At 72.7% G+C, this 227941-nt stretch carries 206 protein-coding genes, 1 tRNA gene, 3 pseudogenes and 1 riboswitch (1 of these 211 running past the window's edge); of the genes and pseudogenes, 83 read left to right on the forward strand and 127 right to left on the reverse strand.

Going from position 1 to position 227941, the window contains the following annotated elements; translation table 11 throughout:
• From ACQPYA_RS28020 to ACQPYA_RS28030, 3 genes are all read left to right on the forward strand, one after another.
• Positions 1-1600: the 3' portion of an ABC-F family ATP-binding cassette domain-containing protein gene (locus ACQPYA_RS28020; protein ID WP_433530013.1), read on the forward strand. 38 nt of this gene lie to the left of the window's left edge; the window shows 1600 of its 1638 coding nt (coding positions 39-1638); the start codon falls outside the window, past its left edge; it ends in the stop codon at positions 1598-1600.
• Positions 1601-1740: 140 nt separating this feature from the next.
• Positions 1741-2466 (forward strand): methyltransferase domain-containing protein, encoded by a 726-nt coding sequence (locus ACQPYA_RS28025; RefSeq protein ID WP_433530014.1) that lies wholly within the window; start codon positions 1741-1743, stop codon positions 2464-2466.
• 175 nt (positions 2467-2641) lie between these two features.
• On the forward strand, positions 2642-3172 hold the full coding sequence (locus tag ACQPYA_RS28030; protein WP_433530015.1) for a phospholipase: 531 nt from the start codon (positions 2642-2644) through the stop codon (positions 3170-3172).
• Between the two features lie 124 nt (positions 3173-3296).
• Here ACQPYA_RS28030 and ACQPYA_RS28035 read toward each other — a convergent pair whose 3' ends face one another.
• Together ACQPYA_RS28035 and ACQPYA_RS28040 are read right to left on the reverse strand one after the other, a co-directional pair.
• Complete coding sequence (locus ACQPYA_RS28035) at positions 3297-6128, reverse strand: ATP-binding protein (protein ID WP_433530016.1); 2832 nt, start codon at positions 6126-6128, stop codon at positions 3297-3299.
• Between the two features lie 184 nt (positions 6129-6312).
• Positions 6313-6531, reverse strand: a complete 219-nt coding sequence (locus ACQPYA_RS28040) for an FmdB family zinc ribbon protein (RefSeq protein WP_433530017.1) — start codon at positions 6529-6531, stop codon at positions 6313-6315.
• A gap of 56 nt (positions 6532-6587) precedes the next feature.
• Between ACQPYA_RS28040 and ACQPYA_RS28045 the strand changes: the two genes are divergently transcribed.
• Positions 6588-7784: a lytic murein transglycosylase gene (locus ACQPYA_RS28045; RefSeq protein WP_433530018.1), complete on the forward strand. Its 1197-nt coding sequence runs from the start codon at positions 6588-6590 to the stop codon at positions 7782-7784.
• Between the two features lie 72 nt (positions 7785-7856).
• On the forward strand, positions 7857-8873 hold the full coding sequence (locus ACQPYA_RS28050; RefSeq protein WP_433533656.1) for a GNAT family N-acetyltransferase: 1017 nt from the start codon (positions 7857-7859) through the stop codon (positions 8871-8873).
• Positions 8874-8916: 43 nt separating this feature from the next.
• Here ACQPYA_RS28050 and hemB read toward each other — a convergent pair whose 3' ends face one another.
• The 8 genes from hemB to ACQPYA_RS28090 form a co-directional block, all read right to left on the reverse strand.
• Entirely contained in the window at positions 8917-9900 is a 984-nt protein-coding gene (hemB, locus tag ACQPYA_RS28055) for a porphobilinogen synthase (protein ID WP_433530019.1), read from the reverse strand.
• A 17-nt stretch (positions 9901-9917) separates the two neighbouring features.
• A complete protein-coding gene (locus ACQPYA_RS28060; protein ID WP_433530020.1) occupies positions 9918-11498 on the reverse strand; it encodes a uroporphyrinogen-III synthase in 1581 nt (526 codons plus the stop codon).
• The gene (gene hemC, locus ACQPYA_RS28065) at positions 11495-12496 is read right to left on the reverse strand and encodes a hydroxymethylbilane synthase (protein ID WP_433530021.1); all 1002 of its coding nucleotides are present in this window, start codon (positions 12494-12496) and stop codon (positions 11495-11497) included. Before hemC ends, ACQPYA_RS28060 begins: the two co-directional genes overlap by 4 nt.
• A gap of 76 nt (positions 12497-12572) precedes the next feature.
• A complete protein-coding gene (locus tag ACQPYA_RS28070) occupies positions 12573-13901 on the reverse strand; it encodes a glutamyl-tRNA reductase (RefSeq protein ID WP_433530022.1) in 1329 nt (442 codons plus the stop codon).
• Complete coding sequence (locus ACQPYA_RS28075) at positions 13898-14668, reverse strand: redox-sensing transcriptional repressor Rex (RefSeq protein WP_433530023.1); 771 nt, start codon at positions 14666-14668, stop codon at positions 13898-13900. The genes ACQPYA_RS28070 and ACQPYA_RS28075 overlap by 4 nt, the downstream gene beginning before the upstream one ends.
• A 368-nt stretch (positions 14669-15036) precedes the next feature.
• On the reverse strand, positions 15037-15687 hold the full coding sequence (locus tag ACQPYA_RS28080) for an HAD family hydrolase (protein WP_433530024.1): 651 nt from the start codon (positions 15685-15687) through the stop codon (positions 15037-15039).
• Positions 15688-15726: 39 nt separating this feature from the next.
• Entirely contained in the window at positions 15727-15978 is a 252-nt protein-coding gene (locus tag ACQPYA_RS28085) for a glutaredoxin family protein (RefSeq protein WP_433530025.1), read from the reverse strand.
• A complete protein-coding gene (locus ACQPYA_RS28090; RefSeq protein WP_433530026.1) occupies positions 15971-17554 on the reverse strand; it encodes an AMP-binding protein in 1584 nt (527 codons plus the stop codon). Before ACQPYA_RS28090 ends, ACQPYA_RS28085 begins: the two co-directional genes overlap by 8 nt.
• A gap of 605 nt (positions 17555-18159) precedes the next feature.
• Here ACQPYA_RS28090 and ACQPYA_RS28095 point away from each other — a divergent pair.
• From ACQPYA_RS28095 to ACQPYA_RS28105, 3 genes are all read left to right on the forward strand, one after another.
• Complete coding sequence (locus ACQPYA_RS28095; RefSeq protein ID WP_433530027.1) at positions 18160-19104, forward strand: ECF subfamily RNA polymerase sigma factor, BldN family; 945 nt, start codon at positions 18160-18162, stop codon at positions 19102-19104.
• A gap of 284 nt (positions 19105-19388) precedes the next feature.
• Positions 19389-20246 (forward strand): DUF5667 domain-containing protein, encoded by an 858-nt coding sequence (locus ACQPYA_RS28100; RefSeq protein WP_433530028.1) that lies wholly within the window; start codon positions 19389-19391, stop codon positions 20244-20246.
• A gap of 111 nt (positions 20247-20357) precedes the next feature.
• Positions 20358-21233, forward strand: a complete 876-nt coding sequence (locus ACQPYA_RS28105; RefSeq protein WP_433530029.1) for an HAD family hydrolase — start codon at positions 20358-20360, stop codon at positions 21231-21233.
• A gap of 67 nt (positions 21234-21300) precedes the next feature.
• Here ACQPYA_RS28105 and ACQPYA_RS28110 read toward each other — a convergent pair whose 3' ends face one another.
• From ACQPYA_RS28110 to ACQPYA_RS28160, 11 genes are all read right to left on the reverse strand, one after another.
• The gene (locus tag ACQPYA_RS28110; protein ID WP_433533657.1) at positions 21301-22158 is read right to left on the reverse strand and encodes a lysophospholipid acyltransferase family protein; all 858 of its coding nucleotides are present in this window, start codon (positions 22156-22158) and stop codon (positions 21301-21303) included.
• 125 nt (positions 22159-22283) lie between these two features.
• Positions 22284-23357: an NAD-dependent epimerase/dehydratase family protein gene (locus ACQPYA_RS28115; protein ID WP_433530030.1), complete on the reverse strand. Its 1074-nt coding sequence runs from the start codon at positions 23355-23357 to the stop codon at positions 22284-22286.
• 117 nt (positions 23358-23474) lie between these two features.
• The gene (locus tag ACQPYA_RS28120; protein ID WP_007465623.1) at positions 23475-23576 is read right to left on the reverse strand and encodes a 30S ribosomal protein bS22; all 102 of its coding nucleotides are present in this window, start codon (positions 23574-23576) and stop codon (positions 23475-23477) included.
• 223 nt (positions 23577-23799) lie between these two features.
• Positions 23800-24009 carry a helix-turn-helix domain-containing protein gene (locus tag ACQPYA_RS28125; protein WP_091079691.1) on the reverse strand — a complete coding sequence of 70 codons (210 nt, stop codon included), beginning with the start codon at positions 24007-24009 and terminating at the stop codon, positions 23800-23802.
• Between the two features lie 234 nt (positions 24010-24243).
• Positions 24244-25428, reverse strand: coding sequence for an ABC transporter permease (locus ACQPYA_RS28130; RefSeq protein ID WP_433530031.1), 1185 nt, complete (start codon positions 25426-25428; stop codon positions 24244-24246).
• Positions 25425-26279: an ABC transporter ATP-binding protein gene (locus ACQPYA_RS28135; RefSeq protein ID WP_433533658.1), complete on the reverse strand. Its 855-nt coding sequence runs from the start codon at positions 26277-26279 to the stop codon at positions 25425-25427. Before ACQPYA_RS28135 ends, ACQPYA_RS28130 begins: the two co-directional genes overlap by 4 nt.
• An 11-nt stretch (positions 26280-26290) precedes the next feature.
• Complete coding sequence (locus tag ACQPYA_RS28140; RefSeq protein WP_433533659.1) at positions 26291-27685, reverse strand: efflux RND transporter periplasmic adaptor subunit; 1395 nt, start codon at positions 27683-27685, stop codon at positions 26291-26293.
• A 125-nt stretch (positions 27686-27810) separates the two neighbouring features.
• Complete coding sequence (locus ACQPYA_RS28145) at positions 27811-29103, reverse strand: hypothetical protein (protein ID WP_433530032.1); 1293 nt, start codon at positions 29101-29103, stop codon at positions 27811-27813.
• Between the two features lie 136 nt (positions 29104-29239).
• The gene (locus tag ACQPYA_RS28150; protein ID WP_433530033.1) at positions 29240-29827 is read right to left on the reverse strand and encodes a TetR/AcrR family transcriptional regulator; all 588 of its coding nucleotides are present in this window, start codon (positions 29825-29827) and stop codon (positions 29240-29242) included.
• Entirely contained in the window at positions 29820-30620 is an 801-nt protein-coding gene (locus tag ACQPYA_RS28155; protein WP_433530034.1) for an alpha/beta fold hydrolase, read from the reverse strand. The genes ACQPYA_RS28150 and ACQPYA_RS28155 overlap by 8 nt, the downstream gene beginning before the upstream one ends.
• Before the next feature lie 56 nt (positions 30621-30676).
• The gene (locus ACQPYA_RS28160; RefSeq protein ID WP_433530035.1) at positions 30677-31597 is read right to left on the reverse strand and encodes a proline dehydrogenase family protein; all 921 of its coding nucleotides are present in this window, start codon (positions 31595-31597) and stop codon (positions 30677-30679) included.
• A gap of 171 nt (positions 31598-31768) precedes the next feature.
• Between ACQPYA_RS28160 and ACQPYA_RS28165 the strand changes: the two genes are divergently transcribed.
• From ACQPYA_RS28165 to ACQPYA_RS28175, 3 genes are read left to right on the forward strand one after another with little or no spacing between them, the layout of a single operon-like run.
• The gene (locus tag ACQPYA_RS28165) at positions 31769-32047 is read left to right on the forward strand and encodes a hypothetical protein (protein WP_433530036.1); all 279 of its coding nucleotides are present in this window, start codon (positions 31769-31771) and stop codon (positions 32045-32047) included.
• A gap of 2 nt (positions 32048-32049) precedes the next feature.
• Entirely contained in the window at positions 32050-33216 is a 1167-nt protein-coding gene (locus ACQPYA_RS28170) for a glutathionylspermidine synthase family protein (protein ID WP_433530037.1), read from the forward strand.
• Positions 33217-33235: 19 nt separating this feature from the next.
• Positions 33236-33793 (forward strand): CGNR zinc finger domain-containing protein, encoded by a 558-nt coding sequence (locus ACQPYA_RS28175; RefSeq protein WP_433530038.1) that lies wholly within the window; start codon positions 33236-33238, stop codon positions 33791-33793.
• A 24-nt stretch (positions 33794-33817) separates the two neighbouring features.
• Here ACQPYA_RS28175 and ACQPYA_RS28180 read toward each other — a convergent pair whose 3' ends face one another.
• Entirely contained in the window at positions 33818-34624 is an 807-nt protein-coding gene (locus ACQPYA_RS28180) for a sugar phosphate isomerase/epimerase family protein (RefSeq protein WP_433530039.1), read from the reverse strand.
• A 75-nt stretch (positions 34625-34699) separates the two neighbouring features.
• Positions 34700-35644 (reverse strand): Ppx/GppA phosphatase family protein, encoded by a 945-nt coding sequence (locus ACQPYA_RS28185; protein ID WP_433530040.1) that lies wholly within the window; start codon positions 35642-35644, stop codon positions 34700-34702.
• A gap of 72 nt (positions 35645-35716) precedes the next feature.
• Between ACQPYA_RS28185 and ACQPYA_RS28190 the strand changes: the two genes are divergently transcribed.
• Entirely contained in the window at positions 35717-36526 is an 810-nt protein-coding gene (locus ACQPYA_RS28190) for a hypothetical protein (protein ID WP_433530041.1), read from the forward strand.
• Positions 36527-36586: 60 nt separating this feature from the next.
• On the opposite strand, the gene ACQPYA_RS28195 is transcribed toward ACQPYA_RS28190, so the two are convergent.
• Together ACQPYA_RS28195 and ACQPYA_RS28200 are read right to left on the reverse strand one after the other, a co-directional pair.
• Positions 36587-37270, reverse strand: a complete 684-nt coding sequence (locus tag ACQPYA_RS28195) for a response regulator (protein WP_433530042.1) — start codon at positions 37268-37270, stop codon at positions 36587-36589.
• Between the two features lie 55 nt (positions 37271-37325).
• Positions 37326-38591, reverse strand: a complete 1266-nt coding sequence (locus tag ACQPYA_RS28200) for an ATP-binding protein (RefSeq protein WP_433530043.1) — start codon at positions 38589-38591, stop codon at positions 37326-37328.
• A gap of 201 nt (positions 38592-38792) precedes the next feature.
• Between ACQPYA_RS28200 and phoU the strand changes: the two genes are divergently transcribed.
• The gene (gene phoU / locus ACQPYA_RS28205; RefSeq protein WP_433530044.1) at positions 38793-39431 is read left to right on the forward strand and encodes a phosphate signaling complex protein PhoU; all 639 of its coding nucleotides are present in this window, start codon (positions 38793-38795) and stop codon (positions 39429-39431) included.
• Positions 39432-39491: 60 nt separating this feature from the next.
• Here phoU and ACQPYA_RS28210 read toward each other — a convergent pair whose 3' ends face one another.
• The gene (locus tag ACQPYA_RS28210; RefSeq protein WP_433530045.1) at positions 39492-40259 is read right to left on the reverse strand and encodes a phosphoglyceromutase; all 768 of its coding nucleotides are present in this window, start codon (positions 40257-40259) and stop codon (positions 39492-39494) included.
• 164 nt (positions 40260-40423) lie between these two features.
• Here ACQPYA_RS28210 and ACQPYA_RS28215 point away from each other — a divergent pair, with 164 nt between their 5' ends.
• Positions 40424-41701 (forward strand): MDR family MFS transporter, encoded by a 1278-nt coding sequence (locus ACQPYA_RS28215; RefSeq protein ID WP_433530046.1) that lies wholly within the window; start codon positions 40424-40426, stop codon positions 41699-41701.
• 78 nt (positions 41702-41779) lie between these two features.
• Positions 41780-43090: an MFS transporter gene (locus tag ACQPYA_RS28220; RefSeq protein ID WP_433530047.1), complete on the forward strand. Its 1311-nt coding sequence runs from the start codon at positions 41780-41782 to the stop codon at positions 43088-43090.
• Between the two features lie 383 nt (positions 43091-43473).
• Here the strand turns inward: ACQPYA_RS28220 and ACQPYA_RS28225 are convergent, their stop codons facing one another.
• Positions 43474-44136: a hypothetical protein gene (locus tag ACQPYA_RS28225; RefSeq protein WP_433533660.1), complete on the reverse strand. Its 663-nt coding sequence runs from the start codon at positions 44134-44136 to the stop codon at positions 43474-43476.
• Between ACQPYA_RS28225 and ACQPYA_RS28230 the strand changes: the two genes are divergently transcribed.
• Positions 44021-44605 (forward strand): hypothetical protein, encoded by a 585-nt coding sequence (locus ACQPYA_RS28230; protein ID WP_433533725.1) that lies wholly within the window; start codon positions 44021-44023, stop codon positions 44603-44605. The genes ACQPYA_RS28225 and ACQPYA_RS28230 overlap by 116 nt on opposite strands.
• A 179-nt stretch (positions 44606-44784) precedes the next feature.
• Here ACQPYA_RS28230 and ACQPYA_RS28235 read toward each other — a convergent pair whose 3' ends face one another.
• Both ACQPYA_RS28235 and mshA read right to left on the reverse strand, forming a co-directional pair.
• Positions 44785-45297, reverse strand: a complete 513-nt coding sequence (locus tag ACQPYA_RS28235) for a YbjN domain-containing protein (RefSeq protein WP_433530048.1) — start codon at positions 45295-45297, stop codon at positions 44785-44787.
• Between the two features lie 45 nt (positions 45298-45342).
• Entirely contained in the window at positions 45343-46740 is a 1398-nt protein-coding gene (mshA, locus tag ACQPYA_RS28240) for a D-inositol-3-phosphate glycosyltransferase (protein ID WP_433530049.1), read from the reverse strand.
• A 185-nt stretch (positions 46741-46925) separates the two neighbouring features.
• On the opposite strand from mshA, the gene ACQPYA_RS28245 reads away from it, so the two are divergent.
• Positions 46926-47690 carry an SDR family NAD(P)-dependent oxidoreductase gene (locus tag ACQPYA_RS28245; protein ID WP_433530050.1) on the forward strand — a complete coding sequence of 255 codons (765 nt, stop codon included), beginning with the start codon at positions 46926-46928 and terminating at the stop codon, positions 47688-47690.
• A 6-nt stretch (positions 47691-47696) separates the two neighbouring features.
• Entirely contained in the window at positions 47697-48491 is a 795-nt protein-coding gene (locus tag ACQPYA_RS28250; protein WP_433530051.1) for a class I SAM-dependent methyltransferase, read from the forward strand.
• Positions 48492-48556: 65 nt separating this feature from the next.
• On the opposite strand, the gene ACQPYA_RS28255 is transcribed toward ACQPYA_RS28250, so the two are convergent.
• Complete coding sequence (locus tag ACQPYA_RS28255; RefSeq protein WP_433533661.1) at positions 48557-49582, reverse strand: UDP-N-acetylmuramate dehydrogenase; 1026 nt, start codon at positions 49580-49582, stop codon at positions 48557-48559.
• Between the two features lie 127 nt (positions 49583-49709).
• On the opposite strand from ACQPYA_RS28255, the gene ACQPYA_RS28260 reads away from it, so the two are divergent.
• From ACQPYA_RS28260 to ACQPYA_RS28285, 6 genes are all read left to right on the forward strand, one after another.
• Positions 49710-50471, forward strand: coding sequence for a maleylpyruvate isomerase family mycothiol-dependent enzyme (locus tag ACQPYA_RS28260; RefSeq protein ID WP_433530052.1), 762 nt, complete (start codon positions 49710-49712; stop codon positions 50469-50471).
• Positions 50472-50641: 170 nt separating this feature from the next.
• Complete coding sequence (locus tag ACQPYA_RS28265) at positions 50642-51946, forward strand: ABC transporter substrate-binding protein (protein ID WP_433530053.1); 1305 nt, start codon at positions 50642-50644, stop codon at positions 51944-51946.
• Positions 51947-52064: 118 nt separating this feature from the next.
• Positions 52065-53072, forward strand: coding sequence for a carbohydrate ABC transporter permease (locus ACQPYA_RS28270; RefSeq protein ID WP_433530054.1), 1008 nt, complete (start codon positions 52065-52067; stop codon positions 53070-53072).
• A gap of 76 nt (positions 53073-53148) precedes the next feature.
• On the forward strand, positions 53149-53982 hold the full coding sequence (locus ACQPYA_RS28275) for a carbohydrate ABC transporter permease (protein ID WP_433530055.1): 834 nt from the start codon (positions 53149-53151) through the stop codon (positions 53980-53982).
• Positions 53979-55352, forward strand: coding sequence for a GH1 family beta-glucosidase (locus ACQPYA_RS28280; RefSeq protein WP_433530056.1), 1374 nt, complete (start codon positions 53979-53981; stop codon positions 55350-55352). Before ACQPYA_RS28275 ends, ACQPYA_RS28280 begins: the two co-directional genes overlap by 4 nt.
• A gap of 19 nt (positions 55353-55371) precedes the next feature.
• The gene (locus ACQPYA_RS28285; RefSeq protein WP_433530057.1) at positions 55372-56379 is read left to right on the forward strand and encodes a LacI family DNA-binding transcriptional regulator; all 1008 of its coding nucleotides are present in this window, start codon (positions 55372-55374) and stop codon (positions 56377-56379) included.
• Between the two features lie 205 nt (positions 56380-56584).
• Here ACQPYA_RS28285 and ACQPYA_RS28290 read toward each other — a convergent pair whose 3' ends face one another.
• Positions 56585-57376: an EI24 domain-containing protein gene (locus ACQPYA_RS28290; RefSeq protein WP_433530058.1), complete on the reverse strand. Its 792-nt coding sequence runs from the start codon at positions 57374-57376 to the stop codon at positions 56585-56587.
• A 152-nt stretch (positions 57377-57528) separates the two neighbouring features.
• Between ACQPYA_RS28290 and ACQPYA_RS28295 the strand changes: the two genes are divergently transcribed.
• From ACQPYA_RS28295 to ACQPYA_RS28315, 5 genes and pseudogenes are all read left to right on the forward strand, one after another.
• The gene (locus ACQPYA_RS28295) at positions 57529-58437 is read left to right on the forward strand and encodes an ABC transporter ATP-binding protein (RefSeq protein WP_433533662.1); all 909 of its coding nucleotides are present in this window, start codon (positions 57529-57531) and stop codon (positions 58435-58437) included.
• Between the two features lie 10 nt (positions 58438-58447).
• Positions 58448-59182, forward strand: coding sequence for an ABC transporter permease (locus ACQPYA_RS28300; protein ID WP_433530059.1), 735 nt, complete (start codon positions 58448-58450; stop codon positions 59180-59182).
• A 22-nt stretch (positions 59183-59204) separates the two neighbouring features.
• Positions 59205-60476 (forward strand): sensor histidine kinase, encoded by a 1272-nt coding sequence (locus ACQPYA_RS28305; RefSeq protein WP_433530060.1) that lies wholly within the window; start codon positions 59205-59207, stop codon positions 60474-60476.
• On the forward strand, positions 60473-61123 hold the full coding sequence (locus tag ACQPYA_RS28310; protein ID WP_433530061.1) for a response regulator: 651 nt from the start codon (positions 60473-60475) through the stop codon (positions 61121-61123). The genes ACQPYA_RS28305 and ACQPYA_RS28310 overlap by 4 nt, the downstream gene beginning before the upstream one ends.
• 4 nt (positions 61124-61127) lie before the next feature.
• A pseudogene (locus ACQPYA_RS28315) lies at positions 61128-62090 on the forward strand (helix-turn-helix transcriptional regulator); the annotation flags it as partial.
• Positions 62091-62260: 170 nt separating this feature from the next.
• On the opposite strand, the gene ACQPYA_RS28320 reads toward ACQPYA_RS28315, so the two are convergent.
• The 7 genes from ACQPYA_RS28320 to ACQPYA_RS28350 all read right to left on the reverse strand — a co-directional run bounded on the left by ACQPYA_RS28320 (position 62261) and on the right by ACQPYA_RS28350 (position 67351).
• Positions 62261-63175, reverse strand: coding sequence for an SDR family oxidoreductase (locus ACQPYA_RS28320; protein ID WP_433530062.1), 915 nt, complete (start codon positions 63173-63175; stop codon positions 62261-62263).
• A gap of 70 nt (positions 63176-63245) precedes the next feature.
• Positions 63246-63680 (reverse strand): VOC family protein, encoded by a 435-nt coding sequence (locus ACQPYA_RS28325; protein ID WP_433530063.1) that lies wholly within the window; start codon positions 63678-63680, stop codon positions 63246-63248.
• A gap of 63 nt (positions 63681-63743) precedes the next feature.
• Positions 63744-64481: an alanyl-tRNA editing protein gene (locus tag ACQPYA_RS28330; protein WP_433530064.1), complete on the reverse strand. Its 738-nt coding sequence runs from the start codon at positions 64479-64481 to the stop codon at positions 63744-63746.
• Positions 64482-64492: 11 nt separating this feature from the next.
• Complete coding sequence (locus tag ACQPYA_RS28335) at positions 64493-65380, reverse strand: alpha/beta fold hydrolase (protein ID WP_433530065.1); 888 nt, start codon at positions 65378-65380, stop codon at positions 64493-64495.
• A complete protein-coding gene (locus tag ACQPYA_RS28340) occupies positions 65377-65691 on the reverse strand; it encodes a DUF2516 family protein (protein WP_433530066.1) in 315 nt (104 codons plus the stop codon). Before ACQPYA_RS28340 ends, ACQPYA_RS28335 begins: the two co-directional genes overlap by 4 nt.
• Before the next feature lie 68 nt (positions 65692-65759).
• Positions 65760-66668 carry a hypothetical protein gene (locus ACQPYA_RS28345; protein WP_433530067.1) on the reverse strand — a complete coding sequence of 303 codons (909 nt, stop codon included), beginning with the start codon at positions 66666-66668 and terminating at the stop codon, positions 65760-65762.
• A complete protein-coding gene (locus ACQPYA_RS28350; RefSeq protein ID WP_433530068.1) occupies positions 66665-67351 on the reverse strand; it encodes a helix-turn-helix domain-containing protein in 687 nt (228 codons plus the stop codon). The genes ACQPYA_RS28345 and ACQPYA_RS28350 overlap by 4 nt, the downstream gene beginning before the upstream one ends.
• 111 nt (positions 67352-67462) lie before the next feature.
• Between ACQPYA_RS28350 and ACQPYA_RS28355 the strand changes: the two genes are divergently transcribed.
• Entirely contained in the window at positions 67463-68260 is a 798-nt protein-coding gene (locus ACQPYA_RS28355) for an alpha/beta fold hydrolase (RefSeq protein ID WP_433530069.1), read from the forward strand.
• A gap of 95 nt (positions 68261-68355) precedes the next feature.
• On the opposite strand, the gene ACQPYA_RS28360 is transcribed toward ACQPYA_RS28355, so the two are convergent.
• The 4 genes from ACQPYA_RS28360 to ACQPYA_RS28375 all read right to left on the reverse strand — a co-directional run bounded on the left by ACQPYA_RS28360 (position 68356) and on the right by ACQPYA_RS28375 (position 71879).
• The gene (locus ACQPYA_RS28360) at positions 68356-69315 is read right to left on the reverse strand and encodes an asparaginase (RefSeq protein WP_433530070.1); all 960 of its coding nucleotides are present in this window, start codon (positions 69313-69315) and stop codon (positions 68356-68358) included.
• 94 nt (positions 69316-69409) lie between these two features.
• The gene (locus tag ACQPYA_RS28365) at positions 69410-70237 is read right to left on the reverse strand and encodes a 3-keto-5-aminohexanoate cleavage protein (RefSeq protein ID WP_433530071.1); all 828 of its coding nucleotides are present in this window, start codon (positions 70235-70237) and stop codon (positions 69410-69412) included.
• Positions 70238-70341: 104 nt separating this feature from the next.
• A complete protein-coding gene (locus ACQPYA_RS28370; RefSeq protein ID WP_433530072.1) occupies positions 70342-71454 on the reverse strand; it encodes a YgfZ/GcvT domain-containing protein in 1113 nt (370 codons plus the stop codon).
• The gene (locus ACQPYA_RS28375) at positions 71451-71879 is read right to left on the reverse strand and encodes a Fur family transcriptional regulator (RefSeq protein WP_433530073.1); all 429 of its coding nucleotides are present in this window, start codon (positions 71877-71879) and stop codon (positions 71451-71453) included. Before ACQPYA_RS28375 ends, ACQPYA_RS28370 begins: the two co-directional genes overlap by 4 nt.
• Positions 71880-71946: 67 nt before the next feature.
• Between ACQPYA_RS28375 and ACQPYA_RS28380 the strand changes: the two genes are divergently transcribed.
• A complete protein-coding gene (locus tag ACQPYA_RS28380) occupies positions 71947-72795 on the forward strand; it encodes an aminotransferase class IV (protein WP_433530074.1) in 849 nt (282 codons plus the stop codon).
• A gap of 20 nt (positions 72796-72815) precedes the next feature.
• On the opposite strand, the gene ACQPYA_RS28385 is transcribed toward ACQPYA_RS28380, so the two are convergent.
• Together ACQPYA_RS28385 and mtfM are read right to left on the reverse strand one after the other, a co-directional pair.
• Positions 72816-73409, reverse strand: a complete 594-nt coding sequence (locus ACQPYA_RS28385; RefSeq protein WP_433530075.1) for an FABP family protein — start codon at positions 73407-73409, stop codon at positions 72816-72818.
• Positions 73402-73515 (reverse strand): small membrane protein MtfM, encoded by a 114-nt coding sequence (gene mtfM / locus ACQPYA_RS28390; protein ID WP_433530076.1) that lies wholly within the window; start codon positions 73513-73515, stop codon positions 73402-73404. The genes ACQPYA_RS28385 and mtfM overlap by 8 nt, the downstream gene beginning before the upstream one ends.
• Positions 73516-73527: 12 nt before the next feature.
• Here mtfM and ACQPYA_RS28395 point away from each other — a divergent pair, with 12 nt between their 5' ends.
• The 3 genes from ACQPYA_RS28395 to ACQPYA_RS28405 all read left to right on the forward strand — a co-directional run bounded on the left by ACQPYA_RS28395 (position 73528) and on the right by ACQPYA_RS28405 (position 76402).
• Positions 73528-73902, forward strand: a complete 375-nt coding sequence (locus ACQPYA_RS28395; RefSeq protein ID WP_433530077.1) for a DsrE family protein — start codon at positions 73528-73530, stop codon at positions 73900-73902.
• Between the two features lie 71 nt (positions 73903-73973).
• Positions 73974-74354: an SCP2 sterol-binding domain-containing protein gene (locus tag ACQPYA_RS28400; protein ID WP_433530078.1), complete on the forward strand. Its 381-nt coding sequence runs from the start codon at positions 73974-73976 to the stop codon at positions 74352-74354.
• On the forward strand, positions 74351-76402 hold the full coding sequence (locus ACQPYA_RS28405) for an amylo-alpha-1,6-glucosidase (protein ID WP_433530079.1): 2052 nt from the start codon (positions 74351-74353) through the stop codon (positions 76400-76402). Before ACQPYA_RS28400 ends, ACQPYA_RS28405 begins: the two co-directional genes overlap by 4 nt.
• Before the next feature lie 13 nt (positions 76403-76415).
• Here ACQPYA_RS28405 and ACQPYA_RS28410 read toward each other — a convergent pair whose 3' ends face one another.
• Both ACQPYA_RS28410 and ACQPYA_RS28415 read right to left on the reverse strand, forming a co-directional pair.
• The gene (locus ACQPYA_RS28410; protein WP_433530080.1) at positions 76416-77276 is read right to left on the reverse strand and encodes a hypothetical protein; all 861 of its coding nucleotides are present in this window, start codon (positions 77274-77276) and stop codon (positions 76416-76418) included.
• Positions 77277-77326: 50 nt separating this feature from the next.
• Positions 77327-77896, reverse strand: a complete 570-nt coding sequence (locus ACQPYA_RS28415; protein ID WP_433530081.1) for a winged helix-turn-helix domain-containing protein — start codon at positions 77894-77896, stop codon at positions 77327-77329.
• A gap of 282 nt (positions 77897-78178) precedes the next feature.
• Between ACQPYA_RS28415 and ACQPYA_RS28420 the strand changes: the two genes are divergently transcribed.
• The gene (locus ACQPYA_RS28420; protein WP_433530082.1) at positions 78179-82555 is read left to right on the forward strand and encodes a S8 family serine peptidase; all 4377 of its coding nucleotides are present in this window, start codon (positions 78179-78181) and stop codon (positions 82553-82555) included.
• 433 nt (positions 82556-82988) lie between these two features.
• Here ACQPYA_RS28420 and ACQPYA_RS28425 read toward each other — a convergent pair whose 3' ends face one another.
• The 5 genes from ACQPYA_RS28425 to ACQPYA_RS28445 form a co-directional block, all read right to left on the reverse strand.
• Entirely contained in the window at positions 82989-83312 is a 324-nt protein-coding gene (locus ACQPYA_RS28425) for a DUF1416 domain-containing protein (protein ID WP_433530083.1), read from the reverse strand.
• Between the two features lies 1 nt (position 83313).
• Positions 83314-84162: a sulfurtransferase gene (locus ACQPYA_RS28430; RefSeq protein ID WP_433530084.1), complete on the reverse strand. Its 849-nt coding sequence runs from the start codon at positions 84160-84162 to the stop codon at positions 83314-83316.
• Positions 84163-84373: 211 nt separating this feature from the next.
• Positions 84374-84451, reverse strand: coding sequence for an Ms5788A family Cys-rich leader peptide (locus ACQPYA_RS28435; RefSeq protein WP_331214547.1), 78 nt, complete (start codon positions 84449-84451; stop codon positions 84374-84376).
• 72 nt (positions 84452-84523) lie between these two features.
• Positions 84524-85309 carry an LmeA family phospholipid-binding protein gene (locus ACQPYA_RS28440; protein WP_433530085.1) on the reverse strand — a complete coding sequence of 262 codons (786 nt, stop codon included), beginning with the start codon at positions 85307-85309 and terminating at the stop codon, positions 84524-84526.
• A 111-nt stretch (positions 85310-85420) separates the two neighbouring features.
• Entirely contained in the window at positions 85421-86455 is a 1035-nt protein-coding gene (locus tag ACQPYA_RS28445) for a hypothetical protein (RefSeq protein WP_433530086.1), read from the reverse strand.
• A 245-nt stretch (positions 86456-86700) separates the two neighbouring features.
• On the opposite strand from ACQPYA_RS28445, the gene ACQPYA_RS28450 reads away from it, so the two are divergent.
• The 3 genes from ACQPYA_RS28450 to mshD all read left to right on the forward strand — a co-directional run bounded on the left by ACQPYA_RS28450 (position 86701) and on the right by mshD (position 89378).
• A complete protein-coding gene (locus ACQPYA_RS28450; RefSeq protein WP_433533663.1) occupies positions 86701-87447 on the forward strand; it encodes a winged helix-turn-helix transcriptional regulator in 747 nt (248 codons plus the stop codon).
• Positions 87448-87521: 74 nt separating this feature from the next.
• Positions 87522-88394 carry a polysaccharide deacetylase family protein gene (locus ACQPYA_RS28455; protein ID WP_433530087.1) on the forward strand — a complete coding sequence of 291 codons (873 nt, stop codon included), beginning with the start codon at positions 87522-87524 and terminating at the stop codon, positions 88392-88394.
• Positions 88395-88451: 57 nt separating this feature from the next.
• On the forward strand, positions 88452-89378 hold the full coding sequence (mshD, locus tag ACQPYA_RS28460) for a mycothiol synthase (protein ID WP_433530088.1): 927 nt from the start codon (positions 88452-88454) through the stop codon (positions 89376-89378).
• Positions 89379-89425: 47 nt separating this feature from the next.
• Here mshD and ACQPYA_RS28465 read toward each other — a convergent pair whose 3' ends face one another.
• Positions 89426-90289 (reverse strand): NUDIX hydrolase, encoded by an 864-nt coding sequence (locus ACQPYA_RS28465; RefSeq protein WP_433530089.1) that lies wholly within the window; start codon positions 90287-90289, stop codon positions 89426-89428.
• Positions 90290-90376: 87 nt separating this feature from the next.
• Between ACQPYA_RS28465 and ACQPYA_RS28470 the strand changes: the two genes are divergently transcribed.
• On the forward strand, positions 90377-91345 hold the full coding sequence (locus tag ACQPYA_RS28470) for a Gfo/Idh/MocA family protein (RefSeq protein ID WP_433530090.1): 969 nt from the start codon (positions 90377-90379) through the stop codon (positions 91343-91345).
• 71 nt (positions 91346-91416) lie between these two features.
• Here the strand turns inward: ACQPYA_RS28470 and ACQPYA_RS28475 are convergent, their stop codons facing one another.
• The 4 genes from ACQPYA_RS28475 to ACQPYA_RS28490 form a co-directional block, all read right to left on the reverse strand.
• Positions 91417-92421 carry an anion permease gene (locus ACQPYA_RS28475; RefSeq protein WP_433530091.1) on the reverse strand — a complete coding sequence of 335 codons (1005 nt, stop codon included), beginning with the start codon at positions 92419-92421 and terminating at the stop codon, positions 91417-91419.
• A 4-nt stretch (positions 92422-92425) separates the two neighbouring features.
• Positions 92426-93052: a DUF47 domain-containing protein gene (locus ACQPYA_RS28480; protein WP_433530092.1), complete on the reverse strand. Its 627-nt coding sequence runs from the start codon at positions 93050-93052 to the stop codon at positions 92426-92428.
• 131 nt (positions 93053-93183) lie between these two features.
• Entirely contained in the window at positions 93184-94116 is a 933-nt protein-coding gene (locus tag ACQPYA_RS28485; protein WP_433530093.1) for a PPK2 family polyphosphate kinase, read from the reverse strand.
• 114 nt (positions 94117-94230) lie between these two features.
• On the reverse strand, positions 94231-94737 hold the full coding sequence (locus tag ACQPYA_RS28490; protein WP_433530094.1) for a DUF402 domain-containing protein: 507 nt from the start codon (positions 94735-94737) through the stop codon (positions 94231-94233).
• A 65-nt stretch (positions 94738-94802) separates the two neighbouring features.
• On the opposite strand from ACQPYA_RS28490, the gene ACQPYA_RS28495 reads away from it, so the two are divergent.
• A complete protein-coding gene (locus ACQPYA_RS28495; RefSeq protein ID WP_433533664.1) occupies positions 94803-97019 on the forward strand; it encodes an ATP-dependent DNA helicase in 2217 nt (738 codons plus the stop codon).
• Between the two features lie 20 nt (positions 97020-97039).
• Here the strand turns inward: ACQPYA_RS28495 and ACQPYA_RS28500 are convergent, their stop codons facing one another.
• Positions 97040-98338, reverse strand: coding sequence for an AI-2E family transporter (locus ACQPYA_RS28500; protein ID WP_433530095.1), 1299 nt, complete (start codon positions 98336-98338; stop codon positions 97040-97042).
• Positions 98339-98504: 166 nt separating this feature from the next.
• Here ACQPYA_RS28500 and ACQPYA_RS28505 point away from each other — a divergent pair, with 166 nt between their 5' ends.
• Entirely contained in the window at positions 98505-98843 is a 339-nt protein-coding gene (locus ACQPYA_RS28505) for a GroES family chaperonin (protein ID WP_433530096.1), read from the forward strand.
• Positions 98844-99069: 226 nt separating this feature from the next.
• Entirely contained in the window at positions 99070-99237 is a 168-nt protein-coding gene (locus ACQPYA_RS28510) for a hypothetical protein (RefSeq protein ID WP_199524026.1), read from the forward strand.
• A gap of 21 nt (positions 99238-99258) precedes the next feature.
• On the opposite strand, the gene ACQPYA_RS28515 is transcribed toward ACQPYA_RS28510, so the two are convergent.
• Both ACQPYA_RS28515 and ACQPYA_RS28520 read right to left on the reverse strand, forming a co-directional pair.
• A complete protein-coding gene (locus ACQPYA_RS28515; RefSeq protein WP_433530097.1) occupies positions 99259-100752 on the reverse strand; it encodes a PrsW family intramembrane metalloprotease in 1494 nt (497 codons plus the stop codon).
• Between the two features lie 45 nt (positions 100753-100797).
• Positions 100798-102051: an FUSC family protein gene (locus ACQPYA_RS28520; protein WP_433530098.1), complete on the reverse strand. Its 1254-nt coding sequence runs from the start codon at positions 102049-102051 to the stop codon at positions 100798-100800.
• 149 nt (positions 102052-102200) lie between these two features.
• Between ACQPYA_RS28520 and ACQPYA_RS28525 the strand changes: the two genes are divergently transcribed.
• Positions 102201-102851 (forward strand): HD domain-containing protein, encoded by a 651-nt coding sequence (locus ACQPYA_RS28525; RefSeq protein ID WP_433530099.1) that lies wholly within the window; start codon positions 102201-102203, stop codon positions 102849-102851.
• A 27-nt stretch (positions 102852-102878) separates the two neighbouring features.
• Here the strand turns inward: ACQPYA_RS28525 and ACQPYA_RS28530 are convergent, their stop codons facing one another.
• Positions 102879-103190: a DUF4031 domain-containing protein gene (locus tag ACQPYA_RS28530; RefSeq protein WP_433530100.1), complete on the reverse strand. Its 312-nt coding sequence runs from the start codon at positions 103188-103190 to the stop codon at positions 102879-102881.
• Positions 103191-103258: 68 nt separating this feature from the next.
• Between ACQPYA_RS28530 and ACQPYA_RS28535 the strand changes: the two genes are divergently transcribed.
• Positions 103259-104659 carry an FAD-binding oxidoreductase gene (locus ACQPYA_RS28535; protein ID WP_433530101.1) on the forward strand — a complete coding sequence of 467 codons (1401 nt, stop codon included), beginning with the start codon at positions 103259-103261 and terminating at the stop codon, positions 104657-104659.
• Between the two features lie 134 nt (positions 104660-104793).
• Here ACQPYA_RS28535 and ACQPYA_RS28540 read toward each other — a convergent pair whose 3' ends face one another.
• A complete protein-coding gene (locus ACQPYA_RS28540; protein WP_433530102.1) occupies positions 104794-105321 on the reverse strand; it encodes a hypothetical protein in 528 nt (175 codons plus the stop codon).
• Between the two features lie 80 nt (positions 105322-105401).
• Complete coding sequence (locus tag ACQPYA_RS28545) at positions 105402-107219, reverse strand: glycerol-3-phosphate dehydrogenase/oxidase (protein ID WP_433530103.1); 1818 nt, start codon at positions 107217-107219, stop codon at positions 105402-105404.
• Positions 107220-107293: 74 nt separating this feature from the next.
• Between ACQPYA_RS28545 and ACQPYA_RS28550 the strand changes: the two genes are divergently transcribed.
• The 3 genes from ACQPYA_RS28550 (at position 107294) to ACQPYA_RS28560 (ending at position 110491) form a co-directional block, all read left to right on the forward strand.
• Complete coding sequence (locus tag ACQPYA_RS28550; RefSeq protein WP_433530104.1) at positions 107294-109774, forward strand: S8 family serine peptidase; 2481 nt, start codon at positions 107294-107296, stop codon at positions 109772-109774.
• 225 nt (positions 109775-109999) lie between these two features.
• On the forward strand, positions 110000-110131 hold the full coding sequence (locus ACQPYA_RS28555; protein WP_433530105.1) for a hypothetical protein: 132 nt from the start codon (positions 110000-110002) through the stop codon (positions 110129-110131).
• Positions 110132-110248: 117 nt separating this feature from the next.
• Entirely contained in the window at positions 110249-110491 is a 243-nt protein-coding gene (locus ACQPYA_RS28560) for a hypothetical protein (protein WP_433530106.1), read from the forward strand.
• A 52-nt stretch (positions 110492-110543) separates the two neighbouring features.
• Here the strand turns inward: ACQPYA_RS28560 and groL are convergent, their stop codons facing one another.
• The 3 genes from groL to ACQPYA_RS28575 form a co-directional block, all read right to left on the reverse strand.
• Positions 110544-112166 carry a chaperonin GroEL gene (gene groL, locus ACQPYA_RS28565; protein WP_433530107.1) on the reverse strand — a complete coding sequence of 541 codons (1623 nt, stop codon included), beginning with the start codon at positions 112164-112166 and terminating at the stop codon, positions 110544-110546.
• A gap of 275 nt (positions 112167-112441) precedes the next feature.
• On the reverse strand, positions 112442-113491 hold the full coding sequence (locus ACQPYA_RS28570; protein ID WP_433530108.1) for a DUF3824 domain-containing protein: 1050 nt from the start codon (positions 113489-113491) through the stop codon (positions 112442-112444).
• A gap of 127 nt (positions 113492-113618) precedes the next feature.
• Entirely contained in the window at positions 113619-113822 is a 204-nt protein-coding gene (locus tag ACQPYA_RS28575; RefSeq protein WP_018787966.1) for a cold-shock protein, read from the reverse strand.
• A gap of 210 nt (positions 113823-114032) precedes the next feature.
• Between ACQPYA_RS28575 and ACQPYA_RS28580 the strand changes: the two genes are divergently transcribed.
• Complete coding sequence (locus ACQPYA_RS28580; protein ID WP_433530109.1) at positions 114033-114563, forward strand: N-acetyltransferase family protein; 531 nt, start codon at positions 114033-114035, stop codon at positions 114561-114563.
• A gap of 67 nt (positions 114564-114630) precedes the next feature.
• Here the strand turns inward: ACQPYA_RS28580 and paaN are convergent, their stop codons facing one another.
• From paaN to ACQPYA_RS28610, 6 genes are all read right to left on the reverse strand, one after another.
• A complete protein-coding gene (gene paaN, locus ACQPYA_RS28585) occupies positions 114631-116304 on the reverse strand; it encodes a phenylacetic acid degradation protein PaaN (RefSeq protein WP_433530110.1) in 1674 nt (557 codons plus the stop codon).
• A gap of 52 nt (positions 116305-116356) precedes the next feature.
• Complete coding sequence (locus tag ACQPYA_RS28590) at positions 116357-117376, reverse strand: N-acetyltransferase family protein (RefSeq protein WP_433530111.1); 1020 nt, start codon at positions 117374-117376, stop codon at positions 116357-116359.
• Positions 117377-117680: 304 nt separating this feature from the next.
• Positions 117681-118967 (reverse strand): threonine synthase, encoded by a 1287-nt coding sequence (thrC, locus tag ACQPYA_RS28595; protein WP_433530112.1) that lies wholly within the window; start codon positions 118965-118967, stop codon positions 117681-117683.
• Positions 118968-118977: 10 nt separating this feature from the next.
• Positions 118978-119113, reverse strand: a riboswitch (SAM riboswitch).
• A gap of 169 nt (positions 119114-119282) precedes the next feature.
• Complete coding sequence (locus ACQPYA_RS28600; protein WP_433530113.1) at positions 119283-119729, reverse strand: DoxX family protein; 447 nt, start codon at positions 119727-119729, stop codon at positions 119283-119285.
• Positions 119730-119923: 194 nt separating this feature from the next.
• The gene (locus ACQPYA_RS28605) at positions 119924-120823 is read right to left on the reverse strand and encodes an ABC transporter permease (RefSeq protein WP_433530114.1); all 900 of its coding nucleotides are present in this window, start codon (positions 120821-120823) and stop codon (positions 119924-119926) included.
• A complete protein-coding gene (locus ACQPYA_RS28610) occupies positions 120823-123681 on the reverse strand; it encodes an alpha/beta fold hydrolase (protein ID WP_433530115.1) in 2859 nt (952 codons plus the stop codon). Before ACQPYA_RS28610 ends, ACQPYA_RS28605 begins: the two co-directional genes overlap by 1 nt.
• Before the next feature lie 371 nt (positions 123682-124052).
• Here ACQPYA_RS28610 and ACQPYA_RS28615 point away from each other — a divergent pair, with 371 nt between their 5' ends.
• Genes ACQPYA_RS28615 through ACQPYA_RS28645 form a run of 7 tightly spaced genes read left to right on the forward strand, consistent with a single transcriptional unit; the run spans position 124053 to position 132542 of the window.
• Positions 124053-125258 (forward strand): hypothetical protein, encoded by a 1206-nt coding sequence (locus ACQPYA_RS28615; protein ID WP_433530116.1) that lies wholly within the window; start codon positions 124053-124055, stop codon positions 125256-125258.
• Positions 125245-127893 (forward strand): ATP-binding protein, encoded by a 2649-nt coding sequence (locus ACQPYA_RS28620; RefSeq protein WP_433530117.1) that lies wholly within the window; start codon positions 125245-125247, stop codon positions 127891-127893. The genes ACQPYA_RS28615 and ACQPYA_RS28620 overlap by 14 nt, the downstream gene beginning before the upstream one ends.
• Positions 127890-128360, forward strand: coding sequence for a roadblock/LC7 domain-containing protein (locus ACQPYA_RS28625; protein ID WP_131301993.1), 471 nt, complete (start codon positions 127890-127892; stop codon positions 128358-128360). The genes ACQPYA_RS28620 and ACQPYA_RS28625 overlap by 4 nt, the downstream gene beginning before the upstream one ends.
• Positions 128357-128836 (forward strand): DUF742 domain-containing protein, encoded by a 480-nt coding sequence (locus ACQPYA_RS28630; RefSeq protein ID WP_433530118.1) that lies wholly within the window; start codon positions 128357-128359, stop codon positions 128834-128836. The genes ACQPYA_RS28625 and ACQPYA_RS28630 overlap by 4 nt, the downstream gene beginning before the upstream one ends.
• Positions 128814-129578, forward strand: coding sequence for a GTP-binding protein (locus ACQPYA_RS28635; RefSeq protein WP_433530119.1), 765 nt, complete (start codon positions 128814-128816; stop codon positions 129576-129578). Before ACQPYA_RS28630 ends, ACQPYA_RS28635 begins: the two co-directional genes overlap by 23 nt.
• Before the next feature lie 41 nt (positions 129579-129619).
• The gene (locus ACQPYA_RS28640) at positions 129620-130141 is read left to right on the forward strand and encodes a hypothetical protein (RefSeq protein WP_433530120.1); all 522 of its coding nucleotides are present in this window, start codon (positions 129620-129622) and stop codon (positions 130139-130141) included.
• A gap of 37 nt (positions 130142-130178) precedes the next feature.
• On the forward strand, positions 130179-132542 hold the full coding sequence (locus tag ACQPYA_RS28645; protein WP_433530121.1) for an AAA family ATPase: 2364 nt from the start codon (positions 130179-130181) through the stop codon (positions 132540-132542).
• Positions 132543-132616: 74 nt separating this feature from the next.
• Here ACQPYA_RS28645 and ACQPYA_RS28650 read toward each other — a convergent pair whose 3' ends face one another.
• The 6 genes from ACQPYA_RS28650 to ACQPYA_RS28675 all read right to left on the reverse strand — a co-directional run bounded on the left by ACQPYA_RS28650 (position 132617) and on the right by ACQPYA_RS28675 (position 137825).
• Positions 132617-133111: a GNAT family N-acetyltransferase gene (locus ACQPYA_RS28650; RefSeq protein WP_433530122.1), complete on the reverse strand. Its 495-nt coding sequence runs from the start codon at positions 133109-133111 to the stop codon at positions 132617-132619.
• Between the two features lie 104 nt (positions 133112-133215).
• Positions 133216-134223: a hypothetical protein gene (locus ACQPYA_RS28655; RefSeq protein WP_433530123.1), complete on the reverse strand. Its 1008-nt coding sequence runs from the start codon at positions 134221-134223 to the stop codon at positions 133216-133218.
• A gap of 10 nt (positions 134224-134233) precedes the next feature.
• On the reverse strand, positions 134234-134647 hold the full coding sequence (locus ACQPYA_RS28660) for a DUF3263 domain-containing protein (protein WP_433530124.1): 414 nt from the start codon (positions 134645-134647) through the stop codon (positions 134234-134236).
• A gap of 221 nt (positions 134648-134868) precedes the next feature.
• Positions 134869-135876, reverse strand: a complete 1008-nt coding sequence (locus tag ACQPYA_RS28665; RefSeq protein ID WP_433530125.1) for an ABC transporter permease subunit — start codon at positions 135874-135876, stop codon at positions 134869-134871.
• Complete coding sequence (locus ACQPYA_RS28670; RefSeq protein ID WP_433533665.1) at positions 135873-136796, reverse strand: ATP-binding cassette domain-containing protein; 924 nt, start codon at positions 136794-136796, stop codon at positions 135873-135875. The genes ACQPYA_RS28665 and ACQPYA_RS28670 overlap by 4 nt, the downstream gene beginning before the upstream one ends.
• Positions 136797-137039: 243 nt before the next feature.
• Positions 137040-137825: a DeoR/GlpR family DNA-binding transcription regulator gene (locus ACQPYA_RS28675; protein WP_433530126.1), complete on the reverse strand. Its 786-nt coding sequence runs from the start codon at positions 137823-137825 to the stop codon at positions 137040-137042.
• A gap of 195 nt (positions 137826-138020) precedes the next feature.
• Here ACQPYA_RS28675 and ACQPYA_RS28680 point away from each other — a divergent pair, with 195 nt between their 5' ends.
• The 3 genes from ACQPYA_RS28680 (at position 138021) to nagA (ending at position 141101) form a co-directional block, all read left to right on the forward strand.
• The gene (locus ACQPYA_RS28680; RefSeq protein WP_433530127.1) at positions 138021-138950 is read left to right on the forward strand and encodes an SIS domain-containing protein; all 930 of its coding nucleotides are present in this window, start codon (positions 138021-138023) and stop codon (positions 138948-138950) included.
• 100 nt (positions 138951-139050) lie between these two features.
• Positions 139051-139995, forward strand: coding sequence for an ROK family protein (locus tag ACQPYA_RS28685; RefSeq protein WP_433533666.1), 945 nt, complete (start codon positions 139051-139053; stop codon positions 139993-139995).
• Entirely contained in the window at positions 139992-141101 is a 1110-nt protein-coding gene (gene nagA, locus ACQPYA_RS28690) for an N-acetylglucosamine-6-phosphate deacetylase (protein WP_433530128.1), read from the forward strand. The genes ACQPYA_RS28685 and nagA overlap by 4 nt, the downstream gene beginning before the upstream one ends.
• A gap of 60 nt (positions 141102-141161) precedes the next feature.
• Here nagA and ACQPYA_RS28695 read toward each other — a convergent pair whose 3' ends face one another.
• Positions 141162-142373, reverse strand: a complete 1212-nt coding sequence (locus tag ACQPYA_RS28695; RefSeq protein WP_433530129.1) for a DUF4032 domain-containing protein — start codon at positions 142371-142373, stop codon at positions 141162-141164.
• A 197-nt stretch (positions 142374-142570) separates the two neighbouring features.
• On the opposite strand from ACQPYA_RS28695, the gene ACQPYA_RS28700 reads away from it, so the two are divergent.
• Both ACQPYA_RS28700 and ACQPYA_RS28705 read left to right on the forward strand, forming a co-directional pair.
• A complete protein-coding gene (locus ACQPYA_RS28700; protein WP_433533667.1) occupies positions 142571-143311 on the forward strand; it encodes a phosphatase PAP2 family protein in 741 nt (246 codons plus the stop codon).
• A gap of 9 nt (positions 143312-143320) precedes the next feature.
• Positions 143321-144553: an APC family permease gene (locus tag ACQPYA_RS28705; protein ID WP_433530130.1), complete on the forward strand. Its 1233-nt coding sequence runs from the start codon at positions 143321-143323 to the stop codon at positions 144551-144553.
• A 43-nt stretch (positions 144554-144596) separates the two neighbouring features.
• Here ACQPYA_RS28705 and ACQPYA_RS28710 read toward each other — a convergent pair whose 3' ends face one another.
• The 5 genes from ACQPYA_RS28710 to ACQPYA_RS28730 all read right to left on the reverse strand — a co-directional run bounded on the left by ACQPYA_RS28710 (position 144597) and on the right by ACQPYA_RS28730 (position 151806).
• Positions 144597-145502 (reverse strand): PfkB family carbohydrate kinase, encoded by a 906-nt coding sequence (locus ACQPYA_RS28710; protein WP_433530131.1) that lies wholly within the window; start codon positions 145500-145502, stop codon positions 144597-144599.
• Positions 145499-146512, reverse strand: a complete 1014-nt coding sequence (locus ACQPYA_RS28715) for a helix-turn-helix domain-containing protein (protein ID WP_433530132.1) — start codon at positions 146510-146512, stop codon at positions 145499-145501. The genes ACQPYA_RS28710 and ACQPYA_RS28715 overlap by 4 nt, the downstream gene beginning before the upstream one ends.
• 347 nt (positions 146513-146859) lie before the next feature.
• Complete coding sequence (locus ACQPYA_RS28720) at positions 146860-148662, reverse strand: reverse transcriptase domain-containing protein (protein ID WP_433528270.1); 1803 nt, start codon at positions 148660-148662, stop codon at positions 146860-146862.
• 1132 nt (positions 148663-149794) lie between these two features.
• On the reverse strand, positions 149795-150016 hold the full coding sequence (locus ACQPYA_RS28725) for a hypothetical protein (protein WP_433530133.1): 222 nt from the start codon (positions 150014-150016) through the stop codon (positions 149795-149797).
• Positions 150013-151806, reverse strand: a complete 1794-nt coding sequence (locus ACQPYA_RS28730) for a potassium channel family protein (RefSeq protein ID WP_433530134.1) — start codon at positions 151804-151806, stop codon at positions 150013-150015. Before ACQPYA_RS28730 ends, ACQPYA_RS28725 begins: the two co-directional genes overlap by 4 nt.
• Positions 151807-151970: 164 nt before the next feature.
• Here ACQPYA_RS28730 and ACQPYA_RS28735 point away from each other — a divergent pair, with 164 nt between their 5' ends.
• Positions 151971-153506 (forward strand): FAD-dependent oxidoreductase, encoded by a 1536-nt coding sequence (locus ACQPYA_RS28735; RefSeq protein ID WP_433530135.1) that lies wholly within the window; start codon positions 151971-151973, stop codon positions 153504-153506.
• Between the two features lie 178 nt (positions 153507-153684).
• Here the strand turns inward: ACQPYA_RS28735 and ACQPYA_RS28740 are convergent, their stop codons facing one another.
• On the reverse strand, positions 153685-154452 hold the full coding sequence (locus ACQPYA_RS28740; protein ID WP_433530136.1) for an enoyl-CoA hydratase/isomerase family protein: 768 nt from the start codon (positions 154450-154452) through the stop codon (positions 153685-153687).
• Between the two features lie 225 nt (positions 154453-154677).
• On the opposite strand from ACQPYA_RS28740, the gene ACQPYA_RS28745 reads away from it, so the two are divergent.
• Both ACQPYA_RS28745 and ACQPYA_RS28750 read left to right on the forward strand, forming a co-directional pair.
• A complete protein-coding gene (locus tag ACQPYA_RS28745; protein WP_433530137.1) occupies positions 154678-155664 on the forward strand; it encodes a glycosyltransferase family 2 protein in 987 nt (328 codons plus the stop codon).
• On the forward strand, positions 155651-156775 hold the full coding sequence (locus tag ACQPYA_RS28750; protein ID WP_433530138.1) for a glycosyltransferase: 1125 nt from the start codon (positions 155651-155653) through the stop codon (positions 156773-156775). Before ACQPYA_RS28745 ends, ACQPYA_RS28750 begins: the two co-directional genes overlap by 14 nt.
• Positions 156776-157044: 269 nt before the next feature.
• On the opposite strand, the gene ACQPYA_RS28755 is transcribed toward ACQPYA_RS28750, so the two are convergent.
• The 3 genes from ACQPYA_RS28755 to ACQPYA_RS28765 all read right to left on the reverse strand — a co-directional run bounded on the left by ACQPYA_RS28755 (position 157045) and on the right by ACQPYA_RS28765 (position 159558).
• Positions 157045-158487: a hypothetical protein gene (locus ACQPYA_RS28755; RefSeq protein ID WP_433530139.1), complete on the reverse strand. Its 1443-nt coding sequence runs from the start codon at positions 158485-158487 to the stop codon at positions 157045-157047.
• The gene (locus ACQPYA_RS28760; protein ID WP_433530140.1) at positions 158484-159371 is read right to left on the reverse strand and encodes a hypothetical protein; all 888 of its coding nucleotides are present in this window, start codon (positions 159369-159371) and stop codon (positions 158484-158486) included. Before ACQPYA_RS28760 ends, ACQPYA_RS28755 begins: the two co-directional genes overlap by 4 nt.
• A gap of 110 nt (positions 159372-159481) precedes the next feature.
• Positions 159482-159558, reverse strand: a tRNA-Thr gene (locus ACQPYA_RS28765).
• Positions 159559-159879: 321 nt separating this feature from the next.
• Between ACQPYA_RS28765 and ACQPYA_RS28770 the strand changes: the two genes are divergently transcribed.
• Positions 159880-160971 (forward strand): ABC transporter ATP-binding protein, encoded by a 1092-nt coding sequence (locus ACQPYA_RS28770; protein ID WP_433530141.1) that lies wholly within the window; start codon positions 159880-159882, stop codon positions 160969-160971.
• Positions 160972-161051: 80 nt separating this feature from the next.
• On the opposite strand, the gene rlmB is transcribed toward ACQPYA_RS28770, so the two are convergent.
• Positions 161052-162179 (reverse strand): 23S rRNA (guanosine(2251)-2'-O)-methyltransferase RlmB, encoded by a 1128-nt coding sequence (gene rlmB, locus ACQPYA_RS28775; RefSeq protein WP_433530142.1) that lies wholly within the window; start codon positions 162177-162179, stop codon positions 161052-161054.
• On the reverse strand, positions 162179-163594 hold the full coding sequence (gene cysS / locus ACQPYA_RS28780) for a cysteine--tRNA ligase (RefSeq protein ID WP_433530143.1): 1416 nt from the start codon (positions 163592-163594) through the stop codon (positions 162179-162181). Before cysS ends, rlmB begins: the two co-directional genes overlap by 1 nt.
• Positions 163595-163657: 63 nt before the next feature.
• On the opposite strand from cysS, the gene ACQPYA_RS28785 reads away from it, so the two are divergent.
• Both ACQPYA_RS28785 and ACQPYA_RS28790 read left to right on the forward strand, forming a co-directional pair.
• Positions 163658-164323 (forward strand): IclR family transcriptional regulator, encoded by a 666-nt coding sequence (locus ACQPYA_RS28785; RefSeq protein ID WP_433530144.1) that lies wholly within the window; start codon positions 163658-163660, stop codon positions 164321-164323.
• 195 nt (positions 164324-164518) lie between these two features.
• Positions 164519-165382, forward strand: a complete 864-nt coding sequence (locus ACQPYA_RS28790) for a hypothetical protein (RefSeq protein ID WP_433530145.1) — start codon at positions 164519-164521, stop codon at positions 165380-165382.
• 84 nt (positions 165383-165466) lie between these two features.
• On the opposite strand, the gene ACQPYA_RS28795 is transcribed toward ACQPYA_RS28790, so the two are convergent.
• Both ACQPYA_RS28795 and ACQPYA_RS28800 read right to left on the reverse strand, forming a co-directional pair.
• Positions 165467-167143 (reverse strand): S8 family serine peptidase, encoded by a 1677-nt coding sequence (locus ACQPYA_RS28795; RefSeq protein ID WP_433530146.1) that lies wholly within the window; start codon positions 167141-167143, stop codon positions 165467-165469.
• A gap of 137 nt (positions 167144-167280) precedes the next feature.
• Positions 167281-168234 carry an EamA family transporter gene (locus tag ACQPYA_RS28800; protein WP_433530147.1) on the reverse strand — a complete coding sequence of 318 codons (954 nt, stop codon included), beginning with the start codon at positions 168232-168234 and terminating at the stop codon, positions 167281-167283.
• Between the two features lie 83 nt (positions 168235-168317).
• Here ACQPYA_RS28800 and ACQPYA_RS28805 point away from each other — a divergent pair, with 83 nt between their 5' ends.
• Positions 168318-168863 carry a CGNR zinc finger domain-containing protein gene (locus ACQPYA_RS28805; RefSeq protein WP_433530148.1) on the forward strand — a complete coding sequence of 182 codons (546 nt, stop codon included), beginning with the start codon at positions 168318-168320 and terminating at the stop codon, positions 168861-168863.
• Positions 168864-169503: 640 nt separating this feature from the next.
• On the opposite strand, the gene ACQPYA_RS28810 is transcribed toward ACQPYA_RS28805, so the two are convergent.
• The 5 genes from ACQPYA_RS28810 to ACQPYA_RS28830 form a co-directional block, all read right to left on the reverse strand.
• Complete coding sequence (locus ACQPYA_RS28810) at positions 169504-170904, reverse strand: class II fumarate hydratase (RefSeq protein WP_433530149.1); 1401 nt, start codon at positions 170902-170904, stop codon at positions 169504-169506.
• 54 nt (positions 170905-170958) lie between these two features.
• Positions 170959-173934 (reverse strand): BTAD domain-containing putative transcriptional regulator, encoded by a 2976-nt coding sequence (locus ACQPYA_RS28815; protein WP_433530150.1) that lies wholly within the window; start codon positions 173932-173934, stop codon positions 170959-170961.
• Positions 173935-174141: 207 nt separating this feature from the next.
• Positions 174142-175824, reverse strand: coding sequence for a fumarate hydratase (locus ACQPYA_RS28820; RefSeq protein WP_433530151.1), 1683 nt, complete (start codon positions 175822-175824; stop codon positions 174142-174144).
• A gap of 88 nt (positions 175825-175912) precedes the next feature.
• Complete coding sequence (locus ACQPYA_RS28825) at positions 175913-177349, reverse strand: PQQ-binding-like beta-propeller repeat protein (RefSeq protein ID WP_433530152.1); 1437 nt, start codon at positions 177347-177349, stop codon at positions 175913-175915.
• Positions 177350-177457: 108 nt separating this feature from the next.
• Positions 177458-178882, reverse strand: a complete 1425-nt coding sequence (locus tag ACQPYA_RS28830; RefSeq protein WP_433533668.1) for an MFS transporter — start codon at positions 178880-178882, stop codon at positions 177458-177460.
• Positions 178883-178981: 99 nt separating this feature from the next.
• Between ACQPYA_RS28830 and ACQPYA_RS28835 the strand changes: the two genes are divergently transcribed.
• Positions 178982-179968 carry an ArsR family transcriptional regulator gene (locus ACQPYA_RS28835; protein ID WP_433530153.1) on the forward strand — a complete coding sequence of 329 codons (987 nt, stop codon included), beginning with the start codon at positions 178982-178984 and terminating at the stop codon, positions 179966-179968.
• Positions 179969-180044: 76 nt separating this feature from the next.
• On the opposite strand, the gene ACQPYA_RS28840 is transcribed toward ACQPYA_RS28835, so the two are convergent.
• Positions 180045-180530 (reverse strand): Lrp/AsnC family transcriptional regulator, encoded by a 486-nt coding sequence (locus ACQPYA_RS28840; protein ID WP_433530154.1) that lies wholly within the window; start codon positions 180528-180530, stop codon positions 180045-180047.
• Positions 180531-180667: 137 nt separating this feature from the next.
• Here ACQPYA_RS28840 and hppD point away from each other — a divergent pair, with 137 nt between their 5' ends.
• The 6 genes from hppD to ACQPYA_RS28870 all read left to right on the forward strand — a co-directional run bounded on the left by hppD (position 180668) and on the right by ACQPYA_RS28870 (position 186547).
• Complete coding sequence (gene hppD / locus ACQPYA_RS28845) at positions 180668-181873, forward strand: 4-hydroxyphenylpyruvate dioxygenase (RefSeq protein WP_433530155.1); 1206 nt, start codon at positions 180668-180670, stop codon at positions 181871-181873.
• A gap of 275 nt (positions 181874-182148) precedes the next feature.
• Positions 182149-182679, forward strand: a complete 531-nt coding sequence (locus ACQPYA_RS28850; RefSeq protein WP_433530156.1) for an RDD family protein — start codon at positions 182149-182151, stop codon at positions 182677-182679.
• 22 nt (positions 182680-182701) lie between these two features.
• Positions 182702-183598, forward strand: a complete 897-nt coding sequence (locus ACQPYA_RS28855) for an RDD family protein (protein ID WP_433530157.1) — start codon at positions 182702-182704, stop codon at positions 183596-183598.
• Entirely contained in the window at positions 183595-184698 is a 1104-nt protein-coding gene (gene hisC / locus ACQPYA_RS28860) for a histidinol-phosphate transaminase (protein WP_433530158.1), read from the forward strand. Before ACQPYA_RS28855 ends, hisC begins: the two co-directional genes overlap by 4 nt.
• Positions 184699-184959: 261 nt before the next feature.
• Positions 184960-185514 (forward strand): hypothetical protein, encoded by a 555-nt coding sequence (locus tag ACQPYA_RS28865; protein WP_433530159.1) that lies wholly within the window; start codon positions 184960-184962, stop codon positions 185512-185514.
• 322 nt (positions 185515-185836) lie between these two features.
• On the forward strand, positions 185837-186547 hold the full coding sequence (locus tag ACQPYA_RS28870; RefSeq protein ID WP_433530160.1) for a hypothetical protein: 711 nt from the start codon (positions 185837-185839) through the stop codon (positions 186545-186547).
• Here the strand turns inward: ACQPYA_RS28870 and ACQPYA_RS28875 are convergent.
• From ACQPYA_RS28875 to ACQPYA_RS28895, 5 genes are all read right to left on the reverse strand, one after another.
• Positions 186505-187758 carry a PQQ-binding-like beta-propeller repeat protein gene (locus ACQPYA_RS28875; RefSeq protein ID WP_433530161.1) on the reverse strand — a complete coding sequence of 418 codons (1254 nt, stop codon included), beginning with the start codon at positions 187756-187758 and terminating at the stop codon, positions 186505-186507. The genes ACQPYA_RS28870 and ACQPYA_RS28875 overlap by 43 nt on opposite strands.
• A 70-nt stretch (positions 187759-187828) precedes the next feature.
• Positions 187829-188296 (reverse strand): SRPBCC family protein, encoded by a 468-nt coding sequence (locus tag ACQPYA_RS28880; RefSeq protein WP_433530162.1) that lies wholly within the window; start codon positions 188294-188296, stop codon positions 187829-187831.
• 130 nt (positions 188297-188426) lie between these two features.
• Positions 188427-188636 carry a DUF397 domain-containing protein gene (locus tag ACQPYA_RS28885; RefSeq protein WP_433530163.1) on the reverse strand — a complete coding sequence of 70 codons (210 nt, stop codon included), beginning with the start codon at positions 188634-188636 and terminating at the stop codon, positions 188427-188429.
• A gap of 176 nt (positions 188637-188812) precedes the next feature.
• Positions 188813-190009, reverse strand: a complete 1197-nt coding sequence (gene fahA / locus ACQPYA_RS28890; protein WP_433533669.1) for a fumarylacetoacetase — start codon at positions 190007-190009, stop codon at positions 188813-188815.
• Between the two features lie 2 nt (positions 190010-190011).
• A complete protein-coding gene (locus ACQPYA_RS28895) occupies positions 190012-190866 on the reverse strand; it encodes a hypothetical protein (RefSeq protein ID WP_433530164.1) in 855 nt (284 codons plus the stop codon).
• Between the two features lie 84 nt (positions 190867-190950).
• Between ACQPYA_RS28895 and ACQPYA_RS28900 the strand changes: the two genes are divergently transcribed.
• Positions 190951-192114 (forward strand): homogentisate 1,2-dioxygenase, encoded by a 1164-nt coding sequence (locus tag ACQPYA_RS28900; protein ID WP_433530165.1) that lies wholly within the window; start codon positions 190951-190953, stop codon positions 192112-192114.
• A gap of 1066 nt (positions 192115-193180) precedes the next feature.
• Here the strand turns inward: ACQPYA_RS28900 and ACQPYA_RS28905 are convergent.
• The 4 genes and pseudogenes from ACQPYA_RS28905 to ACQPYA_RS28920 form a co-directional block, all read right to left on the reverse strand.
• Positions 193181-193810 (reverse strand): annotated as a pseudogene (locus ACQPYA_RS28905) (tetratricopeptide repeat protein); the annotation flags it as partial.
• Between the two features lie 9 nt (positions 193811-193819).
• Positions 193820-194302, reverse strand: a complete 483-nt coding sequence (gene ispF / locus ACQPYA_RS28910; RefSeq protein ID WP_433530166.1) for a 2-C-methyl-D-erythritol 2,4-cyclodiphosphate synthase — start codon at positions 194300-194302, stop codon at positions 193820-193822.
• Positions 194303-194318: 16 nt separating this feature from the next.
• The gene (gene ispD / locus ACQPYA_RS28915; RefSeq protein WP_433530167.1) at positions 194319-195014 is read right to left on the reverse strand and encodes a 2-C-methyl-D-erythritol 4-phosphate cytidylyltransferase; all 696 of its coding nucleotides are present in this window, start codon (positions 195012-195014) and stop codon (positions 194319-194321) included.
• 56 nt (positions 195015-195070) lie between these two features.
• Entirely contained in the window at positions 195071-195556 is a 486-nt protein-coding gene (locus tag ACQPYA_RS28920) for a CarD family transcriptional regulator (RefSeq protein ID WP_137778742.1), read from the reverse strand.
• 350 nt (positions 195557-195906) lie between these two features.
• Here ACQPYA_RS28920 and ACQPYA_RS28925 point away from each other — a divergent pair.
• Positions 195907-196546, forward strand: a pseudogene (locus tag ACQPYA_RS28925) (hypothetical protein).
• A gap of 43 nt (positions 196547-196589) precedes the next feature.
• On the opposite strand, the gene ACQPYA_RS28930 reads toward ACQPYA_RS28925, so the two are convergent.
• The 4 genes from ACQPYA_RS28930 to ACQPYA_RS28945 form a co-directional block, all read right to left on the reverse strand.
• Entirely contained in the window at positions 196590-197222 is a 633-nt protein-coding gene (locus tag ACQPYA_RS28930) for a hypothetical protein (protein ID WP_433530168.1), read from the reverse strand.
• A 91-nt stretch (positions 197223-197313) separates the two neighbouring features.
• The gene (locus ACQPYA_RS28935; protein ID WP_433530169.1) at positions 197314-198363 is read right to left on the reverse strand and encodes a type III polyketide synthase; all 1050 of its coding nucleotides are present in this window, start codon (positions 198361-198363) and stop codon (positions 197314-197316) included.
• 77 nt (positions 198364-198440) lie between these two features.
• A complete protein-coding gene (locus ACQPYA_RS28940; RefSeq protein ID WP_433530170.1) occupies positions 198441-199616 on the reverse strand; it encodes an acyl-CoA dehydrogenase family protein in 1176 nt (391 codons plus the stop codon).
• A gap of 43 nt (positions 199617-199659) precedes the next feature.
• Positions 199660-200397 (reverse strand): class I SAM-dependent methyltransferase, encoded by a 738-nt coding sequence (locus tag ACQPYA_RS28945; protein WP_433530171.1) that lies wholly within the window; start codon positions 200395-200397, stop codon positions 199660-199662.
• Between the two features lie 9 nt (positions 200398-200406).
• Here ACQPYA_RS28945 and ACQPYA_RS28950 point away from each other — a divergent pair, with 9 nt between their 5' ends.
• From ACQPYA_RS28950 to disA, 4 genes are all read left to right on the forward strand, one after another.
• Positions 200407-201282 (forward strand): UbiA family prenyltransferase, encoded by an 876-nt coding sequence (locus ACQPYA_RS28950; RefSeq protein ID WP_433530172.1) that lies wholly within the window; start codon positions 200407-200409, stop codon positions 201280-201282.
• A 143-nt stretch (positions 201283-201425) separates the two neighbouring features.
• On the forward strand, positions 201426-202130 hold the full coding sequence (locus ACQPYA_RS28955) for a hypothetical protein (RefSeq protein ID WP_433530173.1): 705 nt from the start codon (positions 201426-201428) through the stop codon (positions 202128-202130).
• Positions 202131-202212: 82 nt separating this feature from the next.
• On the forward strand, positions 202213-203664 hold the full coding sequence (radA, locus tag ACQPYA_RS28960) for a DNA repair protein RadA (protein ID WP_433530174.1): 1452 nt from the start codon (positions 202213-202215) through the stop codon (positions 203662-203664).
• Between the two features lie 93 nt (positions 203665-203757).
• The gene (gene disA, locus ACQPYA_RS28965; protein ID WP_433530175.1) at positions 203758-204936 is read left to right on the forward strand and encodes a DNA integrity scanning diadenylate cyclase DisA; all 1179 of its coding nucleotides are present in this window, start codon (positions 203758-203760) and stop codon (positions 204934-204936) included.
• Between the two features lie 24 nt (positions 204937-204960).
• Here disA and ACQPYA_RS28970 read toward each other — a convergent pair whose 3' ends face one another.
• The 3 genes from ACQPYA_RS28970 to ACQPYA_RS28980 form a co-directional block, all read right to left on the reverse strand.
• Positions 204961-205695 carry a hypothetical protein gene (locus ACQPYA_RS28970; RefSeq protein WP_433530176.1) on the reverse strand — a complete coding sequence of 245 codons (735 nt, stop codon included), beginning with the start codon at positions 205693-205695 and terminating at the stop codon, positions 204961-204963.
• Between the two features lie 146 nt (positions 205696-205841).
• Entirely contained in the window at positions 205842-206435 is a 594-nt protein-coding gene (locus ACQPYA_RS28975; RefSeq protein WP_433530177.1) for a peptide deformylase, read from the reverse strand.
• Complete coding sequence (locus tag ACQPYA_RS28980; RefSeq protein ID WP_433530178.1) at positions 206432-206944, reverse strand: glycine cleavage system protein R; 513 nt, start codon at positions 206942-206944, stop codon at positions 206432-206434. The genes ACQPYA_RS28975 and ACQPYA_RS28980 overlap by 4 nt, the downstream gene beginning before the upstream one ends.
• Before the next feature lie 97 nt (positions 206945-207041).
• Between ACQPYA_RS28980 and ACQPYA_RS28985 the strand changes: the two genes are divergently transcribed.
• Entirely contained in the window at positions 207042-207944 is a 903-nt protein-coding gene (locus ACQPYA_RS28985; RefSeq protein ID WP_433533670.1) for an A/G-specific adenine glycosylase, read from the forward strand.
• A gap of 87 nt (positions 207945-208031) precedes the next feature.
• Here ACQPYA_RS28985 and ACQPYA_RS28990 read toward each other — a convergent pair whose 3' ends face one another.
• From ACQPYA_RS28990 to ACQPYA_RS29040, 11 genes are all read right to left on the reverse strand, one after another.
• Complete coding sequence (locus ACQPYA_RS28990) at positions 208032-208682, reverse strand: C39 family peptidase (protein WP_433530179.1); 651 nt, start codon at positions 208680-208682, stop codon at positions 208032-208034.
• Positions 208683-209081: 399 nt separating this feature from the next.
• Positions 209082-211616 (reverse strand): ATP-dependent Clp protease ATP-binding subunit, encoded by a 2535-nt coding sequence (locus ACQPYA_RS28995; protein ID WP_433530180.1) that lies wholly within the window; start codon positions 211614-211616, stop codon positions 209082-209084.
• Between the two features lie 440 nt (positions 211617-212056).
• Complete coding sequence (locus ACQPYA_RS29000; RefSeq protein WP_433530181.1) at positions 212057-212407, reverse strand: histone-like nucleoid-structuring protein Lsr2; 351 nt, start codon at positions 212405-212407, stop codon at positions 212057-212059.
• Positions 212408-212523: 116 nt separating this feature from the next.
• Positions 212524-214032 (reverse strand): lysine--tRNA ligase, encoded by a 1509-nt coding sequence (gene lysS, locus ACQPYA_RS29005; protein ID WP_433530182.1) that lies wholly within the window; start codon positions 214030-214032, stop codon positions 212524-212526.
• Positions 214033-214137: 105 nt separating this feature from the next.
• Positions 214138-214896: a type III pantothenate kinase gene (locus ACQPYA_RS29010; RefSeq protein ID WP_433530183.1), complete on the reverse strand. Its 759-nt coding sequence runs from the start codon at positions 214894-214896 to the stop codon at positions 214138-214140.
• A 19-nt stretch (positions 214897-214915) separates the two neighbouring features.
• Positions 214916-215812: a carboxylating nicotinate-nucleotide diphosphorylase gene (gene nadC, locus ACQPYA_RS29015; RefSeq protein WP_433530184.1), complete on the reverse strand. Its 897-nt coding sequence runs from the start codon at positions 215810-215812 to the stop codon at positions 214916-214918.
• Positions 215809-217503, reverse strand: coding sequence for an L-aspartate oxidase (locus ACQPYA_RS29020; protein ID WP_433530185.1), 1695 nt, complete (start codon positions 217501-217503; stop codon positions 215809-215811). The genes nadC and ACQPYA_RS29020 overlap by 4 nt, the downstream gene beginning before the upstream one ends.
• 61 nt (positions 217504-217564) lie before the next feature.
• Entirely contained in the window at positions 217565-218461 is an 897-nt protein-coding gene (locus tag ACQPYA_RS29025) for a septum formation family protein (RefSeq protein ID WP_433530186.1), read from the reverse strand.
• 157 nt (positions 218462-218618) lie between these two features.
• A complete protein-coding gene (gene panD / locus ACQPYA_RS29030; RefSeq protein WP_433530187.1) occupies positions 218619-219038 on the reverse strand; it encodes an aspartate 1-decarboxylase in 420 nt (139 codons plus the stop codon).
• Between the two features lie 31 nt (positions 219039-219069).
• Positions 219070-219918, reverse strand: a complete 849-nt coding sequence (panC, locus tag ACQPYA_RS29035; protein WP_433533671.1) for a pantoate--beta-alanine ligase — start codon at positions 219916-219918, stop codon at positions 219070-219072.
• Positions 219919-219950: 32 nt separating this feature from the next.
• Positions 219951-220913 carry a Rossmann-like and DUF2520 domain-containing protein gene (locus ACQPYA_RS29040; protein ID WP_433530188.1) on the reverse strand — a complete coding sequence of 321 codons (963 nt, stop codon included), beginning with the start codon at positions 220911-220913 and terminating at the stop codon, positions 219951-219953.
• A 113-nt stretch (positions 220914-221026) separates the two neighbouring features.
• On the opposite strand from ACQPYA_RS29040, the gene ACQPYA_RS29045 reads away from it, so the two are divergent.
• Positions 221027-222169: an SAM-dependent methyltransferase gene (locus tag ACQPYA_RS29045; RefSeq protein ID WP_433530189.1), complete on the forward strand. Its 1143-nt coding sequence runs from the start codon at positions 221027-221029 to the stop codon at positions 222167-222169.
• Here ACQPYA_RS29045 and ACQPYA_RS29050 read toward each other — a convergent pair.
• Entirely contained in the window at positions 222136-223596 is a 1461-nt protein-coding gene (locus ACQPYA_RS29050) for a M16 family metallopeptidase (RefSeq protein WP_433530190.1), read from the reverse strand. The two genes, ACQPYA_RS29045 and ACQPYA_RS29050, sit on opposite strands and share 34 nt — an antisense overlap.
• A 98-nt stretch (positions 223597-223694) precedes the next feature.
• Here ACQPYA_RS29050 and ACQPYA_RS29055 point away from each other — a divergent pair, with 98 nt between their 5' ends.
• Positions 223695-224876 (forward strand): NADH-quinone oxidoreductase subunit D, encoded by a 1182-nt coding sequence (locus ACQPYA_RS29055; RefSeq protein WP_433530191.1) that lies wholly within the window; start codon positions 223695-223697, stop codon positions 224874-224876.
• A gap of 85 nt (positions 224877-224961) precedes the next feature.
• Here the strand turns inward: ACQPYA_RS29055 and ACQPYA_RS29060 are convergent, their stop codons facing one another.
• Positions 224962-226734 (reverse strand): hypothetical protein, encoded by a 1773-nt coding sequence (locus ACQPYA_RS29060; protein ID WP_433530192.1) that lies wholly within the window; start codon positions 226732-226734, stop codon positions 224962-224964.
• A gap of 185 nt (positions 226735-226919) precedes the next feature.
• Entirely contained in the window at positions 226920-227921 is a 1002-nt protein-coding gene (locus tag ACQPYA_RS29065) for a glycine betaine ABC transporter substrate-binding protein (protein ID WP_433530193.1), read from the reverse strand.
• Positions 227922-227941: the final 20 nt, after the last annotated feature.

Here is a 227941-nt window from a genome sequence, read left to right on the forward strand (position 1 = left end):
GCATGGGGACCGGACCCTGTTCGCCGGGCTGGACCTGGTGGTCGCCCCCGGAGACGTGGTCGGCCTGGTCGGGGTGAACGGGGCGGGCAAGTCGACGCTGCTGCGTACCCTCGCCGGGTTGCTCCCGGTCGAGGCGGGCAGCGTCACGGTCAGCCCGCCCGGCGCGAGCGTCGGGCACCTGCCACAGGAGCCGGACCGGCGCCCCGGCGAGACGATCCGGGCGTTCCTGGCCCGGCGCACCGGCGTGGCCGGCGCGCAGGCCGCCCTCGACGCGGCCACCGTGGCCCTGACCGCGGGCGCGGCCGGCGCGGACGACGCCTACGCCACCGCGCTGGAGAGCTGGCTCGGGCTGGGCGGGGCGGATCTGGACGAGCGGGCCGAGGAGGTGGCCGCCGAGCTGGGCCTCGCCGTCGATCTCGACCAGGAGATGACCGGGCTCTCCGGTGGCCAGGCGGCCCGGGCCGGGCTGGCCTCGCTGTTGCTCAGCCGGTACGACGTCTTCCTGCTCGACGAGCCCACCAACGACCTGGATCTGGCCGGCCTGGACCGGCTGGAACGCTTCGTCACCGGGCTGCGGGCCGGCACGGTGCTGGTCAGCCACGACCGGGAGTTCCTGGCCCGCACGGTGACCCGGGTGCTGGAGCTGGACCTGCACCAGCAGCAGGTCAACCAGTTCGGCGGCGGCTACGGCGCGTACCTGGAGGAGCGGGAGGTGGCGCGCCGCCAGGCGCGCGCCGACTTCGAGGAGTACGCCGACACCAAGGCCGGATTGGAGGCGCGGGCCCGGACGCAGCGGGCCTGGATGGAGAAGGGCGTCCGCAACGCCCGGCGCAAGGCCACCGACAACGACAAGGTGGGCCGCAAGTTCCGCTCCGAGTCGACCGAGAAGCAGGCGGCGAAGGCCCGGCAGACCGAGCGGCTGATCGAGCGGCTGGAGGTGGTCGAGGAGCCACGCAAGGAGTGGGAACTGCGGATGGAGATCGCCGCCGCGCCCCGCGCCGGCACCGTCGTGGCCACCCTCCGCAACGCCGTGGTACGCCGTGGCGACTTCACTCTCGGCCCGGTGAACCTCCAGATCGACTGGGCCGACCGGGTGGCGGTGACCGGGGCGAACGGTTCGGGCAAGTCGACTCTGCTGGCCGCCCTGCTCGGCCGGCTGCCGCTGGACGCCGGCCAGACGGCGCTCGGTCCCGGGGTGGTGGTTGGCGAGGTGGACCAGGCCCGCGGGTTGTTCCTCGGGGACGTACCACTGCTGGACGCCTTCCGGGCCGCCGTACCGGAGCTGTCGCCGGCGGACGCGCGGACGCTGCTGGCCAAGTTCGGCCTGCGCGCGCAGCACGTGCTGCGGCCGGCCGCGACGCTGTCTCCGGGTGAGCGGACCCGGGCCGCGCTGGCGCTGCTGCAGGGGCGTGGGGTGAACCTGTTGGTGCTGGACGAGCCGACCAACCACCTGGATCTGCCGGCCATCGAGCAGCTGGAGTCGGCGCTGGCCAGCTATCCGGGCACCCTGCTGCTGGTGACCCACGACCGGCGGATGCTGGACGCGGTGCACGTCGACCGGCGGCTACGGGTGGACGCCGGCCGGATCGTCGAGTCCTGATCCCGGCGGTTGTCGCGCCGCTTTCCTTTCCGGCCTGCCGGCATCCGAGCGGTCGCCGGGTGCGATCGGGGGCAAACTTCCGGGACAACAGACGCATACCGGGCACGGATCCGGGTAACGGGCCGGCCGGAGGTGGTCGAATGGTCGCGTTGGCACACACACCGCCCTCGGCCGAGCGACTGCGCGCGGTGGACGGGTTCCTCACCGAGGCATGGGCGGATCAGGTCCGCCACGACGACCGGCTGCGCTCGCTGGCGGTCGAGGTCCGCTTCGACCGGGGCGTCGCCCACCTCACCGGCGAGGTCGGCGAGCCGGCTCAGCTCCGGCTGGCACGCGAGCGGGTGGGCCGGTTGGCGGGCGTCTACGGCGTCTGGTGCCGGGTACGGGTCGGCGGGCGCGACCCGGTCGTGGTGGACCTCGGCTGCGGCGCCACCAAGCAGTGGCCGGGCAATCTCGGCCTGGACATCTTCCCGGCGCCGGGGGTGGACGCGGTGGCCGATCTCTCCGGCTCGCTGCCGCTGGCCGACGACTCGGTCGACGTGCTCTTCGCGGTGCACATCCTGGAGCACCTGATCGACTTCCTGCCGCTGCTCGACGAGTGCCACCGGGTGCTCCGCCCGGGCGGCGTGCTGCACGTGATGAGCCCCTGGTGGGGTCACGTGAACGCGGTCGCCGACCCGACCCACGTCCGGCTGCTGGACGTGCAGACCATCAAGGGCATCTGCCTGATGCGCCCGCCCGGCACGCCACGCTGGCATCCGCTGCACGCCGGCACCGACGGCGCGTCGATCTTTGCCGATCTCACTCCGCTCGGGCCCAACGACGCCGGCTCCTCCCCCGCCCACCTGGCCCGCTTCTTCGACTGAGCGGGGGCGAATGCCCCGGACGACCTGGTCGTTCGGGGCATTCGTCTGTTTCAGCACTGGTCACCAATATTTCTCATTGGTTACACCCATCGGCCGAAGCATTGATCGACACTGATGGCACTCCGGTGACTCGCCGGTAACCCCCGTCCACCGCACACTCAGCGGAGGTATCACCGTGCCCAAACGCCTCGCCACCTTCCTCGCCTCGGGCGTGGTCGCGCTGTTCACCGTCCTCGCCGTCGCCTCCCCCGCCGCGGCGGCCGTCACCCCGGCACAGAAGCTGTCGGTGCTGTCGAGTTGGACCCAGACCAGCGCCAGCAGCTACAACGCCTGGAACTCGGCGCGACAGAACCGGGCACCATGGGCGGAGTACAACTTCGACTGGTCCACCGACTACTGCTCGTCCAGCCCGGACAATCCACTCGGGTTCAACTTCACCCTCCCCTGCGCCCGCCACGACTTCGGCTACCGCAACTACAAGGCGGTCGGCCAGTTCAGCGCCAACAAGTCGCGCCTGGACAGCGCCTTCTACGAGGACCTGAAGCGGGTCTGTGCCACGTACAACGCCGTCGTCCGGCCGGCCTGCTCCAGCCTGGCCTGGACCTACTACCAGGCGGTCAGCATCTTCGGATCGGCCGCCGCCGTCCAGCAGTCCGACATCGACCGGGCCGCCCGGATCAAGGCCGACGCCCTCGCCCGCGCCTGACCGGCGCACCTCGCCGGACGTTCGGCCGGGCACTCCGGCCGGGCGTCCGGCAGCACCGGTCCGCCCGGCACGACCGCATTCCGCGGCGCCGGCGGGTATCGGCCGCAGAGGCGGGCAATCCCCGTCAGGCGGGCTCGGTGTGCCAGTCGGCGGCGGCGGTCGACTGCCGGGGAGCGGCACGGCCGGCCTGAGCCGCGAACCGGGCGGAGTCGGCCGCCAGGTCGGGATGCTCGACGCCGAGCGCCAGCGCGACGGCCTCGTCCAGGCCCAGGTCGGCGCCTTCCCCGTACGCCTCGTCAAAGGCAGCGTCGCCCAGCGTCCGGCGCAACGCCGTCTGCTGCTCCGTCCAGTACGCGTCGTAGATGCCGGGGGTCGACCGCAGGCCGGCCTGGGTCGCCTCGGCCGCGCCGAAGAGTCGGGCGGCGGTCAGCGGCTCGTCCCCGGCGGCACAGCGCACCGCGATCGCGGTCAGCGTGTCACAGGCCCGCCGGTGGAAGCCGTGGTTCATCCGCGACCGCAACGCCACGAGCAGGTGCTCGTGCGCCGCCACCAGGTCACCCCGAGCCAGCGCGACCATGCCGAGCAGCATGTCCACCGACCGGCGGCCCCGGTCGACCGGCCGGGACGCCTCGACCGGCCGCGCCGCGCCGAGCAACTCCGCGGCCTCGTCCAACGCGCCCCGCCGCCACAGCAGTTCGGCCAGGCGGAACACGGCGAACAACGCATCGGCGTCGACCCCCTGCTCGTGCGCCCAGTCGATGACTTCCTGGCAGACCCGCTCGGCCTCGGTGAACTGCCCCATGTCGGCCAGGGGGGCCGCCCGCCCGGCGAGCACCCGGGCCAGCAGTCCGGCGTCACCGGCCTGCCGGGCCGCCGCCTCGGCCCGCTGCGAGTACCGCAGCTCCTCGGCGAACTCACCATCCGCCCCGGCGTGCAGCGAATGCATGTGGTACGCCGCCGCCAGCTCGCCCTCCGGGATGGTCTCGCTGGTCTCGGCGATCCGCCCGTACAGCCGGAACAGCCAGAGCCGCCCCTCCCGGGCCAGCCCGCGCTCCCGCCACCACTGGTCCAGGCCACCGGCCAGTCGCAGGCCGGCCCGGGCGCTGCCCCCCGTGGCGCACCAGCGCAGCGCGGCGCGCAGCTCGCCGGCGAGCGGATCCAGCGCGTACAGCGAGAGGGTCACCGGCTGCCCGTCCGGCCCCAGGTGCGCCCGCTCCAGGGCGTGCGCCGACCAGGCCACGTGCCGGTTCCGGGCGGCCTGCTCCTCACCGGCCTCCGCGAGGCGACGGGCCGCGTACGCCCGGATCGGGTCGAGCATCCGGTACGTGCAGCCCGAGGCGTGCGGCTCCGCCAGCACCAGGGACTTGTCCACCAGCACGGAGAGCGGGTCGAGCGGGTCGTCGACGAGCAACCACTGCACGGTCGGCAGATCGACCGGACCGGCGAAGACCGCCAGCCAGCGCAGCAGCCGGGCGGCACGCGGCCCGAGCGTCCGGTACGACCAGGTCACCGTCGCCTGCATGGTCAGGTGCCGCTCGGTCGCCGAGCGCGCCACCGCACGGCTGGCCGGGGTCGGCGGGCTGGCCCCGGTCGCCGCCGCGACCAGGTCCACGGTGTCCTGCTGGTTGCCGGCGTAGCCCCGGTCGGCCGGTGGCGGCTCCGGATCCTCCCGGCCGGCGTCGAGGGTGCCGAGCACGTCGTCGAGCCGCTCGGCGAGTTGCCCGACCGAGAGCACCCGCAGCCGCGCGGCAGCCAGCTCGATGGCGAGCGGCAGGCCGTCCAGCCGCCGTACCACCCGACGCAGGTCCGCCGACTCGGCCGGATCGGGCTGACGACCGCCCCGGGCCGCCGCGGTGCGGTCGAGCAGCAGCGCGACCGCGTCACTCTCGGTGCCGTCCGGTGGCGGGTCGACCGACAGCGGTGGGATCCGCCACACCACCTCGCCGGGCAGCGCCAACGGCTCCCGGGTGGTCGCCAGCACCCGCACCCCACCCCCGCCGGCGAGCAACCGGGAGATCGCGTCGGCGCAGGCCGCCGGCTGAGCGTCGCAGGTGTCGAGCACGATCAGCATCCGGCGGCCGGCGGCGTACTCCACCAGGGTCTCGACCATCGGACGGCCCGGCTCGGGACGCAGCCCGAGCACCGCGGCGATCGCGAAGGCCACCAGGCCCGGGTCGGTGACCGCGGCGATGTCGACGAACCAGACCCCGTCCGGATGCTCCTCGACCAGGTCGGTGGCGAGTTCCACGGCGAGTCGGGTCTTGCCGCCCCCGCCCGCGCCGAGCACGGTGACCAGCCGGTGCCCGGCCACCAACTGCCTCAGCTCGGCCCGCTCGGCCTGCCGGCCGACGAACGAGGTGACCTGGATCGGCAGGTTGTGCGCCACCGCGTCGGCGGTACGCGGGCGCGGGAACTGCCGTTCCAGCCCGGGTGCGACGAGTTGGAAGAGCCGTTCCCGGTCGTCGAAGCCACGCAACCGGTGCAGCCCGAGGTCGAGCAGGGACGAGCCGGCCGGCAGCGGGTCGGCGTGCCGTGCCGTGGCAGCCGTGCAGAGCACCTGCCCACCGTGCGCGGCGGCGGCCACCCGGGCCGCCCGGTGTACCTCGGGGCTGGCGTACTCGCCGTCACGCGGCTCGGCCCAGCCGGTGTGCAGGCCCATCCGCACCCGGGGCACCGCCTCCGGGTTGGGCCACTCGTGGTCGACGAGCGCGCGCTGGGCGGTCAGGCAGGCGGTCAGCGCGGCGCCAGCGTCGCCGAAGGCGAGAAAGAACGAGTCGCCCTCGGTGAGCAGCTCCGCCCCCTCGGTCGCCGCGATCGTCCGGCGCAGCAGCCGGCGGTGCTCCGCCAGCACCGGCCGGTAGCCGGGGCCGAGCAGTTGAGCCAGTCGGGTGGAGCCCTCGATGTCGGTGAAGACGAAGGTCACCCAGCCGGTCGGGAGGTGGATCCGTGGCGACATGCGTGGAACCTCCCCCCTGGCCTCGACGTCATGCTTCCCGAAATCAGGCCATCACACATCGTGAGAACGGTCGGCCGAGGATCCGACCCAAGGTGCCATCGGACCCGGCGTCCGGGCAAGGCCGACCCGGCCCGTCCCACCACCTGCGACAGTGGCCCGGTCGCCGGGACGACATTCTGGGACCTCAGCAGCCGCAGCCACCGCCGCAGCAGCCACCGCCGGAGGGTGCGGGCGCACTGCCGGTCACGCCGCCACCGCGACCGGTGACCGCGACGGTGGAGAGCAGTTTCACCGTGTCGACGTGCCCCTGGGGGCAGGAAGCCGGCTCGCCGGCCTGGGCCATCGGGCGGTTGACCTCGAAGGTGTCGCCGCAGGCGCGGCAACGGAACTCGTACCGGGGCATGGCATCAGGGTACGGCCGGAACTGACGCCTGCGGGAACATGGGTGATACTCGACTGGTGGCAGACGGCGAAGAGAGCAAGACCCTTCGGCCCCTCCGGCCGGCCACACCGCGGGCCGGCTCCGCCCCGGACGGGCCGACCATCGGGCTGCCCCGGCCCCGCCGGCCCTGGCTGGGATCCGCCGAGTCGCCGGACGACTCGGGCAACACGGCACCCGCCGACGAACCCGCCACCGGGACCGACGGCGGACCGGTCACCCGGACCGGCAGCGAACCGGCCACGAAGATCGACCCGGACACCCCGCCCAGCGAGTCCACACCGGACGCCGGGCCGCCGGAAGCCCCGCGCCGCCGGGCGCGCTTCGCGCACGCCGTACGGCTGCCGGGGCCGCGTGCCGCGGCGCGGGCGACCCGGGCCTGGTCCCGGCGGCCCAGCGGCCGGCTGACCCTGCCCGGGGTCTTCCTGCTCGCGCTGGTGGCGGCGACCGCCACGGCCGGAGCGCTGCTGGTGCCGGCGACCCTCGGCGCACCGCGGCCGGTCGCGGCCGACGCCACCGACGGCGGGCCCGAGGCCCCCGGCGACCTCCCGCCCTCCGGCGAGGCGCCGCCGCCCGGCGCCGTCCCACCGCCCACCGCGACGCTGCCGCCGGGCGCGCCGGATGGCGCTCCGCCGGTCAGCGGGCGGCCGTCCGACGCCCTCGCCGGCTGGGCCCGCGAGGTCGGCGCCAAGGTCGGCATCGATCCGACCGCCATGCAGGCGTACGGCTACGCCGAGATGGTGCTCGCCGAGACCAACCGCAGTTGCGGCCTGAGCTGGACCACGCTCGCCGCGATCGGCTTCGTCGAGTCCCGCCACGGGCAGGCCAACAACGCCCGGCTCGGTGCGGACGGCCGGGCGACCCCGGAGATCATCGGTTTGCCGCTGGACGGCCAGGGTGGCCGGATGCGGATCGCCGACACCGACCGGGGCGAGCTGGACCGGGACACCACCTACGACCGGGCGATCGGGCCGATGCAGTTCATCCCGACCACCTGGCAGGAGATCGGGGCGGACGCGGACAACGACGGCCGCAAGGATCCGCACAACATTCACGACGCCGCCCTGGCCGCCGGCATGTACCTGTGCAAGGGGGGCCGCAACCTCACCATTCCGGGTGACTGGTGGAACGCCATCCTGTCGTACAACGACGTCCGCCGGTACGCCCAGGAGGTCTTCGACACCGCCAACCGGTACGGACAGGCCAGTCGCACATGAAGTGATCGTCCGCGTACATTGGAGAACTGGACACTTCCCCCAGGCTGCCGTTAACGGCAAGCTAGACGGGTGATGGTGCGCGAGTGGGACCCCAGGACCGCGTCGTCCGACGAGATCGCGTCGCTGCTGGACACGCTGAACGCGGTCCTGGCGGTCGATCTTCCGCAGGATCCGCCTTGGCGGAACAGTTCGCTGCGGGAATATCTCGGCGAGGTGATGCCGGGCGAACGGCGGATCGCCTGGGTGGCCCAGGCCGAGCCGACCCCCGACGGCGCGCCCGGCCCGCTTGTCGGCCAGGTGAACGTCCTGCTGCTCGGCAACATCGGCGTGCTGGACGTGCTCGTGCACCCCGCCGTCCGGCGCAGCCGGCTCGGCCGGGATCTCGTCCTGCGCGCCGCCCGCCGGGTCTACCAGGAGGGCTTCGAGTCGATCGGGGTGGAGGTGGTGGGAGACACCCCCGCCGTCGCCTTCTACGAGTCGCTCGGCTTCAGCCGGGAGTACGTCGAGACCCGCAGCGTGCTCGACCTCGCCGCGGTCGACTGGGCCGAGTTGGCAGAGATGTCCACCGCGGTCGGCGCGGGCTACCACGTCCAGTTCCACCCGGGCGGGCCGCCCGACGACCTGATCGAGGCGTACGCGCGGGCCAAGGCCGAGATCCGTGACGTCGAGGACGGCGAGTTGCGACCCAGCTCGTACGACCCGCAGCGGCTCCGGGACAGCCTGGACTGCCTGCACCGGCGGGGGATGAAGCCGTACATCGTGCTCGCCCTGCACGAGCAGACCGGCGAGGTGGCCGGCCTGACCGAGGTGGTGGTGCCGGCGCAGCACCCGACCCGCGCCGACCAGTACGACACCATCGTCGTGCAGGATCACCGCGGCTACGGGATCGATCGCGCGATCAAGGCCCGGATGCTGCTGGAGCTACGCTCGGCCGAGCCGCAGCTGACCGAGGTGCAGACCTGGAACGCCCAGGCCAACGAGGCGATGCTCAAGGTCAACGCGGAGTTGGGCTACCGCCCGGACCGCGACTGGTGCGAATACAGCATCGACGTCGCCGAGTTGGTCCACCGCCTCGACAGCACACGCTGAGCCGGGCAGAGTTGACAGGGTCAGGCGTGGGAGGGGCGGGCGGTCAGTAGCGCTGGCGGAGCAGTTGGGCGGCCTCGACGGCCCAGTAGGTGAGAATGATCTGGGCGCCGGCGCGGCGGATCGAGGTGAGCGTCTCCAGCATCACCCGCTCCCGGTCGATCCAGCCGTTCGCGGCAGCCGCCTCGACCATCGCGTACTCGCCGGAGACCTGGTAGGCGGCGACCGGGACGTCCACCGCGGCCCGGATCGCGGCGACCACGTCGAGGTAGGGCAGGGCGGGCTTGACCATCACCATGTCGGCGCCCTCGGCGACGTCCAGCTCAACCTCGCGCAGCGACTCGCGCAGGTTCGCCGGGTCCTGCTGGTAGGTGCGCCGGTCCCCCTCCAGCGCCGACTCCACCGCGTCGCGGAACGGACCGAAGAACGCGGAGGCGTACTTGACGGCGTACGCCAGCACCGCCACGTCGGTGTGACCGGCCGCGTCGAGCGCCCGGCGTACCACGCCGACCTGCCCGTCCATCATCCCCGACGGCCCGACCACCGCGACCCCGGCGGCGGCCTGGGCCACCGCCATCTCGGCGTACGCGGCGAGGGTGGCGTCGTTGTCCACCAAACCGTCGGGGGTCAGCAGCCCGCAGTGCCCGTGCGAGGTGAACTCGTCCAGGCAGAGATCGCTCATCACCACGGTGGCGTCGCCCACCTCGGAGACCACGTCACGGATCGCGACGTTGAGGATCCCGTTCGGGTCTAGGCCACCGGCGCCGCGCTCGTCACGCGACGCCGGCACGCCGAACAGCATGATCCCGCCGATGCCGGCCTGCACCGCCTCCACCGCGGCCTTACGCAGCGAATCCCGCGAGTGCTGGAGCACCCCGGGCATCGAGGCGATCGCCCTCGGCTCGGTCAGCCCCTCCTTGACGAACATCGGCACGACCAGCTCGGCCGGGTCGACGCGGGTCTCGGACACCAGGCGCCGGATGGCCGCGGTACGGCGCAGCCGGCGGGGCCGGATCTCGGGGTACGGCATGTGATGCTCCTTAGCGACTACCGGAACCTCAGCGCGGTCGGCCCCTGCACCTTCGAACCGCGGCGCTGCTTCGCCGGCATCGCGGCGAGCTTCTCCCGCAGCTCGACGGCGTAGCCGGCGAGCGCCTCCACCAGATCGGGCACCGACGCGTGCGGCGGCTGGACGTCGACCCGCAGGCCGAACTCCGTCGCGGTCTCCGCCGTCTTCGGTCCGATGACTGCGACAACGGTACGCGCGTGCGGCTTGCCGGCGATGCCGACCAGGTTCCGGACCGTGGAGGACGAGGTGAACAGCACCGCGTCGAACCCGCCCGACTTGATCGCGTCCCGGATCTCGGCGGGCGGCGGGGCCGCCCGGACCGTCCGGTACGCGGTCACGTCGTCGACCTCCCAGCCGCGCTCGGTGAGCCCGGCGGCGAGCGTCTCGGTGGCGATGTCGGCACGCGGCAGCAGCACCCGGCCGACCGGGTCGAGCACCTCGTCGTGCGGCGAGAACTCGGCCAGCAGCCCCTCGGAGGACTGCTCCCCGGCGGGGATCAGCTCCGGCTGGATGCCGAAGGCGCGCACCGCGTCGGCGGTGGCCTCGCCGATACAGGCGATCTTGACGCCGCCGAAGTGCCGGGCGTCCAGACCGTGCTCGGCGAACTTCTCCCAGACCGCCCGCACCGCGTTGACCGAGGTGAAGATCACCCAGGCGTACCTGCCGTCGACCAGGCCCTTGACCGCGCGCTCCATCTGGGCCGGGGTGCGCGGCGGCTCCACCGCGATGGTCGGCACCTCGCACGGGATCGCCCCATACGCGCGCAGCCGGGCGCTCATCGCGCCGGCCTGCTCCTTGGTCCGGGGGACCAGCACCTTCCAGCCGTACAGCGGGCGGTTCTCCCACCAGCTGAGCTTGTCCCGCTGGCCCACGCCCTCGCCGACGGTCAGCACGACCCGGCCGGTGAAGCCGAGTGCCGCCGCGACGAAGGAGTCCACGCTCGACGTGGTGGTGTACTGCGTCTCCCCGGTGCCGTCGCCGGTCACGCCGACGCCGGTGACGCCGTCCACCCCGGCGGCGAGCAGTCCGTCCCGGATCGCGGCGAGATCACCGGCGTCCACCGCGAGCGCCAGTGAACCGCGGTGCACGGCCGCAGCCAGCGCGTCGAAGTCCAGGGTGCCGACATCCTCGACGTCGGCGGCGGTGCGTACCCCCGGCAGCGGCACACCCGCATAGGTGGCCACCCCCTCGGCCTGACCGACCCCCGGCACCACCTCGAAGTGCGCGGCGGTACGCGCCACCGCCTGCACCTCCTTGACCACCGAGTCGTGGCCGAACGGGTCGCCGGCCACCAGGTGTACCGCGTTCTGCCCGGAGCGGGCGGCCGAGATCAGCACCTTCGCCACGTCGCCCGGCGCGCCTTCGGCCGGGCTGAACTGGGCGTCTTCCTTGGCCTCGGCCCGGACGGCGTCGAGCAGCGACTCGGGGACTCCCCGGTCGTATACCACCTGGTCGGCGTCGACCAGGGCGTCGTGCGCCCGGCGGGTCAGCAGGCCCGGGTCGCCGGGGCCGGCCCCGACGAACGCGATCCGGCCTACGGGCTTACGGGTGCGGGTCATTCTGTGCTCCCAAATTGCTGGGTCCCCGGGCCGTCGTGTCCTTGCGGGCCGAGGATCGAGTCGGCGCCGAGGTCGAGGAGTTCGGCGGCGAGTGCCTTGCCGATCTCCGCCGCGTCGGCGGGCGTTCCGGTGCGGGACAGCCGGATCTCGCGGGTGCCGTCCGGGCTGATCACCGCCCCGCGCAGGTAGATCTCCTGGACAACATCGTCTTCGGCGCCGGAGCCGGTTGGCTCGCCTTCGGCGACGACGGCGTAGGCGGCGACCGGTGCGGAGCATCCGGCCTCCAGGGTGGCCAGCATCGCCCGCTCCGCGGTGACCGCGGCGCGCGACGGTGCGTGGTCGAGCGTGGCGAGCAGTTCGAGCAGCTCCGGGTCGTCGATCCGGCACTCCACCGCCAGCGCGCCCTGGGCGGGCGCGGGCAGCATCAGCATCGGGTCGAGCGTCTCGGTGATCGCGTCGGTCTGGCCGATGCGGGCCAGGCCCGCCCGGGCCAGGACGACGGCGTCCAGGTCGGCCTCCGGGCCGCGCACCCGGCCCAGCCGGGTGTCGATGTTGCCCCGGATCGGGGTGACCGACAGTTGCAGACCCAGCGCGTGCAGCTGGGCGATCCGGCGCAGCGCGCCGGTGCCGACGTTCGCTCCCGGCGGGAGTTCGGCCAACGTCTTCCCGTCCCGCGCGACGAGCGCGTCGCGCGGGTCCTGCCGTGGCGGCACCGCGGCGATGTGCAGCCCCGGCGCGGTGGCGGTGGGCAGGTCCTTGTACGAGTGGACGGCGAAGTCGATCGTCCCGGCGACCAGCGCGTCGCGCAGCGCGGAGACGAAGACGCCGACCCCGAGGCGGTGCACCGGCGCACTGGACCGGTCACCGGCGGTGACCACCTCGACCAGCTCGACCGGGCGCCCGGTGTGGGCGGTCAGCGCGTCGGCGACCTGCCCGGACTGGGCCATCGCCAGCTTGCTGCCCCGGGTACCGAGGCGCAGCGGGGCACTCGCGCTCATGCCGCCACCTCGCTGCGCTCGGCGTCGATCTGAGCGTTTTCCGCGCTGCGCTGCTGATTCGCTCGCTGCCGCTCGCTCATCGCTCGCCTCCGGTTGACGGGTTGATGTCGGGGATGGTGTCCACCGGGGAGGTCTGTGGCACCTGGAGGTCGAACAGCTCGCGGAGCAGGGCCGCGTACTGGTCGCCGCCGGGTTCCGCGGCGAGCCTGCGGACCCGCACGGTCGGCTGGTGCAGCAGCCGCTGGACCACCCGGTGCACGGTGCGGGCCACCTCGGCGCGCTGCTCGTCGGTGAGGTCGGGACGGCGCTGTGCGAGCCGGCTCAGCTCGGCGGTGACCACGTCGTCGGCCCGGCCGCGCAGGGCGGCGACGGTCGGCGCCACGTCGGCGCCGCGCAGCCAGGTGAGGAAGGACTCCACCTCGCCGGCCACGATCCGCTCGACGGCGGCGGCGTCCGCGGCGGCCGGACCGTCGGCGAGCAGCGCCGCCATCCGGTCGATGTCGATCACCTCGACGCCGGGCAGCTCGGCCACGCCGGGCCCGACGTCGCGCGGTACGGCCAGGTCGAGCAGGACCAGCGGCCCGCGCCCCGGGTCGCGGCGGGCCACCGCCTCGGCGACGACTGCCCGGTTCAGGACCGGCTCGGCGGACGCGGTGGCGGCCACTACGATGTCCACTGTGGATACCGTGGCGGCCAGCTCGGCCATCGGCCGCGCGCCGGCACCGTACGACTCGGCCAGCCGGACGGCCCGGTCGGCGCTGCGGTTGCTCACGGTCAGCGGCCCGGCGCCGAGCCGGGAGAGCGTCGCCACGCCCAGCGAGCCCATCGCCCCGGCCCCGACGACCAGCGCGGGGCGGCCGGTGAGATCGTCATCGAGGTGGCCGGCGGCCAGCCCCAACGCGGCGGTGACCACGCTCTGGCCGGCGCGGTCGATGCCGGTCTCGGAGTGGGCCCGCTTGCCGACCCGCAGCGCCTGCTGCATCAGCTCGTGCAGCAGCCGCCCGGTGGTGTCCGCACCGCTGGCCCAGTGATAGGCGTCGCGGAGTTGACCGAGGATCTGCGCCTCGCCGATCACCATCGAGTCCAGGCCGGCGGCGACCCGGAAGACGTGGCCCACCGCGGCGGAGTCGAAGTGCACGTAGAGGTTGTTGGCCAGCGCGGCCGGCTGGCAGCCGGCCCGCTCGGCGAGGACGGCGCAGATGTCACCGAGGCCGCCGTGAAAGCCGGACACCGCCGCGTAGACCTCCACCCGGTTGCAGGTGGAGACCAGCACGGCCTCGCTCAGGTACGGCTGGGCAACCAGGCGGTCCAGGGTGCGGGTGAGCTCGGCCGGGGGCACCGCGAGCCGTTCCAGGGTGGCGACCGGCGCGGTGCGGTAGGACGCGCCCACGACGAGGAGTTTCACGTGCCGATCGCCTCCTGGCTATCGGTGATCGCGAGACCGCCCGGCAGGGCGGTGAGCCCGGACCCACCGGCGGCGGGGAGCCCGGTCAGGGATGCCTTGCGGTGCTCGTGGAACGACAGGATCTGCAGCTCGATGGCGAGGTCGACCTTGCGCACGTCGACCCCGTCGGGAACCGAGAGTACGCACGGCGCGAAGTTGAGGATGCTCGTTACGCCGACGGCCACCAACTGGTCGGCGACCCGCTGGGCCGCCGCTGCGGGGGTGGCGATGACGCCGATCGCGATCGACTCCTCGGCCGCCACCCGGGGCAGCTCGTCGACGTGCTGCACGACCAGGCCGTTGATCTCCTCGCCGACCCGCGCAGGGTCGGCGTCGAGCAGGGCGGCGATCCGGAAGCCACGGCTGGCGAAGCCGTCGTAGCCGGCCAGGGCGTGACCGAGGTTACCCACGCCGACCAGGGCGACCGCCCGACGATGGGTGAGGCCGAGCACGTACTCGATCTGCTCGATCAGCAGCGCCACGTCGTATCCGACGCCCCGGGTGCCGTACGAGCCGAGCTGGGACAGGTCCTTGCGGAGCTTGGCCGAGTTCACCCCGGCGGCGTTGGCCAGCCCTTCGCTGGAAATCGTCTCGTTGCCGGTTTCGGCGACATCGTGCAGGGCACGGAGGTATTCGGGGAGCCGGGCCACCGTCGCCTCGGGCAGGTCCGGGAGCGCCGGTACGGCACCGGCGCGGCCGGGCGCGCCAGGGTGACGGTGCTGACTCATGAGACTCCGTGCGGTGCGATCCTCGACCAACTCCACCGGTCGGCCGTTTCGGGACTCCCGCTGGCGACCGAAATTGCCGGCTGTGCTAGCGGGGCGCGTCGGAATTACAGAGTAGGCGCTTGTGAAGACGTGCACAAATCGCGATCTTGTCGGCACCCCCCGCGCCTCCACCAGCCGCTCCACTCCTCAAGATCCCAAAACACCCCGCACCAGGCCCCGCCCACATCCCACGCGCGATTATCCCCAATCCCGACCTCTCCGACCAATCACACACAGCCCCACAGCCATTGCAAATCGTTGATCACTAGTTATTGCCTCCGCCCCGCCGATTCGGAGCGCAACAACTTCATGATCGAAAAGAGGGGCGGTCAGCGGAGGGTGGTGGCCCGGGTCACGGCTTCGAGGAGGGTGCCGGCCACCGGGTGGCCGGAGGCGTGCAGGCGGGCCTGATCGGTGAAGCCGCCGGTGTAGAGGACGGCGCGACCGCCCACGGCGAGCGCCGCCTCCGCGTCGTCGATCGAGTCGCCGATCAGCACCACCGACCGGCCGTCGATGCCGAGTCCGTCGAGGTGACGGGCGAGCGACTCGGCCTTGCGGTCGCCGCCGACCTCCGCCCGCAGCCCGTCGACCCGGGTGAAGCGCCCGGTCAGGCCGTACGTCTGCACCGCGGGCACCAGCTCATCGTGGAACCACATGGAGAGCAGCGACTGGCTACCCGGCCAGGCCGCCATCGCGTCCACGGCGTCGAGGGCCAGCTCACAGCTGGTCAGGCCGAGGCGGTACGCATCGTGGAAGATCTTGTCCAGCCGGCCGAACGCCTCGTCGTCGACCGCCCGCCCGAGCACCTCGGCGTAGTAGTCGGCGATCGGCCGACGGAACCGCACCCGGTGCTGCGCCGCGGTGACGCTCGGTCCCCCCTCGCTGGCGAACACCGCGTTGGTGCAGGCCACCACCAGATCGAGATCGTTGAGCAGGGTGCCGTTCCAATCCCACACCAGGTGGGGGCGTACAGGGGTCATCGCCGCACCCTATCCGGGGACGCCGAGCGCCCACAGGGGCTAGAGCTGCGGGGAGGTCAGGTCGCGCAGCAGGCGCTCCTCCTCGACCCGCCAGTAGCCGTGCTCCTTGCCGTCCAGCAGCACCACCGGCAGCCGGTCGCCGTACTCGCGTTCCAGCTCGACATCGGCGCTGACGTCCCACTCGGTCCACCGGTCGCCGGTGACCGCGACCACCCGTTCGAGCGCCGCCTTGGCGTCCTCGCACAGGTGGCAGCCGGGTCGGGTGATCAGGGTCAGGCGGGGCTCACGCATCGTTCTCCTCCATCGCGCCGAGCAGGGTCTTGCGTACTTTTCCGATCACCGAGCGGGGCAGCACGTCGACGAACTCGACATCGGTCGGGCACTTGAACCGGGCCAGGTTACGGGCGCAGTGGGCAATCAGCTCCGCACCGGTCGCCCGGTGCCCCGACGCCGGCACCACGTACGCCCGGACAGTCTCCCCGGTCCTCGGGTGCGGCACCCCGACTACCGCCGACTCCGCCACCGCCACGTGCTCCGAGAGCACCAGCTCCACCTCGTGCGGGTACACGTTGAAGCCGTTGACCAGGATCAGCTCGCCGAGCCGGTCCACCAGGAAGAGGTCGCCGTCGGCGTCGGCGTACGCGATGTCGCCGGTGGCCCACCAGCCGGTCGCGTCCGCTCCGCCCGCGCCGTCCGGCCAGTACCCGGAGAAGAGGTTCGGCCCGCGCACCACGATCTGACCCGGGTCGGTGCCGGTGGCCGGGTCGGAGAGGTCCAGCTCGTCCGAGTCGTCGTCGGGCACGGCGCGGCCGTCGTGCCACAGGTCGACGCCGTCCGCCCCGACCAGCCGCAGCTCGACCCCGGGCAGCGGACGGCCGATCGAGCCGGCCCGGGGCACCCCGCCGACCAGGGTGGAGGTGAGCACCGGCGCGGTCTCGGTCAGGCCGTACCCGATGTGCACCGGGCGACCGGTGGCCTCGGTGAAGCGGGCCGCGTCCGCCGGTTCCAGGGGCGCCGCGCCGCAGACCACGACCCGCACCGCGGCCATCGCCGCGGCGAGCGTTCCGGCGTCCGCCCGGGACCATGCCTGCACCATCGACGGTACGCCGACCAGCACGCTGACCCGGTGCCGGGCGATCTCGCCGAGCGCCGCGTCGGGACCCGGGTCGTCGACGAGCACCCCGGTCGCGCCATGGTGGAGCACCGCACCGAGCCCGGTGTTCAGCCCGTACGCGTGGAAGAGCGGCAGCGCCAGCAGGATGGTGTCCTCCGGACCGACCACCGGCGGATCGATGCGGCCGACCTGATCGTGGTTGGCCGCCAGGGCACCGTGCGTGAGCATGGCGCCCTTGGGCCAGCCCTCGGTGCCGGAGGTGTAGATCAGCACCGCCAAATCGTCGGCGTCCCGGGCGGGAAAGCCCGCCCCGCCGACGTCGGTCGTCGGCGGGGTGGTGTGCACCGCACCGAGCGTGGGCAGGGCGGCCGTGGCCGCCAGATCACGGATCCGCTCGGTGCCGATCAGCACCGACGCGCCCGAATCGACCAGGACGTGCCGTAGTTCCCGGCCGGCGAGGCCGGGGTTGACCGGCACCGCGATCAGCCCGGCGCGCAGCGTGCCGAGCAGGCTGACCACGAACTCCGGCGAGTTGGGCAGCGCCACGGCGACCCGCGCCGGTCGACGTGGCGGGTCGGTGGCCGGCGCGGCGTGGGCCAGCGACCGGGCGACCCGGGTCACCGTCTCGTCCAGTTCGGACCAGGTGATCGCCCCGCCCTGCCAGCGCAGCGCGGGTTTGTCGGGGTGGGTCACCGCCGCCCGGCGGAGGCGGTCGGCGAGGTTCGGCCCGATGCCGTCGGCTGCGTACTGCACGGTGGCTGAGTCTGGCACAGCACGACCGGACCGGCCATGCCTCGCGTCCACCCGGCCAGCTTCGGCGGCGCGTAGACTCGGCCGGCGGCCGATCGATCCCGGAGCACGGCCGCGGTCCCGTGCATGGAACTCGCCCGGCGTCACCGAGGGTACCGGGACAATGCCGTCGCAGCGGCCCGGCCGAGGCCGGCCAGCTGCCCCGCGGGCGGCGCCGGCACCGGTACGCGCGCCCGGTGGCACCCGCCACCACCAGCCTGAACAGCCATTCCACGACGGACCAGCCAAAAGGCCGGTTGTCAACCACACCCGACGGACAACCGGTCCGCCAGGTGTGCGACCTGTCGGTAAATACTTTGGCCCTGTGTAACGGACTTGCCACGCGCGGGTGACGTTGGCCCTATCATCACTCGGGTCGGCTCACCCCATTTGCCGTGAGTCGACACCCCTCAGCCCGAGGAGGCCCCCGTGCCCGTCAGCGCATTGGACCAGCACCTCAAGGGGATCTGCCGCCCGCCGGCACACCCCAGAGCCGCCCTGCCCGGCCGCGCCCCGACCGGCCGACCGGCCATTGCCAGCGCGGCGGACGGCGGAACGGAGGCGGCACGATGAGCACCTTTGGCTTCGCACACCGCCCGATGGGCCTCTCCGGTCCGGCGGCCCGCATCCCGGTCAACGAACGCGGCAGCACACCCGGCCCCCAGGACGCGACGGGCAACCTCACCGTCCGGGGCGAGGGCACCGCCCGGCGGGTCGGCAGCCGACCGCACCAGAACGAGCCACCACACCGAACACCGGTGCCGGGCGGCAACACGATGCCGACCGGCGGGCGGGTCGCCTCTCCGAGCCGGCCGACGATGCCGGCACAGGCCCGACGCAGCGGCGACGCGCCGGTCACCGAGCTGTCGACCGAGACCGCGGTGCTCCCCGCGGTGACCACCTCAACCGGCACGTCGAGCGGGTACCCGAGCCGGCCCGACCCGTCCGATCCGGCCACCGAGGTCTGGGGCCTCGTCGAGCGCGCCCAGGCCGGTGAGGCCGAGGCGTTCGGGCTGATCTACGACCGCTACGTCGACACCGTCTTTCGCTTCGTCTACTTCCGGGTCGGCAACCGCCAACTCGCCGAGGACCTCACCTCCGACACGTTCCTGCGGGCCCTCAAGCGGATCGGCAGCGTCACCTGGCAGGGCCGCGACCTCGGGGCCTGGTTGGTCACCATCGCGCGCAACCTCGTCGCCGACCACTTCAAGTCCGGCCGCTACCGGCTGGAGGTGACCACCGGCGACGTGCTCGACGCCGACCGCGAGGATCGTGGCCCGGAGGGCAGTCCGGAGGCGGCGGTGGTGGAACACATCACCAACGTCGCATTGCTGACCGCCGTCAAGCGCCTCAACCCCGAGCAGCAGGAGTGCATCGTGCTCCGCTTTCTCCAGGGCTTCTCGGTGGCCGAGACGGCCCGGGCGATGGGCAAGAACGAGGGCGCGATCAAAGCGCTCCAGTATCGGGCGGTCCGGGCCCTGGCGCGACTCCTCCCCGACGGTTTCCAGCCGTAGCGCCGGCAACGCGTCGGAGTCGCCACCGCCGGTGTCCGACCAGCTCAGCACCATCTCGCGGCATGACAGTCATCACTTTGCGTAATTTCGCCCTCCTCCGGCCCGTAACCCGCCGCCGGTTCGCTGCGTTTTTCCGGGTGCGACCGGTGACAGCCCGGGAACCCGGGCCCGCCGGATGACGGGCGGTGGCGCCAACGGCGGCCTCCGCCGTGCTGCCAAGCGGTCATCGGTCGCTGGCGGTGACCGCGGCCGACCGGCCGCGACCAGCGAGAGGAGGTGCCGCGGTGGACAACGCCCTCTTCGCCCGTCGGCGCGCCGAGCGCTTCGCGCAGCTTCTCGACGAAGCCAACGGCGCCCGACGCCATCATCTCCGGTCCCGGGTCGACGACCAGCTCACGCCGCTCGTCGCGCTCGGCCGGCAGCTCAACACCAGGCCGCCCGCGGCCGAGGTGGACCAGGAGTTCCGCGCCAGCCTGCGGGCGATGCTGCTGGCCACCGCCGCCCGGGAGGGCATCGGCGCGCCCGCCGCACAGCCGGCCGAGAGAACCAGCACTGGCCGGGGTTCGCTGTTGCCGGCCGTCACCGCCCGCCGGGCCCGCGCCCGGGGCGCGATCCTGGTCGGCATCGCGGCCGGCGCCATCGCCGTCTCCGGCATCTCGGCCGCGAGCGAGAACGCCGTACCGGGTGACGCGCTCTACAGCATGAAACGCGGCACCGAGCGGGCCCAACTCGCGCTCACCAGCTCCGACATCAGCCGCGGCCAACTCTTCCTCGAATTCTCCCGTACCCGTCTGGCCGAGGCGAACTCGCTGCGCGGCAACCGGGCCGGTTACCGCGCGGTGCTGGACGACATGGACGCGGACACCCGGCAGGGCGTACGCCTGCTGACCGGGGCCGCGGCGCAGCGCTCGGACCCGGCGGCGCTGGACGCGGTCGACGCCTTCGTCAGCCGGCAGCGGCGGGCCCTCGACCCGCTGACGGAGCGCGGGAGCCGGGCGGACCAGGAGCGCACCTCGAAGTCGCTGGCCCTGCTGGCGTCGGTCGCCGAACGCGCCGATGCGCTGCGCGCCGCGATCGCCTGCGGCCGACCGGCCACCACCGCCAGCGACGACCTCGGCCCCATCCCCGGCAGCTGCCCCTGACCCGGTGAGCAGCGCACGCCACACCCGCGCCGGCGGTCGGGTGTGTCCGTGCCGGCTACCCTCGCTGGGGGCGGAGTTCGACGTCCCGGCGGGCGACGTGAGGGGGGAACGGTGGCGCGCAGCCGCAAGGTGACCGTCAGCACCGACGTGCACGGGCACACCGCCGGTTGGGCGCAGACCGATCCGGCTCCCCCGGCAGCCCCCGACCCGAGCGCCGCGGCCTTCTTCGACGTGGACAACACGATGATGCAGGGCGCCTCGATCTACTGGTTCGCCCGCGGCCTGGCCGCCCGCAACTACTTCACCACCGCCGACCTGGCCCGGTTCGCCTGGCAACAGCTGCGGTTCCGGCTGCTCGCCCGGGAGCACGCCGGGGACATGTCGCAGGCCCGGGAGGTCGCCCTCGCGTTCGTCGAGGGCTGGCGGGTGGAGGACGTCGAACGGCTCGCCGAGGAGATCTTCGACGAGCTGATGGCACCGCGGATCTGGGCCGGGACCCGCCGGCTGGCCCAGGGCCACCTCGACGCCGGTGAGCGGGTCTGGCTGGTCAGCGCCGCTCCGGTGGAGATCGGCCGGGTGATCGCCACCCGGCTCGGGTTGACCGGCGCGATCGGCACGGTCGCCGAGGTGGTCGACGGCGCATACACCGGCCGGCTGGTCGGCGAGCTGATGCACGGGCCGGCCAAGGCCGAGGCGATCACCCAGCTGGCTGCCGTGGAGGGTCTGGACCTATCCCGGTGCGCCGCCTACAGCGACTCCGCCAACGACCTGCCGATGCTGTCCATGGTGGGCCGGGCGGTGGCGGTCAACCCCGACACCGCCCTGCTGCGCCAGGCTCGCCAGCGCGGCTGGGAGGTACGCGACTTCCGCACCGGCCGCCGGGCCGTCAAGATCGCGGTCCCGTCGACCGCCGCCGCCGGACTGGTGGCCGGCGCGGTCACCGCCGGTGTGGCGTTGCAGCGCCGCCGCCGTAGCAGCAGCGACTGAGGCAGCCCATGCCGGCCGGGGCCCGAACGGGCCCGGCCTGGTCACGGGCCGAGCGAGCCCGGCCTGGTCACGGGCCGAACGGGTCCGGGCGCCGGGCCAGCAGCTCGTGCAGGGTCTGCTGGATGGTCTCCCGGACCTGGTCGGCGAGGTTGAACACGACCAGCGGGTCGTCGGCGGCGTCGACCAGGTGAGCCGTCGGGATCGGCGGGCAGAATTCGATCAGCCACTTGCTCGGCAGCGGCACCATGCCCAGCGGCCCGAGCCAGGGAAAGGTCGGCGTGACCGGGAAATACGGAAGCTTGAGCAGCCGGGCCAGGGGCTTGATGTCGGCGAGCATCGGATAGATCTCCTCGCCGCCGACGATCGCGACCGGGATGATCGGCGTGCCGGTACGCAGCGCCGCCGAAACGAAGCCGCCCCGGCCGAAGCGTTGCAGCTTGTAACGCTCCGCGTACAGCTTGCCGACGCCCTTGAAGCCCTCCGGGAAGACGCCGACCAACTCGCCGCCGCTCAGCAGCCGCTCGGCATCCGGGTTGCAGGCCACCGTGCCCCCGGTCTTGCGGGCTATCTCGGAGACCAGCGGCATCCGGAAGACCAGGTCCGCGCCGAGCAACCGCAGATAGCGATGAGCCGGATGCTCGTGATGCAGGGCGGTGGAGAGGATCAGGGCGTCCAGCGCCACCGTGCCCGAGTGGTTGCCCACCACCAGCCCCGCCCCGTCGGCGGAGACATGCTCCAGGCCGCTGACCTCGGTACGGAACCAGTCCCGGTAGAGCCTCCGCAGCAGCGGGTGGAAGACCGCCTCGGTCAACTCCGGGTCGAAGCCGAACTCGTCCACTTCGTAGTCGCCGGCCAGCCGCCGACGCAGGAACGCCAGACCGTCGGCGACCCGCCGGTCCCAGACGTCGCCGGGCTGGTCCGCCACCGCCGGGGCGGAAGGCCGGGGCGGGTGGTGTCCGTTGCGCCGGGCGAGGGCCGGGTCGGGGGTGACCGGTGACGGCTCGACGTACCGGTCGACGTGCGCCTCGTCGGGCTGCTCGGCGGGCCCGGTCACGGCTGCTCCCGTACCGCGGCCCGGACCTGCCGGATGCGGTCGAGCACGAGTTGCTCGGCGGCGGCCAACTGTTCCCGGGTCACCACGGCACCACCGCGGTGCGCGCGGATGAAGTCGTCGAAGGCGTCGGCGGTCGAGCGGGGGGTGAATCCGTACTCGCGCTTCAGCCGGGAGATGTCCACCACCCGACCGTGCACGAAGAGGTCGACCTGGTCGAGACCGTAGCGGCCGAAGCCCATGGTCCGGGCGAGCCCGACGGCACCGGACAGGCCCGGCTCCAGCACCGGCACGGCGAGCCGACCGGCCCGGCGGATCGCCTGGGACAGCGCGAGCACCCCCGGGCCAGCAACGTTGTAGGTGCCCGGATGGTCCTCGACGACCGACCGGTGCAGCACCTCCAGGGCGTCGTCGAAGTGCAGGAACTGCAACCGGGCGTCGCGGCCGAAGATGGTGGGCACCACCGGCTGCGCGAAGTAGCGGGTCAGCGTGGTGTCGGCCGTCGAGCCGATGAAGGGCGCGAAGCGCAGCACGGTGGCGGTGACGTCGGAGCGCCGGCGGCGGAAACCGCGGACGTACCCCTCGATGTCGAGGATGTCCCGGCCGAAACCGCCGCGCGGCACCTCACGCGGCTCGGTCTCCTCGGTGAAGACGGCCGGGTCCCGGAACGACGCCCCGTATGCCGCGGTCGAGGAGCGGACCACGATCTTGCGTAACCGGGGTGCCCGCTGGCAGGCCGCGAGCAACTGCATGGTGCCGATGACGTTCTGTTCCTTCATCGCCGCCCGGCCCCCGTGCTGCGGGTCCGGCGCGCTGGCCAGGGCCAGGTGCACCACGGCGTCCACGTCGAGGTCGGCGAGGAGACCACCGACCGCACCGGGGTCGACGCGGATCCGCTCGACCTGGTCGAGTAGCCCGCCGACCTCCGGCCCCGGCTCCAGCAGATCGACGCCGATGACCCGGTCGATCCGCAGGTCGGCGGCGAGCCGGGCAGCGACGTGCGCGGCGAGATAGCGACTGACCCCGGTCACGACGACGACCCCCGGAGGGCTCACGGAGCCACCGGGGGTCATGTCTCGCACCTCCCCCGGCAGGTGGGACCGAGCCGGGGCAGCCACGGCCTGGTCACCTGAGCCTCCGAGGGTCGACTGTTGGCAAGCAACGGATGCCGGGCCGCGGCCCGGCACCGGTCACTTGCCGAGACGGCGACGCTGGACGCGGGTCTTGCGCAGCAGCTTGCGGTGCTTCTTCTTAGCCATGCGCTTGCGGCGCTTCTTGACCACCGAGCCCATACGACAGCCTTTCGATGCAATGTGCGGCGCGACCGGGAAGACGCCATGAACCATCGACGTCGGCGACCGCTTGCGGACAACGGACCGGACCGGCGGCATGGGCGGCAGAGCGCACCAGCGGTCACGATCGGAGTCCAGCGTAGCGGGGATGCGTCAGCAGGACCAACGCGCCCCCGGTCGATGCCCGTTCACCGGGCCGGCCGCGGCCGGGCTCACGCGCCGGTCAGGCGGTTTCCTGGAAGGCGCCGCGAAGATATTCGTGCACCGCGTGCTCGGGCACCCGGAACGACCTGCCGACCCGCACAGCGGTCAGCTCACCGCTGTGCACAAGACGGTAGACCGTCATCTTGGAGACCCGCATCACCGTCGCCACCTCGGCGACGGTCAGGAACTTGACATCCGACAGTCGCCCGTCGGACTGCGACCCGGCCATGGCTCACCCGACCCATCCCATGCCCGGCGCGTGCCGCCGCACGGGTGATCCCGCGCGACCGGCGACGCGCGTGTTACCAGTACGGTAGCGGGACGGCTGTGACCGGCGCGATCCCTTCCTGCAACTGATCATGAAACTGATCCCGACCTTCCGGGAAAAACCCCTGGTCGGGGGCGTTGTGCCGGAAGTGCCGACACCGATCATCTTCGGCCACTGGTCATCGCTCCACCGATCTCACTCGGCGCGTAGGGCGACCACCGGGTCGAGCCGACCGGCCCGCTGCGCGGGCACCACCCCGAAGAGGATCCCGACCGCCGCCGAGACACCGAAGGCCAACGCCAGTGACCACCAGGTCACCGCCGCCGGGATGGGCGACACGGCGGCCACCAGCAGCGCCCCGCCCACGCCGAGCGCCATCCCGGTCAGCCCACCGATCGAGGTCAGCAGCACCGCCTCCAGCAGGAACTGCACCCCGATGTCCCGGGGGCGGGCCCCGACCGCCTTGCGCAGCCCGATCTCGCGGGTCCGCTCGCGTACCGAGACGAGCATGATGTTGGAGACGCCGACCCCGCCGACCAGCAGCGAGATGCCCGCGATGGCGGCCAGTACGCCGGTCAGGATGCCGAGGATGTCACCCAGCACGCCGAGGATCTGCTCCTGGGTGACCGCGCTGAACTCGGTGCCCGGGTGCCGGCCGTTCAGCTCCGCCACGATCCGCTCGCCCAGTTCGTCGATGCGTTCCCGGTCCGGCGCCTTGACCGCGATGGCGTCCACCCGCTGGGTGCCGTACAGCCGCTGGGCCGCCGTCACCGGGACGTGCACCTCGTCGTCCCGGTCGACGCCGAGGCTCTGCCCCAGCGGCACGAAGACGCCGATCACCCGGAACCGGACGCCGGCGACATTGACCTGCTGGCCGACCGCATCCCGGTCCGGGAAGAGGGCGCGCGCGACCGCATCGCCGAGCACCGCGACCCGCCGGCCGGTGTCCACATCGGATCGGGTCAGGTAACGCCCGCGGGCCAGCTCCCGGGCGAAGACCGACGGGGTGGTCTCCAGCACCCCCTGCACGGTGGTGAAGTCCTGCCGGGTGCCGGCCCGCACCGTCGCGCCGGAGGCGACCGTCACCGCGACCCGGCTCGGATCGCCGACCACCCGGCCGACGACCTCCACGTCCTGCAACGTGAGCGGGGAGACCGCCGGTGCGGAACCCACGTCGAGCCGCCCCGGCACGACCAGCAGAAGGTTGGAGCCGAGCCCCTCGACCTGCTGTTCGACCTGCCGCTTGGTGCCGGTGCCGATGGCCACCAGAAGCACCACGGAGGCCACCCCGATGACCACCCCGAGCATGGTCAGCAGGCTGCGCATCCGGTTGGCCCGCAGCGCGTCCGACGCCACCCGCCACGCCTCGGCCAGCCTCACGAGCCGCCCCCGTTGTCGGCCGGGCCAGCCCCGCCGCCGACCAAGCCAGCCCCGCCGCCGACCGGGCCGGTGCCGCTGTCGGCCGGGCGGGTGCCGCTGTCGGCCGGGCGGGTGCCGCTGTCGGCCGGGCCGGCCTCGCCGGCCGGGCCGGGCCCGCTGAACGCGTCGGCCGCGCTGTCGGCGACGATCACGCCGTCGCGCATCGCGATGCGGCGGCGGGCCCGCGCGGCCACCTCCGCGTCGTGGGTGACCATCACCAGCGCCACCCCCGACTCGGCGTTGAGCCGCTCCAGCAGCTCCAGCACGGCGGCGCCGGTGGCGCTGTCCAGGTTTCCGGTCGGCTCGTCGGCCAGCAGCACGGTCGGATCGGTGACCAGCGCGCGGGCGATCGCCACCCGCTGCTGCTCGCCGCCGGAGAGCTGGTTGGGCCGGTGGTCCAACCGGTGCCCCAGGCCGACCCGCCCGAGCATCGCGGCGGCGCGCTCGCGCCGCTGGCGGGCACCCACCCCCCGATAGACCAGGGGCAGCGCCACGTTGTCCACCGCCGAGGTGCGCGGCAGTAGGTGGAACGCCTGGAACACGAAGCCGATGGTCTCGTTGCGCAGCCGGGCCAGCTCGGGCGCGGAGAGCGTGCCCACCTCCCGACCACCAATCACCAGCCGGCCACCGGTCGGGCGGTCGAGGCCGCCGAGCAGGTGCATGAGCGTGGACTTGCCCGACCCGGAGGGCCCGATCAGGGCCACGTGGTCGCCGGCCGCCACGGTCAGCGACACGCCCCGCAGGGCGGGTACGGAGAACCCGTCCAGCTGGTACGTCCGGGACACGTCGACCGCCTCGATCGCCGCGGTCACCCGATCTGCGGTCACCCGATCTCCTGGCCGTCGCGGACCTGGTCGGTGCCGCGGATCACCACCCGGTCGCCGGGCTGTACCCCGTCGACGATCTGCACCAGGTCCTGGCCCTGCACGCCGACAATGACCACCGCCCGGCCGGCCCGACCGTCGCGGACCAGCCAGACCGCGTCCCGCCCGTCCGCCGAGAAGACCGCCGACGCGGGCACGGTCACCGCGTCCGCCGCCTCCCGGACCCGCAGCCGCAGCACCGCGTTCATCCCGGGTCGCGGGGTCGGTGCCGGTTCCGCCTCGCCGAACCGGCCGGCCCCGAGCGAAAGCCGGATCCGGTAACTGACCCCGCCCCGGGCCGAGGTGCCGGGCAGCACGTCGATCGACCGGACGGTGGCCTCGTACGTCGCGCCGGGGACCGCGTCCAGCTCGACCGTGCCGGTGAGGCCGGCCCGGACCAGCAGCACGTCGGTCTCGTCGACCTCGGCCAGCAGGCCCAGCTCACCGGTGTCCACCACGGTCAGCACGGGAGTGCCGGCGGTGACCCGGCCACCGACCGGAACGGCGGTGTCCACCCCCGGTGGCGGTCCGGCCGAACCGCCACCGAGCGCGTCCGAGCCGATCCCGGCCGGCATCCCGCCCGCCGCGTCGAGCAGCCCGGCGAGCGCACCGGCCGAACCTCCGCCGGTGCTCACCCCGCCCGGTTGCACCACGCCCGGGATCGGGGCGCGCAGGGTCAGCGCGTCCACCGTCGCCTTGGCCAGGTCGTACGCCTGCTGGGCCTGAAGTCGTTGGGCGGTGGCCAGCGCGTTGACGGCGGAGTTCAGGTTGCGTACCCCACGCTGCACCTCACGGACCGCCCGGTCGGCGGCGCGCGCGGCGGCGTCGTACTGGCGCGCCGCGGACTCGACCTGCGCGAGCAGCGCCTTCCGCAGCTCCGGGTCGCTGATCTTCGCGGCTGCCGCGCGGGCGGCGGCGTGCGCCTCCCCGGCCGCCCGGTCGGTGCCCCGCAACGAGCCGGCCAGATTTCCACCGCCACCACCGCCGGCCCGCTTGGCGGCGTCGAGCGCGGCACGGGCCTGGCGGAGCCGCTCCCGGGCCGAGGGCGAGTCGACCACGGCGAGTAGCTGACCGCGCTTGACCCGCTGGCCCGGCTCGACCCGCAGGCTGGCCAAGGTGCCGTCGGCCGGCGCGGTGAGGGTGGCCGCGGCCCGGGCGGTGACCGTGGCAGGGGCGTCGATCTCCTCGGCCACCTCGGCGCGCGCCGCCGAGGCGAGGGCGATCGACGGGTCGTCGGCACCGCACGAGGCAGCACCGGTGAGGGTCAGGACGGCGACGGCGAGCAGGGCGGTGAGCAGGCGGGGCCGCGTGGCTGCGGGCAGCCGCGGCGAGTCGGGGCGGCGCACCCGACCCATGCTACGAGCCGGCGGCGCGCCGTCCAGGTCGGCCCGGGCCGGCGCGCCGCCGCCTCGCCACGTGGGCCGGCGGGCCGCCGCCCCGGCGCATTTGCCGGCTCGCCGGATGGCCGGCGCGCCGCCGGTCAGCGCACGGTGGAGCGGATGTGTGCGACGCACTCGCGGTGGAGGGTGGACCAGGACTCGTCGAAGATTTCCTCCGCGGTCTGGGCCGGTACGCGAAGGTCGTGCACCACCGCCTTGACGAAGGCGAGCACCCGCTCCTCACCGAACCTGTCGATGAGGTATCGGACGGCGAGGTAGGCGATCCCGTAGGCGCCCGCCACCTGGTCGTCCGGGGCGTCGTCGGCCGGCAGAAGGTTGTCGAGCTTGCCGTCCCAGTCGCCCTTGACCAACTTCCGGGTCTGCGCCAACCCGGCGTACCGGCCGGCCGGCGCACCGTCTGCGCCCGCGTGATCGGCCAGCCCTTCGATCAGCCACCAGGCAGAGTTGTCCCAGTAGTCGTTCTCGGGCAGCGAAGCGGCATGGGCCAGTTCGTGCCGGAGCAACTCGTCCAGGCCGGCGCCGTAGTCGAGGCTCTCCGGCCCGAGCACGATCTCGTGGTGACCGCCGCCGACGTTGACCGCGTACCCTCCGCTCCACTCGGCCTGGTCGCCGCCGTACCACCGCTTCCACTCCTTCGTGCCGGCGTAGAAGACCCGGTACCGGTCGGGGGCCGGTTGACCGACGACGTACTGGTCGGCCACCTTCGCCGCCGCCTCGGCCCGCTTCAACAGGCTTGGCAGCCGAGCGCGGAACGCCGGCGTGGCCGCCACGATCGTCCGCTTCCCCACCGCCACGACCAGCTCGCTGACCTCCCATGGCAGGTTGCCGGGCTGGCCGCTCATCCGGCCGTTCACGTACGGCGAGGACTTCGACTTGGCCAGCGCGAGCAGGCGCGGCTGCGCACCGTCGCGCCACCGGGTGTCGACCAGCATCGGGCTGGTCTGGCAGTCCGGCACCACGAAGCAGTACCGGAACTCGATCATCAACCGCCACTCGCCCGCTCGGCCGGCGGGCATGGGCAGGCCGCTCGGACGCCCCTCCCAGCGGGTCACCCGCAGTGCCCGCAGTCCGGCGTAGCGGCGGCGCAGGTCACTGTGGACCGAGCCGGCCGCGATCGACAGGAACCCGGCCCGGTCCCCGCCGAGCAGCGCCGCGGCCTGCCGGTCCAGCTGGGCGGTGATCCGCTCGGCGACCTCCCGGGCGGCGACGGTGGTCGCGTTCTCGGTGGGCGAGGCGGACGGATCGGGCGTCACGGAGGTGCCGAGGTAGCCGTGCCGGAGCGCAACGGTCAGCAACGCCGCAGGCAGGCCACAGGTCAACACCAGCACCACTGCGACGAGCGCCGCCCAGAGCGGCCAGCGGCGGCGCGGCACGGCAGCCGGCCTTGGATCAGTGGGTACTGGATAATCGTCGCCCGTGGGCCCCCCGTGATTCACCGAGGCAGGGTACGGCCCCGCCGGTACCGGCGGAAGAGGGCCTATGCCGGGGCGGCCCGTCGGCGGCCGGCCGTCAGCCCGCGTCGCTTTCCTCGGTCGATGGCCAGGCGTGGAACGCGACGCCGAGAGCGGCGACCATCTGGTCGAAGGAGTGGTCGACCTCACGTGGCAGACCGAAGTCACCGGCCGCCTCCAGGGAGACGAAGCCGTGCACGGCGGCACGGAACATCCGTACCGCGTCAACGGCGGCATCACCGCTGATCCCGTAGCCCAGCAGGATGGCGTACACGACACCGACCGCGCGGGCGCCGGCGGCGACGTGCGCCGGGTCGGCCGGATCCGGCACCCGCTGGGTGGCCGGGTATCGGCCGGGATGCCGGCGGGCGTACGACCGGTAGGCGGCGGCGACGGCTCGGAGCGCATCCTCGCCGCTGCGGCCCGCGGCGGCCGTGGTCATCTCGTCGGCGATCTCGGCGGTGGCCAGCGCGGCGAGCTGCTGCCCGAGCGCGTCGACCCCCTTGACGTGCTTATAGAGGCTGGGCAGCGCGACGCCGAGCCGGTTCGCCAGCGCGGCGAGGGTGAGCTTGTCGTACCCGACCTCGTCGGCGAGCCGGGCCGCCTCACGCACCACGACCTGCGGGTTGAGCCCGGCCCTAGGCACGGTTGGTCACCGCCAGGAAGTCGGTCAGCTCGGCGGCCATCGCCTCGGGCCGGTCGGCGTGCGGGTAGTGCCCGGAGTCGGTGAGCATCCGCGCCTCGGCGACCGGGAAGAGCCGCCGGGCCGCCCGCGCCTCGCCGGCCGGGTCGGCAAAGTCCGGGTCCTTCGTACCCATCAGCACCAGCACCGGCTGGCCGACCTGCGGGGCGCGGGCGGTCCAGTGCGGCTCGACCGGGACGATCACACCGCGCACCGGGGCCATCCGGCCGGGTCGGCGCAGCGCGGTCACCATCGCCCTGCGGTACGCCGCGTCGTCGGCCGGCCGGCGCACCGGGAAGAGGGTGCGGTGGAACAGGCCGAACAGCCGTGGGCTGTGCAGCACGGCTGCCTGAGCGAGGCGCATGAACGGGTTGAGCTTCGGCTGCCCGACGAAGGCGCCGACCAGCACGATGCCGTTGACCAGCTCCGGCGCGTCGGTGGCGGCGAAGACCACGGCGGCGGCGCTCGACGAGTTGCCGACCAGGGTGGCCGGGCCGCCGCCGAGGTCGCGGACCACCGCCAGCAGGTCACCGCCCACCTCCGCCGGGGCGTACGTCGGCCAGCCGGCGCTGGAGTCGCCGTGCCCCCGGACGTCGACCGAGGCCGCCCGGTAGCCCGCCTGGACCAGCAGCGGGATCAGGTGCCGGTACGAGCCCCGGTTCTCCCCCATGCCGTGGGCGAGGACCACCAGCGGCCCCCGCCCGTGCACCTCGTAGGCGATCCGGCCGCCGCCCCGCTCGACAAAGCTAGCATCCATAGCCAGGAGGCTAATCAGATTAGCCAAAGGGGTCAAGGCCGCCGCGGAGGGACGTGCTACTTCCGGGAGGCGAGCGCGCGCCCGAAGAAGGCGAGGTTGGCGGGGCGCTCGGCAAGGCGGCGCATCAGGTAGCCGTACCAGTCGTCGCCGTACGGGACGTAGGTGCGTACCGTGTAGCCCTCGCCGACCAGGCGGGCCTGCTCCTCGGGCCGGATGCCGTAGAGCATCTGGAACTCGAAGCCGTCCGGGCCGCGGTCGAACCAGCGGGCCCGGTCCTCACCGATGGCGATCAACCGGGGGTCATGGGTGGCCAGCATCGGATAACCGTCGCCGGACATCAGGATGTTGAGGCAGCGGACGTAGGACTTGTCCACCTCGCGGGCCGACTGGTGGGCCACCGACTCCGGTTCCTTGTAGGCCCCCTTGCACAGCCGCACCCGCGACCCGGCCGAGGCCAGCTCGCGGCAGTCGGATTCGGTACGCCGCAGGTACGCCTGGAGCACCGCCCCGGTCGACGGGAAGTCCTTCCGCAGCTTGGCCAGGATGTCCAGGGTCGAGTCGGTGGTGGTGTGGTCCTCCATGTCCAGCGTGACGGTGGTGCCCGCGGCGTCGGCCGCGGCGCAGATGGCCCGGGCGTTGTCGCAGGCCAGTTGCTCGTCGAACGCCTGACCGAGCGCGGACAGCTTGACGCTCACCTCGGCGGCCGGCGTCAGCCCCGCGTCGGCGAGCATCCGCAGCAGCGTCAGATACTCGTCGCGGGTGGCGCTGGCCTGATCGGGGGTGACGGTGTCCTCGCCGAGGTGGTCGAGGGTCACCGCGAGACCGTCGTCGACGAGTTCGCGGGTCGCGCGCAACGCGTCGTCGGTCTTGGCGCCGGCAACGAACCGGCGCACGACGTCCCGGGAGAACGGGGCCGTCGCGACGAGCCGCTCGACCCGGGATGACCGGGAGGCGGCGAGGATGACGGAACGGAGCATGAGCCGAGCGTAACGCCCACCCATCCCCGCCCGACGTGCAAGGAGGGGCCCCCTTTTAACACCTGAGGGTGAGAGGGGAACCCTTCTATACCTGAGGCGTTAATAGGGGGCCCTTCCTTACACCCCCTTCCTTACACCCCGGCGGTGGCGGTTATCCGTTACAACAATGGCGTGGAACAACGCCCCCGCCGCCGGCTCCGGTCGGCCTCCGTGCAGCTCGGCGCGCTCACCGCCTTGGCGCTCACCCTCTCCGGCTGCAACATGACCTCCGACGACGATGACGACTGCGCGCTCGGCCCGAGCGGCGGTGGTGACACCGTGGCCCTGGCCATGCGGGTCCCGGCAGTCGCCACCGGGCCGGCGTCCGGTCGCGGTGCACCGGAGCCGGCCGGCGCGGCCGTGCCCGAGCGGGGCGGCTTCGGCAGTCATCTTGCCGCCTGCGGTGGCTGAGGGTGCGCCGCGAGCGGGTCGAGCCGCGCCCCGACTGGGATGCCACCATCCGCGCCCAGGGTCTGGTGTACGTCGACACCGAGCTGCCCGACGGCGGGATGATGTCGTACTGGGACGAGACCGGGGCGTACGCCTTCGAGCTGGCCGAGGTGCTGCGGCTGGAGGAGGCGACCGAGGAGTTGCACCGGATGTCGGTGGCCGCCGCCGCGCACGTGGTGGCGCGCAACCGGTACGCCGAGTTCGGGATCCCCGGCTGGGCGGCCGAGGCGGTCGCCCGGTCGCTGCGGGAGACGCCGCCCACCCTCTACGGCCGCTTCGATCTCTGGTACGACGGGAGTTGGCCGCCGAAGCTGATCGAGTACAACGCGGACACCCCGACCGCGCTGGTCGAGGCGAGCATCGTCCAGTGGTACTGGCTGGAGCAGAGCCGGCCGGAGCTGGACCAGTGGAACAGCCTGCACGAGCGGCTCGTCGCCGGCTGGGCGAAGATCGGCACCGGCCTGCACGACCGGCGGGTGCACGTGGCCTGGTCGAACGAGGAGCAGACCGGCGAGGACCAGATGACCGCCGGGTACCTGGCCGAGACCGCCCGCCAGGCCGGGTTGGATGTCGAGCTGCTGCCGATCCAGGACATCGGCTGGGACGGCCGCCGCTTCGTCGACGCCGCCGACGCTCCGGTCACCACCTGCTTCAAGCTCTATCCCTGGGAGTGGATGCTCGCCGAGCCGTACGGGCCGCTGGCGCTGGAGCCGGGCACGCCGACCACCTGGATCGAGCCGGCCTGGAAGCTGCTGCTCTCCAACAAGGCGTTGCTGGCGGTGCTCTGGGAGCTGTATCCGGGGCACGAGTTGTTGCTGCCGGCGTATCTCGACTCGCCGCGCGGGATGTCCGAGTACGTGGCAAAGCCGCTGCTCGGCCGGGAAGGCGCCGCGGTGCGGATCGTCACCGCCGGTGGCGAGATCGCGAACCCGGGCGACTACGGCGGTGAGGGCTTCTGCTATCAGGAGTTCCGGGCGCTGCCCGAATTCGCCGGCAACCGGATGGTGCTGGGCAGCTGGATCGTCGACGGCGAGTCAGCGGGCGCCGGGGTACGGGAGAGCGCGAGCCTGATCACCGACGGGTACGCCCGGTTCCTGCCGCACTACATCGACACACCGCGTACCGAATGAGTCGTCTACCTTTGGAGGCGTGAACTTCGACGCGTACGCCCGGACCGGAGTTGACCTCGTCAACGCCCGCCTGGACGACCTCGACGACCTGAAGGCCATCTTCCCCGACGACAACGCGTGGATGCGCGACGAGGTCGCGGAGCGTGACCTGGCGACCTTCCGGCGCGCACAGAAGCGGTTGCGCGGCGTCTTCGAGTACGGCACCTCCGGGCGCGACGCCCAGGCGGTGGCCGAGCTGAACACGCTGCTGGAGGCGTACCCGGTGCAGCCACGCATCTCGGGGCACGACTCCAGCGACTGGCACATGCACGTCACCAGCCGGGGTGCCTCGGTCAGCTCCGAATACCTGGCCGGCGCGGTCTGGGGCCTGTCGGTCTGGCTCTGCGAGTACGGCAGCGCCCGGTTCGGCGTCTGCGCGGACGACCGCTGCGGCAACGTCTACCTGGACACCTCGTCCAACTGCTGCCGGCGGTTCTGCTCGGAGCGCTGCGCCACCCGCTCGCACGTGGCCGCGCACCGCGCCCGCAAGCGGGCCGCCGTCCCGGCCCAGACCGATCCGCTGACGCCCGTCCCCTGATCTTCCGCCCCGGCCGCGCGCCGGTCAGGCGTCGACCGGGGACGGGGTGTTGAGGTGTTGCCGGGCGAAGGCCAGCGCCTCCCGCAGATCCGCCTCGCGGACCTGTCGGCTCTTCGCGCCCCGGGTGGTCACCTCCACCGCAACCGAACCGGTGAAGCCCCGGCCGGCCAGCGAGCGCAGCAGCTCGGCGCAGGGCTGGGCGCCACGCCCGGGCACCAGGTGTTCGTCGCGCCCCTCACCGGTGCCGTCGCCGAGATGCACATGCGCCAGACCGGCTCCCATCCGGTCGGCCATCTCCTGCGCGTCGGTGTGCGAGGCGGCGCAGTGCGACAGGTCGAGTGTGTACGAGGAGTAACCGGCCTCGGTCGGATCCCAGCCGGGCAGATACGGGACGAACTGCCGACCGGCCATCCGCACCGGGTACATGTTCTCCACCGCGAACCGCACCCCGCCGAACTGGCCGGCCACCCGATCCAGCCCCTCGGCGAAGTTGCGGGCGTAGTCCCGCTGCCAGGTGAACGGCGGGTGCACCACCACGGTCGGCGCCTCCAGCGTCTCGGCCAGCACGGCCGCCCGGCGTAGCCGCTCCCAGGGGTCGGGGCTCCAGACCCGCTGGGTCACCAGCAGGCAGGGCGCGTGCACGGAGAGCACCGGTACGCCGTAGTGGTCGGCCAGCCCGCGCAACGCACCGCCGTCCTGGCTGACCGCGTCGGTCCACACCATCACCTCGACCCCGTCGTAGCCGAGCGCGGCGGCCATCTGGAACGCCGCCGCGGTCCGCTCAGGGAAGACCGAGGAACTGGAGAGAAGCACCGGGACGCGGGAAGTCACAACACCGAGGGTAACCCGCGTCGATTGAGGCAGCCCGACGGGAACCGGCGAAACGGATGATGGAGACAGTAGCCATCACACCGGTGCCAACCGATCCAACCGGCTGAGGATCACGCCCTCCCGCAGCGCCCACGGGCAGACGTCCAGCGAGTCCACGGAGAGCCGCCGCATCACCGATTCGGCGACGACGGCGCCGGCCAGCACCTGGTGGGCCCGGCCGGCGCTGACCCCTTCCAGCTCGACCAGTTGCGCCGGCGGGATGTGCCGGATGAAGCCAAGCACCTGCCGCAGCCCGGAACGGGTGAGCTTGCGACGGGCCCAGAGCCCGGCCCCGCTGGGGGCCGCCCCGGCGAGCCGGGCCAGGGTGCGGAAGGTCTTGGAGGTGGCCACCGGGCGGTCCCAGCCCACCCCGGCCATCCGGTCCACCACCGGGTCGAGCAGGCTGTCCACGTACTCGCGCAGCTCGTCGACGGCCTCCGGCGACGGCGGGACCAGGCTCTCCGGGTCGGTGCCGAGCCGATCCCGGGTCAGCCGTCCGGCGCCGAGCGGCAGCGACACCGCGACGTCGGGGTCCTCGTCGACGCCCGCCGCGATCTCCAGTGAGCCGCCACCGATGTCCAGCACCAGCAGCCGCCCGGCGGACCAGCCGAACCACCGCCGGACCGCGAGGAAGGTCATCCGCGCCTCGTCCGCACCGGGGAGCACCTCCAGCCGTACGCCGGTGGCCTCCCGCACCCGGGCCAGCACCTCGGCCGCGTTGGTGGCGTCGCGTACCGCGGAGGTGGCGAAGGCGAGCAGGTCGTCGACCTCCAGGTCGGTGGCGGATGTCCGGGCCGCGCCGACCGCCTTGACCAGGGCGTCCGCGCCGGCATCCCGGAGAGCGCCGTCCGGGCTGATCTGCTCGGCGAGCCGCAGCACCGTCTTCTCCGAGTGCGCCGGCCACGGATGCGCCCCGCGATGGGCATCGACCACCAGCAGGTGCACCGTATTGGAACCGACGTCGAGGACACCCAGTCGCATGGGGAGAACCCTAGGCCAACCGGTTCGCGTCACTCACCGACCTGCCCGGCACACCGCGCGTACGCTGGCCGGGTGACAGGTCAGATCGAACTCCGCGTACTCGTGGACGACCCGGCGGATCCGCGCAGCCGTGAGGTGCCGCTGGATTTCCCGCGGGAGTGGATCGAATTCGTCGATCCGGCGGACGAGCGGCACCTGGTCCGGGCCGACCTCACCTGGCTGCTGTCCCGGTGGACCTGCGTGTTCGGCCGGGGCTGCCACGGCATCATCGCCGGCCGGGCCGCCGACGGCTGCTGCTCGCACGGCGCGTTCTTCACCGACTCCGACGACGAGAAGCGGGTCCGTACCGCGGTGAAGCGGCTGACCCCGGAAAACTGGCAGCACTTCCGTCGCGGTTTCAAGAGCTGGACCGAGAACGACACCGTGGACGGCAAGAACCCGGCGCGGCGTACCGCCACCCGGGACGCCGACGGCCCATGCGTCTTCCTCAACGACGCGGACTTCGCCGGCGGGGGCGGATGCGCGCTGCACGCCCAGGCGCTGCGCGACGGGGCGCACCCGCTGGAATACAAGCCCGACGTGTGCTGGCAGTTGCCGATCCGGCGGGACCAGGAGTGGGTGAAGCGGCCGGACAACACGAAGGTGCTGGTCTCCACGCTGGCCGAGTTCGACCGGCGGGGCTGGGGCGCGGGCGGGCACGACCTCGACTGGTGGTGCACCTCCTCGACCGACGCGCACGTCGGCACCGAGCCGATGTACCTGTCGTACCGCCCCGAGCTGACCGCGCTGGTCGGCGAGCCCGCGTACGCCAGGCTGGCCGAGCTCTGCGCGGCGCGGCTCCGGCAGGGCCAGGTCGCCCCCCACCCCGCCAGCGAAAACTGATCCGGATCAGCCGGCGAGTTGGCGCAGGCGTTTGACGATCTCGTGCACGCCACGCCGGGATCAGGGCTCGAACTTGTAGCCGAGGCCGCGCACGGTCACGATGTGGCGCGGGGTGGAGGGCTCCGGCTCGATCTTCGACCGCAGGCGCTTGACGTGCACGTCCAGGGTCTTGGTGTCGCCCACGTAGTCGGCGCCCCAGACCCGGTCGATCAGCTGCCCCCGGGTGAGCACCCGGCCGGCGTTCCGCAGCAGCAGCTCCAGCAGCTCGAACTCCTTGAGCGGCAACTGCACCGCGCCCCCGTCGACGGTCACCACATGCCGCTCGATGTCCATCCGGACCGGGCCGGCGGCCAGCGTCGGCACCCCCGACTCGGTCGTCTCGGGGCTCTGCCGGCGCAGCACGGCCCGGATCCGGGCCACCAGCTCACGGGGCGAGTACGGCTTGGTGACATAGTCGTCGGCGCCGATCTCCAGGCCGACCACCTTGTCGATCTCACTGTCCCGCGCGGTGACCATGATGATCGGCACGTGCGAGCGCTGCCGCAGTTGCCGGCACACCTCGGTGCCGGACATCTCCGGCAGCATCAGGTCGAGCAGGACGATGTCGGCGCCGGTCCGGTCGAACTCGGTGAGCGCCGACGTGCCCGTGGCGGCCACGGAGACCTCGAAGCCCTCCTTGCGGAGCATGTAGGACAGGGCGTCGGAGAACGATTCCTCGTCCTCGACCACCAGAACGCGACTCAACGGCGTTTCCTTTCATTCGGGTCGGGCCGGGCGGCGCCCGGCCTGATCCATTCGGTCAGACCTGCCGAAGCTCGGCCGGACCGGCCTCGATCCCAGCAGACGGCAATGTCGCCAGGAGGTCGTCCGGCGGGCTGGCGGGCAGCCGGAGAGTGAACGTCGACCCACCACCAAGAGTGCTCGTCACATCCACCCGGCCGCCATGGTTGCTCGCGATGTGCTTGACGATCGCCAGGCCGAGGCCGGTGCCGCCGGTCGCGCGGGACCGGGCCTGGTCGGCCCGGTAGAACCGCTCGAAGATCCGGTCCACGTCGGTGGGGGCGATGCCGATGCCCTGGTCCGTGACGGCGATCTCGACCTGGTCGTCGGTCGCGCGGGCGTCGATGCGTACCGTCGTGTCCTCGCCGGAGTAGTTGACGGCGTTCTCCACCAGGTTCGCCACCGCCGTGGCCAGTTGGCTGTCGCTGCCGTAGACGGTCAGCCCCCGCTCGGCCTCGACGGTCACCTCGATCCGGCGGGCGGTGGCGGCGGTCCGGGTACGGTCGACCACCTCGGAGATCACCCAGTCCACCGCGACCGGCTCCGGGGCCGGTTGCGGCTCGGCGCCCTGGAGCCGGGTCAGCTCCAGCAACTCCTGCACCAGCCGCCCCAGCCGGGTCGACTCGTGCTGGATGCGCTCGGCGAAACGGCGGGCCGCGACCACGTCCTCGGAGAGGTCGGGCTGCCCCTCGCCGGCGTGCTCGGTGGCGTCCAGCAGCGCCTCGGCGAGCAGTTGCAGCGCGCCGATCGGGGTCTTCAGCTCGTGGCTGACGTTGGCCACGAAGTCGCGGCGCACCCGGGCCAGCCGGTGCGACTCGGTCACGTCGGCCGCCTCCACCGCGATGTAGCCGTTGCCGAGCCCCATCGCCCGCAGGTGCACGCCGAGCGGATTCTCTCCGGCGTTGTCGCGGCCCCGGGGCAGGTCCAGCTCGATCTCGCGGCGCACGCCGGTGCGGCGCACCTGGCCGGCCAGGGTACGGATCAACGGATGCGCGGTGATCGAGCCCGGCCGGCCGCCGGTGCGCAGCAGCCCCATCGCCCGGGCCGCCGGGTTGACGAGCACGGGCACGTCCTCGGGGTCGAGCACGACCACCCCAGCGCGGAGCGAGTCGATCGCGCGGCGGCCGATCCCGACCTGCTGTTCCTCGGCGATCGTGAGCCTCCCCTTACCGATCCCGAAGCCGGCCCGCCGACGCGCCGCCGGCACGATCCGGGGCAGCCACAGGCCGACGACCAGCCCGGCCACCAGGGCCGCGGCCACACCCACCGTCACCGCCCACGTCACCCGGCGATCGTAGGGTCATTGTTCACCGGGCTACCGCCCAGACCGGGACGAAGCACTCTCACTTTCGGGAAAGTTCACCTGCGAGTCCGGCGCAGTTCACCGGCGTTCACCTCCGGTCCGCCCGCTGGCCCTAGTTTGTGCGGCGTACCTGCGCACAGCCTCGCCGGCCCGGTCGCCGGCGCCGACCCACAGGACGTGAGAATGCGCGACGAGTTCCGGGCCGAACTTGAGGCCGTCAGCCAACTGCTGGTCGAGATGGCCGAGAGCGTGCGGGCGGCGCTGCGGCAGGCAACCCGGGCCCTGCTCACCGCCGACCGCCGGGCGGCGGAGACGGTGATCGAGCGGGACACCGAGATCGACGGACTCTACCGGCAGGTGGAGGAGCGGGTCTGCGACCTGCTGGCCCGCCAGGCCCCGGTCGCCTCCGACCTGCGCGCCATGATCACCGCGCTGCACGTCGCCGCCGACCTGGAGCGCATGGGCGACCTGGCCGACCACGTCGCCAAGACCGCGCTGCGCCGGCACCCGTCGCCCGCCGTGCCGGCGGAGCTGCGGCCGGTCTTCACCGACATGGCGAACATCGCCGACCGGATGGCCGAGAAGATCGCCTCGGTGCTGGCCCGCCCCGACGCCGACCTCGCGGCCGAGCTGGACAGCGACGACGACGCGATGGACGAGCTGCACAAGGGCCTCTTCGGGGTGCTGCTCGGCGCGGACTGGCCGTACGGGGTGGAGACCGCCATCGACGCCACCCTGCTCGGCCGCTTCTACGAACGCTTCGCCGACCACGCGGTGAACAGCGCCGAGCACGTCGTCTACCTGATCACCGGCGAAATGTAAGGAAGGGCCCCCTGTTAACGCCTGGCGTATAGCAGGGGGCCCCTATTAACAAAAGCTGGATCAGCGGCCCTGGTTGGCCACCGCGGCGGCGGCCGTCTTGGCGGCTTCCGGGTCGAGGTAGGTGCCGCCGAGGGTCTGCGGGCGCAGCTGCGGGTCGAGGTCGTAGCGCAGCGGGATCCCGGTGGGGATGTTCAGCTTCGCGATCGCCTCGTCGCTGGTCTGGTCCAGGTGCTTGACCAGGGCGCGCAGCGAGTTGCCGTGCGCGGCCACCAGCACCGTCCGGCCGGCCAGGATGTCCGGCACGATCGAGTCGTACCAGTACGGCAGCATCCGCTCGACGACGTCCTTGAGGCACTCCGTACGCGGCATCAGCTCGGTGGGCAGCAGTGCGTACCGGGGGTCGCCCACCTGCGACCACTCGTCGTCGTCGGCGATAGGTGGAGGCGGCGTGTCGTACGAGCGACGCCAGAGCATGAACTGCTCCTCGCCGTACTCCTCCAGGGTCTGCTTCTTGTCCTTGCCCTGCAGGGCGCCGTAGTGGCGCTCGTTGAGCCGCCACGACCGGCGCACCGCGATCCAGTGCCGGTCGGCGGCGTTCAGCGCCAGCTCCGCGGTGCGGATGGCGCGACGCATCACGCTGGTGTGCACCACGTCCGGCAGGAGGCTGTGCTCGCGCAGCAGCTCGCCGCCGCGGCGCGCCTCGCTCTCCCCCTTCTCGGTCAGGTCGACATCGACCCAGCCGGTGAAGAGGTTCTTGGCGTTCCAGTCGCTCTCGCCGTGCCGCAGCAGGACCAGCGTCCCGACGGTGGGCCCCTCGCTAGCTGTCATGCCGATCATCCTGCCGCAACCCGCGCGGGCACGCGCGGGAAGGGTCGTGACGACCACCACGTGGAAATCGGCGTGACCCTGATTCCGGCGCGGCACTAGGTTGTAAGGATCATCAGGAAAATCAGTCATTACTGATAAGTCATCACCGAAACGGGGGCGCCGGCGTGCGCGCGATGCGGGGTTGGTTCCGGGACACCACCGGCGGGCTACCGAAGACCTTCTGGTATCTCTGGACCGGCACGCTGATCAACCGGCTCGGCTCGTTCGTCCTCGTCTTCCTCGCCATCTACCTGACCCAGGAACGCGGTTTCTCCGCCTCACAGGCCGGCCTGGTGCTCGGCATGTGGGGGGTGGGCGGCGCGATCGGCACCACCGCCGGCGGCACCCTCGCCGACCGCTGGGGTCGACGCCCCACCCTGCTCACCGCCCATCTCGGCGGAGCGGCCATGATGCTCGCCCTGGGCTTCGCCCGTGACCTGTGGGCGGTCGCGGCGGGCGCGCTGCTGCTCGGCCTCTTCGCCGAGGCGGCCCGCCCGGCGTTCGGCGCCATGATGATCGACGTCGTGCCGGAGCGGGACCGGTTGCGCGCCTTCTCGCTCAACTACTGGGCGATCAACCTCGGCTTCGCCTGCGCCGCGGTGCTCGCCGGCTTCGCCGCCCAGTCCGGCTACCTGCTGCTGTTCCTGGTCAACGCCGCGACCACAGTGGTCACCGCACTGATCATCTTCGCCAAGGTGCAGGAGACTCGCACGATCACCATCACCGCGGCGTCGACCAGCACCCCGACCGGAGCGCTGCGGACCATCCTGAACGACCGGGTGTACCTGGGTTTCGTGACGCTGAACCTGCTCGGTGCGCTGGTCTTCCTCCAGCACATCTCGATGCTGCCGATCGCGATGGCCGACTCGGGCCTGAGCCCCGCCACGTACGGGTCGGTGATCGCTCTCAACGGGGTCCTGATCGTGGTCGGGCAGCTGTTCGTACCCCGGTTGATCCGGGGTCGTAGCCGGTCGCACGTGCTCGCCCTGGCCTCGGTGGTGATGGGTGTCGGCTTTGGCCTGACCGCCTTCGCCGATGTCGCCTGGTTCTACGGGCTCACCGTGCTGATCTGGACGCTCGGCGAGATGCTCAACTCGCCATCCAACGCCACCCTCATCGCCGAGCTCTCCCCCGGCGAGTTGCGTGGCCGCTACCAGGGTGTCTTCTCGCTCTCCTGGCAGTTGGCCGGGGCGATCGCGCCGATCCTCGGCGGGCTGGTCCGCGAGCAGGCCGGCAACGTCACCCTCTGGCTCGGCTGCGCCGTGGTCGGCGCGGTGATGGCTGTGGGCCACCTGCTCTCCGGGCCGGCCCGGGAGCGGCGCGCGCTCCAACTGCGTACCGCCGGGGTCGGGCCGGTCGCGACGGCCCAGCCGACCGGGTCGGTCGCGGCCACCCAAGGGTGACCCCCGTCCCCGGGCGTCGCGGGGTTCCTCCGCTCCGGCAAGATCTGTTAGGTAACCGAACAGATCAAGGGGGGTTGGGTGCAGGCCGCAGAGCAGCACCAACGCCGGGTGACCGGCACTCCGCGTCGCTGGCTGGCCGATACCGCTGGCGGGCTGCCCGCCACCTTCTGGTACCTCTGGACCGGCCTGCTGATCAACCGGGCCGGGGCGTTCGCGATGCTCTTCCTGTCGCTCTACCTGACCGCCGCCCGAGGCGCCAGCGAATCGCTGGCCGGGGTGGTCGTCGGCGCCTACGGCGCGGGTGGCGCCGTCGGGGTGCTACTCGGCGGAGTGCTGGCCGACCGGTGGGGACGCCGGTCGACTCTGATCGCCGCACACCTGGCCACCGCCGTGCTGATGGTCGCGCTCGCCGTCAGCCAACGGCTGGGCGTGATCGCGGCGCTCGCCCTGCTGGTCGGCGTCACGCACTCGATGCCCAGCCCGGCCTTTGTCGCGGCGATCGTCGACGTGGTGCCCGAGCAACGCCGGTCCCGCGCGTTCAACCTGCAATTCTGGGCGTTCAACCTCGGCATGGCGGTGGCCTCGCTGCTGGCCGGCCTGCTGGCCGAGGCGAGCTACGTCGCGCTCTTCCTGGTGGACGCCGCCGCCACGCTGGCCACCGCCGTGCTCATCGCGTGGAAGGTGCCCGAGACCCTCGCCCAAAAGTCACCGCGAAATCCGGTACGACCGACGCCGGCCAGCCCCGGACACCGACCGCGCGGGCCCGGGCTGCACACCGCGTTGACCGACCGCCACTTCCTGGCCTTCGTCGGGCTGACCTTCGTCCTGGCCGTGCTGACCATGCAGGCTTCGACGATCATGCCACTGGCGATGCGCGCGGACGGGCTGGGACCTTCGGCGTACGGCACGGTGGTCGCGCTGGGCGGGGTGCTGATCGTGCTGGGGCAGCTCTTCGTACCGCGACTGATCGACCGCCACCGCAAGGCTCACGTGCTCGCCTTCTCCACGGCGTTGCTCGCCATCGGCTTCGGTGCCCTCGCCGTCGCCGACGACCTCGCGTTCTACCTGGGCGCCTGCGTGGTCTGGACGGTCGGCTCCATGCTGGCCGCGCCACCCAACGCGCAGATCAACGCGGACCTGGCGCCACCCGCGCTGCGGGCCCGCTACCAGTCGGTGTTCTACCTGGCCTTTCCGGCCGCGTCGTTCGTGGCACCCACGCTCGGCGGGTTCAGCCTCCAGCACTGGGGTGACGGGCACTGGCTGCTGGTCGGCGCGCTGGGACTACTGGCGGCCGGCGGCCACCTGCTCGCCGGGCCGTCCCGGGAGCGGCGCGTGACCGCACTGCGCCAGGCCACGGCGGGCCCGGCCGAGCCGGCGCTGCACCGGTGACGAGATACGCCGCGATGTGCCCGGCACGAGAGACCCCGTGTCGGGCACATCGCGGCGTACGACCGGCGGCGGCGGGCGACACTCACCCCCGTAAGCGACGCCCGCTCACGCCGCCGGTCCAAACAGGTGGGCACCGTCCCCCAACGGTGTCGATCCACCCGTCCCCCACACCCCACCCGGTGCACAGATCTGATCGATCCGCCGCTCCCCCGAACGGTTCCGAGCGTGGTGCGGTGCAATAAAGTTAGTTCGGGCCGTCGTGCCGATTCAACCTGGATCGGCTGTCTCGCCGGTCACAGCGGCTGTGTCCGGTCCCCCGGACGGCGCTTCGGGCCTCGCTCTTGGCCAACAGCGGGTACCCGTCGGGCATTCCCGCAAACATCTCAGGCATCGTCCCGATCGGGTGACTCGGTCCGGAAGAAGTTGCTCTGCCGGCCGTCCCGCAACTGCTCCTGGTAGATCAGGTTCAACCGCCGCAGATCGAAGGTGTGGAACCACTCGTCCCAGGTGATCTCGCGGATCCGGCTGCTCTCCCGGTAGCCCGGAATGTTGAACGTGAGCACTCCGGCCCGGCCTTCCCGCTCGGTGCCGCTGATCGTCGCCGGCCTGGCCCCCCGCTCGCGGGCCCACCGCCGGATGACGTCGTGGTTGGTGGTGACCAGGCTCCGCCCGGGACGCTCCGGCCGGTCCTCGATCGAGGCGATCATCTGCGACGAACGGGTCGACCGCGCAGTTCCCGGCCCGGTCCGCACCGCTGAGCCGCCGCCCGACGCCGCCGGGGCAGCGCCCCGGGCCGGTGCCGGCCGGGGCGCTCCGCGCGCCCCGGTCGCCCGACCCGCCGCCGTGGACTTTCGCGCCGCCGTACCGGACCTGCCTGCGGTCGTACCCCCAGCCGTGGACTTGCGCGCGGCGGTGGACTTGCGTGCGGCGGTGGACTTGCGTGCGGTCGTGGCCTTCGCCGCGGGCGCTGACTTCCGGGGTGCGGCCTTCCGTGCCCCGGTACCCGCCGCGGCCTTCCTCGCGGCACCCGCCGTCGTCTTGCGCACCGCGCCGGTCGCCGACTTCCGCGTGCTGGCCGCCGCCGTCTTCCGCGCGGTGCCACCGGCAGCCTTCCGGGCGGTGCCGCCGGTCGCCTTGCGTACGGTGCCGCCGGTCGCCTTCCGTGCCGACCCGGCCCGGCTCGCCGGCGCCGCCTTGGCCCGGCCCGGAGCCGTACGGCCGGCCGCCGCCTGCCTCGTACCGGCCGCCTTCGTGGCGCTGGCACGGCCGGCCGGCCCGGTGCTCCGTCGTGCGGCACCACCCGACCGGAGCGTCTTCACCAGCGTCTTCACCAGTTCCGGCTTGCGCAGGGCAGAGATGCCGGAGACGCCGTACCGGCGCAACTGCCCACGGATGTCGTCCACCCGCATCCGGGAGATCTCCGACTCGGAGATCCCCGGGGTGTTCGGGCTCTTGTTGCCGGCCTGCCGCTTGGTCCTGGTCGCGGTCCCGCCGCGACCCGAGCTGTTTCGCTGAGCCATGGACGCTCACGCTCCTCGACACTCAGTCTCGGCACGCGGCGGGTCCCAACGCCGCACCGCGTGGTGCGGCTTACCCAGCAGGACCGGTCTGAACCGCCCCGCCACGATCGGACCGAAACCGCCCGCGCCCACGATCGGACCGGATCCCGCGACCGGGCTGGAACGGCTTCCGGTTCAGCTGCGGTCGGAACCGTCCGCGCCCGCCGGGGACTCGAAGAGGTGCGCGAAGGCAGCGAGGTTCGCGGTGGACTCGCCCCGCTTGACCCGCCACTCCCACTCCCGCCGGATCGAGCTGCCGAAGCCGATCTCCAGCATCGTGTCGAAGGACTCGTCGGCGTAGGTCAGCACCGCGCCGAGCAGCCGGTCCAGTTCGTCGGCGTCCACCCCGGCCGGGTTGACCCGGCCGGTGAGGTAGATGTCGCCGACCGCGTCGATGGAGAACGACACGGCATACATCCGGGAGTTGCGCTGCAACAGCCAGGCCCAGAGTTCCTCACGCCGCTCGTCCGGCTGGCGCATCACGAACGCCTCGATGCGCAACGCGTGCTCGCCGACGATCAGGTTGCAGATCGTCTTGAGCTTGTGGGTGCCGGGCAGGGTCACCGCGTACGACCCCGGTCCGGTGGGCTCGCAGGCGAGCTCCCGCTCGGCGCAGACCGACTCGATCAGGGCCCCAAGGTCACTCATCGGGCCAACTCTACGGCCGCCGCTCCCCGCACCGCCCGGCCAGCGTTAAAAGGGGGCCCCTGCTATACACCAGGCGTTAACAGGGGGCCCTTCCTTACAAGCCTCGCCAGCTAGTTCGGAGGTTAGGCGGGCGCGGTGGGCGGCGATCGCCTCGCCGTAGACGGCTAGCAGCCGGTCGGCGGTGCGGTGCCAGGAGAAGTGGCGGGCGTGGCGGGCGGCGCCGACGGAGAGTTCGGCCCGGCGACCCCGGTCGGGCAGCAGGCGGGCGAGCGTACCCGCCCAGTCGACCGGGTCGTGGCCGTGCACCAGCACGCCGCTGACCTGGTCGCGTACCGCGGTCACCAGGCCGCCGACGGCGGCGGCCACCACGGGCGTACCGCAGGCCTGGGCCTCCAGCGCCACCAGGCCGAAGGACTCGTTGTACGACGGCACCGCCACCAGGTCGGCCGCCTGGTACAGCAGGGGCAGGTCGGCGCCGGTCTGCGGCGGCAGGAAGTGCACCCGGTCGGCGACGCCGAGCGAGGCGGCCAGCTCGATCAGGGCGGTGGGCCGGTCCAGCCCGCTGCCGCTGGGGCCGCCGCAGATCACCACCGCGATCTCCCCGGCGAGGGCCGGATCCCGCTCGGACAGCGCCGCGATCGCGCGGATCAGCACGTCCGGGGCCTTCAGCGGCTGGATCCGCCCGACGAAGGCCACCAGGTGACCACGGACGGGCAGCCCGAGTCGGGCACGGGCGGCGGTGGTGCCGGCGTCCCGGTCACCGAGGGCCGGGCGGAAACGGTCCAGGTCCACCCCGGGCTCCACCACGGCGACCTGGGTCGGGTCGGCGTCGTACCGTCCGACCAGGTCCCGGGCCTCGACCCGGGTGTTCGCGACCAGCCGGTCGGCCTCGGCGACCACCTGCTCCTCGCCGATCACCCGGGCCTTGGGTTCCGGCCGGTCGCCGGCGGCGAGCTGCGCGTTCTTCACCTTGGCCAGGGTGTGCGCGCTGTGCACCAGGGGCACTCCCCAGCGCTCCTTGGCCAGCCAGCCGACCTGCCCGGAGAGCCAGTAGTGGGAGTGGATGAGGTCGTAGTGGCCCGGCGGCCGGGCCGCCTCGGCACGCAGCACCCCGGCGGTGAACGCGCAGAGCTGGCCGGGCAGCTCTTCCTTGGTCAGCCCCTCCAGCGGGCCGGCCATCACGTGCCGGACGTGCACCCCCGGTACCACCTCCACCACCGGCGGCAGATCGCCGGAGGTGGCCCGGGTGAAGATCTCCACCTCGACGTCCGCCTCGGCCAGCCGGCGGGCGACCTCCAGGATGTAAACGTTCATTCCGCCCGCGTCGCCGGTGCCCGGCTGGTGCAGGGGCGAGGTGTGCACCGAGAGCGTCGCGATCCGCCGGGGCCGCGGCCACGGCAGGGCACCTCGCTGACGACCGACACCGGTGTGCATTTCCGCCACGTCCGCTCCCTTTGCCACGGTTGATGCCGTCCCGCACGCGACCGGCCGCTCCTGCGTCAACCTCCACGCCGGATGTCATCTTCCCGATCGGCAGCGGGAAATACGTCGGCCAGGGCCACCAGCGTGACCGACCTCATCGTGCGGGTGCCGCCCGGTTGACCATGGGCGGGGGCGAGAATGGCCGGATGAGTCGTGTCGCCATCGTCACCGGAGCGTCCAGCGGGATCGGCGCCGCCACCGCCCGGCGGCTCGCCAGCGAGGGTTTCCACGTCGTGGCCGCCGCACGGCGTACCGACCGGTTGGCCGGCCTGGTCACGGAGATAACCGCCGCCGGCGGCGCCGCCACCGCGGTGGCCTGCGACGTCACCTCGGACGAGTCGGTGGCGGCCCTCGCGCAGGCCGCCCAGCAGGCCCCCGGCCCGGTGACCCTGCTGGTCAACAACGCCGGCGGGGCGCGCGGGCTGGACCCGGTGGAATCCGGCGCCATCGGCGACTGGCAGTGGATGTACGACGTGAACGTGCTCGGCACGTTGCGGGTCACCCAGGCGCTGCTGCCGGCCCTGGAGTCCTCCGGCGCCGGCACCATCGTGATCGTCTCGTCGACCGCGGGCTTCACCGTGTACGAGGGCGGGGGCGGCTACGCCGCCTCGAAGCACGCGCAGACCGCGATCGCCGGCACGTTGCGGCTGGAGTTGTGCGGCCGGCCGCTCCGGGTGATCGAGATCGACCCGGGGATGGTGAGGACCGACGAGTTCTCGCTGACCCGGTTCGGCGGCGACGCCGACCGGGCCGCGGCCGTCTACGCCGGGGTCGCCGAACCGCTGGTCGCCGAGGACGTCGCCGACTGCATCGCCTGGTGCGCGACCCGCCCGCAGCATGTCAACGTGGACCGACTCGTCGTCCGTCCGCTGGCCCAGGCCGCCCAGCACAAGGTGCACCGGGCGAGCTGAGCGCCGATGGTGACGCGGGCGTCCCGGCCACTGGGCGTGGTGACCCGGGGCACCACCAACCCGAACCGGCTGCGCCGGGTGGACAACTGGATCGTGGCGACCTGCGCCGACGCGCTGCGGGCCGCGCCGGATCCGCTGGTGGTCGATCTCGGCTACGGCGCGACGCCGGTGACCGCGGTGGAGCTGCGTGCCCGGCTCGCCGCGGGGGTCCGCGCCGACGTGCGGGTGGTCGGGCTGGAGATCGATCCGGTACGCGTCGCCGACGCCCAGCCTGCCGCCGACCCGCCCGCGCTCACCTTCGCCCGCGGCGGCTTCGAGCTGGCCGGCCTGCGTCCCGTCCTGGTCCGCGCGTTCAATGTGCTTCGCCAGTACGACGAGAGCGAGGTGGCCGACGCCTGGGCCACGATCATCGGTCGGCTGGCGCCCGGCGGGCTGCTGGTCGAGGGCACCTGCGACGAGTTGGGCCGCCTCGGCGCCTGGCTGCTGCTCGACGCCGACGGACCGCGTTCGCTGACCCTGGCCGCCCGGCTGGCGACCCTGGACCGCCCGGCCGAGCTGGCCGAGCGGCTGCCGAAGGCGCTGATCCATCGCAACGTTCCCGGCGAGCCGATCCACGCCCTGATCCGAGCCCTGGACGACGCCTGGCGTGCCGCCGCCGGCTACGCCCCCTTCGGCCCCCGCCAGCGCTGGCTGCACACCGTCGCCGCAGTCCGCGCCGAGGGCTGGCCCATCCTCAACCACCCCCGCCGCTGGCGCCAAGGCGAACTAACCCTCCCCTGGCCCACCCCCACCCCTACCTGACGGCACCCCGTCCCGCCCCGCAGAGTTGGCGGGCGGGTGCTACCAGTCCGGGTGGGATGGGGTGGTCACAGGGTGCAGTTGATCAGGACGGGTTCGGGGTGGAGGGTCACCGCGAAGCGGGACTGGACGGTGTCGCGGATCTCGCGGGCCAGGGTGATCAGGGCCCGGGTGCTGGCGGTGCCGGTGGGGTTGGTGAGGGCGAGGGTGTGTTTGGTGGAGATGGCCGTGCCCTCGGGGCCGGGGTGTCCCTTGCCGAAGCCCGCCTTGTCGATCAGCCAGGCCGCGCTGACCTTGACCATGCCATCGGTGCCGGGCCAGGCCGGCGGCTCGCCCACGTCCGCGGCCCGCTGGCGCAGCAGCTCGAAGCCGGCGCGGTCCAGGACCGGATTGGTGAAGAAGGAGCCGACCGAGCGGGTGTCCGGGTCGGCCGGGTCGAGCACCATGCCCTTGCCGGCGCGCAGCCGCAGCACGGTGGCGCGCGCCTGCGCCAGCGGCACCCGGTCACCGACCTCCACGCCGAGCGCCCCGCCCAGCTCCGCGTAGCGGACCGGGCCGGAGAGCGGCGAGCGGGCCAGCCGGAAGTCGACCGAGAGCACCACCCAGCGCTCGCTGCCCTTGAAGATGCTGGACCGGTAGGCGAAGCCGCAGTCCACCGCGGCGACCCGGCCGACCGCTCCGGCGACCCGGTCGTAGACCTGCACGCCGGTGATGGTCTCGGCGACCTCCTGCCCGTACGCCCCGACGTTCTGGATCGGGGTGGCCCCGGTCGAGCCCGGGATGCCGGAGAGGCACTCCAGCCCGGACCAGCCGTTCGCCACGGTCGCGGCGACCAGGTCGTCCCACGGCTCGCCGGCCTCGACGCGTATCGTCACGGTCTGCTCGTCCTCGGCCAGCACCCGCAGTCCTCGGGAGCGGACGAGAAGCACGGTGCCCGGGAAGCCGACGTCGCCGATCACCACATTGCTGCCCCCGGCGAGCAGGAGGATCTCCTCCCCCGCCTCGCGTACCCGGGCGACGATCTCTTCGGCGCTGACGGCGGTGACAATCCGCGCAGCCGGTCCACCGAGGCGTAATGTGGTGTATTGCGACAGATCACCCGTGGTGGCGGATTGGGCGGCGGCTGCCGGCTGGGCGTAGACGTCAGACACGCCTTTCACCTTAGGCTGAGGGGTAGCCGCGGCACCCACTGGTGGCCCGGTCACCCCCGGGAGGATGGCGATGAGCAGATTGCACGGCACCAAGGACTTCTGGATCGGGGCACTCCGGGCAGAGGGTCCGGCCTTCGCCGCCGCAGTGACCGAGGCTCCGCCCGAGACCCCGGTGCTCTCCTGCCCCGGCTGGACGGTGACCGACCTGGCCCTGCACCTCACCGGCGTCTACCAGTGGGTACGCACCATCGCCGGCTCGGGCGGGACCACCGCCCCGCAGGGACGGGCGCAGCGCGCCGAGCCCGCGCCGGGGGTCACTGCGGCGCAGCAGTGGCAGCAGGCGTACGACGGGTTGATGGCCCTCTTCGACACCCTCGACCCGGAGGCGCCGGCGTGGAACTGGGCACCGCAGCCGAAGAAGGCGGCCTTCTGGCCACGCCGGATGGCGCACGAGACGGCGGTGCACCGCTGGGACGCCCAACTCGCCATCGCCGCCGGTGAGCCGATCGAGACCAAGCTCGCGGTCGACGGGGTGAGCGAGGTGCTCGACACCTGGCTGCCGGCCGGCCGGCGGAAGGCGGCCGGGCAGTGGAGTGGGGTGGTCCGGCTGAGCGCGACCGACGCCGCGCAGGAGTGGTTCCTGCGGCTACGCGGGGAGGGCGTCGCCCTGCTGGACACCGGCACCATCCTCGACCACGACGACCACCATGCCCGGGTGCACGTCAGCGGCACGGCGAGCGACCTGCTGCTGGCGCTGTGGGGCCGGGTCAGCTTCGACACCCTCACCGTCGCCGGTGACCCTGCCCTGCTCGACGGGGTGCGTACCGGCTGACCCGCCCGGCGATCCCGGCCGCACTCCTGGGTCGGGCGGGGCCGTGGCCATTCTGTGACCCCTCGCGAGAGAGCGCTCTCTTGACACCGGTCCCGGGCAAACCGCAGGCTACGTGAGAGCGCTCTCAGACTCACCCCACCACCACCCGACCTGAGAGGGGTCACCAGACAATGGGCACTTTTCCGCGCCACCGCCTCGCGGCGGTCGCCCTGGCCGCCGCTGGCGCGCTGCTCGTCACCAGCGGCTGCGGTGGCGGCGACGACGCGGCGGACGGCAACATAACGCTCACCGTCGACGTCTTCGGACAGTTCGGCTACGACGAGCTCTACCGGCAGTACGAGAACGACAACCCCGGCGTGAAGATCGTCGAGCGGGGCACCGGCGGCAACCTCGACGAGTACTCGCCGAAGCTGACGCAGTGGCTCGCCGCCGGCAAGGGCGCCGGTGACGTCGTGGCCATCGAAGAGGGTCTGATGGTCGAGTACAAGGCCAACCCGGACAACTTCGTCAACCTGCTCGACCACGGCGCCGCCGAACTCAAGGGCAACTTCCTGGAGTGGAAGTGGAACCAGGGGCTCACCGCCGACGGCTCGAAGCTGATCGGGCTCGGCACCGACGTCGGCGGCATGGCGATGTGCTACCGCACGGACCTGTTCGCCAAGGCGGGGCTGCCCACCGACCGCGAGGAGGTCTCCAAGCTCTGGCCGACCTGGCAGGACTACATCGCCACCGGCGAGAAGTTCAAGGCGGCGAACACCGGGGCGGCGTTCCTGGACGCCGCCACCAACACCTTCAACACGATCGTGCTCCAGACCGCCGGCAACGCGCAGGGCTACCACTACTACGACACCAGCGACAGCCTGGTGGTGGAGAGCAACCCGGCGGTCAAGCAGGCCTGGGACACCACCATAGCGATCATCAACGCCGGGCTCTCCGGCAAGTACGGCTCCTGGTCGGAGGAGTGGGTCTCGGCCTTCAAGCAGGCCAAGTTCGCCACCATCGCCTGCCCGGCCTGGATGACCGGCGTGATCGAGGGCAACGCCGGGCCGGAGGCCAACGGCAAGTGGGACATCGCCCGGGTGCCGGGCGACGGCGGTAACTGGGGCGGCTCGCACCTGGCCGTGCCGGCGCAGAGCAAGCACCAGGAAGAGGCGATCAAGCTGGCCAAGTTCCTGACCAGCCCGCAGGGCCACATCGGCGCCTTCAAGGCCAAGGGCCCGCTGCCCTCCTCGCCGCAGGCGCTGGACGACCCGGCGATCGCCGAGGCCACCAACGCGTACTTCTCCGGCGCACCGGTGGGCAAGATCTTCGGTGAGGGCGCGAAGACCCTGAAGCCGGTCTACATGGGCCCGAAGAACCAGGCCGTGCGCACCGAGGTCGAGAACGCCGTCCGCACCGTCGAGCTGGGACAGCGCAACCCCGACCAGGGCTGGCAGGACGCCATCGCGAACGCCAAGAAGGCCGCCGCCAAGTAACGGCCCGACGGCCCCGCCACCCCGCCGCCGATCCAGGACCCGCCGCGTACGCAGGACGCGTGCGGCGACCAGCCCTGGGTCGGCGCGGGGCGGGGGCCTGGAAAGGAGTTCACGGGTCATGGCGTTGCAGCTCGACGCGCGACCGCCGGCCACACCGGCATCGGGCAACACCCGCCAGTGGCGGGCCGGCCGGCTGAGCCGGATCGACGCGAAGTACTCGCCCTACCTCTACATCGCCCCGTTCTTCCTGGTCTTCGCGGTCTTCGGGGCATGGCCGCTGGCGTACACCTTCTGGGTCTCGCTGCACGACTGGGACCTGCTCGGTACCGACCATCCCTTCGTCGGCGCGGAGAACTACACCCGGCTGCTGGCCGACGGCGACTTCTGGCACTCGGTGGTCAACACCCTCGGCATCTTCGTCATCAGCACGGTGCCGCAGCTGCTCCTCGCGCTCTGGCTGGCCAACCTGCTCAACCGCCAGCTGCGGTTCCGTACCGGCTGGCGGATGGCGGTGCTGGTCCCCAACGTCACCTCCACAGCCGCGGTGGCGATCGTCTTCGGCGTGCTGTTCGGCCGCGAGTTCGGCATGGTCAACTGGCTGCTCGACATGGTCGGCATCGACGCGATCGGGTGGAAGTCCAACCGGTTCGCCTCCTGGGTGGCCATCTCGACCATGGTCGACTGGCGGTGGACCGGCTACAACGCGCTGATCTTCCTGGCCGCCATGCAGGCCATCCCGCGCGACCTCTACGAGGCGGCGGCCATCGACGGCGCGAACCGGGCCCGGCAGTTCTGGTCCGTCACCGTGCCGCTGCTCAAGCCGACAATCATCTTCTGCGTCATCATCTCCACCATCGGTGGGCTCCAGCTCTTCACCGAACCCCGGATGTTCCACTCCGGCACCAACCCGATCCGGGGCGGAACGCTCCGCGAGTCACAGACGATGACCATGTACATGTTCGAGAACGCCTTCGCGCCCTATTACAACTTCGGCTACGGCTCGGCGGTGGCGTGGCTGCTCTTTGCCCTGATCGCCATCGTGGCGGCGATCAACGTACTGATCATCCGCCGGCTCGGCACCGGCGGGCGGGCGGAGAGCGGCAAGCGGAAGGGAGGCTCCCGATGAGCGAGCGCAGCGAGCGAGTCCTTCGGCTCAGCGCGTTGGGGCCTCGTCGTGACGCCGAGCGAAGCGAGGTGGCGCGATGAGCCGGCTGTGGCGGGCCAGCCCGCTGACGTACGGTGCGCTGATCGCCGCCACGGTCCTGTCGGTCTTCCCGATCTACTGGATGTTCGTGGTGGCCAGCCGGTCCAGCGACGCGATGGGACAGCTGCCGCCGCCGGTCACCCCCGGCGGCAACCTCGGTGCCAACATCTCCCGGCTCTTCGCCAACACCGACGCGTACTTCCTGGCCGGTCTGATCAACTCGGCGATCGTGGCGACCACGGTCACCGTCTCGGTGGTGTTCTTCTCCACCCTCGCCGGGTTCGCCTTCGCCAAACTGCGGTTCCGGGGCAGCAACGCGCTGCTGATGGTGATCATCGCGACGATGATGGTGCCCACCCAGCTCGGCATCATCCCGTTGTACATGCTGATGACGAAGTTCAACCTCAGCGACCGGCTGCCCGCGGTGATCCTGCCCGCGCTGGTCACCGGATTCGGGGTGTTCATGATGCGGCAGTACGCCGGCCAGGCGGTCAGCACCGAGCTGATCGAGGCGGCCCGGGTGGATGGCTGCGGCACCGCCCGGATCTACTGGAACGTGGTGGTGCCGGCCCTGCGTCCGGCCGCCGCCGTGCTCGGCCTGCTCACCTTCATGACCACCTGGAACGACTTCCTGTGGCCGTACGCGGTGCTCAACGACCCGGAGAATCCCACCGTGCAGCTGTCGTTGCGGGCCCTGTCCGACGGCTACTACCAGGACATGTCCCAGGTGTTCACGGGTACGGCCATCGCCACGCTGCCGTTGCTGCTGGTGTTCGTCCTGTTCGGCCGCCAGATCATCGGCGGGATCATGGAAGGTGCGGTGAAGGCGTGACTGAACTACGGTTCCCCGACAACTTTCTCTGGGGCGCGGCGACCGCCGCGTACCAGATCGAGGGCGCGGCCCGCGACGACGGGCGCGGCGAGTCGATCTGGGACACCTTCAGCCGTACCCCCGGCAAGGTCCACGCCGGGCACACCGGCGACGTCGCCTGCGACCACTACCACCGGTACGCCGACGACGTCGCGATGATGGCCGAGCTGGGCCTCCAGGCGTACCGGTTCTCGGTGTCCTGGCCGCGGATCCAGCCGGACGGCACCGGCCCGGTCAACCCGCGCGGCCTGGACTTCTACGACCGGCTGACCGACGCGCTGCTGGGCCGGGGCATCGACCCGATCGTCACCCTCTACCACTGGGACCTGCCGCAGACGTTGCAGGACCGGGGCGGCTGGACCGCCCGGGACACCGCCGAGCACTTCGCCACCTACGCCTCCGCCGTGCACACCCGGCTCGGCGACCGGATCGGCACCTGGACGACGCTCAACGAGCCGTGGTGCGCGGCGTACCTCGGCTACGGCAACGGGGTGCACGCACCCGGGGTGCAGGATCCGGGCGCGGCCTTCACCGCCGTACACCATCTGCTGCTCGCGCACGGCCTGGCCACGCAGGCGCTTCGGGCGGGCGGCGCCAGCCGGGTCGGCATCACCCTCAACCCGGCCGACGTCCGCCCCGCCGACCCGAACAGCGCGGCCGACGCCGACGCGGTACGCCTGGTCGACGGCCTGCACAACCGGATCTTCCTCGACCCGCTGCTGGTCGGCGGGTACCCGGACGACGTCCGCGAGCACGTCGCCCGGATCGTCGAACCGGCGTTCGTCCAGGACGGCGACGAGAAGATCATCGCCGCGCCGATCGACCTGCTCGGAATCAACTACTACGCACCGACCTACGTGGCCGGGCGGCCGGGCGGCGCCGGTGGTGGCGGCGCGTACCCGGGCACCAAGGGAGCGGTGGAGTTCCTGCCGCCGGTCGGGCCGCTGACCGACATGGGCTGGATGATCGAGCCGGCCGGGCTGACCCGGCTGCTGGAGCGGATCGCCACCGACTACCCGGCGGTGCCGCTGCTGATCACCGAGAACGGCGCGGCCTTCCCGGACAAGGCCGCCGCGGACGCGACGAGCCCGACGCTGGACACCGACCGGATCGCCTACCTCGACGGCCACCTGCGCGCCGCGCACGAGGCGATCGCCCGGGGCGTCGACCTGCGCGGCTATCTCGTATGGTCATTGCTGGACAACTTCGAGTGGGCCGAGGGGTACCGGAAGCGATTCGGCATCGTGCACGTCGACTACCTCACCCAGCGGCGTACACCGAAGTCCAGCGCCCGGTGGTACCAGGAGGTGATCTCCCGGAACGGGCTTTGACGACGAGGTGGTATCTCCGATGACGGGGGCGCAGCGGCCCACTCTGGAAGCGGTGGCACGACGGGCCGGAGTGTCCCGGGCCACCGTCTCCCGGGTGGTCAACGGCTCGACCACGGTCGCCGAGCCGATCCGGGAGGCGGTCCGCCAGGCGGTGGCCGAGTTGGGGTACGTGCCGAACCTGGCCGCGCGCACCCTCGTCACCCAGCGGACCGACTCGATCGCGCTGGTCATGCCGGAGGAGGCCACCCGGGTCTTCTCCGACGACCAGGTCTTTCCCGGCATCATCCGGGGCGCCGCACAGGAGCTGGAGGCCGCCGACAAGCAGTTGGTGCTGATGCTGGCCGGCTCGCCGGCCGGGCACGAACGGGTCGAGCGGTACACCACCGGCCGGCACGTCGACGGCGTGTTGTTCGCCTCGCTGCACGGTGCCGACCCGCTCCCCGCCAAGCTGGCCGCGCTGGGCATTCCCGTGGTGTGCAGCGGCCGGCCGCTCGACGGGGCGGACGTCCCGTACATCGACGTCGACCAGGTCGGTGGGGTGACCCGGGCGGTGCGGCACCTGATCGAGAGCGGACGACGCCGGATCGCCACCATCGCCGGGCCGCAGGACATGGTCGCCGGGATCGAACGGCTGGCCGGCTACCGGGACACGGTGGCCGCCGCCGGGCTGCCCGAGATGGTGGCGGTCGGCGACTTCACCCGGGAATCCGGGGCGGCGGCGATGCGCCAACTACTCGCCGCCCATCCCGACCTGGACGCCGTCTTCGCCGCCTCCGACCTGATGGCGCACGCCGCCCTGCGTACGCTGCGCGAGGCGGGACGGCGGGTACCGGAGGACGTCGCGATGATCGGCTTCGACGACATCGAGACCGCCGCGTACACCGACCCCCCGCTGACCACCGTCCGGCAGCCGATACTGGAACTCGGCCGGCAGGGCACCCGGCTGCTGCTCCGCCTAGCCGCCGGCGAGCCCGTCGAGCCGGCCCTCATCCTCCCCACCGAACTAATCCTCCGCGACTCCGCCTGAGGTGTAAGGAGGGGCCCCCTATTAACGCCTCCGGTAGAGGAGGGGCCCCCTATTAACAGCTGTGGTGGGCGGCGGCCGGTGTGGCTACGCTTCGGCGGACATCCGATCCGGTTGGGCACCGCCCGGCCGAGGTCGCGGCGCAGCTCCGCGCGGCGCTCGAAGCCGCCGGCTGGCGAGGGTGACCCGGGAGGCGGGCGTGTCCCCGTCAGTCCTCGGTGATCGGTTGGCCGAGCGAGCGGCGGGCCAGCAGGGTGGCACCGGCGATCGCGGCCGGCATGAGCAGTACCGCGCCGAGCGGGATCAGGAAGCAGACGAAGACCGCCACCCCGAAGCCGAGGGCGGTAGCACGATCGGCCTTCAACGCGGCCCGGCGGTCCGGCAGCCGCTTGCCCCGACGGTAGAAGGGCGCGCCCACCAGTTCCACGGCGAGTAGCCAGCCACCCACCGCCGCACCGATCACCGGCACCACGGTCTGGCCGACGAGCGGGATGAAGCCGGCGGCGAAGAGTGGGATGCCGAACAGGGCGGCCAGGGCCACCAGGCGCAGCGAATCGACGGTGCTGCGGCGCAGCGAGGGCCAGAACGGCACCTCGATCGCGTCGGCGGCGCCGCCGTACCGCTCCTCCACCCGCTCGGAGATCTTCTCGTAGAACGGGTCGCCGATGACCAGCGTGACGGCGGTGAAGGTGAGGACCGTGAGCAGGCCGCCGAGGCCGAGGAAGGCGAGCGCGGCGATCAGCCGGACCAGGCTCCGGGCCAGCGCCGGCCAGTCGTCGGCGAACGGGGTCACCACGGCGGCCAGGTCGCCGACGAAGAACAGCAGGGTGGCGTACGCGGCGAGGAAGACCGCCCCGGAGATCAGCGCCGGCACCACGCCGAGCAGCATCAGACCGGGACTGCGTACGTACAGACCGATGCCGCGCAGCAGCAGCGCGGCGCCGCCGGCGAAGCGACGTGCGGCGCTCGCGGCGGTGCCGGGGATCCCGGATGCGTCCACGTGCACGAGGGTACGGCCGCATCAACCGATTGATGGATCGCCCGGGTCAACCGGAGCTGCTCAAGATCACCTCCGGCTGGTCGATTCGCCGCCGGGCCGGCGTCGCGACCCTGGACGGGTACGCGAAACACCGACGGCGGAAGGGCGGCGTCATGCCGGTCATCGAGGTGACCAACCTGCACAAGCGGTACGGCCGAACGGTGGCCGTGGACGACGTCTCGTTCACCGTCGAGACCGGGGAGATCTTCGGCGTGCTCGGGCCGAACGGCGCCGGCAAGACCACCACTGTGGAGTGTGTCGCCGGGCTCCGCGCCCCGGACAGGGGCGGGGTGTCGGTGCTCGGGCTCGATCCCCGCCGGGACGCCACCCGGCTCCGCCAGCTGGTCGGCGTGCAGCTTCAGGAGAGCCAGCTGCCCGACCGGCTCCGGGTCGCGGAGGCGCTGGAACTGTACGCGTCCTTCTACCGCGACCCGGCCGACCCGGCCCGGCTGATCGACGAGCTGGGCCTGGGTGAGAAGCGGAACACGCCGTACGACAAGCTCTCCGGCGGCCAGAAGCAGCGGCTCTCCATCGCGCTGGCGCTGGTCGGCAACCCGAAGATCGCCATCCTGGACGAGTTGACGACCGGGCTGGACCCGCAGGCCCGCCGGGACACCTGGAGTCTCATCGAGCGGGTACGCGACGGCGGGGTGACGATCGTGCTGGTCACCCACTTCATGGAGGAGGCCGAGCGGCTCTGCGACCGGTTGGCGCTGATCAACCAGGGACGGGTGGTGGCGCTGGACAGCCCGGCCGGGCTGGTCACCTCCGTGGCGCCGGAGCAGCGGATCCGGTTCCGCCCGTCGACGCCGTTGGACGACCGGCTCCTCACCGACCTGCCCCAGGTGAGCGCGGTGACCCGCAGCGGCCGCCAGGTGGTGGTGACCGGCACCGGTGACGTGCTGCACGCGGTCACCTCGGTACTCGCCCGCAACCAGATCATCGCCGCCGACCTACGGCTGGAGCAGGCCACGCTGGACGACGCGTTCGTCGAGCTGACCGGGCACCGGCTCAGCGACTGAGGGGAACACGATGCACGCCTTCGGCCAGATCCTCAAGACTGAGGCAAAGCTCCACCTGCGGGACATCCCGACGCTGGTGCTCACCATCGGACTGCCCACCCTGATCCTGGTGGTGCTCGGGCTCATCCCCGCGCTCCGCGAGCCCGACCCGAACTTCGGCGGGCAGTCCTTCGTCACGTACTTCACGCCGTCGCTGCTGGTGCTGACGCTGGCGATGGTCGGCGTGAATGCCCTGCCCACGGTGCTGGCCACGTATCGGGAACGCGGCATCCTGCGGCGGCTGGCCACCACCCCGGCCAGCCCGCTGGCGCTGCTGGCCGCTCAGCTCGTGCTTGCCCTCGTCGCCATCCTGACCAGCGCGGTGCTGCTCGCCCTGGTGGCCCGGCTCGCGTTCGGCTCCCCGCTGCCGCAGCATCCACTCGGATTCGCGGCGGCCCTCGTCCTCGGCACGGCGGCCCTGCTCGCGCTGGGGCTGGTGGTCGCTGCGGTCGCCCGGACCGCCAAGTCGGCCCAGGCACTTGCCGTACCACTGTTCATGGTGATCATGTTCTTCGGCGGGGTCTACCTGCCGCGGTTCCTGCTGCCCGACTTCCTGGCCGAGATCGGCGCCTACACCCCGCCCGGGGTGCAGGCGCTGCTCGACGCCTGGACCGGCACCGCGCCGCACCCGCTGCACCTGGGGATAATGGCGGTGATCGCCGTGGCGGCCAGCGCCGGCGCGGCGAAACTGTTCCGCTGGGAGTGAACGGAGAGTGAGCGGGGCCGGGATGACCAGCAGCAGCAACGAGGCCGACCGGCTGGACAGCTGGCTGGCGCGGGAGGCGGGCCTGTACCGGTTGCTGCCCTACGCCGGGCTGGCCGTCGGCGCGCTGCTGGCCACCGTCGCGCCGGCACCCGGCGGCCTCCCGGTGACGGTCACCCTGGCCATGGCCGCGGCGGCCGGGTGCTGGGTCGCCTGGTTCCTCACCCTGCACCCGGCTTGGCAGAGTCGGCGCGGGCTGATGGTGGTCTACTACGTCGGGCTGCTCGCGTTCGCTGCCGCCCTGGTGTTCGCCAACCCGTGGTACGCCTTCTTCGCCTGGGTGGGTTTCCTGCACGCCTTCCTCGCGCTGCCCGGCAAGTGGGCGTTCGCCGGGGTGGTCGCCACCGCCGTCCTGGTCGCCACCGCACAGGCCGGCGGCCTGGTCAGCGCCGCGACGAACTGGCCACTCTGGCTGGTGCTGGTGCTCTTCAACGTGCTGGTGGCCAGCGGCGTGAGCTGGTTCCGCCTGGTCGCCGAGCGGCAGAGCACGCACCGCAAGCTGCTGGTGGAGGAGCTCGCCGCGGCCAACCGCCAGCTCGCCGAGACGGTACGCGAGAACGAGGGGCTGCACGCCCAGCTGATCACCCAGGCCCGGGAGGCCGGTGTGCTGGACGAGCGCCAGCGGATGGCCCGGGAGATCCACGACACCCTGGCCCAGGGGCTGACCGGCATCATCACTCAGTTGGAGGCGGCCGAGCAGACCCGGGACCGGTCCGCCGACTGGCGGCGGCACGTGGACAACGCGCTGAGCCTGGCCCGGGAGAGCCTCACCGAGGCACGCCGCTCGGTACGGGCCGTGCGCCCCGAGCCGCTGGAGACCGCCCGGCTGCCGGACGTGCTCAGCGAGTTGGGCGGGCGTTGGTCGGCCCTGCACGGGGTACCGGCCAGCGTCAGCACCACCGGCACGCCCCGTCCGCTGCACCCGGAGATCGAGGTGACGTTGCTCCGGGCCGCCCAGGAGGCGCTGGCCAACGTGGCCCGGCACGCGGCGGCGTCCCGGGTCGGGCTGACCCTGTCGTACATGTCGGACGTGGTGACCCTGGACGTCCGCGACGACGGGACGGGCTTCGACGTCACCGACGTGCCGGCGGCGCGGGAACCGGACGGCGGCTACGGCCTGACCGCCATGCGGCAGCGGGTGACCCGGGTCGGCGGCCGGCTGGACGTCGAGTCCGAGCCGGGCGGCGGCACCGCCGTCTCGGCCTCCGTGCCGGCGCTCCCCGGGAGTGCCGGATGACCGATCCGGTACGCCTGCTGATCGTCGACGACCATCCGGTGGTGCGGGACGGTCTGCGGGGCATGTTCACCGGCGACCCCGGCTTCGAGGTGGTCGGCGAGGCGGCGGACGGGGTCGAGGCGCTGGCCCTGACCGCGACGCTGCGCCCGGACGTGGTGCTGATGGACCTGCGGATGCCCGGGATGGACGGGGTGACCGCGATCGGTCGACTGGTCGGCTCGGGCAGTCCGGCGAAGGTGCTGGTGCTGACCACGTACGACACGGACGAGGACGTGCTGCCGGCGATCGAGGCCGGCGCCACCGGTTACCTGTTGAAGGACGCGCCCCGCGGCGAACTGGTCCGGGCGGTGCGGGCCGCCGCCCGGGGTGATTCGGTGCTCTCGCCCAGCGTGGCCGGGCGGCTGATGGGCCGCCTGCGCGCCCCCCGGCAGCCGGCCGAGGAGCCGCTCAGCCAGCGCGAACTGGAGGTGCTCACGCTGGTGGCGCGCGGCTCGTCGAACCGGGAGACCGCTGCCCGGCTCTTCATCAGCGAGGCCACGGTCAAGACCCACCTGCTGCACGTCTACGCCAAGCTCGGGGTCAACGACCGGGCGGCGGCGGTGGCCGCCGCGTACGACCGGGGCCTGCTCACTCCCGGCGGCCGGTGAGCGGATGCGGGCCGCGCGGTTGATCTCGCTGCTGCTGTTGTTGCAGGCACGGGAGGTGATGACGGCGGCGGAGCTGGCCCGGGAGCTGGAGGTCTCCGAGCGGACGGTGTACCGGGACGTGCTGGCGCTCTCCGCCGCCGGGGTGCCGGTCTACGCCGACCGGGGACGGGCCGGCGGCTACCGGCTGCTCGGCGGTTACCGGACCCGGCTGACCGGGATGACGCGGGACGAGGCGGAGGCGCTCTTCCTCGCCGGGCTGCCCGGCCCGGCCGGCGACATGGGGTTGGCCGACGCGGTCGCGACCGCGCAGCTGAAGGTCCTCGCCGCGCTGCCGCCCAGCCTGCGGGATGCCGCGGCGCGTACCGGGCAGCGCTTCCACCTGGACGTGCCCGGCTGGTACCAGCAGACCGCGCCGCCGCCATGGCTGGCCGAGCTGGCCGGCGCGGTCTGGCGGGACCAGGTGGTCACGCTCCACTACCGGCGCGGGGAGCGGGAGGTGACCCGGCGGCTCCGCCCGTACGGCCTGGTGCTCAAGAGCGGGATCTGGTATCTGATCGGCCAGGTCGGCGCGGACCTGCGCACCTACCGGGTGGAGCGGGTCACCGGGGTCGAGCCGCACCCGGAGAGCTTCGACCGGGATCCGGGCTTCGACCTCTCCGGATACTGGCAGGCGCAGGCCGAGTCGTTCCTCCGGGGCATGCTGCGGGCCGAGGTGACGCTCCGGCTGAGCCCCGCCGGCCTGCGTTGGCTCCGGCAGCTGACCGACATCCCGTTCGGGTACGAGGAGGCAGTCGCCGCCGCGTCCGGGCCCGACGGGCAGGGCTGGGTCACCACCCGGCTGCCCGTCGAGTCCGTCGACGTGGCGTACGCCCAGCTGCTCGGGTTGGGGCCGGAGGCGGAGGTGCTCGACCCACCCGAGCTGCGTGCGCGGCTGGCCGGGGCGGCCACCCGCACCGCCGCGCTCTACGCCCCCGCCGAGGCCGGACTTCCCCCCGCCGAGGCCGGACTCTCCCCCGCCGGAGCCGGCCGCTCCCCCGGCGGGGCCGGCACCGGTACCCGCGACTTCCCCGGCGGGGCCGGCACCGCGAGTGACCGCGACACCGGCTCCGGCCGGAGCGGCAGTGACCGCCGGGACGGTCAGCGGTAGCCGGTGACGTCGGCGGGCTTGCCGGCGTCGACCACCTCGACGATGTAGCGGAAGGCGTCGGGCTGGCTGCCGTCGACGTCGGTGAAGCCGTACACCGTGGAAAGCTCACCGGCGGAGACCGACCGGCCGCTCCACCGGTTCCGGTCCTCGTCGGCGGCGAGGGCGGCGACCGCCCGCCCGACGAACGCCGGAGTCTCCGAGATGAGGAAGTGCGGGTCCGTGGCCGCGCCGTCGCGCCAGTTCTCCTCGGTGACGCCGAAGTGTTCCAGCATCGCCTCGGACCGCAGCCATCCCGGGCTGAGCGCGACGGCGGTGCCGCCGTACGGCTTCAGCTCGTGCGCCCAGCTGAAGGCGAGCCGGTTGACCGAGGTCTTGGCCAGGTCGTAGAAGACCGAGAGCCGATAGTTGTCGTCGTTGTACGCCTTCGTGCCGTCACCGATCTCCACCACCAGCCCGCCGGGGCGGCGGATCAGCAGGGGCAGGGCGAAGTGGCTGGTGATCACGTGGGTGTCGACCGCCAGCCGGAGCGTACGGAAGCCGGCGTCCAGCGGCTGTTCCCAGACCGGCTTCTCCCAGGTGATCAGCGGGTCGGCGCCCCACACGTCGTTGACCAGCACATCCAGCCGGCCCTGCTCCGCGTCGATGCGGGCGACGAGGGCCCGCACCTCGTCGGGCACCAGGTGGTCGACCCGCGCCGCGATCCCGGTGCCGCCGGCCGCAGTCACCAGTTCGGCGGTCTCCTCGATGGTCTCCGGCCGGTCCAGTTCGGAGCGGCCGGCGCGGCTGCTGCGGCCGGTCGCGTAGACAGTGGCACCCGCGGCGCCGAGTTGGACCGCGATCTGCCGGCCGGCGCCCCGGGTCGCCCCGGCGACCAGCGCCACCTTTCCGGTCAGCGATTTCGTCATGGACAGCACGCTGCCAGAGATACCTGACAACCGAAGTCAGGTTTCGCTGGTTCCCGCTCCGCGTGGCCGCTCAGTCGAGGCAGAACTCGTTGCCCTCGACGTCCTGCATCACGAGGCACGACTCGTTGACACCGTCGGCACGCAGCAGTCGCACGCGTACCGCGCCGAGCGGGAGGAGGCGGGCGCACTCGGCCTCAAGGGCGGCCAAGCGCTGCTCGCCCACAAGCCCGGTGCCGACCCGAACGTCGAGATGCACCCGATTCTTTACGACCTTGCCTTCGGGTACGCGCTGGAAGAACAGTCGCGGGCCCACGCCCGAGGGGTCGACGCAGGCAAATGCCGAGCCCTGCCGCTCCGGCGGCAGCGCGCGGTCGAACTCGTCCCAGCTGGCGAACCCCTCCGGTGGCGGCGGCACGACGTAGCCCAACACCTCGCACCAGAAACGCGCGACCCGCTCCGGCTCCGCGCAGTCGAAGGTGACCTGGAACTGCTTGACTGACACCATCGGACCACCATAGAGACTCTCCTCCGTCGCCTCCACGAGGTAACCGGCGGTACGGGGCGCCAGCTAGTCCACCAGGCGGATACGGACCCGGCGGTTGGCGCGGCCCTTGCTCTCCACCTTGACCACCCGCACCTTGCCGATCTGCGCGGTGGACGCGACGTGTGTCCCCCCGTCGGCCTGCACGTCCAGCCCGACGATGTCGACGATGCGGACCTCCACCTCGTCGGGTGGGATCAGGTTCGACTGGGTACGGATGATGTCCGGCAGGGCCAGCGCCTCGGCACGCGGCAGCACCCGCGTGGCGACCGACCGGTCGGCGGCCACCTCGGCGTTGACCAGATCCTCGATGCGGGTCTTGAAGTCGGCCGGCACCTCGGGCAGGTTGAAGTCCATCCGGGCCTCGCCGGGTTCCATGTTGCCGCCGGTGACCAGCGCGCCGAAGTCGCGGAACACCACCCCGCAGAGCACGTGCAACCCCGAATGGGTACGCATCAGCCGGCTCCGCCGCTCGTCCTGCACCGCACCGGTGACCGTGCTGCCGGCCGGCGGCAGCGGGTCGTCCTCGGCCGGGATCAGCCACAGGTCGTCGGCCTTGCGGGTGCCGACGATCCGGGTCTGCACCCCCTGCCACAGCAGCACGCCGTGATCCGGTGGCTGCCCGCCACCGCCCGGGTAGAACGCCGAGCGGTCCAGCACGATGCCCTGCTCGGGGTCGCTGTGCAGGACCGTGCACCGCCACTCGCGCAGGGTCGGGTCGGCCAGGTCGAGGCGGTGCGTACGGCCGTGATGTGTGACGCCCATGACAGCGCAGGCTACCCGTTGAGGAACTCGGAGATCCGTCCGCGCAGGTCGGCGCGATCCGTCCAGAGCACGCCGGGGCGGGCGTACCGGTGCAGGGTCGCCCCGGGCAGGGCGGCGGCGAGTTGCTCGGCGACCTCCACCGGGTGCAGGTCGTCGCCCTCGGCGGCGATGACCAGGGCCGGCGCGGTCACCGCGGCGAGCACTCCCGCGTCGGCCAGCGGCGCCTGCTCCGGCAGGTCGGCCAAGCCGGCGGCGAGCCCGTCGCGCAGCAGGTGATCCAGCCGCTGGCGAAGGTACGCCCAGCCGGCCGGCGTGTTGCGTACGGCCGGCGGCAGCTCGGCCGCGACGACCTCGGCCACGGCCGAGGCGTCCCCGCTCTCCACCGCCGCCAGCAGCTCGGTCAACCGGGCCCGGGCGACCGGCCCCCGCGGCCGGTCGAGGGCGGCGGGCAGGAAGAAGACGAGCCGCTCGAAGCGCTCCGGGCTCTCGACCAGCAGCCGGCACAGCGCGCCCGCGCCGAGGCTGACCCCGAAGGCCCGGGTCGCGCCGGCCAGGTCGGCGATCGCCCGCAGATCCCGGGCCAGGTCCAGATAGCTCCACGGCCCGTCGGGCGCGTCGGAGCGGCCGTGGCCACGGAACTGGAAGAAGACCTTGCGGCCGGTGACGCCGCTGCCGAAGGGGCGGGTGGTGGCGATACCGTTGCCCAGCCCGTGGGCGAACACGGTGACCGGGTCACCGACCCCGGTGACCAGCCGCTCCAGGCGTACCTCGTGCGGCGTGGCGACCATCTCGGTCTCCGGTTCGGGCAGCGGCGGGCGGCCGCTGCGCGGCCCGCCCGGACCGGGCCCCCAGGTGCGAGGTCCGCCGTCCGGTGGTGGTGGCCAGCGGAAGGCCCTCACCAGGACCCTCTACCGTCGCCCAGTTCGCGTAGCCCGACCCGGACGTCGAGCAGGTAGATGAGTGCCGCCGCGACGCCGATCAGCCCGAAGATGCTGAGCGTCGTGCGGGTGAGCAGGGTCAGCAGCAGGGTGACCGCAAGAATCGCGATCCAGCCGCCCTTCGGCAGCGTGCCGATCGCGGGGAACGCGTCGGAGCGCTGCGTGACGGCGTGCACGAGCGCGATCCCCTGCACGACGAGAGCGAAGACGAACAGGACCAGATCGATCACGTAGGTAACGTCGAAAACAAAGATCGGCGCGGCGTTGGCCATGACGGCTAGCTTATGCCGGCGATCCCGGATCCGTCCGACAGGACGGTAGCCGGGATCGCCGGCATCGGTCACTCGGCCGCCGGACGGCTCCGCTTGCTGCCTCGCGGCAGCTTCGCCGACGGGGTGGCGTCCCGCTTGGCGGCGGACTGCCGAGGGGTCGTCTTGGCCCGGGCGGCCTTCTTCGCGCCCGCCGGCTTCGCCTCGGCAACCTCGGCCACCTTGGCCGGGCTCGGCGCCTCGACCGGCTTGCTTTCTGCGGCGGGCTTGGTCTCCGCAGCGGGCTTGGTCTCCGCGACCGTTGCGGTGGCCTCGGTCGGCTTGGTCTCCACAGCCGACGCGGTGGCCTCGGTCGGCTTGGTCTCCACAGCCGACGCGGTCGCCTCGGTGGCCTCGGTGGCCTCGATGTCGGCGTTCACCGTGTCGGCGGCCTCCAGCACGCCCGCGCCGACGACCCGCTCGCCCCGCGCGACCAGCGCACCGTACGCGGCCAGCGCCCGCTCCTGCGCGACCTGGGCCCCGGCGACGACCGCGGCGGCATTGCGGGTCGCCACCTCGCGCAGCCGGTCCAGGTCCGCCGCCTCACGCAGCTTCCCCAGGTCCGCCGCCTCGCGCAGCTTTGCCAGGTCGGCGGAGTCGCGCAGCCGGTTGAAGTCCGCTGCCTCACGCAGCTTCCCCAGGTCGGCGGCCTCGCGTAGCCGGGTCAGGTCGGCGGCCGGGGCGGCGGCCTTCTGCCGCAGCGACTCGGCGGTCAGGTTGGCGTTGCGCAGCGTGTCGTTGGCCTTCTGGCGCAGCTCGAAACCGGCGACGACGGCCTTGCCGCCCAGGTCGCCGACGACCCGGCCGCCGTCGGCGACGACGCGGTCGCGCAGCTCACCGACCACGGCGGGCAGTTTGCGCAACTGCTCCAGGGCCAGCTCACCGGCGCCGGCAGCGGCATAGATCGGAGCGGGAATGCGGTTGGTCCTCGGCTCGGTCATGGCTTCTCCTCCTGGGCCGCCGCGGCGGCCTTGCGGACCACCTTGCGGGCGGCCTTCTTGGCAGGCGTACGGGTCGGCGCGGCTGCCGCACCCGCCTCGGTCACGGCCACCGATTCGAGAACGGCCTCGGTCGGTGAACCTTCAACGGTGGTGGGTCCGGTCGCGGCCAGGTTCGCCACGTCGGGTGCGGTGACATCAGGCGCGGCCAGGTCGGCCGCGTCCGGCGACGCGAAGCCGGCGGCGGATGCATTGCCGGCGGCGGATGCGTGACCGGCGGCGGTGCCCTGACCGGCGGCGGCCTCGCTCGCGGCGGCACCGGCAGCGGCGGTCGCCTCGGCGAGCCGGGCGTTCTCCCGGCGGAACGTCTCGTAGATCTGGGTGAGGGACTGCTTCTGGGCCATCGTCAGGTCCGGATCGACCGCGATGGCCGCCAGCACCCCCTGCCCCTCCTTGTCGTCGAGCAGCCCGGCCCGCAGGTACATCGCCGGGGTGGAGACCCGCAGCGCGCTGGCGAGTTGCTGGAGCACCTCGGCGCTGGGCCGGCGCAGGCCGCGCTCGATCTGGCTGAGGTAGGGATTGCTGACTCCGGCCTGGTCGGCGAGCTGCCGCAGGGAAATCTTCGCGTTCCGCCGCAGATCACGAATGAACCCGCCGACGTCGGGAAGGTCCTTGGATGTGGCCATGACTCAACGCTAGCTCGGCCTGCTAGCAACTGCAAGCGAAGCGCTAGCCGAAGTTAGCAGGGTCTCACTGTCCGGTTGCGCGCCACTCGTACCTGGTCGTACCGTCCTGCGGTGACCAAGATCGAAGTAAATGGCGCCCGGTTGGCGTACGACGAGGTCGGCAGCGGATCCCCGGTCGTCCTGCTCCATGCCGGCATCGCCGACCGCCGGATGTGGCGCGAGCAGGTCGGCGCGCTCGCCACCCGGCACCGGGTGATCGCCCTGGATCTGCGCGGCTACGGCGACTCCGAGCTGCCGCCCACCCCCTTCGCCCACCACCACGACGTGGCCGGCCTGCTCGACGCGCTCGGCCTGGCCCGCGCCGCCCTGGTCGGCTCCTCGTTCGGTGGAGCGGTGGCGATCGACACCGCACTCGCCCACCCGGAGCGGGTCAGCGCGCTCGCCCTGCTCGGCACCGCCGTCTCCGGACACGACTGGTCCGAGGAGACCAACGACCTCTGGGAGACGCTGGTCGGCGAGGTGGACCCGGAGGACTTCGCCGCCACCGCCGCGGGCGAGGTGCGGTTCTGGGTGGTCGGCCCGGAGCGCAGCCCGGAGGACGTGGACCCGCAGCTGATCGCCTTCGCCACCGCGATGGACGAACGCGCGCTCGCCGCCGAGTTGGCGCTCAGCGCGGTGGACATCGCCGAGCTGGACCCGCCGGCCGTCGACCGGCTCGGCGAGCTGGGCGTACCCGTGCTGGTCGGTGCCGGCGCGGCGGATGTGCCCGACATCCGGCAGCTGGCCGACCGCATCGCCGCCGACGCGCCGCAGGCCGTGCGGCTGCCCGACGTGCCGGACGCCGCCCACCTGCTGCCGCTGGAGCGGCCGGCTCCGGTCAACGCCGCCCTGCTCGACTTCCTTCCCTGAGCTGAGCGGCTGTCGGATGACCCCGCGGGACTTCACGGCAGCGGCTGTCCGACCCCTCTGGTGCCCGGCGCCGGGCACCGGAGGGCGGTGGGCCGCTACCAGAGCGGGCGTACCCCGCCGACCGGGAGGCCGCCGCCGAAGAGCGGCACCTCCGCGAACTCCGCCAGCACCGGCGCGTCGACCGCGAGCCGGCGCAGCGCGGAGACCAGCACCGGCATCCGGGCCCGACCCGCGCCGTCGTCGATCTTCAGGGCCACGGCACCGACCTCCGGCAGCGCCGCGGCGATGACACCCTCCGCGCCCACCTTCACCAACAGCCCGGGTACGCCGCGCATCAGCCGGGTGTCGTCGGCCTGCGTACCGCCGACGATCTCCGGATGCGCCCGCATCGCGTCGGCCACCGTGCGCGGCACCGTCCCCGGATCGGCCGCGACCAGCCGGAGGTACGCGCCGGCCAGTCCGGTCAACGACGCGGAGAGCACCGGGGCACCGCAGCCGTCGACGCCGACCGCCACCGCCTCCTCGCCGGTGAACTCCTCGACCGCGTACCGCAGTCGCTGCTGGAGGGGATGCTCCGCCCGCCAGTAGCCGTCCACCGGCCAGCCGGCCCGGCGGCAGGTCAGCAGCATTCCGGCATGCTTGCCGGAGCAGTTCATCTGGATCCGGGTGGGGCCGCCGCCGGCCCGCAGCACCGCCTCCCGCGCCTGTTCGCCGACCGGCAGCTCCGGCGGGCAGCGCAGGTCCTCCTCGCCGAGCCCGACGGTGGCGAGCAGCGCGCCGACCCGGGCGAGGTGAAACTCCTCACCCGCGTGGCTGGCCGCCACCAGGGCAAGATCGGCGGGATCGGTCAGCGGCAGGCCGTCGCGGATCATCCCGACCGCCTGCATCGGCTTGTTCGAGGAGCGGGGGAAGACCGGCGCGGTCACGTCACCCGCCGCGGCCACCACCGCGCCGGTGGCGTCGAGCACCACCACCGACCCTCGGTGCACACCCTCGACGAAGCCGGACCGGACCACCTCGGCGAGCGGCGCGCCGCCCCCGTACGTCTTTCCCACGACGTGGACGGTACCGGCGTACCGGACCCGCCCGCCGCCGGGGTGAGCAGGGAATCAACCTCCGGGCGTACAGGTGCGTCGGCCAGGGGCGACCTTACCGGCCGAGCAGTTGGCGGGCCTCGTCGGTGTTCAGCGGCGGGCGCTGGGCGAGTTGGGCGAAGCCGACCGCCCGGGCCACCAACTGCATGTTGGACTCCACCGGACGGCCCTTGGCGTACGTCACCGTGTCCTCCATCCCGACCCGCAGGTGACCGCCGGCGGAGAGCGCGGCGAGCATCACCGGAATGCTGGTACGGCCGATGCCGGTCGCCGAGAAGGTGGTGCCCTCCGGCAGGTCGCGGAGCATCTGCTGGGCCGCGACGAGCGTCGCCGTGGTGCCCGGCATGCCACCGGGCACCCCCATGACGAAGTCGACGTGAACGTGGCCGCCGTGCGGCAGGCCGTACCTGCCGAGCAGGCGCTGCAACGCGCTCAGGTGGCCGAGATCGAAGATCTCGTACTCCGGCAGGATGCCGCGTTCCTGCATCCGGGCGTGCAGGTCGACGATGAACTCCCAGCGGTTGAGGAAGACCTCGTCACCGAAGTTGACCGTGCCCATGGTGCAGGAGGCCATGTCCGGCCCCGCGTCCAGCACGGCGAGCCGGTCGGCCTCCGGGTCGGTGACCGCGCCGCCGGTGGAGAGCTGCACGATCAGGTCGGTGCTCTCGCGCAACGCCGCCACGGTCGCCCGGAGCCGGCCCTGGTCGAGGGTCGGCCGCGCCTCGTCGTCCCGAATGTGGACGTGGATCACGGAGGCGCCCAGCGCCTCGCACTCCTTCGCGGTGAGCAGCAGCTCATCGAGGGTCACCGGCAGCGCCGGCACCTCCGCCTTGGCCGACTCCGCGCCGGTCGGGGCAACCGTGATCAACGTCCCTGTTGTCATGCCGGCGATCCTAGAACGCCCACTGCGGGCACCGGCGTTGACCGGCCTCGGTGTGTTAACAGGGGGCCCGTCCTCTACCGCAGGCGTTAACAGGGGGCCCTTCCTTACATCTGGTCGATGGCGGCGGTGCTGTCGGCGATGCGGAGGGGGGCGGTGTCGGGGACGGATCGCTTGACCACGGCGAGCGCGATCTGACCCAGCTCGTAGTGGTGCACGGCGGTGCCGACGAAGCCGACCGTCCGGCCGTCGAGGGTGACCGGGGTGCCGGCGGCCGGCAGTTGGTCGGTGGTCACGCCGTCCAGGTGCAGCAGGACCAGCCGGCGCGGCGGGCGGCCCATGTTGTGTACCCGGGCGACCGTCTCCTGCCCCCGGTAGCAGCCCTTGTCCAGGTGCACGGCCGGGGCGATCAGATCCACTTCGGCGGGGATCGTCCGGTGGTCGGTGTCGACACCGACCCGGGCCCGTCGGGCGGCCACCCGCACCGCCTCGTACGCCCACAGCCCGACCGGCGGCACTCCGTTGCCGCGCAGCTGCGTGACCACCTGGTCCATCGCCGGGCGAGGCACCAGCAGGTCCACGCCCAACGGCCCGCGCCGGGCCCACCCGCCGATCGGCAGCGGCTTGACGTCGTAGCGGACGGTGGGTCGTGCGGACAGCTCGCCGGAGCGGAACTTGGGACCGGGCACGCCGGTCATCTCCGGTGCGGCGAGCGCAGGCACGTCGAGCACCGAGACGGCGTCGGTCGCCTGCGGCCCGACCAGCGACAGCAGGGCGTGGTCGGCGGTGGCGTCGCGGGGCTCGACCCGGCTGAAGAAGCGCATCTTCTCCAGGTAGGTCAGCAGGCCCCCGGTGGCCCCCGGCTCGGTGTCCAGCCAGGTGGTGACGCCGTCCTCGGCGACCATGGCGTGCTGCTCGACGTGGCCGTGCGGGCTGAGCACGAGCAGTTCGGTGCCCTGCCAGGCGGCCAACTCGGCCAGGTGCTGGGTGGTGAGGGTGTGCAGCCAGGAGATCCGCTCCTCGCCCGGTACCGCGATGATGCCCCGGTGGGACCGGTCGACCAGGCCGACCTCGGTCTCCAGCAGGCGCTGCTCCCGCATCGGGTCGCCGTAGTGCGCGGCCACCGACCGCACCCCGGCCGCCGCGTGGGCCGGCTCCGGCTGGTCCCGGCTGGCCTCGTCGATGCTCTCCATGGCCACCGCACCCGCGATGTCGATCATGCTTGCTCCCCGTTCCCGCACCGCTCGCAGACGCCGAAGAAGGAGACGTGGCCGATGTCCATCCGGAAACCCCGCCCGGCCGCCAACCGGTCGGCCAGCGGGCGCAGCAGCTCCGGATCCATCTCGTCGATGGCGCCGCACTCCCGGCAGACGAGGTGGACGTGCTGGTCCTCGCCGGCCGCGTGGTAGGTCGGTGAACCGTGCGACAGGTGGGTGTGGGTGACCAGGCCGAGCCGCTCCAGCAACTCCAGCGTGCGGTAGATGGTGGTGATGTTGACGCCCGCGGCGACCTCGCGTACCGCCGTGTGCACCTGCTCCGGGGTGGCGTGCCCCAGGTCCAGCACCGCCTGGAGGATCAGCTGTCGCTGCGCCGTCAGCCGCAGCCCACGGGAGCGGAGCAGTTCCGCGAGGGAGGATTCGGACATCCTCCGATCATAGTTCGGCAATCCGCGCACCTCCCGGCGCGGCCGGTCGGCACTATGCTCGTCCCCCATGGTGGCGTCGCGGATCGGCGTGCTGGGCCGGGGACTGTTGCCGGCCGGGGAGCCGGTGCTGCGCGCGGACGACCTCGGTGTGCTGCGCGGCGACGGGCTCTTCGAGACCATGCATCTGCGCGGCGGGCGGCCCTGGCTACGCCGCGAGCACCTGGCCCGGCTGCGGGCCGGCGCGGCGGCCGTGGAGCTGACCCTGCCGGCCGACGCGGCCCTGGTCGAGCTGCTGGACATCGTCGCCGCCGGGTGGCCGGCCGAGGTCGAGGGCGCGCTGCGGCTGGTCTGCACCCGGGGGCCGGAGGCCGGTGGGCCACCCACCGTCTACGCCACCCTGTCGGAGGTCACCCCGGCGGCCCGGCAGGCCCGGCACGACGGGGTACGCGTCGCCACCCTCTCCCTGGGCGTGCCCGCCGAGGCCCGCCCCGAGCTGGACTGGCTCCCGGCCGGCATCAAGTCGACGTCGTACGGGGCGAGCACGGCCGCCCGCCGCTGGGCCGCCCGGGCCGGCGTGGACGACGTGCTCTGGGTCTCCTCCGACGGGTACGCGCTGGAGGGGCCGACCGCCAACGTGGTGTGGCTGGCCGGCGACACGCTCTGCACCGTGCCGGCCCGGCGCACCGGCATCCTGCCCGGCACCACCGTCGCCTGGCTGCTCGACCACGCCGCCGAGGTGGGCTGCCGGGCCGCCGAACGCATGGTCACCCCGGCCGGGCTGCGCGCCGCCGACGGCGTCTGGCTCAGCTCGTCCATCCGTGGCCTGGTGGAGGTGCTCGCCCTCGACGGCGAGCGGCTGTCCCGCAGCCCGCGTACCCGCGCGCTACAGGAACTGGTCGGTTTCCCGCTGCCCTGACGGTGGGCCAGCGGATCGCGTCAGCCGGCGACCCGGATCAGCCGGGCGGAGAGGTGCGGGGAGAGCGGCTGGCCGACGGCGGCCATGTCCTGGGCGTAGAGCAGGGCGCCCTCGACGATGCCGAAGAGCCGGTGCCCGGCGGTGACCTCCTTGGCGGTGGCCGTCCGCACCACGGCGTCGGTGACGAACTCGATCTGGGTGCCCTTGCGCCGGCCGACGTGCAGCTCCATCACCCCGGTCGGGACGGTCAGCAGGGCCTCCAGCTCGTCGGTGGCCCGGTCACCGTCCAGCACCGGCCGCCACCAGCCGACCTCCCGGCCCGCCGGGCGCACCGGACGGCTCTGCTCGTCGAGGATCCAGGCCCGCGACTCGTAGTGCAGGAAGGGCCGGCCGTCGTGGCTGATCCGGATCTCCTGGGCGAAGTCGAAGTCCTCGATGGTGGGAAAACCACCCCGGCCCCGACCCCGCCACACCCCGATGTACGGCAGCAGGCCGTCCAGCGTGGGGTGCAGCTTCGGGCCGACCCGCAGGTCGTGACTCTCCTCGAAGGGGTACGGGTCGACCGGCGGCGCGTTCAGCCACGGCGGCGGCGCCAGCGGGTTGTCGTCACTCACGGTGCCATTTGCCTCTCGAAATGCGGACAGCCAGGTAGACCAGGCCGCCGGCGAGCGCGCCCAGGCCGGCGACCAGCAGGCTGACGAACCCGATCTCGGTGACCATCCGGGTCATCCTATGCTGGGCGGTATGGCCCGCACTCTCGTCGTCAAGGCCACCGCCGGCACCGACGCGCCCGAGCGTTGCGCCCAGGCATTCACCGTGGCGGCCACGGCGGCCGCCGCCGGGGTGCACGTCTCGCTCTGGTTGACCGGCGAGTCGACCTGGTTCGCCCTGCCCGGCCGGGCCCAGGATTTCGAGTTGCCGCACTCGGCGCCGCTGGCCGAGTTGCTGCACGTGATCCTGGCCACCGGCACGGTGACCGCGTGCACGCAGTGCGCCGCCCGCCGGGACATCGGCCCCGGCGACGTGCTGCCCGGCGTCCGGATCGCGGGCGCTGCGGTCTTCGTCGAGGAGACGATGGCGGAGGGCGCGCAGGCGCTCGTCTACTGAGGCGTCCAGGCAGGACGCGGCAAGGCGGCCGAACCCGCCCGGCAAGTCGGACCAATGCCTACGATTCGGGTGTGACCGAGGCGACCGAGCAGTTCTTCGCGACCTTGCCGGCTCGCGCCCCGGCGATTCTGCGCGCCCCGGTCGACGGCACGCTGCGCATCGACCTCTCCGACGGCCAACGCACCGTGCACTGGCTGGTCCGGATGCGGCCGGGGGCCGCCGAGGTCAGCCAGGGACCGGAACCGGCCGACGCCATCTGGTACAGCGGCGAGGACCTCTTCGACCGGCTGGTCACCGGCCGGGCGCAGGCGTTGGCCGCGCTGTTCCGCAACGAGAGCACGTACACCGGGAACGTGGTGCTGTTTCTCGCCTTCCGCCTGTTCTTCCCGGCCGCGCCCGGCACCCGGGACCCGCGCGAGGTGGCCCGCGAGCACGTCCGGCGGGGGCGGTGACGGATTTGGTCAGCATCCTGGACGGCAACACGTTCCTGGTCAGTGACCACCGTGGGGACATCGAACCATCGCTGGACTTCCCCACCGGCCTCTTCGCCTTCGACACCCGCTTTCTCTCCACCTGGCTGCTGCTGCTCGACGGCGAGCGGCTACAGGCGCTCTCCGTCGACGACGCGGAGTCCTACCGGACCCGCTACTTCCTGGTGCCCGGCGAACCCAGCCACTTCCTGGACACCAAGGTCTCGGTGATCAGGAGTCGGGCCATCGGCGGCAGCTTCGACGAGGAGCTGACCGTGCTCAACCACTCCGGGCAGGAGATGACGTTCACCGTCCGGGTCGAGATGGCCGCGGACTTCGCCGACCTGTTCGAGATCAAGAACACCCGGGGCAAGCGCGGCCACCTCACCGCCAAGGTCGCGGAGGACACGCTGCGCCTGACGTACCGCCGGGATGCCTTCCACCGCGAGACGGTGGTCAACACCAGCGCCCCCGCGGAGATCGACAAGACCGGGATGACCTTTCGGATCCAGATCGAGCCGCACGGCGAGTGGACCACCCGGTTGACGGTCACCACCGTGATCTACGGTGCCCGCGGCGAGGACGTCCGCACCCGCCTGCCGCTCTCCGGCAGCCGGACCACGGCGGACATCCAGGCCGAGCACGCCGACTTCGTCGCCAAGGCACCGAAGCTGGGCTGCGACTGCGAACCGCTGGCCGGGGCGTACCGGCGCAGCCTCAACGACCTGGGCGCGCTGCGGTACGAGTCGATCGCGCTCGGCGTCCGGCTGATGGCCGCCGGGCTGCCCTGGTTCATGACGCTGTTCGGCCGGGACAGCATCATCACCTCGCTCCAGGTGCTGCCCTTCCTGCCGGAGCTGATCCCGCCGACGTTGACGATGCTGGCCGGCCTCCAGGGCCACCGGCTGGACGACTTCCGCGACGAGGAGCCGGGCAAGATCCTGCACGAGCTGCGCTACGGCGAGACCGCCGGCTTCGAGGAGCAGCCGCACTCGCCCTACTACGGTTCGGCCGACTCCACGGCGCTGTTCGTGATCCTGCTCGACGAGTACGAGCGGTGGACCGGTGACGTCGAGTTGGTCAAGCGGCTGGAGTTCTCCGCCCGGGCCGCCCTGACCTGGATCGACACCTACGGCGACCTGCTCGGCACCGGGTACGTCTGGTACCAGACGCGCAACCCGCAGACCGGCCTGGAGAACCAGTGCTGGAAGGACTCGTGGGACGCCATCAGCTACTCCGACGGACGCCTGCCGAGTTTTCCCCGGGCCACCTGCGAGTTGCAGGGCTACGCGTACGACGCCAAGCTGCGCGGCGCCCGGATGGCCCGGCTGTTCTGGAACGACCCGCAGTACGCCGACCAGCTGGAGCGCGAGGCCGCCGAGCTGAAGGAGCGGTTCAACCGGGACTTCTGGCTGCCGGGGAAGGGGTACTACGCGCTCGCGCTGGACGCCGACGGCAGCCCGGTGGACGCGCTCAGCTCCAACATCGGGCACCTGCTCTGGAGCGGCATCGTGGAGGAGTCACGGGCCGCGCGGATCGCCGAGCACCTGCTGAGCCCCCGGCTCTTCTCCGGCTGGGGCATCCGGACCCTCGCCGACGACCAGGGACGCTACAACCCGATCGGCTACCACGTGGGCACGGTCTGGCCGTTCGACAACTCGATCATCGCCTGGGGACTCTGGAAGTACGGATTCCGGGCGGAGGCCGGGCAGATCTGCGAGTCGATGCTGGCGGCGTCGCGCTACTTCGCCGGCCGGCTGCCGGAGGCGTTCGCCGGCTACGAGCGTGAACTCACCGAGTACCCGGTGCAGTACCCGACCGCGTGCAGCCCGCAGGCCTGGTCGGCGGGGACGCCGCTGCTGTTGCTGCGGGTCATGCTCGGGCTCGAACCGGAGGGCGAGCACCTGATCATCGACCCGTACGTGCCGTCCGGGATGGGGCGGGTGGAGCTGCTGGACATCCCCGGCCGGTGGGGCCGGGTGGACGCGCTGGGCCGCAGCCGCACCCGCGACGACGAGTCGAACCGGTGACTCGACCAGCCGGTCAGCCGGCGCAGCCGGTGGTGGCGGAGAGCAGCATCTCGTCGGGGTAGAGGTCGACCAGCACCGCCACGCGGTCGCGCCGGTAGGCGTACAGCTCGGGGGTTTCGACCACCGGTGTGCCGCCGGCCAGCGACGCGAGCGCGGCCTGCGGTGAGGCCGACGCCGGGCCGGCGGTGGACCGGACGGTACGCGCCACGCCGCCGCCGGGGCAGGGGGCGGTCACCAGCGCCTCGGGCTCCGCCGCCGGGACACCGAGGGCCCGCAGCGCCTCGGTCAGCGCACCGACCTCGGCGCCCGTGGCGCCCAGCGCGGCAGCGGCGTAACCGTTGCCGACCCGACGGCAGCCGGTGTCGACGGTCAACCGGAGCCGGCCGTCGGCGACCTGCCGCCCCTGCACGGCGACGAACTCGCCCGCGTCGGCGCGCAACCGGGGACCGTCGGGGGTGACCCGGACGCCGGCCCGCCACGCCGGGGGCAGCCGGTCGGCGATCCGTTCCAGCACGGAGCGCTCCTCGCCCCCGGGCACGGCCAGCTCGACCTGGCGCCTCAGCGTCGCGCCCTCGGCGAACGGGGCCACCCGGCAGCCCCGGTCGACCTCGGGTGGCAGCAGGGCGGGCACCGCGCCGGTGGCCGCCGCGACCAGCTCGCCAATCGCGCCGTCGACCACCGGGGCGGCCTGGGTCAGGCTGCGCTGCTCGCGGACGGTCGGCGGGTCGTTGCGGGTCGAAACCCAGGTGAGACCGGCGAGCAGCACCGCCCAGGCCACGGTCAGCGCCACCAACCAGCGCGGCCACCGGTCGCCGGACTCCGGTGGTGGGGGACCTGCGGGTGGGGCGTACCCCGTCTGGACTGCACCGCTCACCGGGCCATGGTGTCACGCGCGGTACACGCCGGTGCCGCCACCGCCCGGCGTCAGCCCTGACCGTCGGCGCGCTGCGGCGGGCCGGGGCCGTCGCGGTGCCCCTCGACGGTCTCCGGCGGCGTGGCCAGCCGGTAGCCCACGCCACGGACGGTCTGCACCTGCGGCCCGTCGGGCAGCACCCGCAGCTTGCGCCGCAGGCGCTTGACCGCCGAGTGCAGGATCGCGGTGTCGCCGAGGTAGGCGCCGCCCCAGACGGAGGCGAAGAGCCGCTCGTAGCTCCACAGCCCGATCGGCGGGCTGACCAACCGGGCCAGCAGTTCCCGCTCGGTACGGGTCAGCCCGAGCGGTGCGCCCCGCCAGGTGACCAGGTGCCCGGCCCGGTCGACGACAAGGTCACCCCAGTTGGCCGCCCGGTCCGCCGGGCGACCCGCCGGCCCCTCGCCCGCATCGCCGCCCGGGATGGCGGCCTCCACCGCCGGGGCCGGAAACATCGCGCGCAGTTGGGCGAGATCGGCGCAGACAACCACGGGCCCCACATCGTCCAGCCGCTGCACCACCCGTTGCCGGACGGCGACGTCGGAGCTGACGCAGACCAGAATCGGGATCTCTCCACCGGACACACTTCCTCCCCGCCGGTGCCACGCTGACCTGCGACTTCCCAGCAATCGACAACGACGGCCACCGATAGCACCCGGTTCAGCCTATCGGTCAGGATCGCGCCTCGTCACTGACCGAGTACTGACTGACGCCATCCATTGATCACCGCCTGTCCCGGCCAGAGCATGACTCTCAGCGGGCGGGCGACGGCCACCCACATCGCCCGACCGCTCCGCGACGTCGCAGCCCGGCGCGCGGGTGTCCGGGCCCCGAACGGATCGGGACCGACGACGTGGGGAGGAACATTGTTCACACGACCATCCGCTCGATCGCCACGTTGGCGGGCGGTGGCGGTGCTGACCGCCGCCGTGCTGGGCTTCACCGCCCAACCCGCGGTCGCCGCGCCGGCCCCACCGCCGACCTCGGAGCGGGCCACCGTCGACCAGGAAGTGCTCGACCGGCTCAGCGCCACGCCGACCACGACGTTCCTGGTCTACCTGCGGGAGACCGCGCCGCTCGCCCAGGCCGCCAAGCTGCGCGACCCGGACGGCCGCGCCCGTGAGGTGCACAAACTGCTCACCAGCACGGCCGACCGCACCCAGCGCGACCTGCGGACGCTGCTCGACGATCGGAAGGTGCCGCACACGGCGTACTGGATCGCCAACGCGGTGCGGGTGGAGGGCGATCACGCCCTGCTGGACCAGATCGCCCAGCGGCCCGAGGTGGCCCGGATCGCGCCGAGTCGCAGCTATCCCCTGGTCCGGCCGACCGCCAGCGATGCTGCGCGGGCCCGTACCGCCGCCGTCGAGTGGGGGCTGAGCAACATCGGCGCACCCCAGGTGTGGGACGAGTTCGGCGACCGCGGCGAGGGCATCGTGGTGGCCAACATCGACAGCGGCGTGCGGTACGACCACCCCGCCCTGGTCGGCTCCTACCGCGGCAACCTCGGCGGCGGTTTCGACCACGCGTACAACTGGTTCGACCCGGCCGGCATCTGTGCCGGCACCGCGCCCTGCGACAACAACGACCACGGCACCCACACGATGGGCACGATGGTCGGCGACGACGGCGCCGGCAACCAGATCGGCGTCGCTCCGGGCGCCAGGTGGATCGCCGCCAAGGGCTGCGAGTCGAACAGCTGCTCCGACGCGTCCCTGCTCGCCTCCGGCCAGTGGGTACTCGCCCCGACCGACGCCAACGGCCAGAACCCCCGGCCGGACCTGCGCCCCGACATCGTCAACAACTCCTGGGGCGGCGACGGGGGCGACCCCTGGTACCAGCAGACCATCAGCGCCTGGCGGGCCGCCGGCATGTTCCCGGTCTTCTCCGCCGGCAACGACGGCCCGGCCTGCGGCAGCGCCGGCTCGCCCGGCGACAACGCGAACGCGTACGCGGTCGGGGCGTACGACGTGAACAACAACATCGCCAGCTTCTCCGGCCGCGGCTCCGGCACCGACCTGATCAAGCCGAACATCGCCGCGCCCGGCAGCAGCGTCCGCTCCAGCGTCCGCAACGGCGGGTACGCCTCGTTCAGCGGCACCTCGATGGCCGCCCCGCACGTCGCCGGCACGGTGGCGCTGGTCTGGGCGGCGGCGCCGAGCCTGCGCGGGGACGTGGCCGCCACCGAGGAGCTGTTGGACCGTACCGCCCGTGATGTCGACGCCACCACCTGCGGCGGCACCCCGGCCGACAACAACGTGTTCGGCGAGGGACGGCTCGACGCGTACGCGGCGGTGCGGGACGCGCCCCGGGGTCCGGTCGGCCGGATCACCGGCCTGGTCACCGACGCGGGCAACGGCGACCCGGTCGCCGGCGCGACGGTGACCGACGGCACCCGCAGCGCGACCACCGCCGCCGACGGGCGGTACGCGCTGAGCGTGCCGGCCGGCGAGAGCACCCTCACGGTCAGCGCCTACGGCTACGTCGGCCAGTCGGCGACCGTCACCGTGGCCGAGGGCGGCGCGGTCACCAGGAACTTCGCCCTGGTGGCGAACCCGACGGTCACCGTCAGCGGAAAGGTCACCGACGGCTCGGGCCACGGCTGGCCGCTGTACGCGAAGATCGAGGTGGCCGGGCGGCCCGGCACACCGGTCTTCACCGACCCGGTCACCGGCCGCTACTCCTTCACCGTGCCGGGTAACGCCTCCTACCGGCTCACCGTCACCGCCCAGTACCCGGGCTACCGCACCGTCACCCGGGACGTGCCGGTGGCCGGCGCCGCCGCCACGGTCAACGTGGCGGTACCCGTCGACGCCGCCTGCACCGCCGCCGGCTACAGCGGCCGGTTCGGCACGCCACTGCTCACCCAGAGCTTCGACGGCACCAGCGCGCCCTCGGGCTGGACGGTGACCAACCGCACCGCCTCCGGCGGCTGGGCCTTCACCGACCTCCGCTCGCGCGGCAACCTCACCGGCGGCACCGGCGGGTTTGCCATCATCGACAGCGACGCCCTCGGCTCCGGCAACACCCAGGACACCGACCTGGTCACCCCGCCGCTCGACCTGACCGGGGCCGCCGCCCCGGTGTTGCGGTTCCGCAGTGACTGGCGGGCCGTCGGGATCACCGACACCGCCGACATCGACGTCTCCACCGACGCCGGCGCCAACTGGACCAACGTCTGGCACCAGACGTCCAGCCGGCGCGGCCCACGGGTCGAGGAGGTGCCGCTGACCCCGGCGGGGAACGCCTCGGTCGCGCTGGTCCGCTTCCGCTTCAAGGGCACCTTCGCCTGGTGGTGGCAGGTGGACGACGTGGAGGTGGTCAACCGCGACTGCTCGCCGGTGCCCGGTGGACTGGTGGTCGGCACCACCACCGACCGCAACACCGGTGCCCCGGTCAACGGGGTGACGGTGGTCAGCGACGACCGGCCGGAGGACCGGGCCGTCTCGGCGGCCACCCCGGAGGACCCCAACCAGCCGGACGGCTTCTACTGGCTCTTCTCCGGCCTGACCGGCAGCCACCCGTTCACCGCCAGCCGGACGCCCTACCAGCCGGCCACGAAGAACGTCGCGGTCGCCGCCGACGGGGTGAAACGGGCCGACTTCGCCCTCGGCGCCGGCCGGTTGACCGTCAGCCCGACCACCATCGAGTCGCACCAGCCGTACGGCAGCACCCGCACCACCCGGCTGACCGTGACCAACACCGGCAGCGCGCCGGCCGCCGTGGAACTGCTCGAACGCTCCGGCCAGTTCCAGCTGCTCAACCAGGGTGGCGCAGCGCTGCGCGAGCAGAAGATGAAGGGCATCAGCAAGGAGTGGACCGGAACCGCGTACGGCGGGGCGGCGCCGGAGGGCAGCACGCCCGCGGCCGACGAGGCGTGGAGCGAGATCGCCAGACTGCCGGCCTCGATCTACGACAACGCCGCGGCCTGGCTGGACGGGAAGATCTACTCGGTCGGTGGTGGCGGTAGCACCGGCAACGAGCGCAAGGCCTGGGCGTACGACCCGGGGGCCAACGCCTGGACGGCCCTGCCCGACCTGCCGACGGTCCGCTCCAAGCCGGCCGCGGCGGCGATCGACGGCAAGCTCTACGTGATCGGCGGTTGGGGCACGGCCAGCGGCACCAACGCCACGGTCGACGTCTTCGACCCGGCGGCCGGGACGTGGAGCACCCTGGCCGGGGTGACCAACCCGGCACCGGTCGCGGCGGCCGGCGCGGCCGTGGTCGGCGGCAAGGTGTACCTGGTGGGCGGCTGCGCCGACGCCGCCTGCACCGACACCGACCGGCTGGTGGTGTTCGATCCGAAGACGGGCACCTTCGGCACCGGCGCGGCCTACCCGCACCGGGTGGCGTGGCTGGCCTGCGGCGGCATCGGGGCCGGGGTCTACTGCGCCGGTGGCACCGGCAGCACCGAGTACACCGACGCCTACCGCTACGACCCGGCGAGTGACAGCTGGAGTCCACTGCCGGCGATGCCGCTGGAGCTGTGGGGCTCCCAGTACGCGGCGGCCGGCGGGCTGCTCGTGCTGGCCGGCGGCGTGACCGCGGGCTCGACGGCGGTCACCAACCGCACGATCGGCTTCGATCCGGCCACCGGAGCCTGGCGTGACCTGCCCAACGCCCGGTTCAACCGCTACCGGGGCGCCGCCGCCTGCGGCGCGTACAAGATCGGGGGCTCGCCCAGTTCCTTTGTGGGCAGCGCGGACAGCGAGCGGCTCGGTGGTCTGGAACTCTGCGCGGCCGAGGCGGACCTGCCCTGGCTGAGCGGATCCCCGACCACCTTCACCCTCGCTCCGGGCGCCTCGCGGACGGTGACCGTCACGCTCACCGCCACGGCGGAGGCCGGCGTCGCCCAACCCGGCCGGTTCAGCGGCGAACTTGCCGTGGCCTCGGACACCCCGTACCCGGTCACTCCGGTGTCGGTGGAGATGAACGTGTCGCCACCGGCCAGTTGGGGCAAGATCCAGGGCACCGTGACCGGCACGACCTGCGGCGGCGTCACCGTGGGCATACCGGCGACCGTCCGGGTGAACCTGATCTCGGCCGGCACCGGCACCACCCTGACGGCCGAACCCAACGGCCGGTACGCGTGGTGGCTGCCGAGGGGCCGCTACGAGGTGATCGTGGCCAAGGACGGCTGGGTGCCGCAGGTCAAGCGCCACCAGATCGAGGCGGGCATCGTCGGCACCCTCGACTTCGCCCTCGACCCGGCATCGAACTGCACCAGAGCCACCGGCATCTGACAACCGCACACAGAGCGGTGGCCGCCGCCCCTTCCCGGGCCGGCGGCCACCGCCTCTTGCCGCCGCGCATCTGCTCGCCGGTGCGCTCACCCGCTCGCCCGGATTCCTGCCCGAGTTGGCGCTCGGTGAGACAACGATCTCCGTAAAGGGTGCGCCGGACGTACATCGTCAGCCTTCTGCGACCGGTTGACGAGCTACGGCCGGCGCTGCCTGCTGCGCCCCAACCGGGACCGGCCACCGCCCATGATCGCGCTCGATCCGGGATCGAGTGGCGTCAGAGCGGCCTGGTGACCACTCGATCCCGGATCGAGCACGTACTCGGCGAGGCAGGGTGAGGCGGGGCGAGGGCGAGGCGGACGCCGCACCGACGACTCGTGGCCCGTGTCCCCCACGGAAACTGGGGGTACGGGCCACGAATCGATCAGAGCGTGGGTCAGTCGACGACCGTCACGGTCGCCTCGTTGATGCCCCGGCCGGCGGTCACGGCAGCGTCCCCGTTGCCGTAACGGGAGAGCGCCCGCAGGGTCCAGCTGCCCGGCGCGGCGAAGAACCGGAACTGGCCGGCGGGCGAGGTCACCACCTCGGCGGTGAACTCACCGGTCGAGTCGAGCAGGCGGACGTACGCGCCGGGCACCGCCTCACCCTCGGCGGAGCGGACGACGCCGGTGATGACGGTTTCCTTCTCCAGGTCGAGGCTGGCGGGCAGCGGAGCGGACTGGTCCGGTGCCGCGCAACCGGCGGTGGTGGGTGCGGTCATCTCAGGCCTCCCCCGGCTCATCGCCGAGCGCCACCGGCACGCCGACCAGCGAGCCGTACTCGGTCCAGGATCCGTCGTAGTTCTTCACGTTGCTGTGGCCGAGCAGCTCCTGGAGCACGAACCAGGTGTGCGAGGAGCGCTCGCCGATCCGGCAGTACGCGATGGTCTCCTTGCCGTCGTCCAGCCCGGCCTCGGCGTAGATCCTGCGCAGGTCGTCGTCGGACTTGAAGGTGCCGTCCTCGTTGGCCGCCTTGGACCACGGCACGCTGATCGCGGTCGGGATGTGGCCTCCGCGCTGCGCCTGCTCCTGCGGCAGGTGGGCGGGGGCGAGCAGGCGGCCGGCGTACTCGTCGGGGCTGCGCACGTCGACCAGGTTCTTGGTGCCGATCGCGGCGACGACCTCGTCGCGGAAGGCCCGGATGCTGGCGTCCGGCTCGCTGGCGACATACTGCGTGGCCGGGCGGGTCACCGCGTCGGCGACCAGCGGGCGGGCGTCCAGTTCCCACTTCTTGCGGCCACCGTCGAGCAGCTTGACGTCGCCGTGGCCGTAGAGCTTGAAGTACCAGTACGCGTACGCGGCGAACCAGTTGTTGTTGCCGCCGTAGAGGATGACGGTGTCGTCGTTGCTGATGCCCCGCTCGGAGAGCAGCGCCTCGAACTGGGTCTTGTTGACGAAGTCCCGGCGGACCGGATCCTGGAGGTCGTTCTTCCAGTCGAGCTTGATCGCACCGGCGATGTGGCCGGTGTCGTAGGCCGAGGTGTCCTCGTCGACCTCGACGAAGACGACGCCCGCGGCGTCGAGGTTCTTCTCGGCCCAGTCGGCCGAGACGAGTGCGGTGTCGCGACTCATCAGATCACTCCCTGGTGAGGATGGATGGTGAGCCAGCGCGCGGAGGTCGATGGGTGTGGATGTGTCGCACCACGCGCGGGACCCATAGCTAGGAACGGATCACGGGTTCGTGCGACGGCGCCGCTGCCGGGCGTCCGGTGGGGTGCACCGGGATTAGGTACGCGTACCCCGAGTGCCGATGGCCGCTAGGCGGCCCGTTGCAGCCCCGCCGTCAGATGACGGAGCGACACAGGCAGGTGGCCACGCGGCACAGGTCGACCGCGCGCCGTTTGGTGAGGAGCGTCCCCATGGTCAGCGAGCGTACCAGCCATCCCAGCTAGCGCCACCGGGCCGACCAGCATCCGGGACACCCGGGCCGGGGTCAGCCGGCCGAGTTGATCGGTACGTCCCGGGCGTCGGCGGTCACCGTCAGGCCCCCGGGCTGCGGCCGGACCTCGCGGACGGTGAGCTGGAAGGGCAGCTCCGGCAGGGGCACCTCGACCGAGATGCTGCGCGCGAAATTGTTCACCAGGGTGCGGGCCAGTGGCGCGTTGGGCAGCCCTTCGGCGTCCAGGTTGTCGAAGCGCAGCGAGATCTGCCCCTGATCCCCGATGACGATGTCGGCGGTGCCGGTGACCGTGAGCCGTTGGCCGAGGATGTCCACCGGCGCGCTGACGGCGAGCTTCCCGTCGCGCTCGCCGAGGGTCAGGCCCTCCCGGTTGAGCAGCGCCGCCAGGCTCTGGTAGCTGATGGTGCCGGTGCCGTTGACCGTCTCGGCCACGACCTCACCCCGGCCCGAGCGGAGCGTGTCCAGCGAGGCCCGCACGTTGCGGGCGTCCACGTCCAGGCTGGGCAGTGCCACCGCGTCCCCCTGCACCGAGCCCTGAACATCACGCAGCCTGATCGAGATGCGCTCGTACCGGCCATCGAGCACCTGGGTGAGGAACGGGAAACCACCCACCTCGACCTCCGGCGGCGAGGACTGCGCGCCCTGCTCGGCCACCTGCTTGCGGACCTCGTCGGCGATGGTGCGCTCGGCCACGGTGGCCGCCACCCGGTCGGCGATGGCGAGCAGCCCGGCGAGGACCAGCAGCAGAACGGCGAACCCGATCAGGACCTTGCGTCCCCGTCGCCTCGGTCGCTCTTCGTGGGTGTACTCGTGGCTCACGCCGTCTCCTGTCCTGTCGTACGTCGTTGCCGTCCGGGGCGCACCGGTGTTACCCGGAGTCCGGATTCCTCAATCGCCGCCCCCGGACCAGCCGGTCACCGCAGCGGCCGGTCACAGCAACAGCCGGCACATCAGGTACGCGGCCGGCGCCGCCATCGCGAAGGCGCCGAGTGGACCCTGCACGTGCCGGGCCGCCCACACCGAGGGCAGCTCGCCGGCCATCATCCGGCTCGCCTCGGCGTACCCCACGGCCAGATCGGCCAGGACGGCCACGACCGCCGCGACCAGGCCGATGATCGCGGCCCTGGTGGGCGTGAAGGGGGTGACCAGATAGCTGCCGAGCAGCGCGCCGACCAGGGTGCCGACCATCGCTCCACCGACCACGCCGGCGGCTCCCCGGGGCACCTGCGGGGCGAGCCGCGGCCAGGCGGCGGCGGCGTCGGCAAACCGGGCGACGGTGAGCGCGACCGCGCTCGCGGTGAGGCAGACGGCGATCGCCTGGGTGCCGGCGGGGATCCGGGTGAGCACGACGAGCGTGGCCAGGGCGACCACGCCGAACACGATGGTGGCGGTGGTGCGCAGCGAGTCGGTCACCCGGACCCGGTCCACCCGGCGGACCAGCTGACCGAGCACCGCGACGACCACCCCGCCGATCGCGATATAGACCAGCGGGCCGAGGCGGGCCTCGGCGGAGCGCACGGCCACGGCGTCGGCTGCCACCGCGGTCACCACGCCGGCTCCGAGCACGACCGCGAGCGCTGGCGGGCGGGTCACCATCGTCCAGGCCAGCACGAACATGACCTGTACGCCGAAGACCACGATGGTGAACGGCACCCGGTGCCCAGGCCCGGAGGTCTGCGCCGCGAGGACCAGGCCGAGGCCGAGCAGCGCGGCGAAGCCGCCGATGGCGAGCGAGAGCTTCCGGCGCACCTCGACGGGCGGCTCATCCTCCTCGTCGTCGTCGGCGTCCGGCCCGTCATCGGCGCGCCGGGGAGAGCCGCCGCGGCGCAGGCGTCGGGGGCCGCTGGAGCGTCGCCCCTCGTCGGCCTCGGCCGTCGGGCCGGTACGCGGCGCCGAACCGCTGGCCGGGGGCGCGCCGTCGGCCCACGGCTCGCGGTCGGTCTCGGGCGAGTTGGAGGGAAACACCCACCGATCGTGCCAGACCAATCGGCCACGGCGGGGGTCACGGTTTCGGCGACGTTAAAACCTGAGCCGCGATCAGGGGCAGAAGGGATATACAGGAAAGCTCGCCCAGGCGCGGCCCGGGCAATCAGTTACGCTCAAGCCGAAACCCGCCCGTCAGCGACGCCGGGACCCACGGAGATTCCCAGCGCCACATTCGAAAGTGTGCCGCTGGTCGCGTGCGGCCGTACGAGGCCGCCGGGACGGAGGTGATCGTGGAGATCCTCTTGTTGGTGACCGCACGGGCCGGCGAACCATCCGCGGTGTTGCCCGCACTGGACCTGCTGCCGCATTCGGTGCGTACCGCACCGCGCGACGTTCGCACGCTGGTCGCCGGCCCGAGCCCAGACGCCGTCATGGTCGACGCCCGCTCCGAACTGAGCGAGGCCCGGGCCACCTGCCGGATGCTGCACGCCACCGGGCTCGGCGTACCGCTGGTGGCGGTGGTCACCGAGGCCGGTCTGATCGCGCTGAACGCCGACTGGGGCGTCGACGATGTGATCCTCGCCTCCGCCGGCCCGGCCGAGGTGGAAGCCCGGCTGCGGCTCGCGGTCGGCCGGCTGAGCAACGCGACGGCCGGTGCCGGCGGCTCGATCCGGGCCGGCGAGTTGATGATCGACCCGGACACCTACGCCGCGAAGCTCAAGGGCCGCCCGCTCGACCTGACCTACAAGGAGTTCGAGCTGCTGAAGTTCCTCGCCCAGCACCCAGGCCGGGTGTTCACCCGCGACCAGTTGCTGCGCGAGGTCTGGGGGTACGACTACTTCGGCGGCACCCGCACGGTCGATGTGCACGTGCGACGACTGCGGGCCAAGCTCGGCTCGGAGTACGAGTCGATGATCGGCACCGTCCGCCAGGTGGGCTACAAGTTCGTCGTACCGCCGTCGCGGACGGCCCTGGCCGAGGCCGCCGAGCACGCTCCGCTGCCGGTGCGGTCCCTCACCGTCGAGGGGTAACCTGACCGATATGCCCCTTTTGGGCGACTCGCGAGTCTTATGGTGACTTGCGGGTTGGCCAGGAGGGGGCAGCGGTGGGCGGTAACCACGGGGGACCAGGACGGACGCTCGGGATCATCACGCTGGTGGTGTCGGCGGTGCTCGGCGCGACGTTCCTGATCGGCCGTAACCTGGTGCCCGATCCGCCACGGCACGGCTCCAACGTCACCGCGACCGGCGCCGACCACCCGGAGTACGCCGACCAGTCCGCACCCTCCACAGAGGAGTCCGGGGCCGACGCAAGCCCGACGCCCCGCCCGGCCGAGCCGACCCCACCCGACGCGCCGGGCGACGATCCGGACGTCGGGCCGATGGGCACCCGGGTGAGCACCGGCGGCGCCGAGGTCGCGCTCACCTTCGACGACGGCCCCAACCCGGACTACACCCCCCAGATCCTCGCGATCCTGCGGGAGTTCCACGTCACGGCGACGTTCTGCGTGGTCGGCCAGAACGCCGAGGCGTACCCGTGGCTCGTCCAGCAGATCGTCGCCGAGGGGCACACGCTCTGCAACCACAGCTGGGATCATGACGTGACCCTGGGCTCACGGTCGCCGCAACGGATCCAGTCGGACCTGCTGCGGACCAACGCGGCGATCCGGGCGGCGGCGCCGGAGGCGCCCATCGCGTGGTACCGGCAACCCGGCGGCGCCTGGACCTACCCGGTGATCAATGTCGCCCGGGAACTCGGCATGACGCCCCTGCACTGGACGCTGGACACCTCCGACTGGCAGCTGCCCGGGGCGACCAACATCACCGCGTCGGTGCTGGCCGGCGTACGACCCGGGTCGATCGTCCTGATGCACGACGCGGGCGGCAACCGGCAGGGCACGGTGAACGCGGTGTACCGCATGTTGCCGAAGCTGACCGGCAGGTTCGACGTCCGGGCGTTGCCGAAGCGGGGGATGTGAGGGGTATCCCGCCCACCTGCCCCGCCGACGGCCCGGTCATCCGGATACCGTGATCGCGTGAGCAGCACCGAGCCGACCAGCGACCAGGTGAGCCGCACCGACCGGCTCGGCCCGGCGGAGATCACCGAAGTGCTGGCGCTGGCCCGGGTCGCCGGCGACACGGACGGCGCGGATCCGCTGGACGAGCACGTCCTGCTCCGCCTCCGCGACGAGCGGGCCCCCGCCGTCCACCTGCTCGCCCGTGCCGACGACGGGACTCTCACCGGGTACGCCCACCTGGACACCACCGACCCGGGCCTCGGCGTCGGGGTGGAGCTGGTGGTGCACCCGGCCTACCGGCGCAGGGGCACCGGCCGGACGCTGGCCCGAGGGGTACTGGCAGCCGCCACCGGGCCGCTGCGGGCCTGGGCACACGGCGACCACCCCTCGGCCGCGGCGATCGCCGTTGACCTCGGCTTCCTCCGCGCCCGCGTGCTCTGGCAGCTGCGCCGGCCGCTCGCCGCACCGTTGCCCGATCCGCGACTGCCCGACGGGGTCACCCTGCGTGCCTTCCGGCCCGGAGCCGACGACGCGGCGTGGCTGGCGCTGAACGCGCGGGCCTTCGCCGACCATCCCGAGCAGGGCCGGTGGACCACCGACGACCTGCGGGTACGCCTCACCGAGCCGTGGTTCGATCCGGCCGGCTTCCTGCTCGCCGTCGAGTCGGCGACCGGCCGGCTGCTCGGCTTCCACTGGACCAAGGTGCACGAGCGGCCCGGCTCGGCCCGGATCGGCGAGGTGTACGTGCTCGGGGTGGAGCCCTCCGCGCACGGCGGTGGCCTCGGCCGGGCGTTGACCTCGGCAGGGCTGGCGTACCTGCGCGACCGGCGCGGGCTGGACCGGGTGATGCTCTACGTGGACGAGTCGAACACCGCCGCGGTGGCGCTCTACGAGCGGCTCGGTTTCGCCCGCTGGTCCGCCCACGTCAACTACCAGCTCGGCTGAGTCCCGCGCGCGGCCGGTCAGCCCGCGGCCGGTGCCGCCCGCCGGGCTCAGGGCCGGCGCGGCCGGTCAGGTGGGGTCGGTCGGTGCAGGTGGAACCGGGGCTCGCCGTCCACCGGCAGCTCCAGGTGGGGCGTGATCGGGGTGGCCGCGTCCCGGGTCGCCGCCGTCCGAGCCACCGCCGCGAGATCGTCGCAGGCGGCGATCTCGCCGAGGGTGACCAGGGTCGGCGGCAGCATGGTCAGCTCGCCCGCCGCGGCGCGGTCGCAGGCGTCGGCGGGCCGGACCCAGAGGGTGTGGTCGGCCTCGCCGGAGACGTCACGGGTCCGCTGCCCCTCCGGCAGCAGCGCCACGAAGAAGTACGTGTCGAACCGGCGCGGCTCGAACTCCGGGGTCACCCACCGGCTCCAGGGCAGCAGCAGGTCCGACCGGAGGGTGAGCCCACGTCGGGCGAGCAGCTCGACGAAGCCGGTACGCCGCTGCTCCAGGTCGATCCGGGCGGACTCCCAGCCGTCGTCGCTGACGTCGCCGACGACCCGATTCCCGTCCGGGCCGGCGAGCAGCACCCCGGCCTCCTCGAACACCTCGCGGGCCGCGGCGCACACCACCGCCTGCGCGGCGGCCGGTGGCACTCCGAGCCGTACGCCCCAGCCCGCTGGATCCGGCCCCGCCCAGTCGAGGTGGGCGGTGGAGTCCGAGGGATCGACCCCGCCGCCGGGAAAGGCGTACATGCCGCCGAAGGCCATCGCCGCGACCCGGCGGATCAGGTAGACCTCGAAGCCCTCGCCGGCCGGGCGGAGCAGCAGCACGGTGGCCGCCACCCGGGGCACCGCCGGTACGCCACCGGAGGCCCGAAACCGGCGGGCGTGCTCCACCAGCGCGGGTGGCGCCGGGAAGCCACGGTCGATCGTCATGCGCCGAGCGTAGGCCATCCGTGGCCGGGTTCCCGCCCCGTGGATCACCAGTACAGGCCGCCGGTGATCTTCGGTAGCGTCACGCGCATGACTCGATGGGGCATCCTGGCCACCGGCAACATCGCCGCCCGCTTCGCCGAGGACCTCCGGCTGGTGCCGGGGGCCGAACTGGTCGCGGTCGGCTCGCGTACCGCCGAGACCGCGCAGCGCTTCGCAGAGCGGCACGGCGCGTCCCGGGCGTACGCCTCCTGGGCCGACCTGGCCGCGGACACCGACGTGGAGGTCATCTACGTCGCCACCCCGCACGCCGCCCATCACCAGGCGGCGCTGACCTGCCTCACCGCCGGCAAGCCGGTGCTGCTGGAGAAGCCGTTCACCCTCGACCTGGCGACCAGCACCGAGGTGATCGAGACCGCCCGCGCCGCCGACGTCTTTTTGATGGAGGCGATGTGGATGCGGTGCAACCCGCTCGTGCGGCGGGTCTGCGAGCTGATCGCCGACGGCGCGATCGGCACGGTGACCAGCGTCCGGGCCGACTTCGGCGTCGCCGGGCCGTTCCCGCCCGAACACCGGATGCGGGCCCGCGCGCTGGGCGGCGGCGCGCTGCTCGACCTCGGCGTGTACCCGGTGAGCCTGGCCCACCTGGTGCTCGGCGTGCCGCAGCACGTCCGGTCCTGGGCAAAGCTCGGCCCGGAGGGCACGGACGAGAACACCGGCCTGGTCTTCGGGTACGACTCGGGGGCGGTCGCCACACTGAGCTGCGGCATGGTGGGGGCGACCGGGCTCACCGCCGCGATCACCGGCACGGCCGGTCGGATCGAGCTACCGGAGCCGTTCTTCCGGCCGGGCGGGTTCACCCTGCACTGCTCCGGCGCGGAGCCGGAGACGGTCACCGCGGAGCTGGCCGGCTCGGGCTACCAGTACGAGGCCGTCGAGGTACAGCGCTGCCTGGCCGAGGGGCTGACCGAGAGCCCCCTGGTGCCGCACTCGGTAACCCTGGAGGTCATGGCCCTGCTCGACGACATCCGCGCCCAGATCGGCGTCTCCTACATCTGACAGCCGGCCGAAGTGTTAGGAGGGGCCCCCTATACAACGCCAGGCGTTAACAGGGGGCCCCTCCTTTCAGCTCAGCTGAAGAGGGGGCGGGCGAGGAAGTACATCAGGGCGCCGATCGAGCCGGCGGCCGGGAAGGTCAGGATCCAGGCGCCCACGATGTTGCCGGCCACACCCCAACGCACGGCGGAGAGCCGCTTGGTGGCGCCGACCCCCATGATCGCCGAGGTGATCGTGTGGGTGGTCGAGATCGGGGCGCCGAGCACCAGCGCGTTGAAGTAGAGCACGCCGCTGGCCACGGTCTCGGCCGCGAAGCCCTCCGGCGGGCGCAGGTCGATGATCTTCCGACCCAGGGTCCGGATGATCCGCCAGCCACCGGCGTACGTGCCGGCCGCCAGCACGGCCGCCGAGGTCCAGAACGCCCACTCGGGGATGTAGGTGGCGTCCTCCTGGTAGCCACCGACGAAGAGGGCGAGCACCACGATGCCGATGGTCTTGGCCGCGTCCTGCATGCCGTGGCCGACGGACATGGCGGCGGCCGAGACGGTCTGGGCCCAGCGGAAGCCGCGGTTCAGCTTGCCCGGCTGCCCCTTCCGGAAGATCCACTGGACGGCGATCATCACGATGTAGCCGAGGACGAAGCCGACCATCGGCGACAGGATCATCGGAATGATCACGTTCTCGCCGATGCCCGTCCAGAGCACGGTGCCGGAGGCCGCGACGGTCGAGCCGACCAGGCCGCCGATCAGGGCGTGCGAGGAGGACGAGGGCAGACCGAAGTACCAGGTGATGAGGTTCCAGGTGATCGCGCCGATCACGCCGGCGAAGACGATGCCGAGGCTGGACACACCGGCGGGCAGCTTCACCAGGCCGCTACCGACGGTCTTGGCGACCTCGGCGCCGAAGTGGGCGCCGATGAAGTTGCCGACCGCCGCCATGGCCAGGGCGACCCGGGGTGTCAGGGCCCGGGTGGAGATGCTGGTCGCGATCGCGTTTGCGGCGTCGTGGAAGCCGTTGGTGTAGTCGAACACCAGGGCTACCCCGATCACCGCCAACACGGCGATGAGCTCGGGACTCACAGGATCAGGACTCCTTGACCGCGATGGTCTCGACGGTGTTGGCCACGTGCTCGAAGGCGTCGCAGGCAGCCTCCAGCTCGTCGGCGACCTCCTTCATCTTGAGCACGGTCAACGCGTCGTACTCGCCGGAGAAGAGGCGGACCAGCAGCATCCGGTACGCCTGGTCGCCGTCGTTCTCCAGCCGGTTGCACTCGATCCAGTAGTCCTCAAGATCCTTCATCGACTTCAGCCGGGGCATCGCGTCGGCGGTCAGCTTCGCCTGCTGGTCGAGGACGTGCACCAGCTCGTGCATCTCCCGGGGCAGCGACGGCAGCTTGGTCAGCCCGTAGAGGTAGAGCAGGTTGCCCACCGCCTCCAGGTGGTCCATCACGTCGTCCAGCTGCGAGCCCAGGCGGTAGATGTCCTCCCGGTCGAAGGGGGTGACGAAGGTCGAGTTGATCTTCTTGAACAGGTCGTGGGTGATCTGGTCGCTGTCGTGCTCGACCTCGGTGAGCCGCTCGCTCACCGACTGCACCTCGACGTCGGGCAGGGCGAGCTCGTTGAGCAGCTCGGTACCCCGGACCAGGTTCTGCGCGGCCCTGGTGAAGAGCTCGTAGAAAGCGCCCTCGTTCGGGCGAAATGAAAACCTCACAGCACGGACCTCGTCGTGTCGGTGGAAGGGGTGGCAGCCGCCGCTCCGGCGCCCTGCTGAGGGAATGCTAGGGAACCCTCCGACGGACGATTCGCCGGCCCACCCCTGGCCAGGTGCCATTCACCGTTCGTTCAACTTCTGTTCACCTTGATCGGACCCGTGGTTCCCAGTAGTCGCTCCCGTTCCCGCTTGATGTCGAAATCGGCTGGCGGATACCCGAGCGCGAGGGTGTCGAACGTCTCACGCAGCAGGTGTGCCACCGCCCAGTCCCGGTACCACTTGCGGTCCGCCGGCACCACGTACCACGGCGCGACGTCCGTGCCGCACCGGCCGAGCAGGTCGGCGTACGCGCTCTGGTAGTCGTCCCAGCGGGTCCGGGCGTCGACATCCGAGGGGTGGTACTTCCAGTGTCGGGTCGGGTCGTCGAGGCGGGCCAGCAGCCGGCGCGCCTGCTCGGCGTTGGAGATGTGCAGGAAGATCTTGATCACGGCCACCCCGGCGGCGGTCAACTCCCGCTCGAAGTCCTCGATCTCGGCGTACCTCGGTCGCCAGACCTCCTCCGCCGCCCCCGCCTGCACCCGGGGCACCAGGATGTCCTCGTAGTGCGAGCGGTTGAAGACGCCCAGGTACCCGGCCGGGGGCAGGACCCGGCGGATCCGCCACAGGAAGTGGTGACGTAGCTCCTCGTCGGTGGGCGGGCCGAAGGCCCGGATGTGCACGCCGAGCGGGTTCATCGCGCCGACCACCCGCTTGATCGTGCCGTCCTTGCCGCCGCAGTCCATCGCCTGGAGCACCAGCAGGACGCTCCGGCCGGCACGGGGGTCGGCCTTCGCGCCGGCAAATAGCATCTCCTGCTGGCGGGCCAGCCCCGCACCCACCAACCTGACCTGCCGCCGGGCCCAACCCTTGCGGTCCGCTCCGGTCACCTGCGGGCCGGGCAGCCCGGGGGTCGAGCGGGGACCGATCGCCCCGAGCTCCACCGGCCCACCGGGCACCGCCCGGAGCAGGTCACGCATCAGGCCGCCGGCCGGCGCCGCCACGTCGAATGCACCGTCGTCCACCATCGGAGCATCATCACCCGCCAACCGGCCGGCCGCCCAACGGCGGCGACACCACCGCAAGCCGGGCGAGGCCGGGCCCCGACCGGACGACCCTTCCGGCACGGGAGCGGAGCGACCTCAGACCACCAGGGCCAGCCACTTGCGGTACGAGGTGGCGAACGGCTCGGTGCCGTCGCCGAGCGCGCCGAGCAGCCACCGGGCCGCCGCCTCGGCCTCCACCACCAGGTCGTCGGGGTAGCCGAAGCGGGCCCGGTGCTCGGCGAACTCGTCCTCGTCGCGCAGTTCGACCAGGCCGGTCTCCCGGCGACGGACCACGTCCAGGTCGAGGTCGATCAGGTGTACGGTGTCCTCGCCCTCCCACCGGGCCGGGCTGGCGATGTCGCAGTAGACCTCGCTGGTCCGCGGCGGCGGGTTGAACATGCCGGTCCACCAGGCGTGGTGCGGCACCAGCAGCACGAACGGGATCTGCTCGACCGAGGGGCGGCCGTGGTAGACCGAGCTGGTGCCGGCCGGCACTCCGAGCCAGACGCCGAGGTCGTCCTCGGCCAGGCGACGGGCCGGGTAGTCGCGGTGCGCGCTGCCGTCGTACTTGCGGTAGATCACACGGACCACATCGCTCGGCATGTGTCGCACCCTAGCCGATTCCGCCCACCGGTCGCCGTCAGGAAACTACCGGACGGCGGGGACGTATTCCGTTCCGTGACGCCGCAACACGGCCGATCGGTACGGCCCGGGTCGGAGCCGACGGGTACCGTGCCACGGTGACCCCGCCCCGCACCGCCACCGGCTCCGGCTCGACCCGCGACAAGGCCCGCCGCCGGGGAGACCGGCCGGGCGGTGCCGAGCTGTTGGCCGCCGCGGTCGGCGCGGTGCCCAGCGGTGCGGCGCGCCCCGGTCAGCAGCAGATGGCCACGGCGATCGAGGAGTGCGTGGCCGCCGGAGACCACCTGCTGGTGCAGGCCGGCACCGGCACCGGCAAGTCCCTGGCCTACCTCGCGCCGGCGCTGACCGTCGACGGGCCGGTGGTGGTCTCCACCGCCACCCTGGCGTTGCAGTCCCAGCTGGTCGAGCACGACCTGCCCCGGCTGGCCGACGCCGTCGAGCCGCTGCTCGGACGACGCCCGAGCTTCGCGGTGCTCAAGGGCCGGCACCACTATCTCTGCCTGGCCCGGCTGGAGAACTCGTCCGAGGACGAGCCGGAGGACACCCTCTTCGACGCCCCGGTCGAGCGGCCCGGCGGCGGCACCCGCTGGCTCGGCGAGGCGGGCCGGCTCGGCAAGCAGGTCCAGCGGCTGCGGGACTGGGCCCAGGAGACCGAGACCGGCGACCGGGACGAGCTTGATCCGGGCGTCGACGACCAGGCGTGGCGGCTGGTCTCCATGCCGGCCCGAGAGTGCGTCGGCGCGGCCCGCTGCCCGTACGGCCCGGAGTGCTTCGCGGAGGCGTCCCGGGCCCGGGCGCGGGAGGCCGACATCGTCGTCACCAACCACAGCCTGCTCGCGGTCGACATGCTCGCCGGGCGGCACATCGTCCCGCCGCACAAGCTGCTCGTCGTCGACGAGGCCCATGAGCTGGCCGACCGGGTCTCCTCGGCGGCGCAGGCGGAGCTGACCCCGGAGCTGATCGACCGCTCCACCCGGCGCGCCCGCCCGCTGCTGCGTCCGGAGACGGCCGAGGCGCTGACCGCGTCCGGTGACGCCCTCGCGGTCGGGCTTGCCGAGGCACCGGTCGGGCGGCTCACCAGCGGCCTGCCGGACCCGCTGCGCGAAGCCTGCACGCTGCTGGACGCCGCCACCCGCGCCGCCCTGGACGCCATCGGCGACATCAAGGCCGACGATCCCGACCCGGTACGCAAGCAGCAGGCCAAGTCCGTCCTCGACGAGCTTTCCACCACCGCCCAGCGGCTGCTGGAGGAGGCGGAGCACGACGTGACCTGGGTGGAGCGCAACGACGGCTCCGGCCGGCGGGCGCTGGTGGTGGCGCCGCTCTCGGTTGCCGGCACGCTCGCCAGCCACCTCTACGACGAGCGGACCGTGGTGGCCACCTCGGCCACGCTGGCCCTGGGCGGCCGGTTCGACACGGTGGCCCGGGCCCTCGGCCTCGACGCGCCGCCACCCGCCCCGCCGTCGCCGGCCGCCGCCGCGCTCGCCGACGCCACCCGCCGGCCGGCGATCGCCGGCCGCGGTCCCGACGGAGGCGCCCCCCACGGAGGCGGCCAGGTTACGGACTCCGGTGCGGGGTGGCGGTCGCTGGACGTCGGCTCGCCGTTCGACTACGCCCGCCAGGGCATCCTGTACGTCGCCGCGCACCTGCCCCGCCCCGGGGCTTCCGGGTTGCCCGACGCCGCCGGAGAGGAACTGCTCTCGCTGATCACCGCGCTGGGTGGCCGTACGCTCGGGCTCTTCTCCTCCCGGCGGGCCGCGCAGCAGGCCGCGGAGCTGGTCCGGGCGCGGACCGACCTGCCGGTGCTGCTACAGGGCGAGGAGGCGCTGCCGCTGCTGGTCCGCCGGTTCCGCGAGGAGCGGTCGAGCTGCCTGTTCGGGGTGATGTCCCTCTGGCAGGGGGTGGACGTGCCGGGTGACGCCTGCCAGTTGGTCGTGATCGACCGGCTGCCCTTCCCCCGGCCCGACGAGCCACTGGCCGCCGCGCGGGCCGCCGCGGTGGACGCGCAGGGCGGTTCCGGTTTCGCGGCGGTCAGCGTCCCGATCGCGGCGGTGCGGCTGGCCCAGGGAGTGGGCCGGCTGATCCGGGCCACCGCCGACCGGGGCGTGGTGGCGGTGCTCGACTCCCGGCTGGAGACCGCCCGTGGCTACGGCGCGTTCCTGCGCCGCTCGCTGCCGCCGTTCTGGTACACCACCCGCCCCGAGGTGGTCCGGGGCGCCCTCACCCGGCTCGCCGACAGCTGACCTCGCCGCCGGCCGGGCTCTCAGCGGGCCCGGGAGGCGACGACGACCGCGTCGGGCGGAGTCTCCGGGACGCGACGGGCGGCGAGCCGCCGTACCGCCGTGTTGAACACCGCGATCAGCGGCACCGCGACCAGCGCGCCGGTGATCCCGGCCAGCACCACACCGGCGGCCAGACCGATGATCACCGCGAGCGGGTGGATGGCCACCGCGCGGCCCATGATCAACGGCTGGAGGATGTGCCCCTCGACCTGCTGCACGCCGATCACCACGCCGAGGATGATCAAGGCGGTAACCGGGCCGCTGTCGACCAGGGCGACGAGGACCGCCACCCCGCCGGAAAGCGTCGCGCCGACGATCGGGATGAACGCCCCCAGGAAGACCAGGGCGGCCAGCGGGAAGGCGAACGGGATGTCGAAGATGACCAGGAAGATGCCGATGCCGACGGCGTCGATGAAGGCGACCAGCACGGTCGCCCGGACGTAGGCGACCAGGGTGGCCCAGGAGGCCCGGCCGGCGTCGTCGACCCGCCACCGTGCGGCGACCGGCAGCAGCCGGACCAGGAAGCGCCAGATGATGTTGCCGTCGCGCAGGAAGAAGAAGGTCGCGAAGAGCACCAGCACCGTGCCGGTCAGCACCTCGGCCAGGGTCGTGGCGGTGGAGAGCGCACCGCTGGTGAACCGCTCGGTGTTGTTGTTGACCCACTGCTGGGCCTCTTCGAGGTACCGGTTGAGGTCGTTGTCGGAGAGGTGCAGCGGCCCGGTCTGGAGCCAGTCCTGGATCTGTTGCAGACCCTGGGTCGACTTCTCGGCCAGCTCCGGTACGCCCCGGATGAACTCGTTGACCACCAGCGTCAGCGTGCCGATCACCGCAGCCAGGCCGGCGACCAGCACCACGGCGGTCGCCAGTGACCTCGGCAGCCGGCCGCGCAGCAGCCAGCCCACCGCGGGCGCCAGCAGCGCCGACAGCAGCAGCGCCACGGCGAGCGGGATGATCACGATGCTGATGGTGCTGACGACCTTCAGCGTCGCCCAGAACACGATGCCGACGGCGATCAGCCGCCACGACCAGGCGGCGGCGATCCGCAACGCGTGGGGCACGTCCGCGTCGTCGCGGCTGGCGGTGGAGTTGTGCAGGGCGGCGGGCGGCTCGGCACCGACCACGGTGGCGGAGGGTGGTGCCGCCGGCCCGGGAGCGGCCGGCGAGGCCACCCGGGCCGGCTCGGGCACGTCGGGTGGCGTGTTGCGGGCCGCGCGAACCGATTCCCGTCCTGACTCGTACGCGCGACGCAGGCGCCCGCGTATCCGCTCGAATCGGCTCAAGTGCACCTCCTGGCGAGATTCGGCCCGCGTACGGCGTCAGGTCGGACAGGATACGCCCGACGGAACCACCGTAGGCCAGTTCCGCCACCCGTCGTGCCCGGCGCACGGTCCCCGGCAACGGTGACCACCGGCGGCGGGGCGGGGCGGACACGGTAGCGTCTGCGGCGTGACAGCCGACCCGAATCTCGACTCCGGCCTGCCCATCCGGCTGCTGCACGACCGCGTGCTGGTCCGGATGGAGGGCAGCGAGGGTGAACGCCGATCCACCGCCGGCATCGTGATCCCGGCCACCGCGGCCGTGGGTAAGCGCCTGGCATGGGCCACCGCGGTGGGAGTCGGGCCGAACGTACGCTCCATCGTCTCCGGCGACCGGGTGCTCTTCGACCCCGACGACCGTTCGGAGGTCGAGCTGCACGGCCGCGGCTACGTGCTGCTGCGCGAACGCGACGTGCACGCGGTGGCCGCCGAGCGGGTGGAGGAGAACGCCACCGGGCTCTACCTCTGAGTGGACGTTTGGGAACGCCGGTTGCCGGTTGCCGGTTGCCGGACACGCCTACCACCGCGGCGGCAGTCACTGCCGGTGGTGGACCGCCGGACCGTGATATTGCCTTCCCGCGTCCTTTGCTCTGCCCCAACCGGGCCCGGCCCATCGGGCCGGCTGACCCGGCACGCATCGTTTGCCGCGCTCCCCGGCGGGAAGCCAGCCGCACCACCGGCCCTGGGGAGGGACGATGCCGGTATTCGTGAAGAAGGTGCTGGCCTGGGGAAGCCTCGCGTTCCTGATCTACTTCATGGCGTTCCGGCCGGAGGGCGCCGCGCAGATGTTCAAGGCGATCGGAGCGACCCTGATGATGATGGCCCAGGGGCTCGGCGACTTCCTCACCAGCCTGATGACCTGAGCGCCGCGAGGGCCGGCCCGGTCAGTGGTGCGGTGGCCAGGGCGCGGCGGGGCGGGGCCCGTACCAGCCGGGCGGGCCGTAGCCGCCGTGGAAGGCCGGCGGCGGTGGCGGCGGGGCGAGCACCACCGGAATCGGGACGACCGGTTCCTCGGGTGCCTCCACCGACCGCTGCGACCCGTCCGGGAACCGCAGGTGGTACCGGCGCCCGTCCCAGACACCGACCGGGGCCTGCGGGTCCCGGCCCACGAAGAACGACCGGTACGCGCTGATCGCGTGCAGCAGCTCCTGTTCCTCCCGGGCCGTCCGCTCCCGGTCCACCGGCCGGCGGTCCAGGCCCCGGAGCGCGCCGTCGCGCAGCAACGCCAGCCGGGTCGCCGCGAACTGGTAGCCGCGCATCGCGCGCAGCCCGGCATCGCCGGCCACCCGCCGGGCCCAGGCCCGGGCCGCGTGCCGCCGGCCGAGGCTGCTCAGCGCCGCCACCTCCGGCGGGGTGAGCCAGCCGGCCCGCACGTAGTCCGGCAGGATCCGCTCGGTGAGCCGCCCCTCCCAGGCCCGCAGCCACACCGCGAGGCCGACCATGCCGAAGAAGATCGGCACCATCACCCCGACGAAGCCCGAGACGAAGATCAGCACCTCACCGGTGGCCTCGGTCAGAGTCGGCAGCAGGTTCCACGTCCCGTGCAGCATCATCGCCACCAGCAGACCGGCGACCGGGGCGAAGAACCGGACCCGGCGGCTCGCCGATCGCGCGGCGATGCCGAGACCCACACCGGTCATCGCGGTGAAGAGCGGATGGGCGAACCCGAACAGCAGGATGCGACCGATGAACAGGAGGATCACCATCTGCGCCCCGGTGGCCGGGCCGTACTGCTCGACGCCCGAGGCGTACCCGTATCCGCCCAGGTAGAGGATGTTCTCCACCATCGCGAAGCCGATCGCGGACAACCCGCAGTAGACCAGCCCGTCGGTGATGCCCGACCACTCCCGCCGCCGGAAGACCAGCAGCAGGATCGGACCGAGCGCCTTGGTCAACTCCTCGATGAACGGCGCGACCAGCACTGCGGTGAGCGACTCCGGCAGCCCTCGATGCTCGAACCAGTCGGCGCCGGCCTCGTTGACCTTGAGTGACGCCGCGGTGGAGACGAAGGCACCCCAGACGAAGCAGAAGATCAAGTACTTCAGCGGCTCGGGTTCGTACCGGTCCAGCCAGAGGAAGCAGGCCACCAGCACCGGCACCGGCAGGATCGCGGCGGCGGTCCCGACCAGCAGCGCCTCGGGGCCGAGGCTGGTGCCGAGCGTAAAGAGCATGAAGATCGCGCAGCCGGCGATCAGCAGGATCACCCCGGTCAGTACCAGGGCCCGCTGCCAGCTGAGCCGGCGTCGCGGCATTCCGGGCACGCCGGTCTCCGCGGGTGGCCCGGCGGGCACGGACGGCGACGGCGGCAGGGATCCGCCGGACGGGGTGTCGGCCATGCGGTCAGCGTAGTCACCCCCGGCCCGCCCAGCCGGGCGCATCGGTCTCGCCGACGGTGAGCAGGAACGGCGTCCGCCGAGGCGAACTCAACCCACCGGCGGCGCGGTGGGCGACTTCGCCGCCGGCTCCGGCCCGGCCGGCGCACCCGGCCGCTCCATCTCGCCGAAGGACTGCCGCACCAGCCGGTTCGCCTCCTCCTGACTGATGCCCGAGGCCACCAGCAGATCGCTGGCGGTGGTACGCACCTGGGCGACCACCACGCTGCCGGAGAACCCGACCCCCTCGGCGTACGCCCGACCCGCCTCGCTGACCGCGCGCAGGCACCGCTCCCGGGCCTGCTCGGGCTCCTCGCCGTGGGCGAACTCCCGTTTCAGCAGGCGTACCGCCTCGGCGAGGTGGCCGACCGCGTCCGTCATCGGCTCCGGGATCGGCTCCTCGTCCTCGATCATGGTGACGGCGCGCCGGATCAGCGTGCCGGTGTTACGCATCGCCCGGTCGATCGGATCGGCCGCCTCGGCGTAGTGGGTGAGTTCGCCGCGCCGGTGCCACCTCGCCGGGGAGAGCAGCGCGGTCTCCTTGGCCCCCTCGATCGCCTCGGTGAGGGTGGCCAGTTCCGGTTTGTTGTTCCGCAGCCGGTCCAGCGCCTTCTGGGTCCTTTCCCGGTCCCGTTCGCGCAGTGCGTCGGCCGCGGTGTCGAGCTGCCCGGCGAGCAGGTCCAACGCGGGCCGGGCGGCCCGGTTGAGCACCCGCAGCGGGTTGAGCGGTAGCAGGACCGCGGTGACCAGCAGCGCGATACCGCCGCCGACCAGCGCGTCGATGAACCGGGGTAGCTCCAGGTTCGCGACCGACGGGCTGAGGGTCACGATCAGCACCGCGGTCGCGGCAGCCTGGATGACGATGGCGACGCTGCCCCCGGCGAAGATGGTCAGCAGGATGGCGGCGGTGACGACCAGCCCGAGCTGCCACGGCCCGGTACCCAGGAAATAGACCAGCAGGTCCCCCACCGCGACCCCGACCGCCACGCCGATGATCAGCTCCGCGGTCCGGCGGAACCGTTGGCCCACCGAGACGGCGAGGGTGCCGACGGCGGAGATCGGGGCGAAGACCGGCTGAGGGTTGCCCAACAGATCGTGTGAGGCGAACCAGGACAGCCCGGCCGCGAGGCCCGCCTGCACGGCCAGGGCAAGCGCCATCCGTACCCGGTGCAGGCGGTCGTGCAGGGTGGCCTTGCTCCGGCGGTGCAGTTGCGCCACCGTGTCGGCGATCCGCGCCGTGTCCACATCGGCCAGTTTCTCGCGCATCCCGTCGCGCCGCAGCAGCCGAAATCGTCGGTCCGCCATACCCGCTACTACCCGCCGCACGCCCGGACATTCCTCGCCGAAGCGGCACGACATCCCCGTCCGGTCACGGGGTCTCACCCAGGGCGGCAATGCCCACACCGGCAGGCCGGTGCGGACGAAGCCGCACCGGCTAGGGCAGACTCGGCCGCGTGGCGGGGCTCATCGAACGATGGCGAAGGGCGGCCCGGTCCGCCGGGGCGACCGACCCGGCGGCGGTGGACGCCGCCGGGACCGAGCTGGTCGAGCGGTGGCGGGAGCCGCACCGGCACTACCACGACCTCGAACACCTGACCGCCGTGCTCGATGTCGTCGACCGGTACGCGTCGGCGGCGGCGCGTCCGGAGCTGGTCCGGCTCGCCGCCTGGTGCCACGACGCGGTGTACGACCCCCGGGCACCGGGCGACCGCAACGAACACGACAGCGCGGCGCTCGGCGACCTGCTGCTCACCCGGGCCGGGCTGCCCGCCGCCGAGGTGGCCGAGGTGCACCGGCTGGTCCTGCTCACCGCCGGGCACGCGGTGGATCCGGCGGACGCCGACGGCGCGCTGCTCTGCGACGCCGATCTCGCCATCCTGGCCGCGCCACCACCGGAGTACGACCGGTACGCGGCCGCGATCCGCCGGGAGTACGCCCACGTCCCCGAGCCGGACTACCGAACCGGTCGGGCCCGGGTCCTCACCGCCCTGCTCACCCTGCCCGCGCTCTACCGCACCCCTGCCCTCGCCACCCGCTGGGAACCCCCCGCCCGCACCAACCTCACCCACGAACTCACATTGCTGAAAGGAAGGGCCCCTTCTTAACGCCTGCGGTAGTAAAGGGGCCCCCTGCTAACAGTCGGGTTGGCAGTCGGCGCGGTCGGGCCGAGGGGAACTCGTGGGGCGGGTCAGGTGTTTGGGGCGGCGGAGGTTGGCGGCACGCAGGAGGCGGACCAGGTCGCGGCTGGGGACGACACGGGCGCCGAGCCAGACCGCGGTGACGAACCGCTCGGCGGGAATGTCGTAGTGGTCACGGTCGAAGCCGCGCCGGGGCGCCCCCAGCGCCTCGGCGAAGACGTGCAGCTCGGCGAAGGAGACGTCGCTGATCAGATGCGACCAGAGACGACCCCGTGCGGGCCAGGCCGGCCGGTCGACATAGATCACGGCAGCCACGGTACCGGGCAACAGCCGCAGGTTGATGATCAGCGGCGAGCGGTCGTAGCCTCGGCGACATGTCCGCCCTCCCTCTCCTCGACGACCTGCGCGCCGCCCTCGGGCCGGACGCGGTCCTCACCGACCCCGATCTGCTGCGCGGGCACGAGCGGGACGAGGCCGACCTCTGCGCCGCCGGCACGCCGCTGGTGGTCACCCGGCCGCGCAGCACCGGGGAGGTGGCCGCGGTGGTCCGGGCGGCCGGCCGGTACGGCGTACCCGTGGTGCCGCAGGGGGCGCGGACCGGGCTGGCCGGCGCGGCGAACGCCGTCGACGGCGCGGTGGTGCTCAGCACCGTGGCGATGGACGCGATCCTGGAGATCGACCCGGTGAGCCGGATCGCGGTGGTCCAGCCGGGCGTGGTCAACGCGGCGCTCACCGCGGCGGTCGCCGAGCGGGGCCTGTGGTACCCGCCGGACCCCGGCTCGTGGGAGTCGTCCACCATCGGCGGCAACGTGGCCACCAACGCGGGCGGCATGTGCTGCGTCAAGTACGGCGTGACCACCGAGTACGTCCTCGGCCTGGAGGTGGTGCTCGCCTCCGGCGAGGTGCTGCGCACCGGCCGGCGTACCGCGAAGGGGGTCGCCGGGTACGACCTCACCCGGCTCTTCGTCGGCTCCGAGGGCACCCTCGGCGTGATCACCGAGGTGACCGTGGCGCTGCGGCCGGCCCCGGCGGAGTCGTTGACCCTGGTGGCCGTCTTCGGGTCCACCGCCGGGGCGGGCGAGGCGGTGGCCCGGATCGCCGCCCGGGGCCTCTCCCCCAGCCTGCTCGAACTGCTCGACCGCACCCACCTGCGGGCGATCGAGGCGTACCGGCCGATGGGGTTGCGCACCGACGCCGAGGCGCTGCTGCTGGCCGCCGCGGACACCGGTCCCCGGGCGGCCGAGGACCTCGCCGAGCTGGCCGCCGTCTGCGAGGCGGCCGGTGCCGAGGAGGTGTACGCGGCAACCGACGCGGTGGAGGCGGCGGCCCTGTTGCAGGCCCGGCGGCTGGCCCACCCGGCGATGGAGAAGTACGCCGCCGAGGCGTACCCGGGCGGTAACGGCGGCCTGGTCATCGACGACGTGGCGGTGCCCCGGGGCGCGCTGGCCGCGCTGCTCGACGGGGTGGCCCGGGTCGCGGCCGAGTGCCAGGTGCCGATCGGCGTGGTCGGTCACGCCGGTGACGGCAACATGCACCCCAACATCGTGGTCGACCGCGCCGACCCGGCCAGCCTGGAGCGCGGCCGGCGGGCCTTCGACGAGATCATGCGGCTCGGTCTGGAACTCGGCGGCACCTGCACCGGCGAGCACGGCGTCGGCCTGCTCAAGCGGGACTGGCTCGCCCGTGAGATCGGGCCGGTGGGCGTCCGGGTGCACCAGGCGATCAAGGCGGCGCTCGACCCGACCGGCCTGCTCAACCCCGGCAAGGTGCTCTGACCCGGCCCGCCGTCCCAACCGGCCCGCCGTCCCAACCGGCCCGCCGTCCCAACCGGCCCGCCGTCCCAACCGGCCCGCCGTCCCGACAAGGTCAGCCGTTACGACAGGGTCAGCCGTTACGACAGGGTCAGCCGTTACGACAGGGTCAGCTCGGCGGGCGTGTTCTGGGTGAGCAGCAGCAGGATCTCCTCGGCCACCGGCGGGCGTACCTCCCCGGGACAGTCCTGCGAGCTGATCAGACCGGCCACGGTCAGCAGGCTGGAGGTGAGGGCGCCGATGCAGGCGGTCCGGTACCCTCGGGCCTCGTCGGTCTCCTTCGCCAACGCCGGATCGACGAGCAGCTGCTGCAACCGTTCGCGATGCTCGTCGCTCAGCGTGCCGGTCGAGGTGACCCCGTCACCCGCGCAGTCGATGCACTCCCACCGGCCGTCGGGTGCCACGTTCAGGGTGCGCAGGGGTCCGTCCGTCCCCACCTTCTGCAACAGGCTGACCCGCTCGCTCCCGGTGGTCACGGCGCCGCCGGCACCGGGCAACCCGTCCGGCGGTGTGTTCGGTTCCGCCGATCCGGCCTGGTCGCCGAAGGGGGCGCACCCGCTCAGCGCAACCGCCAGCAGGGTGGTGATGGACAGGGAAGCCAGCCGTGACCAGGAAAGCGCAATCACGCGCGAAACTTACCCCACCGTAGGTAGCGCACGTAACCGGCCGGATGGATATCCATCGTTGCCGGCCATGAAATGCCTGGTCAGCGGGGCAGTCCGGCGTCGTCGGCTCCCCGGTCCGCGGCGTAGCCGCGCACGTCCGGCGCGCCCAGCCGCGCCGCGTCGGCGGTCGCGTCGTCCGGCATCAGCTGGGACTGCCGTTCCGCCTCCACCCGGGCCCGGTAGTGGGCCACCTCGCGGGCCCGCCGCGCCGCGTCCCAACCCAGTACCGCGCCCATCAGCTCGGCAGTGTGCTCGGCCGACTCCAGGCCCCGGTGCGTCGTCTCGATGGAGATCCGGGTACGCCGGGTGAGCACGTCCTCCAGGTGCAGCGCCCCCTCGGCCCGGGCCGCGTAGGTCACCTCGGCGGCGAGGTATTCCGGCGCGCCGGCCAGCGGGGAGGCCAGCAGCGGATCGGCGTCGATCAGCGCCAGCAGGTCGAGGGTGAGGCTGCCGTAGCGCTCCAGCAGGTGCTCCACCACGCCGACCGGCACCCCGTGCCGGCGGGCCAGATCGGCCCGGTCACGCCACATCGCCGCGTACCCGTCGGCACCGAGCAACGGCAGGTCGGCGGTGCGCGACGGCCGCTGCCCACCGAGTCGGCGGGCCGCCCGGTCGACCACGTCGGCGGCCATCACCCGGTACGTCGTGTACTTGCCGCCGGCGACCAGCAGCAGCCCGAGCATCGGCTCGATGACGGCGTGTTCCCGGGAGAGCTTGGAGGTGGAATCCGCCTCGCCGGCCAGCAGCGGGCGCAGCCCGGCGTAGACGCCCTCGATGTCGGCGGTGGTCAGCGGGCGGTCCAGCACGGTGTTGACCTGCCGGAGCAGGTAGTCGATGTCGCTGGCGGAGGCGGCCGGGTGGGAACGGTCCAGGCGCCAGTCGGTGTCCGTGGTGCCGATGATCCAGTGCCCGCCCCAGGGGATGACGAAGAGCACGCTGGTCGCCGTACGCAGGATCAGCCCGGTCTCGCCGGTGATCGCCGAGCGCGGCACCACCAGGTGCACGCCCTTGGAGGCGCGGACCCGGATGCCGGGACGCAGCCCGACGTCGTCGAGCATCCGGGACATGTCGTCGGTCCACACGCCGGTCGCGGCGATCACGGTGCGGGCGCGTACCTCGAACTCGGCGTCCGGCGAGCCGGCCGGCGCCTCCAGGTCGCGGACCCGGACCCCGGTCACCTCCCGGGCCTGCCGGATCAGCCCGACCGCCCGGGCGCTGCTCACCACGGTCGCCCCCAGGCTGGCGGCGGTGCGGGCCAGGGTGACCACCAGGCGGGCGTCGTCCACCTGCCCGTCGTAGTAGCGGATCGCGCCGGCCAGCCCATCGGTGCGCAGGCTCGGGAAGACCCGGCGCGCCCCCTCCCGGCTCAGGTGCCGGTGCAGCGGCATGCCCCGACCTCCACCGAAGAGGCCGGCGAAGGCGTCGTACGCGGCCACTCCGGCGCCGTAGTAGGCACGCCGGAACAGCCGGCCGGGCAGGTCGCGTACGCCCTGCCCGGCGGGGAGCGGCACCAGGATCGGCACCGGGCGCACCAGGTGCGGCGCGAGCCGGGTGGCCAGCAGCCCCCGCTCGGTGAGCGCCTCGTGCACCAGGTGGAACTCCAACTGCTCCAGGTAGCGCAGGCCACCGTGGATCAGCTTGCTGGACCGGCTGGAGGTGCCGGCCGCGAGGTCGCGCGCCTCCACCAGGGCCACCTTCAGCCCCCGGGACGCGGCGTCGACCGCCGCACCGGCGCCGGTCACGCCACCCCCGATGACCAGTACGTCGAAGCGCTCGGCCCGCAGCCGGCGCAGATCGGCGGCGCGGCGGTCGGGCGAGAGTTGGCCGGCAACGGATCGCAGAACGTGTGGATCGCGCACCCGTCCACGGTAGCCCCACCACCACCGTCAGCCGGGGCCCGGCCCGTCGCCGGTGTGCGTCGTACTGTGTGCGGATGCGGGCGGACTACTCCACATCCGGCGACGCCGGCAGCCCCTGGGCGGTCGTCGCGGCGGCGCTGGCCGGTTGCTGGGCGGTCGCGGTCACCGTGCTGTCGCAGGGCAGCGGCTGGTTGGTCGACCAGGTGGTGCTGGTCATCGGGCTGGACCGGCTGGTGCCGCTCTGGCCGATACTCGGCCTGCTGGTCGTACTCCTGATCAGCACCGCCACCGTGCCGCTGGCCCTGCTCCCCCGTTCACCGGCGATCCGCGCCACCGGCAGAACGTGGCTGGCCGGGGCGATCGCGCTGGGCGTTCTCGGGCTGCTGCGGGCGATCCCACCGGTGCACCACGAGGCGTACCTCGCCGCGCTGGCCGCCACGGCCGCCCTGCTGGCGCTTGTCACGAACCGGATGTCGCGGCACGTCCGGTGGGCCGGCCCGCACCGGACTGGCGGGACGCACCGAACTGCCGGGCCGGTCGCCGACGCCGCCGATCACCGCTCGGCGGATGGCGGCGGGCCGGGTCCGGCCGCGCCCGAGCGTGCCGCACGCCCGGCGGTGGTGGGACTCCTTGCCGTGGCCGCGGGGCTGGCCCTACTGCTGCCCTGGGTCTGGCTCGGCGCGCTCGGCGGGCTGCTGGAGACCCTCCTCGCGGTGCCGGCGGCAGCGGCCGTCGGGATGCTGGCCGCAGTGCTGCTGGACGCCCGGTTCTGGCACCACTTCGAGGCCGGCGAGCCACCCCGACCGGCCCGGCTGGTGCTGGTGGGCGGCCTGGTCGCCGGAGTGGTGCTGCTGCTGGTCGGTGCCGGCGCCGGTCAGTCCGGCGCCCAGTTGCCGCTGCTGGTGACGCTGCCGCCGACAGGCTTCGCGCTGGCCGCGCTGCGCGCGGTGAGCCGCCGGTCGACCCGACCGGCCGGCCGGACGCCCACCGCCGGGCTGGTCGGGCTCGGCGTGTTCGGCCCGCTGGCGTTCACCGATCCGGAGGAGATCAGCCTGCTCCTGGTCGGCACCCGGGACGTGCCGTTCTGGGTGGCGGTCGCCGCCGGTGCCGGGCTCGTCGTCGCGGTCCTGCTGGCCATCGCGTACGGTCTGCTGCTGGCCCGGCCCTCGGCGCGCCCGCCCCGCCGGGTGACGGCCGCGGCGACCGCCCTGGCCCTGCTGGTCGCGGTCGGCGCGGTCGGCGTCGTGGCCGGTCAGCCGGGCCTGCACGGCGAGCGGCTCTTCGTGGTGCTGCGGGAACAGGCCGATCTCACCGGCCTGCCGGCCGGGACGGGGAAGGCCGGTCGGGACGCCCGTGCCGCAGAGGTCTACCGGCGACTGGTCGACACCGCCGAGCGCAGCCAGGCCGACCTGCGCCGGGAGCTGCGCCGGCTGCGTCTGGGCCACACCCCGTACTACCTGGTCAACGCCGTCGAGGTGGCCGGCGGGCCGGTGGTGCGGGCCTGGCTCGACCGTCGCCCGGAAGTGGCCCGGGTCCTGGTCAGCCAACGGCTGCGACCGCTGCCGGCACCCGCCGACGCCACCGGCGGCGACACCACCGGCCCGACCGGCCCACCGTGGAACATCACGATGATCGGCGCGGACCGGGTCTGGTCCGAACTCGGGATCACCGGTATCGGGGTGACCGTGGGCAGTTCCGACTCCGGGGCGGACGGCCGGCATCCGGCCCTGGCCGGGGGCTTCCGGGGCGATGACGACTCGTGGTTCGACCCGTGGAACGGCACCCGGACGCCGAACGACCGCAGCGGGCACGGCACCCACACCGTGGGCAGCGCGGTCGGGCGGGGCGGCATCGGCGTGGCCCCCGGCGCGGAGTGGGTCGGCTGCGTCAACCTCGACCGCAACCTGGGCAACCCTGCCTCCTACCTGGACTGCCTCCAGTTCATGCTGGCGCCCTTCCCGCCCGGCGGCGATCCGTTCACCGAGGGCCGGCCGGCGAGGGCACCGGAGATCCTGACCAACTCGTGGGGCTGTCCGCCGATCGAGGGTTGCGATCCGCGGGCGCTGCTGCCGGCCACGGAGGCGCTGGAGGCCGCCGGCATCCTCGTCGTCGCGGCGGCTGGGAACACCGGCCCGTACTGCGACTCGGTGCAGGATCCCCCCGCGCCCTACCCGGACGTGCTGACCATCGGCGCGGTGGACGAACAGCGCCAGGTGACCGACTTCTCCTCCCGCGGCCCGACCCCGGCCGGGGTGGCCAAGCCGGATCTGATGGCACCGGGAACGGACGTGCTCTCCGCGATGCCCGGCGGCGGGTACGCCAGGCTCGACGGCACGTCCATGGCCGCCCCACAGGTGGCGGGCGTGGTGGCGCTGATGTGGTCGGCCCGCCCGGAACTCGTCGGCGACCTGGACCGGACCCGGCGGATCCTGCGCGAGACCGCCACCCGGGTCCCGGCCGGTCAGAGCCGGGCCGACGACTGCGGTGGCGCGCAGAACGTCGTCGGTGCCGGGCTGGTCGACGCGTACGCCGCCGTCGGCGCCGCTCACGGCTGATCTCTGCGGCGTCCGGGACGTTCGAGGGCAACCATGCGGTCGTCCGGTAGCGGTGACGCAGGTATCCGCCCCACCGAGTTCCGGGACACCCACCCACAACGCGAGCAGGGCTCGCCGAGGGTTCACCAAACCGACATCGACCTGCTACCTTCCGGCCTCATGCACGGTCATTCACCCGGGGCGGCGGCTCCCCTCCCATCGCCCGCGACAGCCCGGTGGCGTGGCATGGCGCTGCTGATCCTGCTGGGCGTGCCGGCGCTCGTCGTGGCGCTCTGCTGCGGAGTCATCCACGTCGTCACCAAATCCACCGTCGACGACCCGTTCGGCGGCCGGGGCGGCATCACCACCCAGCCCTGAGCGTCGGCAGTTAGCCCTCGGCACGGCAAAAGCGGGTGAATAGCGCATAAGACCTGATAGCGCCATTCACCCGCCCGAGCCATCGACGCCCCCTACCGTTTGGTTAAGGAGGCAGCCATGACCACGGACGACGATCAGATCCAGGACGTCCCACCCGTCACCTGGGCCCCGGTCCACGACTTCCCGGGCCAACTGCCGATCGACCGCCTCGACTACGGTGACGCCGAACAGCTGGCGGAGATGACCGGAGCGGCGGAACCGCCCGAGGAGCCGCTGATCCTGGTGGACGAGCCGGTGCCGCACCGCCCGCCGTACAACCGGGCGCAGAAACGGCGCAACCAGCGTCCCCTGCCAAGATAGGAAAAGGGCGGGCCGCTGACGCGACCCGCCCTTTCGGTGTTTGGTGCTGGACTCAGAAGTCCATCTCCCCGCCACCCGGACCAGCCGGGGCGGCCGGGGTCTTCTCCGGCTTGTCCGCCACGACGGCCTCGGTGGTGAGGAAGAGCGCGGCGATCGACGACGCGTTCTGCAGCGCCGAACGGGTCACCTTGGCCGGGTCGATGATGCCCGCGGCCAGCAGGTCCACGTACTCGCCGGTCGCGGCGTTGAGGCCGTGACCCGAGTCGAGGTTGCGGACCCGCTCGACGACGACGCCACCTTCGAGGCCGGCGTTGACGGCGATCTGCCGCAGCGGGGCGTCCAGCGCGATCTTGACGATCTGCGCGCCGGTCGCCTCGTCACCGGCCAGGTCGAGCTTGTCGAAGGCGGTCTTGCCGGCCTGCACCAGCGCGACACCACCACCCGGGACGATGCCCTCCTCGACGGCCGCCTTGGCGTTGCGGACGGCGTCCTCGATGCGGTGCTTGCGCTCCTTCAGCTCGACCTCGGTGGCCGCGCCGACCTTGATCACCGCAACACCGCCGGCCAGCTTGGCCAGACGCTCCTGCAGCTTCTCCCGGTCGTAGTCGGAGTCGCTCTTGTCGATCTCGGCCCGGATCTGGTTGACCCGGCCCTGGATCTGCTCGGCGTCGCCGGCACCATCGACGATGGTGGTCTCGTCCTTGGTCACCACGACCTTGCGGGCGCGGCCCAGCATGTCGAGGCTGACGGCGTCCAGCTTGAGGCCGACCTCCTCGCTGATGACCTGACCACCGGCGAGGATGGCGATGTCGGTCAGCATGGCCTTGCGGCGGTCACCGAAGCCCGGCGCCTTGACGGCGACCGACTTGAAGGTGCCCCGGACCTTGTTGACCACCAGGGTGGCCAGGGCCTCGCCCTCCAGGTCCTCGGCGATGATCAGCAGCGGCTTGCCCGACTGCATGACCTTCTCCAGGATCGGGAGCAGGTCCTTGACCGACGAGATCTTGCTGTTGGCGATCAGGATGTACGGGTCGTCGAAGACGGCCTCCATACGCTCCGGGTCGGTCATGAAGTAGGCCGAGATGTAGCCCTTGTCGAAGCGCATACCCTCGGTGAGCTCCAGCTCCAGACCGAAGGTGTTGCTCTCCTCGACGGTGATGACGCCTTCCTTGCCGACCTTGTCCATCGCCTCGGCGATGATCTCGCCGACGCTGGTGTCACCAGCGGAGATGGAGGCGGTGGAGGCGATCTGCTCCTTGGTCTCGACGTCCTTGGCGAGCTTCAGCAGCTCCTCCGAGACGTTCGCGACCGCGGCCTCGATGCCCCGCTTCAGGGCCATCGGGTTGGCACCGGCAGCCACGTTGCGCAGACCCTCGCGAACGAGAGCCTGGGCCAGGACGGTCGCCGTCGTCGTGCCGTCACCGGCGACGTCGTCGGTCTTCTTGGCGACCTCCTTGACCAGCTCGGCGCCGATCTTCTCGTACGGGTCCTCGAGCTCGATCTCCTTGGCGATGCTCACACCATCGTTGGTGATGGTGGGGGCACCCCACTTCTTCTCGAGCACGACGTTGCGGCCCTTGGGGCCGAGGGTCACCTTCACGGCATCGGCGAGCTGGTTCATGCCCCGCTCGAGGCCGCGGCGCGCCTCTTCGTCGAACGCGATCATCTTGGCCATACGGCGTTGTCCTCCTGGACACTCACGGGCCACCCGAGTGTGTGCCCCGGATGGGCCGTCTGGTGTACGCACCTTGGGACGTCGCCACCTGGCGACGGCGACGTCTCCTCGGCCGGGCCGGATAGCCCGCGACGACCGGCCATGTGCCCCACTCGTGGTTGTGCCACGAGTGCGGCCGTGGCCCCACCGTCCCGACCATCTGGCACTCACGCTATGCGAGTGCCAATGACTTGTTTAGCACTCTGCCCTGCCGAGTGCAAGCGCGACCGCCCGGGTCAGCCGAGTTCGGCAGCCAGTTGCGCGCTGTTCACCGGAGCCTCGTGGGCCCGCTGCTCGGCGTAGGTGACGACCAGCCCGACCAGCTGGGCGAGATGGGCCGGCAGCGCCAGCAGCGCTCCCACCCCGATCACGATCGTCACGCCCGCCGCCGCACCCGGGGAGTCCAACGGCACGGCGCCGAACGGCATCCTCGCCACCGACTCCAGCACACCGGCGACCAGCGACACCACGATCGCGGTCACGAACACCAGGGCCAGCCGACCGAGCAGCATGCCGAACCGGGCCAGCAGCATCCGGTGGGACCGACTGATCGGATCACGCCGCTCGAACAGGTACACCGGGCCGACCATGGCCAGGGCGAATGCCGCGTAGATGCCGGGCAGAAGGCAGAAGCAGGCACCGAGGGTCACGATCAACGCAATGATCAACGTCCAGGCCCAGAGGCCGAGCGCCCGGCGCAGGCCGTAGCGCAGAGCGGCACCGAGGCTGACCGCCTCGCCGGCTGCCTGCCGGGCGATCACCCAGGTCCCGGCGGCCCAGCCGGCACACTGCACCAAGCCGATGATCAGGCCCCCGCCGACCAGCACACCCAGCATCACACCGAGATCGGTCCAGAAGGTCGCGGGCAGTTCGGCGGTGTCGCCGACGACCTCGACCTCCCAGCGCCCCGCGGGCTCCACCGCCAGCGCGAGGATCGAGAGCGCCGCAGCCGGCAGCACCTGGGTCAGTACGAGGATCGGCAGCAGCAGCTGCCAGCTCCGGCGGACCGCGCCCACGCAGCGGGCGAGCCAGCCGCCCAGACCGGCGCCGGGCGGGGTGACCAGGACATCGGACGGATCAAGACCGTATCCGGCCGGGTGGTACCAGCCGTAGGGCGGCTGGCCGGGATAAGACTGACCCGGGTAAGGCTGGCCCGGATACGGCTGACCCGGGTAAGGCTGGCCCGGGTGAGGCGGCTGGCCGGGATAGGCCGCCGGCATACCGGGCGGGTCCGGCTCGCCGAGGGAAGGCCGGGACGGATCTGCCGGGGGTGGCTGGTCGGACATGAACCCTCCTCAGCGATGGCTGAACGGCTCATGATCTTCCCTTGTGAGGTGCCCGCACCGCAGCCCCCACCGGCCACGATCACGCCACACCTGCCGGCGGTCGGCCGGCGCGGTGGGCGGCATGCAGTCAGGCGATGAGGCGTACCCGCTCGGCCTGGGGGCCCTTCTGACCCTGGGCGATCTCGAACTCCACCCGCTGGCCGTCGTCCAGTGCCTTGTAGCCGTCCATCTCGATCGCGGAGAAGTGGACGAAGACATCCTGCCCGCCGTCGACGGCGATGAAGCCGTAGCCCTTTTCGGCGTTGAACCACTTCACGGTGCCCTGTGCCACGGTGTTGTCCTCACTCTGCACGGCGTTCCACTACCCCGGGACTGCCGGCGCGCCGGCACCCGGAACCCACCGGTTTCCGGGTCGAAGACGACCACTGAAACGGTGACCGAAATCGCACGGTACACGAGGCGTGACGGCGGCGCACGACCACAAATCGGGCATATTCCGGCCGAGGGCATCGTCGTACGTCATTGTGATAAGCATGCGGGCATGACGAGCGTCGCGGACGACACGGGCCGACGGCTCGCCGAGATCCGTCGGGTCCGGCCCACGGATGCCAGCCGGATGCGCGCGCTGCGCCTGGAGATGCTCGCCGATGCCCCGTTGGCCTTCCTGGAGACCGTCGCCGAGGCAGCCGCCCGCCCGCACGCCGAGTACGCCGCCCGGATCGCCCAAGTCTCGGCCGGCGTCAATACCGCACAGTTCGTGGCGGACCCCGGCGGTCGGCTGGTCGGGCACGCGGGCGGGCTCGCCCACCCCGCCGAGCCGGGCGTCACCCTCCTCTACGCGATCTACATCACGCCCGCCTGGCGCGGCAGTGGCCTGCTCGCCGACCTGGTGGCCGCGGTGGCAACCTGGTCCCGGGCCTGCCGGCGGGACGAGCTGATGCTCGAAGTGGTGGTGGGCAACGACCGCGCCTACCGGGCATACCGGAGATTGGGCTTCGTCGACACCGGCGTCCGCGTCCCGCACCCGAGGATCCCCACCCTCCGCGAACTCGAGATGCGCCGCCCCGCGTAGCTTTCCGGGCTCCGGAATCAGGGTGAGACGGAGGGTTCCGGGGCAGCCCCGGAACCCCGCCCCGTGACTAGATGTGCCGGCGACTCTGCACGATGCGGAACCGGTTGGCGACGTACGCGCCGTCGGTCAGCGCCGAGTTGGCCGCCGCGTTCGCCCCGCTGCCGTGGAAGTCGGAGAAGGCCGCCGACTGGTTCACGAAGACCCCGCCGGTGAGGTTGCCGGAGAGGTGCACGCCGACCTCGATCGCGGCGGTCTCGGTGGCGTCCAGCACCGACTCGTCGGTGGAGTAGACCGCGGCGGTCAGCGCGCCCTTCTCCCCCACCGTCGCGCGCAGGATTTCCAGGCTGTGCGCGGTGGAGTCGGTGGCGATGGCGAAGGAGATCGGCCCGAACCACTCCCGCGAGTAGGTCGCGGTGTCGCCGGCGTCCAGCTTGACGATGGTCGGCGTACGCACGACCGCGCCGGGGAACGACGGGTGCTCGACGGCACGCGACTCCAGCACCGGCTCACCGACCTTGGTCACCTCGTCGAGGCGCTCCAGCACGCCGTCGTTGACGATCGCACCGGTCAGCTCGACGCCCCGGGCCGGGTCGGCGGTGAGCTTGCCGACCGTCGCGGCGATCCCGGCAGCCACCTCGTCGAAGCTCTTGTGCCCCTGGTCGGTGGCGATCCCGTCACGCGGGATGAGGATGTTCTGCGAGGTGGTGCACATCTGGCCGCTGTAGAGCGTGAGCGTGAAGCCCAGGTTGCGGCACATGCCGGCGAAGTCGTCGGTGGAGTCGACCACCACCGTGTTGAGCCCGGCCTTCTCCGTGTAGACGGCCGCCTGCCGGGCGTTTGCCTCCAGCCAGTCGCCGTACTCGGTGGAACCGGTGAAGTCGACGATCTTGACAGCCGGGTGCAGAGCCAGCGTCGAGGCGAGCTTCTCGCCGGGGGCCTCCGGGGCGAGCAGCACCAGGTTCGGGTCGAAGCCGGCCTCGGCGAGCACCTCGCGGGCGTAGCGCACGGTGATGGCGAGCGGGAGCACGGCGCGCGGGTGCGGCTTGACCACCACCGGGTTGCCGGTGACCAGCGAGGCGAACAGGCCCGGGTACGAGTTCCAGGTCGGGAAGGTGTTGCAGCCGATGACCAGGGCGACACCCCGGGGCACCACGTGGAAGGTCTTGGTCATCCGCAGCGGGTCGCCCTTGCCGGCGGCCTTCTCCCAGCCGGCCGTGCCGGGGTGCCGGGTCATCTCCGCGTACGCGTAGGCGATCGCCTCCAGGGCGCGGTCCAGCGCGTGCGCACCACCGGCCTGGAAGGCCATCACGAACGCCTGGCCGCTGGTGAACTGCACCGCGTTGGCCAGCTCGAACACGTGCTTGTGCAGCCGGTCGAGGATCTCCAGGCAGACGCCCACCCGGGCCTGCGGGCCGGCGTCACGCCAGCCGGGCAGCCCGGCGGAGGCGGCGGCGACGAGCTGGTCGGCGCTGGCGTGCGGGTAGCGCACGTTCAGCTCGACGCCGAACGGGCTGGCCTCGGTGGCGACCCGGTCGCCGTCGCCCGGCTGGTCGAGCGGGAAGTCTCCGCCCAGGTACGCCTCGAAGGCGGCCTTGCCGTCGGCGGCCGCGTTCTCGCCGTACACCCGGGGGCTGGGCGATTCCGGGTAGGCCGACCAGTACCCCCGCTCCGTGATCGCGGTCAGCGCCCGGTTGAGGGTTTCGGCGTGCCTGTCGTACAGGGGGTGCGGGGTGTCCGTCATGCCCGCCATCATGCAACAGAAACCCCCGCCATCAGTAGGGGCGTGTCACAACTCAGATGGTCAGCTGCCAGTTGCTCCACCGGTCCACCAGCCGGAAGCCGAGTTGCTCGTTGATGGCGATCATGTGGTCGTTACTCTCCGCGTTGAAGGTGTCGATCGCCCGGACGGCGGGCTCGTGGGCGAGCAGGTGGCGCAAGTTCTCGATCTTGGTGAGCAGGCCGAGTCGATGCCCGCGGTGTTCCGGATCCACGATGGTGATCTGCTGGAACGCGTGCCAGTCCGCGGACGCCCCGACCTCCAGCAGGGTCCACGCGACCAGCCGGCCGGACGCCTCGTGGCGGACACCGAGGTGGTAGCGACGCCGGCCGCGCGCCTCCAGCGCCAGGTCGGTGCCGCGCAACCGCTCCGCGTCGACCTGCTCCGGCTCCCAGGCCAGGTCGCCCATTGGCGCGTCGGCCAGCAGCCGCCCGTCGAGGTACGCGACGTCGGCGGCAAGGTCGTCCGGGGTGTGGCCCCGCCAGTGCAGCACGCGATAGCCCGACGCCCTGGCCCGGGCCTCGGCCAGCAGCGCGTCCAGCCCCGCCTGGTCGAGATCGGCGACATCCAGCCGTCGCCGCACGTCCACCAGGGCGTTGACCGCGCCGGTGGCCGCGGCGAACGCGGTCGCGGGCGCCGGGCGGTCGGGCTCGCCGGGCAGGTGGGCCCGGCTCATCGCGGTCACCCTTTTGCGTCCCCGCTCGCGGAGCAGGCCGAGGCCGTGCTCGTGGAGCGCCCGACCGACGCCCCGCCGGCGGTACGCCGGGTGCACGACCAGGCTGGCCGAGGCGTTCTCGGTGTTCTCCAGCTGCGGCAGGTCGAGCGCGAGGTGACCGGCGGGCTCGCCGTCGAGCCGGGCCAGCAGGTTCACCGGCGCGTTGCCCGGCATCGGATGGCGGACCGTGGCGGTGAACCGCTGCCGGCAGGAGGGCGGGAAGTCTGGTGTGTCCACGGCCGTGGCCGCCACACCGACCTGGTACGCCTGCTCGATGGCTGCCTCGTCGGCGGGCCCGAAGGTGGTGATGGTGACGGTCATCCCCGCAGCGTGCGCCACGAAAAACGAGCGGGCCAGCGAATTTCCCGCTGGCCCGCTCGGAGGTTGGTCGGGAGGGACGATCGCACAACGCCTCCGGCGCTGGGTCGTAAAGACTGAAAGTCTACGGCGAAACGCCCTCCCGCACGGAGCATCTTGCGCCGTCCGGTTCCTGCCCGTCAAGTCCCCAACGGCGTGTTTTTCATACTCACAGCTAAAAGCCAGTTACCCGGCGAATCCTCCCGAGCCGTCCAGGCGGCCCATCGTGCTCCACTCGGGCCCCGGCCAGCTGCGACGCCGGGCGCTGTCAGCCGAGGAGACCGGCGTCGCGGGCGGCCCGCAGCGACGGCTTGATCCGGTGGGTCGGGCCTGCCTGGCCGGCGACCGCGTCGAGCGTCTTGAGCCCCTCGCCGGTGTTGAAGACCACGGTCTCCGCGGCCGGGTCGAGCCGCCCGGACTCGACCAGCTTGCGCAGGACCGCGACGGTCACCCCGCCGGCGGTCTCCGCGAAGACCCCGGTGGTACGCGCCAGCAGCCGTACGCCGGCCCGGATCTCGTCGTCGTCGACGTACTCCATCCACCCGCCGGTGCGGCGTACCGCTTCGAGGGCGTACAGGCCGGCCGCCGGGTCACCGATGTTGAGCGACTTGGCGATACCGGTGGGCTTGACCGGGGTGATGGTGTCGCTCCCCGCGTGCAGGGCGGTGGCGATCGGGTTGCAGCCGGCCGACTGCGCCCCGAAGACCTTCCAGCCGCCGGCCGGCGGCTCGACCAGCCCGATCTCGACCAGCTCGCTGAACGCCTTGTCAATCTTGGTGAGCAGCTCGCCGGAGGCCATCGGGATGACCACCTGGGCGGGAATCCGCCAGCCGAGTTGCTCGGCGACCTCGTAGCCGAGCGTCTTCGAGCCCTCCGCGTAGTACGGCCGGACGTTCACGTTGACGAACGCCGTGTCCTCGAACTCGTCGGTCTCCACCAGTTCGCCGCAGAGCCGGTTCACGTCGTCGTACGACCCGTCGATGGCGACCAGCTCACCGCCGTAGACCGCGGTGGTCACCACCTTGCCCTGCTCCAGGTCGCTGGGGATGAAAACCACTGACGGGGCGCCCACCCGGGCGGCGTGCGCGGCGACCGAGTTGGCCAGGTTGCCGGTGGAGGCGCAGGCGTACCGCGAAAAGCCCAGCGCTCGGGCCGCGCTGAGCGCCACGGACACCACCCGGTCCTTGAACGAGTGGGTGGGGTTGGCGCTGTCGTCCTTCACCCATAGCGGCGCGGTGATGCCCAACTCGGCGGCGAGCCGGTCGGCGGCCACCAACGGGGTCAGCCCGGGATCCAGGGTGACCCGGGTGGCCGGGTCCTGGCCGGCGGGCAGCAGGGCGGCGTACCGCCAGAGGTTGCGCGGGCCGGCCTCGATCTGCTCCCGGGTGACGGCGGCGAGGGCGGCCGGGTCGTAGTCGACCTCCAGCGGGCCGAAACACTCGTAACAGGCGTGCTGGGCGGCGAGCGGATAGCGGGCCGAACAGGCACGACAGACCAGGGCGCGGGCGGGGCTGGCGGTGGTGTCGATGCCGGAAGGGACGAGCGTCGACGTCATGTCGAGAGTCCTCTCATCTTTCCCCGCATCGCACCCTGCGGCGGGGACGGAATTGGCACCTGCCCCGCCGGACGCTCAACGATGAGCGCGGGGGGTGGTTGCCGGGGCGTCGTCGGGCCGTATCCCTCAGCCCCTCTGGATGAGGTATGCAGTTGTAGCGCCGAGTCTAGGCATTCCCGCCGCGCTCGTCCCCCGCCAATCTCAGCCTGTGAGCCATTCCTCACCCGCCTTGACGTGTCCCGATGGGCTCGTCAGGCGGTGCTGGCCGGGCTCGCCGGCCGTGACGCGGGCGGCCCGGTGACCGGGCCGCCACCGTCAGGCCGACACCGGCCGGCGCTCACCCGCGCCGAGGTCGACCCGCGCGTCGCCGCGCCGCCGCAGGTTGTCGAGTGCCCAGACACCCGGGCCGAGCGCCGCGACCAGGAGGAACGACCAGCAGAAGAGCACGGCCAGCTCGCCGTGGTTGCGCAGCGGCAGCAGCGCCTCGGGCTGGTGGACCACGAAGTACGCGTAGGCCATCGAGCCCGACGCCAGCAGCGCGGCGGGCCGGGTGAAGAGGCCGACGAGCACCAGGGCACCGCAGATCGCCTGGATCAGGGCGGCCCACCAGCCGGGCCACTGCCCGAGCGGGACGGGCTCGCCGCTGCCCCGGTTGCCGCCGAAGACGCCGAACAGCGACGCCAGGCCGTGGAAGAGAAACAGCAGGCCGATCACCATGCGGAACAGGGACAGGGCCGGCCCGCCGAACCGGTCAGTTCGCATTCCGATACCTCCGTTGCAGATGGACGGTGCCATCAGAATGCCCAGAGTCATCGATTAATGTCGATTAATTCTCCCACTGTGGGAACGCTCCCAAGACCACTCTACCGGCCGAAACTTCCGAAGCGCCCAACCACACACGGCAGGGCGGCGACAATCCGACCACCAGCCGGCGCCGGGCCGGCTGGTGGTCGACGTCAGCTGGTGATGTCCTTGCGGGTGAAGCGCCAGAACGCCAGACCCCAGAAGAGGGTGGCGTAGCAGATCGCGGAGACCGCGCCCCGGACGATGTCGTCGGTCTGCACCGGCGTGGAGAGCAGCCCCAGCCAGGCGTTGCTGTAATGGGTCGGCAGGAAGGAGCGGATCGCGCCGAGGGCGGTGATCTGGTCCAGGATGCTGGAGAGGATCCAGAGCAGCACCGCGCCGCCCACCGCGCCGAGCGCGGCGTCCGTGGTCACCGAGAGCAGGAACGCCAGCCCGGCGACCACCAGCAGGACGACCGCCAGGTAGCCGAGCACAGCGAGCAGGCGCAGCAGCCCCTCGCCCGGCTCCAACTGCGCGGCGACCGTGCTGCGCAGCGGCGACCAGCCGTACCGCAGGGTCCCGATCAACAACGCCGTGCCGGCGAGCAGCACCAGGGCCAACGCCGAGTAGGTGAGCGCGACCAGCAGCTTCACCGCCAGCAGCCGGGCCCGGGGCACCGGCACCGCCAGCAGGTAGCGCAGGCTACCCCAGCTCGCCTCGCTGGCCACCGTGTCGCCGCAGAACAGCGCCACCACCACGACCAGCAGGAACGAGGCGGAGACGAAGATGCTGAACAGGGTGAAGTTCAGCCCACCGGAGGTGGCGAAGGAGACCAGGCTGCCGAACTCGCCCCCTCCGTTGTCGTCGTCGCCGGAGTCGAACTGGAACGCGATCAGGATGATCAGCGGCAGCAGCACCATGAAGCCGAGCGCCAGTTGGGTACGCCGCCGCGACGCCTGCCGGCGGAACTCCGCGACGAACGGCAGCGTCCTGGACGGCCGGTAGCCGGCCGCCGCACCCGAGGGCGCCACTGCTGCCGCGCTCCGCTTCGGCTCGACAGTCGATCCCGCCATCACCGGTCCCCACTTCCCCGAGAAGTCTCGCCCACCAGGGCGAGGAAGGCGTCCTCCAGGCGGCGCCGCGGCACCACCCGGTCCACTCCGATCCCGGCCCGCACCAGCTCGGCGACGACCTCGCTGCGGGCGGTGCCGTTGGTGTCGACCACCAGATTCCCGTCGGAGTCGTCCAGCACCCGCACGCCACCGAGCGTGTCCAGCACGGTCCGGGCCGCCGCCGGGTCGCTCACCTCGAACAGCACGCTGGGCGACTCGCCGACGATCTCCTCGACCAGCCCGGAGGCGACGATCCGCCCCTTGTTGACCACCACCGCGTGGGTGCAGGTCTGCTCCACCTCGGCGAGCAGGTGGCTGGAGACCAGCACCGCCCGGCCGTCGGTGGCGTACCGCTGGAGCACCCGGCGCATCTCGGCGATCTGCGGCGGGTCCAGCCCGTCGGTCGGTTCGTCGAGCACCAGCAGCTCCGGCAGGCCGAGCATGGCCTGGGCGATGGCCAACCGCTGCTTCATGCCGTGGCTGTACTTGCGCACCCGCCGGTGCACCGACGAACCCAGCCCGGCGATCTCCAGCGCCTGCTCGAAGTGGGCGTCCGTCGCCGGCCGCCCGGTCGCCTGCCAGTACGCCCTGAGGTTCTCCAGCCCGGACAGGTGCGGCAGGAAGCCGGGGCCCTCGACCAGCGCGCCGATCCGCGACAGCGCGGGCGAGCCGGGCACCAGCCGGTGCCCGAAGACGTAGATCTCGCCGGCGGTCGGCTGGGTCAGCCCCATCAGCACCCGAAGCGTGGTGGTCTTGCCGGCGCCGTTGGGCCCGAGCAGACCGACCACCTGACCGGGATGCACCTCGAAGTCCACCTCGGAGACCGCGACGAAGCCGTCCGCGTACTCCTTGCGCAGATGGCGCACGGCCAGCGGGGTGTCCGCGTACTCCGGGTGGACGGAGGTGTCCTGGCGGCGGTGCCGCAGGCGGAGCACGGCCACGAGCACGACGAGCCCGACCACGATCGCGGCGAGCAGGCCGACCAGCACCCAGCGCCAGAGCACCGCCTCGGTCGGGATGGGGCTGGCGCTGACGGTCGGCAGGCTCAGCGGCGCGTCCCCGGCCGCCACCGTGTAGACGGTCGGCTCGATCGGCGTGGTGTACGCCTGATCCGAGGTGGCGACGACCAGCCGGAGCCGGTGGCCGGCCTCGACCCGGTGGACGATCGCCGGCAGGGTGACGGTCACCGGCTGGGCGGCGTCGATGCTCGCCGGCAGGCCGGTCAGCCGGATCGGGGCGATCAGTCCGCTCGGCAGGGTGGCCGCACCCTCCGGGTCGACGTCGTAGAGCTTGGCGAAGAGGACGGCCTCACCGGTGGCCGAGGCGGCGCGGATCTGCACGGTCGGCGTCCCGACCACGTCCAACGCCTCGGCCAGCGGCTCGGACTCGAACCGGGCGTGCTGCCCGGGAATGTCGCCGGCCACGCCGCTGAGCAGGGAACTCAGCGAGCCGGCGAAGGGCACCGAGGAGATGGCGGCCGGATTTCCGCCCGGTGGGTTCGCCACCCGCTGGGCCGGCCCGGCCACCGTAACCTCCTGCCGGGAATCCCCGTTCAGGCCGGGGTAGTCGGCCGTGCGGTACCCGGTCGCCACCAGCCCACGGTCCATCGCGTCGAACCCGGCGATCCGGGAGAACGTGAAGGTGTCGTCCGGGGCTGCCCCGAGCCCCGCGACGTAGTGGTCGAGCCACTGCGCGGTCAGGAACTTCACCCGGTCGGAGTCGGTACGCGGCCCCGACCCGCCGTCGTGGCCACCGGTGAACCAGGCGACCCGGACCGGGGTGCCGCCCGCGGCAATGCCCCGGGCGTTGGCGTCCGCCTCGCCGAGCGGGAAGAGGGTGTCCGCCGCGCCCTGCACCAGCAGGGTGGGAGCCTTGATCCGGTCCAGCACGCCGGCCGGGCTGGAGCGCCGCAGCAGGTCGACGGCGGCCTGGTCGGCCCGGCCGGTGGCGGCGATGCGCAGGTACGCGGCGCAGATGTCGGCGGCAAACCGGCCGCAGGCGGGATCGGCAACGCTGCCGTTGGTCGGGGCGCCCGGGGCGGTGCCCGGTGCCGGGCTCGGCGGGCCGGCGGAGGCGGGCGCGCCCTCCGGCGCCTCCGAGGTGTTGCCGGAGATCCCGGCCGGACCGGAGCCGGTGTTTCCGCCACCGCCGAAGAAGATGCCGGCCCAGCCGGACTTGAAGACTCCCGTGGTCGGCTCGCCGCCGGTGCTCTCCGGCAGGAAGGCCCGGGACAGGTCGTTCCAGGTGATCATCGGGACGATGGCGTCCACCCGTTGGTCCTGGGCAGCGAGCAGGAGCGCCAGGGCGCCGCCGTAGGAGCCGCCGACCACGCCAACCCGGGGGTCGCCCGCCGCGTCGGTACGGATCTCCGGCCGCTCCGCCAGCCAGTCCAGCAGCCGCTGGGCGTCGCGTACCTCGTAGTCGGGATGGTCCAGGTGGATCTGCCCGCCGCTGCGGCCGAAGCCCCGGGCGGTCCAGGTCAGCACGGCGTACCCCCGGTCGGTCAGCTCCTCGGCATCGGTGCGGACCGAGTCCTTGGTGCCGCCGAAGCCGTGGGCGAGCAACACCGCGGGAACCTTCCGATCGGTGGACGCGTCACGCGGGAGGTACAGCGTGGTGTCCAGGTCGACCGGCTCGTCACCGCCGGGTCCGGACCGGACGGTGAGCGTCGCGGGCTCGGTGCGGAAGCCCGGTCGGTCCGGCCAGACCGCCCAGACCACCACCGCCGCCAGCAGGGCGACAGCCACCGATGCGGCGACGGCTCGGCGGCCGGTGGGCAGGGCACGGCGGATCCGCGCGACCGGGAACGGCGATCTCATTCGCCACACGGTACGGCCCGAAACCTGAGTATTAGCTGAGATCCACCGTACGTCCGTTCTGACCAGCCGATCGTCACCCGGCAAGAGGTCGACCGCCCAACGTCCACCGGGCGAACCCGGGCCTGAGTTCGCATCGTGGAAATTAATGCCTTTCACCGGATTCTATCGCCAAGCATGCCTTTCACCTCTCGGAAAAGCACCCACCGTGACCGGAGCGCCGGCCGTGCGTCACACCGCTCGAAGTGACGCAAACCTGACCCTCTCTGACTGATCACAGGCCGCTCAGCTTCGATTAATTTTCCGGTCCGGCGCACGGGACCGGCTCGTCGACGCCGTCCCGCGAACCTGCGCCACCGCCGGAGGAGACAACCATGACCGTTCCCGCTCCGCGGGTCCGTCGCCGGCCTCGGACACCGGGCCGCCTTTTTCCGCTGCTTCTCGCCACCGCGCTGCTGCTGCCGGTGGCGTTCCTCGTCATACAGGCCCATCGAGGCATCGACGCCGACCGCGAGCTGCTCGAACGGGAACGACTCGGCGTCGAGTACATCCGCGCCCTCAGCCCGGTCACCGAGGCGCTGGTGAACGCGCAGAGCGGCGCCGTCACCGGCCGGCCACTGCCCAGGGAGCCGCTCGACCAGGCGATCGAGCAGGCCGCGGCGGTCGACGCCCGGATCGGCGGCGAGTTGAGCACCAGTGAGCGCTGGGCCGGGCTGCGCGCCAAGCTGGAGGCGCTGCCCGAGCGGTCGCTGACCGACCCGGAGGCCGCCTTCAGCGCGTACAGCGAGGTGACCGACCTGCTGTTGTCCCTGCACGGGAAGGTGCGAGAGACCTCGGGTCTGATCCGGGACTCCGGCGCCGACTCGTACTTCCTCCAGGACGGCGTCGGGGAGGAGATGCCGGAGGCGATGGTCGCCGCCGGCCGACTCAACGACCTGGCGGTGCTGATCGAGCAGCGGCCCGCCGCCGACCGGCTCCAGTCCCTCAGCGAGCTGTCCACCCTCCGGTTCGCCGCGCTCCAACCCGCTGGCGACCTGGTCAACAACCTCAAGGCGGCGGTGGACACCTCGGCAAGCGCCGACCTGGGCGGGAGCGTGCTCACCCCCTTCGACGCCTACCAGCGGGCGGTCGAGGCGATGGGCGCCGCCGCCCAGCCGGTCGGCCGGACGGCCACGGTGGACACGGCCCGGCTCAGCACGGCCCGGGGCCAGGCGCAGCAGGCCGCCAAGCAGCTCCAGCCGGTCATCCTCGACGAGATCGACCGGCTGCTGGTGGAGCGGATCGACCAGATGGACCGCGACGGCCGGCGGGTCCTCGGCGCGGGCGGCGTCGCCGGACTGCTCCTGATCGTGCTCGCGGCATTCGGCTGGGCGTACCCCCACGGCGGGCAGGGCACCACGCCCCGGAGCACGACGCCGGGTGCCGGCGGCCAGCCGGGCGAGCCGGAGTCCACCGGCCCGGTCGGCGCACGGGGCGAGCCGGCGACGGACCGCCCGGCGAACGAGCAGCCACCGGCGCTCCAGCCGGCGGGACAGGGGCGCGAGCCCGACCGGTGGAGGCCCTTCGATGCTGCTCGATAGGCTCCGGATCCGGGGCAAGCTCACCGTACTGGTGATCATTCCCCTGCTCTGCATGTTCGGGCTGACCATCCCGGTGGTCTGGGAGCAGACCGGGGTGGCGCAGCGGGCCGCCAGCATCGAGAGCACCGTCAAGGTCGCCAGCCGGGTCGGCACCCTGCTCCAGCACCTCCAGCAGGAACGCATGGTCGCCATCGGTCTGCTGCTCGGGCAGACCTCGCGCAGCGACCTGGTGCAGGAGATCGCGGAGGTGGACGACCGGATCGTCGACCTCCGCGGTGAGTTCGGCGACGAGCTGCCGGCCGAGGTGGGCGCGGCCCTCGACGGGGTCAGGCAGCTGGCCGAGGTACGGGCGGCCGCGCTGACCGGGCAGGCCGACCCGCTGGACGTCCTCGGCGCGTACGGGCCGGTGCACCTCGCCCTGATCGACTCGCTGCGCCTGCCCTACGACGTGGACACCCGCTCCACGGCCGGTCGGCAGGTGCTGGCGCTGAGCGGGATCCTGCGGATGGGCGAAGGGCTCACCGCCGGCGGCGCGCTGACCGTGCTGCTCGCGGCCGACCCGAACCCGCGGCTGGTCAACATGTTCGTGGCCAACAACGCCACCCTGGTGGCGCAGAGCGTAGAGGTGAGCGGCCTGATCACCCCTGATCAGCTCGCCCTGGTGGCCCTTGAGCAGGCTGCGGTGGATGCCCGGACCGGCCCGGAGTTCCTCGCCCAGAGCTCCCTGGATCCGGTAGAGGCGCTCGCCGGGATGACGGTGGATGACCTCTTCCCCGCCATGTCGTCGATGATCACGCTCGGCCAGTTCGTGGAGAAGAAGCTGGTTGCCGACGTCACCGCCGAGGTACGCGCCGAACAGCAGGCGGCGCTCTTCGGCGCGTCCTGGGTGACCGCCCTGGTCCTGCTCATCCTGTTCGGCGTCGTCGGGCTCGCCGTGGCGATCGGCCGGACGGTGGCCCGGCCGCTGACCCGGCTCACCCGCTCCGCCGACCGGGTCGCCCGGGTCGCCGAATCCGAACTGGTCCGGGTCGCCGACGACGAGACGGACAACGCCCAACCGATCCGCCTCGACCCGGTCGACGTACGGGCCCGGGACGAGATCGGCGACCTGGCCCGAGCCTTCGAACGGGTGCAGCGCACGGCCGCCCGGCTGGTGGAACGGCAGGTGGCGAGCCGGCGCAACGTGGCCCAGATGTTCGGCCACGTCGGCCGGCGTACCCAGAACCTGGTCGGCCGGCAGCTCGCCCTGATCGACCGGTTGGAACGCCAGGAGACCGAACCGGGTCGGCTGGAGAACCTGTACCGGCTGGACCACATCTCCAGCCGGCTGCGGCGTAACGCGGGCAGCCTGGTGGTGCTCTCCGGCGCGACCGGCGACGACCCGCACGTCGCGCCGATCCAGCTGCCCGACGTGGTCCGCCTGGCCCTCGGTGAGATCGAGGACTACACCCGGGTGGACGTGCAGTTCCCCGCCGGGATCGCGGCCGCGCCGGCGATCATCGGCGACCTGACGCTGGTGCTGGCCGAGCTGATGGAGAACGCCACCGTCTTCTCCCCGCCGCACACCCGGGTGACGGTCAGCGGCGAACTCACCGAGGAGGGCGTCCGCCTGACCGTGGTGGACCACGGGATCGGCATGACCGAGGCCCGGCTGGCCGACGAGAACGCCCGGCTCACCCGGCGGGAACGGCTGGACCTCGCCCCGACCGAGGTGCTCGGGCTCTTCGTGGTGGGCCGGCTGGCCCGCCGGCACGGCTGGACGGTCTCGCTCTCCGCGACCCCCGGCGGTGGCGTCTCCGCCGCCCTGCGGCTACCCATGTCGTCGCTGGTGATCGGGACGCCCGAGCCGGCCGGTGCCGCGGTGGTGCCGTTCTCCAGGGCCGGACGGGGCAGTGGCCGGGAGCTGCCGGTCGGTAGCCGGCAGCCGGGCGCCGACACCCCACCCTCCGCCGGACGCGCGCTGGCCGTGGTCGCCGGTCCGACCCGGCCGGTGATCGACTCCACGGCCCTCCCCGGGTTCGACCCGAGGTTGCTGACCCGGGCCACCGAGAGCCTGGAGGTCTCCGACTCCTGGGACGCCTTTGCCACCGGGCCGGGCACCGCACCGGCCCCGGCCAATGCGGTACCGGTCACCGCACCGGCCGAGGTTGCCCCGGCCGAGACCAGCATCGAGGCCACCCGGGTCGATACCGACCCGGCGCGGGCCGAAGTGTGGCAGATCGCGCCGACACCGACCCGACCCGGCGCGGCGCCCGGCATCCGGCAGCGGGTCCCCGGTGCCAGCCTGCCGAGGACCGGTCCGCGGGTGGGGCCGGTGGACGCCACCAGCGCCGATCCGACTGCCGCCCGCGCTCTGGTCGAGCAGTTCGAGTCGGGCGTACGCCGGGCCGAGCAGACCCGGGCGGAGACCACCGCACGGCCGATCGGGACAGCACCCCTGGGCAGCAGGACGCAGCTGACCCGGCGCGTCCCGGGCGCCAATCTGGTCGTCCCGCCGCCCCGGCAACCGCCCGCCCAGAACCTCGGCGACCCGGCCGAGGTCCGCGATCTCCTCAACGCGTTCGAGACGGGCGTCGCCCGGGCTCTACGCGATGTCCGTCCCGACCGCAGCAACGAAGAAGGAACGTCACGGTGACAAGCTCGAACGTGCACGAGAATCTCGACCACCAGAGCCATCCGGCCGGTGACCTCAGCCCCGAGGCTCGCACCTTCAACTGGCTCCTGGATTCCTTCACCTCCGGCACGGCCGGGGTGAAGGAGGCAATCGCCGTCTCGTCGGACGGACTGCTGATGGCCATGTCCGCGATCAAGGACCGGTCCAACGCGGAGCGACTCGCCGCGGTCGTGTCGGGGATGACCAGCCTGGCCGGCGGCGTCGCCAGTTGGTACGCGCTCGGCGGCCTGAACCGGGTGGTGGTGGACATGGCCGAGGGCTATCTGTTGATCACTGCGATCAGCAGCGGCTCGGTGCTCGGCGTGGTCGCCGACCGGTCGGCCAACCTGGGCACCGTCGCCTACGAGATGACCCTCTTCGCCGGGCGGGCCGGTAGCGCGCTCACCCCGCGCCTGATCGCCGAGCTCAAGAACGCCGTACAGCAATGAACCCCGACGCCGCCTGGTCGGAGCCGGAGCCGGTGTTCCGGATCCGGCCCTACCTGCGCGGGCCCGTCCCGGCCGGCGACGCCGGGCCGGCGGGCGCGTCGGCGGCGCCGGAACCGGAAGCGGAGGAGCCCACCGGGCTCCGCCCCTTCGTGCTCACCGCCGGCCGGGTGGCCGGCGCCGACCCCGCGATCGGCCTGGAAACCCAGGTGACCGCCCGGCCGGCCATCGAGACCTGGGGCGGTTCGGCGGTCAGCCGGCTCGCCCCGGAACTCCAGGCGATCGTGGCACTCTGCGCCGAGCCGATCTCGGTCGCCGAGATCTCCGCCAAGACCCGTCTGCACCTCGGCGTGACCCGGGTCCTGGTGGGCGACCTGCGGGCCGCCGGCCACCTGGACGTGCACGTCGCCGATGCCGACGACGCCCTCAACCCCGATGTCATCCTGCGAGTGATTGATGGACTCCGTGCGATCTCCTGACTGGCCGGTCACCCCACCGGGCGCGCCCGCCCCCAACAGCGCCGCCGCCCGCTACAGCGGCTCGGCACCGACCCCGACACACGTGGGTCGGGCCACGCCCCCGCCGGCCGGCGCGCCGGTGGCCCCACCGGCGTACCCGCCGTCGGCCGTGCCGTCCGGCGCGGCCGACGCACCACGCACCGCGCCACCGATCCCGGTCAAGATCGTGATTGCCGGCGGATTCGGGGTCGGCAAGACGACCGCCGTCGGCTCGATCTCGGAGATCGTCCCGCTGACCACCGAGGCGGAGATGACCAGCGCCGGGATCGGCGTCGACGATCCGGGGCAGAACTCGACGAAGACCACCACCACGGTGGCGATGGACTTCGGCTGCGTCACCATCGATCGCAGCCTGAAGCTCTACCTGTTCGGCACGCCCGGCCAGGCCCGCTTCGGGTTCATGTGGGACGACCTGGCACAGGGCGCGCTCGGCGCACTGGTGGTGGTCGACAGCGCCCGCCTCGACGACTGCTATCCGGCGGTCGACTACTTCGAGCAGACCGGCCTACCCTTCGTAGTGGGGGTGAACGCCTTCGACGGGCAGTTGGCGCATGACCTCGACGCGATCCGGTGGGCACTGGCAATCGGTGAACACGTACCTCTGGTGCAGTTCGATGCCCGGGACCGGCTCTCGGTCCGGGACGCCCTACTGGTCGTCCTGGACCGCGCGCTGGACCGGGCCACCCGGGAACAGCGGGCCTGAGCCGACCGGCTCGTGGCCCCTCGTGGGAAGGGGTGAGGCGGATGAGGGGTGATCTGGACGAAACCCTGGCCCGGATGCGCCGGCGCGAGGAGGCGCTGCGCCGGCGGGCCACGGACCCGATCGGGACGGCCGACGACCAGCCCGGGTCACCGCCCGACCCGGGCCGTGCGCCCGGCTCCGGCGTGAGCCGGACCGGCGGTCACAACGCGGGACCCGGCTGGGGCGGGGCCCGCGAGCCGGTCCGCGAGGGATCCTCGCGCCGGGTGGTGGAGGACGTGGTCGAGGCGCTGCGGGCGCTGGTCGCGGTACACCCGGGGACCTCCATCGCCGCCCGGATCGACCACGGCGGGCAGGCGTACGACCTGCTGGTGACCGGCAACGGCCAGGACGTCACGGTCAGCGGGCAGCCCGCCACGCCCCCACCGGCCTGGCCGATGCCGATCAGCACCCTGCCCGACCGGCCCGCCGGCCCGGACGGGTCGGGCGTCGACCCGGCGGCCCGGCTGGCCGAGCTGATCCGCCGTGATCCGTCCCTGCTCACCGGCGAGGAGCCACCGGGCTGACCGGAGCCGGGGTGCCCGGGCCGTTTAAGGTCGGGCGGTGGGCGAACCCGAGTTGACCCTGACCGCGAGCCTGCGGCCGGCCGCACTGGACGCCCGGCGAGGCATCGTCCGGGTGCACCCCGAGGCGCTCACCGCGCTCGCGCTGCGGCCGGGCGATCCGGTCCAACTGACCGGCCGGCGGGTGACCGCCGGCATCGTCGTCGCGGCCGAGCAGACCGCGAGCGCCGCGCTGCTGCACGCCGACGACCTGATGCTGGGCAACCTCGGCGTACGCGACGGCGGGCAGGTGCGGGTCAGCCGGGCGCCGGGCACTGCGGCTCGCCGGGTGCTGATCGCCGGGCCGGCGGAGATCGTCGCGGTGGTCTCCCCGGAGATGTTGCGGCTGGCGCTGCTCGGCAAGGTGGTCACCGCCGGGGACGACGTGTCGCTGCTGCCACAGGACGTCCTGCCGGACGCCTCGACGCGCACCCTGGTCGAGGCGGCCCGGCGCAGCCTCTCCACCCGCGTCGGCTACGCCTGGACCAGCACCCTGCTCCGGGTCGTCGCCGTCGAGCCCGACCCGGGCGCACTGGTCACCATGGACACCCACGTCGGCTGGGAACACGGCCCCGCCACCCACGGCGACGCCGCCCCGGGCGCGGCCGGCAGCGCAGGCCCCGGCGGGTGGCCCGCCGACACGGGCGTCACCACAGGCTGGCCCGCCGCCGGTAGAGGCGGGTGGCCCGCGCCCGGGGCGGGCGGCAGCGCCACCCGCGCCGCCGGGCCCGGCGCGCCGGCCGACGGCACCGGCGAGACAGCCGGCGGCGGCTCGGCGGCCGGGAACATCGGTGGGATCGTGGACGCCCCGTCGGTGGACGAGCTGCCCGGACTGCGGCCCCAGGCCGAGGAGCTGACCGAGCTGCTCGACCTCGGCTTCCACCATCAGGAGGTGCTCGGCCGGCTGGGCACCACGGTCGCGCTCGGGGTCTTCGTCGCCGGGCCGGCCGGCTCGGGCAAGTCGGCGCTGGTCCGGGCGGTGGCCGCCCAGGTCGGCGCCCGGGTGCATGCGCTCTGGGCGCCCGAGGTCGCCGCGCTGAACAACTCCTCGGCCGCCGGGCGGCTCCGAGCGGTGACCGCCGAGGTGGTCGCCGGCGGTCCGGCCGTGCTGCTGGTCACCGACGTGGAGGCGCTGGCCCCGGCGGACCCGCCAGGGCCGGTGGCGACCGTGTTCCGGCAGTGCCTGGCGCAGGTCGTCCGGGCCGGTGCGGCGGTGGTCTGCACCACCAGCCGGCCGGAGGCCGTCGACCCGGCACTGCGCGCCCCGGACCTGCTCTCGCTGCGGCTCGACGTCCCGCTGCCGGACGCCGCCCTGCGCCGGGAACAGTTGACCGTGCTGACCCGGCCGGTGCCGCTCGCCGACGACGTCCGGCTGGACGAGGTCGCCGCGCGTACCCCCGGTTTCGTCGCCGCCGACCTGGCCGCCCTGGTCCGCGAGGCCGGGGTGCGCGCGGCCCGCCGGCAGAAGTCGGCGGAGAACCCGACCGTCGGGATGGCGGACTTCACCGCCGCGCTGGAGGTGGTGCGACCCACCACCATGGCCGCCTCGACCCTGGAACTCGCCCGGGTCACGCTCGACGACGTGGGCGACCTGGTGGAGGTCAAGCAGACGCTGACCGAGTCGGTGCTGTGGCCGCTGACCTACCCGGACACCTTCGCCCGGCTCGGCGTGCAGCCGCCGCGCGGGGTGCTGCTCTACGGCCCGCCGGGCTGCGGCAAGACCTACCTGGTGACCGCGCTGGCCGGGTCCGGCCGGGCCAACGTGCTCTCGGTCAAGGGGGCCGAGCTGCTGTCGAAGTGGGTCGGCGAGAGCGAGCGCGCGGTGCGGGAGCTCTTCCGGCGGGCCCGGGAGGCGGCACCGACGCTGGTCTTCCTGGACGAGGTGGACGCCCTGGCCCCGGTACGCGGCCAGGCCACCGACGGCGGCACCACCGACCGGGTGGTCGCCGCCCTGCTGACCGAGCTGGACGGGGTGGAGCCGCTGCGCAACGTCGTGGTGATCGGCGCGACCAACCGTCCCGACCTGGTCGACCCGGCGCTGCTGCGCCCCGGGCGGCTGGAGCGGCTGGTCTACGTGCCGCCCCCGGACGCCGAGGCACGCGCGGAGATCCTGCGCGCCGCGGCCCGGAACGTGCCGCTCGCCGAGGACGTCGACCTTCCCGCGCTCGGCGCGGAGCTGGACGGCTTCTCGGCGGCCGACTGTGCGGCGCTGGTCCGGGAGGCGGCGCTGGCCGCGATGCGCGAGTCGCTGACCGCCTCCACGGTCACCGCCGGGCACGTGGCGACGGCCCGATCCCGGGTCCGCCCATCCCTTGACCCCACCCAGGTCGCCTGGCTGGCCGCGTACGCGGAGCAGCGCAGCTGACCGCGCGTGCCGGTGGTGTCGACTGGTACGTGAGCGTCGGGAACGCCTGAGCCTCCCAGCGGGCGGCACAGCGGCTACGCGTCCAGGGAGATTTCGGCGTACACCCGGTCGCCGTCCTCGCGTAGCTTCGCGCCGCACTTTTCGAGCACGGACAATGCGCCGCGGTTCTCCGGCACGGTCTCCGCCACCACGACCCGCATGCCGGCCGCCGCCGCCAGGTTCAACAGCTCGCGCAGCGCCGCCGCGCCGATGCCCTGACCACGGGCCGAACGGCCGAGCCACATGCCCACCTCGACGGCGTCCGGCTCGTCCCGCCGGCTCATCCGGATCATTCCGACCACCTCGCCACCGGCCTGGATCGCGTACATGGCGGTGCGGTTGGGCGCGTCGAGGCCGCCGAAGCTGGCCCGGTGGAACTCCCGGAACGCCTCCCGCCGGGCGTGCGACCACCCGGCCGGAGCCGCCACGGGCGGCATCACGTCGGCCGGTTCCGCCTCGGCAACCGCTACCGAGAGCAACGGTTCGAGGTTCTTGTCGTCCACCGGCGCCAGCCGGACCGCACCCGTCACGTGCCGCAGTCTTCCGGCCCCCGCAGCGCGCGTCCACCCGGTTGGCGACGACCGGAACCTATGGCGGGAGGGATCGGCCGGTCGGGCCGAAAACGCGCACTGCCTCACGCTCCGTTGTCATCCGCCTGGGTGAATTCGCAGAAGATCGCGGAGGCGTCGTCGGTCGGCTTGTGCCGACGCCGCCGGTCGGGATGCTCCCGTTCGGCGACCCGGACGCGATCGATCAGTCCGCCCGGCCCCTCGGCGGTCACCACCGCCAGCAGGCCGGCCCAGTCGAACAGCCCGAACTCCTCGACGGCGGCGGAGGCCCCGTCGGTGAGCAGCACCGCGCGGCGCACCGCGTCCGGGCCGCGCAGCGGCAGCGTGCCGACCACCGCGTGGTACGCCGCGTCCGGATCGGCGGCGGCGACCCAGTATCCGTGCGTACGGTTCATCCGTTCCCGTTGCAGCGTGACGGCGTGCTGGAACCGGGTGGCCCGGTCGGCCGACTCGGGCAGCCCGGTGGCGGTGTCGCGCAGGCCCGCCACCGAGGCGGCCAACCGCTGGTCGGCGACCACCTCGACCCGGCCGCCGACGTCGAGCACCAGCGGGCTGTCGCAGAGGACCAGGTAGTCGACCTGGTCCCCACCGTCGCGCAACAGGCACACCGTGCTCGACGGGGTACCGGGATGATCGAGGTCGCACTGCCCACCGTGGTCGGCCCGGACCGCCAGGATCGCCGCCGCCAGGTTGCTCACCAGCGTCGCCGCCGGGCGGGCGGCCTCGGCCAGGCCCAGCCGGGCGGCGAGGTGCCGGACGAACCACTGCGTCCCGTGTACGCAGCCGGTGTCGAAACCCTCCGGTACGGTCGCGCCGTCGAGCACCCCGACCAGCGGGCCGAACCGGAACGCCACGTCCTCGTTGACCGGGCGGCCGGGCGGCGGGGCGGACGCGGATCGTACCCGCATGCTCGGTGACACCCCGACCGCCGCGCCCCGCCGGCGCTCGGCGGAGGCCGCCTCGGGCAGCACGGTGCTCCCCGTCGCCGGGGTCGTGGGCCTCGCCTCCCGGGGGCCGTCTCCGGACATCGCCGCCACCTCCCCGCCCCGGCTACCCACCTGGTGGGCCGACATTCGCCCAGGTTCAGCGACGCCGGTCACGGGTACGGGCGGCACGCAGCCGGATCAGCCGGCCGACCAGCACCGGGTCGGCGGCGAGCGCCGCCGGGTTGTCCAGCAACGCGTTCAACAGTTGGTAGTAGCGGGTGGCGGAGAGCCCGAAGCGGTCCCGGATGGCCTGCTCCTTCGCCCCGGCGTGCCGCCACCACTGCCCCTCGAAGGCGAGAATCTCCCGCTCCCGCTCGCCGAGGCCGTCCGCCCGCGTCCCGGCGGGATGATCGGCGCTGTCCGGCCTGGCGTCGCCGGGGTGATCGGCGTCATCCGGCGTGGCGTCGGCGGGCTGCGACGCCGACTCCGCCTCCGGCGCGGACCTCGGCGGCGGGACGATGATCGCGTCCGGGCCGGTCTGCGCTGCCTGAGTGGCGTCGGCGGGCTGCATGGGGCTCCTCACGGGGGCGGCCGGCACGGGCGACGCCAACCGGACCCCCAGCCTAGCCAGGGGCCGCACGGGACGCATCCGACGCGCTCGGCCACCCGTCACCCCGCCCCCGCCCACGGGAGCGAGGCTGGCTGACGCCGTGGGCGCGACCGCCCCGGCGGTCGACACGGCCGCCCGGCGTCGTGGGCGCGACCCGGTGTCTGGTCGCGCCCACGGCTGCCTCAGGTGATGTCCCGCCGGCGCATCGCCCACATCGCCGCGCCGAGGATGACCGCGACCCCGACCGTGAACAGCACCGACGACTGCTGCCAGGTGATGTCCAGGGTGGCCGGATTGCACTCACCGGTGTAGGTGGCGCTACAGGACCGCCAGTCCTGGAGCGTCACGGTCTTGGCCATCCAGGCGTACGCGTACGTGGGTAGCAGCCATGCCTCGGCAAAGCGCACCCCCGCGACATCCAGCAGGATGCCCAGCCCGACCTGGCCGACCACCATCACCGCGATCGCCCCGCCGAGCGCCATCGCGGTGTGCCGGCCGAGCGAGGCCAGCGCGAAGCCCACCGTTGCCGCCACCATCGCCAGCACGATGCCGCGCAGCCCGGTGAGCAGGAACGACTGCCAGACCCCGGAGGTCACCTTCTCGGTGCTCCCGCGCCAGGTGGCGACCAGCCAGAGACTGCCGAACCAGGCCACCGAGGCGGGCAGGGCCAGCGCGAGCAGCCCGGTGAGCAGCGCACCCAGCTTGGTCAGCAGGACGGTCAACCGTTTCGGCCGCCAGAGCAGCAGGTTCATCATCCCGCCGGTGTTCCACTCGGCGCCGACGAACGAGGCCCCGACCACGAAGCCGACCATGGCCAGGATTCCCGCGAGCGGGATCAGCAGGTCGCCGAAGCTCTCCCGGAAGTCGAAGGTCGAGGGCAGGTACCACTCCGCCTCGAACGCATCCCGGGGCGGCGGGGTGATGCTGGCGCAGTCGGTCGTCCAGAACTCGGCGCCCGAGGTCTTCGCCTGTTCGCAGAGGGCACGTTCCTGCTCGCTCGAACTGACCGCGTCCCGATATTGCTGTTCGGCGGTTCGCTCGGCCTCGGCCCACTGCTCGGGGCCGATCTTCTGGTTGCTGAGGAACATGCCCGCCACGATGAGGACCAGCACCAGCAGGCCGGCCGCCGTCATCCAGCGGGCGAAGCGCCGCTTGGCCAGCCGGCGCAGCTCGGTACGGAAGAGACTCACGCGCCCCAACCTCCCCCGGTGGGCGCGGACGACGCCACCCCATCGATTCGTACGGACTGGTCGACCTGCCGGTGTTGACCGGGGACCGGCGCGGTGGCGGTCAGTTCGAGGAAGACGCTCTCCAGGTCGACCGCGACCGGGGTGAGTTCGCTGACGTAGAGGCCCTGCTCGGCGAGGAGCCGGGTGACCGTGGCCGGCTTGTCCACTCCGGCGAGCATCAGGTGGTCCGGGTGCGCGGTCACGCGTACCCCCGCCTGGGTCAGTGCGGTGGCGGCGGCCGAGAGGTCGGTGACCGCCTCCAGCCGGACCCGTACCGCGCCGGAGGAGTGCTGCGCCAGCACCTCGTCGACCGGGCCGAAGGCAACCCGCCGGCCCAGCGAGATGATGGTGACCGAGTCACAGATCAGCTGGATCTCGCCGAGGATGTGGCTGGACAGCACCACGGTCATGCCCGATTCGGCAAGGTTGCGCATCAGCGTGCGCATCTCCCGGATGCCGCCCGGGTCGAGGCCGTTGGCCGGCTCGTCCAGGATCAGCAGCCGCGGGTTCTTCAACAGGGCCGAGGCGACGGCGAGTCGCTGCTTCATGCCGAGCGAGTACGTCTTGACCCGCTCGCCGGCCCGGTCGCGCAGCCCGACCAGCTCCAGCACCTCGTCGACCCGCTGTGCGGGCACGTCACCCGCGCTGGCCAGCAGCGACAGGGTGTCGCGGGCGCTGAAGTGCGGGAAGAACTGCGGGCTCTCCACGATCGCACCGACCTGCCCGGCGACCTCGGACAGCGTCTCGGGCACCTCGTGCCCGAGGATCGCCATCCGGCCGCCGTCCGGCCGGATGAGGCCGAGCAGCGTACGCAGTGTGGTGGTCTTCCCCGAGCCGTTGGGGCCGAGGAAGCCGTGCACCTGCCCCGCCTCGACCCGCATGTCGAAGCCGTCCAGGGCGTTGCGGGTGCCGCGCCGTCGACTCCGGTACGTCTTTCGTAGACCTTCGATCTCCAGGACAGCTGGCAAGCTGCACCTCCCCCGATGATGTGTGACTGACGACCGACACCATACGCGGTATGCAGAAGAAGGCAATACCCGGTATGCATCGCCACGCCGATCGAAGCTGTTAAAAGGGGGCCCTTCCTATACCGGAGGCGTTAACAGGGGGCCCTTCCTTGCACTTCAGGCGGAGATTACGTGGACGCCGGCGGCGCGGAAGGCGTCCACCACCTCGGGCGCGGCACCGGAGTCGGTGACCAGGGTCTCGACCCGGTCGACGGGGCAGATCCGGGCGAAGGCGTGACCGCCCAGCTTGGACGAGTCAGCGATGATCACCACCCGCTTGGCCCGGGCCACCATCAGGTTGTTCATCGCCGCCTCGCCCTCGTGATGGGCGGCGGCGCCGAGCTGCGGGTCGATCGCGTCCACGCCGAGCAGGGCCACGTCCAGGGTGACCTCGCGCAGCAGCGCCCCGCCCAGCGGCCCGACCAACTCGAAGGACTTCGGTCGCACCACCCCGCCGGCCACCACGACCTTCATCCGGGACCGGACCAGCAGTTCGTTGGCGATGTTCAACGCGTTGGTGACCACGGTCAGCTGGGCGCCCTCGGCGTTGGTGTTGAGATCCGGGCGGACGGCCAGCGCCCGAGCCACCTCGGTGCTGGTGGTGCCGCCGTTGAGACCGACCACGGTGCCCGGCGAGACCAGCGCCGCGGCGGCCGCACCGATGCGCTGCTTCTCCGCCGAGTGCTTGGCCGTCTTGTAGCGCAGCGGGAGGTCGTACGAGACCCCGTTGGCGACCGCGCCACCCCGGGTACGCGTGATCATCTGCTGCTGGGCGAGCTGGTCGAAGTCCCGGCGGATGGTGGCCTGCGAGACATCCAGCCGCCCGGCGGCCTCCTCGACGGTGACCCGGCCGGAGTCGGTCAGCATTTCGAGCAGGGCGTTCCATCTCGCGTAACGGTCCACCCCGGAGCCTCCGTGTCTGAACGATCCGTGATTGGTTGCGTGCACACTAGTGCGCGAAACTACGATGAGGCAAAACCTCGACCTGCTCGATCGCCCCTGCGGTTGCCATTACCACCAGGTTTCGAGCAGAATGGCGCTCGAAAGATGCGGTTAACGAGCCGTATTGCGCAGCGGCCCGCCCTGCGAGGAGTTCTCATGGCGTACGTGCACGCGGAGATCGCGAGTCAGCCGGACTGCTGGCGTCAGGCGGCCGAGCTGGCCCCCACGGTGCTCGACCGGCTCCCCCGCCCCGGCGAACGGGTCGCCGTCGTCGGCTGCGGCACATCGTGGTTCATGGCGATGTCGTACGCCGCCCGCCGCGAGGCCGCCGGCCACGGCGAGACAGACGCCTTCCAGGCCAGCGAGTTCCCCGCCAACCGGCACTACGACCGGCTGCTGGCGATCACCCGCTCCGGCACCACCACCGAAGTGCTGGACCTGCTCACCGCGCTGCGCGGCCGGATCCCGACCACGGTGCTGGTCGGCGACCCCGGCTCCCCGGCGGTCGACACCGCGGACGCCGCCGTCCCCATGCCGTTCGCCGACGAGCGCTCGGTGGTGCAGACCCGCTTCGCCACCACCGCGCTGGCCCTGCTCCGGGCGCAGCTCGACGACAACATCACCGCGCTGGTCGCCGACGCCGAGGTGGCCGTCCGCGCCCCGCTGCCGATCGACCCGAGCCTGATCGAGCAGGTCACTTTCCTCGGTCGGGGCTGGACGATCGGGTTGGCCCAGGAAGCGGCGCTGAAGTGCCGCGAGGCGGCCACCTTCTGGGCCGAGGCGTACCCGGCGATGGACTACCGGCACGGCCCGATCTCGGTGGCCGCCCCGGGCCGGCTGGTTTGGGCCTTCGGTGAGCTGCCCGATGGGCTGCCCGAGGACGTCGCCGCCACCGGTGCCGCGTTCGTACACAGCCGCACCCACGGCTGCCGTACGGTGCTCGGCCGCTGGGCCGCCGGGCGTACCCCGGTCGACCCGATGGCCGACCTGATCCTGGCCCAGCGCTTCGCCGTGGCCCTGGCCACCAGTCGCGGCCTCGACCCCGACGCGCCCCGGCACCTGAGCCGGTCGGTGGTGCTCACGTGAGCCGGCGCGACGACGCCTCCCGTCGCCGCGGGCCGGCTGCCGGGGCACAGGCGTGACCGACGACGACGTCGTCGTCGCGCTGGACGTGGGCGGCACCGGCATGAAGTGCGCCCTGATCCGACCCGACGGCACCGTGGCGCACGCCGAACGGCATCCCACCGACGCCGGTCGCGGTGCGGACGCCGTGATCGGCACGATCCTGGCGGTGGCCGACGGGCTGACCGGCACGGCACGCGCGCAGGGGCTCACCCCGACCGCGCTCGGCATCGTGGTGCCGGGCGTCGTCGACGAGGCGCGCGGCATCGCGGTCTGGTCGGCGAACGTCGGCTTCCGGGACGTACCGCTGCGCGAACTGGCGTCCGCCCGGCTCGGCCTGCCCACGGCGCTCGGCCACGACGTGCGTGCCGGCGGCCTCGCCGAGGCGCGGATCGGTGCCGGCCGCGACGCCCGGCACGTCCTCTTCCTGGCGATCGGCACCGGCATCGCCGCCGCGCACGTGGTCGCCGGATCGGCCACCACCGGCGCGCACGGCGCGGCCGGAGAACTCGGCCACATCCTGGTCCGCCCCGACGGGCCGCGCTGCGGCTGCGGGCGGCCGGGCTGCCTGGAGGCGATCGCCTCCGCCTCGGCCGTCGCACGCCGCTACGCCGAACTCGCTCCTCAGAAGACGGTGCCGGCCGCCGAGACCGCCACGCAGGCGACGGTGACCGCCGCCGAAGTCGCCGCCCCGACGACGGTTACCGCCGCCGAGGTGGCCGCGCGGGCGGCGGCCGGCGAGGAGTTGGCCACCCGGGTCTGGCGGGAGGCCGTCGAGGCGCTCGCCGACGGGCTCGCCACCGGCCAGGCCCTCTTCGACGTGGAGACCATCGTCCTCGGCGGTGGGCTCGCCCAGGCCGGCGCCGGGCTCTTCGACCCGCTGCGTGGGGCGCTGCGGGAGAGACTGACCTTCCACCGGGAACCGCGACTGGTCCCGGCCGCCCTCGGCGACGAGGCGGGCTGCCTCGGCGCCGCCCTGCTCGCTATCGACCAGCTGGAGAAGGAATGACCCTACGGGTGAACGGCAAGGTGGTGACCCCGAGCGGGGTGGTCTGGCAGGGCTGCGTCGAGGTCAAAGGCGACCGGATCAGCGCGGTCGCGGAGTACCCGTCGGTGCGGGACGGGCACTGGATCGTGCCCGGCTTCGTGGACATCCACACCCACGGCGGGGGTGGGCACACCTTCACCACCGGCGATGCCGGGCAGGCCCGGGCCGCCGCCGCGTTCCACCTGCGGCACGGCACCACCAGCCTACTGGCCAGCCTGGTCAGCGCGCCCTTCGAGCTGATGCGCGCGGCCACCACGGCCTTCGCCCCGCTGGTCCGCGAGGACGTGCTGGCGGGCATCCACTTCGAGGGGCCCTACCTCTCCGCCGCCCGCTGCGGCGCGCAGAACCCGGAGTTCCTCCGCGACCCGTCCATGGACGAGCTGGCCGAGCTGATCAAGCTCGGCGACGGAGCGGTGCGGATGGTCACCCTCGCCCCCGAGCGGGCCGGCGCGCTGGAGGCCATCGGGCTGCTCACCGGGCACGGCGTGGTGGCCGCGGTCGGTCACACCGATGCGACGTACGAGCAGACGGTCGCCGCGGTCGCGGCGGGCGCGAGCGTCGGCACCCACCTGTTCAACGGGATGCGTTCGGTCCACCACCGGGAGCCGGGGCCGGTGGTGGCGCTGCTGACCGCGCCGAACGTGGTCTGCGAGCTGGTCGCCGACGGGGTGCACCTGCACGAGGGGACGCTCACCTTCGCCGCCTCGAACGCCGGTCCCGAACGATGCGCGCTGGTCACCGACGCGATGGCCGCCGCCGGCATGCCGGACGGCGAGTACGAGTTGGGCGGCCAGGCCGTGACGGTGGCCGACGGGGTGGCCCGGCTGGCCCGCGACGGCGCGATCGCCGGCAGCACCCTCACCATGGATGTGGCGCTGCGCAACACGGTGGCCGCCGGCATCCCGGTGCCCGACGCGGTACGCATGGTCTCCACCACTCCGGCCCTGGCCGTCGGCCTCGGCGACCAGGTCGGCGCCCTCCAGGCCGGTCTCCGTGCCGACCTGGTGGTGCTCGACGACGACCTCCAGATCGTCCAAGTGATGCGCGGCGGCTCCTGGGTGGAGTGACCGGGTGCGGTGGCCGCCCGCCGCGCTCTGGGGCCGCGGCGGCGCGGCGGACCGCGCCGGTCAGCCGGTCGTCGGGATCTCCACGCCGAGGACGGCCTGCTCGTCGGGGCGGTGCACCAGCACGTCGGCCAGGAACGACTGCACCGCATGCCGCATCCCGACGTCCCGGCCGGCGCGCTCGGAGAGCAGCCACTTGTGCTCGATGATCTGCGCGAAGAGCTCCTGCGGCTCCAGCTTGCGCCGTAGGTGCGTGGGCACCGCCCGGACCACCGGCTCGAACACCTCGGTCAGCCAGCGGTGGGCGGCCTGCTGCTCGTCGATCAGGTCGCTCTCCGCCCGGTACGCGTCGAGGTCGTTGAGCAGCTTGCGGGCCTGGTTCTCCTCGGCGTCCAGCCCGGTCAGCCGGAGCAGCCGCCGGTGGTGGTAACCGGCGTCGACCACCTTCGGCCGGATCAGGTACCGCCCGTTGCCGATGGTCGACATGGCCACCTCGGCCACGTCGAAGCCCAGCTCGTTGAGCCGGCGGATGCGGCCCTCGATGTCGTGCCGGGCCGCCCGCTCGACCTGCTGCTCGTAGGTGATCTCGTGCCAGAGCCGCTCGTAGCGCTGCACGACCTCCTCGCAGACCACCTCGGGGTCGATCGACTCGTGCAGCAGGCCGGCGGCCTGGAGGTCGAGCGCCTCGCCGAAGATGTTGACCCGGGCGATCTCCAGGTCCTCGCCACGCTGGCCGTTGGAGAGCGCGGTGCGCAGCGCGCCGGTCTCGGCATCGACCAGGTACGCGGCGAAAGCGCCCGCGTCCCGCCGGAACAGCGTGTTCGACAGCGAGCAGTCGCCCCAGAAGAACCCGGTCAGGTGCATCCGGACCAGCAGCGCAGCGAGCGCGTCGAGCAGCCGGCCCATCGTCTCCGGTCGCAGCGTGTGCGAGAAGAGCGCCCGGTACGGCAGGGAGAACTGCAAGTGCCGGGTGATCAGCACCGGATCCAGCGGCTCCCCCGCCTCGGACTCCCGGTCGGCGACGATCGCCACCGCCTGCACCGACGGGAAGTCGATCCGCTCCAGGGCGCGCAGCAGGTCGTACTCCCGCTCGGCAACCCGCTCGCCGGTCTCCTTGACCGCGTAGACGTACCCACCGAGGCGCACGAAGCGCACCACGTGCCGGGAGATGCCCTGCGGCAGCGCGACCAGGTGTTCGGCCGGCCACTGCTCCAACGGGGTCGACCAGGGCAGGTCGAGCAGCGCCGGGTCGACGAGGGCCGAGGTGATCCGCACGGCGTCAAGTCTGACGCCTGGGCCGCCGGAACGCTTCCCCGCGTGGCTCGGCACACAGTCGCCCGCACCGCGCCAGGCGATCATGCCGAGCCGAGGCGAGGTCCCGGCGGCGATCCGCAGCACCCGCCCCGACCCGGCCGCCGCGCCGGGCCGGTAGCGTGATCGGGGTGCAGGGGACCACGACGGTACGCCGGAAGCTGCGCCTGAGGCCGGTCCGCCCGGCCGGCTGGTGGTTCGACGCGCTGCTGCTGGCCGCCCTCGTCGGGCTGACCGGGGCGCTCGCCGCCGGGTGGTTCTTCGGAATCGACCGCGCGGTGGCCGACTGGGCCGACGCCCACCGGCCCACCGCCGCCTGGTGGATCGCGGCCGTCCTCAACTATCTCGGTCAGGGCACCCCGCTGACGCTGATCGCGGCCGGCCTGGGGGTGCTGCTGGCGATCCGGCTGCGCTCGGCGCGCCCCCTGCTGGTGCCGGTGACCGCCTTCGTGCTGACCTACCTGACCATCGGCCCGCTGAAGGTGTGGACCGCCCGGCCGGCGCCGAGCGCCAGCGTCAAGGAACCGTTCCTGCCGCCGGAGCAGACCCTCCCGCTCTTCCAGGACGGCCTGCCGGTGCGGTTCGCCCAGTCATACCCGTCCGGGCACGTGGCCAACGCGATCCTCTGGTACGGGGTGATCGCGCTGCTGCTCGCTCCCCTGCTGGCCGGCCTCGGCCGGGCCATGCCGCGCCCGCTGGTGCTCGTGGTCCGGGTCGTCCCGCCGGCCGTGGTGCTCTGCACCACCACCTACCTGGGCTGGCACTGGTTGACCGACTCCATGGCCGGGCTGCTGCTGGGGCTGCTGCTGGACCGGATACTGCACCGGGCGCCCTGGGACGACCTGCCGCTACCCGGCCCGTTACGGCGATGGGACCGCCCGTTCACCCAGCCCTCCTCCTAGGGTGCCGCCGTGGACCAACTCGAACGCCGGCTCGGCGTGCCGGATGCCGTGGTCATCGGTCTGGGGTCGATGCTCGGCGCGGGCGTCTTCGTGGTCCTCGCCCCGGCCGCCGCGGCGGCCGGCGGGACCGGCCTGCTGGTGGCACTGGCCCTGGCCGGCTTCGTCGCATACTGCAACGCGACCAGTTCGGCCCGGCTCGCGGCCCGCTACCCCGAGTCCGGTGGCACCTACGTGTACGGCCGGGAACGCCTCGGCCCGTTCGCCGGCTTCCTCGCCGGGTGGGGTTTCGTGGTCGGCAAGACCGCCAGCTGTGCGGCAATGGCGCTGACCATCGGGGCGTACCTCTGGCCGGGGCAGGCCCGGGTCGTCGCGGTCGCCGTCGTCATCGCGGTGACCGGGGTGAACCTGCGCGGCGTGACCAAGACCGCGACCGCCACCCGGGTCCTGGTGCTGGTCGTGCTGGCGGTGCTGGCCCTGGTCGCGGTGGCCGGCGCGACCGGCGTCTCGATCGGCCGGATCGACCAGCCCGGCGGCTCCGCCCGGGGCGTGCTCACCGCCGCCGGCCTGCTCTTCTTCGCCTTCGCCGGGTACGCCCGGATCGCCACCCTGGGCGAGGAGGTCCGCGAGCCGGAACGGGCCATCCCCCGGGCGGTGCCGCTGGCGCTCGGCCTGGTGCTGGCGATCTACCTGGTGCTGGCCGTGGTCACGCTCGGGGTGCTCGGGCCGGCCCGGCTCGCCGTTTCCGCCGCGCCCCTGGCCGACGTGGTGACCGCCGCCGGGCTGCCCGGCCTGGCCTGGGTGGTCCGCGCCGGGGCGACCGTCGCGGTGACCGGGGTGCTGCTCTCCCTGGTGGCCGGGGTCGGCCGTACCACCCTGGCGATGGCCCGCCGCCGTGACCTGCCCGCCGTGCTGGCGGCCGTGCACCCCGTGCACCGGGTGCCGCACCGGGCCGAACTGGCGGTGGCCGCCGTGGTGATCCTGGTGGTCACGCTGGCCGACGTGCGGAGCGCGATCGGCTTCTCCAGCGTCACCGTGCTGGTCTACTACGCCATCACCAACGCGGCGGCGCTGACCCTCGGCCGGGCGCCGGAGCGGAAGCTGCCGGTGCAGGCGCTCGCCGTGGCGGGGCTGGTCGGCTGCGTGCTGCTGGCGGTCAACCTGCCGCTGCCCACCGTGCTCGCCGGCTTCGGCATCCTCGCCCTCGGCGCAACCTGGTACGCCGTCCGCCCAGCCCGCCACTGACCCACCGCGACCCCCAGGGTCAGTGCGTTTGGGTTTCTGCAGGTCACGGCGGTGAGGTCTTGCCAGCCGGTGTGTGGGCCCCGATGTGTTGGACGGTGTGGGAGCCGGCGCGGACAGCGGTGGTGATGGCGTCGTGTAGTGGGATGTTGCGGGCGAGGTCGAGGGCGAGGCTACCGAGAAAGGCGTCGCCGGCTCCGGTGGTGTCGATGGCCTGGACGGTGGGCGCGGGTGCGGTGCCGGATCCGTGGGGATGGGTGTAGACGGCGCCGTGCTCGCCTGCGGTGACGATGACGGCGCGGGGGCCGAGGCGTCGCAATGCGACTGCGGCGTTCACGGGATCATCAGTGGTGCTTCGGAGGATTGCGGCAGCTTCGTGCTGATTGACCACGAGGATGTCGAGGCGCTGTAGCAGATTGGGGTCAAGGTGGGGGTGGGGAACGAGGTTGCCGATGACGATCGGTGCGCGGCGGTGGCTCAGCAACGTGGTTGTGGGTTCGGGCGGCAGGTCGAGTTGCACGACCACTGCTTGGGTGGTGAGGCCAGCGGCGGCGTGGTCGATGTCCTCGCTGGTGAGTTCGGTGGCGGGTGAGAGGGCGAGGGTGATGTAGCTTTCGCCGTCGGGGGTGACCTCGATGATGGCCGCGCCGGTGGTGGCGTCGGGAATCAGGTGGACGTGACGGGTGTCGACGCCAGCGTCGGTCAAGGTCGTGGTGATGTGGTGGCCCCAGGCGTCGGCACCGACGTTGGCGATCAGCGCGGTGCGTGCGCCACGGCGGGCGGCGGCGATGGCCTGGTTGAGGCTCTTGCCGCCGGCGCTGACGGTCAAGGGAGAGCCTTTGGCGGTGCGGCCCGGGCGGGCACGGTGAGGGACCTGCATGGTCAGGTCGATGTTGGCCCGGCCGATGAAAGTGACGTCGAGGCCGTGAGCGGGATTACGGCTGCCGGTCATGCCATCGGCGGGGATGTGGCCAGCGCGGTCTGGAAGCGCTGCACGGCGGGCTCGGCGGAGAACGCCGTGAGCTGATGGCTGACGGCGTTGATCTGACGGTGAATTCGTGTCGACCTGGTGAGGCGGGCAAGGTTAAGCGCGGCGAGGGCAGCGTCGGCGGCTTGCTCGGGTTCGTTGGCGGCGGCGTGGGCGGCGGCGGCCCGTGCCAGGTAGCGCCCCCGCTCGCGTTGGTACGGCTCCGGCCACTCTTTCAGGGCTCGGTCAAAGCAGCCGATGGCGGTACGAGGGCGGCCGAGCCGAAGCCAGCCTTCGCCTTCCTGCGCGCTGACGTATGCGGTGGTGCAAAAGGAGCCGAGGCCATGGTCATCCTCACCTGTCGTGGCAGCGAGGTGCTGAGCGTCGTCGACGGCGGCTCGGAACGCGGCGATATCGCCGTCGACAGTGTGACCATGTGCGCGTTGCACCGCCGCAAAAGCCTGAACCTGCTTCCGGCTGCCGCCAGCGCGTTCGGCGGCGCGCGCGAGGCCGAGTACCCGGTCCTGGTCAGCGGCGTCGGTGGCTCGTTGCGCCATACGGGCGAATACGTAGGCGCTGAACTCGACGTCTCCGGCTTCCTGGGCCATGGTCAACGCTTGGGCGAGCCACCAGGCGCCGGCGTCACGATCGCCCAGGTCGTCGCTGAGCCAACCAGCGAACTCCGCCCACCGCGCTTCGGTGCTCAACAGCGCGTCATGTAGAACGCCTCGGGCAGTTCGGCGGTAGGCGGCAATGTGGCCAAGCTGTTGCCGGGCAGTCGGTAAGACGGCTGCCCCTCCCACCCGGTTGTCCGACTCCACGAGCACTGACCGCAGCGCCGCGAAATGCTCCACGATGGCCGGATTTACCTCAGCCGTTCGCGCAGCCACCCGATCTGCGCCGGTCAGTGACGCCACCACACCGGTGGGCAGCACCTGTAGGAGGGCGCGGCGGCTGACGTGGCCATCCCGCTTATGCCGGTCCACCTCAGCCATTACGACATCCGCCTCGTTTGCCACTCTGGCGCGCCTATCGGGATCCAGCGCAGCAGTACTCCCTGCGGCGAACGAGGTGATGCGCGCTGGCGTGCTTCCGGCTCGCCGATATCGCCGCTCATCGTAGGTGGGGCGGTCATCGGTGCGTCGTGGGTTGTAGAGACCGAGCTCGCCGTCGGTGTCGGCGCCGAGAACGTTCCGCAGGCCGGCTCGGCGTTGCTCGCTGGGCCAACGGTGCTGTAGGGTGGGCCGCCCGGCGAGGTGCCTGCTCATCGAGCAGGTCCTTTTCCGTGCGGCCTCCCTCCGAACCGGGCGGACCCGTTTCCGAGTACCCGGCTCTCCAGTGATCATGGCGTGAGTTCGGTTGGCGTTGCATGGATGAGGTCATGGCAGTGGTCGCAGACCACGAGGGTCTTGCGGCGCTTGTTTGTCATGATCTTTTCCCATGCGGGCTGTGCCGGTCCGGCCGGTGTGAGATCAGCCAACCCTCGGATATGGTGCACTTGGATGTTTTCCGATTGTTGGCATAGCTCGCATCTGCCCTTACGGAGTCTCTGGATGAGTTCCTTGTGGGCGTAGATCGGCCGGGTCGGCTGACGGTCGACGAGGGTCGCCGTCTTCTGTCGTTTGAGCGGGATCCCGCCGAACCGTGCGACCAGTGAACTCCTGCTGTCGCGGTCGAGGCGGGCCTCGAAGCACGTGCGCGGCCCGTACGGTGTGACGGTCTTGGCCTTGTGTCTGGCGGCCATTCTCGACACCGTCGATTTGTGCTTACGGGCCAGGGTCTTGAGCATGGATGTCTCCATGACCCAGCGCAGCCGGTGTAGCCGCATGACGTCACCGGCCAGCAGGTAGTACTGGACGATGCCCCGGTACTCGGCCCCGTACTTCGCCACGATGGTGAAGTCACCCTCGTTGACGAGTGGGCAGCGGCAGGCGGGTGTGCCGCGGGCCATGTAGTGGGCACTTTTGGCGGTGATCACGTCTCTGGGCACGTGCAGGGCGACGACACCGTTGACCGACCGGCGGTTACGCCGATCGGTTGCCGACGGTCGTCGGGTCCTGCGGTCGCTGGCAGCGACGCGGATCTCGTAGCCGAGGAACCTGGCCCGCTGGCTACGGGCATGGGTGATTAGCGTCTTGTCCTGCGAGAGGGTGAGCTTGAGCTCGTCTCGCAGGAACGCCGCCAGACGCTGTTTGATCTCCTCGGCTTCGGCCTTCGGTCCGACGAACCCGAGCAAGGTGTCGTCCGCGTAACGGCAATACTTCAGCCTGCGGTAGCCGGGGTCCCGAGGGTCCTGGCTGGGCAGGCTGTGCAACCGCCGGTAAAGATCACGCGCGTGTGCGCGGTCACCCCGCCGGCGGGCCGTCACGAGCGCGTACTCCACCTGACGGTAGGCCGGGTTACGTTCCCGGCGTTTCCCTCGGGTGTATTGCGGGATCAGCACCGTCTCCACGAACTGATCGAGGCGGTGCAGGTAGATGTTCGACAAGATCGGCGAAGCGACGCCGCCTTGCGGGGCGCCCGACAGCGTCTCATGCCAGACCCAGTCCTGCAGGTACCCGGCGGTGAGCATGGCGCGCACCAGCCGCAGGAACCGGTTGTCGTGGATCTTCTCCGCCAGCGTGTCGATCATGACCGTGTGGTCGAGCGACCCGAAACAGTCGGAGACGTCTCCCTCGATGAACCAGGTTGTTCCGCTCCAGGTGTTGGCGATCTCCCGCAAAGCGGTGTGACAGCCGCGCCGTGGGCGGAACCCGTGGGAGCGGTCGGAGAACTGGACGTCGTAATACGCCTCCAACAGCAGGCGCACGACCTCACCGACCAGCTTGTCCGACCACGTCGGCAGGCCAAGCGGGCGCGTCTTGCCCTTCCCCGACTTCTTCGGGATAGGCACCCGCCGCACCGGGCGGAACCGGTACCGCTCGAAGCGCATCGCCTCGATGATCCGGTCGATCTTGCCCAGCGACATGCCGTCCACGGTTTCCTGTGTGACCCCGGCCGTCATCGCACCCTTGTTGGCGTAGACGCGGCCGTAAGCCAACAGATACAACTGCGGGTTGAACATCTGCCGATACAGTTGCTCCAGCGGCAGGCCACGCCTACCGCGCTCACGCAGGACATCCAGCACCGTTTCGGCGTTCTGCATTACGCATACCTCCCGGCATCAAGACACCCGATCACCTGGCCCACTTCGCCCTGCGGACGGCTTTCCCGTCCTCCTCGGCCGGGCGTAACTCCGGCGACTACTACTGGGCCTCCGTCGCCATAGGACTCGCGTCCCGTAGGCGATCCCACGTTCGTCCTGGTCATACGTACGAGCACGACGTAGGCGTCCCACTCATCTCCTTGAATGCCCTCACTGGACATCGCTCCATGGCCCCGAAGGTTGCGGCGTACTGAGGCGAACTTGGCCGCAGGGCTGGCACCGGTTTCAGACGTCTTTCCGGCGGAGGGGAACTTTCCTCTTCTGGAGATTGGGATTCAGGCCATCCAGCCTTCGCCATATCGTGCGGGTCCCTCAACGCACCGTCCCCAACGTCTGGACCCGGCCGCTGATTTCCTGGCATGCTGCGGTCCCCTTCACCTTTCGGATCCAGGTAAGCCATCGGACCCAGGAACCTCCCTCCGAGTTCCTCCCGGCTGCGCCGGGGATACAACCAGGCGCCTCGTGGCGCACCCCCTCGTTCCAGTTTGCCGACCCATCGGTGGTCGACGTAGTGAGCGGCGAGGTTCCGGCCCGGGTAGAGCTGGTACAGGGCGGCGTTGACGGCGTCGGCTAGCTCGGCGCGAGACATGCGCTGCCCGGGCCGCCGAGGCGACGGCAGCCCAGCACGCCTGTCGGCGAGGACATTGTTCGGCACGATCATGGTCTCGGGATGACGAGGCACGGGCACCCCCTCCCAGCCGACCAGATAGGACTCAGTGCGGGGTGCCGGCCGCGTCGGCGGCGCCAGCCGAGACGCAACCTCGTTGTGTCGTCCATTGCTGTCATGGTGGCGGCGGGCAATCCGAAGGTCAAGATATTCCGGTGCAGTGCGAAGCAGCTACCCGTTCGACATCCCTCGACCATTCTCGCCAGGCGGTGACGCATGAGGGGCCTGTTCCGCCCCTTCGCGGCGAACCGGCCAAAGGCTCGCCATTTCTACGACGAATCTGTTTCAGGATAGCGCGTCATGGCAAGGAAGGGTCCGCCAGCGTCGCCACGATTTACCAGGTCAGGTGCCGGTCGGACCGTAAGTCGGTGCGTAATGCCGGACCGGATGTCGACATTCCTCGATTCACGCCTGTGGCGTGATCGTTGATTCGCCGCAGGTTATTTTCTTCAGGCTGCCGAGGCCCCAGTGCCCGATCGGGTCGGTGACGGTCAGCGGGTTTGCGTCGCCGTACTGGTAACGGTTGGCGTTGATCGAGTCCGGCACCGGGCTGTTGCTCGCCGTGTCCCGGGTATCGAACTGACCGGTGTCGGTGTTGTACCAGCGATTCCGGGCGGCGAACCTCACTCCTCGGCCTCTCTCGGGACCGGTGGTGTTCCGGCTGGCGGCGGGGGCTCCGGCTCGGGCGGACCGGCCGCGCGGAGCAGGGCGTTCAGGCCCGCGCGCCGGGCCAGCACGGTGAGCCGGTCACCCGCGACGATCACCATGCGCGGGTCCGGAGACCAGTCGAGGCGCTGCCCGGCGGCGCGTACGTGGGCGAGCAGCCGGACGCTGCCGGGTCGTCCGACGGTGGCGAGCGTACGGCCGTCCAGCTCCGAGCCGGCCGCCACCGAGACCTCGGTGACCAGCAGTGCGTGCCGGCCGACCGGGATGGTGGCGATCACCGCCCGGTCCAGCAGCGCGGCGGCGAACGACGGGGCGGCCAGGTAGGAGACGCTGCGCGAGGTGCCGATGTCGAAGGCCCGCTGCACCCGCTCGGCGAAATCGCCGTCGAAGAGCCGCAGCACCACGCGGAGCTGGTCGTTGATGGTGCGACCGTTCAGCGCCGCCCGCAGGTTGGCCCCGTCGTCGGTGGAGACCACCACCAGCGCCTGGCAGCTGGCCACCGAGGCGGCCCGCAACGTCTCCTCCTGCGCCGCATCCCCCACCACCACCGGTACGCCCAGCCGCCGGGCCAGCCCCGCGCCACGGGCGTCCCCGCTCTTGTCGATCGCCACCACCTCGATGCCGAGGTCGTTCAGCTGGGCCATCACCCGGGTGCCGATGTTGCCCAGCCCCACCACCACGACGTGCCCGGACCGCTCGGGCAGGATCCGCCCGGTGTGCAGGGCCAGCCGGGCCCGGACCACGCCGTCCACGACCACCGCCGTGATCAGCGGGATCAACGCCAGCCCGGCGAGGTTGAGCACCACCTGCATGATCTGCTCGGCGGCCGACTTGGCGGTGTCCGGATCCTGACCGGTGAGGGTGGTGACCAGGGTCAGGTAGAGCGCGTCGGCCCAGGGGACGTGCGCCGCGTTGGCGTACAGCCCGCCCAGGGCCCCGACCACGGCGAGCAGCACGATCACCGCAATCCCGATCTTGCGGGTGGCGAAGCCCCGGATCGCCCGGAGCACCATCGCCACCGGCCGGCGCCGCCGCCGCGCCCGGACCAGCCGGCGCGCGGCCAGCTCGGTGCCGGCCGGCCGGCCGAGCGCCTCGGCGAGCACCACGTCGGCCCGCCGGTCGTCGCCCGGGAGCACCATCTCCTGCTGGGGATCGCGGATGTCGGCCACGCCGCAGAGGATCTCGCTCGGGCGCACGTCGCCCCGGCGCGCCACGTAGAGGGTGCGCCCACCGTGCCGGAAGTACGTGGGCGCGACCTCGCCGAGCGCGGCGGCCACGAAGGCCGGGGCGGCCATCGAGGCGTCCGAGAGCACCGTCGAGTCAGGAAAGATCTGCCGTACGCCGTTGGCCAGGCCGGTGTTGAACATCCGCACCACCAGGCGCAACCCGGGCTCGACCTCCTGCGCGCAGAGCGCGGCGTGCATGTTGCCCACGTCGTCCTGGTGCAGCAGGGCCAGCCCCGCCGCGCCGGCCAGCCCCGCCCGACGGAAGGTGCCCTCGTCCAGCCGGTCGGCCCGGATCACCTCGACGCCGGACAGGTCACGGCCGTCCGGCCCCGGCGAGCGCCGGCGTTCGGGCACGATGAGGGTGATCCGCAGCCGGCCGGCTTGCGTCTCGGTGGCGCGCATCGCCCGCACCACCCAGTAGGCCAGGGGATCCTGACCACAAATCACGTAGTGCGCCCGTGGTTCCCCGTTGACCCGCAACCGGCGGCCGGCCCGTCGGGCCCGATCGAGCAACGGCTCCGCCATGCCCCGAATCGTAGCCACCTCCCGCAGCCCCCACCTGCCCGGAAAGGAAGGGCCCCCTATTAACGCCTCGTGAGGTAAAGGGGACCCTTGTTAACACCGGCCTGTTAATAGGGGGCCCTTCCTTGCGGGCGGGGCAGACTGAGGGGGACGGGTGGGGGTGGGGGGTGGGGGTGTCGAAGGTGGTCGGCCGGCTCCTCGGCGTACGGGCGTATGAGGTGGACCCGGGCGGCGGTGGCCTTGCCCGGGTGCCGCAGCCGGTCGCCGCGGTGGTCGTGGGCGGTGGGATCGCGGGCATCTCCGCAGCGGTGGTGCTCGCCGAGCGCGGCGTCGCGGTGACCGTGCTGGAGGCCGCGCCGACCCTCGGCGGGCGGCTCGGCGCCTGGCCGGAGACCCTCGCCGACGGCAGTCAGCAGGTCAACGAGCACGGCTTCCACGCCTTCTTCCGGCAGTACTACAACTGGCGCAACATCCTGCGTCGGATCGACCCGGCGCTGAGCTTCCTCCGACCGGTCCCCGGCTACCCGGTGCTGAGCGCCGAATGGCCGGCCGAGGAGTTCGGCCGGCTGCCACCCGCCCCGCCGGTGAACCTGCTCGCCCTGCTGGCCCGCAGTCCCAGCCTGCGCCTGCGCGACCTGCGCGGGATGGACCGGGACGCCGCCCTGCCGTTGCTGGCCTACGACCCGGCGCGCACCTACGCCGAGTTCGACCACGTCACCGCCGATCAGCTGCTCACCTCGCTGCGGCTGCCGGACCGGGCCCGGGCCATGCTCTTCGAGGTCTTCTCCCACTCGTTCTTCAACCACGAGGCGGAGATGTCGGCCGCTGAGATGATCGCCCAGTTCCACTTCTATCTGCTGGGCAACCCGGAAGGGCTGGCCTTCGACTGCCCCGACGAGGACTACGCCACGGCGATCTGGCGACCGCTGGCCCGGCACGTGGAGTTCCACGGTGGTCGGGTGCTCACCGGCGTCGCGGCGACCGCGCTGCATCGGGAGGCCACCGGATGGCGGGTGGACACCACCGAGGGCGCGTACCGGGCCGGGCACGTGGTGCTCGCCGTCGACCCGCCGGCCCTCGCCACACTGGTCGCGGGCTCCCCGATGCTGGCCGAGGCCGCCCCGGAACTGGTGGCGGCGCTGCCCGCCTATGGTCGGCCCGGTCCGCCGTACGCGGTCGCGCGCTACTGGTGCGACGGGGATGTCGACGCTGGGCGGGCGATCTTCAGCGGCGTCTCCCGCCAGTCCACCCTGGACTCGGTGACCCTGTACCACCGGCTGGAGCACGAGTCGCGACGCTGGGCGGAGCGCACCGGCGGCTCGGTGATCGAACTGCACGCGTACGCCTGCGAACCGGGCGTGCTCGCCGCGGAGCTGGCCGAACGGATGCGCGCCGAGTTGACCGGGCTCTGGCCGGAGGCGGCCCGGCTGCGGGCCCGGGTCGGGGCGAAGGCGCCGGCCTTCGCCCCGGGCAGCCACGGCCGGCGGCCCGGGGTACGCACCGACGCCGATCGTCTCTACCTGGCCGGTGACGGCATCCGCACCGACTTTCCCAGCGCGCTGATGGAACGCGCGGCGGCCACCGGCATCATCGCGGCGAACCACATCCTGCGGGCGGAGGGTGCCGCGGCCGAACCGGTCCGCTCGGTCCGCCCCCGGGGCCTGCTCGCTCGGCGCCATCCAACAGCCACCACTCCACGCTGATCCACCGGGCAGCCGCCGCCCGTCACCTGACCACCGCCCACCGCCCGCCACGCGCCGCCCGACGACCGCCTGCCACCCGGCGTCGAGCCATCGCCACCCGTCCCGCCAGCCGCCGGCCGCTGCCGGTTGCTCGCCGGCGCAGGCGCTCGGCGCTCGCCGGGCTTCGATTCCGCGCGGGTCAGTGGCCGGCGGGTGGTGTCCATCCGAAGCGCGGCGGCCGGCGCTCGTGGTACGCCGCGACACCCTCCCGCGCCTCGCCGCTGGCCCGCACCTGCCCGTGCCACCAGGCGACCCGGTCGTCGTCCGCGCGCCCGTCGATGATCTCCTTCGTGGCGGTGACGCTGAGCTGCGAGCGCTCCACGATCGCGGCGGTGAGCCGGTCGACCCGGGCGGCCAGGTCGGCACCGGGCAGCACCTCGTCGGCGAGGCCGATCCGCAGCGCCCGCCCGGCGTCGATCAGCTCGCTGGTGAAGAGCAGGTGCTTGGCCGCCGACGGGCCGACCAGCCGGGTCAGCCGGCGGGTGGTGGGCGCCGGGTAGACCAGGCCGAGCCGGGCCGGCGGTACGCCGAACCGCGCGTCGTCGGCGGCGATCCGCAGGTCGCAGGCGACCGCGAGTTGGCAGCCACCGCCGACACAGGCGCCCCGCACGGCGGCCACGGTCGGCTTGGCGAAACCGGCCAGCCGCTCCTCCGCCGTGACCGCGATGCTGCCGTCGCCGGCCTCCAGCAGCTCGTCGAGGTCGCTCAGGTCAGCGCCGGCGCAGAAGGTGCCGTCGGCGCCGGTGAGCACCAGCGCGCGGACCGCCGGATCGGCCTCCAGGCCGTCGAGCAGCACCGGCAGCTGGCGCCACATGGCCGGCGTCATCGCGTTGCGTCGGCCCGGGTTACGGATGACCACCGTGGCCACCGCACCCGCCACCTCGACGACCAGTTCCGCGTCCGACACCGCGCACCACCCCTCTGACCGGCCGACGTACCGACCCTTGCGCCCAGGAGCCGGCCCTGGTCCGGCGACCATAGCGGCGCGGGCGGCCGGGCCGACCGGGCGGGGTCACCGGCGGCGACCGCCGCTGTACGCCTGACCGCTGCCCGGCATTCACCGGCGGGCCGCCCGGGACCCCTAGCGTCGCTCTGCGCACATGTCGTTTCCGGCGCGAGTGAGCAGGTGGTCATGCCTTCCACACCCGAGGTCAGCGTGGTCGTACCCACCCTCGCCCGGCCCGCGCTGGTTACCCGGGCGGTGCGCAGCGCCCTCGCCCAGACCGTGACCGACATCGAGGTCATCGTCGTGGTCGACGGGCCGGACGAGGAGACCGGCAAGGCCCTCGCCGAGATCGGCGACCCCCGGCTGCGGGTGGTGGAGCTACCCGCCAAGGGAGGTGCCCCCAACGCCCGCAACATGGGCGTACGCGAGGCCCGTGCCCGCTGGACGGCGCTGCTGGACGACGACGACGAGTGGCTGCCCGGCAAGCTGGCCGTCCAGCTGGACGTGGCCCGCGAAGCGTCGATACCGAGCCCGATCGTCGCCAGCCGCCTGGTCAACAAGACGCCGCGCGCGGAGTTCGTGATGCCCCGTCGGCTACCCGAGCCGGGCGAGCCGATCTGCGAGTACCTGACGCTGCGGCGCGGACTCTTCCACGGCGACGGCTTCATCCAGACCTCGACCATCATGGCGCCGACCGAGCTGCTGCGCCGGGTGCCGTTCACCGTCGGCCTGCGCCGGCAGCAGGAACTCGACTGGACCGTACGCGCCACCAGCCACCCGGACGTCGACCTGGTCATCGCCGCCGAGCCGCTGGTGCTCTGGCACCAGGACGAGGATCGCCCGCGGATCAGTCTCAGCTCGCCATGGCAGGCGCAGCTGGAGTGGCTGCGCGGGATCCGGCCGCTGATCACTCCCCGGGCGTACGCCGCGATCACGATGAGCATCATCAGCTCGATGGCCGCGCCGACCCGCAGCTTCCGGGTCTTCCGCCTGCTGCTCGCCGAGGCGCGCCGGCACGGCCGACCAAGTTTCCTCGACTACCTGACGTTCCTACAGATCTGGCTGATCCCTCCGCAGTTGCGGCACCGGATACGCGACCGGATCCTCGGCCGCCGCACCGACCCGGCGGCGCGGGCCGGGTCGACGGAAACCGGGGCCGATGTCCGGCGATAGGGTCGCCGTGATCTGGCGGAGCTGCCTGTTACCCGGCTCCGAGACGTTCATCCGCAACCAGGCCGACGCGCTGCCCACCTGGCGTCCGGTCTACCTGGGTGCCGTCCGGGTCGCCTCGCCGCTGGCCCGGGACACCGACGTGGTGCTCTGCCCGGACACCCCGCGTGGTCGCCGCGAGTGGCTACAACTGCGGCTGACCGGTGGTACGCCCCGGCTGCGCCGGTTGCTGGCCCGACTGCGGCCCGACGTGGTGCACGCCCATTTCGGCGGCGACGGTTGGCTGGTCAGCCGCACCGCCACGCAGCTCGGCATTCCGCTGGTCATCACCCTGCACGGCCTCGACGTCACCCGGCAGCCGGCCGCCCCCGGGCCGCGTGGCGTCCGGCACCGGCGCAACCTGCGGACCGCGTTCGACCGGGCCGCGCTGATCCTCGCCGTTTCCGGGCCGATCCGGGACCGGGCGGTGGAACTCGGCGCGGATCCGGCGAAGGTCCGCGTGCATCACATCGGGGTGCCCGTCCCGGCGGAGCCGGCGTCCGGCCCGAAGAGCTGGGACGTGATCTTCGTCGGCCGCTTCGTCGAGAAGAAGGGGGTCGACGATCTTGTCGAGGCGGTCGGGCTGCTGCCGGACCTGCGCCCCCGGGTCCTGCTGATCGGCACCGGGCCGCTGCACGAGCGGGTACGCGCCCGCGCCGAGCGGCTGGGCGTGGACGCGACGTTCCTCGGCGCGCTGCCGCCAGCCGAGGTGCTGCGACACGTGGCCGAGTCCCGAGTCCTTGCGGCACCGTCGCGTACCGCCCCGGACGGCGACACCGAGGGCCTGCCGACCACGATCCTGGAGGCCGGGAGCCTCGGTGTGCCGGTCGTCTCGACGTACCACAGCGGCATCCCCGAGGCGATCATCCACGAGGCGAACGGCCTGCTCGGCCCCGAGGGCGACCGGCCGGCCCTGGCGGCCAACATCCGCCGCCTGCTGACCGACCACGCCCTCCGCGACCGCCTGGGCCACGAGGCCCACCACCGCGTGCAAGCCCACTTCGACCTCCCCAAACAAACCCGCACCCTCGAATCCCTCTACACCTCCCTCCCCCTCCCCCACCCCCTCCGGTGATCATGCAGTTATGGTGGGTGTTGAGACCCTTAAATACCTTTTGCGAGGCACCACAACTGCATGATCAGCGACGAGCCGGCCGGCACGGCGCGATCTGGACCGTGACGGGTGACGGGCGCGGCGGGGCGGTCATGTGTCGGTCGGGGGGCGGAGGCGGCGGAGGGTGGAGCGGGCGGTGCGGCGGGCGGTGCGGGCGGTGGCGAGCAGCAGGCGGCCGGCTCGTGCGGTCGGCGTGCCGCTGAGCAGGGACACGATCCGGCGCAGCCGCCTCAGCTCCTCGTCGCGTTCGGTGAGCGTCCGGTCGTACCACCGGTGCAGAGCATGGGCCTCGGCCAGCTCGCGGGCCAGCCGGTCCCGGTCCAGCAGCAGCTCCCGCCAGCCCTGACGCCCGGCCGTCCCGGCCTCGCGGGCAGGCGGCACCGGCTCGCGCCCGGCCGTCCCGGCCTCGCGGGCGGGCGGCACGGGATTACGCCCGGCCATCGTGGCGAGGGTCGCCGCCAGTTCGTCGGCCGGCACCGGCCAGAGGTGGGCCAGCCCGGCGTCGACCAGCCGGGACGCCAGCCGCCGCAGCGCCGCCACCGGCTCGGCCGGGCCCGCCAACCCGTGCCAGGCACCGGCGGGGTGACCACCACCTGGTCCGCCGGGACCCCGGCCTCCGCGCCGGCCTGCCACCCGCCGAGCAGCGCCCGCACCGCCGGCAGGTCCCGCCGCAGCGTGGCGGCCACCACCAGATCCTCGACGGTACGCCCCGGCGGAACCGGGCCACCGTCGGCGAACCACCACCCGCCGGCCGGGTCACGGTGGACCTCCCGGAGCCGGCCGTCCCGGACCAGCACCGCCGCCGGCAGTGCCCCACCCTCCGGCGCGGTGACCTGGCCCGCCGCGGCATGGATGGCCGGAACGCGTTCGGCCAGCAGGACCCATCCGGGCGCCAGCTCCGCAGCGACGCCGTGCCGGACGGCTGCCCCGGCCGAGCGGGCCGGATCCGCCAGCATCGGCGAGTCGGACCCGGTGCCGCCCAGCGTGGCCTGGAGGAAGCCGGTGACGTCGCCGTCGGCGAGTAGTTCCGGGCCCAGCAGGGCGGTCGGCGCGAGCGGCGACGGGTACGCGGCCCAGGTGCCGGCGATCCACAGCCCGGCCGCCGTCACCCGGTTTCGTACCCGGGTCAGCCCCGCCGGACGCGTCTCGTCGTGCTCGCCGAGCGTCGACCAGTCGGAGTCGGTGCTCTCCGGCGGCAGCGCCAGCAGCCGGTGCAGCCCGAGGAAGTTCTCCACGCCGAGCAGCAGCCGGCCACCCGGCCGCAGCACCGACACGATCAGGTCGAAGGCTTCCCCCCAGGCCAGTTCCGGTCCTTCGACCGAACTGAGCCGGGCCAGCCCGTCCAGGGCGACCACGGTGTCGTACGGCCCCAGTGCGGCGAGCTTCTCCGGGCTGCCGCAGCACACCTGGACGGCCGGCCGGTCGGCGTACCGCGCGGCCAGGTTCTCGGCGTCCCGCACCCCTCGCACCAGCACGGTCAGCTCCGTCGCGGGCAGCGCGTCGAGCAGGTCCGGATCGTGCGGGCCGACCACCAGGGTGTGCCCCTGCCCGGTGGAGAGCAGTGCGGCCAGGGCCGCTCCGCCGACCGGGCCGGGGCCGTGCTTTCCGTCAAGATCCGACCAGGCGAGCATCTCGCCGCCGAGCAACTGGACGCCGGCACTTCGCTCGGTCATCGGACCACCTCCGTGCCGTACCGGTCCGGCATCTCGTCGTCGCGGGTCCCGCTCTCCGGCGCGTCCGTTGCGGGGTCGGGCCAGCGGAAAAGCCGGCGCAACTCGGCCGGCGGGAGCAGGCGGTCGGCGCCCAGCTCGGCCACGGCCAGGGCGCGGGCGTCGCCCGGGTCGACCCGTGGGCCGTGCAGTGCCGCCCACTGCCGCCGGATCCGCGGCTGGCCGCCCCAGACCGGGGCCTCACCGGCCAGCTGCATCGGGTCGCCGTAGACGGCCGGCTCGCAGCCGGCCAGGATGCCGTAGAAGATCGCACTGCACAACCGGTTCGAGGCGACCCGCCGGTGCTGGCGCAGCTCGGCCAGCTGCCGGTGGAGGAACCCCGGGTCGAGGTCGGTCCACCGGCCGCCCCGGTAGCCGTGACAGACGACCCGGAAACCGGCCCGCTCGTAGTGCTGCCGCACCCGCGTCGACCGGTACTCCTGCCAGTAGAGGCAGACCGTCACCGGGCCCGGCTCCACGGCCCGGATCTCGTCGATCAGCCGGCCGTGGTCACCCACCACGTGCTGCCCCTCCCAGCCGTGGAAGGGGTACCAGATGGTCCCCTCCCGCCGCTGCGGGCCGTCCGGCGCCATCGCCAGCAGGTACGCCCACGGCGAGCCGACCACGTACGTCTGCCGACGCCCGAGCGACCAGGCCCGCCGCCGGGTCCGCTCGGACCAGAGGAACAGCGGCACCCCCGGCACGAACTCGTGGTCCGGCGCCATCCCGTCGCCGATGTTCCAGCCGTGCTGGAGGTGGCCGTGGATGCGCGGAGGCTCCCGATCGTCGAGCCCGCAGTAGCGGGCCAGCACGTGGGAGTGCCCGTAGTAGTGATTGGCGTGGTGCACGGCGGCGGGCGTCCCTGGTCGTGACGACGGGTGGAGGCGGAGCCTAACGAGCCCGCCTGAACACCCGGCCACACCGAGGTGTCGCCCCGGTGTTCCGTACGCGATACGGATGGAGCCCCCGGCCGGGATCGAACCGGCGACATCCCGCTTACAAGGCGGGTGCTCTGGCCAGCTGAGCTACAGGGGCGCTGTGTCGTGGTCAGCATAGCGACCGACGTCCGGTTTTCCCGCCCGGCAGGGGTCCCGAGCACGGGAAACGTCAACAACCCGACGGGCAGGCGTCGATTCGTGTCCGACCGTGCCCGAGTGACCGGAATGCGAATGCCGCTGGTCCCATCAAGAGTCCTGGACCTTGGCAGTGCGGCGAAAGCCGTTTACCGTGCAGTGACACGGACGACACCGGGGTTAACCCAACGACGCCCGTGGCGCCGGCACGGACGCCCGTGCCGGTCGCTCCTTCACTCGGATCGTCCGGCACGTTCCTGCCGGTGAAAGGAAGCGTCCCCTCATGGCTACGGTCACCTACGCCAAGGCGTCCCGGATCTACCCGGGCACCGAACGCCCGGCGGTCAACCAGCTCGAACTCGAGATCGGCGACGGCGAGTTCCTCGTCCTGGTCGGCCCCTCCGGTTGCGGCAAGTCCACCAGCCTGCGCATGCTCGCCGGCCTGGAGGACGTCGACGACGGCGCGATCTACATCGACGACCGGGACGTCACGCACCTGCCGCCGAAGGCCCGCGACATCGCGATGGTCTTCCAGAACTACGCCCTCTACCCGCACATGACGGTGTACGAAAACATGGCGTTCGCGCTCAAGCTGCGCAAGACCCCGAAGGCCGAGATCGACCGGCGGGTCAAGGAGGCGGCGGCGCTGCTCCAGCTGGAGGAGTACCTCAGCCGCAAGCCCAAGGCGCTCTCCGGCGGTCAGCGCCAGCGGGTCGCGATGGGCCGGGCCATCGTCCGGGAGCCGCAGGTCTTCCTGATGGACGAGCCGCTGTCGAACCTCGACGCCAAGCTCCGGGTGCAGACCCGTACCCAGATCGCCTCGCTCCAGGCGAAGCTCGGCATCACCACCGTCTACGTGACCCACGACCAGGTCGAGGCCATGACCATGGGCCACCGGGTGGCGGTCATGCTCGACGGCGAGCTCCAGCAGGTGGACACCCCGCGGGCGCTCTACGACACCCCGGCCAACGTCTTCGTCGCCGGCTTCATCGGCTCGCCCGCCATGAACATCAAGACCGTTGCGCTCAGCGAGCAGGGTGCGGCGTTCGCCGAGATGTTCGTCCCGTTGACCCGCGAGCAGACCGAGGCGGCTCGCGCCGAGGGTAGCGACGGCAAGGTCACCGTCGGCTTCCGTCCGGAGGACTGCGACATCGTCAGCCCGACCGAGGGCGGCATGCCGGTCGTGGTCGAGCTGGTCGAGGACCTCGGCTCGGACGCCAACGTCTACGGCCACGCCGCGCTTGACGGCGCCTCCGAGCGCTTCGTGGTGCGTACCGACCGGCGGCACATGCCGAACATGGGCGACACCATCTTCGTGAAGCCGCGTACCGGTCAGAGCCACGTCTTCCACGCCACCACCGGCAAGCGGATCTGACCCGGCGACGACCCCACGCGACTGCGAAGGGGCGGCCCGCTGCTGGCGGGCCGCCCCTTTCTGCGTACTCGCTGGGCTTTTCAGCCCTCGACGGCCCGGCGGCGGGCCACCTCGGCCAGGGTGACCGCGGCGGCCACGCTGGCGTTGAGCGACTCCACCTCGGAGATCATCGGGATGCTGACGGTCAGGTCGCAGGTCTGCCCGACCAGCCGGGAGAGCCCCCGCCCCTCCGAGCCGACCACCACGACCAACGGGCCGACCGCGGCCTCCAGGTGGTAGAGGTCGGTCTCGCCGTCGGCGTCCAGGCCCACCACCACGAAGCCGGCGTTCTGGCAGGCCTTCAGCGACCGGGTCAGGTTGGTCACCTGGGCCACCGGCACCCGGGCCGCCGCACCGGCGCTGGTCCGCCAGGCGGTCGCGGTGATCCCGGCCGCCCGCCGCTCCGGTACGAAGACCCCCTGCGCGCCGAACGCGGCGGCCGAACGGATCACCGCGCCGAGGTTCCGCGGGTCGGTGACCCCGTCCAGCGCCACCAGCAGCGGAGCCGGCTGCTCCAGCGCGGCGGCGACCAGATCCTCGAACGGCTCGTACGCGAACGGCGGCACCTGAAGGCCGACGCCCTGGTGCAGCACGCCCCCGGTCATCCGGTCCAGCTCGGCCCGGCTGACCTCCAGGATGGCGATGCCCCGGTCGGCCGCGGTACGGACGATCTCCTTCACCCGGTCGTCCATGTCGATGCCCTGCGCGGTGTAGAGCGCGGTCGCCGGCACGTGGGTACGTAGCGCCTCCAGCACCGGGTTACGGCCGACCAGCAGCTCCGGCGCGTCCTTCGCGGGATTGGACTTGCGCCCCGGCGCGACCCGTGGGCCGCCGCGCCCGACTGGCTGCTTGCCGCGTGCCGGCTTCGGGCTCGGGGTGGCCGTGCCCCGACCGCCACCCCTACCCCAGGTGGTGTCCTTGGTGCCCGGTTTGCCGATCTTCGGAGACCGGCCCTCGTCGGCCGCCGCCCGACGTTCCTTCTCCTGCTTCCAGGCGGTGCGCTGGGGCAGCTTCTCGGTGCCCGAGTACGCCTTGTGCCAGGGTCGCTCGTCGGCCGGCAAGGTCCGTCCGCGCCCGGCGAGGGCGTCCCGGTTCTTGCCGCCGGAGCCCTTCGAGGCGGTTGCCTTCGACGTCACCCGCCGGCCACGGCGTTGCGAATTGCCGGCCATCAGTCATGCTCTCCAATTGTCCAACGGGGGCCCTGGGGGGTGTCCTCGACCACCACGCCGGCCCGCTTGAGCTGGTCCCGCAGCGCGTCCGCGGCCGCCCAGTCCTTCCGGACCCGGGCCTGTGCGCGCTGTTCGAGGGCCAGGGCGACCAGGGAGTCCACCACGCCACGGAGGTCACTCGCCCGGGCTCCACCGGTCCACGCCGGGTCGAGGGGGTCGGTGCCGAGGATATCCAGCATCGCGCGCACGCTGCCGAGCGCCGTGCGGACGGTCACATCGTCCCCGCCGGCCAGCGCGTTGTTGCCGGCACGCAGCACCTCGTGCAGCACGGCCAGCGCGACCGAGGTGTTCAGGTCGTCGTCCATCGCCGCGGTGAACGCGGCCGGCAGCTCGCCGAGCTGGCCGGCGCCGACCCGCTCGACGGCCCGCTGCACGAAACCCTCGATCCGCCGGTACGCGACGGCCGCCTCGCGCAGCGCCTCCTCCGAGTAGTCGATCCGCGAACGGTAGTGCGCGGCGACGTAGTAGTAGCGCAGCTCGACCGGGCGCACCCCGAGCGAGGCGACGTACGCCAGGTCGAGGGTGTTGCCCAGCGACTTGCCCATCTTGGTCCCGCCGATGCCGAGCAGGCCGTGGTGCACCCAGAAGCGGGCGAAGGGCAGGTCGGCGGCGTGGGACTGGGCCAGCTCGTTCTCGTGGTGCGGGAAGATCAGGTCGAGCCCGCCGCCGTGGATGTCGAACTCCGCGCCCAGATACCGCCAGCACATCGCCGAGCACTCGATGTGCCAACCGGGACGGCCCCGCCCCCACGGCGACGGCCAGTAGGCGTCCGCCGGCTCGTCCGGTTTCGCGCCCTTCCAGAGCGCGAAGTCACGCGGGTCGCGCTTGCCGCGCTCCGGGGCGCAGTCGGCGGACTGCATGTCCTCCGGCGACTGGTTGGAGAGCGCGCCGTACGACGGCCACGACCGCACGTCGAAGTACACGTCGCCGGAGTCGTCGTCGGCCGGGTACGCGTGCCCCCGGTCGATCAACTGGGCGATCAGCTCGTGCATTTCCGGGATGTGCCCGGTGGCCCGCGGCTCGTAGGTCGGCGGCAGCACGTTCAACGCCCGGTACGCCGCGGCGAGCTTCAACTCGTTGGCGTACGCGATCGACCAGAACGGCTGCCCCTGCTCCTGCGCCTTGACGAGGATCTTGTCGTCGATGTCGGTCAGGTTGCGGACGAAGGTGACCTGGTAACCTGCGGCCAGCAGCCAGCGACGCAACACGTCGTAGTTGACGCCGGACCGAAGGTGACCGATGTGCGGGGGTGCCTGAAGGGTGAGACCACACAGGTAGACCCCCACCTTGCCGGCTTCCCGCGGGACGAAGTCCCGCACCGATCGGGTGGCGGTGTCATACAGGCGTAGCGTCACCGTACAAGGGTAGCCGTCCGTCGTTTTGCCGGTCTGCCGGAGCCGGGTCGTACGCTGCTGGTCGTGAATTCCCCAGCGACCCCGCCGCCGGCCGCGCCCGGCGGCGAGACGGCGCAGACGTTGGACCGGGGCCTGCGGCTGCTGCACCTGGTCGCGGAGGCGCCCGGCGGGCTGACCGTCACCGAGGCGGCGAACCGGTTGGGCATCGGCCGGGCCGCGGTCTACCGGCTGGTCGGGCCGCTGGCCGGGCACGGCATGCTGCGCCGCGACGCCACCGGCCGGCTGCGCCTCGGCGCCGGAGTGCTGCACCTGGCGCGGCGGGCCCAACCGCTGCTCGCCGAGGGAGCGCTGCCCGCGCTGCGCCGGCTCGCCGAGCAGGCCGGGGCGACCGCCCACCTGACCGTGGTCGAGTCCGGCGAGGGGGTCGCGCTGGCGGTGGTCGAGCCGAGCTGGACGTCGTTCCACGTGGCGTACCGGACCGGGGCCCGGCACCCGCTGGAGCGCGGGGCGGCCGGGCAGGCCATTCTCGCCGGCCGGTCCGGCGCCGTCGGCCCGGTGAGCACCGCCGGCGAGCTGCAACCCGGCGCGTACGGCGTGGCCGCCCCGGTGCTCGGGGTGCCCGGCCTGGAGGCGAGCGTCGGCGTGGTCGCCCTGGCCCCACTGGACGCCGAGACGGTCGGTGCCCAGGTGCTCGCCGCCGCCACCGCCATCGCCGCCGCGCTGAGCTGAGCCGGGTCGAGCCGAGCTGGATTGGGTCGAGCCCGGCTGGGCCGCGTTGAGCTGGGCTGGACCGCACTGGGCCGGGCGTTGCCATACCACATGTCACGCTGGTCGCCGGCGCTGTCCACAGGCGGTGGTGGCGGTCCCGGCCGTGGTTGTCCACAGGGGTCGCCGGGGCGGTGGCCCGCCCCGCAGGCTGCTGTCATGCCCGTTCACCCACACCTACCGGACGCCCTGGCCTGGCAGGTTTTTCGCGGCTCGGATGTCGTCCGCCGGGGCCTGCTCACCCGCTATCAGCTCCGCAGTTCCGCCTGGATGCGGCTGCGGCACGACATCTACGCCGACGCCCGGCTCGACCGGGACCACGCCCTGGCCTGCCGCGCGGCCGCCCTGCAACTGCCCGCCGGGGCGGCCGTCGCCGGTCCGTCGGCGGCCTACCTGCACGGCGTCGAGCACGCCGCCCGCTTCGACCAGCCGGTCCACGTCCTGGTGCCGGCCGCGGCCGGGCCGCGCAGCCAGCGTGGCCTGCGGGTGCACACGGTGGCCCCCGAGATCCTGGCCCGGCTGACCGTCAAGGGCGCCCCGCCGCACACCGACACCGCCCGCGCGGCCTGGGAGAGCGCCGTGTGGCTGGCGCCGGTCCGCTCGGTCGGCATCGTCGACACCCTGCTCGGCCGGGGTCTGACCACCCGGGCCGCGCTGGCCGAGGTGGCCGCCGCCAACGACGACCGCCCCGGCGGACGCCGGGCCCGCTGGGTGTTCGACCTGGCCGACCCGGCCGCCCGGTCGCCGGCCGAGTCGCAGCTGCGGGTCCGGCTGGTGTTGGCCGGGCTGCCCCGCCCGGTCGCGCACCACCCGGTGCGGGTGCCCGGCGGCCCGCTGCTGCATCCCGGCCTCGCCTGGCCGGAGCATCGGGTCGCGTTGGAGTTCGACGGCCAGCGGCTCTACCCGCTGGCCGGGGCGGGCTGGCTGGTGCTGCACGTGAGCGGCCGCCGCCTGCACCAGGATTTTCCGACCGTCGTCCGTGAGCTCCGCGCCGCGCTCATGAGCCATGGTCGACGCCGATGAAGGGGGCAGAACGGGCCACGGCCCGACCGGGAAACTCCCGGCCGGGCCGCGCGTTCGCCCGTCACGGGCGAGAGTCGTGCGTCGTTACCGGCGCAGCGGAGCGGTCACCGCCGCGTAGGCGTCGATGATGCCGTGCCCGTAGAAGCCGTTGAAGTCGACCGATCCGGCGCAGTAGGCGTCGAACTCGGCCGGCCGGCCCTCGTTGGTGTAGGTCTGCAACCTCGGCTCGGGGCAGGCTCGCTCGGCGGCCGTCCGGAGCAGGTGCTTCTCGACCTGGTCCGGTGCCAGGCCGAAGCCGCCCCGGCCCTGCGGCTTGCCGTACCGGCTCACGATCAACGCGGCCACCCCGGAGGCGTGCGGCGCCGCCATCGAGGTGCCCTGGAGGTACGTGTAGTAGCCGCACTTCCCGTTGGCCTTGCACTCCTTGAAGACGAAGGTCTCGGCGCCCGGCACGATGTTGCCGTCCTCGTCGACCACGCCCTCCTCCTGGAGGACCTTCTTCGGGTACGTGGAGAGGATCATGTTGGCGTCGGTGCGGAACGTGTCGGTGCCGAAGCCGTCCCGGAACCAGCCGCCCGGCGCGGCCACGGCGGTCTGCTCGGTGCCGTAGTTCGAGTAGTCGGCCTTCTTCCCGGACGGTCCGACCGAGGAGACGCTGATCACGTGCGGCCCCTCGGTGGGCAGATCCCAGCAGCTGTTGTTGTCGATCTCCCGCGGATACGGCGCGACGGCGCCGTAGTTCGGGCTGGAGGTGTCGGTGCGCGGATCGCCCAGATCCTCGTGGTTGTTGCCGAGCGCACCGACCAGCGTGACGCCGTGGTTGTGGGCGAAGGTCAGTGCCCGCTTCATGGCCCGGATGGTGGCCCGCTGCGCCGCCTGCGCCTCGGGCGAGTCGGCCGGGTTCGCCGTGCAGTTGTAGAGCCACGGGTCGACGTAGAAGGACATGTTGACCACGTCCAGGCCCGACCGGCCGGCGTGCAGCAGGGCGTTGACCACGGAGTTGAGGAAGAAGTAGCCGGAGTCCTGGCCGCCCTTGAGGTTGACCAGCGAAACCCCGGGCGCGACGCCGGAGACACCGAAGCCGTTGGCGGCGGCGCCGATGGTGCCGGCGACGTGCGTGCCGTGCCCGCCGTCGTCGGTGCCGACCGGGTCGAGGCAGCTCGCCACCTCGCACGGCCCGTCGATCTCCGGGATGTCGGGCGCGAAGTTGCGCGACAGTGCCCAGTTGAAGTTCGGGGCGATGTCGGGGTGGCTCGCGTCCACGCCCGTGTCGAGCACACCGACGGTCACCCGGCGATCGCCGGGCTCGATCTTGCGCGCCTTGTCGGCCCGGATCATCTCCAGGCCCCAGAGCTTGTCATCCAGCGGGTCCAGCTTCTTACCCCGCTGCTTGCCGCTGCCCTTGGCAGCGGCAACGGCCAGCAGGTGCTCCTGCTCGACCCGGTCCAGCTTGGGTTTGCGGCCGATCGCCTTCTGCTCGGCGGCGCCGATCAGCGCCGCGGCGGCGGTCGCCTTCGTCGCGAAGTCGGCCCGGTCGCTGGTCACCTGGTACAGGCCGACCTCGTCGGTCCGGGACACCACGGTCCCGCCGGCCGACCGGATCGCGGCGAGGGCCGCGTCGGCGGAGAAGCCGTCCTCCGCGACCACGGTGAAGGTCCGGACGGTCGCCGGCTCGGCGCTGGCCGGCACGCCCATACCCGTAACCGCGAGTGCCAGGGTCGCCGCGGTCGCGACGACGCCGGCGGTGAAGCGCTTGCTCACCACATCGAATCCTCTCGTTGAGGGACGTGGCGTCATCAGACATCAACGCATGCCGTTCCGCCAGTCCGGCGTCGGATACGCGGAGGAAGATCCTCTTCGCCGGATTGGTCGACCAGGACGGCGGATGTAGGCAAGCGTCACGTCAGGGCCGGCTCCGCCGCCTTCGCCGGCTCGCCGGGCGCGCGCAGCTCGTCGAGGCGGACCAGCGCCACCCCGGCAACGATCAGACCGCCGCCGAGCAGCTGCACGACCGTCGGCAGCTCACCCAGCACCAACCAGGCGATCAGCACCGCGAACATCACCTCGGTCAGCCCGACGAAGGAGGCCAGCCGGGCGCCGAGGATGCGCGCCGCGGCGATCCCGGCAAGGTACGCGACCACCGCCGCCACCAGCGCGAGGCCGACGATCGGGACGAGCCAGCTGGTGTGCTGCCCGGCGAACTGCACCGCGCCGAAGGTGGCCCGTAGCGGCAGCGCGCCGACCAGCCCGAGCAGCAGCAGCGCGCCGGCGCCGACCGCCATCCCGCCACTGGCCATGACCACCGACGGCAGTGCGGAGTCGACCCGGCCGGCGAGCACGAAGTACCCGGCCAGCCCCACGGCCGCGCCCAGCCCCCAGAGCACGCCGACCGGGTCGAGCCGGCCGGCTCCGGTCAGGTCGAGCACGAGGACCAGGCCGGCGAGGGCCGCCGCCGACCCGGCCACGGTCAGCCGGCGCGGCCGCTGCCCCTGGACCAGCCAGGTCCACCCGACGACGAGGATGATGCCGAGATACTCCAGCAGCAGCGCGACACCGACCGGCAGGTAGCGCACGGCGTTGAAGAAGCACACCTGGGCGAGCGCGACCCCGAGCAGCCCGAAGACGCCGATCGAGCCGAGGTTGCGGCGCAGCACCGGCCACCGCCCCCGCAGGACGAGCACCGCCGGCAGCGCCAGCACAAGGGCCGCGATGCCGACCCGGGCCGCCACGACCGCCTCGGCCGACCAGCCCGCACCGATGAGCGAACGGGCGAAGGTGCCCGAGGTGGCGAAGGTGACCGCGGAGAGCAGCGCCAGGGCGAGACCGGCACCGGCGGCGGGGGGTTGGCGCATCGACGCTCCTTGGCACGATTGCCCGCCATGGGCAAAATAGGTTATGCCGATGACGCTAGAGCGGGGCCAGGACAGGAGTCAAGTTGCTTTTCGCCCATGACACCGAATGTTCGCTGATCGCGGCCACCGCGCTGGTCAACACCGATGGGCGGGACGGCGACACGCTGCCCGATGTCGCCGCCCTGGACGCCTTCTACGTCACCCATTCCTACACCGGCCGGCACGAGCACACCGAGGCCGAACTCCGCGCGGTACGCGCCCTGCGCCCCCGGCTACGCCGGATCTGGTACGCCGACATCCACGAGATCGTCTCGATCGTCAACGGGCTGCTCCGCGAACACCGCGCCCTGCCCCAACTCATCACCCACGACGACGAGCCGTACCACCTGCACGCCGCACCCCGGGACGCCCCGCTGGCCACCAGAATCGCGGTCGAGGCGGGGATGGCCATCGCCGACGTGGTACGCGGCGGCGAGCTGCGCCGGCTGCGCACCTGCGACCACCCCGACTGCGACAACGTGCTGGTCGACCTGTCGAAGAACCGTTCCCGCCGGTTCTGCGACGCCGGCTGCGGCAACCGGGCCGCGGTCAGCGCCTACCGCGCCCGCAAGGCCGCCGCCCGCCCCTGACCTCAGGTGCCGAGGCGCGCCACCACCTCACCCGACGACGAGCGGGGCCAAGTCCACGCCCGCCCCCGGACGACCCGACGCGGCAGGCCAAGATCACGCTCGACCCTGGATCGAGTGGCATCGAGGACGCCAAATAGCCACTGGATCCCGGATCGAGCATGATCTTGCGTGCTCCGCACGGAGGGCAGGCGTTTCAACCGGTGGGTACGTTTGTGGTTGCTGGGGCGACAACAGATGCTTAGCTGTCCCGCACCCGCCGCAACGAGCGGCCGATCCCCCTCGCGCCCCGGCACCGTCGGGTCTGGCGCGGGGTGCGCGCGCATGCGCTGGCGCACCTGCCCGGACCGGTACGCGGCGGTGCCGACCGAGCCGGCCACGACGCCGAACCGTCCCCCGAGGGCTCAGGCCACTGTGGCGAACCCGCAGGTCGGCGGGGGCCGGATGGCTCACGCTCGCGCAGTCCTGGCGGGCCAACGGTGGCCGGTGGTGACCGGCCCTGCCGCGCAGGCCCGGCCGCACCTGCCGCTGCGCCCGCTCTGGCTCTGCCGGGTCTGCGCCGTTGCTGGGTCCGGGCCGGATTGAGACAGCAACATCCCCGGAGTTGTCCGGACGGCATCGGCGGATCGGTGACGTGTCCTGCTCAGGGGTGGGTCATGCGGAGCAGGTCGAGCGCCTCCTCCAGTTGGGTCTCGCTGAGCTTGCCGGAGTCGACGTGGCCACGGGCGATCACCACCTCCTTGATGGAGAGCTGCTTGGCCAGCGCCTCCTTGGCGATCGACGCGGCCTCGTCGTACCCGAGGTAGCGGTTGAGCGGGGTGACGATCGACGGCGAACCCTCGGCGTACGATAGGCAGACCTCGGCGTCCGCGACCAGGCCGACCACGCAGCGGTCGGCGAGCAGGCGGCTCGACGCGGCGAGCAGCCGGATCGACTCCAGCACGTTGCGCGCCATCACCGGGAGCATCACGTTCAGTTCGAAGTCGCCCTGCGAGCCGGCGAAGGCCACCGTCGCGTCGTTCCCGATCACCTGCGCACAGACCTGCCGGACGGCCTCGCAGACCACCGGGTTGACCTTGCCCGGCATGATCGAGGAGCCCGGCTGGAGGTCGGGGATCCGCAGCTCGCGCAGGCCGGCCCGGGGGCCGGATCCCATCCAGCGGATGTCGTTGGCGATCTTGTAGAGACCGACGGCCACGGTGCGCAGCTGTCCCGAGGCTTCCACCAGCGCATCCCGCGCGCCCTGCGCCTCGAAGTGGTTGCGCGCCTCGGTCAGCGGCAGTCCGGTCGAGGCGCGCAGCTTCTCGACCACCCGGGCGGCGAAGCCGAGCGGGGTGTTGATCCCGGTGCCCACCGCCGTCCCGCCCAGCGGCAGCTCGGCCAGCCGGGGCAGCACCCCCTCCAGCCGTTCGATGCCATACCGGACCTGGGCGGCGTACCCGCCGAACTCCTGACCGAGGGTCACCGGAGTGGCGTCCATCAGGTGGGTACGCCCGGCCTTGACCACGGTGTCGAACTCCCCGGCCTTCGCCTCCAGCGCGCCGGCCAGGTGGGCGAACGCCGGGAGCAGGTCCCGCGCAACGGCCTCGGTGGCAGCCAGGTGGATCGAGGACGGAAAGACGTCGTTGCTGGACTGCGAGGCGTTGACGTCGTCGTTGGGATGCACGGCCCGGCCCAGCTCCCGGCCGGCCAGGGTGGCGATCACCTCGTTGCTGTTCATGTTGGACGATGTGCCGGAGCCGGTCTGGAAGACGTCGACCGGGAACTGGTCGTCGTACCCGCCGTCGGCCACGTGCGCGGCGGCGGCGGCGATCGCCGCGGCCACGTTCGGGTCGATCACGCCCAGGTCGCCGTTGACCTCGGCCGCCGCCCCCTTGATCTGGGCCAGTGCCCGGATCTGGGCCGGCTCGATCCCCCGGCCCGAGATCGGGAAGTTCTGCACCGCCCGCTGCGTCTGGGCCCGCCAGAGCGCCTCGGCGGGCACCTCCACCTCACCCATCGAGTCACGTTCGATCCGGTAGCCCGTCGTCTCCGTAGTCGTCACGTATACCATCCTGCCCCGCCCGACGCACCCGTGCAGATGATCGCGCCAGCCGGCTCACCCCAGCTCGGCGAGGAGCCGCCGGACCTCGGCGGCGTCGGGTGACTCGACCTGTTCGAGCAGGGACAGCGAGCGGACCCAGTGCGACCTGGCCGCCGCCGGGTCGGTGGCGACCAGACAGCGGGCGATGCCGTCCAGCGCCCGGGCCTGCTCGTACCGGTGGTTGATCCGTGTGGCGTCGAGCAGCACCCGGCCGAACAGGTCCTGTGCGCTGCGTACGTCCCCCTGGTCGAGCAGGGCTCGGGCCAGCAGGTTCCGCGAGCCGCACTGGCCGACCAGGTCGCCAGCCTCGCTGATCGCAACGAACGCCTGTCGGTGCAGCGCCGCCGCCTCGTCCGCCCGGCCCGCCTCGCGTTCCATCACACCGAGTTCGTTGAGCAGCTCGCCCTCGTCGTACCGGTTGCTCCCGCGGCGTTGAAGCATCAACGCCGTTCGCAGCAGCCGGCGCGCGGCCCTCGTGTGGCCCATCCGGTGCCGGATGGTGCCGATATGTCCGACCGCGTTGGCCAACTGCCGGCGGTCGCCGACCACCCGGGCCACGTACAGGTGCGTGCGGCTGATTCGCAACGCCTCGTCGTAGTGGCCCCAGATGCAGAGCGCGTAGCTGACGTTGTTGAGCAGAGCGATGCGCCCGGGCAACTCGTCGAGACCGGGTATGGCCGCCGCCTCGCGGAAGAACGCGATCCCCTGGCGGTGGTCGCCGTTGCTGTGGCTGCTGATCCCGATGTTCCACAGCAGGTTCTTCAGCAGGCTGGGTGGACCGGTGCGACGGCACAGCTCGACGGCCCGTTGCAGCAGGACGATCGCCTCGGCGAAGCGGGCCCGCCGGAAGTGGGTCGAAGCGAGATAGTTCAGCATCATCGCCTGCGTCTGCTCGTCACCGAGCGACTCGGCCGCCCGAAGTCCCACCCGATGCGTCTCGACCAACTCGTCCAGGTGGCCGCCGTTGTAGAGCAGCCGCCAGCTGGCTCGGGCCAGTTGCCAGGCACGCTCGGGAAAGTCCTGCTCCGCCAGTGCCGGCATGGCCACCAACGCGGAACGGTTCTCGTCGAACCAGGCCAGCCCCCGGTCGGCGCAGATCGCCACCAGATCCGGCCGGGGCGCCGGAGGCAGGCTGAAGGCGAGGCGGGTGGCCGGCGCCTCGGTCTCGCGGCCGAGCGTTGCCGACACATGCAGGTAGTGATCCAGCAGCCGTTCCAGCGCGGTGTGGCGCTCGGTGGCCCTGGCCGGATCGGAGAGCAGCGTCCAGGCGTACTCGCGGACCAGGTCGTGCAGCCGGTACCGGCCCGGCTCCGGCTCGTCCATCAGGTGCGCGTCAACCAGTTCGTCCAGCGCTTCCTGGGCCTCGACCAACGCCGCCCCGGCGACCGCAGCCGCGGTGGCGGTGTCGACCCGCACCCCGGGATGCAGCCCGAGCAGCCGGAAGGTGCGCTGCGCCGCCGGCGACACCTGGGCGTACGACAGGGCGAACGCCTCCCCGACGGAGCGCTGCCCGGCGGCAAGCTCGGCCAGTGCGTCCCGAGCCCCGCCGAGCCGGTCGGCCAGGTCGGCGATCCGCCACCGGGGACGGTGGACCAGCCGGCCGCCGGCCAGCCGGATCGCCAACGGCAGGTAACCGCAGCGGCGGACCACCTCGCTGGCGGCGGCCGGCTCCGCGCTGACCCGCTCCTCGCCAGCCACCCGCCCGAGCAGTTCGACCGCCTCGCCCGGGTCGAGCAGGCGCAGCGACGAGGGCCGCCCCTCGTCGAGACCGACCAGCCGGCGTCGGCTGGTGATCAAGGTGAGGCAGCCGGCACCGCTGGGCAGCAGCGGCACCACCTGCGCGGCGGTCGCCGCGTTGTCCAGCAGCACCAGGGCGCGCCGGTCGGCCAGCTCGGTGCGCCAGATGGCCAGCCGATCATCGACGTCGACCGGGATTCGTTCGGGCGCAACCCCGAGTTGCCGGAGCAGGGTGGCCAGCGCGGCCGACGGACTCAGCGGTGCCCGCTCGCTGTGCCCGTGCAGATCGATGAAGAGCTGAGCGTCCGGGTAGCACTCGGCCAGCCGGGTGGCCACGTGCACGGCCAGGGTGGTCTTCCCGCTGCCTGCCATGCCGTCGATCAGATGGATCCGGGTCTCGCCCTCCTCGATCTCCTTGACCAGCCGGGCCACGGTCTCCGATCGCCCGGTGAAGTCGCTGATCGCCCGGGGCAGCCCGCGGACCGGGGCGGTGGCGCGGCGCTCCGATCCGGCGATGGCGAGATCCCCGGCCAGCACCCGCTGGTGCAGTTCCTGTAGCGCCGCGCCCGGCTCGATGCCGAGTTCCTCGGCGTACAGCCGCCGGCCCTCCCGGTACAGGCCGAGCGCGTCGGCCTGCCGCCCGACGGCGGAGAGCGCCAGCATGAGCTGGCCGCGCAGCCGTTCCCGCAGCGGATGCCGTTCCAGGTACTCGGTCAGCTCGTCGAGCAGGCCCGCCGCGTGGCCGAGCCGCAGCTCGATGTCCACGCACTCCTCCAGCACGGCCAGGCGCTGCTCGTCGAGCACCTGCGCCCGCCGACGTACGGTGCGGTTCGGGATGCCGCCCAGCGCCGAACCGCGCCACAGCTGCAACGCGGCGCGGAACTGGCGGCGCGCCTCGGCCAGCTGTCCCGCGGCGAGCGTGGCCCGTGCGGCGTCGACGCCCTGGGTGAAGACCTCGGTGTCCAGCTCTCCCGGCCCGGTCCGGACCGCGTATCCGACGGGGTCGGTGACGATGGTCTCCGGCGGCAGACCGAGCCCGGCGAACCGGTGTCGCAATCGCGACACACAGGTCTGCAACTGGGCCCGGGCGGTGGCCGGCGGGCGCTCCTCCCAGATCGCGTCGACCAGTTCCTCCACCGGCACGATGCGGTTCGCCCTCAGCAGCAGGACGGCGAGTACGACCCGGTCCCGACCTGCGGTGACGGTGGCTTCGCCGCCACCGACCCGCAGAGGTCCCAGGATCTGAAACCGCATCCGTTCTCCCGCCCCCCGATGGTGGCAACTTTCAGCAGCGTAGCCCGACGGTCACAGTTGCCCCCATCAGCCTGATAGCGATCTGAGAGTGGATCGACAGTGCCAGGCCGGAGACTCGGGCCGGTTGCCTTGTTGCAATCGACGGGGGCGGTGCGCCCGCCCCGAAAGGCGGGCGCACCGATGTCGAACGGCTGACGCCTCTCCCGGTCAGCGGCTGCCGATGGTGAGAACCGGCTTGGTCACCTCGGCGAAGAAGTCGTTGCCCTTGTCGTCGACGACGATGAAGGCGGGGAAGTCCTCCACCTCGATCTTCCAGACCGCCTCCATGCCGAGTTCCGCGTATTCGAGGACCTCGACGTGCTTGATGCAGTCCTGGGCGAGCCGGGCCGCGGGGCCGCCGATCGAGCCGAGGTAGAAGCCGCCGTGCTGATCGCAGGAGCGGGTCACCTGGGCCGACCGGTTGCCCTTGGCCAGCATCACCATCGAGCCGCCCGCAGCCTGGAACTTCTCCACGTACGCGTCCATCCGGCCGGCCGTGGTCGGGCCGAACGAGCCGGAGGCGTAGCCCTCCGGGGTCTTCGCCGGGCCGGCGTAGTAGACGGCGTGGTCGCGCAGGTACTGCGGCATCGGCTCGCCCGCGTCCAGCCGCTCGGCAATCTTGGCGTGCGCGATGTCCCGGGCGACCACCAGCGGGCCGGTCAGGGAGAGGCGGGTCTTCACCGGGTACTTGGAGAGTTCGGCGCGGATCTCGTCCATCGGCCGGTTGAGATCGACGCGGACCGCCTCGGTCGCGTCCAGCTGCGCCTCGGTGACCTCGGGCAGGTAGCGGGCCGGGTCGGTTTCGAGTCGCTCCAACCACACCCCCGACGGGGTGATCTTCGCAACCGCCTGCCGGTCCGCCGAGCAGGACACCGCGATCGCCACCGGGCACGACGCGCCGTGCCGGGGCAGCCGCACCACCCGCACGTCGTGGCAGAAGTAGCGCCCGCCGAACTGCGCGCCGATGCCGAAGTTGCGGGTCAACTCCAGCACCTCGGCCTCCAGCTCCAGGTCGCGGAAGCCGTGTGCGGTCATCGAGCCGGAGGTGGGCAGCCCGTCGAGATACTTCGCGGAGGCGTACTTGGCGGTCTTGAGGGCGTACTCGGCGCTGGTGCCGCCGATCACCACGGCCAGGTGGTACGGCGGGCAGGCCGCGGTGCCGATCAGCCGCAGCTTCTCCTCCAGGAACTGCATCATCCGGGTCGGATTGAGCAGCGCCTTGGTCTCCTGGTAGAGGTACGACTTGTTGGCCGAGCCGCCGCCCTTGGCCATGAAGAGGAACTTGTACGCGTCCGGATGGCCGTCCGGATCCTCCGCGTAGAGCTCCACCTGGGCGGGCAGGTTGCTGCCGGTGTTGCGCTCCTCCCACATGGTGAGCGGGGCGAGCTGCGAGTAGCGCAGGTTCAACCGGGTGTACGCCTGCCACACGCCGCGCGAGATCGCCTCGGCGTCACCGCCATCGGTGAGCACGTGTCGACCCCGCTTGCCCATCACGATCGCGGTGCCGGTGTCCTGGCACATCGGCAGGACGCCACCAGCGGCGATGTTGGCGTTGCGGAGCAGGTCGAGCGCGACGAAGCGGTCGTTCGGCGAGGCCGCCGGGTCATCGATGATCGACCTCAGCTGGGCAAGGTGCGCGGGGCGCAGGAAATGCGCGATGTCATGCATCGCTTCGGCGGTCAGCGCGGTCAGCGCGGCCTGATCCACGGTGAGAAACCGGCGTCCACCAGGACCGTTGACGACGTCGACGCCCTCGTCGGTGACCAGGCGGTACTCCGTCTGGTCGGGACCGGTCGGCAGCAGGGGGGCGTACGAGAAGTCAGCACTGCTCGCTCGCTGGCGCTCGCTCATGACGGCAAAGCCTAGGGCAGAAGGGTCGATCATTCCCACTCGCCGGGTGGGGCACTGGGACGCTGCTCTCATCCGCCCCGGTCGGCGGTCACTTGCCCGGGTCGGATCCCGGGCACTGCTCGTTCTTCGGACCGCAACTGTCCTGCGGCTGCGGGGCCCCTCCGGTACCGGCCGGCCCCGGTACGCCCCGGTCGCCGTTGCCCGCCGGGTCGCCCGCCGCCGCGCCGAACCGGACGTATCCGATCTCGCGACCCTCCCCGATGATCATGCCGGCCGGGCCGACCGCGAGCGCGTTCGCTGAGGTCCGTAGCGCGGCGAGTTCCCGCCCGGTGCGCGGGTCCAGCGCCACCAGACGATTGGGCTTCTCGTCGGCGAGCAGGGCCGCGTACGGGGTCAGCGCGGCACCCGCCTTCTCACCGGCCGGGCGGTTCCAGCGGACCTGGCCGGAGCTGAGTTCGCGGGCCGAGACCGTGCCACGGTCAGCGGTACGCACCACCGCGTACCGGTCGTCGACGGCGAGCACCCGCTCCCCGTCCTTGGTGACCAGCAGCAACCGCCCGTCGTACCCGTCGATGACCGCCTCACGTCCGTCCGGCGCGACCCCGACCAGCACGCTGCGGGCGCCGTACGGGTCCTCCCGCTGCACGCACCCGGCGCTGTCGGCGGTGCGCAGGTTGATCCCGGCCCGCTGCCAGGTCTCCTGACCGGTGGCCGGATCCTGACCGGAGATCGCAAAGTAACAGCTGCCGTCCTGCGATCGGGCGGCGATACGCAGCAGCCGGCCACCGATCACCGTGAGCCGCTCGTCCCGACCGGGCTCGACGTTCTGGAGCACCCGACCGGTGGCGGTGTCCACCACGTGCACCCGGCCGTCGACGGGGAACCCGAGCAACGCCGGTGCCGTCTCCGGGCCGGCCACCTCACCGTCGATCCGGGCCGTGCTGAGCCGGCGGGTGTCGAGCAGGTTCGGGTTGTCGGCGAAGAGGCCGGTGCTGACCCCGGGCAGGAAGGCGGTCCACAGCGGAGCGGTCCCGCGCGGATCCCAGGCGCTCAGGGTGCAGTCGGTCGCGCCGACGCAGTGCGCGTCGAGCAACAGGTTGCGGTAGGTCCAGACGGCTACCGCGTCGTCGTCGCGCCGCCGGGTCAGGCCGCTGGTCGGGTCGACCACCTCGTACCCCTTGACCAGCAGCCGGCCCACGACGACCACGGCCTCCGCGCCGGCGCCGGCCACCGCGCTCCAGTCGGCCTTGCGTTCCCAGAGCTGGGTGCCGGCGGCCAGGCTGCGGGCCTCGACCCGGGTGCGCTGCTCGACCACCACGGTCTCACCGGCGATGGTGACGCTGCGCGGGGTGCCGCCGATGCGCTCCTGCCAGACCACGTCCGGCTCGGAGATCGGCGCGCGCCGGTTGACCCAGTCCCACATTCCAGGAAACGGGTTCCACACTCCGGTGGCGGCGAGCACCACCACGGTGATGAGGCCGAGCAGCAGCCAGCCACGTACGCCGAGGCCGCTCCCCTTCGCCACCGGAACACGGTAGCCACCCACCCCTCCCACCACGCGCAACCTCCCGCGTGTCGCGCAAGGAAGGGTCCCTTATTAACGCCTCCGGTAGTAAAAGGGCCCCCTGTTAACTCAGCGGTCAGGCGCTGCGCCGACCGCATCGGGGTGGATGGGTCGGTGCGCGGCGGCTGGCCTGAGGACCGGCCACAGGGTCAGCGTCGCGGCCACCGACGCGGCACCGGCGACCGCCATCACCACGCCCGGCGCGAACACCTCGCTCAACGCGCCACCACCGGCCGCAGCCAGCCCCTGCGTCGCCATCAGGCCGGTACTGAGCAGTCCGAACGCCTGACCCCGGCGCGCCTCGGGAACCGCGTCGAGAAACCGCCGCGCCAGCCCGAGCTGATAGGCGAAGCCCCCGGTGGCGACCGCGAAGAGGGCCGCGGCGGGCACCAGCGCCGGCTGGGCCACAAACGCCAGCATGGGTACGCCGAGCAGCAGCGCGAGCCACGGCGTCCAGCGTTCTCGGGTGGCCGGGGCCACGAACCGTCCCACCAGCAGGTCGCCGACCAGCATCCCGCCCGCGCCGGCCATCAGCAGCACGCCCGCGCTGCCCCCGGGGCCCAGGTCGGCCGCGTACGGCACGGCCACCCCCTCGGCACCGACCAACAGCGAGCCGGGCAGCCACTGGGCGAGCAGCAACCCCCGGATCCGGCGGTCGGCGAGCAGCTGCCGGTTCACCCGCAGGGTCTCCCGGACCGCTCCGCCCGACGCGCGCCCGTCTGTCACCGGGCCGGCGGTCGGCCCGGCCGCCGGGCGACTGGCCGCCGCAGGACCGGCCACCGAGAGTCCGGCCGCGACCGGTTCGCCCGCTGCCGGACCGGTCGCCGCCGTGGTGGGCCGCGAGCGCGTGAGCCAGGGCCGCGCAGGGCGGATGCGGACCGGGCGGACGCGAGACGGGCGGGCGCGGGCCGGGCGGCGGGCGAGGCCGATGCGTACCACCAGCGCGGAGAGGCCGCAGGTCGCGGCGGTCAGCCAGAGCGCGCCGTACGGGCCGACCAGCCCGAGCAGGAGGCCACCGAGGGCGAACCCGGCCACCTGCGTACCACCGGAGGCCACGGTGAGCAGCGACCGCCCCAGCACATACCTGTCGCCATGCAGCACCTCGGGCAGCAGCGCGGACCGCGACGCGCTGCTGACCGGGCCGAACAGTCCGACGACCGCGACCAGGCCGAGCATCGCGCCCGGCGGGAGCACGCCGGTGGCGAGCACCGCGACCATGGCGAGCCGCACCAGGTCGTAGCCGGCGATCAGCGCGCGGGCCGGCCAGCGGTCCGCCAACGCCAGCAGGAACACCCCGCCCAGGGCGTGCGGCAGGAAACCGGTCACGTACGCCAGCGCGGCGAGCAGCCCGGATCCGGTGCGTTCGTACACCAGGACGGAGAGGGCGAGCATCTTCACCGTCTCGCCGATCATGAAGACCCCGAAGCTGGCGAAGAGGACACGGAACTCGGCGACGGCAAAGACGTCGCGGAACGTGGCCGGCCGGTCGGCCACCGCGGCCGGTGCGTTCGTGCTGGTGTTGTTCACGATGGTCAGCCTGGCGGCACGCCCCGGGGCGACCTATCCTTTCGCCCCAGGACGAAAGGTCACGCGATGCGGATCGAGGTCACCCCGGCCGACCTGGCGGCCAGCCGGTACGCCATCTCGCCACTGGGCGAGGCGGTGTGGGCGCTACGGATCTACGCCGGCCAGCATTCCGTACCGGGGCTGGGACCATGGGTGGCTCGGGGCCGTCCGGCGTTCGAGCAGTTGCGCCGGCAGATGCCGGAGGTGGGTGCGTTGCTGGCGCTGCTGCGCCGGGGCGGCTACAACGCCGACTTCATCCAGCCCGCGCCCGCCGGCACCGGCCAGGACTTCGCCGACGAACTGGCCGTGGTCCGCGCCACCCCGCTGGCCCAGGCCCGCGCCGAACTGGCCCGCAACCTCGCCGGGCTCCGGACCCCGCCGGCGTACGCCCGCCAGATCTACGACTCGCCGCAGGTGGTGGAGCGGATCGCCGACGCGATCGAGGCGTCCTGGACGACGCTGGTCGAACCGGACTGGCCCCGGCTGCGGGCGGTGCTGGAACGGGACCTGGTGCACCGTGCCGGCCGGCTGCTCGCGTACGGCTGGGGGGCTGCCATCGCGGACCTGGACCCCCGGCTGCGGTGGGTGTCCGGCGGCGGGCTCGGCGCGATCGAGGTGGCCGACCGCGATCCGCGCAGCTACTCGCTCGACGGCCAGGGTCTGCTCTTCATCCCCACGGTCTTCGGCACGATGATCAACTATGTCGAGCCGCCGTGGCCGTTCGCCATCGTCTACCGGGCCTCGGGCGTCGCCGGGCTGCTCGGCCCCCCGGACCCGGCCCGCCCCGACGACGCGCTGGACCGGCTGGTCGGGCGGTCCCGGGCGACGGTGCTGCGGGCACTCGCCCTGCCCGCCACCACCAGCCAGCTCGTCGTGCAGCTCGGGCTCAGCCTGGGCGGCGTGGGCGACCACCTGGCCGTGCTGCACGATGCCGGCCTGGTGACCCGGGTCCGCTCCGGTCGGGCCGTCCGCTACCGGCGCACCCCGCTCGGCGACGCCCTCGCTGGCGGCTGAGCCGTCGATCCGAGCAAGCCACAGTGTTAAAAGGGGGCCCTTCCTCTACCGGAGGCGTTAATAGGGGGCCCTTCCTTCAACGCAGGGCGGAGCGGGTGAGGGGGAGGGTGCGGTAGGGGATCTGCTCGGCGAGGGCGATGATCGTGGAGGCGCGGGCGATCCCCTCGTACGCCACGATCTGGTCGATCACCCGCTGTAGGTCGGTGTTGGAGCGGGCCACGATGCGGCAGAGCAGGTCGCTGGAGCCGGTGATGGTGTGCGCCTCCAGCACCTCGGGGATCGCCGCCAGGTGGCGGGTGACCGGATCGTGCCCGTGCCGCTGGCTGATCTCCAATGTGACGAAGCTGGTCACCGAGAACCCGATCGCGGCAGGCGAGACATCCGGCCCGAACCCGCTGATCACGCCACGGCCGACCAGCTTGTCGAGCCGGGCCTGGACGGTGCCCCGGGCCACCTGCAAGCGGCGGGAACACTCCAGCACCCCGATCCGGGGCTCCTCGGCGAGCAGTTCGATCAGACTGACGTCCAGGGCATCGAGCTGTACATCCTGACCAGGGTTCACGACCTCAGACCCTACTCCTTGCACAACCTGACCAGCAGAAACTGTGACAGTTGCCCAGTGAGCCCGCTCACCCTGATAGTCCCGGGAAGAGCACAGCGTCGGCCCACAAGGCCGGCCGGTACGCAAGGGAGACCATCATGACCCAGGCGATCGACCGACCCCAGTCGACCGAGGAGGTCGACGTCGACGCCCTCGTCGGCGCCGTCGACCACGACACCAGCGGTGACCCGTTCCCGGTCAAGGGCCTCGACCACGTCCGCTTCCTGGTGGGCAACGCCAAGCAGGCCGCGCACTACTACTCCACCGCGTTCGGCATGACCTGCGTGGCGTACCGGGGGCCGGAGCAGGGCCATCGGGACCACGCCGAGTACGTGCTGACCAGCGGCTCGGCCCGGTTCGTGCTCACCGGCACGGTCCGCCCCGACGCCACCGGCGCCGACCACGTCGCCCGGCACAGCGACGGTGTCTCGGACATCGCCCTGGAGGTGCCGGACGTCGACGCCGCGTACGCGCACGCCACCGGGCAGGGCGCCACCGGCCTGGTCGAGCCGCACGACGTCACCGACGAGCACGGCACCGTCCGGCTGGCGGCCGTCGCCACCTACGGCGACACCCGGCACACCCTGGTCGACCGGTCCCGTTACCGCGGCCCGTTCCTGCCCGGCTTCGTCGCCCGCAAGCCGATCGTGGACCGGCAGCCGATGATCGACGCCGGGGTGCAGCCGAAGCGCTTCTTCCAGGCCGTCGACCACGTCGTCGGCAACGTGGAGCTGGGCCGGATGGACGAGTGGGTCGAGTTCTACAAGCGGGTCATGGGCTTCACCAACATGGCGGAGTTCGTCGGCGACGACATCGCCACCGACTACTCGGCGCTGATGAGCAAGGTCGTCGCGAACGGCACCCGCAAGGTGAAGTTCCCGCTCAACGAGCCGGCGATCGCCAAGAAGAAGTCGCAGATCGACGAGTACCTGGAGTTCTACCAGGGGCCGGGCGCCCAGCACATCGCGGTGGCCACCAACGACATCCTGGCCAGCGTCGACGCCATGCGGGCCGCCGGTGTCGACTTCCTCGACACCCCGGACTCGTACTACGACGACCCGGAGTTGCGCGCCCGCATCGGCGAGGTCCGGGTACCGATCGAGGAGCTGAAGGCCCGCAAGATCCTCGTCGACCGGGACGAGGACGGCTACCTGCTGCAGATCTTCACCAAGCCCGTGCAGGACCGACCGACCGTCTTCTTCGAGCTGATCGAGCGGCACGGCTCGCTCGGCTTCGGCAAGGGCAACTTCAAGGCGCTCTTCGAGGCGATCGAGCGGGAGCAGGAAAAGCGCGGCAACCTGTAACACTGTCGAGCGTGACCCAACCTTCGCCGCACCCGACGTCGCCGGCCGGTGGGCCCCCGCCCGCGGCCGGCGGCGTCGCGCCGCCGCCCATCAGCCAGCCATCCCCGATACCGCCACAGTTCGCGCCGACCGGACAGGCGCCACCGCCCTGGGCGGGCCCACCCGCAGCGGTCCCCCCGCCGGGATGGGCGGGCCCACCCGGACAGGCGCCACCGCCGGGCTGGCCAACCGGGCCACCACCGCCGGGCTGGCCAACCGGGCCGGCGTTGCCGCCGGTGCTGGCACCGGGCGGGCAGCCGCTGGCGAGCTTCGGCGACCGGCTGCTGGCGTACCTGATCGACACGGCGATCGTGAGCGGCGTCCTGCTGGTGCTGTTCCTGCCGGCCTTCCTGTTCTTCTGGTTCCGGCTCTTCAGCGCGATGGCCGAGACCAACCCGGACGGCACGCTCGTCGAGCCGGACCCGGGGGTGGTGTTCACGGAACTCCTGCTGCCGATACTGCTGCTCCAGGCCGGGCTGTTCGTGCTGATGTTCGGGGTCTACTGGCTCTACCACGTCGAATACCTCAAGCGGGACGGGCAGACCTTCGGCAAGAAGGCGATGAACCTGCGGGTGGTTCCGCTGGACCCGACCCACTCGCTGGACCGGCGGATGGCCGGGAAGCGGTACCTCGTGCAGTTCGTCGGCGGGTCGCTGGTGCCCGGCGGCAGCTACGTCGACGGGCTCTGGCAGCTGTGGGACAAGCCCTGGCAGCAGTGCCTCCACGACAAGTTCGCCGGCACCGTCGTCGTTAAGGTGTCGAGGTGAACGAGCGCAGCGAGGCCGCGACGTGAGCGTGGCACCCGGTTGGTACGTCGACCCCGCCGACCCGCAGACCCGCAGGTACTGGGATGGCGAGGGCTGGATCGGCGCGGCCATCCCCGTCGACGCCACCCCGCCCGAGGGCCCACCCCCGCCCGAGCCCGAGACCACGACCGAACCGACGCCCGAACCCGAGCCGGCGACCCCGGCCGCGCCGGACACCCCACCCGGCCCGCCGCCGGCCTGGCAGCAGGGTCCGCCGCCGGGCTGGCCGACCGGTGAACCGGGGCAGGGGCCGCCGCCGGGCTGGCCGTACCCGACCTGGCCGGGGCGCCCGCCGGAACCCCGGCCGCACGGGTTGCCGCTGGCCTCGTACGGTGCCCGGCTGACCGCCCGGCTGATCGACTTCGGCGTCGTCCTCGCGCTCAACGTGCTGGTCAACGGCTGGTTCGTCTGGCGCTACGCCCAGGAGATCTCGCCCTTCCTGAACGAGGCGGGACGCCGGGTCCAAGCGCAGGACCGCACGACCGAGCCGCTGCCCCAGTGGGGCGAGCAGGCCGGATCGTTGCTGGTGGTGATCCTGCTGATCGCCACCATGCTCTGGCTGGCGTACGAGGTGCCGTCGATGGCGGCCAACGGGCAGACCTTCGGCAAGCGGGTGCTGCGGATCAAGGCGGTGCCGGTCGAGGCGGACGCGCCGCTCGGCTTCGGCCGGGCGCTGCGCCGGTGGAACACCCTCGGCCTGCCCACCCTGCTCTGGTACTGCTGCGGCCTCGGCCTGCTGCTCCAGCTGATCGACGCGCTCTCCCCGCTCTTCGACCACCCGTTGCGGCAGGCGCTGCACGACAAGCGCGCGCAGACCCTGGTGGTCCAGCTTTCCCGTACCCCCGAAGACCGCGCCGACCCCCCGGGAGAAACCCCATGACCGACACCGGACGCCAGCAGCCAAAGCTCCGGCTGACCCGCGCCGACCTGGACACGCTGCCCAACTACGTGCCCGGCCGCAGCCCGGCCGACCTGGCTCGCGAGCTGGGCCTGCCGGAGGCCATCAAGCTGGCCAGCAACGAGGTGCCGTACGGCCCGCTGCCCGGCGTCGTGGAGGCGGTCGCCGAGGCCGCGGCCGGGGTGCACCGCTACCCGGACATGGGCGTCGTCGCGCTCCGCCAGGCGCTCGCCGAGCGGTACGCGGTGGACCCCGATCGGGTCGCCACCGGCTGCGGCTCGGTGGCGTTGGCCGAACACCTGGTGCGGGCCACCTGCCTGCCCGGCGACGAGCTGGTCTACTCGTGGCGCTCCTTCGAGGCGTACCCGATCATCGCAGCGACCAGCGGCGCGACCAGCGTGCAGGTGCCCAACGAGGCCGGGCACGGGCACGACCTGACCGCGATGGCCGCGGCGGTGACCGACCGCACGCGGATGATCCTGGTCTGCAACCCCAACAACCCGACCGGCACCGCGGTACGCCGCGCCGAGCTGGACCGCTTCCTCGACGCCGTGCCGGACGACGTGCTGGTGGTGATCGACGAGGCGTACCGGGAGTTCGTCACCGACCCCGAGGTGCCGGACGGCCTGAGCTACGCCGACCGACCCAATGTGGCGGTGCTGCGCACGCTTTCCAAGGCGTGGGGCCTGGCCGGCCTGCGGATCGGCTTCCTGGTCGCGCAGCCACAGGTGGCGGCGGCGGTACGCAAGGTCGTCACGCCGTTCTCCACCAGCATGGCCGCGCAGGCCGGGGCGCTGGCCGCGCTGGCCCAGGCGGACGAGGTGCGGCGGCGATGCGCGCTGGTGGTGGCCGAGCGGGAGCGGGTCACCGAGGCGCTGCGCAAGCTCGTCCCGGACGTGCCCGGGAGCCAGGCGAACTTCGTCTGGCTGCCGCTGGGCGACCGGGCGGTGGAGTTCGGCAAGGCGTGCGAGGCGCGGGGCGTGATCGTCCGGCCGTTCGCTGGCGACGGGGTCCGGGTCACCATCGGCACACCGGCCGAGAACGACGCCTTCCTGGCCGCGGCCGAGCCGGCGCTGAGCTGAACGCGGCCGAGCCGGCGCTGAGCTGAACGCGAGGAGCTGAGCCGGGTCGGTCCGCCATCCCCCAGCGGACCGACCCGGAAGCCAGCAAGCGACAGCATACGCACCTTTTGCCCGTTTTGCGGTCATCTCTGCCTAGGAAGCATTCTTCCGTGCCTCCTTGCACCATTTTATGCCGCATCGAGCCTTACGTCACTAACGTCCCTTTTAGCTCGTGGGCCCCTCCGCACGAGGATCCACATCTTCCGAGCAAGGGATGACAGCATGCGTACTCGCACGATCCTGGTGTCGGCGGTTGCGGCCGTGGCCGCAACCGCCCTGGCCGCCTCCCCGGCCCTGGCGGATCCCACCGACACCACCGACACCACCTTCGAGGTCGAAGCCGGAACGCTCGACGTCACCACCCCGGCCACGGCCGACCTCGGCACCGGCGCTCCGGGAGACACGATCAGCGGCCAGCTCGGCGTGGTGACCGTGTCGGACACCCGGGCCGCGGACGACGCCTCGTGGGAAGCCACGGTCACCTCCACCGACTTCACCACCGGCGGCGCCACCGCCAGCGAGACCGTCCCCGCCACCGCGATCGACTACTGGTCCGGCCCGGCGACGGCGACCACCGGCAACGGCACCTTCACGCCCGGCCAGGCGACCGCCGGGGCCGCCGAGCCGCTGGACAACACCACGGGCGTCGTGGCGTTCACCCACACCGGCGGCACCGGCAACAACACGGCCGCCTGGAACCCGACCCTCGATGTCAACGTGCCGCTGGCCAACCAGGCCGGCACCTACACGGGCACGGTGACACATTCGGTCGCCTAGGCTGCGCCGCCTGGCGGTCTGGTCGGCCACCGTACTGCTCTTCGCCACCGGCCCGGGCACCCTCGCCCGGGCCGGTGCGCCGGCCGGCGACCGGGACGAGGGCGGCGTCGGGATCCAACTGCTGGAAGCGCCGGTCGCCCGACGGGACGACCCGCGAGCGCAGCGCTACATCGTCGACCACCTGCCGCCCGGCCGGACGGTCGAACGGAAGATCGGCGTCGTCAACCGGTCGACCGAGCGCCGCCACCTCGACCTGTACGCCGCGGGCGCCGAGGTCACCGAGGGACGGTTCCGGTTCGCCGAGGGGCGCACCGCCAACGAGTTGAGCGAGTGGATCACCCTCGACCGGGACTCGGTGATGCTCGACCCGCAGGAGGAGGCCCAGTTCACCGCCACCATCCAGGTCCCTCCGGACGCGTCAGCCGGCGAGCAGTACGCGGTCATCTGGGCGGCCACGGTGCCCGCCCCCGACTCCACCGCGAGCGTGAACATCGTGCAGCGGGTCGGCATCCGCGTCTACCTGGACGTGGGTCCGGGCGGCGAGCCGCCGTCCGACTTCGCGATCGGCGAGGTCGTCCCGGCCCGAGACGAGCAGGGACGCCCCTCGGCCGCGGTCACGGTCCGGAACACCGGCGGGCGGGCGCTGGACATGACCGGCAGCGCCACCCTCTCCGACGGGCCCGGTGGCGTCCGGGCCGGACCGTTCGACGTCGTGCAGGGCACCACGCTGGCTGCGGGCGAGACCGGTACGGTCCGGGTGCTCTTCCCCACCGAGCTGGCGAACGGACCCTGGCGGATCACCCTCGACCTGGCCAGCGGCAAGGTCAGGCGCAGCGCCAGCGGCACGATCACCTTTCCCGAACCGGGCCGCACCGGTCGGCGCGCGCTGCTCGACCAGAGTTGGTGGCTGCGGGGCGTCGGGTTCGCCACCGTGGTGGTGGCCGGCGTCGGGCTCGTGCTGATGCTCCGCCGGCGGCGCGGACCGGCCGCTCAGGTCACGGCGAGCAGCACCGGCTCGGCGGTCAGGAAGTAGCGCTGGTCGTCGGCGTCCGGGGCGACCGGTTCGCGGAGCCGCTCCAGCGCCAGGTAGCCGTCGCCCGCGTACACCGAGCCAGGTGCCCAGCCGACGCCGTCACTGCCCACGTCGAGGGGGAAGCGGGAGCGTTCCACTCCGGTGCCCGTGTCGAGAGTGATCAGGTCGTTGGTCTCGGTGAGCAGGTGCGCCCGGCCCGGCTGGACCGCGACGATCCGGACGGATCCGAGGTCGGTGCGCCGCCACAGCTCCTCGCCGGTTCGGACGGCCCGCCCGGTCACCGCGCCGTCGGCCGCCCGGATGGCCCGTTGCCCGTCCAGTTCCGTGCCGGCCGGATCGAGGGTCGGCGCAGGCACCGGTGCACCCGTGCCGACCAGCCAGCCCTCTCCCCCGTCGTCGGCGGAACCGGTGACGCGCAGGCCACCGCACTCGACACGGTGGGTCGCGCAGCCGACCGGGATGGCGGTCCAGCCGGCGGTCCTGCCGGGTGGCTGCCAGCGGGTGACCAGCACACCCGTCGTCAGATCGCGGAACTCCACAGCGGCGGCGTCGGCACACCGGTCCACCACGGCGAACTGCCCGGCCTCGGTGGTGCCCACATCGGTGCGGCAGTCGCCGTCCACCTCGGCCGACCAGAGCTGTCGGCCGTCGGCGAGCCCGAAGCCGGCGATCCGGTGCGGGCCGGAGACCACCAGCACCGCACGGCCGTCGGCGGCCCGCGCGAGGAAGAGGCCCGGCGGGCTCCAGACCGCCCCGGCACCGGTGCGGCGGGCGGTCCAGCCCCCGGCGGGCGTCGGGCCGTCGGCCCGCCAGGCCACCCGTCCGGTACGCGCCTCCAGCGCCACCAGCTTCCCGTCCGACCAGCGCCCGACCACCCGGGTTCCGTCCGCCACCACCCCGCTGACCTGGGCCGGCCACCGCCGGTACGACCAGTACGGGGTGCTCCGGTGCCGGCCGTCCGCCGGCCCGTCGGCGTAGACCTGGCGCTGTGCCGCGTACACCCGCAGCCGGCCGTCCACGAGCAGCGGTGCCACCGGCAACCGGCCCACCACGCCGGCCTCCGAGGCGGCGGGATCCGGGTAGTCACCTCGGGCGGCCGTGCTCACCTCGGCCGGAGCGAGGACGCGGTACGCGGTGACCGCGGTGACCGCGACCACGACGGTGACGGAAACCATCGTCACGATCCGCCGCCAGCCCGTCGCCAACCCCATGCCGCACCTCCGACCGGCACCCTATCCAGCCGGGCTGGGTGCTCCGGGTTGCGGCCCCGCAGGATCGCGGTCAGGCCACCTCGGCGGGCCGGTCGGCGGCGGCGGCCAGCGCGGCGATGTCCTGCCGTAACACCCGCTCCGCCGCGCGCACGGCCAGCCCGCCGAGCAGCAGCGCCACCGCCCGCCCGGAGGGCGCGGCGGGCACCGCCCGGACGGTCACCCGCACCGCGGCGTACCGACGTCTCCGGCGGCGGACGTCGCGTAGCGTCCAGGTGATCCGGTAGTCGACCCCGTCGCCGGGCGAGCCGAGCACCAGCCGCCGGGGCGGCTCGGCCGCCAGCACGACGAACTCCTCGGCCAGTTCGCCGCCGTCCGGCCGGCGACGCGTCTCACGCCAGGCCGTACCCGGCCCGAACCCACCCGGGGTGAGCAGCTCGACCGGGCCGTCGGTGGGAAAGCGCCGGGAAGGGTCGATGAGCAGCCGCCACAGGTCGGCTGCGGGCACCGCCACCAACCCGCTGACCGCAACAGTCGACATGCCACCTCCCGTGGCGTCGACGGTACGCGGAGTGCATGGCCCGTGGGGTGCCCGGGTGGATAATCCGCCAGCCCGAGGCCGTGTTTCACAAGAGCTGCCCAGCCGCCCTTGTGAAACACGGCCCGGGGTGTCAGCCGGCGAACTGCCCCGACCGGATCGCGTCGACGAACGCGCTCCAACCGAGCGGATTGATCGCCAGCACCGGCCCGGTCTGGTCCTTGGAGTCGCGTACGCCCACCACGCCGTGGACACGGGCAAGGTTGTCGGCCACCTCCACACAGAGGCCCTGGTCGTTCGAGCGGCTGCTGGTACGCCAGACCGCGCCCACGAGATCGTGCATCGTCCTTCATCTCCTCGGTTCTTGACGTGTCGCCAGCCGGGGCCGGGCCGACCGGAAGCGGGGGGCACCGGTCGGCCCGGCGCGGCGTGGCGACGGAATTCCGAGGCGATCAACGAAGCGGGTGACGGTTCTTGATCGCACATCGGGTGCGATCAACGGCCACTGTCGGGTAGGGGTCAGTCGGCGGGCAGCACGGTGCCCGTAACCTCGCCCAGTTCGATGGTGGTGCCGTCCGGCCCGGGGGCGGTCGCGGTGATCGTCACCGTGTCACCGTCGGCGAGGAAGGCGCGTTCCGTCCCGCCCACGGCGACCGGCTCGGTGCCGCCCCAGCTCAGTTCCAGGAACGAGCCGACCTGGTCGCGCCCGGGGCCGGAGACGGTACCGGAGGCGTAGAGGTCCCCGGTGCGCAGCGAGGCGCCGTTGACGGTCAGGTGGGCCAGTTGCTGGGCCGGCGTCCAGTACATGCCGGCGAACGGTGGCCGGCTCACCGGCTCGCCGTTCCAGTTCACCGTCAGCCGCAGGTCCAGCCCGAGGTGGGGCTCGTCGCGCAGATAGTCGGCCACCGGCGGGTCCTGCTCCGGCGCCGGCACGAAGGCGTGCCGCAACGCGTCCAGCGGTGTCACCCAGGCGGCCACCGAGGTGGCGAACGACTTGCCCAGGAACGGGCCGAGGGGTTGGTACTCCCAGGCCTGGATGTCCCGGGCCGACCAGTCGTTGACCAGCACCACGCCGAAGACGTGGTCGGCGAAACCGGCGGCGGCCACCCGGGTGCCGAGCGCGCTCGGTACGCCGACCACGAACCCGACCTCGGCCTCGATGTCGAGGCGCGCCGACGGGCCGAAGGTCGGCCCCTCGCGGCTGGGCCGCTGGCCGTGCGGGCGGACCACCGGGGTGCCGGAGACCACCACCGTGCCGGCCCGGCCGTGGTAGCCGATCGGCAGGTGCTTCCAGTTGGGCAGCAACGGCGGCTGGCCAGGGCGGAAGATCAGGCCGACGTTGGAGGCGTGCTGCTCCGAGGAGTAGAAGTCGACGTAGTCGGCCACCTCGAAGGGCAGCTCCATCCGTACCTCGGCCACCGGCGCCAGCAGCGGTTCCACCGCCGCCCGGTGGGCCGGGTCGGTGAGCAGCTCGGTGATCCGCTGCCGCACGGCCGTCCACTGCGGGCGGCCCAGCGCCAGGAACGCGTTGAGGGTCGGCCGGCGCAGCGCACCGCCGGCCAGCACCAACTCGGCCGCCTCCGCGCCGGCCAGATCCAGCACGAGGTCGCCGACGCGTACGCCGATGCGCGGCTCCCCGCCGTCCACCCGGAACACCCCGTACGGCAGGTGGTGCGCCCCGAAGCCGGAGCCGTCCGCACCCGCCACCCAACTCACGCTCATGCTTTTCCGTCCCCGTTCACCAGGCCCAGCCGGATCAGATCGGTCAGTGGTTCGGTGATGCTGCACGAGCCGAAGCCCACCCAGAGCGGACGCGCCTGGTCGCGCCGGCCGTCGGTCCACTCCACCAGCGGTCGCTCGTCACGCACGGTGAGCAGTTCGGCGATGCTCTCCACAGCGGCTCCCCCGGCGGCGGCCAGGGTGGCGGCGAGCACGTTGCCGAATCCGTGGTGGGTGAAGCCGGTCTCCGGGTCCACCTGCCGCACCGCGTGGTGCAGCCCGGCGGTCAGCTTGAACGGCACCCGCCGGTCCCGGCAGGCCCCGATCACGGCGGCCAGCTCCGCGGGGCTCGGGAAGAGCTCCGCGGCCAGCCCGCCGGTGCGGAACTTGGCCGCCACGGGGACCCCGTCGGCTCGGGCGGCGGCCAACACGTCCAGCGCCGCCATCAGCCCGAAGGTCAGCGGAATCTCGGCGTAGACGGGGCGGTCGCCGGCGCGGGCCAGCGCGACCAGCTCGGCCGTGCCGGGCAGCGGGTCCTCGCCGCGCTTGGCCACGGCCGCCTCGATCTGGCGGATCTCGACGCGCGGATCGGCTTCCGCGCACGCCTTGCCCAGCTCGCCCAGCGGGACGTCGCCGATCACGCCCACCGCGCTCCGTTCCGCGTCGCCGAGCAGGGCGGTCAGTCCGGTCAGCCGGGAGGCGGGCAGCAGCAGCGGGCCGACCAGGTCGGCGTACCAGGCGGCGCGGTGCCGCCGGTGGGCGGCGACGGCGTCGGGCAGCGAGGCGTTGCCCGGCGGGAAGACGGCGGCGTCGTCGACCAGACCGGCGACGAGCGCGGGCAGCTGCGTTGACACGAGACAAGAATGTACGGGACGCTTTGAGAAGCGGACAACAGCGTCCGATTATCGGACGCGCCAGGCTGGTGACCGGGAGGCGAGATGCCGTACTACCGCAGCGTCGGCGAGGTGCCACGCAAGCGCCACACCCAGTTCCGGCAGCCCGACGGCAGCCTCTACACCGAGGAGCTGATGGGTCAGGAGGGCTTCTCCTCCGACTCGTCCCTGCTCTACCACCGGTACGCCCCGACCGCGATCGTCGCCGCGGAGGAGTTCACCCCGCCGGCCGTGACCCGGGTGCCCAACCTGCCGCTCATGCCCCGGCACCTGCGCACCCACAAGCTCGACGGCAGCGGAGCCGACCCGGTCCTCGGCCGGCGGTACCTGCTCGCCAACGACGACGTACGGATCGCGTACGTGCTGGCCGACCGGCCCTCCCCGCTGTTCCGTGACGCCACCGGCGACCACTGCCTCTACGTCGAGGCCGGCACGCTGCGGGTCGAGTCGACCTTCGGCGTGCTGGACGCGGTGGCCGGCGACTACGTGATCATTCCGACCTCGACCGTGCACCGCCTGGTGCCCACCGGCGACGCCCCGACCCGGCTGCTCGCCATCGAGGCGTCCGGGCACATCGGCCCGCCCAAGCGCTACCTGTCGGTACGAGGTCAGCTCCTGGAGCACTCGCCGTACTGCGAGCGGGACGTCCGGGGGCCGGACGCGCCGCTACTGGTCGACGGCACCGAGGTCGAGGTGCTGGTCCGGCACCGTCGCGGTTGGACCCGCCACGTGTACGCCAACCACCCGTTCGACGTGGTCGGCTGGGACGGGCACATGTACCCGTGGGCGTTCTCCATCCACGACTTCGAGCCGATCACCGGCCGGATCCACCAGCCGCCGCCGGTGCACCAGACCTTCCAGGGCCCGAACTTCGTGATCTGCTCGTTCGTGCCGCGCAAGGTCGACTACCACCCGGACGCCATCCCGGTGCCCTACCACCACCACAACGTCGACTCCGACGAGATGCTCTTCTACACCGGCGGCAACTACGAGGCCCGGCGCGGCTCCGGCATCGAGCAGGGCTCCATCTCGCTACACCCGTCCGGCTTCACCCACGGCCCGCAGCCCGGCGCCGCGGAACGCTCCATCGGAGTGGACTACTTCGACGAACTGGCCGTCATGGTCGACACCTTCCGCCCCCTGGACCTCTGCGAAGCCGCCCCCGAATCCGAAGACCCCGCCTACCCCTACACCTGGTCCCGCCGGTAAGGAAGGGCCCCCTATTAACGCCTGGTGAGGTAAAGGGGCCCCTTCTTAACGCCAGGGGGCGGCGCTCGACGCAGGGCGGTGCGGCGCTGGGTGCGCTGCTCAATCTGCGCGGTGCGGCGCCGGGGCCTCACGCCGCCGGGCGGGAGACGATCGCGAACTGGGCGGCGGTAGCGATCGCGATGGTCAGGACCAACGGCCACGCGGTGCCGAGCAGGGCGTAGACCAGGATCAGGGCGGGCCCGGCGAGCGCCGCGTAGACGGCGAAGGCGAGCATGCCGTCCGTCCGGCGCAGGACGGGCAGGATGGTCCGGGTGAGCCCGGGCAGCCGCGACGCGTGTCGCCAGAGCAGGATGCCGCCGCCCCCCGCGGCCAGCACCGCCACCAGCCGGGAGACTCCGGGTCCGGTCGCGGCCGAGCAGGCGACCACCACGGCGGAGACCACCGACCAGCCGGCGCCCCAGATCACCAGCTGCCGCAGCCCCGCCGGCACCGGCCGACGGGCGGCGACGACCGGCCCGGCGTCAGGGTGATTCGCGCCCACCGGCCCAATGTCGGGTCGGTTCGTACCGACCGGCCCGGCACCGCCCAGGCCCGCCCCGAAGGCATCGGCACCACCGCGACCCGTGACCGGGTCGGCCTCGGCCCGCCGTTCGTCGGCGGGTCGGCCCTCTGCCGGCCGGCTCGGGCGCTCGTCCCGCCCCTCGGCCGGCCAACCCGCCCCGGTCCGCCCTTCACCAGGCCGACCCGGCCCGGCCTCGGCTTCATCAGGTTGACTCGACCCGGGACCTTCGCCGCGCGGGCCCGCCCCGGGGCCTTCGCCGGACGAAGCCGACCCGGTCTCGCCCTCGCCGGGCCGGCTCGGCCCACTCTGACCCGTCGTCGGCCAGCTTGGCCCGTTTTGCCCACCGGCAGGCCAGTTCGGCTCGTCCCGAGCATTTCCGGGCTGACGTGGGTCGGGCCGATTGTCATCGAGCCCGCTCAGGTCGTCCGGTACGCCGTCCGGCCGGCTCGGGTCGTCTCGGGTCCCGCCGCGGCGGCGCGGGTCGACCGGCGGCAAGTTCGCCACCGCGGCCTCCGCCAGCTGCTCCAGTGTCGCGGCCCACCGGCGCTGCTCCAGCCGCAGCACCCCGACGTCATCGCCCACCTCGGCCAGGCGAGGGTCCAGCCGGAGCGCCTCCCGATAGGCCCGCTCGGCCAGGTCGTACAGCTGCATGTTGGCCGCCACCAGGCCGAGCACCAGGTGCGCCTGCGGCTCCTCGGGGGCCAGTTCCACCCCGTGCCAGGCCGCGTTCAACGCCGGCTGGCCGTTGCGCGAGCCGGCCAGGATCGCCGCGGCGTTGCGCTGGGCGTACGCGTCCTCGGGGCCGAGCGCGAGAATCTCGTCGGCGGTACGGGCGGCCTCGCCGTACCGTTCCAGGTCGCCGAGCGCCAAGCCCCGGACGACGAGCGGAGCGACCTGCCCCGGCGCGGCGGCGACGGCGGACTCGGCGGCGGCCAGCGCCTCGGCGGGCCGTCCGGCGGCCAGGTGCACCCGGGTAAGCATGATCAACGGTTCGACGTCGGCCGGGTCGAGGGCGAGCGCGAAACCGAGTTCACTGGCGGCTTCGTCGTAGCGGCCCAGCTCGGCGAGGAGCGTGGCGCGCTGGAGGAGGTAGCCGTCGGCGGGGGACGGATCGGCGGGGACATCGGCGGACATCGCGCGAGCCTAGGCGCTCGGCTGCTCGTACACCAGCGCCACCGCTATCCCGGCGAGCCCCTCGCCACGGCCGGTGAACCCCAGGCCGTCGGTGGTGGCGGCGGAGAGGGTGACCGGCGCGCCGACCGCGTCCGAGAGGACCCGCTGGGCCTCCTCGCGCCGCGGGCCGATCTTGGGCCGGACGCCCACGACCTGGACCGACACGTTGCCGACGGCGAAGCCGGCGGCGCGCACCCGGCGAGCCGACTCGGCGAGCAGGGCCACCCCGCTCGCCCCGGCCCACTCGGGCTGGCCCACCCCGAAGTTGGCGCCGAGGTCACCCAGGCCGGCAGCGGAGAGCAGCGCGTTGCAGGCGGCGTGGGCGGCCACGTCGGCGTCGGAGTGCCCGGCCAGGCCGTCCTGGTCCGGCCAGTGCAGGCCGGCCACCCAACATGGCCGCCCGGCCTCGAAGGCGTGCACGTCGGTCCCGATGGCCACCCGAGGAACGATCACGAAACGAGGGTACGCGTCATCGGCCGGTCGCCAGCAGGTGCTCGGCCAGGGCCAGGTCGAAGGGCCGGGTGATCTTCAAGGCGTGGTCCGATCCGGGTACGCAGTACACCGGCACGCCCTGCTTCTCCACCAGCCCGGCGTCGTCGGTGAGCGCGTCGGCAGCGGCGGCGTGCGCGGCGGCCAGCACCGCCCGGCGGAAGCCCTGGGGGGTCTGCACGGTGCGCAGCGCGGAACGGTCGACGGTGCCGAGCACCACCCCGCCCGCGTCGACCTCCTTGATCGTGTCGACGACCGGCAGCACGGGGATCACCGCGTCGTGGCCCGCCCGGACCGCGGCGGCCACCGACTCCACCAGCGCGGGCGGGGTCAGGGCGCGGGCCGCGTCGTGCACCAGGACGATGTCGGGACCGGGCGGCACAGCGGCGAGGGCGGCGGCCACCGATGCCTGCCGCTCCGCCCCGCCTGGCACCACCGTCACCGGGGCGATCGGGGTGAGCAGGTCTCGCACGGCCGGCACGTCCGCGGCCGGGGCGGCCACCACGATGGTGTGCACCGACCCGGCGGCCGCCAGCCGGCGGACCGTGTGCAGCAGCAGCGGCTCCCCCGCCAGCAGCCGCAGCGCCTTCGGGAGGCCGGGACCCAGGCGTACGCCGGCACCGGCCGCAGGCACGAGGACCGCGACGTCACCGCGCGGATTGAGCTGCGCGGTCACGTCGCGGTCCTCGACGGTTTCTTCGCTACGAAGTGGGTACGACGATGCTGTGCGGACTAGGCCTCGGTCAGCACCTTGTCGAGCAGCATCTCCGCCTCGTCCTTGGTGCTCTTCTCAGCCAGCGCCACCTCGCCGACGAGAATGTCACGGGCCTTGGCGAGCATGCGCTTCTCGCCCGCGGACAGCCCCCGCTCCCGCTCGCGGCGCCACAGGTCGCGGACGACCTCGGCCACCTTCAGCGGGTTGCCGGAAGCCAGCTTCTCCAGATTCGCCTTGTAACGCCGCGACCAGTTGGTCGGCTCCTCGGTGTGCGGAGCCCGGAGAACGTCGAAGACCTTGCCGAGGCCCTCTTCGCCGACCACTTCGCGCACACCCACGATCTCGGCGTTCTCAGCTGGTACCCGGACCGTCAGGTCACCCTGCGCGACCCTCAGGACGAGGTACTGCTTGGGCTCGCCCTTGATGACCCGAGTCTCGATTGCCTCGATGAGTGCGGCCCCGTGGTGGGGGTAAACAACGGTCTCGCCGACACTGAAAACCATAGGTTCGAAACCCCTTTCGCTGTGTCTAGGGTAACACGCTCAGGCACCGATGTCTCATCGCTGTCCTGACCGTTGGCGCAGCTCAGGGGCCCTGTGAGAGGCATTTCTTCGGCTTGACAGACCGCCAGGTCGATGATTTGAACACGTTCTGTAATCCCGGGATGACCCCCGGACACCGACGGCGAGGAACGCCGAAGATCAAGGACTGACGCCGGGGATCAGAAGCTACGCACCCACCCCATGATATCCCGCCGTACCCGAGTCTGGGCAGCGGTAGCGGGACCGGGCCCGGTGCGGGACGCTGGAAGGGCGCCGCTGTCCGCACACCCGCGAGGTCCCAGGGGGTCGTAATGGGCAAGGCTGACGCCGATGGTCCCGGGCTGCCCGACCTGCCCCCCGAGTGGGGCCGGGTGGTCGTCCCGGACGACGCCTCCGCGCTGTCCGTCGAGGCCGAACAGGTCCGCCGTGAGCTGCGGCGGCGGGTCGCCGCCCGGCCCCGCCGATGGCGCCCGCGCGCCCTACCCGTGCTCGTGCTGCTGGTCGCGGTCGTGGCCACGGTCGCCGGCCTGGCCGCCGCCACCTGGCCCCGGCCCGGCACCGGGACAGCTGACCGGTCGCGCGCTGCCCGCGCTGGACCTGGTCGACGCCGGGCAGTCGCCGGTAGCCCTGCGCGGGCTGTTGCCGGCGGTGGTGCTGCTCGTCGACGGCTGCGCCTGCCCGGAGCGGGTCGCCGAGGCAGCAACGGCAGCCCCCGCCGAGGTAACCGTGGTAACCGTGGCCGCCGACCGCCCCCGGGCCGCCCCCACCGGTACGGCGGTACGCGCGCTGGCCGATCCCGCCGGTGGTTTACGCGCCCACCTGCACCTGCCGGCCCGCCCGGACACCGTTACCGCCCTGCTGGCCGACCGGAGCGGCCGGATCGTCCTGGTGGTCCCCGAGGTCGCCTCGATCGCCGACTACCACGCCGAGCTGGCCGGGCTGGCCGGCTGAGAGGTGCCGGCAGCCGGCGCTCCCCACCGGCCACGGGCGGCTCTCACGGTAGGTCGAGCAGCCCGGCCTCAAGGTGGATCGGCTCCGCTCCGGCGGGCGAGAACGACACCCGCACCGGACCGCCGGTGCCGCTGATCTCCGTCATGGTCACCGTCCCGTCGCAACCGGCCGTCATCGGATCGGCCGCCCGACCCCCGGCGACCACGACCAGCAGCTCACCGGGGCCGGTGCAGCTGAAGCGCAGCAGGTGCGGCACGTCCCGGTCGATCACTGCCTGCCGGACGGCCGATTCGCCCGCGCGCAGCGTCGCGCGTTCGGTCCACACCACGTCGCGACCACCCCCACGCCGCGCGCCGGGGTAGCCGTAGCCCGGCTCGATGGCACCGCCCTCGGTGTCACCGTCCAACCGGAACACGATGTCCGTGCCGGGTTCCGTCCGGAAGCGGTCGCCGGTGCCCGGATCCACCTGTACGGCGGCCCCCGTGGCGGCATCCAAGAGCCACGTCGTGGCCAGCGCTGCTCCGTCCGGCGCGATCCTGTCGCCGGCCCGCTCAACGGGCGACCCGCCCGCCGCTGGCGCCGCCCCCTGCCACCACCAGCCACCCACGACCAGCGCGGCCACGCCGACGGCGGCCAGCAGTGCCCCCCGGAGCCGGTAGGCGGGATCGACGTCCATGCCAATGAGCGTAACCGCTCGGATCGTCGCGCGTGCCGCTCCGGCGACGCCGCGTAGCGCCTCAGGCGCAGCAGCAGCGCAACGCCAAACCTCAGGCGTGCCGCTCCAGCAACGCGGCGTAGAGCGTCAGCCCGGGCCCGAAGGCCAGCATGACCACCCGCCGCGGCGACGGCGCGGCCCGGAACAGGCGGTCGAGGATCAGCAGCACCGTCGGGGACGAACAGTTGCCGTGCTGGTCCAGGGTCTCCCGCGACGCGGCCAGCGCCGACCTCGCCAGGCCCAGCTCGCGCTCCACCACGTTGAGGATGCGCGGACCGCCCGGGTGCACGGCCCAGCCGTCCACCCCCGACATGCTGGTGCCGTGCCGGGCCAGCAGGTCGTCGACCAGCCCCCGGACGTGCGCCGACAGCACCTGCGGCACCTTCGGCGACAGCCCCATCCGGAACCCGGTGTCGGTCACGTCCCAGGTCATGTGGTCGGCGGTGGAGGTGTCGGTCACCGAGGCGACCTCGCGCAACGCGTACCCCCGGCCACCGGGCAGCACCACGGCGGCGACCGCGGCGTCCGAGAAGAGCGCGTGGGAGACGATCTGCTGGGTGTCCACCCGGGCCGACGACGGCTGCAAGTGCAAGCTGGTCAGCTCGGCACAGAGCAGCAGCGCCGGCCGTCCCCGCGCGGTGACGAAGTCACCCACCGCGCCCAGCCCCGGCAGGGCCGCGTAGCAGCCCATGTGGCCGACGAACATCCGCTGGGTCGACGGCGCCATGCCCAGATCCCGGGCCAGCAGGATGTCCAGCCCCGGCGTCGCGTACCCGGTACACGAACAGACGACGAACAACCCGATGTCACCGGCGGCCAGCCCGGCCGCGGTCAGCGCCCGGCCGACCGCCTCCTTGCCCAACGGCAGCGCCTCGACCTGGTACCGGCGCATCCGGCGCTCGGTCGGCCAGTCGGAGACGTCCTCGATCAACGGATTGACCGCTGCCTGCCGCCGGCTGACACCGGAGTTCGCGAAGATCCGCTGGGCGAGCGCACGGGTGGTGCCGGAGAAGTGCCGGGAAAAGAACTTTTCCCACAGCTCGGGCTGGTCGGCGGAGGGCGGATGAGCCGTGCCCAGGCCCGCAATCACCGGTACGGACACGGTCCCACCTTCCTCTCACTCGGGGCCCGCAAGCCCGGGGCCGGCAAGCCCGGGGCTCGCAAGCTCACTCCTCACGCTCACCAACGAGGAGCCGAGGTGTCTCGGTCCGGGTCACCGCCGAGCGCAGCGATACCGAGCCAGTCGGCGCAGACGTCGGAGGTGGCCGGATGCAGCGAACCGCACCGGGCATCCCGGTACAGGCGTTCCAGCGGGTGGCCGCGCCGGGTGGCGGAGGTGCCCGCCGCCTCCAGCATGGACGCCGCCACCTCCGCCGCGGTGGTGCCGGCCAGCAGCTTCGCCCGCCACACCCAGCGGTTGGTCTCGGCGTCGCCCGGGGCCTCGTCCACCCGGCGGGCCGCCTCGGCCACCACCAGCTGCGCTGCGGCCACCGCGGCGTCGGCCCGGCCGAGCCGGGCGCGTACGGCCGGCAGGTGGGCCAGGCCACGGGCGTTCAGGTGCTCCGCCGCCGCGTCGATCGAGGCGCGGGCCACCCCCACGTAGACGGCGGCGTAGCTGGCCACCAGCCAGTGCGGCATGAGTTGGGCGACCACCAGGGCCAGGCCCTCCACTCCGCCGAGGAGCCGGTCGGCCGGGATGGTGACGTCGAGATGCAGATCGTGCGAGGCGGTGGCCCGCATGCCGAGCGAGTCCCAGGTCGGCTCGACGGTGAGCCCGTCGCCGGCCGGGACGAGGAACTGCGAGACCACCGACGGGTCGGCGGCGCTGCGGGCGGCCACCAGGTAGCCGTCGGCGTGACCGGCACCCGAGCAGAAGGTCTTGCTGCCCTTGATCCGCCAGCCTCCCCCGACCGGCTGGTAGACCGTGCTGAGCTGGGAAAGTCGGGCACCGGCGCCGCGCTCGCTCATCGCGACGGCGTACCACGCGCCCCCGGCCGCCGCCCGCAGCAACCGGTCGCGGGCGACCAGCGCCTCCTCCGGTACGCCGAGCGCCTCGGCCAGTTCCTCGGTGACCGCGCCGAGTGCACCGGTGACCGAGGCGTGCATGTTGAACACGAGCGCCGTGGCGCCGTTGCCCTGGGCCAACTCGGTGGCGACGGCCGTGTACCCGGCGAACGTCGCGCCGACGCCGCCCAGTTCACCCGGGACCATCAGCCCGAACAGCCCGGCCTCGCGCAGGTCGACGAAGTCGTCGACCGGGAACGAACCGTCCCGGTCGTGCCCGGCGGCCCGGGCCGCCAGCCGGGGTGCCAGCCGACGGGCGGCGTCCAACGCATGCTCGCTTGGCTCGGTCATGGGACCCCCTTCTCAGCATTTCCCCTACCCTCACCGGGATTCGCTACCCGCGGCGTACCCCACGACCCTGGTAGAGCACGGCGGTCGACCGGGTCGGCACGATGCGCGGCGCCCGGCCGGCCGGCGTCCCGGCGCCACCGGCCTGCCGGAGCAGCCAGCGGAGCAGTCCGGGCACGCCGGGGCGGATGCCCTGCACGCGCAGCTCCACGCCGTGCCGGGCGCACTCGGCCACCAACTCCCGGTCGTCCACGAAGAACCGTGGATCGTGGATGCCGCGCGGCACGGTCGGCAGCCGCTCGGCGATGCGCACGGCGACCAGCCGGCACAGCGCGGTGTCGTTGAGGGTGTCCAGCACCAGTACTCCGCCCGGGCGCAGCAGGCGGCTGGCCTCGGCCACCACGGCCCGCCACTGCGGAACGTGTTCCAGCAGCTCACCGGCGGCGACCACATCGGCGCAGCCGTCGGCCAGGGGCACCGCGGTGGCATCGCCGTTGACCACCGTCACGCCGTGCGCGACCGCCTGGGCCAGGGCCGACCGGGTGAGGTCCACCCCCACGTGCCGGTAGCCCTTGCCGGCCAGGTGCGGTGCGAGCAGCCCGGCCCCGCAACCGACGTCGACCAGGAGCGCACCGGGTCGCGCCGCCGGGGGCACCAGCGCCGCCCGGGCCTGCGCCAGCCAGTGCAGCATGGCGAAGGCACCGTCCGGCCGCCACCACTCGCCGGCCAGTTCGTCGTACTGGCGCGGATCGTTGCGGGGCAGGCTGAGGCCGGCATCACGCATGGCACGAGCGTGGCACGACTCCCCGGTAACGACCAGACTTCCGTTATGTCGTGGACGGTGTTAGGGCTGGTCAGGGCGAGCCATCCGGAGCCGACCGCCGCGGTCACCACAGTGGCCGGCCTACTCGCGGTCGGCGTCGGGCACCCACCCGGCGGGATCGCCACGGTGGCGCTCACCGTCGCGGCGAGCCAGTTCGCGGTCGGGTGGACCAACGACCTGCTCGATGCCGACCGGGACGCCACGGTGGGGCGTACCGACAAACCGGTGGCGACCGGCGCGGTCGGCCGGCGCCCGGTGGCGGTGGCCGCGTTGCTGGCCGCCGCCGTCACCGTGGGGCTGGCCCTGAGCACGAACCCGACGGCGGCGCTCTGGGCCACCATCGGCCTGGCCTCGGCGCTGCTCTACGACTGGCCGCTGAAGTCGACGCCGGTCTCGGTGCTGCCGTACGCGGTCTCCTTCGGCGCGCTGCCCGCCTTCGTGGTGCTGGCCCTGCCCGGCGCTCCGGCACCGCCGGTCTGGCTGCTCGCCGCCGCGGCCCTGCTCGGCGCGGGCGCGCACTTCGCCAACGTGCTGCCCGACCTCGCCGACGACGCCCGGACCGGGGTGCGCGGGCTGCCACACCGGCTCGGCCCGGCGGGCAGCCAGGCCGCGGCCGTCGGGCTGCTGCTCGTGGCGACCGGCACGCTGGTGTTGGGGCCACCCGGGCCGCCGTCGGGCCTGGGCCTCGCGGCGGTCGCGGCTGCCGTGGTCATCCCGGCCCTGGCCTGGTACGCCGGCCGCACCGCCGACCGGGCCGGGGCACGACCGGCGACCGCCTTTCGAGCGGTGATGCTGGTGGCCCTGATCGATGTCGTCCTGCTGGTCACGAGCGGCCGGCTGGTCTGAACCTCTCACCCCGCCAGGTGGCCGCACCGGGTCGGCGTGCGGCCCACGATCAGCCCCAACTACCCTGGAGCGCGGTCTGCGCGGGCATGGCCAATCCGGTCCGGCGGCGTGGCCGGGGTGTGATCGTGACGAGGAGGACCGACGTGACGCGCTCGATCAGGGGTTCCCGGCGGGCTGCCGTGCTGCTGCCCGGGATCGCGGCGGCAGCCGGGCTGCTGCTCTCCGGGTGCGGCGCCGGCCAGATCTCCGAGACGGCCAACAAGGTGCCGTCGATCCAGGGCGTCAACCTCCAGGCCGGCAACGGCGCGTACGGCGTGCGGAGCGTCCTGGTCGGCTACCCCGGCGTCGAGGGCTACCGCGCCGGCGACGACGCCGTGCTCAACGCGGTCTTCTACAACGACTCGCCGAACCCGGTCACGGTGACCGTCACCTCGTCGGACGCCGCTGAGGTGGTGCTCACCACGGTCCGCGCCGCGACCAGCCCGTCGCCCACCGGATCGCCCTCGCCGACGGCCTCCCCGTCGCCGGAGGAGTCCCCGGAAGGCTCGCCGTCCCCCGAGGGGTCGCCGTCGCCCAGCCCGACCGGATCTCCGGCCACCGAGCCGGCCCGGATCGTGATCCCGCCGCTGAGCTACGTGCAGCTGAACACCGAGGGTGAGCGGGTGCTCCAGCTGCTCGGCCTGAACAAGACCCGGCACGCGGGCGAGAACATCACGCTGACCTTCGACTTCGGCGGCGGCGACACGATCACCAGCCTGGCGCCGATCGCCGTGCCGCTCACCCCGGCCCCGCCGCCGTCACCGATCGTCGAGCGCCACACCGAGTACGAGGGCGAGGGCTCGCACTAGCACGCTTCCCGACGGCGTCGTCGGCGTGGTGGACACCATGCCGGCGACGCCGTCGTCGTACCCGGGGGTTAGCGTCCCTCGGGTGAGCATCTCCCGATCGACCCCGGCCCGGGGGGCGGCCGGTGGGCGCGGCAAGGCCGCCGCCCGCGAGCCCCGTCCCGCGTACGAGTGCGACGCCTGCGGGCACCAGCCGCCGAAGTGGGTGGGACGATGCCCGGAATGCGGCGAATGGGGATCGGTGGTCGAATGCACCGTCACCGGTCCGACCGTCGCCGGCCGCGTGGTCAGCTCCCGGATGCCCGCCGAGCCGGCCCGGCCCATCGCCACCATCAGCGCGGCGCCGGCCCGCGCCCGGCCCACCGGGGTCAGCGAGCTGGACCGCGTACTCGGCGGCGGCCTGGTGCCCGGGGCGGTGGTGCTGCTCGCCGGGGAGCCGGGGGTCGGCAAGTCCACCCTGCTGCTCGACGTCGCCCAGCAGTGGGCCGCCGGGGCCGGCAGCCCTTCGCTGGTGGTCAGCGGCGAGGAGTCGGTCAGCCAGGTGCGGCTGCGCGCCGAGCGGATGGGCACCCTGCACGACCAGCTCTACCTGGCCGCCGAGAGCGACCTGGCGGCGGTGCTCGGTCACCTCGACGCGGTCAAACCCGGCCTGCTGGTGCTCGACTCGGTGCAGACCATCTCCACCACCGGCACCGAGGGGGTGCCCGGCGGGGTGACCCAGGTCCGGGCGGTCACCGCCGCCCTGGTCGCGGTCGCCAAGGAGCGTGGGGTGGCGACCGTGCTGGTCGGCCACGTCACCAAGGACGGCCAGGTGGCCGGGCCTCGGGTGCTGGAGCACCTGGTCGACGTGGTGTTGCACTTCGAGGGCGACAAGCACTCCTCGCTGCGGATGGTGCGGGGTGTCAAGAACCGGTTCGGCGCCGCCGACGAGGTGGGCTGCTTCGAGATGCACGAGGGGGGCATCAGCAGCCTCGCCGACCCGTCCGGGCTGTTCCTGACCCGCTACTCCGAGCCGGTGCCGGGCACCTGCGTGACCGTGGCGATGGAGGGACGCCGGGCACTGGTCACGGAGGTGCAGGCGCTGATCGGCGCGACGGTGGCCGGTTCGCCCCGGCGTACCGTCTCCGGCCTCGACTCGGCCCGGTTGGCCATGGTGCTGGCGGTGCTCCAACGCCGCACCGAACGGCTCACCCTGCACGATCGGGAGGTCTTTGCGGCCACCGTCGGCGGCATCCGGGTGGTGGAGCCCGCGGCCGACCTGGCGGTCGCCCTGGCCGTCGCCTCCGGCGGGCTCAACCTGGCGATCGCGCCGCACCTGGTGGCGATCGGCGAGGTCGGCCTGACCGGCGAGGTACGCCGGGTGGGCGCGGTGCCGCGCCGGCTGGCCGAGGCGGCCCGGCTCGGCTTCCGACTGGCCCTGGTGCCGCCCGGCTGCGGGCCGACCAGCACCGGTGCCGGCCCCGAGCAGATGCGGGTGGTCGAGGTCGCCGACGTCCGTTCGGCGTTGCAGGCCGCGGCCCGGGCATCGGCGGAGTAGAGCCGCGCCGGCACCGGCCGGTCGGTGCCGGATCGTGACACATCACAGTAACCGCGGGAGCACCCACCGCAGGGCAGTCCGTAGACTGTGCCCGTGCCAGTCGACCGCGACACCACCAAGCCTGCCGGCGCGACACCCCACGCCCGCACCGGTGCCGTCGGCGCGCCCGCCCGTGCGATCAGTGTCAGCGTGACCGGAGGAAGCAGCACCGGCGACCCGCTGCGCGCCAATCTGGCCCTGATGGCACCCGGCACCGCGCTGCGCGACGGTCTGGAGCGCATCCTGCGCGGTCGGACCGGCGCGCTGATCGTGCTCGGCTACGACAAGGTGGTCGAGGGGTTGTGCACCGGCGGTTTCCCGCTGGACGTCGAGTTCTCCGCGACCCGGGTCCGCGAGCTGTGCAAGATGGACGGCGCGGTGGTGCTCTCCAGCGACGGCACCCGGATCGTCCGGGCGGCGGTGCACCTGATGCCTGACCCGACCATCCCGACCGAGGAGTCCGGCACCCGGCACCGCACCGCCGAGCGGGTCGCCCGGCAGACCGGCTATCCGGTGATCTCGGTCAGCCAGTCGATGCGGATCATCAGCCTCTACGTGAACGGCCAGCGGCACGTGCTGGACGACTCGGCGGCGATCCTGTCCCGGGCCAACCAGGCGCTGGCGACCCTGGAGCGGTACAAACTCCGGCTGGACGAGGTCTCCGGCACCCTCTCCGCGCTGGAGATCGAGGATCTGGTCACCGTACGGGACGCGGTGGCCGTGGTGCAGCGGCTGGAGATGGTCCGCCGGATCGCCGACGAGATCGCCGGGTACGTGGTGGAGCTGGGCACCGACGGCCGGCTGCTCGCCCTTCAACTGGACGAGTTGATGGCCGGGGTCGACGCCGACCGCACCCTGGTCATCCGGGACTATCTGCCCACCGGCCGCAAGTCCCGCACCCTCGACGAGGCGCTGGTCGAGCTGGACCTGCTCAGCGCCACCGAGCTGATCGACCTGGTCTCGGTCGCCAAGGCGATCGGCTATCCGGCCGCCTCCGACGCGCTGGACGCGGCGGTGAGTCCACGCGGTTTCCGGCTGCTGGCCAAGGTGCCCCGGCTGCCGGTGTCGGTGGTGGACCGGCTGGTGGTGCACTTCGGCAGTCTCCAGCGGCTGCTCGGGGCCACGGTCGAGGACCTCCAGACCGTCGAGGGCGTCGGCGACGCGCGGGCCCGCGGCGTACGGGAGGGGCTTTCCCGGCTGGCCGAGGCGTCCATCCTGGAGCGCTACGTCTGACAGTGCTCGCCGCTGCGGCGGCGCTCAGCCGGTGAGGACGAGCTTCGCCGACTGGCTCAGCCGGGTGCCGACCCGCGCGAAGACCTCGTACGTCCCGGCCGCCAGCGTGGAGCCGTCCGCCAACCCGTTGGCGCACCGGCTGCTGTCCTTGCCGTTCCAGGTGATCCGGTAGGAGCGTTCGAAGCCCGGGGTGAAGGACTGCACGTCCGACCCGGCGGCGGTGCCGCAGGTGTCCGACGACCAGACCGTCTCGGCCCCGGACTTGATGAACAACTCCTGCGCGTCCGCGCCAACGTCCCGGCTACAGGTCCGCTCCGACCGATTACGGATCTTGAGATGCAGGTCGACGGCGGCGCCACGGACCACCTCTGCCGGCAAGGCCACCGCGGTCACCAGCAGATCCGCGTCCGTGCAGGAACCCTGGTCGGTCACCGGAGTGTTCGGCCGCGGCGGATCGTTGCTGAGGGTCGGCTCGGTCGACGGACCGGTCGACGGATCGTCGGCCGGTGTGGACGGGCCGGCCCCGGCGTCGCCCGACGGTGGCGAGCCGGTCTGCGGGGTCAGCACCGACCCGGTGGGATCCGGCGCGCCGGACGACGTGCCCGGGTCGGGCTGGCCGCTGCCGGTCGGGTTGGCACCGCCGCCCGGCCCGGTGCACGAATACAGCAGGACGACAAGGAAGAGCAGGACCGCGCCGAGCACGACGGCACGACGCCGCCAGTACACGGCGGGAGGCAGGGGGCCGACCGTCAGACGCATGATGCCCCCACCGTAGCCGCGGTGCGCGCAACGGACGGTAGCGACGCGCCGGAGCCCGGACGAGCCATCCGATCGGACCCTCCATTCACGACAGTGCGGGCGGCGACCAGCGCCGCGCGGTCACCGAAGGTAACGGTGCGATCTGTTCAGAGGTAGACCTTGCGCTGGTAGATCGCATGGGCACCGGCCACCCGGTCCAGGAAGAGCAGGCCGCCGCAGTGGTCGATCTCGTGTTGCAGGGCACGCGCCTCGAAACCGTCCGTCACCAGGCGTACGAACTTGCCGCTGCCAGGCAACACACCCTCGACCACCAACCGACTCGCGCGCTTGACATCACCGGTCAGGTCCGGCACCGACATGCACCCCTCCCGGCCCGCCTTCCAGCGGGTCGCCTCGACCACCCGGGCGTTGCAGAGCACGAACGTGCCGTGCACGGTGACCGCCTTGGGATGCCCGGTGACGTTCACCGCGAACACCTGCGCACCCACTCCCACCTGCGGGGCGGCCAGGCCAACGCAGCCGGGAGACACCCGCATGGTGGCGATCAGATCGGCCGCCAGTTGGACGGTCTCCCCGGCCGTCGGGTCGACCTCCGCACCGGCCCGGCTGAGCACCGGGTTCGGGGCGGAGACCACCGGCAGCACCCGACCTTCACCCAGCGTCTCCGGCGTCCAGTCGCCGAGGCCGGCGTACGCCTCCGCCTGCGGGTCCAGCTCCGACCCGCCCGTCTCGCCGGTCACAGCAGGTCCGGTTCGGCGGGACGGAGCGTGACGTCGACGCCCAGACCGGCGGCGGCGTCGGCCAGCTGGCCGGCGAGCGGACCCGCCGCGCCGGGCGGCAGGTCGACCTCGGCAACCACCACGTAGAGCGATCCCGCCAGCCGGGTACTCAGGTCGGTGACGTTGCCGCCGGCGTCGGCCAGCACCCGGGTCACCGCGGCCACGATCCCCATCCGGTCGGCGCCGTGCACCGCCATCACGTACGGTTCGCCGGCCGGCGCCGTCTCACCGTCGGGCGTCACCGCGCGTACGGTCGCCAGCAGCTGGCCGCCGGCGGCGAGCGGGGCCAGTGCGGCCTCGACCTCGGGGGCGGCCGGGCCCACGCAGATCAGGGTCATCGCGAAGTGCCCTCGCAGCCGGGTCATCGTGCTGTCGGTGAGGTTGGCCCCGAGCCGGGCAAGCACCTCGGCGACGTCGGCCACGATGCCGGGCCGGTCCCGACCGATGACGGTGATCGCGAGCTCGTTCATCCGAGCATTCTCCCCGATCCACCCGCGCCGCTGGCGGCTGCCCCGCCCGGACCGTCCGATCACCGGGACCACCGCGCGTGAGATCATCGGCGGCGCGATGACAGAGCCCACCTTCGCCGGACAAGTGAGCCGGTGGTACGAGCAGAACGCCCGAGACCTACCGTGGCGCGCGCCCGACGTGACCGCCTGGGCGATCCTGGTCAGCGAGGTCATGCTCCAGCAGACCCCGGTGGCCCGGGTGCTGCCTGCCTGGCAGGCGTGGCTGGACCGGTGGCCGACGCCGGCCGCGCTCGCCGGCGACAGCCCGGCGGAGGCGATCCGAATGTGGGGACGGCTCGGCTACCCCCGTCGGGCGGTGCGGTTGCGGGAGTGCGCGGTGGCCATCGTGGAGCGGCACGGCGGTGACGTGCCGGATCGGCTGGAACAGTTGCTCGCCCTGCCCGGCGTCGGCACGTACACGGCACGGGCGGTGGCCGCCTTCGCGTACGGCCAGCGGCATCCGGTGGTCGACACCAACGTACGCCGGGTGGTCTGCCGGGCAGTGGCCGGAGAACCGGACGCCGGCCCGGCGACCCGGCCGGCCGACCTGGCCGCCACCGAGGAGTTGCTGCCCGCCGAGCCGGCCGCCGCGGCCCTGGCCAGCGCCGCGATCATGGAACTTGGGGCGGTGGTCTGCACCGCCCGCTCGCCCCGCTGCGGCGTGTGCCCGGTCGAGGCGAGTTGCGCGTGGCGGGCCTCGGGGCAGGTCGCTCCGGCCGGCCCGACCCGCCGCCCCCAGCGGTACGCGGGCACCGACCGCCAGGTACGCGGCCTGCTGCTCGGCGTGCTCCGGGAGTCGACCGGGCCGGTGCCGCACCGGCGCCTGGACCAGGTCTGGGCGGACGACGTGCAGCGGGCCCGGGCCCTGGCCGGTCTGGTCACCGACGGGCTGGTCGAGCCGGTCGGCGAGACGTCGTTCCGCCTGATCGGTGACGGTCCGCCGGCCCCGGTGGTCAGCTGACCCGCCGGTGCGCCCGCCGGCCGTCGGGACGCGGCAGGGCCGGCCCCACACCGGGGGCCGGCCCTGCCGATCCATGTCGCAGCTGGGTCAGGCGGAGTAGCCGCGGCTGGCGATCCAGTCGGCCAGCGCGTCGGTGCTGATCCAGTACTCGGCCTGGGCCGGGTTGGCCGAGTCGGCGATCTTCGCCTGGTCGCCGTTGTCCCGGTAGCCGGTCACCGAGATGTAGTGGCCGCCCTCGAAGGAGTGGCTCACCCCGTCGGTGTCCGTGGTGGCGCCGATGACGTTGGCCACCACGCTCCGGCCGTCATCGACCGCGCTGACGATGTCGGTGCGCAGCCGGTCGGCCTGGGCGGCGTCGGCGCTCCGGCCGGGGATCTCCACGGTGCGGTAGACGTCCTTGCCGGCCTTCTTGTTCAGTGCCTTGGTGGTCAGGTACGCCGAGTCGGTGCCGCTCTCCGTGGTGCCCATCTCCCGGGCCAGGTCGTCCTGCGAGACGTTCTTGTCCATGGTGGTCAGGGCGTTGCGCACGGCGGCCGGGCCACAGTAGTAGAAGTTCGGCTGGGCCTCGTAGCGCACGTTCAGCTGCCGCTCACCCTTGCCGTGCCCGCGCTCGGCGAGCGCGGCCAGCGGGTTGGTGCTCTGCGGGGCGGCGGTCGCGCTCATCGGGCCGGCCATCATCCCACCGGCGAAGACGGCACCGGCGGCGGTCAGGGCGGCCTTGTGGATCAGAGTAGCCATGTTCGTTGCCTTCCATCTCGGGGGGATCGACACGACACCCGGTAAGGGAGGGGTGCGAAACCGCGTCGGAAGGAGTGGGCGCCGGTCAGCGGAGCGCCTGTCACGGGTGCAACGGCCTCGGCCGGCCCGGCATTCCGGGCCGCCGAGCGCAGGGCCGCTGCGGTCACCCCCGGTACAACGACTCCCGGCACCGCCCCATGCCCCGCCGGCCCGTGACGGCGGCCACCCGGACAACGATCACCTGTCGCTCGGGTACCAGAGGGCACATCCGACCCAAATGTCCCACCCTGGCCCCCGCCGACGTGGTCGACGTCGGGGTGCCCGTCTTCTGCTGCGAAGCAGACATGGCGGCGGCCCGGTGGCATCCGCCACCGGGCCGCCGTCGATCTGGCTGACGACCTACTCGTCCGCGCCCGCGGCCGCGGTGCTGCCGCCGAGGTCGGCCGGGACCGCGTCCGGCACCTCGACCGGCCGCTCGGAGCCCCGGAAGAGGAGTGTGGATTTGTCGGTGTTGTTGGGGTCGCCTTCGCAGTCGACCACGACGATCTGTCCTGGGGTGAGTTCGTTGAACAGGATGCGTTCGGAGAGGTTGTCTTCGATGTCGCGTTGGATGGTGCGGCGTAGTGGGCGGGCGCCGAGGACGGGGTCGAAGCCCTTGACCGCGAGGTACTTTTTGGCGTTGTCGGTCAGTTCCAGACCCATGTCCTTGTTACGGAGTTGGGTTTCGATGCGGGAGATCATGATGTCGACGATCGAGAGGATCTCGGTCTGGCGGAGCTGGTGGAAGACGATGGTGTCATCGATGCGGTTGAGGAACTCGGGCCGGAAGTGCTGCTTGAGTTCGTCGTTGACCTTCTGCTTCATCCGGTCGTAGTTCGACTCGGAGTCCTCGGACTGCTGGAAGCCCAGGCTGACGGCCTTGGCCACGTCCCTCGTGCCGAGGTTGGTGGTCAGGATGATGACCGTGTTCTTGAAGTCCACGATCCGGCCCTGACCGTCGGTCAACCTGCCGTCTTCCAGGATCTGCAGCAGGGTGTTGAACACATCCGGGTGGGCCTTCTCGATCTCGTCGAACAGCACCACGCTAAACGGGCGACGCCGCACCTTCTCGGTCAGCTGCCCGCCCTCGTCGTAGCCGACGTACCCGGGCGGCGCACCCACCAGCCGGGACACCGTGTACCGGTCATGGAACTCGGACATGTCCAACTGGATCAACGCGTCCTCGGACCCGAACAGGAACTCGGCGAGGGCCTTGGACAACTCGGTCTTACCCACACCCGACGGGCCGGCGAAGATGAACGACCCGGACGGACGCTTCGGATCCTTCAACCCAGCCCGGGTCCGCCGGATCGCCTTCGAGACCGCCTTGACCGCGTCTTCCTGACCGATGACCCGCTTGTGCAGCTCGTCTTCCATCCGCAGCAGACGCGAGGTCTCCTCCTCGGTCAGCTTGTAGACCGGGATACCCGTCCAGTTGCCCAACACCTCGGCGATCTGCTCGTCATCAACCTCCGAGACGACGTCCAGGTCACCGGCCTTCCACTCCTTCTCCCGCTGCGCCTTCTGCCCCAGCAACTGCTTCTCGGTGTCCCGCAACTGCGCAGCCCGCTCGAAGTCCTGCGCGTCGATCGCGGACTCCTTGTCCCGACGCACCTGAGCGATCCGCTCGTCGAAGTCCCGCAGATCCGGCGGCGCGGTCATCCGACGGATCCGCATCCGCGCACCCGCCTCATCAATCAGATCGATCGCCTTGTCCGGCAGGAACCGATCCGAAATATACCGATCCGCCAGCGTCGCCGCCGCCACCAGCGCCGCATCGGTGATGCTCACCCGGTGGTGCGCCTCATACCGGTCCCGCAAACCCTTCAAGATCTCGATCGTGTGCGCCAGAGACGGCTCACCCACCTGGATCGGCTGGAAACGACGCTCCAACGCCGCGTCCTTCTCCAAATGCTTACGATACTCATCGAGGGTCGTCGCACCGATGGTCTGCAACTCACCACGAGCCAGCATCGGCTTGAGGATGCTCGCCGCGTCGATCGCCCCCTCCGCCGCCCCCGCCCCCACCAGAGTGTGGATCTCATCAATGAACAAGATGATGTCACCCCGGGTCCGGATCTCCTTGAGCACCTTCTTCAGACGCTCCTCAAAATCACCCCGATACCGCGAACCCGCCACCAACGCACCCAGGTCAAGCGTGTACAACTGCTTGTCCTTCAACGTCTCGGGCACCTCACCCTTGATGATCTTCTGAGACAGGCCCTCCACCACCGCGGTCTTACCCACACCAGGCTCACCGATCAACACCGGATTGTTCTTCGTCCGGCGGGAGAGCACCTGCATCACCCGCTCGATCTCCTTCTCCCGCCCGATCACCGGATCAAGCTTGCCCTCCCGAGCCGCCTGCGTCAGATTCCGCCCAAACTGATCCAACACCAGACTCGTCGACGGCGCCGCCTCACCCGCCGCAGCACCCGCCGCAGCCGGCTCCTTACCCTGATAACCCGACAGCAACTGGATCACCTGCTGACGCACCCGGTTCAGATCAGCGCCCAGCTTCACCAACACCTGCGCCGCCACACCCTCACCCTCACGGATCAAACCCAACAGGATGTGCTCCGTACCGATGTAGTTGTGACCCAACTGCAGAGCCTCACGCAGCGACAACTCCAGGACCTTCTTAGCCCGCGGCGTGAACGGAATATGCCCACTCGGCGCCTGCTGACCCTGACCGATGATCTCCTCCACCTGCTGACGGACACCCTCCAGAGAGATCCCCAAACTCTCCAAAGCCTTCGCCGCCACACCCTCACCCTCATGGATCAGGCCCAACAGGATGTGCTCCGTACCGATGTAGTTGTGGTTAAGCATCCGGGCCTCTTCCTGGGCCAGGACGACAACCCGTCGCGCTCGGTCGGTAAACCGCTCGAACATGCCCTCGTGCTCCTCACGTGCCGTGCGCACTCGATCTTGGTGGTCAAGACTCTCGGCGGGCCGGATGCGCGAGCGCCCGGGACGGACGTCCGCGCCTCATTACTCTATCGCCGCGGACCGACTCGGCTGACCTCGTGTGTCTGCGCCGTAGGCCCGGTTCGCGTCGTTTTGCACAACCATCCACGCTCAATCGGTGTTCCGGGCGCGGTGCCTGTACGCGCAGAGCGAAATTCGGCCGGCTGCCGTGAGCCACCGGGAGCACCACACGGAGGCGCCCCGGCAGTGGACGACATCCCTCCGACGCCGTCCACAGGTTGTGGATAAGACATCCACCGGCTGTGGACAACGCCCTCCCCACCGGGATTAGTCCCGGGGACGGCCACGCCGGCCCGGAGGCGCGCTCCGGGCCGGCGTGGCGGACGACCGTCAGGTGCCGGGCCTCAGTGACCGGCCTTGGCGTGGTACTCGTCGACGATCTCCTGCGGGATCCGGCCCCGGTCGGAGATCTCCTTGCCGGCCTTGCGGGCCCAGGCCCGGATGGCCTTGTTCTGCTCGCGGTCGGCGGTGGCGCCACCCCGGCCGCGGGCGGCACGCCCGCCGACGACCACACCGCCGCGGCCCACCTTGCTGCCGTGGGCGATGTAGTCGGCGAATGCACCGCGCAATTTCTCGGCGTTCGAACTCGACAGGTCGATCTCATACTGAACACCGTCGAGCGCGAACTTGACGGTCTCGTCCGCGTCCCCGCCGTCCAGGTCATCGACCAGCTTGTGAATGATCTGCTTGGCCACGTCCCACATTCCTTTCGAGCAGGGCAACTCCTGCCACTATCAGGAGCACAATAACAAGTGAGATGCTTGCCGCGTCAATAGGATGCGGTAAAGACCCGCAGGGAGTTTCCGTACGACTACTCCGAGCGGACCAACGGGAAGAGGATGGTTTCCCGAATTCCCAGGCCCGTCAGCGCCATCAGGAGCCGGTCGATTCCCATTCCCATGCCGCCGGCCGGGGGCATTCCGTACTCCATCGCCCGGAGAAAATCCTCGTCCAGCCGCATCGCCTCGTCGTCGCCGCGGGCCGCCAGTTGCGCCTGGGCGACCAGCCGTTCCCGCTGCACAACCGGGTCGACCAGCTCCGAGTACGCGGTGGCCAACTCGAACCCGAGCACGTACAGGTCCCACTTCTCGGCCAGCCCCGGCTCGCTGCGGTGACCCCGGGTGAGCGGGCTGGTCTCCTCCGGGTAGTCCCGGACGAAGGTGGGCGCCTGCAGGCCGGGTACGACCAACTCCTCGAACAGCTCCTCGGCCAGCTTGCCCGGCCCCCACCTGGGGTCCACGGCCAGGCCCACCTTGTCCGCGTACTCCACCAGGCGGGCCGGCTCGGTGCGGACGGTGACCTCCTCGCCGAGCGCCTCGGAAAGCACCCCGAACAGGCTCACCGAGCGCCACTCGCCGCCCAGGTCGAACTCCCGGCCGTCGGCGTGCGCCACCACCGTCGATCCGCCGACCGCGATCGCCGCCTGCTGCACGAGATTGCGGGTCAACTCGGCCATGGTGTTGTAGTCGCCGTACGCCTGGTACGCCTCCAGCATCGCGAACTCCGGCGAGTGCGAAGAGTCGATGCCCTCATTACGGAAGTTGCGGTTGATCTCGAAGACGCGCTCGACGCCGCCGACCACGGCGCGCTTGAGAAACAGTTCCGGCGCGATTCGGAGATACAGATCGGTGTCGAGCGCATTGCTGTGGGTCACGAAAGGCCGGGCTGCCGCACCGCCGTGCAGCAACTGCAGCATCGGGGTCTCCACCTCGATGAAACCCTGCCCGTGCAGAGAATCGCGCAGGCTGCGTACGGCCGCGGCCCGGGTGCGTACCATCCGACGGGCCTGCGGACGGACGACCAGGTCGACGTAGCGCTGCCGGACCCGGGCCTCCTCGCTCAGCGGCTTGTGCGCCACCGGCAGCGGGCGCAGCGCCTTCGCGGTGATCGCCCACTGCTCGGCCAGCACCGACAGCTCACCCCGACGGCTGGTGATCACCTCGCCGGTGACCCCGACGTGGTCGCCGAGGTCGACCCGGCGCTTCCAGTCCTCCAGCCGCTCCGCGCCGACCCGGTCCAGCGACAGCATGGCCTGGAGCTCGGTGCCGTCCCCGTCGCGCAGGGTGGCGAAGCAGAGCTTGCCGGTGTTCCGCACAAAGATCACCCGGCCGGTCACCGAGACCTGGTCGCCGGTCGCGGTGTCGGTGGGCAGGTCGGCGTAGCGCTCCCGCACCTCGGCCAACGTGCTGGTACGTGGATAGCTGATCGGGTAGGGCTCGACGCCCTCGGCGAGCATCCGGTCCCGCTTCTCCCGGCGGACCTTCATCTGCTCGGGAAGGTCGTCGGCGGGGTCGACTGGCACGGGGCTCTGCTGGGTCACGGCACGCTTCCTCAGAGGGAGAATTCGGGCGGGGTCAAGCCCCGAGCGTACTCAAGCGCCCTGCCGACCGTTACTCGATAGCCCGCCGGTCATGACCGACCCCACTCAGACGTTCCGCTCGTACACCATGCGCAGACCGATCAGCGTGATCATTGGCTCGTGGTGCGTGATCGTCCGGCACTCGTCGAGCACCAGGGAGGCCAGCCCGCCGGTGGCGATCACCGCCTTCAGCTCGCCCAGTTCGGCGGCCATCCGCTCGACGATCCGGTCCACCTGCCCGGCGAAGCCGAAGTAGAGCCCCGCCTGGAGACACTCGACCGTGTTCTTGCCGATCACCGAGCGGGGCCGGGTCGCCTCGACCTTGCGCAGCTGGGCGGCGCGGGCGGCGAGCGCGTCGAAGGAGATCTCGATGCCCGGCGCGAACGCGCCGCCGAGGAACTCGCCCCGATCGCTGATCACGTCGAAGTTGGTGGTGGTGCCGAAGTCGACCACGATCGACGGCCCGCCATAGAGGGTGTACGCGGCCAGGGTGTTCACCACCCGGTCGGCACCGACCTCCTTGGGGTTGTCGATGGCCAACTGGACCCCGGTGCGTACCCCGGGCTCCACGATCACGCTCGGCAGCTCCCCGTAGTAGCGGGTCAGCATGGTCCGCAGCGAGCGCAGGGCGGCCGGCACGGTCGAGCAGGCCGCGACACCGGTGATCTCGACGGCGTCCCCGGCGAGCAGCCCCCGGAACATCAGGCCCAGTTCGTCGGCGGTCGAGCGGGCGTCGGTCTTGATCCGCCAGGAGTGCACCAGCTTGTCGCCGTCGAAGGTCGCCAGCACGGTGTTGGTGTTCCCGATGTCGATGCAGAGCAGCACGCACGAAGCCTAGACGGGTTCACTCCGTACGCAGGTCCAGGGCGATGTCCAGGATCGGCGAGGAGTGGGTGAGCGCGCCGACGGAGAGGAAGTCGACGCCGGTGGCCCCCACCTCGGCGGCGTCGGCGAGGGTCAGTCCGCCGGTCGCTTCCAGCTCGGCCCGGTCGCCGACGGCCGCAACCACCGTCCGCAGCGTCGCCGCGGGCATGTTGTCGAGCAGGAGGAAGTCCGCCCCGGCCTCGACCGCCTCCACCGCCTCGGCGAGCGTGTCGACCTCCACCTGCACCGGCACGTCCGGGAACGCCTCCCGGACCCGCCGGTAGGCGGCGGTGACGCCGCCCGCGGCGAACTTGTGGTTGTCCTTGACCATGGCGGTGTCGTGCAGGCCCATCCGCTTGTTCGTGCCACCGCCCGCGCGGACCGCGTACTTCTCCAGAGCCCGCAGACCCGGAGTGGTCTTGCGGGTGTCCAGGACCATCGCCTTGCTGCCGGTCAGGGCGTCCGCCCAGGCCCGGGTATGGGTGGCCACCCCGGACATCCGGCAGAGCAGGTTGAGTGCGGTCCGTTCGGCGGTGAGCAGCACCCGGGTGGGGCCGGTCACGGTGGCCAGCACGTCGCCACGGGCCACCCGCTCGCCGTCGCGGGCCACCAACGACACCTCGACGGTACGGTCCGCCCCGGTCAATTCGCCGGCCAGTTCGAACACGGCGGCGGCGACGGCCAGCCCGGCGACCACCCCGTCGGCCCGCGCCACCAGGTCGGCGGTGTCGTTCTGTGCGGCCGGGATGGTCGCCACACTGGTCACGTCGAGCCCGTCCGGGCCGAGATCCTCGACCAGGGCGTTCTCGATGATCCGGCGCACCTGGTCCGGGTCCAGCCCGGCCTCGCGCAGCATCCGCTCGGTCTTTCCGCTCATCGGTTCTCCTCCCAGCGACTGGTCAACCGGCCCTGCGCCCCGATCGCGCCGAGCAGGTGGCCCTGCCACCGCTCGTCGGCTGAGGGGAAGTCCTCCCGCCAGTGGCAGCCCCGGGTCTCCCGGCGGGCGTACGCGGCGGCGACCAGCGTGGCCGCGACCGTGATCAGGTTCGTCGCCTCCCAGTCGGCGGTCCGCGGGGTGCCCCGCCCGCCGCCCAGCTCGACCAGTTCGCCCGCGGTCGCGGCGAGCGACGCGGCCGAGCGGAGCACCCCGGCGCCGCGGGTCATGGCCCGCTGCAACGCCGGCGTCGACCCGGCCGGTACCACCCAGCCGGCACCCCCGCGCCAGGCCCCGGTCTCCGCCGGGCGGGCCTGCTCGGGCAGGCCGGAGGCGATGTGGTCGGCGATCCGCCGGGAGAAGACCAGCCCCTCCAGCAGCGAGTTGCTGGCCAGCCGGTTCGCGCCGTGCACGCCGGTGCAGGCGACCTCGCCGCAGGCGTACAGGCCGGGAATGGAGGTCCGGCCGTGCAGGTCGGTGCGGACCCCGCCGGAGGCATAGTGCGCGGCCGGCGCGACCGGGATCAGGTCGGTGCCGGGGTCGACGCCGATGGCCAGGCACGAGGCGACGATGGTGGGGAAGCGCCGGGCCAGGAAGTCGCCGCCGAGGTGCCGGGCATCGAGATAAACGTGATCTTCGCCGGTGGCCAGCAGCACCCGGTGGATGCCCTTGGCCACCACGTCCCGGGGTGCCAGCTCGGCCAGTTCGTGCTGGCCGAGCATGAACCGCTTGCCGTCGGCGTCCACCAGGTGCGCGCCCTCACCCCGCAGCGCCTCGGAGACCAGCGGCTGCTGGGCGTGGCCGGCACCGGGCACGCGGGCGTGTTCCGGCACGATCAGCGCGGTCGGGTGGAACTGCACGAACTCCACGTCGGTGACCGCGGCCCCGGCGCGCATGGCCAGCGCGACACCGTCACCGGTGGAGACCGCCGGGTTGGTGGTGGCCGCGAAGATCTGCCCCATCCCGCCGGTGGCCAGCACCACGGCCCGGGCCAGGATGGCGCCGACCCCGTCCTCGGTGCCCTCACCGAGCACGTGCAGGGTGATGCCGCACGCCGCGCCGAGCCCGTCCGGGCCATCGCCCGGCGCCCGGAGCAGGTCCAGCACCAGCGCGTGCTCGACCAGTCGGATCCACGGATCCCGGCGCACCGCCTCGTGCAGGGCCCGCTGCACCTCCGCTCCGGTCGCATCGCCACCGGCGTGCACGATGCGGTCGGCGCGGTGCCCGCCCTCCCGGGTGAGCATCAGCGAGCCGTCCGGATTGCGGTCGAACTCGGCACCGATCCGCATCAGCTCGCGCAGCCGGGTCGGCCCCTCCTCCACCAGCACCCGCACCGCCGCCGGATCGCAGAGGCCGACCCCGGCGGTCTCGGTGTCGGAGGCGTGCATGGCGGGCGTGTCCGCCGGGTCGAGCACCGCGGCGATGCCGCCCTGCGCCCAGCGCGTCGAGCCCTCGTCGATGTTGACCTTGGTGACCACGGTGACGTGCAGACCCGCCTCGCGCAGGTGCAGCGCGGCGGTCAGCCCGGCCACCCCGGAGCCGACCACGATCACGTCGGTGGTCTCCACCCAGCCCGGCGCCGCAGCGGCCAACAGGCTGGGCAGTGCCGGCAGGCCGACGGTCGGTAGCTCCATAGCCACAGTCAACCTGAATGCTTCTCGGCTCGTGCGGCGGGGGCGGGACGAGTGGTTCCGGCTACTTCGTCCGTACCGGCAGGCCGGCCGGACCCGCGCCCTTGAGCGACCCGGTCACGGTCCGGTTGCTCAACCACAGGTAGCAACGGACGCCCCGGTCCCCGGCCCGCCACCGGCCGGCCCCGGGCGGGCGGACCACCACATCGCTGCGGAAGGCCAGATTGGCGTCGTCCGGCAGACCGGCGTACCGGGCAAGGACCGACCGGCAGCCGGCGTAGAAGGGTGCCCACTCGGCGCTCCGCGTCGGGTACGGGCGATCCGGGGACTGCCACACCCCGGCGAACTCGGCATCGTGGCGCTCGGCGCAGTCCACCTGCACCAGGTTCTGCACCAGCCCGTCCCGGCCGGTACGCGTCTGCTGGCACCCCAACCGCAACGGCGACGGCACCCGGAGCGCGTCCCGCAGGGAGCCCGTCCGCATCACGACCGTGGCCCCCGCCTCGGCCGTGGACACCTCCATCAGGTCGCAGCGGTACCACCGCGAGCCGGCTGTCCAGCCCGGCCCGGAGGGCACCGCCACCGCCAGCCGGAGCCGGCCGGCCCGCCAGTCGTCGCCGACGTGCCCGGCGGCCCGCTTGTCGCAGTCGGCGAAGGCGGTACGCAGTTCGGTCGACGCGACGGGGGGCGGCTCGCTGCGCCCGTCGGGAAAGGCGCCGACGTGCACGGTCTCCACCCGATGCGATACGGCGCAGTCCACCGGCGCGTACCCGGCGAGGGAGACGCTGTCGGTGAAGTCGGCCTCGTGACAGACCCCGGCAGCCGGGGTGAACGGGCCGGGTGGCGGCAGCGCCGCCCAGTCGTCGACCAGATCGCCGTCGAGCCCGTCGGACCCGCTGCAGCCCGCCAGCAGCGCTGCCACGGCGAAGGCCGCGATCAGGGTTTTCGTCGCACGCTGCATGGCGCCGCCTCCCCCAGCCAGCGGCCGTCCCCCGACGGCGCCACCAGGGTAACCAGAAATGACCTTCCGGTGACAGACCGGAATCGGATGCCGGACGCAACGCAGGTGTTAGCAGGGGGCCCTTTTAGTGCACGAGGCGTTAATAAGGGTCCCTTCCTTACACCGAGAGGGGGTTGGGGGTGGGGGTGCCGGCGGTGCCGGGGGCCGCGGTCGAGGGGTCGGCGTTCAACTCGACGACCCGGTTGTCGGCGTCGACGTGCACCACCCGCGGGCGGTACGTGCGGGCCTCGGCGTCGTCCATCTGCCCGTACGAGATCAGGATCACCAGGTCACCCGGGTTCACCAGGCGGGCGGCGGCACCGTTGATGCCGATCACGCCGCTGCCCCGCCGGCCCGGGATCACGTACGTCTCCAGCCGGGCCCCGTTGGTGATGTCCACGATCGCCACCTGCTCGCCCGGCAGCAGGTCGGCGGCGTCGAGCAGGTCCTCGTCGACGGTCACCGAGCCGACGTAGTGCAGATCCGCCTGGGTCACGGTGGCCCGGTGAATCTTGGACTTGAGCATGGTGCGGTACATCGGGACGCCTTTCGCGCGGAAGTGTCAGGGGTCAGCAGGCCGGGTCGAGGCGGACCGGCGCGTTGTCGATCAGCCGGGTGGTGCCCACCCAGGCGGCAACGAGCAGCCGGGCCGGGCCGCGTACCGGCCCCGGCTCCAGGTCGGGATCGGTGAGGACGAGGTAGTCGAGCCGCGCGCCGGACCCGCCGGCGCCGAAGGCGGCATGTGCGGCGGTCAGCACCGCCCCGGCGTCGCGGCCGGCGTCGGCGGCCTCGGCACCGGCGCGCAGCGCCCTCGACAGGCTCAGCGCCACCTGCCGCTCGGCGGGGGCGAGGTAGCGGTTCCGGCTGGACAGGGCCAGCCCGTCCGGATCCCGGACGGTGGGCACCCCGACCACCTCCACCGGCACGTCCAGGTCCCGGCACATCCGCCGGACCAGGGTCAACTGCTGATAGTCCTTCTCGCCGAAGAAGGCCAGCCTGGGCCGGGTGAGCTGGAGCAGCTTCAGCACCACGGTCAGCACGCCGTGGAAGAACCCCGGCCGGCTGAGCCCCTCCAGGTCCTCGCCGAGCGGGCCAGGGTTGACCCGTACCGCCGGCTCGCCACCCGGGTACATGTCGGTCACCGAGGGCGTGAAGACCAGATCGGCGCCGGCCCGCCGGCATACTTCAAGATCGGCATCGAGAGTACGCGGATAGCGGCCGAAGTCCTCGTTCGGCCCGAACTGCAACGGGTTCACGAAGATCGTGACGATCACGTGGTCGGCCCGCTCGCGGGCGGCCCGCAGCAGCGTCTCGTGCCCCTCGTGCAGCGCGCCCATGGTCATCACCACCGCCACCGTCCCGGTCCGGGCGGCCCGGGCCCGGGCCAGTTCGACGCGGGTGTGCACCAGTTCCGTCAGCCGACCCACCTCGCTCGACCTCTGCGGCGCCGTCACGCCGCCACCCCGGTGTGCTCCCCGCCCAGGACGCCGAGCAGCGGCTCGGCGTCGACCGGGCGCAGCCGGCCGGCGGCCACCGCCCGGTCGGCGGTGCGCCGGGCCAGGGCCAGGTAGGCGGCGACCGACTCGGGCGCGGTCACGGCCAGCCGGGCCAGGTGCCGCTCGACGGTGCCCGCGTCGCCCCGGGCGACCGGGCCGGTCAGCGCGTCGTCACCGAGGCTCAGCGCGTTCTCCAGGGCGGCCCGCAGCAGCGGGGCGAGTACCTTCTCGGGCTGCCCCACGCCGGCGTCACGCAGCCGGTCGGCCGCCTCGTTGACCAGGGTCACCAGATGGTTCGCGCCGTGCGCCAGCGCCGCGTGGTAGAGCGGCCGGTCGGCCTCCCCGATCCACTCGGGCACCCCGCCGAGGTCCGCCACCAGCCGTACGGCCAGCGTGCGCAGTTCGGGCGGCGCGGTCACGCCGTACGAGATGCCGGGCAGCCGGCCAAGGTCGTCGGGCGAGCCGGTGAAGGTCATCGCGGGGTGCAGCGCCAGTGGCCGCGCGCCGACCGCGACGGCCGGCGCGAGCACCGCCAGGCCGTGTGCCCCGGAGGTGTGCGCGACCACCTGGCCGGGGCGCAGCGCCCCGTCGGCGGCCAGGCCGGCGACCACGCCGGCGAGCGCGTCGTCCGGCACGGCGATCAGCAGCAGGTCGGTGGCGGCCCGGGCGACCGCGGCGGCCGGGCCGCGGGCGACGGTGGGCAGCAGCAGCGCCAGCCGGGCCCGGGAGGCACCGGAGCGGCCGGTGGCGGCGACCACACGGTGGCCGGCGGCGGCGAGCGCGGCACCCAGGGTGGCACCGACCCGGCCGGCGCCGATGACGCCGACGGTGCGCGCGACAGGGGTGGCGACCTGGGCAGACGGCACGGTCGCGGGCCGCCGACGGGCGGCCGGGTGCAGGCGCAGCGGTGCGCTCATGTGACGATCCAGTCCTCGAGATGGGGTACCGGTCGAGGCCAAGTATGCGTCGCCGACACGGACCCGAAACAAGGATGTGTGAAATCGTTCACCGGCACCCGAGGAGTTCCCCGATGTCGATGCCCTGGCGGGACGCCATGCACCGGGCGCTCTACGGGCCCGGCGGCTTCTTCGTCTCCGGTGCGGGCCCGGCCGCACACTTCCGTACCAGCGTGCACGCCTCACCGGTCTTCGCCGGCGCTCTGCTCCGGTTGATCCACCGACTCGACACCACTCTCGGCTTCCCCGAACCGTTCGAGGTGGTGGACGTGGGGGCCGGGCGGGGGGAGCTGCTCCGCGCGCTGTCAGCGGCCGCATCCACCAGCCCCGCAGCCGGCGACGCCTCGTCCGGGTCGGCCCGTGCGTCGGGCGCCGCGCCGGTTCCGCTGGCCCAGCGGGTACGGTTCACCGCCGTCGAACTCGCCCCACGCCCCGACGACCTCCCCGAACAGATCACCTGGGCCGACCAGATCCCCGCCGGCATCACCGGCCTGCTGATCGCCACCGAGTGGCTCGACAACGTCCCCCTCGACGTGGCCGTCCACACACCCGACGGCTGGCACTACCGCCTCGTCGACCCGACGTCGGGCGAGGAGACGACAGGTGGACCGGTCAGCCAGGAAGACGCCGACTGGCTGACCACCTGGTGGCCCCTCCCCCTGACCCTGCCGACGGACGACCCACCGAACCCGGAAACCCCCACGGACGACCCGTTGGACCCGGCGATCCGGGCTGAGATCGGGCGGACGAGGGATGAGGCGTGGGCGGATGCGGTGGGGCACGTCGACCGGGGGCTGGCGTTGGCCGTGGACTACGGGCACCTGCGTGAGCATCGACCCGTTCACGGGTCGTTGACCGGGTACCGGGGTGGGCGACAGGTGCCGCCGGTGCCGGACGGATCGGGCGATGTCACCGCGCACGTCGCGATGGACTCGGCCGCCTCCGCCGGTGAACGGGTCGCCCGGTGCGCGTACTCCCTGGGGTCGCAGCGGGAGGGGCTGCGGGCGCTCGGGGCCGATGGCGGACGACCACCGCTGAGCCTGGCCGCCCGGGACCCGGCCGGGTACCTGCGGGCGCTCGCCGAGGCGTCGACGGCGGCCGAGCTGACCGATCCGGCCGGGTTGGGCGGGCACTGGTGGCTGTGGCAGCCGGTCGGCCTGCCCGCCGACCGGCTGCCACTCGCTCAGTCCCGACCGACCAGCGCCGACCGGTGGTAGCGCAGCTGCGCCGGCACCGCCGCATCCACCGCCCGCACGGCCGCCTCGGCCCCCTTGAACAGCTCCGGGTCCACGTTGATGATGCAGCCGTGCGCGCCGAAGACGGTGCGTTCCGCCCCGTCCTCCTCGACCCCGACCACCTCGGCGAAGCGGATGCGGTGCACGTCACCGTCCGGATCCCGGAGGGCCAACCCGTCGTCGGTGAGGACCAGTCGCAGCACCCGGGCCTCCCGGGAGAACACCTTGGCCAGTGCCGGCGGCTGGAACAGCCGGCCCGGCGGCAGCTGGCGGCCGTCGACGCAGGCATGCTCGGCGACTCCGGGCAGGTCGACGGTCACCCCGCACGGCACGACCAGCTGGGTGGTCGGGAGGGCGGCCCGGAAGATCTCGCGGACCTCGTCGGAGGTGATCGCGTCGCAGCGCGCCAGCCGGTCGTCCGGTGACAGGTAGGGGCGGCCGAACAACTCCCGCGTCGCCGTCTCCAGCAGCTCCAATTCGAGGAAACGCGGGTCCTGGTACGCCTCGCGGACCGCCTCCCGCTCCTCGGCCAACTCCTCCTCGGTCGGCCCCTGCTCGGCCATCCGGTTCAGCTCGGCCCAGAGGAGCCGGGCCACCTCGGCCTCCTGCCCCTCGCGGGCGTCCACGGTGATCGCGTAGAGCGCGGTGTCGCCGTCGCCGGGCACGGTCTCCCCGGACACCTCGTAGCTGAGGCCGTGGTGGTGGCGGGCGATGCGCTCCAGCCGCTCCGCGAGGACCGACATGCCGAGCACCCAGGCCGCGCCCCGCCGACCCAGCACCGCCGCCCCGACCGCCGGCACCAGATGCTCGGACCAGGCCGGACCGGACTGCGCCGGCAGCGGCGTGGCCGTGGGGTGCTCCGCGCGGGGGCCGGCGGGCAGCGGCAGCCGCAGCCCCTCCGGCGGCGGGCCGGTCAGCACCAGCACCGCGTTGCCGGCGACGAAGAAGCGCGCGGCGTGCGCCCGGACGTCCTCGGCGGAGATCCGGTCGAAGCCCGGCCCGGTCCACGGGGCGAGGCCGGGACCATGGACCCCGAACCGGCGGGTCAGCAGGGCGGCCACCGTCGGGTCGGTGTACGCGCCACCCTCGGCCGCCAGCACCCCCGCCTCCTTCTGGATCCGGTCGAGTGGCAGGTCGGCGAGGGCCCGGCAGACCGCGTCGAGGAACGTCACGATCTGCTCGGGCCGGCCGGTCGCAGTGAACTGGGTGGTGTGCAGATCGACGCTGGCGTTGCGGTCGTGGTGCACCCGGGGCAGGCCGCTCATCGCCAGATGTTCGACCAGGTGGGTGACGCCGATCGTCCGGAAGATCTCGTCCTGCCCGCCACAGCCGAAGATCAGGGTGGCGCTCAGTGGCGCCGGGCCCTGCGCCCACAGCACGGGTACGCCGTCGATCTCGGTTCGTTCCATGGCGCGGATCGTACGAACGGCGGCTGACCGGCGCACCGCCCTTTCGGTCAGCGCCGAGCAGCGGGCGTCCACCGCCGCGGCGCGACGTTCATGGCACGATGGCGGGCATGACCACGGGCGACCTGCGCGAGCTGACCGTCGGCACCGGAGCCGGACTGGTGGCGGGCACCGGCGGGGAACAGCTCGGCACGGACATGGTGCTCAACATCGGGCCGCAGCACCCCTCCACGCACGGCGTACTACGGCTCAAGCTCGTCCTCGACGGCGAGCGGGTGATCGCCGCCGAACCGATCATCGGCTACATGCACCGCGGCGCGGAGAAGCTCTTCGAGGTACGCGACTACCGACAGATCATCGTGCTGGCCAACCGGCACGACTGGCTCTCGGCGTTCGCCAACGAGCTGGGCGTGGTGCTCGCCGTGGAACGGCTGATGGGCATGGAGGTGCCGGAGCGGGCGACCTGGTTGCGGATGGCGCTCGCCGAGCTGAACCGGGTGCTCAACCACCTGATGTTCCTCGGCTCGTACCCGCTGGAGATCGGCGCGATCACCCCGATGTTCTACGCCTTCCGGGAGCGGGAGACCCTCCAGGCGGTGATGGAGGAGGTCTCCGGCGGGCGGATCCACTACATGTTCAACCGGGTCGGCGGGCTGAAGGAGGAGGTCCCGTCGGGCTGGACCGGCCGGGCCCGGGCCGCGATCGGTGAGGTCCGCCGCCGGATGCCCGACCTGGACAATCTGATCCGGCGCAACGAGATCTTCCTGGCCCGCACGGTCGGGGTGGGCGTGCTCTCGGCCGCCGACGCGGCGGCGTTCGGTGCCTCCGGCCCGGTCGCCCGGGCCTCCGGCCTGGACCTCGACCTGCGCCGTGACGAGCCGTACCTGGCCTACGACCAGCTCGACGTGCCGGTGGTCACCCGCACCACCGGCGACTGCCACGCCCGCTTCGAGGTGCTGCTCGACCAGGCGTACGCCTCGCTCGACCTGGCCGAGCAGTGCCTGGACCGGGTCGACCGGCTCACCGGGCCGATCAACACCCGACTGCCGAAGGTACTCAAGGCGCCCGAGGGACACACCTACGCCTGGACGGAGAACCCACTCGGCATCAACGGCTACTACCTGGTCTCCCGGGGCGAGAAGACGCCGTGGCGGCTCAAGCTGCGCACCGCGTCGTACGCGAACGTGCAGGCGCTGGCCACCCTGCTGCCCGGCTGTTTGGTGCCGGACCTGATCGCCATCCTCGGTTCGATGTTCTTCGTGGTCGGCGACATCGACAAGTGACCTGCCGGTCGCTCTGTTTGCCGGACGGTCTGTTTGCCGGGCGCCCTGCTTGGCGGGCGAACTGTGCCGGCAGGTTCCCGGGTGGTCAGCGCCAGTGGTTGGCGCTGCCGTCGTGCGCCGGGTGGCCGTAGCCGGGCTCCTCGGCGTGCCGCCGACCGTACGGTTCCGGGTCGGGCCGCTGCCCACGCGCCGGCTCCGGCTGGTACCCGCGAGCCGGTCCGGGTTGGTATTCCCGCTGGCGGGGTGGCCGCCACTCGGCTGGCACCGGGACCCCGCCGGGCGGCAGCGCGGCTCGGCCCTCCGGCTCGCCCCAACCGTCGCGCCATCCCTCGTCGCGTTCGGCGTCCCGCCGTGGCTCGTCCCGCCGCACGCTGGCCCAGCGGTCCGCCACCCGGTACTCGGTGCCGGTGTGGTCCGCGTGCACCTCGGCGCTGCGCTCGCCGACCCGCAGCTCGCGGCCCCGGTCGTCGTCGCGTACCGCGGTCCAGCGGTCGCCGGCGCGCAGCTGCGCCCAGTACTGTCCGGTGTCGTCCGGCCGGGCCGGGGGCTGCTCGGCGGGGGCCTCCCACTGTTGCCCGCCGTCGTCCCAGCCCCGATCCTCGCGTTGCGCGCCCCAGTCGCGGTCGTCCCGGTGACCGGAGCGGTCGTCGCGGTGCCCCGAGTGATCGTCCCGGTGGCCGGAGCGGTCGTCCCGCTGCGTGGCCCAGCCCTCGCGTTGGGTGGACCACGGGCGCTCGTCCCGGGAATCCGACCAGGAGCGTTCCTCCTCGCGGGCCGGGCCGGGCCGGGCGCGTTCCTCCTCGCGGGCCGATCCCGACCAGGAGCGCCCCTCGTCCCGGCGGGAGCGTTCGTCTGCGTCGGGCCACGAACGGTCGTCGCGGTCCCCGCCGTGCCGGCTTCGCGGGTGCTCCTCCTGGTGCGACGACCACGGGGTGGCGTAACCGCCGTACCGGGTACCGGACTCCCCGCCGCCACCGTCCACGATGGTGTGACGCGTGGTGACGTGCACGGTTTCGGTGTGCCGGACCACGCCGAGCGGACGGTGGGCCGCTTCACCGGAGCGAACGTCGGGGTCGGGGCGGGCCGCCGAGCCGTACACCCCGGCGGAGCCGGTGGCCGGGCGGTCACCGGCATAGCCCGCGGCGGGCCGCTCACTGCCATACCCGGCGGATCCGGATGCCGAACCGTCGTACCCCGCCGAACCGTCGTACCCCGCAGACCTGGACGCCGGCCGGTCACCGTCATACCCCACGGACCTGGAGCCCGACCGCTCGCCGTCGTAACCGGCAGTCCCCGATCCCGACCGATCACCGTCGTAACCGGCGGCAGGGCGGTCGGCGTCGTAACCGGCGGCTGGGCCGACACCGTGACCGGCGGGCTGGGCCGCGCCATACACCCCGGCCTGGCCGGCGGGCCGCTCCGCGTAGCGCCCCTCCGGCTCCGGCACCCGGGCCCGCCCTGGGCCGGCCGGCTCCGCCGCACCGGACGGAGAGCTACCGGCCGCGACCTGGCGACGCAGGCCGACCAGCGCCTCCTGGACCCGCTGGGCCTGGTCGAGCGCCTGGTTGCCGCGCTGGGCGGCGGCCACGATCTCGCCGCGCAGTTCCCGCCGCAGCTCGTCGAATTCCTCGCGCAACTCCTCGGCCTGGGCCTGTCCGCCGCCACCGGCACGCAGCGCGATGGAGAGCCCGATCAGCACCACGGCCACGATGGCCAGCACCGCGGCGAGCCGCAGCGGGCCGTTACCGTCGGCGACCAGCAGTATCAGCGCCGCCACCGGGGCCAGGGCCACCCCACCCCAGAAGAGCACGGTGAGGAACTGCGAGTTACGCGCGTCGGTGGGCACCGGGGCGGACATGGATCCGCAGCCTACCGAGAGTTGCGTTAGGTGGGAACGGCTCGGCGGCAGCTCTGTGCAGCGCGGTCCGCGACATCGCGGATCGGGTCGCCGGCCGGCGGCGCAACGGTGCCCCCGGCCAGCTCGGCCGGGGGCACCGGACGGTGCCGCGACGGATCAGCGCGGCACGACACCACGCGGACGGATCAGCCCTGCGCGTACGCCGCGTCGGTGGAGAAGACCAGGCCGACGCTGACCGTGCCGTTACGCAGGGCGGTCTTGGTCAGCGGGCCGCCCCCGTCGAGCGACGAGAACGAGCCCACCGCGAGCCCGTACGTCTTCTCCAGGCCCGGCTTGCAGAACGGGCGCTCCTGGCACTCCGGCGGGCCGCCCAGCACCGTCGCCACACCCGAGCACTTCCCGGCCAGTTCGGAGAGGGTACGCACGCCGTACTTCTCGGAGAACTCCTTGGTCACGGCGAACGCGTTCTGGTTCTGGGCGGCGGCCGGCGCGCCGAAGGTCAGGCCCACCTTCTCGCCGAGCCCACGCAACGCGGTGACGGTGGCGTCCACGTCGGGTGAGGAGACCGGCTCGCCGCCGCTGTTCACCTTGCCGTTGAGGAACTCGGCCATGGTGGCCGCGTACTCCGGAACGATCTGGATCTCGCCCTTCTCCAGCGCCGGCTCGTACAGCTCCCGGTTGCCGATCTGCTGCACGGTGACCTGGTAGCCGGCGGCGGTCAGCTGGATCTTGTAGAGCTCAGCGATGATCTCGCTCTCGGTGAAGTTCCCCGCCCCCACCGTGATCCGCCCGCCCGGACCCTTCGCCACACCGTCGGCAGTTCCGTTCGCGGTGGCGAACTCCTGCGCGGCCGATTGGGCACTCTTGCGGTCCTCGTCGACCGCCTTGTTGAGCTGCACCAGCTTCGGCGTGTCGAGTACGGCGGAGAGCTTGTCGAGCGCCGCGACGAGCTGTGGTGTGGCCGCCTTGCCGTGGACCGCGGGGATGATGTTGTCGGCGTTCTGTAGGGCCTTGTCATCGTCGAGCGCGATCAACTGCTGGCCCGCGACCGGGGCGCAGCCCTCCCCGGCGGCGGCCTGCTGCGGCGCCTCGGTGCCGGAGGAGCCGGCCTCGCCGCACCCGGCCAGCACGCCGGCTGCGGCGACGGCACTGACAACGGCAATGGACAGCCTCTTACCTGCGCGCATGTGCCCGCCTTCCGTGTCCC

This window comes from Micromonospora sp. CA-263727 (genome assembly GCF_050942455.1).
Taxonomy (GTDB): Bacteria; Actinomycetota; Actinomycetes; order Mycobacteriales; family Micromonosporaceae; genus Micromonospora.

Coding starts and splice junctions, on each gene's coding strand:
- ACQPYA_RS28715 (WP_433530132.1), bottom strand. CDS start 146,512: ATGGCTGAGGTGGACCGGCATAAGCGGGATGGCCACGTCAGCCGCCGC.
- ACQPYA_RS28580 (WP_433530109.1), top strand. CDS start 114,033: ATGACGAGCGTCGCGGACGACACGGGCCGACGGCTCGCCGAGATCCGT.
- ACQPYA_RS28245 (WP_433530050.1), top strand. CDS start 46,926: ATGAGTCGTGTCGCCATCGTCACCGGAGCGTCCAGCGGGATCGGCGCC.
- ACQPYA_RS28370 (WP_433530072.1), bottom strand. CDS start 71,454: ATGATCGACATCGCGGGTGCGGTGGCCATGGAGAGCATCGACGAGGCC.
- ACQPYA_RS28655 (WP_433530123.1), bottom strand. CDS start 134,223: ATGTCGGCCCACCAGGTGGGTAGCCGGGGCGGGGAGGTGGCGGCGATG.
- ACQPYA_RS28435 (WP_331214547.1), bottom strand. CDS start 84,451: ATGGGGACGCTCCTCACCAAACGGCGCGCGGTCGACCTGTGCCGCGTG.
- ACQPYA_RS28270 (WP_433530054.1), top strand. CDS start 52,065: ATGGCGTTGCAGCTCGACGCGCGACCGCCGGCCACACCGGCATCGGGC.
- ACQPYA_RS28470 (WP_433530090.1), top strand. CDS start 90,377: ATGACTCGATGGGGCATCCTGGCCACCGGCAACATCGCCGCCCGCTTC.
- ACQPYA_RS28535 (WP_433530101.1), top strand. CDS start 103,259: ATGTCCGCCCTCCCTCTCCTCGACGACCTGCGCGCCGCCCTCGGGCCG.
- ACQPYA_RS28250 (WP_433530051.1), top strand. CDS start 47,697: ATGGTGACGCGGGCGTCCCGGCCACTGGGCGTGGTGACCCGGGGCACC.
- ACQPYA_RS28365 (WP_433530071.1), bottom strand. CDS start 70,237: ATGACAACAGGGACGTTGATCACGGTTGCCCCGACCGGCGCGGAGTCG.
- ACQPYA_RS28900 (WP_433530165.1), top strand. CDS start 190,951: ATGCCGTACTACCGCAGCGTCGGCGAGGTGCCACGCAAGCGCCACACC.
- ACQPYA_RS28570 (WP_433530108.1), bottom strand. CDS start 113,491: ATGTCCGACCAGCCACCCCCGGCAGATCCGTCCCGGCCTTCCCTCGGC.
- ACQPYA_RS28320 (WP_433530062.1), bottom strand. CDS start 63,175: ATGACGAAATCGCTGACCGGAAAGGTGGCGCTGGTCGCCGGGGCGACC.
- ACQPYA_RS28050 (WP_433533656.1), top strand. CDS start 7,857: ATGGTGCGCGAGTGGGACCCCAGGACCGCGTCGTCCGACGAGATCGCG.
- ACQPYA_RS29020 (WP_433530185.1), bottom strand. CDS start 217,503: ATGGAGCTACCGACCGTCGGCCTGCCGGCACTGCCCAGCCTGTTGGCC.
- ACQPYA_RS28750 (WP_433530138.1), top strand. CDS start 155,651: ATGTCCGGCGATAGGGTCGCCGTGATCTGGCGGAGCTGCCTGTTACCC.
- ACQPYA_RS28790 (WP_433530145.1), top strand. CDS start 164,519: ATGCCCGTTCACCCACACCTACCGGACGCCCTGGCCTGGCAGGTTTTT.
- ACQPYA_RS28590 (WP_433530111.1), bottom strand. CDS start 117,376: ATGACCGTCACCATCACCACCTTCGGGCCCGCCGACGAGGCAGCCATC.
- ACQPYA_RS28300 (WP_433530059.1), top strand. CDS start 58,448: ATGCACGCCTTCGGCCAGATCCTCAAGACTGAGGCAAAGCTCCACCTG.
- ACQPYA_RS28560 (WP_433530106.1), top strand. CDS start 110,249: ATGACCACGGACGACGATCAGATCCAGGACGTCCCACCCGTCACCTGG.
- ACQPYA_RS28235 (WP_433530048.1), bottom strand. CDS start 45,297: ATGAGTGACCTTGGGGCCCTGATCGAGTCGGTCTGCGCCGAGCGGGAG.
- nagA (WP_433530128.1), top strand. CDS start 139,992: ATGACCCTACGGGTGAACGGCAAGGTGGTGACCCCGAGCGGGGTGGTC.
- ACQPYA_RS28120 (WP_007465623.1), bottom strand. CDS start 23,576: ATGGGCTCGGTGGTCAAGAAGCGCCGCAAGCGCATGGCTAAGAAGAAG.
- ACQPYA_RS28610 (WP_433530115.1), bottom strand. CDS start 123,681: ATGAGATCGCCGTTCCCGGTCGCGCGGATCCGCCGTGCCCTGCCCACC.
- ACQPYA_RS28875 (WP_433530161.1), bottom strand. CDS start 187,758: ATGGGGTTGGCGACGGGCTGGCGGCGGATCGTGACGATGGTTTCCGTC.
- ACQPYA_RS28425 (WP_433530083.1), bottom strand. CDS start 83,312: ATGACCGCACCCACCACCGCCGGTTGCGCGGCACCGGACCAGTCCGCT.
- thrC (WP_433530112.1), bottom strand. CDS start 118,967: ATGACGTCGACGCTCGTCCCTTCCGGCATCGACACCACCGCCAGCCCC.
- ACQPYA_RS28075 (WP_433530023.1), bottom strand. CDS start 14,668: ATGAGTCAGCACCGTCACCCTGGCGCGCCCGGCCGCGCCGGTGCCGTA.
- ACQPYA_RS28990 (WP_433530179.1), bottom strand. CDS start 208,682: ATGGCTACTCTGATCCACAAGGCCGCCCTGACCGCCGCCGGTGCCGTC.
- nadC (WP_433530184.1), bottom strand. CDS start 215,812: ATGAGCGGAAAGACCGAGCGGATGCTGCGCGAGGCCGGGCTGGACCCG.
- ACQPYA_RS28600 (WP_433530113.1), bottom strand. CDS start 119,729: ATGCGAACTGACCGGTTCGGCGGGCCGGCCCTGTCCCTGTTCCGCATG.
- ACQPYA_RS28720 (WP_433528270.1), bottom strand. CDS start 148,662: ATGCAGAACGCCGAAACGGTGCTGGATGTCCTGCGTGAGCGCGGTAGG.
- ACQPYA_RS28885 (WP_433530163.1), bottom strand. CDS start 188,636: ATGCACGATCTCGTGGGCGCGGTCTGGCGTACCAGCAGCCGCTCGAAC.
- ACQPYA_RS29055 (WP_433530191.1), top strand. CDS start 223,695: ATGGCGGGCATGACCACGGGCGACCTGCGCGAGCTGACCGTCGGCACC.
- ACQPYA_RS28275 (WP_433530055.1), top strand. CDS start 53,149: ATGAGCCGGCTGTGGCGGGCCAGCCCGCTGACGTACGGTGCGCTGATC.
- ACQPYA_RS28485 (WP_433530093.1), bottom strand. CDS start 94,116: ATGGTGGACGACGGTGCATTCGACGTGGCGGCGCCGGCCGGCGGCCTG.
- ACQPYA_RS29040 (WP_433530188.1), bottom strand. CDS start 220,913: ATGAGCGCACCGCTGCGCCTGCACCCGGCCGCCCGTCGGCGGCCCGCG.
- panD (WP_433530187.1), bottom strand. CDS start 219,038: ATGTACCGCACCATGCTCAAGTCCAAGATTCACCGGGCCACCGTGACC.
- ACQPYA_RS28970 (WP_433530176.1), bottom strand. CDS start 205,695: ATGCGTCTGACGGTCGGCCCCCTGCCTCCCGCCGTGTACTGGCGGCGT.
- phoU (WP_433530044.1), top strand. CDS start 38,793: ATGCGCGACGAGTTCCGGGCCGAACTTGAGGCCGTCAGCCAACTGCTG.
- ACQPYA_RS29050 (WP_433530190.1), bottom strand. CDS start 223,596: ATGGAACGAACCGAGATCGACGGCGTACCCGTGCTGTGGGCGCAGGGC.
- ACQPYA_RS28940 (WP_433530170.1), bottom strand. CDS start 199,616: ATGACCGAGCCAAGCGAGCATGCGTTGGACGCCGCCCGTCGGCTGGCA.
- ACQPYA_RS28745 (WP_433530137.1), top strand. CDS start 154,678: ATGCCTTCCACACCCGAGGTCAGCGTGGTCGTACCCACCCTCGCCCGG.
- ACQPYA_RS28515 (WP_433530097.1), bottom strand. CDS start 100,752: ATGCGCCCGGCTGGGCGGGCCGGGGGTGACTACGCTGACCGCATGGCC.
- ACQPYA_RS28630 (WP_433530118.1), top strand. CDS start 128,357: ATGAACCCCGACGCCGCCTGGTCGGAGCCGGAGCCGGTGTTCCGGATC.
- ACQPYA_RS28730 (WP_433530134.1), bottom strand. CDS start 151,806: ATGGCGGAGCCGTTGCTCGATCGGGCCCGACGGGCCGGCCGCCGGTTG.
- ACQPYA_RS28265 (WP_433530053.1), top strand. CDS start 50,642: ATGGGCACTTTTCCGCGCCACCGCCTCGCGGCGGTCGCCCTGGCCGCC.
- ACQPYA_RS28185 (WP_433530040.1), bottom strand. CDS start 35,644: ATGCGACTGGGTGTCCTCGACGTCGGTTCCAATACGGTGCACCTGCTG.
- ACQPYA_RS28325 (WP_433530063.1), bottom strand. CDS start 63,680: ATGGTGTCAGTCAAGCAGTTCCAGGTCACCTTCGACTGCGCGGAGCCG.
- ACQPYA_RS29065 (WP_433530193.1), bottom strand. CDS start 227,921: ATGCGCGCAGGTAAGAGGCTGTCCATTGCCGTTGTCAGTGCCGTCGCC.
- ACQPYA_RS28210 (WP_433530045.1), bottom strand. CDS start 40,259: ATGACAGCTAGCGAGGGGCCCACCGTCGGGACGCTGGTCCTGCTGCGG.
- groL (WP_433530107.1), bottom strand. CDS start 112,166: ATGGCCAAGATGATCGCGTTCGACGAAGAGGCGCGCCGCGGCCTCGAG.
- ACQPYA_RS28260 (WP_433530052.1), top strand. CDS start 49,710: ATGAGCAGATTGCACGGCACCAAGGACTTCTGGATCGGGGCACTCCGG.
- ACQPYA_RS28340 (WP_433530066.1), bottom strand. CDS start 65,691: ATGGCCAACGCCGCGCCGATCTTTGTTTTCGACGTTACCTACGTGATC.
- ACQPYA_RS28080 (WP_433530024.1), bottom strand. CDS start 15,687: ATGACCCCTGTACGCCCCCACCTGGTGTGGGATTGGAACGGCACCCTG.
- ACQPYA_RS29025 (WP_433530186.1), bottom strand. CDS start 218,461: ATGCAGCGTGCGACGAAAACCCTGATCGCGGCCTTCGCCGTGGCAGCG.
- ACQPYA_RS28995 (WP_433530180.1), bottom strand. CDS start 211,616: ATGTTCGAGCGGTTTACCGACCGAGCGCGACGGGTTGTCGTCCTGGCC.
- hemC (WP_433530021.1), bottom strand. CDS start 12,496: ATGAGCGCGAGTGCCCCGCTGCGCCTCGGTACCCGGGGCAGCAAGCTG.
- ACQPYA_RS28035 (WP_433530016.1), bottom strand. CDS start 6,128: ATGTCGCCACGGATCCACCTCCCGACCGGCTGGGTGACCTTCGTCTTC.
- ACQPYA_RS28985 (WP_433533670.1), top strand. CDS start 207,042: ATGACAGAGCCCACCTTCGCCGGACAAGTGAGCCGGTGGTACGAGCAG.
- ACQPYA_RS28820 (WP_433530151.1), bottom strand. CDS start 175,824: ATGAGCGAGCGCCAGCGAGCGAGCAGTGCTGACTTCTCGTACGCCCCC.
- ACQPYA_RS28305 (WP_433530060.1), top strand. CDS start 59,205: ATGACCAGCAGCAGCAACGAGGCCGACCGGCTGGACAGCTGGCTGGCG.
- ACQPYA_RS28680 (WP_433530127.1), top strand. CDS start 138,021: ATGGCGTACGTGCACGCGGAGATCGCGAGTCAGCCGGACTGCTGGCGT.
- ACQPYA_RS28430 (WP_433530084.1), bottom strand. CDS start 84,162: ATGAGTCGCGACACCGCACTCGTCTCGGCCGACTGGGCCGAGAAGAAC.
- ACQPYA_RS28865 (WP_433530159.1), top strand. CDS start 184,960: ATGCGTACTCGCACGATCCTGGTGTCGGCGGTTGCGGCCGTGGCCGCA.
- ACQPYA_RS28620 (WP_433530117.1), top strand. CDS start 125,245: ATGCTGCTCGATAGGCTCCGGATCCGGGGCAAGCTCACCGTACTGGTG.
- ACQPYA_RS28380 (WP_433530074.1), top strand. CDS start 71,947: ATGGTGGCGTCGCGGATCGGCGTGCTGGGCCGGGGACTGTTGCCGGCC.
- ACQPYA_RS28920 (WP_137778742.1), bottom strand. CDS start 195,556: ATGGTTTTCAGTGTCGGCGAGACCGTTGTTTACCCCCACCACGGGGCC.
- ACQPYA_RS29045 (WP_433530189.1), top strand. CDS start 221,027: ATGTCGATGCCCTGGCGGGACGCCATGCACCGGGCGCTCTACGGGCCC.
- ACQPYA_RS28085 (WP_433530025.1), bottom strand. CDS start 15,978: ATGCGTGAGCCCCGCCTGACCCTGATCACCCGACCCGGCTGCCACCTG.
- ACQPYA_RS28640 (WP_433530120.1), top strand. CDS start 129,620: ATGAGGGGTGATCTGGACGAAACCCTGGCCCGGATGCGCCGGCGCGAG.
- ACQPYA_RS28770 (WP_433530141.1), top strand. CDS start 159,880: ATGGCTACGGTCACCTACGCCAAGGCGTCCCGGATCTACCCGGGCACC.
- ACQPYA_RS29060 (WP_433530192.1), bottom strand. CDS start 226,734: ATGTCCGCCCCGGTGCCCACCGACGCGCGTAACTCGCAGTTCCTCACC.
- ACQPYA_RS28345 (WP_433530067.1), bottom strand. CDS start 66,668: ATGACCGAGCCGAGGACCAACCGCATTCCCGCTCCGATCTATGCCGCT.
- ACQPYA_RS28670 (WP_433533665.1), bottom strand. CDS start 136,796: ATGCGGGTCGAGGCGGGGCAGGTGCACGGCTTCCTCGGCCCCAACGGC.
- hemB (WP_433530019.1), bottom strand. CDS start 9,900: ATGCCGTACCCCGAGATCCGGCCCCGCCGGCTGCGCCGTACCGCGGCC.
- ACQPYA_RS28310 (WP_433530061.1), top strand. CDS start 60,473: ATGACCGATCCGGTACGCCTGCTGATCGTCGACGACCATCCGGTGGTG.
- ACQPYA_RS28490 (WP_433530094.1), bottom strand. CDS start 94,737: ATGCCGAGCGATGTGGTCCGTGTGATCTACCGCAAGTACGACGGCAGC.
- ACQPYA_RS28140 (WP_433533659.1), bottom strand. CDS start 27,685: ATGGGTCGGGTGCGCCGCCCCGACTCGCCGCGGCTGCCCGCAGCCACG.
- ACQPYA_RS28465 (WP_433530089.1), bottom strand. CDS start 90,289: ATGACGATCGACCGTGGCTTCCCGGCGCCACCCGCGCTGGTGGAGCAC.
- ACQPYA_RS28395 (WP_433530077.1), top strand. CDS start 73,528: ATGCTGGGCGGTATGGCCCGCACTCTCGTCGTCAAGGCCACCGCCGGC.
- ACQPYA_RS28125 (WP_091079691.1), bottom strand. CDS start 24,009: ATGGCCGGGTCGCAGTCCGACGGGCGACTGTCGGATGTCAAGTTCCTG.
- ACQPYA_RS28155 (WP_433530034.1), bottom strand. CDS start 30,620: ATGGATGCTAGCTTTGTCGAGCGGGGCGGCGGCCGGATCGCCTACGAG.
- ACQPYA_RS28710 (WP_433530131.1), bottom strand. CDS start 145,502: ATGACCGGCAGCCGTAATCCCGCTCACGGCCTCGACGTCACTTTCATC.
- ACQPYA_RS28285 (WP_433530057.1), top strand. CDS start 55,372: ATGACGGGGGCGCAGCGGCCCACTCTGGAAGCGGTGGCACGACGGGCC.
- ACQPYA_RS28095 (WP_433530027.1), top strand. CDS start 18,160: ATGAGCACCTTTGGCTTCGCACACCGCCCGATGGGCCTCTCCGGTCCG.
- ACQPYA_RS28555 (WP_433530105.1), top strand. CDS start 110,000: ATGGCGCTGCTGATCCTGCTGGGCGTGCCGGCGCTCGTCGTGGCGCTC.
- ACQPYA_RS28615 (WP_433530116.1), top strand. CDS start 124,053: ATGACCGTTCCCGCTCCGCGGGTCCGTCGCCGGCCTCGGACACCGGGC.
- paaN (WP_433530110.1), bottom strand. CDS start 116,304: ATGACGGACACCCCGCACCCCCTGTACGACAGGCACGCCGAAACCCTC.
- ACQPYA_RS28605 (WP_433530114.1), bottom strand. CDS start 120,823: ATGGCGGGATCGACTGTCGAGCCGAAGCGGAGCGCGGCAGCAGTGGCG.
- ACQPYA_RS28835 (WP_433530153.1), top strand. CDS start 178,982: ATGCGGATCGAGGTCACCCCGGCCGACCTGGCGGCCAGCCGGTACGCC.
- ACQPYA_RS28025 (WP_433530014.1), top strand. CDS start 1,741: ATGGTCGCGTTGGCACACACACCGCCCTCGGCCGAGCGACTGCGCGCG.
- ACQPYA_RS28350 (WP_433530068.1), bottom strand. CDS start 67,351: ATGGCCACATCCAAGGACCTTCCCGACGTCGGCGGGTTCATTCGTGAT.
- hisC (WP_433530158.1), top strand. CDS start 183,595: ATGACCGACACCGGACGCCAGCAGCCAAAGCTCCGGCTGACCCGCGCC.
- ACQPYA_RS28800 (WP_433530147.1), bottom strand. CDS start 168,234: ATGCGCCAACCCCCCGCCGCCGGTGCCGGTCTCGCCCTGGCGCTGCTC.
- ACQPYA_RS28510 (WP_199524026.1), top strand. CDS start 99,070: ATGCCGGTATTCGTGAAGAAGGTGCTGGCCTGGGGAAGCCTCGCGTTC.
- ACQPYA_RS28880 (WP_433530162.1), bottom strand. CDS start 188,296: ATGTCGACTGTTGCGGTCAGCGGGTTGGTGGCGGTGCCCGCAGCCGAC.
- ACQPYA_RS28160 (WP_433530035.1), bottom strand. CDS start 31,597: ATGCTCCGTTCCGTCATCCTCGCCGCCTCCCGGTCATCCCGGGTCGAG.
- ACQPYA_RS28550 (WP_433530104.1), top strand. CDS start 107,294: ATGCGGGCGGACTACTCCACATCCGGCGACGCCGGCAGCCCCTGGGCG.
- ACQPYA_RS28815 (WP_433530150.1), bottom strand. CDS start 173,934: ATGCGGTTTCAGATCCTGGGACCTCTGCGGGTCGGTGGCGGCGAAGCC.
- ACQPYA_RS28930 (WP_433530168.1), bottom strand. CDS start 197,222: ATGGACGTCGATCCCGCCTACCGGCTCCGGGGGGCACTGCTGGCCGCC.
- ACQPYA_RS28330 (WP_433530064.1), bottom strand. CDS start 64,481: ATGGGCGTCACACATCACGGCCGTACGCACCGCCTCGACCTGGCCGAC.
- ACQPYA_RS28520 (WP_433530098.1), bottom strand. CDS start 102,051: ATGGCGGACCGACGATTTCGGCTGCTGCGGCGCGACGGGATGCGCGAG.
- rlmB (WP_433530142.1), bottom strand. CDS start 162,179: ATGGCCGGCAATTCGCAACGCCGTGGCCGGCGGGTGACGTCGAAGGCA.
- ACQPYA_RS28295 (WP_433533662.1), top strand. CDS start 57,529: ATGCCGGTCATCGAGGTGACCAACCTGCACAAGCGGTACGGCCGAACG.
- ACQPYA_RS28115 (WP_433530030.1), bottom strand. CDS start 23,357: ATGACCCCCGGTGGCTCCGTGAGCCCTCCGGGGGTCGTCGTCGTGACC.
- mtfM (WP_433530076.1), bottom strand. CDS start 73,515: ATGGTCACCGAGATCGGGTTCGTCAGCCTGCTGGTCGCCGGCCTGGGC.
- ACQPYA_RS28635 (WP_433530119.1), top strand. CDS start 128,814: ATGGACTCCGTGCGATCTCCTGACTGGCCGGTCACCCCACCGGGCGCG.
- ACQPYA_RS28945 (WP_433530171.1), bottom strand. CDS start 200,397: ATGCGTGATGCCGGCCTCAGCCTGCCCCGCAACGATCCGCGCCAGTAC.
- ACQPYA_RS28060 (WP_433530020.1), bottom strand. CDS start 11,498: ATGACCCGCACCCGTAAGCCCGTAGGCCGGATCGCGTTCGTCGGGGCC.
- hppD (WP_433530155.1), top strand. CDS start 180,668: ATGACCCAGGCGATCGACCGACCCCAGTCGACCGAGGAGGTCGACGTC.
- ACQPYA_RS28755 (WP_433530139.1), bottom strand. CDS start 158,487: ATGACCGAGCGAAGTGCCGGCGTCCAGTTGCTCGGCGGCGAGATGCTC.
- ACQPYA_RS28040 (WP_433530017.1), bottom strand. CDS start 6,531: ATGCCCCGGTACGAGTTCCGTTGCCGCGCCTGCGGCGACACCTTCGAG.
- ACQPYA_RS28980 (WP_433530178.1), bottom strand. CDS start 206,944: ATGAACGAGCTCGCGATCACCGTCATCGGTCGGGACCGGCCCGGCATC.
- ACQPYA_RS28685 (WP_433533666.1), top strand. CDS start 139,051: ATGAAGTGCGCCCTGATCCGACCCGACGGCACCGTGGCGCACGCCGAA.
- ACQPYA_RS28375 (WP_433530073.1), bottom strand. CDS start 71,879: ATGTCCGAATCCTCCCTCGCGGAACTGCTCCGCTCCCGTGGGCTGCGG.
- ACQPYA_RS28660 (WP_433530124.1), bottom strand. CDS start 134,647: ATGCAGCCCGCCGACGCCACTCAGGCAGCGCAGACCGGCCCGGACGCG.